The organism is Citrobacter sp. MGH105, from assembly GCF_001037485.2.
In the GTDB taxonomy this organism is placed as follows: domain Bacteria; phylum Pseudomonadota; class Gammaproteobacteria; order Enterobacterales; family Enterobacteriaceae; genus Citrobacter; species Citrobacter portucalensis.
On record NZ_CP073048.1, the window covers coordinates 3,383,315 to 3,614,000 of the forward strand.

Annotated in this window: 212 protein-coding genes, 6 tRNA genes, 1 other RNA gene, 2 pseudogenes and 1 riboswitch (2 of these 222 cut by a window edge); of the genes and pseudogenes, 102 read left to right on the forward strand and 119 right to left on the reverse strand. The window is 52.0% G+C overall.

Going from position 1 to position 230,686, the window contains the following annotated elements; all coding sequences use genetic code 11:
* The 8 genes from SK35_RS16435 to lrp form a co-directional block, all read right to left on the reverse strand.
* Positions 1–837: the 5' portion of a dimethyl sulfoxide reductase anchor subunit family protein gene (locus SK35_RS16435; protein WP_048214579.1), read on the reverse strand. It extends 27 nt beyond the left edge of the window; the window shows 837 of its 864 coding nt (coding positions 1–837); it begins with the start codon at positions 835–837; its stop codon lies off the left edge, out of view.
* Between the two features lies 1 nt (position 838).
* Entirely contained in the window at positions 839–1,456 is a 618-nt protein-coding gene (gene dmsB, locus SK35_RS16440) for a dimethylsulfoxide reductase iron-sulfur subunit DmsB (RefSeq protein WP_003831905.1), read from the reverse strand.
* Between the two features lie 10 nt (positions 1,457–1,466).
* A complete protein-coding gene (gene dmsA, locus SK35_RS16445) occupies positions 1,467–3,911 on the reverse strand; it encodes a dimethylsulfoxide reductase subunit A (RefSeq protein ID WP_008784257.1) in 2,445 nt (814 codons plus the stop codon).
* Between the two features lie 236 nt (positions 3,912–4,147).
* Entirely contained in the window at positions 4,148–5,440 is a 1,293-nt protein-coding gene (serS, locus tag SK35_RS16450; RefSeq protein ID WP_048214580.1) for a serine--tRNA ligase, read from the reverse strand.
* A gap of 92 nt (positions 5,441–5,532) precedes the next feature.
* Positions 5,533–6,876, reverse strand: coding sequence for a replication-associated recombination protein RarA (gene rarA, locus SK35_RS16455; protein ID WP_048214581.1), 1,344 nt, complete (start codon positions 6,874–6,876; stop codon positions 5,533–5,535).
* A 10-nt stretch (positions 6,877–6,886) separates the two neighbouring features.
* On the reverse strand, positions 6,887–7,498 hold the full coding sequence (gene lolA, locus SK35_RS16460) for an outer membrane lipoprotein chaperone LolA (protein ID WP_003831898.1): 612 nt from the start codon (positions 7,496–7,498) through the stop codon (positions 6,887–6,889).
* A 111-nt stretch (positions 7,499–7,609) separates the two neighbouring features.
* On the reverse strand, positions 7,610–11,596 hold the full coding sequence (ftsK, locus tag SK35_RS16465) for a DNA translocase FtsK (protein ID WP_048214582.1): 3,987 nt from the start codon (positions 11,594–11,596) through the stop codon (positions 7,610–7,612).
* Positions 11,597–11,730: 134 nt separating this feature from the next.
* A complete protein-coding gene (gene lrp, locus SK35_RS16470) occupies positions 11,731–12,225 on the reverse strand; it encodes a leucine-responsive transcriptional regulator Lrp (RefSeq protein WP_002439523.1) in 495 nt (164 codons plus the stop codon).
* Between the two features lie 547 nt (positions 12,226–12,772).
* Between lrp and trxB the strand changes: the two genes are divergently transcribed.
* The 5 genes from trxB to infA all read left to right on the forward strand — a co-directional run bounded on the left by trxB (position 12,773) and on the right by infA (position 18,597).
* Complete coding sequence (gene trxB, locus SK35_RS16475; RefSeq protein ID WP_003831889.1) at positions 12,773–13,741, forward strand: thioredoxin-disulfide reductase; 969 nt, start codon at positions 12,773–12,775, stop codon at positions 13,739–13,741.
* A gap of 114 nt (positions 13,742–13,855) precedes the next feature.
* Positions 13,856–15,622 carry a heme ABC transporter permease/ATP-binding protein CydD gene (cydD, locus tag SK35_RS16480; RefSeq protein ID WP_003831887.1) on the forward strand — a complete coding sequence of 589 codons (1,767 nt, stop codon included), beginning with the start codon at positions 13,856–13,858 and terminating at the stop codon, positions 15,620–15,622.
* Complete coding sequence (gene cydC, locus SK35_RS16485) at positions 15,623–17,344, forward strand: heme ABC transporter ATP-binding protein/permease CydC (protein WP_048214583.1); 1,722 nt, start codon at positions 15,623–15,625, stop codon at positions 17,342–17,344. It abuts the gene before it with no gap.
* 44 nt (positions 17,345–17,388) lie between these two features.
* Positions 17,389–18,093, forward strand: a complete 705-nt coding sequence (gene aat / locus SK35_RS16490; protein WP_048214584.1) for a leucyl/phenylalanyl-tRNA--protein transferase — start codon at positions 17,389–17,391, stop codon at positions 18,091–18,093.
* Positions 18,094–18,378: 285 nt separating this feature from the next.
* Positions 18,379–18,597 carry a translation initiation factor IF-1 gene (infA, locus tag SK35_RS16500; RefSeq protein ID WP_002211347.1) on the forward strand — a complete coding sequence of 73 codons (219 nt, stop codon included), beginning with the start codon at positions 18,379–18,381 and terminating at the stop codon, positions 18,595–18,597.
* A gap of 79 nt (positions 18,598–18,676) precedes the next feature.
* Here infA and SK35_RS16505 read toward each other — a convergent pair whose 3' ends face one another.
* Positions 18,677–19,588, reverse strand: coding sequence for a LysR family transcriptional regulator (locus SK35_RS16505; protein WP_003831675.1), 912 nt, complete (start codon positions 19,586–19,588; stop codon positions 18,677–18,679).
* Positions 19,589–19,696: 108 nt separating this feature from the next.
* Between SK35_RS16505 and SK35_RS16510 the strand changes: the two genes are divergently transcribed.
* From SK35_RS16510 to SK35_RS16520, 3 genes are all read left to right on the forward strand, one after another.
* Complete coding sequence (locus tag SK35_RS16510; protein WP_003831674.1) at positions 19,697–20,557, forward strand: pirin family protein; 861 nt, start codon at positions 19,697–19,699, stop codon at positions 20,555–20,557.
* Between the two features lie 16 nt (positions 20,558–20,573).
* Positions 20,574–21,251, forward strand: coding sequence for an isochorismatase family protein (locus SK35_RS16515; RefSeq protein WP_003831673.1), 678 nt, complete (start codon positions 20,574–20,576; stop codon positions 21,249–21,251).
* A 149-nt stretch (positions 21,252–21,400) separates the two neighbouring features.
* Positions 21,401–21,488 (forward strand) — tRNA-Ser (locus SK35_RS16520).
* 333 nt (positions 21,489–21,821) lie between these two features.
* Here the strand turns inward: SK35_RS16520 and rlmC are convergent.
* From rlmC to SK35_RS16570, 10 genes are all read right to left on the reverse strand, one after another.
* Complete coding sequence (gene rlmC, locus SK35_RS16525; protein ID WP_048214585.1) at positions 21,822–22,949, reverse strand: 23S rRNA (uracil(747)-C(5))-methyltransferase RlmC; 1,128 nt, start codon at positions 22,947–22,949, stop codon at positions 21,822–21,824.
* Between the two features lie 41 nt (positions 22,950–22,990).
* The gene (locus SK35_RS16530) at positions 22,991–23,479 is read right to left on the reverse strand and encodes a YbjO family protein (protein WP_003035378.1); all 489 of its coding nucleotides are present in this window, start codon (positions 23,477–23,479) and stop codon (positions 22,991–22,993) included.
* 59 nt (positions 23,480–23,538) lie between these two features.
* Positions 23,539–24,384, reverse strand: a complete 846-nt coding sequence (potI, locus tag SK35_RS16535; RefSeq protein ID WP_048214586.1) for a putrescine ABC transporter permease PotI — start codon at positions 24,382–24,384, stop codon at positions 23,539–23,541.
* Positions 24,381–25,334: a putrescine ABC transporter permease PotH gene (gene potH, locus SK35_RS16540; RefSeq protein ID WP_003831667.1), complete on the reverse strand. Its 954-nt coding sequence runs from the start codon at positions 25,332–25,334 to the stop codon at positions 24,381–24,383. The genes potI and potH overlap by 4 nt, the downstream gene beginning before the upstream one ends.
* Positions 25,335–25,343: 9 nt before the next feature.
* Positions 25,344–26,477 carry a putrescine ABC transporter ATP-binding subunit PotG gene (gene potG / locus SK35_RS16545; RefSeq protein WP_008784245.1) on the reverse strand — a complete coding sequence of 378 codons (1,134 nt, stop codon included), beginning with the start codon at positions 26,475–26,477 and terminating at the stop codon, positions 25,344–25,346.
* A gap of 138 nt (positions 26,478–26,615) precedes the next feature.
* Positions 26,616–27,728: a spermidine/putrescine ABC transporter substrate-binding protein PotF gene (potF, locus tag SK35_RS16550; RefSeq protein ID WP_003831664.1), complete on the reverse strand. Its 1,113-nt coding sequence runs from the start codon at positions 27,726–27,728 to the stop codon at positions 26,616–26,618.
* 432 nt (positions 27,729–28,160) lie between these two features.
* On the reverse strand, positions 28,161–28,637 hold the full coding sequence (locus SK35_RS16555; protein ID WP_003831662.1) for a YbjN domain-containing protein: 477 nt from the start codon (positions 28,635–28,637) through the stop codon (positions 28,161–28,163).
* A 90-nt stretch (positions 28,638–28,727) separates the two neighbouring features.
* A complete protein-coding gene (gene rimK / locus SK35_RS16560; protein WP_048214587.1) occupies positions 28,728–29,630 on the reverse strand; it encodes a 30S ribosomal protein S6--L-glutamate ligase in 903 nt (300 codons plus the stop codon).
* 59 nt (positions 29,631–29,689) lie between these two features.
* Positions 29,690–30,412: a nitroreductase NfsA gene (gene nfsA, locus SK35_RS16565; protein WP_008784243.1), complete on the reverse strand. Its 723-nt coding sequence runs from the start codon at positions 30,410–30,412 to the stop codon at positions 29,690–29,692.
* Positions 30,396–30,686 carry a DUF1418 family protein gene (locus SK35_RS16570; RefSeq protein WP_048214588.1) on the reverse strand — a complete coding sequence of 97 codons (291 nt, stop codon included), beginning with the start codon at positions 30,684–30,686 and terminating at the stop codon, positions 30,396–30,398. The genes nfsA and SK35_RS16570 overlap by 17 nt, the downstream gene beginning before the upstream one ends.
* Positions 30,687–30,858: 172 nt before the next feature.
* On the opposite strand from SK35_RS16570, the gene SK35_RS16575 reads away from it, so the two are divergent.
* Positions 30,859–31,122, forward strand: coding sequence for a GrxA family glutaredoxin (locus tag SK35_RS16575; RefSeq protein WP_008784241.1), 264 nt, complete (start codon positions 30,859–30,861; stop codon positions 31,120–31,122).
* A gap of 34 nt (positions 31,123–31,156) precedes the next feature.
* On the opposite strand, the gene SK35_RS16580 is transcribed toward SK35_RS16575, so the two are convergent.
* Entirely contained in the window at positions 31,157–31,537 is a 381-nt protein-coding gene (locus tag SK35_RS16580) for an inner membrane protein YbjM (RefSeq protein WP_048214589.1), read from the reverse strand.
* A 269-nt stretch (positions 31,538–31,806) separates the two neighbouring features.
* Between SK35_RS16580 and SK35_RS16585 the strand changes: the two genes are divergently transcribed.
* The gene (locus SK35_RS16585) at positions 31,807–33,492 is read left to right on the forward strand and encodes an aspartate:alanine antiporter (RefSeq protein ID WP_003831652.1); all 1,686 of its coding nucleotides are present in this window, start codon (positions 31,807–31,809) and stop codon (positions 33,490–33,492) included.
* 270 nt (positions 33,493–33,762) lie between these two features.
* Positions 33,763–34,560 carry an SDR family NAD(P)-dependent oxidoreductase gene (locus SK35_RS16590; RefSeq protein ID WP_048214590.1) on the forward strand — a complete coding sequence of 266 codons (798 nt, stop codon included), beginning with the start codon at positions 33,763–33,765 and terminating at the stop codon, positions 34,558–34,560.
* Here the strand turns inward: SK35_RS16590 and SK35_RS16595 are convergent.
* Entirely contained in the window at positions 34,547–35,107 is a 561-nt protein-coding gene (locus SK35_RS16595; RefSeq protein ID WP_048214591.1) for a TetR/AcrR family transcriptional regulator, read from the reverse strand. The genes SK35_RS16590 and SK35_RS16595 overlap by 14 nt on opposite strands.
* Positions 35,108–35,192: 85 nt before the next feature.
* Between SK35_RS16595 and SK35_RS16600 the strand changes: the two genes are divergently transcribed.
* The 3 genes from SK35_RS16600 to SK35_RS16610 all read left to right on the forward strand — a co-directional run bounded on the left by SK35_RS16600 (position 35,193) and on the right by SK35_RS16610 (position 37,605).
* Positions 35,193–36,401, forward strand: coding sequence for an MFS transporter (locus tag SK35_RS16600; RefSeq protein WP_048214592.1), 1,209 nt, complete (start codon positions 35,193–35,195; stop codon positions 36,399–36,401).
* The gene (locus SK35_RS16605; protein ID WP_048214593.1) at positions 36,401–37,216 is read left to right on the forward strand and encodes a Cof-type HAD-IIB family hydrolase; all 816 of its coding nucleotides are present in this window, start codon (positions 36,401–36,403) and stop codon (positions 37,214–37,216) included. Before SK35_RS16600 ends, SK35_RS16605 begins: the two co-directional genes overlap by 1 nt.
* A 107-nt stretch (positions 37,217–37,323) precedes the next feature.
* Entirely contained in the window at positions 37,324–37,605 is a 282-nt protein-coding gene (locus tag SK35_RS16610) for a hypothetical protein (RefSeq protein ID WP_003831642.1), read from the forward strand.
* A gap of 217 nt (positions 37,606–37,822) precedes the next feature.
* On the opposite strand, the gene SK35_RS16615 is transcribed toward SK35_RS16610, so the two are convergent.
* A complete protein-coding gene (locus SK35_RS16615) occupies positions 37,823–39,055 on the reverse strand; it encodes an MFS transporter (protein ID WP_048214594.1) in 1,233 nt (410 codons plus the stop codon).
* 297 nt (positions 39,056–39,352) lie between these two features.
* Between SK35_RS16615 and ybjG the strand changes: the two genes are divergently transcribed.
* Positions 39,353–39,961, forward strand: a complete 609-nt coding sequence (gene ybjG, locus SK35_RS16620; protein ID WP_008784234.1) for an undecaprenyl-diphosphate phosphatase — start codon at positions 39,353–39,355, stop codon at positions 39,959–39,961.
* Positions 39,962–40,025: 64 nt separating this feature from the next.
* Positions 40,026–40,784, forward strand: a complete 759-nt coding sequence (gene deoR, locus SK35_RS16625) for a DNA-binding transcriptional repressor DeoR (RefSeq protein ID WP_048214595.1) — start codon at positions 40,026–40,028, stop codon at positions 40,782–40,784.
* Between the two features lie 45 nt (positions 40,785–40,829).
* On the opposite strand, the gene dacC is transcribed toward deoR, so the two are convergent.
* Positions 40,830–42,032, reverse strand: coding sequence for a serine-type D-Ala-D-Ala carboxypeptidase (dacC, locus tag SK35_RS16630; RefSeq protein WP_048216336.1), 1,203 nt, complete (start codon positions 42,030–42,032; stop codon positions 40,830–40,832).
* A 328-nt stretch (positions 42,033–42,360) separates the two neighbouring features.
* On the opposite strand from dacC, the gene SK35_RS16635 reads away from it, so the two are divergent.
* Positions 42,361–42,987 (forward strand): glutathione S-transferase family protein, encoded by a 627-nt coding sequence (locus SK35_RS16635; protein ID WP_003831628.1) that lies wholly within the window; start codon positions 42,361–42,363, stop codon positions 42,985–42,987.
* 5 nt (positions 42,988–42,992) lie between these two features.
* On the opposite strand, the gene SK35_RS16640 is transcribed toward SK35_RS16635, so the two are convergent.
* Both SK35_RS16640 and bssR read right to left on the reverse strand, forming a co-directional pair.
* Positions 42,993–44,090: a PQQ-dependent sugar dehydrogenase gene (locus SK35_RS16640; RefSeq protein WP_032942802.1), complete on the reverse strand. Its 1,098-nt coding sequence runs from the start codon at positions 44,088–44,090 to the stop codon at positions 42,993–42,995.
* Between the two features lie 102 nt (positions 44,091–44,192).
* Positions 44,193–44,576: a biofilm formation regulator BssR gene (gene bssR, locus SK35_RS16645; protein WP_008784229.1), complete on the reverse strand. Its 384-nt coding sequence runs from the start codon at positions 44,574–44,576 to the stop codon at positions 44,193–44,195.
* A gap of 220 nt (positions 44,577–44,796) precedes the next feature.
* On the opposite strand from bssR, the gene SK35_RS16650 reads away from it, so the two are divergent.
* Positions 44,797–45,723: a LysR family transcriptional regulator gene (locus tag SK35_RS16650; protein ID WP_048214596.1), complete on the forward strand. Its 927-nt coding sequence runs from the start codon at positions 44,797–44,799 to the stop codon at positions 45,721–45,723.
* A 32-nt stretch (positions 45,724–45,755) separates the two neighbouring features.
* On the opposite strand, the gene glgP is transcribed toward SK35_RS16650, so the two are convergent.
* Together glgP and SK35_RS16660 are read right to left on the reverse strand one after the other, a co-directional pair.
* Positions 45,756–48,206: a glycogen phosphorylase gene (gene glgP, locus SK35_RS16655; RefSeq protein WP_048214597.1), complete on the reverse strand. Its 2,451-nt coding sequence runs from the start codon at positions 48,204–48,206 to the stop codon at positions 45,756–45,758.
* A gap of 51 nt (positions 48,207–48,257) precedes the next feature.
* Entirely contained in the window at positions 48,258–48,443 is a 186-nt protein-coding gene (locus SK35_RS16660) for a glycine cleavage system protein T (protein WP_223240755.1), read from the reverse strand.
* A gap of 231 nt (positions 48,444–48,674) precedes the next feature.
* Between SK35_RS16660 and rimO the strand changes: the two genes are divergently transcribed.
* Positions 48,675–49,982 carry a 30S ribosomal protein S12 methylthiotransferase RimO gene (gene rimO / locus SK35_RS16665; RefSeq protein WP_003831616.1) on the forward strand — a complete coding sequence of 436 codons (1,308 nt, stop codon included), beginning with the start codon at positions 48,675–48,677 and terminating at the stop codon, positions 49,980–49,982.
* Positions 49,983–50,074: 92 nt separating this feature from the next.
* Here rimO and gsiD read toward each other — a convergent pair whose 3' ends face one another.
* The 6 genes from gsiD to SK35_RS16695 all read right to left on the reverse strand — a co-directional run bounded on the left by gsiD (position 50,075) and on the right by SK35_RS16695 (position 57,326).
* Complete coding sequence (gsiD, locus tag SK35_RS16670) at positions 50,075–50,986, reverse strand: glutathione ABC transporter permease GsiD (RefSeq protein WP_048214598.1); 912 nt, start codon at positions 50,984–50,986, stop codon at positions 50,075–50,077.
* Between the two features lie 2 nt (positions 50,987–50,988).
* Entirely contained in the window at positions 50,989–51,909 is a 921-nt protein-coding gene (gene gsiC / locus SK35_RS16675) for a glutathione ABC transporter permease GsiC (RefSeq protein WP_008784225.1), read from the reverse strand.
* A 46-nt stretch (positions 51,910–51,955) separates the two neighbouring features.
* Positions 51,956–53,494 carry a glutathione ABC transporter substrate-binding protein GsiB gene (gene gsiB, locus SK35_RS16680; protein ID WP_048214599.1) on the reverse strand — a complete coding sequence of 513 codons (1,539 nt, stop codon included), beginning with the start codon at positions 53,492–53,494 and terminating at the stop codon, positions 51,956–51,958.
* A gap of 28 nt (positions 53,495–53,522) precedes the next feature.
* Entirely contained in the window at positions 53,523–55,394 is a 1,872-nt protein-coding gene (gsiA, locus tag SK35_RS16685) for a glutathione ABC transporter ATP-binding protein GsiA (protein WP_032941808.1), read from the reverse strand.
* A complete protein-coding gene (gene iaaA, locus SK35_RS16690; RefSeq protein WP_048214600.1) occupies positions 55,381–56,346 on the reverse strand; it encodes a beta-aspartyl-peptidase in 966 nt (321 codons plus the stop codon). Before iaaA ends, gsiA begins: the two co-directional genes overlap by 14 nt.
* A 191-nt stretch (positions 56,347–56,537) precedes the next feature.
* Positions 56,538–57,326, reverse strand: coding sequence for an aminoglycoside adenylyltransferase family protein (locus tag SK35_RS16695; RefSeq protein ID WP_048214601.1), 789 nt, complete (start codon positions 57,324–57,326; stop codon positions 56,538–56,540).
* Between the two features lie 174 nt (positions 57,327–57,500).
* Between SK35_RS16695 and moeA the strand changes: the two genes are divergently transcribed.
* Both moeA and moeB read left to right on the forward strand, forming a co-directional pair.
* A complete protein-coding gene (moeA, locus tag SK35_RS16700) occupies positions 57,501–58,736 on the forward strand; it encodes a molybdopterin molybdotransferase MoeA (RefSeq protein ID WP_048214602.1) in 1,236 nt (411 codons plus the stop codon).
* Positions 58,736–59,485: a molybdopterin-synthase adenylyltransferase MoeB gene (gene moeB, locus SK35_RS16705; protein WP_048214603.1), complete on the forward strand. Its 750-nt coding sequence runs from the start codon at positions 58,736–58,738 to the stop codon at positions 59,483–59,485. Before moeA ends, moeB begins: the two co-directional genes overlap by 1 nt.
* An 86-nt stretch (positions 59,486–59,571) precedes the next feature.
* Here moeB and fsa read toward each other — a convergent pair whose 3' ends face one another.
* Positions 59,572–60,234 carry a fructose-6-phosphate aldolase gene (gene fsa / locus SK35_RS16710; RefSeq protein WP_003836983.1) on the reverse strand — a complete coding sequence of 221 codons (663 nt, stop codon included), beginning with the start codon at positions 60,232–60,234 and terminating at the stop codon, positions 59,572–59,574.
* A gap of 132 nt (positions 60,235–60,366) precedes the next feature.
* On the opposite strand from fsa, the gene SK35_RS16715 reads away from it, so the two are divergent.
* The 4 genes from SK35_RS16715 (at position 60,367) to SK35_RS16730 (ending at position 66,159) form a co-directional block, all read left to right on the forward strand.
* Positions 60,367–61,266, forward strand: coding sequence for a glycyl-radical enzyme activating protein (locus tag SK35_RS16715; protein WP_048214604.1), 900 nt, complete (start codon positions 60,367–60,369; stop codon positions 61,264–61,266).
* A gap of 5 nt (positions 61,267–61,271) precedes the next feature.
* Entirely contained in the window at positions 61,272–63,704 is a 2,433-nt protein-coding gene (locus tag SK35_RS16720) for a glycyl radical protein (protein WP_048214605.1), read from the forward strand.
* Positions 63,705–63,928: 224 nt separating this feature from the next.
* The gene (locus SK35_RS16725) at positions 63,929–64,744 is read left to right on the forward strand and encodes a Cof-type HAD-IIB family hydrolase (protein WP_032942782.1); all 816 of its coding nucleotides are present in this window, start codon (positions 63,929–63,931) and stop codon (positions 64,742–64,744) included.
* Positions 64,745–64,896: 152 nt separating this feature from the next.
* Positions 64,897–66,159 carry a DUF1479 domain-containing protein gene (locus tag SK35_RS16730; RefSeq protein ID WP_048214606.1) on the forward strand — a complete coding sequence of 421 codons (1,263 nt, stop codon included), beginning with the start codon at positions 64,897–64,899 and terminating at the stop codon, positions 66,157–66,159.
* Between the two features lie 78 nt (positions 66,160–66,237).
* Here SK35_RS16730 and SK35_RS16735 read toward each other — a convergent pair whose 3' ends face one another.
* Positions 66,238–67,806 (reverse strand): ABC-F family ATPase, encoded by a 1,569-nt coding sequence (locus tag SK35_RS16735; protein WP_153687358.1) that lies wholly within the window; start codon positions 67,804–67,806, stop codon positions 66,238–66,240.
* 58 nt (positions 67,807–67,864) lie between these two features.
* Between SK35_RS16735 and SK35_RS16740 the strand changes: the two genes are divergently transcribed.
* The 4 genes from SK35_RS16740 (at position 67,865) to SK35_RS16755 (ending at position 71,650) form a co-directional block, all read left to right on the forward strand.
* A complete protein-coding gene (locus SK35_RS16740) occupies positions 67,865–69,352 on the forward strand; it encodes a recombinase family protein (RefSeq protein ID WP_048214608.1) in 1,488 nt (495 codons plus the stop codon).
* 514 nt (positions 69,353–69,866) lie between these two features.
* Entirely contained in the window at positions 69,867–70,712 is an 846-nt protein-coding gene (locus SK35_RS16745) for a lysozyme inhibitor LprI family protein (protein ID WP_048214609.1), read from the forward strand.
* Positions 70,702–71,070, forward strand: a complete 369-nt coding sequence (locus SK35_RS16750; RefSeq protein ID WP_048214610.1) for a hypothetical protein — start codon at positions 70,702–70,704, stop codon at positions 71,068–71,070. Before SK35_RS16745 ends, SK35_RS16750 begins: the two co-directional genes overlap by 11 nt.
* Positions 71,054–71,650, forward strand: coding sequence for a hypothetical protein (locus SK35_RS16755; protein ID WP_048214611.1), 597 nt, complete (start codon positions 71,054–71,056; stop codon positions 71,648–71,650). Before SK35_RS16750 ends, SK35_RS16755 begins: the two co-directional genes overlap by 17 nt.
* A 145-nt stretch (positions 71,651–71,795) precedes the next feature.
* Here SK35_RS16755 and SK35_RS16760 read toward each other — a convergent pair whose 3' ends face one another.
* The 4 genes from SK35_RS16760 to SK35_RS16775 all read right to left on the reverse strand — a co-directional run bounded on the left by SK35_RS16760 (position 71,796) and on the right by SK35_RS16775 (position 75,081).
* The gene (locus SK35_RS16760; RefSeq protein WP_032936649.1) at positions 71,796–72,485 is read right to left on the reverse strand and encodes a VIT1/CCC1 transporter family protein; all 690 of its coding nucleotides are present in this window, start codon (positions 72,483–72,485) and stop codon (positions 71,796–71,798) included.
* Positions 72,486–72,620: 135 nt separating this feature from the next.
* A complete protein-coding gene (locus tag SK35_RS16765; protein ID WP_048214612.1) occupies positions 72,621–73,202 on the reverse strand; it encodes a cytochrome b/b6 domain-containing protein in 582 nt (193 codons plus the stop codon).
* Between the two features lie 438 nt (positions 73,203–73,640).
* Complete coding sequence (locus SK35_RS16770) at positions 73,641–74,015, reverse strand: cytochrome b562 (protein ID WP_048214613.1); 375 nt, start codon at positions 74,013–74,015, stop codon at positions 73,641–73,643.
* 115 nt (positions 74,016–74,130) lie between these two features.
* The gene (locus tag SK35_RS16775; RefSeq protein ID WP_048214614.1) at positions 74,131–75,081 is read right to left on the reverse strand and encodes a cation diffusion facilitator family transporter; all 951 of its coding nucleotides are present in this window, start codon (positions 75,079–75,081) and stop codon (positions 74,131–74,133) included.
* 556 nt (positions 75,082–75,637) lie between these two features.
* On the opposite strand from SK35_RS16775, the gene SK35_RS16780 reads away from it, so the two are divergent.
* On the forward strand, positions 75,638–76,252 hold the full coding sequence (locus SK35_RS16780; RefSeq protein ID WP_048214615.1) for a recombinase family protein: 615 nt from the start codon (positions 75,638–75,640) through the stop codon (positions 76,250–76,252).
* A 227-nt stretch (positions 76,253–76,479) separates the two neighbouring features.
* Here the strand turns inward: SK35_RS16780 and SK35_RS16785 are convergent, their stop codons facing one another.
* Together SK35_RS16785 and SK35_RS16790 are read right to left on the reverse strand one after the other, a co-directional pair.
* Positions 76,480–77,031: a hypothetical protein gene (locus SK35_RS16785; RefSeq protein ID WP_053071023.1), complete on the reverse strand. Its 552-nt coding sequence runs from the start codon at positions 77,029–77,031 to the stop codon at positions 76,480–76,482.
* 471 nt (positions 77,032–77,502) lie between these two features.
* Positions 77,503–78,225 (reverse strand): YagK/YfjJ domain-containing protein, encoded by a 723-nt coding sequence (locus SK35_RS16790; protein WP_048214616.1) that lies wholly within the window; start codon positions 78,223–78,225, stop codon positions 77,503–77,505.
* Between the two features lie 678 nt (positions 78,226–78,903).
* Between SK35_RS16790 and ldtB the strand changes: the two genes are divergently transcribed.
* Positions 78,904–79,824 carry a L,D-transpeptidase gene (gene ldtB / locus SK35_RS16795; RefSeq protein ID WP_008784213.1) on the forward strand — a complete coding sequence of 307 codons (921 nt, stop codon included), beginning with the start codon at positions 78,904–78,906 and terminating at the stop codon, positions 79,822–79,824.
* A 94-nt stretch (positions 79,825–79,918) separates the two neighbouring features.
* Here ldtB and SK35_RS16800 read toward each other — a convergent pair whose 3' ends face one another.
* The gene (locus SK35_RS16800; RefSeq protein WP_048214617.1) at positions 79,919–81,028 is read right to left on the reverse strand and encodes an anion transporter; all 1,110 of its coding nucleotides are present in this window, start codon (positions 81,026–81,028) and stop codon (positions 79,919–79,921) included.
* Entirely contained in the window at positions 81,025–81,498 is a 474-nt protein-coding gene (gene mntR / locus SK35_RS16805) for a manganese-binding transcriptional regulator MntR (RefSeq protein ID WP_003831586.1), read from the reverse strand. Before mntR ends, SK35_RS16800 begins: the two co-directional genes overlap by 4 nt.
* Positions 81,499–81,684: 186 nt before the next feature.
* On the opposite strand from mntR, the gene mntS reads away from it, so the two are divergent.
* A complete protein-coding gene (gene mntS / locus SK35_RS16810; RefSeq protein WP_003831584.1) occupies positions 81,685–81,813 on the forward strand; it encodes a manganase accumulation protein MntS in 129 nt (42 codons plus the stop codon).
* A gap of 276 nt (positions 81,814–82,089) precedes the next feature.
* Positions 82,090–83,670 (forward strand): phosphoethanolamine transferase, encoded by a 1,581-nt coding sequence (locus tag SK35_RS16815; RefSeq protein ID WP_048214618.1) that lies wholly within the window; start codon positions 82,090–82,092, stop codon positions 83,668–83,670.
* Between the two features lie 139 nt (positions 83,671–83,809).
* Here SK35_RS16815 and ompX read toward each other — a convergent pair whose 3' ends face one another.
* The gene (gene ompX / locus SK35_RS16820) at positions 83,810–84,325 is read right to left on the reverse strand and encodes an outer membrane protein OmpX (RefSeq protein WP_048214619.1); all 516 of its coding nucleotides are present in this window, start codon (positions 84,323–84,325) and stop codon (positions 83,810–83,812) included.
* 411 nt (positions 84,326–84,736) lie between these two features.
* On the opposite strand from ompX, the gene rhtA reads away from it, so the two are divergent.
* The 6 genes from rhtA (at position 84,737) to ybiO (ending at position 91,415) form a co-directional block, all read left to right on the forward strand.
* Entirely contained in the window at positions 84,737–85,624 is an 888-nt protein-coding gene (gene rhtA / locus SK35_RS16825; protein WP_048214620.1) for a threonine/homoserine exporter RhtA, read from the forward strand.
* Between the two features lie 303 nt (positions 85,625–85,927).
* Positions 85,928–86,431: a DNA starvation/stationary phase protection protein Dps gene (gene dps, locus SK35_RS16830; protein WP_003035253.1), complete on the forward strand. Its 504-nt coding sequence runs from the start codon at positions 85,928–85,930 to the stop codon at positions 86,429–86,431.
* A 365-nt stretch (positions 86,432–86,796) separates the two neighbouring features.
* Complete coding sequence (gene glnH / locus SK35_RS16835) at positions 86,797–87,543, forward strand: glutamine ABC transporter substrate-binding protein GlnH (RefSeq protein ID WP_003035251.1); 747 nt, start codon at positions 86,797–86,799, stop codon at positions 87,541–87,543.
* Positions 87,544–87,680: 137 nt separating this feature from the next.
* The gene (glnP, locus tag SK35_RS16840; RefSeq protein WP_003035248.1) at positions 87,681–88,340 is read left to right on the forward strand and encodes a glutamine ABC transporter permease GlnP; all 660 of its coding nucleotides are present in this window, start codon (positions 87,681–87,683) and stop codon (positions 88,338–88,340) included.
* Positions 88,337–89,059, forward strand: a complete 723-nt coding sequence (gene glnQ / locus SK35_RS16845) for a glutamine ABC transporter ATP-binding protein GlnQ (RefSeq protein WP_003035246.1) — start codon at positions 88,337–88,339, stop codon at positions 89,057–89,059. The genes glnP and glnQ overlap by 4 nt, the downstream gene beginning before the upstream one ends.
* A gap of 118 nt (positions 89,060–89,177) precedes the next feature.
* Positions 89,178–91,415: a mechanosensitive channel protein gene (gene ybiO, locus SK35_RS16850; RefSeq protein WP_048214621.1), complete on the forward strand. Its 2,238-nt coding sequence runs from the start codon at positions 89,178–89,180 to the stop codon at positions 91,413–91,415.
* On the opposite strand, the gene rlmF is transcribed toward ybiO, so the two are convergent.
* Positions 91,412–92,338, reverse strand: coding sequence for a 23S rRNA (adenine(1618)-N(6))-methyltransferase RlmF (gene rlmF, locus SK35_RS16855; protein WP_048214622.1), 927 nt, complete (start codon positions 92,336–92,338; stop codon positions 91,412–91,414). The genes ybiO and rlmF overlap by 4 nt on opposite strands.
* A gap of 209 nt (positions 92,339–92,547) precedes the next feature.
* Here rlmF and mcbA point away from each other — a divergent pair, with 209 nt between their 5' ends.
* The 5 genes from mcbA (at position 92,548) to ybiJ (ending at position 97,014) form a co-directional block, all read left to right on the forward strand.
* Positions 92,548–92,808, forward strand: a complete 261-nt coding sequence (mcbA, locus tag SK35_RS16860; RefSeq protein WP_003035239.1) for a DUF1471 family periplasmic protein McbA — start codon at positions 92,548–92,550, stop codon at positions 92,806–92,808.
* 296 nt (positions 92,809–93,104) lie between these two features.
* Entirely contained in the window at positions 93,105–95,390 is a 2,286-nt protein-coding gene (locus SK35_RS16865) for a catecholate siderophore receptor Fiu (protein ID WP_048216338.1), read from the forward strand.
* Positions 95,391–95,433: 43 nt separating this feature from the next.
* Positions 95,434–96,111, forward strand: coding sequence for a PKHD-type hydroxylase YbiX (gene ybiX / locus SK35_RS16870; protein WP_048214623.1), 678 nt, complete (start codon positions 95,434–95,436; stop codon positions 96,109–96,111).
* Between the two features lie 75 nt (positions 96,112–96,186).
* Complete coding sequence (locus SK35_RS16875) at positions 96,187–96,453, forward strand: DksA/TraR family C4-type zinc finger protein (protein ID WP_048214624.1); 267 nt, start codon at positions 96,187–96,189, stop codon at positions 96,451–96,453.
* A 300-nt stretch (positions 96,454–96,753) separates the two neighbouring features.
* The gene (ybiJ, locus tag SK35_RS16880; RefSeq protein ID WP_003831561.1) at positions 96,754–97,014 is read left to right on the forward strand and encodes a DUF1471 family protein YbiJ; all 261 of its coding nucleotides are present in this window, start codon (positions 96,754–96,756) and stop codon (positions 97,012–97,014) included.
* Between the two features lie 97 nt (positions 97,015–97,111).
* On the opposite strand, the gene SK35_RS16885 is transcribed toward ybiJ, so the two are convergent.
* The 5 genes from SK35_RS16885 to SK35_RS16905 all read right to left on the reverse strand — a co-directional run bounded on the left by SK35_RS16885 (position 97,112) and on the right by SK35_RS16905 (position 104,492).
* On the reverse strand, positions 97,112–98,197 hold the full coding sequence (locus SK35_RS16885) for a malate/lactate/ureidoglycolate dehydrogenase (RefSeq protein WP_048214625.1): 1,086 nt from the start codon (positions 98,195–98,197) through the stop codon (positions 97,112–97,114).
* 161 nt (positions 98,198–98,358) lie between these two features.
* Positions 98,359–99,327, reverse strand: a complete 969-nt coding sequence (gene ybiB, locus SK35_RS16890) for a DNA-binding protein YbiB (RefSeq protein WP_048214626.1) — start codon at positions 99,325–99,327, stop codon at positions 98,359–98,361.
* Positions 99,328–99,356: 29 nt separating this feature from the next.
* Complete coding sequence (dinG, locus tag SK35_RS16895; RefSeq protein WP_048214627.1) at positions 99,357–101,507, reverse strand: ATP-dependent DNA helicase DinG; 2,151 nt, start codon at positions 101,505–101,507, stop codon at positions 99,357–99,359.
* A 177-nt stretch (positions 101,508–101,684) separates the two neighbouring features.
* Entirely contained in the window at positions 101,685–103,106 is a 1,422-nt protein-coding gene (locus SK35_RS16900) for a DASS family sodium-coupled anion symporter (RefSeq protein ID WP_048214628.1), read from the reverse strand.
* 33 nt (positions 103,107–103,139) lie between these two features.
* Complete coding sequence (locus SK35_RS16905; protein ID WP_008784199.1) at positions 103,140–104,492, reverse strand: class-II fumarase/aspartase family protein; 1,353 nt, start codon at positions 104,490–104,492, stop codon at positions 103,140–103,142.
* 202 nt (positions 104,493–104,694) lie between these two features.
* Between SK35_RS16905 and SK35_RS16910 the strand changes: the two genes are divergently transcribed.
* Positions 104,695–105,429 carry a GntR family transcriptional regulator gene (locus SK35_RS16910; protein WP_003831553.1) on the forward strand — a complete coding sequence of 245 codons (735 nt, stop codon included), beginning with the start codon at positions 104,695–104,697 and terminating at the stop codon, positions 105,427–105,429.
* Positions 105,430–105,497: 68 nt separating this feature from the next.
* Here the strand turns inward: SK35_RS16910 and rhlE are convergent, their stop codons facing one another.
* Positions 105,498–106,844, reverse strand: a complete 1,347-nt coding sequence (rhlE, locus tag SK35_RS16915) for an ATP-dependent RNA helicase RhlE (protein WP_032942769.1) — start codon at positions 106,842–106,844, stop codon at positions 105,498–105,500.
* Positions 106,845–107,065: 221 nt separating this feature from the next.
* On the opposite strand from rhlE, the gene cecR reads away from it, so the two are divergent.
* Genes cecR through SK35_RS16940 form a run of 5 tightly spaced genes read left to right on the forward strand, consistent with a single transcriptional unit; the run spans position 107,066 to position 112,707 of the window.
* On the forward strand, positions 107,066–107,743 hold the full coding sequence (gene cecR / locus SK35_RS16920) for a transcriptional regulator CecR (RefSeq protein ID WP_003831550.1): 678 nt from the start codon (positions 107,066–107,068) through the stop codon (positions 107,741–107,743).
* Entirely contained in the window at positions 107,740–108,735 is a 996-nt protein-coding gene (gene hlyD / locus SK35_RS16925; RefSeq protein WP_048214629.1) for a secretion protein HlyD, read from the forward strand. Before cecR ends, hlyD begins: the two co-directional genes overlap by 4 nt.
* On the forward strand, positions 108,728–110,464 hold the full coding sequence (locus SK35_RS16930) for an ATP-binding cassette domain-containing protein (RefSeq protein ID WP_003831546.1): 1,737 nt from the start codon (positions 108,728–108,730) through the stop codon (positions 110,462–110,464). The genes hlyD and SK35_RS16930 overlap by 8 nt, the downstream gene beginning before the upstream one ends.
* Entirely contained in the window at positions 110,457–111,590 is a 1,134-nt protein-coding gene (locus tag SK35_RS16935; protein ID WP_003831545.1) for an ABC transporter permease, read from the forward strand. The genes SK35_RS16930 and SK35_RS16935 overlap by 8 nt, the downstream gene beginning before the upstream one ends.
* A gap of 10 nt (positions 111,591–111,600) precedes the next feature.
* Positions 111,601–112,707, forward strand: a complete 1,107-nt coding sequence (locus tag SK35_RS16940; protein WP_008784194.1) for an ABC transporter permease — start codon at positions 111,601–111,603, stop codon at positions 112,705–112,707.
* On the opposite strand, the gene SK35_RS16945 is transcribed toward SK35_RS16940, so the two are convergent.
* Positions 112,669–113,079, reverse strand: a complete 411-nt coding sequence (locus SK35_RS16945) for a YbhQ family protein (protein WP_003831542.1) — start codon at positions 113,077–113,079, stop codon at positions 112,669–112,671. The genes SK35_RS16940 and SK35_RS16945 overlap by 39 nt on opposite strands.
* Before the next feature lie 132 nt (positions 113,080–113,211).
* Between SK35_RS16945 and SK35_RS16950 the strand changes: the two genes are divergently transcribed.
* From SK35_RS16950 to SK35_RS16960, 3 genes are read left to right on the forward strand one after another with little or no spacing between them, the layout of a single operon-like run.
* Entirely contained in the window at positions 113,212–113,973 is a 762-nt protein-coding gene (locus SK35_RS16950) for an endonuclease/exonuclease/phosphatase family protein (protein WP_048214630.1), read from the forward strand.
* Entirely contained in the window at positions 113,970–115,211 is a 1,242-nt protein-coding gene (gene clsB / locus SK35_RS16955) for a cardiolipin synthase ClsB (RefSeq protein ID WP_032942766.1), read from the forward strand. Before SK35_RS16950 ends, clsB begins: the two co-directional genes overlap by 4 nt.
* Positions 115,211–116,173: a lysylphosphatidylglycerol synthase domain-containing protein gene (locus tag SK35_RS16960; RefSeq protein WP_048214631.1), complete on the forward strand. Its 963-nt coding sequence runs from the start codon at positions 115,211–115,213 to the stop codon at positions 116,171–116,173. Before clsB ends, SK35_RS16960 begins: the two co-directional genes overlap by 1 nt.
* Before the next feature lie 72 nt (positions 116,174–116,245).
* Here the strand turns inward: SK35_RS16960 and SK35_RS16965 are convergent, their stop codons facing one another.
* From SK35_RS16965 to moaA, 6 genes are all read right to left on the reverse strand, one after another.
* On the reverse strand, positions 116,246–116,950 hold the full coding sequence (locus tag SK35_RS16965; RefSeq protein WP_003831536.1) for a Bax inhibitor-1/YccA family protein: 705 nt from the start codon (positions 116,948–116,950) through the stop codon (positions 116,246–116,248).
* 41 nt (positions 116,951–116,991) lie between these two features.
* Positions 116,992–117,444: a molybdopterin synthase catalytic subunit MoaE gene (gene moaE / locus SK35_RS16970; RefSeq protein ID WP_008784190.1), complete on the reverse strand. Its 453-nt coding sequence runs from the start codon at positions 117,442–117,444 to the stop codon at positions 116,992–116,994.
* Position 117,445: 1 nt separating this feature from the next.
* Positions 117,446–117,691 carry a molybdopterin synthase sulfur carrier subunit gene (gene moaD, locus SK35_RS16975; RefSeq protein ID WP_003831530.1) on the reverse strand — a complete coding sequence of 82 codons (246 nt, stop codon included), beginning with the start codon at positions 117,689–117,691 and terminating at the stop codon, positions 117,446–117,448.
* Positions 117,684–118,169 carry a cyclic pyranopterin monophosphate synthase MoaC gene (gene moaC, locus SK35_RS16980; protein ID WP_003035188.1) on the reverse strand — a complete coding sequence of 162 codons (486 nt, stop codon included), beginning with the start codon at positions 118,167–118,169 and terminating at the stop codon, positions 117,684–117,686. The genes moaD and moaC overlap by 8 nt, the downstream gene beginning before the upstream one ends.
* A 2-nt stretch (positions 118,170–118,171) precedes the next feature.
* The gene (gene moaB, locus SK35_RS16985) at positions 118,172–118,684 is read right to left on the reverse strand and encodes a molybdenum cofactor biosynthesis protein B (protein ID WP_003035187.1); all 513 of its coding nucleotides are present in this window, start codon (positions 118,682–118,684) and stop codon (positions 118,172–118,174) included.
* Positions 118,685–118,703: 19 nt separating this feature from the next.
* The gene (gene moaA / locus SK35_RS16990; protein ID WP_032934386.1) at positions 118,704–119,693 is read right to left on the reverse strand and encodes a GTP 3',8-cyclase MoaA; all 990 of its coding nucleotides are present in this window, start codon (positions 119,691–119,693) and stop codon (positions 118,704–118,706) included.
* Positions 119,681–119,826, reverse strand: a riboswitch (molybdenum cofactor riboswitch). Its footprint overlaps the gene before it by 13 nt.
* A gap of 329 nt (positions 119,827–120,155) precedes the next feature.
* Between moaA and yvcK the strand changes: the two genes are divergently transcribed.
* Entirely contained in the window at positions 120,156–121,064 is a 909-nt protein-coding gene (gene yvcK / locus SK35_RS16995; protein WP_003831525.1) for a uridine diphosphate-N-acetylglucosamine-binding protein YvcK, read from the forward strand.
* 154 nt (positions 121,065–121,218) lie between these two features.
* Here yvcK and uvrB read toward each other — a convergent pair whose 3' ends face one another.
* On the reverse strand, positions 121,219–123,240 hold the full coding sequence (gene uvrB / locus SK35_RS17000) for an excinuclease ABC subunit UvrB (protein WP_008784186.1): 2,022 nt from the start codon (positions 123,238–123,240) through the stop codon (positions 121,219–121,221).
* A 768-nt stretch (positions 123,241–124,008) separates the two neighbouring features.
* Here uvrB and SK35_RS17005 point away from each other — a divergent pair.
* Complete coding sequence (locus SK35_RS17005; RefSeq protein ID WP_048214632.1) at positions 124,009–124,731, forward strand: ABC transporter ATP-binding protein; 723 nt, start codon at positions 124,009–124,011, stop codon at positions 124,729–124,731.
* Here SK35_RS17005 and bioD read toward each other — a convergent pair.
* Genes bioD through bioB form a run of 4 tightly spaced genes read right to left on the reverse strand, consistent with a single transcriptional unit; the run spans position 124,697 to position 128,321 of the window.
* Positions 124,697–125,395, reverse strand: coding sequence for a dethiobiotin synthase (gene bioD / locus SK35_RS17010; RefSeq protein ID WP_048214633.1), 699 nt, complete (start codon positions 125,393–125,395; stop codon positions 124,697–124,699). The two genes, SK35_RS17005 and bioD, sit on opposite strands and share 35 nt — an antisense overlap.
* Positions 125,388–126,143 (reverse strand): malonyl-ACP O-methyltransferase BioC, encoded by a 756-nt coding sequence (gene bioC / locus SK35_RS17015; RefSeq protein WP_048214634.1) that lies wholly within the window; start codon positions 126,141–126,143, stop codon positions 125,388–125,390. Before bioC ends, bioD begins: the two co-directional genes overlap by 8 nt.
* Complete coding sequence (gene bioF, locus SK35_RS17020; RefSeq protein WP_048214635.1) at positions 126,127–127,284, reverse strand: 8-amino-7-oxononanoate synthase; 1,158 nt, start codon at positions 127,282–127,284, stop codon at positions 126,127–126,129. Before bioF ends, bioC begins: the two co-directional genes overlap by 17 nt.
* The gene (bioB, locus tag SK35_RS17025) at positions 127,281–128,321 is read right to left on the reverse strand and encodes a biotin synthase BioB (RefSeq protein ID WP_008784180.1); all 1,041 of its coding nucleotides are present in this window, start codon (positions 128,319–128,321) and stop codon (positions 127,281–127,283) included. Before bioB ends, bioF begins: the two co-directional genes overlap by 4 nt.
* Positions 128,322–128,397: 76 nt before the next feature.
* Between bioB and bioA the strand changes: the two genes are divergently transcribed.
* Both bioA and SK35_RS17035 read left to right on the forward strand, forming a co-directional pair.
* Positions 128,398–129,687 carry an adenosylmethionine--8-amino-7-oxononanoate transaminase gene (bioA, locus tag SK35_RS17030; protein ID WP_048214636.1) on the forward strand — a complete coding sequence of 430 codons (1,290 nt, stop codon included), beginning with the start codon at positions 128,398–128,400 and terminating at the stop codon, positions 129,685–129,687.
* Between the two features lie 57 nt (positions 129,688–129,744).
* A complete protein-coding gene (locus SK35_RS17035; RefSeq protein ID WP_048214637.1) occupies positions 129,745–130,221 on the forward strand; it encodes a kinase inhibitor in 477 nt (158 codons plus the stop codon).
* Positions 130,222–130,316: 95 nt separating this feature from the next.
* Here the strand turns inward: SK35_RS17035 and hutH are convergent, their stop codons facing one another.
* The 5 genes from hutH to hutI all read right to left on the reverse strand — a co-directional run bounded on the left by hutH (position 130,317) and on the right by hutI (position 136,630).
* Positions 130,317–131,837, reverse strand: a complete 1,521-nt coding sequence (hutH, locus tag SK35_RS17040; RefSeq protein ID WP_048214638.1) for a histidine ammonia-lyase — start codon at positions 131,835–131,837, stop codon at positions 130,317–130,319.
* A 1-nt stretch (position 131,838) separates the two neighbouring features.
* A complete protein-coding gene (gene hutU / locus SK35_RS17045) occupies positions 131,839–133,524 on the reverse strand; it encodes a urocanate hydratase (protein WP_048214639.1) in 1,686 nt (561 codons plus the stop codon).
* 137 nt (positions 133,525–133,661) lie between these two features.
* A complete protein-coding gene (locus SK35_RS17050; protein WP_003831502.1) occupies positions 133,662–134,381 on the reverse strand; it encodes a histidine utilization repressor in 720 nt (239 codons plus the stop codon).
* Between the two features lie 87 nt (positions 134,382–134,468).
* On the reverse strand, positions 134,469–135,410 hold the full coding sequence (gene hutG / locus SK35_RS17055; RefSeq protein ID WP_048214640.1) for a formimidoylglutamase: 942 nt from the start codon (positions 135,408–135,410) through the stop codon (positions 134,469–134,471).
* Entirely contained in the window at positions 135,407–136,630 is a 1,224-nt protein-coding gene (hutI, locus tag SK35_RS17060; protein ID WP_048214641.1) for an imidazolonepropionase, read from the reverse strand. Before hutI ends, hutG begins: the two co-directional genes overlap by 4 nt.
* A 224-nt stretch (positions 136,631–136,854) precedes the next feature.
* On the opposite strand from hutI, the gene SK35_RS17065 reads away from it, so the two are divergent.
* Positions 136,855–138,138 (forward strand): putative acyl-CoA thioester hydrolase, encoded by a 1,284-nt coding sequence (locus tag SK35_RS17065; protein WP_048216339.1) that lies wholly within the window; start codon positions 136,855–136,857, stop codon positions 138,136–138,138.
* A 95-nt stretch (positions 138,139–138,233) separates the two neighbouring features.
* On the opposite strand, the gene SK35_RS17070 is transcribed toward SK35_RS17065, so the two are convergent.
* From SK35_RS17070 to SK35_RS17080, 3 genes are all read right to left on the reverse strand, one after another.
* On the reverse strand, positions 138,234–140,498 hold the full coding sequence (locus tag SK35_RS17070; protein WP_048214642.1) for a hydratase: 2,265 nt from the start codon (positions 140,496–140,498) through the stop codon (positions 138,234–138,236).
* A 68-nt stretch (positions 140,499–140,566) separates the two neighbouring features.
* Positions 140,567–142,000 carry an anion permease gene (locus SK35_RS17075; RefSeq protein WP_048214643.1) on the reverse strand — a complete coding sequence of 478 codons (1,434 nt, stop codon included), beginning with the start codon at positions 141,998–142,000 and terminating at the stop codon, positions 140,567–140,569.
* Positions 142,001–142,079: 79 nt separating this feature from the next.
* Positions 142,080–143,132, reverse strand: coding sequence for a 4-oxalomesaconate tautomerase (locus SK35_RS17080; RefSeq protein WP_048214644.1), 1,053 nt, complete (start codon positions 143,130–143,132; stop codon positions 142,080–142,082).
* 178 nt (positions 143,133–143,310) lie between these two features.
* On the opposite strand from SK35_RS17080, the gene SK35_RS17085 reads away from it, so the two are divergent.
* On the forward strand, positions 143,311–144,261 hold the full coding sequence (locus SK35_RS17085) for a LysR family transcriptional regulator (RefSeq protein ID WP_048214645.1): 951 nt from the start codon (positions 143,311–143,313) through the stop codon (positions 144,259–144,261).
* Positions 144,262–144,317: 56 nt separating this feature from the next.
* On the opposite strand, the gene pgl is transcribed toward SK35_RS17085, so the two are convergent.
* Entirely contained in the window at positions 144,318–145,313 is a 996-nt protein-coding gene (gene pgl, locus SK35_RS17090) for a 6-phosphogluconolactonase (RefSeq protein WP_020996535.1), read from the reverse strand.
* A gap of 165 nt (positions 145,314–145,478) precedes the next feature.
* Between pgl and SK35_RS17095 the strand changes: the two genes are divergently transcribed.
* Positions 145,479–146,297 carry a pyridoxal phosphatase gene (locus SK35_RS17095; protein ID WP_008784170.1) on the forward strand — a complete coding sequence of 273 codons (819 nt, stop codon included), beginning with the start codon at positions 145,479–145,481 and terminating at the stop codon, positions 146,295–146,297.
* Here SK35_RS17095 and modC read toward each other — a convergent pair whose 3' ends face one another.
* From modC to SK35_RS17115, 4 genes are all read right to left on the reverse strand, one after another.
* On the reverse strand, positions 146,298–147,356 hold the full coding sequence (modC, locus tag SK35_RS17100; protein ID WP_048214646.1) for a molybdenum ABC transporter ATP-binding protein ModC: 1,059 nt from the start codon (positions 147,354–147,356) through the stop codon (positions 146,298–146,300).
* 2 nt (positions 147,357–147,358) lie between these two features.
* Positions 147,359–148,048 (reverse strand): molybdate ABC transporter permease subunit, encoded by a 690-nt coding sequence (modB, locus tag SK35_RS17105; RefSeq protein WP_008784169.1) that lies wholly within the window; start codon positions 148,046–148,048, stop codon positions 147,359–147,361.
* On the reverse strand, positions 148,048–148,821 hold the full coding sequence (gene modA / locus SK35_RS17110) for a molybdate ABC transporter substrate-binding protein (protein ID WP_048214647.1): 774 nt from the start codon (positions 148,819–148,821) through the stop codon (positions 148,048–148,050). Before modA ends, modB begins: the two co-directional genes overlap by 1 nt.
* Before the next feature lie 184 nt (positions 148,822–149,005).
* The gene (locus tag SK35_RS17115; RefSeq protein ID WP_020996536.1) at positions 149,006–149,155 is read right to left on the reverse strand and encodes an AcrZ family multidrug efflux pump-associated protein; all 150 of its coding nucleotides are present in this window, start codon (positions 149,153–149,155) and stop codon (positions 149,006–149,008) included.
* A 129-nt stretch (positions 149,156–149,284) separates the two neighbouring features.
* On the opposite strand from SK35_RS17115, the gene modE reads away from it, so the two are divergent.
* The 7 genes from modE (at position 149,285) to gpmA (ending at position 157,074) form a co-directional block, all read left to right on the forward strand.
* Positions 149,285–150,073 (forward strand): molybdenum-dependent transcriptional regulator, encoded by a 789-nt coding sequence (modE, locus tag SK35_RS17120; protein WP_048214648.1) that lies wholly within the window; start codon positions 149,285–149,287, stop codon positions 150,071–150,073.
* A gap of 67 nt (positions 150,074–150,140) precedes the next feature.
* Positions 150,141–151,613, forward strand: a complete 1,473-nt coding sequence (gene modF, locus SK35_RS17125; RefSeq protein ID WP_048214649.1) for a molybdate ABC transporter ATP-binding protein ModF — start codon at positions 150,141–150,143, stop codon at positions 151,611–151,613.
* A gap of 217 nt (positions 151,614–151,830) precedes the next feature.
* Positions 151,831–152,847: a UDP-glucose 4-epimerase GalE gene (galE, locus tag SK35_RS17130; protein ID WP_003831462.1), complete on the forward strand. Its 1,017-nt coding sequence runs from the start codon at positions 151,831–151,833 to the stop codon at positions 152,845–152,847.
* A gap of 9 nt (positions 152,848–152,856) precedes the next feature.
* Complete coding sequence (galT, locus tag SK35_RS17135; protein ID WP_032942745.1) at positions 152,857–153,903, forward strand: galactose-1-phosphate uridylyltransferase; 1,047 nt, start codon at positions 152,857–152,859, stop codon at positions 153,901–153,903.
* A gap of 3 nt (positions 153,904–153,906) precedes the next feature.
* Positions 153,907–155,055, forward strand: coding sequence for a galactokinase (gene galK, locus SK35_RS17140; RefSeq protein ID WP_048214650.1), 1,149 nt, complete (start codon positions 153,907–153,909; stop codon positions 155,053–155,055).
* Positions 155,049–156,089, forward strand: a complete 1,041-nt coding sequence (gene galM, locus SK35_RS17145; RefSeq protein ID WP_048214651.1) for a galactose-1-epimerase — start codon at positions 155,049–155,051, stop codon at positions 156,087–156,089. Before galK ends, galM begins: the two co-directional genes overlap by 7 nt.
* A 232-nt stretch (positions 156,090–156,321) precedes the next feature.
* A complete protein-coding gene (gpmA, locus tag SK35_RS17150) occupies positions 156,322–157,074 on the forward strand; it encodes a 2,3-diphosphoglycerate-dependent phosphoglycerate mutase (RefSeq protein ID WP_003022999.1) in 753 nt (250 codons plus the stop codon).
* 108 nt (positions 157,075–157,182) lie between these two features.
* Here the strand turns inward: gpmA and aroG are convergent, their stop codons facing one another.
* On the reverse strand, positions 157,183–158,235 hold the full coding sequence (gene aroG / locus SK35_RS17155) for a 3-deoxy-7-phosphoheptulonate synthase AroG (RefSeq protein ID WP_003831449.1): 1,053 nt from the start codon (positions 158,233–158,235) through the stop codon (positions 157,183–157,185).
* A gap of 317 nt (positions 158,236–158,552) precedes the next feature.
* Here aroG and SK35_RS17160 point away from each other — a divergent pair, with 317 nt between their 5' ends.
* Positions 158,553–158,927 (forward strand): YbgS-like family protein, encoded by a 375-nt coding sequence (locus SK35_RS17160; RefSeq protein WP_003022994.1) that lies wholly within the window; start codon positions 158,553–158,555, stop codon positions 158,925–158,927.
* Positions 158,928–159,040: 113 nt separating this feature from the next.
* Entirely contained in the window at positions 159,041–159,982 is a 942-nt protein-coding gene (gene zitB, locus SK35_RS17165) for a CDF family zinc transporter ZitB (RefSeq protein ID WP_048214652.1), read from the forward strand.
* On the opposite strand, the gene pnuC is transcribed toward zitB, so the two are convergent.
* The 19 genes from pnuC to cydA all read right to left on the reverse strand — a co-directional run bounded on the left by pnuC (position 159,979) and on the right by cydA (position 172,007).
* Positions 159,979–160,698, reverse strand: a complete 720-nt coding sequence (gene pnuC / locus SK35_RS17170) for a nicotinamide riboside transporter PnuC (protein WP_048214653.1) — start codon at positions 160,696–160,698, stop codon at positions 159,979–159,981. The genes zitB and pnuC overlap by 4 nt on opposite strands.
* 26 nt (positions 160,699–160,724) lie before the next feature.
* Positions 160,725–161,768, reverse strand: a complete 1,044-nt coding sequence (gene nadA, locus SK35_RS17175) for a quinolinate synthase NadA (RefSeq protein WP_048214654.1) — start codon at positions 161,766–161,768, stop codon at positions 160,725–160,727.
* 280 nt (positions 161,769–162,048) lie between these two features.
* Positions 162,049–162,181: non-coding RNA, RtT sRNA (locus tag SK35_RS17180), on the reverse strand.
* A gap of 22 nt (positions 162,182–162,203) precedes the next feature.
* Positions 162,204–162,279, reverse strand: a tRNA-Lys gene (locus SK35_RS17185).
* A gap of 32 nt (positions 162,280–162,311) precedes the next feature.
* A tRNA-Lys gene (locus SK35_RS17190) sits at positions 162,312–162,387 on the reverse strand.
* Positions 162,388–162,432: 45 nt separating this feature from the next.
* Positions 162,433–162,508 (reverse strand) — tRNA-Lys (locus tag SK35_RS17195).
* A 3-nt stretch (positions 162,509–162,511) separates the two neighbouring features.
* Positions 162,512–162,587, reverse strand: a tRNA-Val gene (locus SK35_RS17200).
* A 137-nt stretch (positions 162,588–162,724) separates the two neighbouring features.
* Positions 162,725–162,800 (reverse strand) — tRNA-Lys (locus tag SK35_RS17205).
* Positions 162,801–162,965: 165 nt separating this feature from the next.
* Entirely contained in the window at positions 162,966–163,757 is a 792-nt protein-coding gene (gene cpoB, locus SK35_RS17210; RefSeq protein ID WP_003831441.1) for a cell division protein CpoB, read from the reverse strand.
* 9 nt (positions 163,758–163,766) lie between these two features.
* On the reverse strand, positions 163,767–164,285 hold the full coding sequence (pal, locus tag SK35_RS17215; RefSeq protein WP_003022983.1) for a peptidoglycan-associated lipoprotein Pal: 519 nt from the start codon (positions 164,283–164,285) through the stop codon (positions 163,767–163,769).
* Positions 164,286–164,319: 34 nt separating this feature from the next.
* On the reverse strand, positions 164,320–165,612 hold the full coding sequence (gene tolB / locus SK35_RS17220; RefSeq protein ID WP_003022981.1) for a Tol-Pal system beta propeller repeat protein TolB: 1,293 nt from the start codon (positions 165,610–165,612) through the stop codon (positions 164,320–164,322).
* Positions 165,613–165,740: 128 nt separating this feature from the next.
* A complete protein-coding gene (gene tolA, locus SK35_RS17225; protein WP_008784157.1) occupies positions 165,741–166,997 on the reverse strand; it encodes a cell envelope integrity protein TolA in 1,257 nt (418 codons plus the stop codon).
* A 64-nt stretch (positions 166,998–167,061) separates the two neighbouring features.
* The gene (gene tolR, locus SK35_RS17230) at positions 167,062–167,490 is read right to left on the reverse strand and encodes a colicin uptake protein TolR (protein ID WP_003022978.1); all 429 of its coding nucleotides are present in this window, start codon (positions 167,488–167,490) and stop codon (positions 167,062–167,064) included.
* 3 nt (positions 167,491–167,493) lie between these two features.
* Positions 167,494–168,186: a Tol-Pal system protein TolQ gene (tolQ, locus tag SK35_RS17235; RefSeq protein WP_003022976.1), complete on the reverse strand. Its 693-nt coding sequence runs from the start codon at positions 168,184–168,186 to the stop codon at positions 167,494–167,496.
* Positions 168,183–168,587 (reverse strand): tol-pal system-associated acyl-CoA thioesterase, encoded by a 405-nt coding sequence (gene ybgC / locus SK35_RS17240; RefSeq protein WP_003831439.1) that lies wholly within the window; start codon positions 168,585–168,587, stop codon positions 168,183–168,185. Before ybgC ends, tolQ begins: the two co-directional genes overlap by 4 nt.
* Positions 168,588–168,862: 275 nt before the next feature.
* Positions 168,863–169,156 carry a cyd operon protein YbgE gene (gene ybgE, locus SK35_RS17245; protein ID WP_048214655.1) on the reverse strand — a complete coding sequence of 98 codons (294 nt, stop codon included), beginning with the start codon at positions 169,154–169,156 and terminating at the stop codon, positions 168,863–168,865.
* On the reverse strand, positions 169,156–169,269 hold the full coding sequence (gene cydX / locus SK35_RS17250; protein WP_003022970.1) for a cytochrome bd-I oxidase subunit CydX: 114 nt from the start codon (positions 169,267–169,269) through the stop codon (positions 169,156–169,158). Before cydX ends, ybgE begins: the two co-directional genes overlap by 1 nt.
* 14 nt (positions 169,270–169,283) lie before the next feature.
* Positions 169,284–170,423 carry a cytochrome d ubiquinol oxidase subunit II gene (cydB, locus tag SK35_RS17255; RefSeq protein WP_003831431.1) on the reverse strand — a complete coding sequence of 380 codons (1,140 nt, stop codon included), beginning with the start codon at positions 170,421–170,423 and terminating at the stop codon, positions 169,284–169,286.
* Between the two features lie 15 nt (positions 170,424–170,438).
* Positions 170,439–172,007, reverse strand: coding sequence for a cytochrome ubiquinol oxidase subunit I (cydA, locus tag SK35_RS17260; RefSeq protein ID WP_008784156.1), 1,569 nt, complete (start codon positions 172,005–172,007; stop codon positions 170,439–170,441).
* Between the two features lie 1,217 nt (positions 172,008–173,224).
* Here cydA and glmS point away from each other — a divergent pair.
* The 10 genes and pseudogenes from glmS to cobO all read left to right on the forward strand — a co-directional run bounded on the left by glmS (position 173,225) and on the right by cobO (position 184,401).
* Positions 173,225–173,674, forward strand: coding sequence for a methylaspartate mutase subunit S (gene glmS, locus SK35_RS17265; protein ID WP_003022963.1), 450 nt, complete (start codon positions 173,225–173,227; stop codon positions 173,672–173,674).
* Positions 173,674–175,062, forward strand: a complete 1,389-nt coding sequence (glmL, locus tag SK35_RS17270; RefSeq protein ID WP_003831429.1) for a methylaspartate mutase accessory protein GlmL — start codon at positions 173,674–173,676, stop codon at positions 175,060–175,062. Before glmS ends, glmL begins: the two co-directional genes overlap by 1 nt.
* Positions 175,063–175,080: 18 nt before the next feature.
* The gene (locus SK35_RS17275) at positions 175,081–176,526 is read left to right on the forward strand and encodes a methylaspartate mutase subunit E (RefSeq protein ID WP_003831428.1); all 1,446 of its coding nucleotides are present in this window, start codon (positions 175,081–175,083) and stop codon (positions 176,524–176,526) included.
* Complete coding sequence (locus tag SK35_RS17280; RefSeq protein ID WP_008784155.1) at positions 176,526–177,767, forward strand: methylaspartate ammonia-lyase; 1,242 nt, start codon at positions 176,526–176,528, stop codon at positions 177,765–177,767. Before SK35_RS17275 ends, SK35_RS17280 begins: the two co-directional genes overlap by 1 nt.
* A 3-nt stretch (positions 177,768–177,770) precedes the next feature.
* Positions 177,771–179,141: an acyclic terpene utilization AtuA family protein gene (locus SK35_RS17285; RefSeq protein WP_003022951.1), complete on the forward strand. Its 1,371-nt coding sequence runs from the start codon at positions 177,771–177,773 to the stop codon at positions 179,139–179,141.
* Entirely contained in the window at positions 179,138–179,455 is a 318-nt protein-coding gene (locus SK35_RS17290) for a DUF4387 domain-containing protein (protein WP_003831425.1), read from the forward strand. Before SK35_RS17285 ends, SK35_RS17290 begins: the two co-directional genes overlap by 4 nt.
* A 169-nt stretch (positions 179,456–179,624) precedes the next feature.
* Positions 179,625–180,906, forward strand: a pseudogene (locus SK35_RS17295) (dicarboxylate/amino acid:cation symporter); the annotation flags it as partial.
* Positions 180,907–181,025: 119 nt separating this feature from the next.
* Positions 181,026–182,027: a glutaminase A gene (gene glsA / locus SK35_RS17300; RefSeq protein WP_032942734.1), complete on the forward strand. Its 1,002-nt coding sequence runs from the start codon at positions 181,026–181,028 to the stop codon at positions 182,025–182,027.
* Between the two features lie 109 nt (positions 182,028–182,136).
* Positions 182,137–183,789, forward strand: coding sequence for a class I fumarate hydratase (locus tag SK35_RS17305; RefSeq protein ID WP_048214657.1), 1,653 nt, complete (start codon positions 182,137–182,139; stop codon positions 183,787–183,789).
* Between the two features lie 9 nt (positions 183,790–183,798).
* The gene (cobO, locus tag SK35_RS17310; protein WP_003022939.1) at positions 183,799–184,401 is read left to right on the forward strand and encodes a cob(I)yrinic acid a,c-diamide adenosyltransferase; all 603 of its coding nucleotides are present in this window, start codon (positions 183,799–183,801) and stop codon (positions 184,399–184,401) included.
* 82 nt (positions 184,402–184,483) lie between these two features.
* Here cobO and SK35_RS17315 read toward each other — a convergent pair whose 3' ends face one another.
* Positions 184,484–185,386, reverse strand: a complete 903-nt coding sequence (locus SK35_RS17315) for a LysR substrate-binding domain-containing protein (RefSeq protein WP_003022936.1) — start codon at positions 185,384–185,386, stop codon at positions 184,484–184,486.
* A 405-nt stretch (positions 185,387–185,791) separates the two neighbouring features.
* Here SK35_RS17315 and cobA point away from each other — a divergent pair, with 405 nt between their 5' ends.
* Positions 185,792–186,580: a uroporphyrinogen-III C-methyltransferase gene (gene cobA, locus SK35_RS17320; RefSeq protein ID WP_003831416.1), complete on the forward strand. Its 789-nt coding sequence runs from the start codon at positions 185,792–185,794 to the stop codon at positions 186,578–186,580.
* On the opposite strand, the gene SK35_RS17325 is transcribed toward cobA, so the two are convergent.
* Positions 186,559–187,452 (reverse strand): PocR ligand-binding domain-containing protein, encoded by an 894-nt coding sequence (locus tag SK35_RS17325; RefSeq protein ID WP_048214659.1) that lies wholly within the window; start codon positions 187,450–187,452, stop codon positions 186,559–186,561. The two genes, cobA and SK35_RS17325, sit on opposite strands and share 22 nt — an antisense overlap.
* 372 nt (positions 187,453–187,824) lie before the next feature.
* Between SK35_RS17325 and otnK the strand changes: the two genes are divergently transcribed.
* Genes otnK through SK35_RS17365 form a run of 8 tightly spaced genes read left to right on the forward strand, consistent with a single transcriptional unit; the run spans position 187,825 to position 194,585 of the window.
* On the forward strand, positions 187,825–189,081 hold the full coding sequence (gene otnK, locus SK35_RS17330) for a 3-oxo-tetronate kinase (protein WP_048214660.1): 1,257 nt from the start codon (positions 187,825–187,827) through the stop codon (positions 189,079–189,081).
* Entirely contained in the window at positions 189,078–189,722 is a 645-nt protein-coding gene (gene otnC / locus SK35_RS17335; protein ID WP_008784146.1) for a 3-oxo-tetronate 4-phosphate decarboxylase, read from the forward strand. Before otnK ends, otnC begins: the two co-directional genes overlap by 4 nt.
* 6 nt (positions 189,723–189,728) lie before the next feature.
* Positions 189,729–190,538 (forward strand): DeoR/GlpR family DNA-binding transcription regulator, encoded by an 810-nt coding sequence (locus tag SK35_RS17340; RefSeq protein WP_187426959.1) that lies wholly within the window; start codon positions 189,729–189,731, stop codon positions 190,536–190,538.
* Positions 190,519–191,295, forward strand: a complete 777-nt coding sequence (locus tag SK35_RS17345) for a hydroxypyruvate isomerase family protein (RefSeq protein WP_048214662.1) — start codon at positions 190,519–190,521, stop codon at positions 191,293–191,295. The genes SK35_RS17340 and SK35_RS17345 overlap by 20 nt, the downstream gene beginning before the upstream one ends.
* Before the next feature lie 34 nt (positions 191,296–191,329).
* Positions 191,330–192,142, forward strand: a complete 813-nt coding sequence (locus tag SK35_RS17350) for a 3-keto-5-aminohexanoate cleavage protein (protein WP_008784143.1) — start codon at positions 191,330–191,332, stop codon at positions 192,140–192,142.
* A 21-nt stretch (positions 192,143–192,163) separates the two neighbouring features.
* Positions 192,164–193,510, forward strand: a complete 1,347-nt coding sequence (locus SK35_RS17355; protein ID WP_020996543.1) for a bile acid:sodium symporter family protein — start codon at positions 192,164–192,166, stop codon at positions 193,508–193,510.
* Between the two features lie 5 nt (positions 193,511–193,515).
* Positions 193,516–193,935 carry a GlcG/HbpS family heme-binding protein gene (locus SK35_RS17360; RefSeq protein WP_048214663.1) on the forward strand — a complete coding sequence of 140 codons (420 nt, stop codon included), beginning with the start codon at positions 193,516–193,518 and terminating at the stop codon, positions 193,933–193,935.
* Positions 193,932–194,585, forward strand: a complete 654-nt coding sequence (locus SK35_RS17365; protein ID WP_048214664.1) for an aspartate/glutamate racemase family protein — start codon at positions 193,932–193,934, stop codon at positions 194,583–194,585. The genes SK35_RS17360 and SK35_RS17365 overlap by 4 nt, the downstream gene beginning before the upstream one ends.
* A gap of 96 nt (positions 194,586–194,681) precedes the next feature.
* On the opposite strand, the gene sucD is transcribed toward SK35_RS17365, so the two are convergent.
* The 8 genes from sucD to sdhC form a co-directional block, all read right to left on the reverse strand.
* Positions 194,682–195,551 carry a succinate--CoA ligase subunit alpha gene (sucD, locus tag SK35_RS17370; protein WP_003022929.1) on the reverse strand — a complete coding sequence of 290 codons (870 nt, stop codon included), beginning with the start codon at positions 195,549–195,551 and terminating at the stop codon, positions 194,682–194,684.
* A complete protein-coding gene (sucC, locus tag SK35_RS17375; RefSeq protein ID WP_003022927.1) occupies positions 195,551–196,717 on the reverse strand; it encodes an ADP-forming succinate--CoA ligase subunit beta in 1,167 nt (388 codons plus the stop codon). The genes sucD and sucC overlap by 1 nt, the downstream gene beginning before the upstream one ends.
* Before the next feature lie 90 nt (positions 196,718–196,807).
* A complete protein-coding gene (gene odhB / locus SK35_RS17380) occupies positions 196,808–198,031 on the reverse strand; it encodes a 2-oxoglutarate dehydrogenase complex dihydrolipoyllysine-residue succinyltransferase (RefSeq protein ID WP_003022925.1) in 1,224 nt (407 codons plus the stop codon).
* 14 nt (positions 198,032–198,045) lie between these two features.
* Positions 198,046–200,847, reverse strand: a complete 2,802-nt coding sequence (sucA, locus tag SK35_RS17385; RefSeq protein WP_003831411.1) for a 2-oxoglutarate dehydrogenase E1 component — start codon at positions 200,845–200,847, stop codon at positions 198,046–198,048.
* A gap of 265 nt (positions 200,848–201,112) precedes the next feature.
* Positions 201,113–201,829, reverse strand: coding sequence for a succinate dehydrogenase iron-sulfur subunit SdhB (gene sdhB, locus SK35_RS17390; protein WP_003022921.1), 717 nt, complete (start codon positions 201,827–201,829; stop codon positions 201,113–201,115).
* 15 nt (positions 201,830–201,844) lie between these two features.
* A complete protein-coding gene (gene sdhA / locus SK35_RS17395; protein ID WP_003831409.1) occupies positions 201,845–203,611 on the reverse strand; it encodes a succinate dehydrogenase flavoprotein subunit in 1,767 nt (588 codons plus the stop codon).
* Entirely contained in the window at positions 203,611–203,958 is a 348-nt protein-coding gene (gene sdhD / locus SK35_RS17400) for a succinate dehydrogenase membrane anchor subunit (protein ID WP_003831408.1), read from the reverse strand. Before sdhD ends, sdhA begins: the two co-directional genes overlap by 1 nt.
* A complete protein-coding gene (sdhC, locus tag SK35_RS17405) occupies positions 203,952–204,356 on the reverse strand; it encodes a succinate dehydrogenase cytochrome b556 subunit (protein ID WP_003831406.1) in 405 nt (134 codons plus the stop codon). Before sdhC ends, sdhD begins: the two co-directional genes overlap by 7 nt.
* Before the next feature lie 383 nt (positions 204,357–204,739).
* Between sdhC and SK35_RS17410 the strand changes: the two are divergent.
* The 7 genes and pseudogenes from SK35_RS17410 (at position 204,740) to SK35_RS17440 (ending at position 210,539) form a co-directional block, all read left to right on the forward strand.
* Positions 204,740–204,850 (forward strand): annotated as a pseudogene (locus SK35_RS17410) (hypothetical protein).
* Between the two features lie 203 nt (positions 204,851–205,053).
* A complete protein-coding gene (locus SK35_RS17415; RefSeq protein ID WP_003831404.1) occupies positions 205,054–206,337 on the forward strand; it encodes a citrate synthase in 1,284 nt (427 codons plus the stop codon).
* Between the two features lie 228 nt (positions 206,338–206,565).
* A complete protein-coding gene (gene tssD / locus SK35_RS17420; RefSeq protein WP_048214665.1) occupies positions 206,566–208,305 on the forward strand; it encodes a type VI secretion system tube protein TssD in 1,740 nt (579 codons plus the stop codon).
* Entirely contained in the window at positions 208,292–208,576 is a 285-nt protein-coding gene (locus SK35_RS17425; RefSeq protein ID WP_048214666.1) for a bacteriocin immunity protein, read from the forward strand. The genes tssD and SK35_RS17425 overlap by 14 nt, the downstream gene beginning before the upstream one ends.
* Before the next feature lie 34 nt (positions 208,577–208,610).
* Positions 208,611–208,889, forward strand: a complete 279-nt coding sequence (locus SK35_RS17430; RefSeq protein ID WP_048214667.1) for a bacteriocin immunity protein — start codon at positions 208,611–208,613, stop codon at positions 208,887–208,889.
* A gap of 76 nt (positions 208,890–208,965) precedes the next feature.
* Entirely contained in the window at positions 208,966–209,370 is a 405-nt protein-coding gene (locus tag SK35_RS17435) for a DUF2251 domain-containing protein (protein ID WP_048214668.1), read from the forward strand.
* Positions 209,371–209,492: 122 nt separating this feature from the next.
* Positions 209,493–210,539: an AbrB family transcriptional regulator gene (locus SK35_RS17440; protein WP_048214669.1), complete on the forward strand. Its 1,047-nt coding sequence runs from the start codon at positions 209,493–209,495 to the stop codon at positions 210,537–210,539.
* Here SK35_RS17440 and nei read toward each other — a convergent pair.
* From nei to ybgI, 8 genes are read right to left on the reverse strand one after another with little or no spacing between them, the layout of a single operon-like run.
* On the reverse strand, positions 210,536–211,327 hold the full coding sequence (gene nei / locus SK35_RS17445) for an endonuclease VIII (protein ID WP_048214670.1): 792 nt from the start codon (positions 211,325–211,327) through the stop codon (positions 210,536–210,538). The two genes, SK35_RS17440 and nei, sit on opposite strands and share 4 nt — an antisense overlap.
* A gap of 14 nt (positions 211,328–211,341) precedes the next feature.
* Complete coding sequence (gene pcp, locus SK35_RS17450) at positions 211,342–211,986, reverse strand: pyroglutamyl-peptidase I (protein ID WP_048214671.1); 645 nt, start codon at positions 211,984–211,986, stop codon at positions 211,342–211,344.
* A gap of 9 nt (positions 211,987–211,995) precedes the next feature.
* Positions 211,996–212,991 carry a DUF979 domain-containing protein gene (locus tag SK35_RS17455; protein ID WP_008784131.1) on the reverse strand — a complete coding sequence of 332 codons (996 nt, stop codon included), beginning with the start codon at positions 212,989–212,991 and terminating at the stop codon, positions 211,996–211,998.
* Positions 212,988–213,710, reverse strand: a complete 723-nt coding sequence (locus tag SK35_RS17460) for a DUF969 domain-containing protein (RefSeq protein WP_003831395.1) — start codon at positions 213,708–213,710, stop codon at positions 212,988–212,990. The genes SK35_RS17455 and SK35_RS17460 overlap by 4 nt, the downstream gene beginning before the upstream one ends.
* Positions 213,711–213,765: 55 nt before the next feature.
* Complete coding sequence (pxpA, locus tag SK35_RS17465; protein WP_008784130.1) at positions 213,766–214,500, reverse strand: 5-oxoprolinase subunit PxpA; 735 nt, start codon at positions 214,498–214,500, stop codon at positions 213,766–213,768.
* Entirely contained in the window at positions 214,490–215,422 is a 933-nt protein-coding gene (gene pxpC / locus SK35_RS17470) for a 5-oxoprolinase subunit PxpC (protein WP_048214672.1), read from the reverse strand. The genes pxpA and pxpC overlap by 11 nt, the downstream gene beginning before the upstream one ends.
* Complete coding sequence (gene pxpB, locus SK35_RS17475) at positions 215,416–216,072, reverse strand: 5-oxoprolinase subunit PxpB (RefSeq protein ID WP_003831391.1); 657 nt, start codon at positions 216,070–216,072, stop codon at positions 215,416–215,418. The genes pxpC and pxpB overlap by 7 nt, the downstream gene beginning before the upstream one ends.
* A gap of 15 nt (positions 216,073–216,087) precedes the next feature.
* Complete coding sequence (gene ybgI / locus SK35_RS17480; RefSeq protein ID WP_003831390.1) at positions 216,088–216,831, reverse strand: radiation resistance protein YbgI; 744 nt, start codon at positions 216,829–216,831, stop codon at positions 216,088–216,090.
* 289 nt (positions 216,832–217,120) lie between these two features.
* Between ybgI and dtpD the strand changes: the two genes are divergently transcribed.
* Positions 217,121–218,602: a dipeptide permease DtpD gene (gene dtpD / locus SK35_RS17485; RefSeq protein WP_003831389.1), complete on the forward strand. Its 1,482-nt coding sequence runs from the start codon at positions 217,121–217,123 to the stop codon at positions 218,600–218,602.
* 47 nt (positions 218,603–218,649) lie between these two features.
* On the opposite strand, the gene SK35_RS17490 is transcribed toward dtpD, so the two are convergent.
* From SK35_RS17490 to SK35_RS17505, 4 genes are all read right to left on the reverse strand, one after another.
* A complete protein-coding gene (locus tag SK35_RS17490) occupies positions 218,650–219,552 on the reverse strand; it encodes an Rpn family recombination-promoting nuclease/putative transposase (RefSeq protein WP_020996544.1) in 903 nt (300 codons plus the stop codon).
* 163 nt (positions 219,553–219,715) lie between these two features.
* Entirely contained in the window at positions 219,716–221,134 is a 1,419-nt protein-coding gene (gene phrB / locus SK35_RS17495; protein WP_048214673.1) for a deoxyribodipyrimidine photo-lyase, read from the reverse strand.
* 18 nt (positions 221,135–221,152) lie between these two features.
* A complete protein-coding gene (locus tag SK35_RS17500; protein WP_100247216.1) occupies positions 221,153–221,707 on the reverse strand; it encodes a DUF1722 domain-containing protein in 555 nt (184 codons plus the stop codon).
* Between the two features lie 97 nt (positions 221,708–221,804).
* Complete coding sequence (locus tag SK35_RS17505; RefSeq protein WP_003022870.1) at positions 221,805–222,011, reverse strand: YbfA family protein; 207 nt, start codon at positions 222,009–222,011, stop codon at positions 221,805–221,807.
* Between the two features lie 308 nt (positions 222,012–222,319).
* Between SK35_RS17505 and kdpF the strand changes: the two genes are divergently transcribed.
* From kdpF to kdpE, 6 genes are read left to right on the forward strand one after another with little or no spacing between them, the layout of a single operon-like run.
* A complete protein-coding gene (gene kdpF, locus SK35_RS17510) occupies positions 222,320–222,409 on the forward strand; it encodes a K(+)-transporting ATPase subunit F (protein WP_001670793.1) in 90 nt (29 codons plus the stop codon).
* On the forward strand, positions 222,409–224,088 hold the full coding sequence (gene kdpA / locus SK35_RS17515; protein WP_048214674.1) for a potassium-transporting ATPase subunit KdpA: 1,680 nt from the start codon (positions 222,409–222,411) through the stop codon (positions 224,086–224,088). Before kdpF ends, kdpA begins: the two co-directional genes overlap by 1 nt.
* Before the next feature lie 20 nt (positions 224,089–224,108).
* Entirely contained in the window at positions 224,109–226,157 is a 2,049-nt protein-coding gene (gene kdpB / locus SK35_RS17520; protein WP_048214675.1) for a potassium-transporting ATPase subunit KdpB, read from the forward strand.
* A gap of 8 nt (positions 226,158–226,165) precedes the next feature.
* A complete protein-coding gene (gene kdpC, locus SK35_RS17525; RefSeq protein ID WP_048214676.1) occupies positions 226,166–226,732 on the forward strand; it encodes a potassium-transporting ATPase subunit KdpC in 567 nt (188 codons plus the stop codon).
* Between the two features lie 10 nt (positions 226,733–226,742).
* Entirely contained in the window at positions 226,743–229,427 is a 2,685-nt protein-coding gene (gene kdpD / locus SK35_RS17530; protein WP_048214677.1) for a two-component system sensor histidine kinase KdpD, read from the forward strand.
* Complete coding sequence (gene kdpE, locus SK35_RS17535) at positions 229,424–230,101, forward strand: two-component system response regulator KdpE (RefSeq protein WP_048214678.1); 678 nt, start codon at positions 229,424–229,426, stop codon at positions 230,099–230,101. Before kdpD ends, kdpE begins: the two co-directional genes overlap by 4 nt.
* Before the next feature lie 96 nt (positions 230,102–230,197).
* Here kdpE and pgm read toward each other — a convergent pair whose 3' ends face one another.
* Positions 230,198–230,686: the 3' end of a phosphoglucomutase (alpha-D-glucose-1,6-bisphosphate-dependent) gene (gene pgm / locus SK35_RS17540; protein ID WP_008784117.1), read on the reverse strand. 1,152 nt of this gene lie beyond the right edge of the window; only the last 489 of its 1,641 coding nucleotides appear in the window; the start codon falls outside the window, past its right edge; its stop codon occupies positions 230,198–230,200.

Sequence of the window (230,686 nt, forward strand, 5' to 3'; positions counted from 1 at the left end):
CATATGCAGCCCGTAGAACACGCCACGACCAATCAGCTCGCCGACTAACAGCAGAATAAACGCGACGGAAAGCAACGGAACGGCAGGCTGGTAACCCTTCACTTGCGGTACTATCCAGCAGCACAGCGCTAACGCCAGTGCCACAATCCGCCACGCCATCAGCGAACCGTAATCCGGAACCAGCGCAGAGGCCTGTTGAATCGAACTGTGGATCGTCGCCAGTTCAGTCCCCTGCATTACCGACATGATGGCGCTCACGACCAGAGCAAGCACTGATATAGCCGGCAGCAGGCGCATCGCCCAACCATCCACGCCAGCAATTCTCAGTAACAGATATCCCAGCAGCGGACCGCCCATAAACATCGTCAGGAAGAATCCCAGCGGTGTCCAGATGCTGTACCAGGTCGGTACGGTATCGATGGTGTTATACACGCGCACCATCATCCAGACAAAAACCACACCCAGCACCATGGTGACAACTAACCACAGATTGCGTAATGCGGGCGACATTTTCTTCAACATAGCCAGCAGCCAGCCGATACCGCCAACGGCAAAGAAGAGTGAGCCGCTGGCAATTTCGTTACTCAACGCAGATGACCCAACGCGATTGAGTGAGTTAAAGGCGCGCATCGGTGAGCCCAGGTGGAGCATAGAGGCAATAAAACCAATGCCCATTAATACCCAAAGCCCAAACATGCAGGTAATTACGCGTTGCTGCGATTCTGGGCGTAAGCCCCCTTTCATCAACGCCAGCGCCAGAACAATAAAACCGCCAACCACACACTGTCCAAAGACCGTGAAGATCATCAGCGGCCATTCATGCCATCCACTTCCCATCTTACACCTCCTTCGGATTAGCCAGATAACCTGTAGTATCCCCGGTCGGGCGGCTATTGGCGTTAGGTTTGATGACAATGCTCGGTTTGGTAAAGTGCGCGCCCGGCAGTGGCGCAACCGCAGCCAAAGTACCGTGTTTTTTGCGCAGTTCATCAATTGGTCCAAAATCCAGCGCACGCAGTGGACAGGACTCGACGCAAATAGGTTTCTTACCTTCAGCGACGCGCTCATGGCAACCATCGCATTTGGTCATGTGCCCTTTGTCAGCATTGTACTGTGGTGCACCGTAAGGACAGGCCATGTGGCAATAGCGGCAGCCGATGCACACATCTTCATCGACAACGACAAAGCCATCTTCACGTTTGTGCATCGCACCACTCGGACACACCTTGGTACAGGCCGGGTCTTCACAGTGGTTACACGCAATGGAGAGGTAATAGGCAAAGACGTTCTGATGCCAGACGCCGTTGTCTTCCTGCCAGTCACCGCCCGCGTACTCATAAATGCGGCGGAAGCTGACTTCAGGGGTTAAATTTTTGAAATCTTTGCACGCCAGTTCGCAGGTTTTGCAACCGGTGCAACGGCTGGAATCAATAAAAAATCCATACTGGGTTGTCATCGGTTACTCCTTACACCTTTTCAACCTGAACAAGGTTCGTGTGTGATGGGTTCCCCTTCGCGAGAGGAGACGGACGCTGGGTCGTCAGGACGTTAATGCAACCACCCTGGTCCACGCGTTTTGCGTCCGGGTCATACCACGCCCCTTCGCCCAATGCCACCACGCCAGGCATCATACGCGGCGTTACTTTCGCCTCAATGTGCACTTCACCACGATCGTTAAAGATGCGCACCTTGTCGCCGTTGTTAATGCCGCGTCGCTGTGCATCCATCGGGTTGATCCACATTTCCTGACGGCAGGATGCTTTCAGAACATCCACGTTGCCATAGGTCGAGTGGACGCGAGACTTATAGTGGAAGCCGGTCAACTGCAGAGGGAATTTCTCCACCAGCGGGTCGTTTAAGCTCTCAAAACCTGGGGTATAAATCGGCAGTGGATCAATCACATCACCTTCCGGCAGTTCCCAGGTTGACGCGATCTCGGCAAGCTGCTGCGAATAAATTTCGATCTTACCTGACGGCGTGGTCAGCGGATTGGCGTTAGGATCCTCACGGAACGCCTTGTAGGCCACGTGATGTCCCTGCGGGTCGCGCTGTTTAAAGATCCCCTGCTTGCGGAATTCTTCAAACGTTGGCAGTTCAGGAATGGCTTTGCGCGACTGCTCGTACAGATGACGCATCCACTCTTCCTGAGTACGACCTTCTGTAAACTGCTGCTCAACACCAAGGCGTTTCGCTAGTTCACTGGTCATCTGGTAGATAGTCTTGCATTCGAAGCGTGGTTTGATCGCCTGATCGGTGAAAATCACATACGACATATTTCCGCAGGAGGCATCCAGTGCGAAGTCCATCTGCTCCGAAGCGGTGCAGTCCGGCAGCAAAATATCCGCGTATTTCGCCGAGGAGGTCATATGGCAGTCGATGACAACGATCATCTCGCACTTCTTATCATCCTGTAGGATTTCATGTGTGCGATTGATATCAGAGTGCTGGTTAATCAGACAGTTACCGGCATAGTTCCAGATCATCTTAATCGGAACATCGAGCTTATCTTTGCCACGAACACCGTCACGCAGCGCCGTCATCTCCGGACCTCGCTCAATGGCGTCCGTCCACATAAACATAGAGATGCTGGTTTCGACTGGGTTTTCCAGCGTAGGCATACGTTCAAACGGCAAACTGTATGAGCCCTCACGCGCCCCGCTGTTGCCGCCGTTAATCCCAACGTTACCGGTAAGGATTGCCAGCATAGAAATGGCACGAGTCGCTATTTCACCGTTAGCATGGCGCTGCGGTCCCCACCCCTGACTGATATATGCCGGTTTAGCGCTACCGATTTCACGTGCCAGTTTGACGATTCGATCAGCAGGAATACCGGTAATTTGCGCTGCCCATTCAGGGGTCTTGGCGATACCGTCTTTGCCCTGCCCAAGAATATACGCCTTATAGTGACCGTTTTTCGGTGCGTCGGCCGGTAAGGTTTTCTCGTCGTAACCCACGCAGTATTTATCAAGGAACGGTTGATCAACCATGTTTTCGGTGATCAGCACATACGCCAGACCATTCACCAATGCCGCATCGGTACCTGGGCGGATCGGGATCCATTCATCTTCACGACCCGCGCCGGTATCCGTGTAGCGAGGATCGATAATAATCATGCGGGCATTGGATTTCTGTCGCGCCTGTTCAAGGTAATAGGTTACCCCACCCCCGCTCATACGGGTTTCACCTGGGTTATTCCCGAACAGAACCACCAGCTTGCTGTTTTCAATGTCGGACGGGCTGTTACCGTCTGCCCAGCCGCCGTAGGTGTAGTTCAACCCGGCAGCGATTTGTGCTGAAGAGTAGTCACCGTAGTGGTTCAGGTAGCCGCCACAGCAGTTCATCAGACGTGCTACCAGCGTTTTGCCTGGCGGCCAGGAGCGTGTCAGGGTGCCGCCCAGCGTACCTGTGCCGTAGTTCAGGTAGATAGACTCGTTGCCGTAGTCTTTGATAAGACGCTGCATATTGCTGGCAATGATGTCGTAGGCTTCATCCCAGCTGATACGCTCAAATTTCCCTTCGCCACGTTTACCGACACGTTTCATCGGGTATTTCAGACGGTCGGGATTATAAACGCGACGACGCATGGAGCGACCACGCAGACAGGCGCGTACCTGGTGCAAGCCGTCATAGTTGTCATCACCGGTGTTGTCGGTTTCAACATACTTTATTTCACCGTCTACCACGTGCATACGCAGAGGACAGCGGCTACCACAGTTCACCGTACACGCGCTCCAGATGACTTTCTCATTGGCCTGTGTCGGATTAAGGGCTTCTGCAGCATTTGCAATACGGGTAAATGGCAGGGTAAACGCGCTACTGGCCACCGCCAGTCCGCCTATCGCCGTCGTTTTCACCAAACCTCGGCGACTAACCTCAGCTGCCAGCATGGCATCGGGGATCTTAGTTTTCATAGTGGCTCACTCTGCTGCTCACAATAAACAAAAGAGAAATACTCGTTATATAGGTTTTTATATATCTCTAATATCGATATACAGACTGGTAGATACCGAATTTGCGAAAAGACAGAGATAAATACTGACTTTCATTCGAAGGCAGTATTACTCCTATGGAGGTAGGCGTTATTGTCCGACGTCAAACGGGCATAAAAAAAGCGCCCTGAGGCGCTTTTTTAGCAAAGAAAGGTAGCTTAGCCGATAAATTCCAAGCCATTCATATACGGACGTAACACTTCCGGAACCTGAATACGGCCATCAGCCTGCTGATAGTTTTCCATCACCGCAACCAGCGTACGTCCAACCGCCAGACCAGAACCGTTCAGCGTATGTACTAAACGGGTCTTTTTGTCGGATTTGCTGCGGCAACGCGCCTGCATACGACGAGCCTGGAAATCCCACACGTTGGAGCAAGAGGAGATTTCGCGATAGGTGTTCTGCGCCGGGATCCACACTTCCAGATCGTACGTTTTGCATGCGCCGAAGCCCATGTCGCCTGTGCACAGGACGATCTTACGGTACGGCAGGCCCAGCAGCTGAAGAACCTTCTCGGCATGGCCGGTCATCTCTTCCAGCGCGTCCATAGAGTCTTCTGGGCGAACGATCTGCACCATTTCAACTTTATCGAACTGGTGCATACGGATCAGACCACGGGTATCACGACCGTAAGAACCTGCTTCAGAACGGAAGCACGGCGTATGCGCGGTCATTTTGATCGGCAGCGCATCTTCGTCAATGATTTCGTCGCGAACCAGGTTGGTCAGCGGAACTTCTGCCGTTGGGATCAGCGCATAGTTGCTGCTGTCAGCTTCTTCATCCAGCGGACGGGTGTGGAACAGATCGCCAGCAAATTTCGGCAGTTGCCCTGTTCCGTACAGCGTGTCATGGTTAACCAGATACGGAACGTAGTTTTCGCTGTAACCATGCTGTTCAGTATGCAGATCCAGCATGAACTGAGACAGCGCACGGTGCATGCGCGCGATCTGCCCTTTCATCACGACGAAACGAGAGCCGGTCAGCTTAACCGCAGCGGCAAAATCAAGACCCGTGTGCATTTCACCCAGGGTAACGTGATCGCGCACTTCGAAATCAAACTCACGCGGCGTACCCCAACGGCTGACTTCAACGTTGTCATTTTCATCTTTACCCACCGGAACGTCGTCCGCTGGCAGGTTAGGAATGGTCAGCGCAATGTCGCGGATCTCGGCCTGTAAGGTATCAAGTTCAGCTTTCGCGGCATCCAGCTCTTCGCCCAGTTTGTTCACTTCCAGACGTAAAGACTCGATATCTTCCCCGCGCGCTTTTGCCTGGCCGATGGATTTCGATCGAGAGTTACGCTCTGCCTGCAGGTTTTCAGTTTGTACCTGCAGAACTTTACGACGCTCTTCAAGAGCGCGCAGCTTATCTACATCCAGCTTAAAGCCCCGGCTTGCCAGTTTTTCTGCGACTGCGTCTGGCTCATTACGCAGCAGATTGGGATCGAGCATGCTTATCCTGTGCTTATCGAATTAAAATAGGAGAAAGTGACCACAGCCTGCGGTCACAGGGATACAGAGACAACATTACCGCAACGATAACACTAACGGTAGCGTTTTATAGGGCTATTTTGATCCTGTCCGGCGAGCCAGGCGAGCTTTTCGCCAATCTTGCCTTCAAGACCTCTGTTTGTGGGGTGATAATAGCGCGTTTGTGCCATTTCCTGCGGGAAGTACTCTTCTCCGGCGGCATAGGCATTTGGTTCATCATGGGCGTAACGATACTCCTGACCATAGCCCATTTCTTTCATCAGCTTAGTTGGCGCATTGCGCAGGTGGACCGGCACGTCGTAATCCGGACGTTCACGGGCATCAGCCAGCGCTGCTTTGAAGGCGGTGTAAACCGCATTACTTTTCGGCGCGCAGGCCAGATAAACAATCGCCTGAGCAATTGCTCGTTCACCTTCCGCGGGTCCCACGCGGGTAAAGCAGTCCCATGCGGAAATTGCCACCTGCATGGCGCGAGGATCGGCATTGCCCACATCTTCAGAGGCAATGGCCAGACAGCGACGGGCAACATACAGCGGGTCACCGCCTGCACTAATGATGCGCGCATACCAATAAAGTGCCGCATCCGGGGCGCTGCCGCGAACCGATTTGTGTAATGCGGAGATGAGATCGTAAAAACGATCGCCTTTATTATCGAAGCGTGCGCTGCGTTCACCGGCAATTTCAGTGAGCAATTCTGGTTTCAATACGCGCTTGCCAGAATCATCAACTTCGGCCATATCGGCCATCATTTCCAGCGTATTCAGCGCTCGCCGCGCGTCGCCATTCACCAGTTCGGCAATCGCCCGACGCGTCTCTGGTGGCAGTACGATATCCTGACCACCGTAACCACGGGCATTATCTGACATCGCCTGGTCCAGCACCTGTTCAATATCGTCGGTGGTTAACGATTTCAGTAAATAAACACGCGCCCGCGACAACAGTGCCGAGTTCAGTTCAAACGAGGGATTTTCAGTGGTGGCGCCAATAAACGTGATGGTACCGTCTTCAATATGCGGTAAAAACGCATCCTGTTGGCTTTTATTAAAACGGTGAACTTCGTCCACGAACAGGATCGTACGTCGACCCGCGTTACGATTCTGACGCGCCCGCTCAATCGCTTCACGAATTTCTTTTACACCAGACGTGACCGCCGAAATTCGTTCAACATCGGCGTTAGCGTAACGGGCAATAACTTCGGCTAGCGTGGTTTTCCCCGTCCCCGGCGGACCCCATAAAATCATAGAGTGCAGGTGCCCGGCCTCGATGGCGCGCGGCAAGGGTTTACCCGCAGCCAGCAGATGCTGCTGGCCGATGTACTGCGCTAAATTTTCTGGCCGCATACGTGCAGCCAGTGGCTGAAAGGTATTATCAGAAAAGTCGAGCGACAGATTGCTCACTCACACGCCTCTACTTACGTTGATCGTCAACCGTTACACCTTGCGGCGGGGTAAAGGTGAATTTCGAAGGTTCAATCGCACCATTCTGCTGAGATTTCAGCTGATAGCTGCTGCGCTGATCGTCTTGCTCAACGGCACTGAACTGATGGATCGTCCCGTCCCGCCCAACATTGATAGTAAACTGCTTCAGATTACCGCTGCTGGTTTTTGGCGTCAGCACGAAATCGTCGCCGTTTTGCTTAATGTTGTACTGTTGCCAGTCGCTGGCCTGGTTACGCGCAATCAGCATGAACGGCGTGTTGCCCGTGGCGTCTTTCAACCAGGTCGCAGTCGCCTGCTCAACAAACGGGTTAAAGAACCACAGCGTTTTACCATCGGAAACCAGGATGCTCTCGTCAGGCTGCGTCATATGCCAGTTAAAAAGATTAGGGCGTTTAACCCATAAGTCGCCCTGACCCTCCTGCACCGCAGCGCCGCTACCGTCCGTGACCTTCTGAGTAAAGCTGGCATGGAAGCTGCTGACTTTATCCAGACGGCTTTTCAGGTCGCTGGCAGCGTCAGCCCAGACGCTGCTCACCACAAAGCTAGACAGTAATGCACAGGTGATTGCGATTCTTTTCATCGTTATTCCTCAAAATACGTCACTCCCAACGGGGAGATCCCTCTGCTATCCATTTCAGGCCAAAAATCAGCATGAGGAAAGTAGAAAATACTGAATTACTTAACTTTGCAATCATTCGAAGGGCGCCGGAGCCAGCACTTCACGATTACCATTATGCCCTTGTTCGCTGACTATTCCCTGCGCTTCCATCTGTTCGATGATGCGCGCCGCTCGGTTGTAACCGATACGGAACTGACGTTGGACGCCGGAGATTGAGGCTTTGCGTTTCTGAGTAACAAAGTTCACCGCCTGATCGAACAGCGGATCCAGTTCTTCACCACCATCAAAGCCGCCACCGCCGCCTTCGCTTTCGCTGTCAGAGGTAATGCCATCAACGTATTGTGGACGGCCGCGCGCTTTCCAGTCCTGAACTACCGCGTGAACTTCTTCATCGCGTACAAAGGCGCCGTGTACACGCACAGGGATCGTCGAGTTTGGTGCAGAATAAAGCATGTCACCCATACCCAACAGCGATTCCGCACCGCCCTGGTCAAGGATGGTACGCGAGTCAATTTTACTGGACACTGTAAAGGCGATACGCGTCGGGATGTTCGCTTTAATCAGACCGGTGATAACGTCAACTGACGGTCGCTGGGTTGCCAGCACCAGGTGGATACCCGCCGCACGCGCTTTTTGCGCCAGACGAGCGATCAGTTCTTCCACCTTTTTGCCAACGGTCATCATCAGGTCAGCGAATTCATCCACCAACACCACGATATACGGCAGTTTTTCCAGCACCGGATGCTGAACATCCATGCTGTCGCCCGGCTTCCAGTATGGGTCTGGAATCGGACGTCCCATACGGGCGGCTTCAGCAATCTTATCGTTATAACCAGCAAGGTTACGCACGCCAAGCGCCGACATCAGTTTGTAGCGACGTTCCATTTCATTGACGCTCCAACGCAAGGCATTGGCGGCATCTTTCATGTCGGTCACAACTTCAGTCAGCAGATGTGGAATACCTTCATAAACAGAAAGTTCCAGCATTTTCGGGTCAATCATGATAAAGCGAACGTCTTCCGGCTGCGCTTTGTAGAGCATACTGAGGATCATGGCGTTCACCCCAACAGACTTACCGGAACCGGTTGTCCCCGCCACCAGCAGGTGCGGCATTTTAGCCAGATCGGCCACCACCGGTTCGCCCGCAATATCTTTGCCCAGCACCACAGTCAGCGGAGATGAGTTATCACGGAATTTAGCGTTATCCAGCACTTCACGCAGATAAACGGTTTGACGTTTTTTGTTCGGTAACTCCAGTCCGACATACGGTTTGCCTGGAATAACCTCGACCACACGTACCGCCGCGGTCGACAATGAACGCGCCAGATCTCGTGACAGGTTAGAAATACGCGCCGCTTTAACCCCTGGAGCCAGATTAAGCTCAAAGCGGGTAATCACCGGGCCAGGAGAGTAGTTCACCACATCGGCTTTAATGCGGAAATCCGCCAGACGCGCTTCCACCAGACGTGCCATTTGTTCCAGTGCGAACGTATCTATCGGCTCAACTTCGCTCGGCGGCGGCGTGAGCAGATCTAACGATGGCAGCGGCGTGCTTGGACGGTGCGCCGGACGACTATCCCCATTACGCATTAGCAGCGGATGGATCAGACTATCCTGCGGCGGCGGTGTAACAGGCTGCGTTGGCTGCTGATAATGCTGCTGCGATGCAACTGGCTGCGCTGGTTGCTGATAATGCTGCTGTGGTGCAACTGGCTGTGTCGGTTGCTGATAGTGCTGCTGCGGTGCAACTGGCTGCGCCGGTTGCTGATAATGCTGCTGCGGCGCAACTGGTTCCTGGTACTGCGGCGCGGGCTCCGGCATTACGCCAGGCGTAAACAGCGGCTCATGCGGCCCCTCATCCACCAGCGTTTTCATTGGCGAAAATTCAAAGTCATCGAGGGAGAATGGATTCGCTCCGGCAGGCTGTTCACCGGAATAACGCTGCTGCTGAGAAGAAGCAAACTGGCGGGCCAGTTCCGCTTCTGCGGCTGAATCTTCGTCATCAGTCTGGTGGGTATCGTCCTGATACTCTTCGCCATAACGATGCTGCTGCGACTGAGCGAACTGACGTGCCAGCTCGTCCTGCTGCATTGCATCCATTTCATCGTCACTGTACGCATCTGTATCAAGCTGCTCTTCGCGCGCTTTCTCTTCAGCCATACGCTGTGACGGCAGTTTTATGCCATATGAAGCCAGCTCACGACGAGTAGGCACGCGCACACGATTCGGACGCGGCAACTGCGGGCCAATGCCCTCTTTCACCTGCGGACGCGGCGTACCGCTGCCTGCAAGGCTAAAGACAGGTGCTGCGGCAGCGGCACTCACCCCTAACGCGGCGCTTTTTACGCCAGCGGCCAGCGGTGCAACGGCAGCAACAGACTCAACGGGCGGTATGGATGCAGTCGTCGGCATAGACGGCGTAGACGGCTTAACACGCTCAGGCTCCTGAGCAGGTTCTGGGATCGGTTGATACCATGCGGCCAGTTGCTCACGCTCACGCGCACGTTTCTCTTCGACTTCTTCAAAGTAATAGAGCGGCGGACGAGTCGGTTTAACTTCTTCAACCACCGGCTCAGGTTCCACCACTGTTGGTTGTTCAACCACAGGCTGCTGGAACGTAGTGCTCTGCTGAAAAGTTGGATCCTGCTGATAAACAGGTTGCTGCACAGGCTCCGGCTGATAACCAGGCTGCTGGAATGCGGTGTTCTGTTGAGAGGTCGGATCCTGTTGATAGACAGGTTGCAGCACGGGCTCCGGCTGATAAACAGGTTCCGGCTGCGGCGCGACAGGCTGCGTATAAACAGGTTCAACGGGCTGCTGTGCGTAATATTGCGGCTGCGGACTCTGCTCCACAACCGGTTGTTGCCATGGCTCATAAGGCTGCTGCACCGGAGGTTGCGCGTACTGGGCTGGCTGCGGATAACCTTCAGGCGCTGGTGCAATCGCGGCATCACCGGTTTGCGGGCCAGGCACGGGTTGCCAGGCCACGGTTGGGACCGGTTGCTCCATAACAGTGTTGGTCACGGGTGACGTTTGCAGTAACGGATCGACCGGTGCGCTCCAGGCCTGAGCGGCTGTTGTAGCTGCAGCTGCTGCAGCTACAGGCTCGGTCACCGAGTGGCCGTTAAGCAGTGGATCAAGTTCGTCATATTCCGGCAGCGTCGCGCGATTACCGGAAAACAGCACATCATTAGGATCGGCAACCACGCCACGGGCGCTGTATTCAATTTCGTCTTCATCATCCATGCGTTTGCCGGAGAACAGCGCCGCATCGGTATGACGACCAAGCGGGTTGGTAAATTTCTCCGCCAGACGTTTACGGCGCGCTAACGCACCGCGCAGGATACGAGCTCGGCGCGATTCATGGGGTTTGCCATCAGCGGCGTCGACAGACTCTTCTTCGTCTTCATACTCTTCGTCATCGACCCAGGTATCGTCGCGGCGGGTACGGTTGCTGGCAAACGTCAGGATATTGAGTAACCAGCCGCCCAGTTTTTCCGCAATGCTCACCCATGACCAACCGGTGAACAGCGTTAATCCCGCTGCCCAAATGCACAACAACGTCAGCGTGCCGCCGCTGCTGTGCAGCAATGGTTGTAGCGTGGTGCTGAGCAGACTGCCGATCACGCCGCCAGAGGCGAAATACCAGATGTCATCGGCGTTAATTGCGGCCAGCCCGCAGGAAGTGAGAATCAGCGCCAGAACGCCAATAATGCGTAGCGAGACGGCAAAATAATCGACATATTCGTCGCTGGCCTGATGTCGCCAGGCAAACCAGCAGCCACCGACAATGATGACGGGGATGGTGTAGGCCATGACGCCAAAAATAAAGAACAGCGTGTCCGCCAGCCATGCTCCAGGTATTCCACCCAGATTATGGATAGGCTCATGCCACGCGGTTTGCGACCAACTGGGATCCGAAGGGTTAAAGCTGAGTAAGGCAGCCATCAACCAGACGGCAAAAAGGGCAATAAGGATCAGTAGCGCTTCCAGAAGTCGGCGCCCGCTGCTTAACTTCGTCAATGTGACGTCTTTGTCTTCAGTGTATTCCTGGCTCAAAAACGGCTCTCCAGGTTTCGGGCTTTTCCTGCCCGATGCTAAAACGGACAACAGCACCGGGTTGCCCCGGCACTGTTGCTGTATGGATTAACAGGAGTGTAATCAAACTGCGTCGATTTTGCACCTGTTCCGTGTTAGCGCGTCTTAATTACCAGACGATTGCTCTGTTTGACTTCTTCCATTACTACATAAGTACGTGTGTCATTCACGCCAGGCAGACGCAGCAGGGTTTCCCCCAACAGCTTACGGTATGCCGACATATCCGGTACGCGTGTTTTCAGCAAATAGTCGAAATCACCGGAAACCAAATGACACTCTTGAATTTCTTCAAGTTTTTGTACTGCAGAGTTAAATTGTTCAAACACATCCGGGGCGCCACGATTCAGAGTAATCTCAACAAAAACCAGAAGTGATGCATCCAGATAATGCGGGTTTAACAGCGCTGTATAGCCCTGAATAAAACCCTGTCTTTCCAACCGACGCACACGCTCAAGGCAGGGCGTTGGTGAAAGTCCCACACGTTTAGAAAGCTCGACGTTAGAAATACGCCCATCCTTTTGCAGCTCATTAAGAATGTTACGATCGATACGGTCGAGATCTTTGCCAGGGCGCTTCTTACTATCTACCATTATTATTGTCTCTCTGTATTCCTTCCCTACTCCTGCCTGACTCTACCAACATCACTGTTCAGAGTCGCTACCCATCAAAATAAACCGCAACCCAGAGGGATTTTCGGTTCGCAATGTCTGGGTTTATGGTGAGAAGACCGTTGCCTGTCGGCGGCTATCGACATCACGAATGGCATCTGTCCACACCATGCGTAGATTTCGCTAACACGGTAAACATGGTATCTACATGCATGATTATGCAGCACATACATGACACAGTTTTTTTCTTCCTTGAATGTTTTCGCAAAACAGCAGGGGATTGTCAAAGCAAAACATCGATTTTTAGTACAACATGCCAGTTATTCATTCGCAGTGATGGAAAATCGTCATTTTATCACCTTATAACTGACCGATTTTAAGTAGAAATCGTTATAGTATTACGACTAATTCTGCCGTTCATCGGTTCCCGCTATTACACATATTGTTAACAAAATCGCCATACTCTTTTTTTACGCCTGTAAATTCCCTACAATCCTGCTCATTGCCTGCTAACAACTATGGGGATCTCATGGGCGCAACCAAACACAGTAAACTTCTTATTCTGGGCTCTGGCCCTGCGGGGTATACCGCTGCGGTCTACGCTGCACGCGCGAACCTGCAACCGGTACTGATTACCGGTATGGAAAAAGGTGGTCAGTTGACCACAACAACAGAAGTGGAGAACTGGCCTGGCGATCCGCACGATCTCACAGGCCCATTGCTGATGGAACGCATGCACGAACATGCGACCAAATTTGAAACTGAAATTATTTTTGATCATATCAGCAAAGTTGATCTGCAAAACCGCCCTTTCCGTCTGACCGGCGACAGCGGTGAATACACCTGTGACGCACTGATCATCGCCACCGGTGCGTCAGCACGCTACCTGGGTCTGCCTTCAGAAGAAGCCTTCAAAGGCCGTGGCGTTTCCGCCTGCGCGACCTGCGACGGTTTCTTCTACCGTAACCAAAAAGTTGCGGTGATCGGCGGCGGCAACACTGCTGTTGAAGAAGCGCTGTACCTGGCGAATATCGCATCTGAAGTGCATTTGATTCACCGTCGCGACAGCTTCCGCGCCGAGAAAATCCTGATCAAGCGTTTGATGGATAAAGTCGAAAACGGCAACATCGTGCTGCATACCCACCGCACACTGGAAGAAGTGACCGGCGATCAAATGGGCGTAACCGGACTGCGCCTGCGCGATACGCAAAACACTGACAACGTCGAGTCACTTGACGTTGCAGGGTTGTTTGTCGCTATCGGCCACAGCCCGAATACCGCCATTTTTGACGGTCAGCTTGAACTGGAAAATGGCTACATAAAAGTTCAGTCCGGTATTCATGGTAACGCCACCCAAACCAGCATTCCGGGTGTATTCGCCGCCGGTGACGTGATGGACCATATTTATCGCCAGGCGATCACTTCAGCAGGCACCGGTTGTATGGCTGCGCTTGACGCAGAGCGTTATCTCGACGGTCTGGCAGACGCTTGCAAATAAGTTTTACAAATCAGTAACAAAAGTAAAAAAGGCGACTATAAGTCGCCTTTATTTTTGCCTCGTTGTAACATTGTCCTGCCCAAAAATTCCAATAACTCACCTGCTAAGCGTGCAATGAATAAAACCCGTCAAAAAGAGCTGACCCGCTGGTTAAAACAGCAAAGTGTAATTTCCCAACGATGGCTGAACATTTCACGCCTGTTGGGGTTCGTGAGCGGCCTGTTAATTGTCGCTCAGGCCTGGCTCATGGCCCGAATTCTCGACCATATGATCATGGACAATATCCCCAGAGAGGCGCTTCTGCTCCCTTTCATTGTGCTGGTATTGATTTTCATCCTGCGGGCATGGGTCGTCTGGTTACGCGAACGCGTCGGGTTTCATGCTGGCCAACATATCCGCTTTGAGATTCGCCGACAGGTGCTTGACCGTCTGCAACAAGCAGGTCCCGCCTGGATACAAGGCAAACCAGCCGGGAGCTGGGCTACGCTAATCCTGGAACAGATTGATGACATGCATGATTACTATGCACGTTATCTGCCGCAAATGGCGCTGGCTGTATGCGTCCCTTTATTGATCGTGGCGGCGGTATTCCCGTCAAACTGGGTAGCCGCCCTTATTCTGCTTGGAACTGCCCCGTTGATCCCGTTATTTATGGCGATGGTTGGTATGGGTGCAGCCGATGCTAACCGCCGCAACTTTCAGGCTCTTGCCCGCCTCAGTGGCCATTTCCTCGATCGCCTGCGGGGCATGGAAACGCTAAGAATCTTTGGCCGCGGTGAAGCTGAAACAGAAAGCATCCGCGCAGCGTCACAGGATTTCCGCCAGCGCACCATGGAAGTCCTGCGCCTGGCGTTTCTGTCATCCGGTGTCCTTGAGTTCTTTACCTCCCTGTCCATCGCACTGGTCGCGGTTTACTTCGGTTTTTCCTACCTCGGTGAACTCGATTTTGGCCACTACGGGACTGGCGTCACATTGGCAGCTGGCTTCCTGGCGCTCATTCTGGCGCCGGAATTTTTCCAACCCCTGCGCGATCTGGGCACGTTTTATCACGCCAAAGCACAAGCCGTTGGTGCAGCAGACAGTCTGAAAACCTTCATGGAAACCCCGCTTGCACATCCTGAGCGTGGCGATATTGAGCTGACTACAAAAGACGCAGTTTCAATTGAAGCAGAAGATCTGGTCATCACCTCGCCGGAAGGTAAAGTGCTTGCAGGTCCGCTCAACTTTACCCTGCCAGCGGGCCAACGCGCAGTGCTGGTTGGCCGCAGCGGCTCCGGCAAAAGTTCGTTGCTCAATGTCCTGTCCGGTTTTCTCTCTTATCAGGGTTCGCTGCGGATTAACGGCTTTGAGCTGCGCGACCTGTCGCCTGATTGCTGGCGCAAACAGCTGTCCTGGGTTGGACAAAACCCGCAGCTCCCTGCCGCCACGTTACGCGATAACGTGCTGCTCGCTCGCCCCGATGCCAGCGAAGAACAGCTGCAAGCCGCACTCGACAGCGCCTGGGTCAGTGAGTTTTTACCACTTCTGCCACAGGGTGTGGATACACCAGTAGGCGATCAGGCTGCTCGACTTTCTGTCGGACAAGCGCAGCGCGTTGCCGTGGCTCGCGCCTTACTCAATCCATGTCAGTTGTTGTTGCTTGACGAGCCCGCCGCCAGCCTTGATGCACACAGCGAACAACGCGTGATGCAGGCGTTGAAAGCAGCGTCACGCCGCCAGACCACGCTGATGGTGACACACCAACTTGAAGATCTTGCCGACTGGGACGTTATCTGGGTGATGCAGGACGGACAGATCGTTGAACAAGGCACTTATGCCGAACTTAGCGCAGCCAACGGGGCGTTTGCGACATTACTGGCTCATCGTCAGGAGGACATTTAAATGCGCGCTTTGCTACCTTATCTGACGCTGTATAAACGTCACAAATGGATGTTAACCCTGGGGATCGTTCTGGCGATCGTCACACTGCTGGCAAGTATTGGTTTGCTGACGCTTTCCGGCTGGTTCCTGTCGGCTTCTGCTGTGGTGGGTGTCACCGGGATTTACAGTTTTAACTATATGCTCCCTGCTGCCGGGGTGCGCAGTGCGGCAATCACCCGAACCGCGGGCCGCTATTTCGAGCGATTGGTCAGCCACGACGCGACGTTCCGCGTGCTGCAACATTTGCGTATTTATACCTTCAGCAAACTGCTGCCGCTCTCCCCTGCTGGCCTGTCCCGTTATGGACAAGGTGAATTGCTTAACCGCGTGGTGGCGGATGTCGACACGCTCGATCATCTCTATTTGCGCGTGCTCTCCCCGCTTGTGGGCGCTTTTGTCGTCATCATGGTGGTCACGCTGGGGCTAAGCGTTCTCGATTTCACGCTGGCTATCACTCTCGGCGGTATTATGCTGCTGACCTTATTTATCCTGCCCCCACTCTTTTATCAGGCAGGTAAAAGCACCGGGCAAAGTTTGACGCATTTACGTGGGCAGTATCGTCAGCAGTTAACATCCTGGCTGCAGGGCCAGGCTGAACTGACCATCTTTGGCGCCAGTGAACGTTACCGCGCCCAAATGGAAGCCACCGAGTTGCAGTGGCATGAAGCCCAACGACGTCAGTCTGAATTAACGGCGCTATCACAGGCGGTCATGCTGTTAGTCGGCGCACTGGCAGTGGTTGTGATGTTATGGATGGCCTCCGGCGGCGTGGGTGGCAATACCCAGCCTGGCGCGCTGATCGCGCTGTTTGTCTTCTGTGCGCTGGCCGCGTTTGAAGCTTTGGCCCCCGTCACCGGGGCATTTCAGCATCTCGGACAGGTTATTGCCTCTGCGCTGCGCATCACCGAACTGACCGAACAGCAGCCAGAAGTCACCTTCCCGGATGCCGGTTCTCCAGTTTCTGAGCAGGTCACTCTCACGCTACGCGATGTTTCATTCAGCTATCCGGGGCAAACACAAAAAGCGCTCGACACCCTTTCGCTGCAGGCTCAGCCCGGTGAACACATTGCGATTCTCGGTCGCACTGGCTGCGGTAAGTCAACGTTACTACAATTGCTGACCCGCGCATGGGATCCGCAGCATGGCGAAATTCTGATTAATGAGCAGCCGATTTCAGCCCTCAGTGAAGCCGCGCTGCGCCAGAGCATCAGCGTCGTGCCACAGCGCGTGCACCTGTTCAGCGCGACGCTTCGCGATAACCTGCTGCTGGCAGCACCGCACACCAGTGATGACACATTATCCGCAATGCTGTGCCGCGTCGGTCTGGACAAACTGCTAGAGGGTGATGGACTCAATGCCTGGTTAGGCGAAGGCGGTCGTCAGCTTTCTGGCGGCGAACTCCGTCGTCTGGCTATCGCTCGCGCCTTATTGCACGATGCCCCACTGATGCTGCTGGATGAACCGACCGAAGGGCTTGATGCCACAACAGAAAGCCAAATGCTTGAATTAATTGGCGATGTCATGCGCGATAAAACCGTACTGATGGTGACACATCGTCTGCGCGGCTTGTCACGTTTTGATCAAATAATAGTGATGGACAACGGACACATTATTGAGCAAGGTAATCACGCAGATTTGTTAGCCCGGCAGGGGCGTTATTACCAGTTTAAGCAACGTCTGTAAGCTATTATTGAACGATCAAACTCGCGTAGTGGAGTTTCGCTGTCATGCGCCTGGTGCAATTGTCCCGCCATTCTATAGCCTTCCCTTCACCGGAAGGCGCTTTACGCGAGCCTAACGGTTTGTTGGCGCTTGGCGGCGATCTCAGTCCAGCCCGACTGTTAATGGCCTACCAGCGCGGAATTTTCCCGTGGTTTTCACCTGGCGACCCCATCCTTTGGTGGTCGCCCGATCCACGCGCCATTCTTTGGCCCGAGAAATTTCATCTCAGCCGCAGCATGAAACGTTTTCATAAAACCTCGCCTTATCGCGTGACGCTCAATTACGCGTTCGGTCAGGTGATTGAAGGCTGCGCCAATGACCGGGAAGAAGGCACCTGGATAACGCATGATGTAGTGGACGCCTACCATCGCCTGCACGAGCTGGGCCATGCGCACTCCATTGAAGTATGGCGACAAAATGAATTAGTGGGCGGTATGTATGGCGTGGCGCAAGGTACGCTATTTTGTGGCGAATCAATGTTCAGCCGTCAGGAAAATGCGTCCAAAACCGCACTGCTTGTTTTTTGCGCTGAATTTATCCGTCAGGGCGGAAAATTAATCGATTGCCAGGTATTAAATAGCCACACAGCTTCGCTGGGCGCCGTCGAAACCCCACGTCGGGAGTACCTTGAACACCTGAGCAGACTGCGCCAGCAGCGGCTACCGAGCCATTTCTGGGTTCCCAGGACGTTATTTTCGCCTCAGGGGTGAATGTTTTCGGCACATTTTTTGTCGGGGTGTTATAATTGTCGCGCAGAGTTGGTTTAGCCCATTACCCCGCCGCCGTTAAGGAACAGTTCGCGTCAGGCAACGCCTATCGTTTATCTCCTCGTTCCCTTACACGTTGCGCTTTAAGTGCGGCTTTGCCGTGTGTGGTTAGAGTAATGCGCCAAACCCGATTTGCTGTGTTTTAAACGCACAAATCTTTACTTATTAAAAGAACTTCGGCATTATCTTGCCGGTTCAAATTACGGTAGTGATACCCCAGAGGATTAGATGGCCAAAGAAGACAATATTGAAATGCAGGGTACCGTTCTCGATACGTTACCTAATACCATGTTCCGCGTAGAGTTAGAAAACGGTCACGTGGTTACTGCACACATCTCCGGTAAAATGCGTAAAAACTATATCCGCATCCTGACGGGCGACAAAGTGACTGTTGAGCTGACCCCGTACGACCTGAGCAAAGGCCGCATTGTCTTCCGTAGTCGCTGATTGTTTTTAACGCCCGAATGGCGTCCAGATAATAAAAGGTCGGTTTAACCGGCCTTTTTTGTGGGCCAAGGTCAGGTATTTAATCCTCAATCATCCGCGCATATTCTTCCGTTAAGAAATCCACTAATGTGCGTACTGACGGCAATAATCCCCTGCGTGATGGAAAGACTGCGTGAATTATTTCTCGCTTCGGTTCCCAGCCGTCGAGCAATGCCACCAGTTCACCCGCGGCTACTTGATCTTTTACCATCAGCTGTGGAAGTTGAACTACCCCAACACCGGCAACTGCGGCTTCACGTAACGCCAGCATATCGGTGGTGATCATACGCGGCGTGAAATGCACCTCCGCACGTGCGCCCTGCGGCCCGAATAACTCCCAACGATGCACATGTTTACCCGTCGCCAGACTCAGGCCCGGCCAACGCGTCAGCTCCGCCGGAGAATGTAGCGTTCCCATTTGCTCGATTAACTGCGGGCTGGCATACAAACGATGTCCCCTGTCCGCCAGCACACGCATCACCAGGTCGCTATCCTCAAATGGTCGGGGCCTGACGCGAATCGCCACGTCCAAACCCTCTCCAACCACGTCCACGCGGCGGTTAGTGGCCTCCAGTTGCACTGATACGTCAGGATAACGCGCCATAAAACGGGCAAGCATTGGCCCGATATGCACATGCAGCAGCGTGACCGGACACGTCAACTTCACCACGCCACGCGGTTCAACCTGTAACGCGGCAATCGCATCCTGCGCTGCCTGCGCTTCCACCAGCATCGCCTTACAGTGCTCGTAAAAGGTTTGCCCAACTTCCGTCACGTTAAACTGGCGGGTGGTTCGCTGAATCAGTCGAACTCCCAGCGTCTCTTCCAGTTGCGCTATCCGTCGGCTTAGTTTTGATTTCGGTTCATCAAGCGCCCGACCCGCCGCCGCGAATCCCCCTTCCTCTACAACATGCACAAACCATGCAAAATCATTGAGATCCGGCTTTGTCATCTAATTGTCCTATTTATGAGACAGTGAGGACTATTTTAGCTACTACTCAGCTCGCTGTCATGAATATAAGCTTATTCACATCAAGATAACGCCACAGAGGAGACACATATGAAACAAGTAACAGGCGTCTACACCGCACCTCGCCCACACTGGGTTGGCGATGGATTTCCGGTTCGCTCGATGTTTTCTTACCAGTCTCATGCTGAGCAACTAAGTCCGTTCCTGCTGCTGGATTACGCCGGCCCACATACGTTTACGCCGGGTAACGAAAAACGCGGCGTAGGCGAACACCCTCACCGTGGTTTTGAGACGGTGACCATCGTTTACAGCGGCGAAGTTGAACACCGTGATTCAACCGGTCGCGGCGGCATTATCGGCCCCGGCGACGTGCAGTGGATGACCGCAGGAGCAGGAATATTACACGAAGAGTTCCATTCACCTGAATTTACCCGTCAGGGTGGCGAACTGGAAATGGTACAGCTGTGGGTCAATCTGCCAGCAAAAGACAAAATGGCCGTTCCGGGTTACCAGGGCATCAGCAGCGATGTGATCCCCACTGTCGCCCTGCCTGATGAAGCAGGGAGCGTTCGTGTGATTGCGGGCAGCTATCAGGATACAAAAGGCCCGGCACATACCTTCTCGCCGCTGAATGTCTGGGATATGCGTTTGCAACGTAATCATCAGCTCACGTTGTCACAGCCGGAAGGATGGAGCACTGCCCTGGTGGTATTGAAAGGGAATATCACCGTAAACGGCACTACGTCTGCCAGCGAAGCGCAACTGGTGGTGCTGAGCCAGCAGGGGAAAACGCTGCATATTGAAGCCTCCAGCGACGCCAGCGTGCTGCTGCTTTCAGGAGAACCGTTGAACGAGCCGATTGTAGGTTACGGTCCGTTTGTAATGAACACGAAACAAGAAATCGCTGAAGCCGTACGCGATTTTAACTCCGGCCGCTTTGGCCAAATCTGAATCGAAGGAGAAGAATATGTCCAGTCCTGCAAACTTTAATGGTTCACGTCCGGTCATCGATGTGAATGATTCCGTCATGCTGCTTATCGATCATCAGAGCGGGCTGTTCCAGACCGTCGGCGACATGCCAATGCCAGAACTGCGTGCGCGTGCCGCCGCGCTGGCTAAAATGGCGACTCTGGCGAAGATGCCGGTGATTACCACGGCATCCGTACCGCAGGGACCTAACGGCCCGCTGATCCCTGAGATCCACGCCAATGCGCCGCATGCCCAATACGTGGCGCGTAAAGGCGAAATCAACGCCTGGGATAACGAAGATTTCGTGAAAGCGGTCAAAGCAACGGGTCGTAAAACGCTGATTATCGCCGGTACGATTACCAGCGTGTGCATGGCTTTCCCGGCTATCAGCGCGGTTGCGGAAGGCTATAAGGTCTTCGCAGTGATCGACGCTTCCGGTACTTACAGCAAAATGGCGCAGGAAATCACCCTGGCTCGTGTTGTTCAGGCTGGCGTCGTGCCGATGGATACCGCCGCCGTCGCTTCTGAAATTCAGGGTACATGGAACCGTGAAGACGCCGCCGAATGGGCGGAAGTGTATACCAAAGTCTTCCCGGCTTATCAGTTGCTGATCGAAAGCTACAGCAAAGCTCAGGAAGTCGTGACCAGCGGCGAAAAACTGGACTCTCAGCGCTAATCCTTTCCTCCGCGCCTGCCTGGGCGGAGGAATATGTATATTGCGTAACCAAACGAGAGTTAACACGTAAATTCTGCTTGACCGTTTTAGCGCAACTCCCTATAGTAGCGCCCCGTTGCCCCCCAAGCGGTCAGGCAGCAATACAATATGGTGAGGTGTCCGAGTGGCTGAAGGAGCACGCCTGGAAAGTGTGTATACGGCAACGTATCCGGGGTTCGAATCCCCGCCTCACCGCCATATTTTAAGAAGAGCTCGTACGAAAGTACGGGCTTTTTTTTCGCATGTTGCACATCTGCGGGGGGATGAGAATCCCCGACCGGGGTTCGACTACTGGCGCAGCCAGTTGGACAGACCGGGAGCATCGCGAACGGGCTACCCCGTAGGGGCGAGCAAAGCGAGTCAATCCCCCCCTCACCGCCATATTTTAAGAAGAGCTCGTACGAAAGTACGGGCTTTTTTTTCGCATGTTGCATTTGCCGGATGCGGCGCAAGCGCCTTATCCAGCCTACATTGCTACAGCCCTGCATATCTCCGTAGGCCTGATAAGCGAAGCGCCATCAGGCATGGCAGTTATTGTCGGCTGAGCAGCGTTAGCACTTCATAGTGCGCGGTGTGTGGGAACATATCGAAAAGTTGGACGCGTTCAATGCGATACCCGGGCAACTCACGAATATCCTTCGCCATGGTTTGCGCATTACAGCTGGAATAAACGATATAACGCGGTGCCATGCGGGAGAGAAAATCGCACAGCGGCTTTCCAATCCCGCGACGCGGCGGATTCACCAGCACCAGGTCAGGTACTTCGCCCTGAGCGGTAGCAAACTGGGTTGAATCCAGCGCCTGAAAATGCAGATTCTGCAACCCAAGCTCCTGCGCTGACTGCTTCGCGCAGGTAATCGCCTCTGGCGCGATTTCAATCCCTGTCAGTTTCATTTGCGGTGTAGCACAGTGCAGACCAAAACCCCCTACGCCGCAAAACAGATCCCACATATGATTAACCGGAAGCTGACGCACCCAGTCACGCGCCGTGGCATATAACTGCCCCGCCACTACCGGATTGGTCTGGAAGAAGCTCTGCGGGCGGATCCACAACGGCACATCGTTAAAGCGTTCCGCCAGCGCCTGTTGTTCCGTCAGGAAGATTTCTGTCTCCCCTTCCATAATCGCCATATGCACCGGCTGAATATTGGCAGTGATCACTTTTAACTGTGGGAGTTGTGCCTGCAACCAGGGTAGCGCCGCTCGCAGCTGTGCCAGTTTTGCGTCAGAACGCAGGACAAAACGCAGCATCATACCGCCGTCGTATCGGCTTTCCGTTAACAGCAGATATTTCAGCTCCCCGCGTTTGCGCGCCACGTTATAGGGCGTCAGCCCCGCCCGAGCGATAAACGGCTTAAGCGCGGCAAATACGGGCGCAAAAGACTCAGGATAGAGCGGGCAGTCGCACAAGTCCTCAGGCGTACCGTCACGATGCAGCATTCCCAGCAGCGGTTTTTCCACGCTGCCGCTGACTACCATTTTGGCTTTATTACGAAACGCGCTTTCCGGACCACTGACCGGCGCGCACCATTCTCCGACCGGATACTCGGCCAGCAGATTCTGCAGATCGGCTGTTTTTTCGAAGAGTTGATCGGCGACAGGCTGTGTTATCCACTGACAGGAGCGACAGCGTTCGGCGTCATATAGTGCGCACTGCATACAAAGACCTACAAATTAACCGGGGGCCAAGATTATACACGTTATTGCAAACGGAAGAACCGCCTGCTGGACGCAGGCACAAACAGCAGCAGCAATACCAGCATATCCGGCAGTTTTTGCATCACCAGCGTATGCAGGATTTCGCGTCTGGACTCCCCCGCAATGCTGAACAATTCTGGATATCCGTAGCCCAACGAAGCAGCCCACAGATAGACGCTGGCGATAATCTGGGTCAACAGATAGATCCAGCGTGCCCAGTTCCGTCCTTTTACCAGCGAAAATGCGCAGTAAATTTCGATAAATAGCAGCACCAGACTGCCCAGAAACACCAGCGTCAAATTCCAGGTCTGCACACTGCGATGAATAAACTCACTGGTTCCACGAAACCCAAGCGTATTAAAAATCATCAACAGATCGAGACAGCGGATCATGATAATAGCCAGCGCCGCCACCTGCACCAAAGCAGGGACGTTTAAGCGAGCATGTGATGTGGATGATTTCTTAAAAAATCCCAACGCGTCGTCTTCCATGAAAACGGCGCAGCCACCACAGCTGCGCCGTATAGACAGGTTGGCAGATTTTAGTTTTTTCAGCCGCGTCTTGCACGTTGGATATCGCGGATCCGTTGTTTTTCTGTTCGCGCCATCAGATACCACGCGATAAATCCGATAATTCCTACCACACCAAGGATCAGCGTCGCCAGGGCATTGATCTCCGGGTTCACCCCCATACGTACGCTGGAGAACACCAGCATCGGTAACGTTGTGGCGCCAGGACCAGAGACAAAGCTGGCAATAACCAGATCATCGAGTGACAGCGTGAAGGCTAATAACCAACCGGAAATCACGGCCGGCATAATCATCGGCAGGGTGATGACGAAAAAGACCTTCAGCGGCGTGGCGCCGAGATCCATCGCCGCTTCCTCAATGGAGTGATCCAGTTCGCGCAAACGTGAAGAAATCACCACCGCCACATATGCCGTACAGAAAGTGACGTGCGCCAGCCATATGGTCAACATACCGCGATCCGCTGGCCAGCCGATGGCGTGAGCCAACGCTACAAACAGCAGCAGCAGCGACAAACCGGTAATGACATCTGGCATAACCAGCGGCGCGGTGATCATAAAAGCGAAACCATTCGAACCACGAAAACGATCAAAGCGCACCATTACCACGGCGGCGATGGTGCCAAGGATTGCCGCCATCGTCGCAGCACCCGCAGCAATCGTTAAACTCATGCCGACGGCGCTTATCATCGCGCTATCGTGAAAAAGCTCGCCATACCAACGTGTTGACCACCCCGCCCAGACAGTCACCAGCTTCGAGCTGTTAAACGAATAGATAACCAACATCAGCATCGGCGCGTACAGGAAGGTAAAGCCCACTACCAGGATAAAAATACGCCACGGCGAGCGAACGACCGGTAAGTTATTCATCCGTGTTCCCCCACGCTTTTTTGCTGATATTTGTGGAACCACATGATCGGCACAATCAGTAGCAGCAGCATAATAATGGCGACAGCAGAAGCCACCGGCCAGTCGCGGTTATTGAAAAATTCCTGCCACAGCACGCGACCAATCATGATGCTATCCGGGCCACCCAACAGTTCCGGGATCACAAACTCGCCAACAGCCGGAATAAATACCAGCATTGACCCGGCGATAATCCCACCCTTGGTCAACGGCACAATCACGCTAAAGAAGGTCTTAAGCGGCCGGGCACCTAAATCCAGCGCCGCTTCCACCAGCGAGTAATCGATACGGGTCAGCGCGGTATAAATCGGTAGCACCATAAAGGGCAAATAGGCGTAAACAATACCGATGTAGACCGCCAGATTGGTGTGCAAAATCGTCAACGGTTGGTCGATGACGCCCAACCACATCAGGAAGTTGTTCAGCACGCCGTTGTTTTTTAGGATCCCCATCCAGGCATATACGCGAATTAAAAACGAGGTCCAGGACGGCAGGATCACCAGCAACAGCAGAATATTACGCGTTGAGGGTTTACTGTGCGCGACGGCCCATGCCAGCGGGTATCCCAGCAGCAGGCAACAGATTGTCGAAATTCCCGCCACCTGTAACGATTGCAGGTAGGCATCGAAATAGAGCGGATCGTCCGTTAACTGCAGGAAGTTGGCTAAGTTGAGCGTGATGGATAGCTGATCGTCAGCCCATGAAACGAGGTCCGTATAGGGAGGAATAGCGCGCGCCATTTCAGCCAAACTGATTTTGAAGACGATCAGAAAAGGCAGCAGAAACAGGAGCAGCAGCCACACATACGGCAGCGCGATCACCAGCTTGCGCCCGTGCTTCATTTGCAGCCGCGACATAAACAGCGTGAATCGCCCTGCTTTATCCACGCGTGCCGGAGGTTCAAGTGTACTCATCTTCGCTCCTTAAACCGTCAACACCACACAGCTGTCCGCATCCCAACATAAACGGACTTCGTCACCCCAGGTTGGTAATCCCTTGCGATAACGATGCTCATTTTGTAGCTGGGCGCTCAACATCTGGCCGCTTTTCAAACGTACGTGGTACACCGACAAATCGCCCAAATAGGCAATGTGTACCACTTCGCCTACCGCGAAGTTATAACCCTCTGGCGGAGGGGCTTCGCAGAGCATGATTTTCTCCGGGCGCAGCGCAACGTATACCGGGACGTTATCGACAATAGACGCATCGGCGTCCACTTTCAGCGGATGCACCAGTCCAGGAGACTCAATCACCAGACCATCTTCCTGGCGTTCTTTTAGCAGTCCCTCAAAAACGTTTACTGAACCGATAAACTCTGCGCTGTAGCGCGTAGTCGGATGCTCGTAGATCTCTTCCGGCTCGCCGATCTGGACAAATTTGCCACGGTTCATGATCGCGATACGGCCCGCCATCGTCATGGCTTCTTCCTGATCGTGTGTCACCATCACGCAGGTAACCCCGACGCGTTCAAGGATATCCACCACTTCCAGTTGCATGCGGTCTCGGAGTTTTTTATCCAGCGCTCCCATCGGCTCATCCAGCAGCAGCAGTTTTGGCCGTTTCGCCAGACTACGCGCCAGTGCCACACGCTGACGCTGACCGCCGGAAAGCTGGTGCGGTTTGCGTTTGGCGAACTCCTGCATATGCACGAGCCCCAGCATCTCATTCACCCGACTGGCGATTTCAGCCTTCGGCAGCTTGTCCTGCTTGAGGCCAAAGGCAATGTTCTGCTCCACCGTCATGTGCGGAAACAGGGCATAGGACTGAAACATCATATTAATCGGACGCAGATAAGGCGGGACATGCGCTAAATCGACGCCATCCAGCATGATTTGCCCGGTAGTCGGCAGTTCAAATCCCGCCAGCATCCGTAGCAAAGTCGATTTGCCACAGCCGGACGCGCCGAGCAGAGCAAATATTTCACCTTTGTAGATAGTAAGATTGACGTCATCAACGGCGTGCTGACCGTCAAATGACTTGGTCAGATTGCGAATTTCAAGCAGCGGGGTCAGCGCCTTGCGGATTTTCGCTTGTGGGCGTGGGGTTGCATCATTCACTCAGGTGCTCTCCGGCATAAAACAAAGAAACGGTGCAAATAACGCACCATAACGGTGCGTATTGCCGGGTTATATGTGTCCGGGTTCAACGCTGCCCGGCAGGCAAAAATCCTGCCGGGTCATGTCCCAAACATCGGTTTATTTCCCGCTTTTTACCTTCGTCCATGCGCGGGTACGTACACGATCGATCTTCGGATCCTGTACTTTCAGTGTGAACAGCTTGGCGCGAACATCTGCAGGCGGGTAGATACCCGGGTTGTCACGAACTTCAGGGCTGACCAGAGCCGTCGCTTCTTTGTTGGCATTGGCATAAAACACGTGGTCGGAGATATGCGCAATCACATCAGGGCGCAGCAGGTAGTTGAGGAACTGATAGGCTTCATCTTTGTTTTTCGCATCGGCAGGCATCGCGAATACGTCAAAGAACGCCATTGCACCTTCTTTAGGAATTGAGAAGGAGATATTGACGCCATTTTTCGCTTCTTTCGCACGGTTTGCCGCTTGCCATACGTCCCCTGCCCAGCCAATCGCGACGCAGGTATCACCGTTTGCCAGGTCGTTAATATATTGCGAGGAGTGGAAGTAGCGAATATTTGGGCGCAGCTTCAACAGCAGGTCAGTTGCCGGTCCGGTGTAATCATCCGCTTTGGTACTGTTTGGGTCTTTACCCAAATAGTTCAGCACCGTGGCAAACACCTCTTCGGGCGCATCGAGGAAAGAGACGCCGCAGCTTTTGAGTTTTTCCAGATTTTCCGGTTTGAGGATCAAATCCCAGCTGTTAACCGGCGCATCCGGCCCCAGCACCGCTTTGACTTTATCCACGTTATAGCCAATACCGGTCGTAGCCCACATATACGGCATCGCGAACTTGTTGTCCGGATCGTGTTTACCCACCAGCTTCAGCAGTTCAGGATCAAGATTTTTCCAGCCCGGCAATTTGCTCTTATCCAGCGGCTGGAATACGCCCGCAGTCAGTTGACGCTCAAGGAAGCTGGCAGAAGGAACGACAAGATCAAAGCCGGTGCTGCCAGCCATGAGCTTACCTTCCAGTACTTCATTGGAATCAAATACGTCATAGATAACTTTAATTCCGGTCTCTTTTTCAAAATTAGCCACCGTGTCCGGGGCGATATAATCAGACCAGTTATATATATGCAGCGTTTTTTGTTCAGCAGCGAGCGTGCCGGCAGAGATGGCCATCAGAGCACCCGCAACCAGGCCTGATAACCATTTTTTATTTAAGGCGGTCATAATCTCTTTCCTTCTGAAAGTTCGTTAACAAACGAACAAAAATGTCACACTCTAATGATATGCAAGAAACGTGCATATTCTTTCATGCAGCACCGATGAAAAGAGAGACCTCTCTTCACGCCGCTGTTGCTCGCTGGCATCCGCCTATGCATTCAACGCACATTGCGGCCACAGATCAGGTCACAAGGGCTGTTTAAATGATGGCGTTGGTAAGCTTCGCAAGAATAACTTTAGCCAGGAATTGTGGATATAGCCCAGATTAAAAAACGTCTTTTATCAATTTTTTATGCAGGAATTGTCTATGACATAAAGCGGAAGGCGCTGAATCGAGGTGAATAATTCTTTAATGAAAGGTTAAATGCAGAATAAAAACAGGCAATACGCAACCGCTCTGGCAGCGGCTGCGCAATATATGTCCAGATTCAGGAAGAATTAATGGAGGAAATGAATTTCAGCGGTGCTGTTTTGCGCATCTTCTTCAGCATTAAATAACAGCTGATGCGCTCCGGCTTCGAGGATCACCATCGATATTTGCTCTTCGCTCTGGCGAACAAAACATTCAAACTGCTCAAACGTTACGCCCGGCGTAACGGATAAAGACTGGCAAACCACCAGCTTTGGCAGATTATCATCCTGCATATCCAGAAAAGCTTTCACAGTCAGTGAACTGGCATTGATCGCAGACAGATCGGCTGCCAGTGGCAGCAATGCAGAAGGTCTGACTTCCGCCATCGCAGAAAACAGAATGACGTTATCGACCAAATCAACTTTTGCATCAAAGATGCCGTCAAAATTCTGCATGTGTGGCAAGTGCAGCGCCTGACAGGTATCGCATTCAAAAAAACTCATGCCCAGGTCGTCGAGCCATTGACGCAACGTATCCAGAGTGGGAACGACCAGTGATGTCATAATAATGTGCGACCTCTATTGATGAAAAAAATACCGGCACAGCTTACGCAAAAAGAGCGTGTCATACCACGATCGCAATCGATATTGTGTTTAGCCGCCGATTTTAAGACAAAATTCAGGCGTAGCATGGCGCTCGATCCACTGGATCATCTTGCCGGCAATGTCTATCCCGGTGGTTTTCTCGACCCCTTCCAGACCCGGAGAAGCGTTAACCTCCATGACCAGCGGCCCACGTTCTGCACGCAGAATATCAACACCTGCAACATCCAGCCCCATGGTCTGAGCGGCTTTGAGCGCAATTTTTCTTTCGCGCGGCGTGATATTCGCAATAGTCGCCACCCCGCCGCGATGGAGATTAGATCGAAAATCGCCCTCTTTAGCCCGTCGTTCAATGGCGGCCACTACTTCATCGCCCACCACGAAACAGCGGATATCCCGCCCTTGCGCTTCTTTAATATATTCCTGAACCAGGATATGGGCATTCACCCCACGAAAGGCATCTACCACGCTTTCTGCAGCCTGCCGCGTTTCCGCCAGCACCACGCCGATCCCCTGGGTGCCTTCAACCAGTTTCACCACCAACGGCGCACCGCCAACCATGTCAATCATGTCGCTGGTATCGTCCGGAGAGTGAGCAATTCCGGTGATGGGTAAATCAATTCCCTGACGCGCCAGCAGTTGTAGCGAACGCAGCTTATCGCGCGCTCGCGTAATCGCTACCGATTCATTCAACGGATAGCTACCCAGCATCTCAAACTGGCGCAGCGCCGCCGTCCCATAAAAGGTAATCGCGGAACCAATCCGCGGGATCACCGCGTCGAAATGGGGAAGCTGACGGCCCTTGTAATGAATAGAGGATGCCGCCGGGCTGATGTTCATATAGCAAGAAAGGGGATCGATAACTTCAACCAGGTGACCGCGCTGCATCGCCGCTTCACGCAGGCGTTTACAAGAATAGAGCGTTCCGTCCCGGGACAAAATGGCAATTTTCACCCTGCACCTCTCTGAATGACCTGGTAAAAGCTGGCGTATCATACACTGGGTTAAAATCTTTAGCGCGTGGCCCATCCCTGTTTATGCAAATATTCCAGGATAAAGGGGCGACTTTCTTTAATGATGGTACGGCGAATATGATCGCTCCAGGTGTCGCGACGGGTATTGCTTCCTCGGGTCAGATAGTACTGCGCGAGCTGCTCATCATATTGCGCCAAAACATCGCTGTTGAGTGGCTGGTATTGGTTTTCATGCACCACAAGCGACGCGGGCAGCCGCGGCTTGATATCCGGGTTATCCGCAGGCCAGCCGAGGCACAATCCAAAGAGCGGCAGAACATGTTGCGGAAGCTTCAGCAGTTCGGTGACCGGCTCAATATTGTTACGCAAACCGCCAATAAACACGCCGCCAAGTCCCAGCGACTCTGCCGCCGTCAATGCATTTTGCGCCATCATTGCAGTATCAACCACGCCCAGCAGCAGCTGTTCCGCCAGCCCAAGTTGCGCGTCAGGGCAAATCTGCAAATGACGGTTAAAATCAGCGCAAAACACCCAGAACTCAGCGGCCTGAGCCACATGCTTTTGGCCGCCAGATAAGGTAGCCAGTGATTCACGCAGGGATTTATCCGTTATGCGAACGATCGTCGTGCACTGTAGAAAACTGGAGCTTGACGTTCCCTGAGCGGCGGCAATAATCGCCTCACGCTGTGCATCCGAAATGGCATCATCAGTAAAATGGCGAATGGAACGGTGGCTGCGAAGTAAATCAATGGTTGGAGTCATCTCTTTTGTCTCTGTCTGAATCAGTTGAATCACCGGGTGCGCGAGACATCAGTTGCGGCGCCAGCAATTGAGCAACACGCCACATCAACGCCACCGCAGCAGGGAGCATCAGCAGTATGCCCAGAAATATCATCACCACGCAGGCTAACGGGCTGTTAAGCGGTGCGGGCAAGGTGAGGTAATCGTTAAGCGATAGCAGCGCCAGCGATAACAAAACCATCCCAATTATTTCCAGCATCAATACGCTTTTGGGTAATACACCAATTGTGCGCATACGCGGCCTCCCGGTGAAATGGCTTCCATTATAAAACGTTCCGGCTTGCCGTGTTTAACAGATATAGCTTGAGGATATCAAAGCAACAGGCTGAACCTGCTTTCCATCCGTCACAAATCGCGGCATCATAACAAGTATTGCCATCCGGCCTGATAAGTTCGAGGAGAAAGAGATGTTTGCCGTTATTTTTGGTCGCCCAGGGTGCCCGTATTGCGTGCGCGCAAAAGAATTAGCAGAAAAATTAAGCAGTGAGCATGAAGATTTTAACTTCCGCTACATTGATATCCATGCTGAAGGAATTACCAAAGCAGATCTGGAAAAGACGGTAGGTAAGCCAGTTGAAACCGTTCCGCAGATTTTTGTCGATCAAAAACACATCGGCGGCTGCACGGATTTTGAAGCTTGGGCAAAAGAGAACATGAATCTGTTCGCCTGATAGCGGTTTCTACGCCCTCACCTTGAGGGCGTCATCAGTTCTTTTTCCGCCGTTGATGCTGATTGAATAAGCTACTGATAAATAAAAAACATAATGCGCCAAGTGCGCACCAAAACACCGCACTAAACAACCACGCCAGCTCTTGCCACAATGAACGCGTCGGCATAAAAACGAACCGCATCAGTAACAGGCAGCACGGCGCCGCCAATATTGCACCAAGCAGGGGTTTGAGCACTTCCCGACGATGGGAAAAAAAGCTTGCTGCAGCACCAGGTAAGATAAAAAACAACAATCCGACCTCAGGATGCCCTGCCGCTCTGAATGCCCCTTTCACGTTCAGCGTTAATGAAAGACACACCACAATAAAGAGCACAAAGCAGCAGACCGCACTCGCCCAACTTTGCTTATGTTTCAATCGTTCCTCCTGACACATTCTCTATCGAACACTCTTTTCGCCCGCAGGCGTCCAGTCAGATAAAGTAACTCGGCATTCCATGCCAAAAACACACCCACACGATTCTTATAGCCGTTGATACGTAATGAGATTAAACTAACCGCATATATTGTTATGCTGCATTATTCGGGGCTGTGTACGATGCTATCGCCCCTTAATTTCTGGCAAAAACATTAGCGTAAATTGCCATTTCTTTCAATAGCTTACTAGTAAACAAGAAGTTAGTCTCCGTGAATATAAACGTCGCAGATTTGTTAAATGGGAATTACATCCTGTTATTATTTGTGGTCCTGGCTCTGGGCCTGTGTCTGGGCAAATTACGTCTGGGTTCAGTCCAACTCGGTAATTCCATTGGCGTTTTAGTGGTCTCCCTATTATTAGGTCAGCAGCACTTTAGTATTAACACCGATGCATTAAATCTCGGCTTTATGCTGTTTATTTTTTGCGTCGGCGTCGAAGCCGGTCCCAACTTTTTTTCGATTTTTTTTCGCGATGGGAAAAATTATCTAATGCTTGCCCTGGTGATGGTCGGTAGCGCAATGCTGATCGCGCTGGGGCTGGGTAAGCTATTTGGCTGGGATATCGGCCTGACGGCGGGTATGCTGGCTGGCTCGATGACCTCAACGCCGGTGCTGGTCGGCGCGGGTGATACCTTGCGCCATTCAGGAATGACAGGGACACAACTTTCAAGCGCTCTCGATAACCTGAGCCTGGGTTACGCCCTCACCTATTTGATTGGTCTGGTCAGCCTGATTGTTGGTGCGCGCTATTTGCCGAAACTGCAGCATCAGGATCTGCAAACCAGCGCCCAACAAATCGCGCGTGAACGAGGTCTGGACACCGACGCCAATCGTAAAGTGTACCTCCCGGTGATCCGCGCCTATCGCGTTGGCCCTGAGCTAGTGGCATGGGCCGATGGCAAAAATCTGCGCGAACTGGGTATTTATCGCCAGACCGGTTGTTACATTGAACGCATCCGTCGCAACGGCATTCTGGCCAACCCGGATGGTGATGCGGTGTTGCAAATGGGCGATGAGATAGCCCTGGTGGGTTATCCGGACGCCCATGCTCGCCTCGATCCCAGCTTCCGTAACGGTAAAGAGGTGTTCGATCGCGATCTGCTCGATATGCGCATCGTCACTGAAGAAATTGTGGTGAAAAACCACAATGCCGTTGGTCGTCGCCTGGCCCAGTTGAAACTGACCGACCATGGTTGTTTCCTGAACCGCGTGATCCGTAGCCAGATTGAAATGCCTATTGATGACAACGTCGTACTCAATAAAGGCGACGTGTTGCAGGTCAGCGGTGATGCTCGTCGCGTGAAAACCATTGCCGATCGTATCGGCTTCATTTCCATTCACAGTCAGGTGACCGATCTGCTGGCCTTCTGCGCCTTCTTTATCATCGGTCTGATGATCGGGATGATCACCTTCCAGTTCAGTAATTTCAGCTTCGGCATCGGGAATGCGGCTGGACTGCTGTTCGCTGGGATCATGCTGGGCTTCCTGCGAGCCAACCACCCCACATTTGGCTATATCCCACAGGGTGCGCTGAATATGGTGAAAGAGTTTGGCCTGATGGTATTCATGGCAGGCGTCGGTTTAAGCGCAGGCAGTGGCATTGGTAATGGCCTGGGTGCCGTCGGTGGTCAAATGTTGATTGCCGGTCTGGTAGTCAGCCTGGTTCCGGTTGTCATCTGTTTCTTGTTTGGTGCTTACGTATTGCGCATGAACCGTGCCCTGCTGTTTGGTGCCATGATGGGCGCACGTACCTGTGCTCCAGCAATGGAAATCATCAGCGACACCGCACGCAGCAACATCCCTGCGTTAGGCTATGCCGGGACTTACGCGATTGCTAACGTTCTTCTGACATTAGCGGGGACACTCATCGTCATTGTCTGGCCTGGCCTTGGTTAGCGCTGAAATTTTCCCTTAATTGAAAAATTTTTGCAGGTAAGCAGAACTTTTCTTCAAGGCGTCAGTCATAACTATTGCCACTGCTTTTCTTTGATGTCCCCAATTTGTGGAGCCCATCAACCCCGCCATTTTGGTTCAAGGTTGATGGGTTTTTTGTTGCCTGAAATTTGCGTTCATCGCCTTCCACCTCTGAAACTCCTCCCAAATTTGCAGCATGCCGGTTATGGCACATACTTTAAAACGATGCTTTTTCGGGGATGGAGGTTAGTCATGTTGCTTACTGGCAAAGTCGCAGTAATTTTTGGTGGCAGCGGGGCTATTGGTAGCGCGGTTGCGCAGGCCATGGCGCGCGAAGGAGCCCATGTGTGTCTGGGTGCTCGCAGCCAGGAAAAACTTGATCGGACGGCCAGTATTATCCGAACGGCAGGTGGTACAGTCGAAACCTTTATCACCGATGTACTTGACGAGCACAACGCATCGAAGGAAGTTACCCGCCTTGTAGAGCAAACCGGTGGAATAGATGTGGTGGTTAACACAACGGGATTTATGCACGAACAGGGCAAACGCATTGACGCATTATCCCTCTCTGAGTTTATGAGCGGCATCACCCCTTTCCTCTCGGCGCAGTTCAATATCGCTAAAGCCGTAACGCCGCACATGGGCGGCAATCGTGCGGGCGTCATTCTCAGCGTTGTTGCCCCCGCGGCCCCGATGGCGATGCCTGGTCATCTGGGTCATATTGTTGGTTGTGCAGGAACAGAGGCTTTTATTAAAGCGTTCGCCAGCGAGGTAGGACCGGCAAATATCCGGGTCGTCGGCGTGCGCTCGCATGCGATTGTGGATGCTGTTGCAGCTGGCTCCTATACCGGAGAAATTTTCTCCGCCAAAGCACAGTCAATGGGTTTAACCGTCGATCAATGGTTAGGGGGTGCGGCGCAAAGTACCATGCTCGCGCGCCTGCCTACGCTTGCACAAATCGCTGAGGTCATGACCTTTCTTGCTTCAGACCATGCCAGCGCCATGACCGCGACGGTGGTGAATATTACCGGAGGCGCTACGCACAGCTGACTGTCGCAGGTATCCCTGCAATACGCTCCACCATCAGCAAGATATCTTCTCGCTGCAGCGGTTTTTTGTCCGTGACAAAATGCAGCGTCATTCCTTCAATAAACGCATCCAGCGCCCGTGCCGTAACCGGATCAAACCACTGCTCTAACGTTTGTTGGCTGCGTAACATCCAGTTCTGCATCACCGTTTTCAATGCTGGCTTACGGCTGGCGAAAGCATACAGCTGATACATGAGCTCCATATTATCAGGCGTTGTGACCTGAGAGCCGTAAATCATATCGGTAATGGCATGGCAAGCCTGCGACGCATCCTTAACGTCGGCAAAAAAGTCCTGATACTGCAACAGCATCCTGTCAGTAAAACGGCCAAATGCCTCCATCAAAAGCTCATCAATTCCCGAAAAGTAATAGGTCATAGAACCCAGTGGCACCTCGGCAATCATAGCGATTTTACGATGTGTAACCCCATGAATACCATGGGCTATTACTGCATCCAGAGTCGCCTGAACTATTTTTTCCCGCCGCAGCGGATCGTTTGCACGTCGCACTACATTTCCTCTTCTTGCATTTGTGTACAAATGTACACAGTCTTGCTAATGTTGTCTCCTTCCCTCTTTTCTTTGGCTCGAGTTCATGACTGGCATCTCATCACGCAAAGCCTTAAGACGTCGCACCTGGGCGCTGTTCACGTTCTTCTTTTTACCAGGATTATTAATGGCCTCCTGGGCAACGCGTACCCCTGCCATCAGAGATATCCTCTCCATCTCCACTGCCGAAATGGGCGCGGTGTTGTTTGGGCTCTCTATTGGTTCGATGAGTGGCATACTTTGTTCGGCCTGGCTGGTGAAACGATTTGGCACGCGTAAGGTGATTCGCACCACCATGTCTTGTGCAGTCCTCGGAATGGCGATCCTCAGCGTAGCGCTCTGGCTGCATTCCGCATGGCTTTTCGCGTTTGGCCTGGGCGTATTTGGCGCCAGCTTTGGTGCGGCAGAAGTTGCCATCAACGTCGAAGGTGCGGCAGTTGAGCGCGAAATGAACAAAACCGTGCTGCCGATGATGCACGGTTTTTACAGCCTGGGAACTTTGGCAGGGGCTGGAGTTGGAATGATGCTTACCGCCTTCAGCGTCCCGGCTACCGCGCATATTATTTTGGCTGCAATGGTTGCTATCACACCTATTTTCATCGCCATCAAAGCTATTCCTGACGGCACGGGCAAAAATGCCGCTGACGGTTCTCACTCCGGTGAAAAAGGACTGCCTTTTTATCGTGATATCCAGCTATTGCTGATCGGCGTTGTAGTGCTGGCGATGGCATTTGCTGAAGGTTCCGCCAACGACTGGCTTCCACTGTTAATGGTGGACGGACATGGATTTAGCCCGACATCAGGCTCGCTGATTTATGCCGGTTTTACGCTGGGTATGACCGTTGGGCGATTTACCGGTGGCTGGTTCATCGACCGTTACAGCCGCGTTGCGGTGGTGCGCGCCAGTGCGCTGATGGGCGCTCTCGGGATTAGCCTGATTATTTTTGTCGACAGCTCCTGGGTGGCCGGTGTGTCCGTTATTCTGTGGGGACTCGGCGCATCGCTCGGTTTCCCGCTGACCATTTCAGCTGCCAGCGACACCAGCCCCGATGCACCGACCCGCGTCAGCGTCGTGGCGACCACCGGTTACCTGGCGTTCCTTGTTGGACCGCCGCTGCTGGGCTATCTGGGTGAACACTATGGCCTGCGCAGCGCTATGTTAGTGGTGCTGGCGCTGGTGCTTGTCGCCGCCGTCGTCGCGAAAGCGGTAGCGAAACCGGATCTCAAAAATACTACTGTGATGGAGAACAGCTAATGAGTATCAAATTAATTGCGATCGACATGGACGGCACATTTTTAAGCGACCAAAAAACCTATAACCGTGAGCGCTTTATGGCGCAATACAGCCAGATGAAAGAACAAGGGATCCGCTTTGTGGTCGCCAGCGGCAACCAATATTATCAGTTGATTTCCTTTTTCCCCGAACTGGCCAATGAGATCTCATTTGTCGCCGAAAACGGCGGTTGGGTGGTCAGTGAAGGAGAAGATGTCTTTAACGGCGAACTGGCTAAAGACGATTTCCATGCCATCGTAGATCATCTGCTGACCCGCGCCGATATCGACATTATTGCCTGTGGTAAAAACAGCGCCTATACGTTGAAACAGTACAGCGATGAGCATAAGAACGTTTCCGCCATGTACTATCATCGTCTCGAATTTGTAGATAATTTTGACAATCTTAACGACGTTTTCTTCAAGTTCGGGCTGAATATTTCCGACGACCGAATTCCACAGGTACAGGCCGATCTCCACGAGGCGATTGGCGATATTATGGTACCGGTGCATACCGGCTACGGCAGCATCGACTTAATAATTCCCGGCGTGCATAAGGCTAACGGTCTGCGCCTGCTGCAACAACGCTGGAATATTAGCGACGACGAGGTTGTTGTGTTTGGCGATGGCGGAAATGATATTGAGATGCTGCGTCAGGCGGGATTTAGTTTCGCAATGGCCAACGCTCACGAACCGGTTGTCCAGGCGGCAAAATATCGTGCAGGCTCGAACAACGAAGAGGGCGTGCTGGATGTTATCGACCGCGTGTTAAAGAATGAAGCACCGTTTACGTATTAACGGCTCAGCACAGACGGCAACAAAATGATGGCATGATCTATTCATAATCCGCCTCAAATTAACCCGCTGGATTATTACTTCCAGTGAATATTTCAGGCGAGCGGATCATGAAGAAAAGTGTACTGATGGCGACATTGTTGCTGGGCTTTGCGGGGACAACATTTGCACAGAGCGTTACCGTTGATGTCCCCAGCGGTTATAAAGTGGTGGTAGTGCCCTCTTCCGTCAGCGTCCCGCAGGCGGTCAGCGTAACGACCGCACCACAAACGGTATATGTTGCTCCAGCGCCTGCTCCGGCCCCTGTCTATCGCGCACATCCTTATGCGCGACATGTGGCAAGCGTCGGTGAAGGGATGGTTATCGAACATCAGATTGACGACCACCACTAAGTTGTCGCCAGGCCCAGACAACCGTAATACTGGTCAGTTAAGATCTTTGGTGAGCGGTAGGCCGGATAAGGCGTTTACGCCGCCATCCGGCAATTTGCTACAGGCCGCCGGATGGCGCTTCGCTTATCCGGCCTACCGCGTGATTCTATTATCAACATAATGATGAATTTATCGGCGTCATTATGCTTATCTGCGCTGGATTGCGGACAACCGGGCCTTAACCTTCCCGGGAATTCCCTACCCGTTTATCTTTCAGGAAGATAACCATCAAAATCAGCCACAGTACGCCGCTTGCCAGATTGAACAGACTGAACAAGCCGTTCCCTCCCAGCAGATACGCGTGTTTGCTCAACTCAATACCGACGGTAAAAATCAGCATCTGCAACATACCCATTGCGGCAGAAACGGTCCCCTTACTCATTTCGCTGGCAAACAGCGTCAGGCGCACCAGCCCCGCATTCGCCACGCCAATGCCAAACGCATAGATACTCAAACCTGCCGTCATCCATAGATATGCATGAGATGACACTACCGTGGCCGCAGCAGCAATAATCAGGCCAACGGCGATTGGCCAGCCGCCCATGATAATTAGCGAACGCACGGTTTTTCGCGAAGTCAGACGCGCCAGCACCAGGTTACCGGCAATCAACGCGCCAAAAATCGGCACCTGCAACAGACCATATTCGTAGCTGCTGAGATGTTCAGCACTGATGATAATAATCGGGGACTGCGCAATCCACGCCAGTAACGGCAGGCTGACAAAACCCAACGCCAGTGCGCCTGCAACGAAACGTACGTTCCTCAGCACCAGCTTATAATCCTTGCCCAGCTCTTTAATGGACAGCTTTTCACCAAGCCGGGTTGCCGTTTCCGGCATCGCGCGTTGCAGACCAAAAAAGGAGATGGCCGCCAGAGCAGCAAACAGGATAAACATCCCTTCCCACGGCAGAACATGTACCCAGGCTGCGCCTACCAACGGACCCAGCAGTGGCGCAATCAGCGCCACGTTTGCCATCAGCGCAGTAATTTTTATGCAGACCGCTTCTTCAAAGGATTCCTGAATGGCGGCGTAACCCACCGCACCAATAAAGCACAGGCTTATCCCCTGCAAAAAACGCAGGAAGGTAAATTGCTCAATATTCTGTGCAAGCAGGGTTGCAAGGCAGGTAACGATGAACCAGATCACGCCGGTTAACATTACCGGGCGACGACCAATACGGTCCGACAGCGGTCCTAACAACCACTGCAAAAACATGCCGCCTGCCAGATAGGCGGTCATGGACGTAGGTACCCAATCTAATCCGGCGTTATATTGCGCCACCACCGCCAACATTCCGGGCTGGATCATATCGTTGCCGATATAAGTGGAGAATTCGTAAAGCACCAGACAGAGCGGGAAAAGTAATGCCTGACGCCCCAAACGGACGCCTGAAGATAAACGGTTCTGCATGCAATCTCTTAACTATAGAAAAATCGCGCAAAGTGTAATAAATGCGCCGTACTGGTGATAGTGAATTATGTGATTTGAAAGCAAAATGCGCACATTTTTACACTCATTTGCTCAAGAACATTTTGCTTTAAGGTTAATTTAAGTTGAGACCGCTATCATGCTCAATAAGTCTCATTAATTGTCTTAAAAATCGTCATTTAACAGGCAAATAAGACAAGACCGCTTTTTATCCCGTGGAAGCAATTTTATGCTCTCCCCAAATGGGTCTATTTAACGATTACACTGAGTCTGGACGTTATGCTGGAAAATCTGAACAATTCGCTTTTTTACTTGATCAATGCAACACCCGACTCTGCGCAATGGGCAATTTCGCTCGCCATTTTCATTGCCAAAGATCTGATCAGCATTGTGCCGCTGTTAGCCGTTGTGCTCTGGCTTTGGGGACCTCGTGGTCAGGTTACGCTCCAGCGCCAGTTGGTCATCAAAATGGCCATTGCGTTGGTAGTCGGTCTGACAATTTCTTGGCTGATGGGGCATCTTTTCCCCCACGATCGTCCGTTCGTTAACCACATCGGCTATAACTTCCTGCACCATGCGGCAGATGACTCTTTCCCGAGCGACCACGGTACGGTTATCTTTACCTTTGCTCTGGCCTTCCTGTTCTGGCATCGCTTGTGGACGGGTGCTCTGCTGATGGTTGTCGCCGTGGCGATTGCCTGGTCACGTGTTTACCTTGGCGTTCACTGGCCGCTGGATATGCTGGGCGGATTACTGGCCGGGTTGATCGGTTGCCTGAGCGCCCAGATGATCTGGCAACGGTTCGGCACAAGCTTGTACCTCGGCTTGCAGACGTGCTATCGCACCTGCTTCGCTCTCCCCATCCGTAAAGGTTGGGTACGTGACTAACCCGCGGTAAAAAGAGTAGTATTAAGCGCGAAACTGAGCACTTATTCTATTCTCCAGGGGAACTATGGAAACTCGACGCGACGAGCGTATTGGTCAATTACTGCAGGCGCTGAAACGCAGCGATAAATTACACCTCAAAGAAGCCGCGACGTTGCTGGGCGTATCTGAGATGACCATTCGTCGCGACCTGAATAATCATGATGCTCCCGTCGTGCTGCTCGGGGGCTATATTGTTCTGGAACCCCGCAGCGCTAACCACTATTTAATCAGCGATCAAAAATCCCGTCTGGTTGATGAAAAGCGTCGTGCTGCCCAGCAGGCGGCGAGTCTCGTGCAGGCGCATCAGACCATCTTTTTCGATTGCGGTACGACCACGCCGTGGATCATTGAAGCGATCGACAATGAACTGCCCTTCACTGCAATCTGCTACTCGTTGAATACGTTTCTGGTGCTGCAGGAAAAACCGCAGTGCCGCGTCATTCTGTGTGGTGGTGAATTCCATGCCAGTAACGCGATTTTTAAACCACTCGATTTCCAGGAAACGCTGAACAACCTCTGTCCGGATATCGCCTTTTATTCTGCGGCAGGTGTTCACATCGAAAAAGGCGCGACCTGTTTTAATCTGGAAGAACTGCCGGTGAAGCACTGGGCGATGTCGATGGCGCAGCATCATGTTTTGGTGGTCGATCACAGCAAGTTTGGCAAGGTGCGACCTGCGAGGATGGGGGAATTGAAACGCTTTGATACCATCATCAGTGATAACCGCCCTGACGATGAGTTTGTTGAGTACGCTAAAGCACAACGTATCACGCTGAAGTACTAACAGATACTGCCGGACGGCGATTGCGCCATCCGGCAATAAATAAGATTAAGAGAACCAACCACCAAACCACTGGTGGAATTTCATCATCACAAAGTCCCACATGCGGCTAAAGAAACCACCCTCTTCCACATCTTCCATCACCATCAACGGACGCTGCTCAATGGATTTTCCGTTCAACTGGAAGTCGATAGTGCCCACAACCTGACCTTTCTTCAGCGGTGCAGTTAGCTGTGGTTCAGTCAGGGTAAAGCTGGCCTTCAGGTTTTTGAGCTGGCCACGCGGAATGGTCACAGCCCCCCCTTCTCCGGCGCCCAAATTCACTTCACTCTTATCGCCAAACCAGACGCGCTGGGTGACGAAAGTCGCATCCGGCTTGATCGGCGTAACGGTTTCAAAGAAACGGAAGCCCCAGGTCAGCAGTTTTTCTGACTCATTGAAACGAATGCGGTCGGTTTTTGCTCCCAGCACCACGGAGATCAGGCGCATATCGCCTTGGGTCGCAGAGGCCACCAGGTTGTATCCCGCCCCGGCAGTGGTCCCGGTTTTCATACCGTCCACGTTCAGGTTGGTGCTCCACAACAGACGGTTGCGGTTCGGCTGGCGGATTTTATTGAAGGTAAATTCTTTCTCTTTGTGAATAGCGTACTCTTCCGGCACATCGTGGATTAACGCCTTCCCGAGCAACGCCATATCACGTGCGGTACTGAACTGTCCTGCCGCATCCAGGCCGTGTACCGTCTGGAAAGTCGTGTTGGTCAGCCCCAGTTTTTTCGCATAGCCGTTCATCAGGCCAATAAAGGATTCCTGACTGCCGGCAACGTAATCAGCGAGTGCAATACAGGCATCGTTACCTGACTGAATGATAACGCCTTTATTCAGATCGGACACCGCAACCTGATCGCCGGGCTTGAGGAACATGACCGACGAACCGCGCAGGGCTGGATTACCGGTCGCCCAGGCGTCTTTGCCCACGGTGACCATGTCGTTGAGGTTAATTTTCCCGGCCTTCAGCGCCTGCCCAACCACATAGCTGGTCATGATTTTGGTCAGACTGGCAGGATCCAGTTTCTCATCAGCATTACCTTCCGCCAGCACCTTACCACTGGCGTAATCCATCAGAATCCACCCGCGCGCGTCCACGCTCGGCGGGGCCGTCGGTTGCTCCGCCGCCTGTACGGTCGGCGCCAAAAGGATTAAGAGTGCAGAACCTGCAGCAAAGCTGCGAAGTGAAGAGAAGTATTGCGTCATAAATGCCACCCGAGTATCCATTCCAAAAAACCACGTCATACCACACCGTGTTTACACAAAACCGGCCAAGCGACCTCGACCAACCCATGCAGAAAAAGTCTGATGGATGACGTGTAAAATAAGTGCGGTGAGTAATAACGCACTAACGAGCTTAAAGAAACCGTAAGTTGGTAAAGTTTTTAAAGTTTATGCAATAACGCCGCGCTGCGCTGCTCCTGGCACGATTTTTTTAGACTTTGTTGCGTAAATATTAGGTTTACCCCACCATGTGAGCTAGTCAGATGGCATCTGCAGCCATAAAGCTGCTCAATTAATTTGCGGGGTTACTATGATTACACTGTGGGGTCGCAATAACTCGACCAACGTAAAAAAAGTATTGTGGACGCTCGAGGAACTGGAACTGCCGTATAACCAAATTCTGGCGGGCGGGCAGCATGGCGGTAACCGCGATGCCGACTATCTGGCACTGAACCCGAACGGACTGGTCCCGCTGCTACGCGATGATGAAACAGACGTTGTCCTGTGGGAATCCAATACCATTGTCCGTTATCTGGCCGCTCAGTACGGACAAAAACGTTTGTGGATTGACGCCCCGGCCGCGCGCGCCGTCGGTGAAAAATGGATGGACTGGGCAAATCAGACGCTAAGCCCTGCGCATCGGGTTATCTTATTTGGTTTAGTCAGAACACCTGCCGATCAGCGCGATATGGCGGCCATTGAGGCAAGTAAGCAAGTTTGCGATAACCTGTTTGCCATTCTGGATAACGCGCTGGCAGACCAGCCATGGTTCTCCGGGGCTGAATTTGGCACGGCGGATATCGCTGTTGCACCGTTCATCTATAACCTGTTCAACGTTGGTCTGAGCTGGACCCCGCGCCCGCATCTGGAACGCTGGTATCAACAACTGACCGAGCGCCCGGCGTTTCAAAAAATCGTGATGATCCCGGTCAGCTAACCAAATCAGGGACTCACTTTCAGTAATTCCCCGTCGGACTCGTCGGTTAACACGTACAAATAACCGTCTGGTCCGACGCGCACATCACGGATCCGCTGCCCCCTTTCCTGCAACAGACGACCATCCTCAGTGACCGTATTCCCTTTAACGCTCAGCACGATCACTTCTTTATCTTTCAACGCGCCGATGAACAACTTCTGCCGCCACTGCGGGAAGGTATCGCTATTGTAAAAAGCCATTCCACTAACCGCCGGCGACTTTTCCCAGTAAAAGATGGGTTGTTCCGTGCCAGCAACAATTTGACCTTTTGCTTCGGGAATTTTCAAACCACTGTAGTTAACACCCCAGGTCGCGATAGGCCAGCCGTAGTTTTTCCCTTTCTCGGGGATATTGATTTCATCGCCTCCGCGTGGACCATGCTCATTGAGCCACAACACATCACTCCACGGATTCATCGCCATACCCTGCGGGTTGCGGATGCCATACGACCAAATCTCTGCCCGCGCTCCTGCCATGTTCACAAACGGATTATCCGGCGGAATTTTTCCCTCGTCGGTCAGTCGGACTAATTTACCCTGCAATTTATCCAGGTCCTGGGCGGTAGCGCGTTGATTATTCTCCCCCAGGCCAATAAACAGATAACCGTTACCATCAAATACCAGACGTCCACCAAAATGGTTTCCGGTGGAAAGCTTTGGCTGTTGGCGAAAAACGGTCTGAAATCCTTGCAGATGTTTGAGATCGTCACTCAATCGCCCGTAGCCTACCGCAGTGCCCGCTTTGCCTTCGCGGTCGGCTTCAGCGAAGCTTAGCCATACCCGGCGAGATTGTGCAAAATCCGGTGCTAACGCCACATCAAGCAGTCCTCCCTGACCATTTGCCCAAACTTTGGGTACGCCGGTCAGCGGGTCGGAAAGCCCTTTATCAGGCTGCCAGAGTCGAAGCTGTCCACCTTTGAGCGTAATGAGCATACCGCGGTTATCGGGTAAAAAAGCCAGTGACCATGGGTGATCGAGTTTAGTTTGCAGCACTTCCACTTTTACCGCGGCGGCATAAGTGGAAAATAGCGCAAGTGGAATAGCACAGAGAAAGAGTCGACGCATAACACCTCCTTAATGGCTCTGCATAAAGCGTAGCCAGCAAGGGGAATTATCCCGCTACATTTACATAATCTTGACGAAAAGGGGGAGCGCCCTCCCCCTGATTCAGACGTGTTCCAGCGTTGGGTAAGATTGCAAACTCTGGATACTTAGCGTCAGCGTTGTCAGGCAGTTTTCCAGTTTCTCTGCGTTAACGGCGATAAACGTTGGACAATCGTGATGTCCACTCATAAGACAAACAGCGGCGGCGGCTAACGCCCCTTCAGCACGATGAAGGGCATTCCACTCTTCCTGATCAAGATGCATACCGTGAAGCTGTGATTGCTCGTGCAATTCGCGATTCAGTGCAAAAAAAACATCACGCAGGCGATCGCTCTCGCTAACTGACATGTAGCCTTTCGCTTTTCTCAACTGCAGATAAGCGGCAAGTTCGATACGGGCGTTTATCAATTTGTTGAGAAGATCGGTTCTCAGTCTGTCAACAACCATACTTTGTTCCTCCTCTTTCCAACTATGGTGCAACTTAATAGTATGGTTGTTTTTTGAACAAATAGATGTCCTACATCAATAAAGCCCAATTGATTAACATAATTTACAATGTTACAACTTCATCCGGTACGCTTATCGAAAGCGCCCAGTGTCTGACTCGCCTGACTTTTTTTGCTATACCTGATGTGGTTACTGCCATGGTGTTGATGATGAGGGGTCTATGTCGAAAGCAAATGATGCAGAAAAGATACGCACACTATCAAAAATAGATCTCAATCTGCTGACCATTTTCTGTTTGATCTATAGCGTGGGTAGCATTTCCAGAGTCGCTGACATGCTGAACATCTCACCTTCCGCCGTCAGCCAGTCATTAAGAAAACTGCGCGAAATGATGGGGGATAATCTGTTTGTCCGTAGCGGGAATGCACTGTTACCGACGGTCTATTCTGATGAACTGTATGATAATACAATCCCAATTATCGATAAGCTGTCAACGCTGATGCCGCTTTCCACGCCTGCCACCAAAAAAAGGTTAACGCTTTATACGGAATCTTTTATTTCCCCTATCGTTATTCCAGATGTCACCGCCAGAATAATCGAGACTGACGCCGATATCAGCCTCCTGCACCTTACCGCCGACCTGAATGAACAGAGTATTATTGAACTGCTGAATATGCGTCAGGCAGATGCCGTTTTTTCTACCTTTTCTGTAGAGTCAGCAAGTCTTTCATGCCAGAAAATATGCGATATGCGCCTGGTGCTGGCGGCCTCGCAGAATAATTCTTTATATGGTAACACCATCAGTGAAGCGCAATTCAGAAACGCTAACCTGGTCGGTTACAATACTAAGAATGAGAAAATCATTTATCATCGCAGTATTGTGGATAAAAAATTTAGAACCGGAGAACGCTGCCTGCTTACCTCATCGTTTACGGCGATTCTGACGATTGTGTCCAATACACATTGTTTAGGGGTAATCCCGGAAAAGGTATTTGAAACACACGCTCACCTGTATGGACTAAAAAAAATAAACACTCCGTTTCCCTTGCCACAATTTAGCGTGTTTGCCTCATCGCGCAAAGAAAGTAATACCCACAAAATCCTCTCACCTATTCTGGCTGATTTGCAAACAGCCTCCCTGTTATGAAAACCAGAGAGGCTGAGCGTTAGAAATACTGGCTACACGCGAATTTTTGCTATGCGCCAGATATGGTCGGCATATTCCTGAACCGTTCTGTCCGACGAGAAATACCCCATGTTAGCAATATTATGCATGGTTTTTGTCGTCCACTCCCGGGGAGTACGATACAACTCGTCCACCGCATCCTGACAATCTACATAGCTGCGGTAATCTGCCAACACCTGATAGTAGTCGCCGAAGTTAATCAATGAATCCAACACCTCCCTATAACGCCCTGGCTCCTGCGGACTAAACATCCCCGTACCGATTTGCGTCAGCACCTGATGAAGTTCCTCATCCTTTTCAAAGATGTGCCTCGGGTCATAGCCATCACGTCGCAGAGTTTCAACCTGATTCGCCGTATTGCCAAAGATAAAGATGTTATCTTCCCCAACGTATTCGCGCATTTCGATATTCGCACCGTCGAGCGTACCGATAGTGAGCGCACCATTCATACCGAATTTCATATTGCTGGTCCCGGAGGCTTCCGTCCCGGCCAGGGAAATTTGCTCTGACAGATCGGCTGCCGGAATAATTAGCTGAGCGAGACTGACGCTGTAATCCGGGATAAACACTACTTTCAGTATGCCGCCAATCTGCGGATCGTTATTGACTAACTGCGCCACATCGTTAATCAAGCGAATAATTTGTTTTGCCATGTGATAAGAGGAGGCTGCTTTTCCGGCAAAGATATTCACTCGCGGTACCCAGTTGGCATCCGGCGCGGCTTTAATTCGGTTATAGCGTGTAATAACGTGGAGCACATTCATGAGTTGCCGCTTGTACTCGTGGATGCGTTTCACCTGCACATCAAATAGCGCATCAGGATTCACCACCACGCCATAGTGGGTGGCAATATGGTGCGCCAGTCGCTGCTTATTTTTACGTTTCGCACGATGCACAGCCTCATTCACCGACGGATAATCTATAAACTGCTTCAGCTCGCCCAACTGCATTAATTTAGTCCGCCAGCTGTCACCGATATTTTCGTCCAGCACTTTGGAAAGCGGTGGATTCGCCAGCGCCAGCCAACGACGCGCAGTCACACCATTGGTTACGTTGGTGAAACGCAGGGGAAAAATATTCGCAAAATCTGCAAACAGTGATTCGGTCATCAGTTTTGAATGCAATGCCGACACGCCGTTTACCTTATGACTGACAACTACCGCCAGCCAGGCCATACGCACCACACGACCATTGGACTCATCAATTAACGACACACGTTTTAGCAGATCGCTGTCATTACGATAACGTTCCTGTAAGGTCTTCAGAAAACGATCGTTAATCTCAAAAATAATCTGCAAATGGCGCGGCAAAATTCGACTTAGCATTTCTACTGGCCAGGTCTCCAGCGCCTCACTCATCAACGTATGGTTGGTATAAGAAAAAATCTGACAAGTCACGTCAAACGCGTTATCCCAACTAAACTGATGATGATCAATCAATAAACGCATCAACTCAGGGATCGCCAGTACCGGATGCGTATCATTAAGGTGAATCGCAATTTTATCGGCCAGATTGTCGTAAGTTTTGTGCAACTGATAATGACGACTCAGAATATCCTGAATCGTCGCCGAGGCCAGGAAATAGGCCTGGCGTAAACGCAATTCACGCCCCGCATCGGTGGAATCATCCGGGTACAAAACCCGCGAGATACGATCGAAGTGGTATTTGTTTTCCACTTCAGTAGCAAAGTCGTCCTGCTGATTCAGTTTTCCCGCATTAACTTCGCTATTCACCTGCACGTTCCACAAGCGCAACGTATTAGTCGTGTCCGTCGCATAACCTGGAATAATTTGATCATGCGCCACGGCCAGAATATCCTCGGTTTCAAGCCAGCAGGTTTTATTTCCCTCCTGTTGAACACGCCCGCCAAAACGTACTTTATAATGCGTATTATGACGTTTAAACTCCCAGGGATTACCGTATTCCAGCCAATAATCGAGCGACTCTTTTTGTACACCGTTAACGATATTTTGTTTGAACATACCGTAGTTATAACGAATACCGTATCCACATCCCGGCAACCCAAGCGTCGCCAGTGAATCAAGGAAGCAGGCCGCCAGACGACCGAGACCACCATTACCTAATCCGGGATCGTTTTCTTCGTCAATCAGTTCTTCCAGTTCAAGCCCCATTGCCTCCAGCGCGCTTCTGACTTCGTCATAAATACCTAAAGAGAGCAATGCATTGGATAGCGTACGACCAATTAAAAATTCCATCGACAGATAATATACCTGGCGCGCATCCTGAGAGAATTGCGCCCGATTAGAACGGTGCCAGCGCTCGACCATCCGATCGCGTACCGCATATAATGTCGCATTAAGCCACTCCCGTTTCGTGGCGATTGCGGGATCTTTGCCAATTATGAATAAAAGTTTATTAGCAATATCATCTCTAAGTTTATCAACATCAGAGTCCGTGACGACCGGAAGTGGCGAAATATACATATTAACGTTACCTTTCAAATTTTGCAGGATGGTAATAGACAGGTGAATTATTTAAAGTTTGGGTACGTGAGCGTTAGCTTTTTGTCGAATATTTTCATGACTGGCGATAAACGTTAATTCTGTCATTAATACACGCCAACTTAAGCCTGTGGCAAGCGAGATATAATATAAACTCACACCATTAGCATAAAGAGTTTTAGCCATTTCAAGTTTCGACTTCAAAACAATATCTTTCAAATTTAACCTCATTAGTAACGCTCGACGAGATAAAATTTACGATAATGAGTGCCTATAGCCAAGAAGCGGCACTTAAAGCCGGAATTAGACTCACTAAACACCTTTCACTGACCGATCTACTCTTTATAGGTATCGCTCTTTATTCTCTCCGTCTTATGCTGATCAGATATAGATGTACCGTGAAGGCATCTGTATAATCCCCCGATTACGAGCAATGTACAGTATAAGAAAATGGCAAAAATTGGTTTTATATCACTAGGTTGTCCGAAAAACCTCGTCGATTCTGAGCGCATCCTGACCGAACTTCGTACCGAAGGCTATGATGTTGTGCCAAGCTACGACGACGCGGATATGGTTATCGTTAATACCTGCGGCTTTATCGACAGTGCGGTTCAGGAGTCCCTGGAAGCAATTGGCGAAGCGCTGAACGAGAACGGTAAGGTGATCGTCACCGGCTGTCTGGGCGCGAAAGTCGATCAGATCCGTGAAGTCCACCCGAAGGTGCTGGAAATCACCGGGCCGCATAGCTATGAACAGGTTCTGGAGCACGTTCACCACTATGTGCCAAAACCAAAACACAACCCGTTCCAGAGTCTGGTTCCTGAGCAGGGCGTCAAGCTGACTCCTCGCCATTACGCCTATCTGAAGATTTCCGAGGGCTGTAACCACCGCTGCACGTTCTGCATTATTCCCTCCATGCGCGGCGATCTGGTGAGCCGTCCGATTGGCGACGTCCTCAGCGAAGCCAAGCGTCTGGTCGATGCGGGCGTGAAAGAGATTCTGGTAATCTCTCAGGATACCTCTGCGTACGGTGTAGATGTGAAGCATCGTACCGGTTTCCATAACGGCGAGCCGGTCAAAACCAGCATGGTTGATCTGTGCGAACAGTTATCAAAACTGGGGATCTGGACGCGCCTGCATTACGTCTACCCTTACCCGCACGTTGATGATGTGATCCCGCTGATGGCGGAAGGCAAAATCCTGCCGTATCTGGACATCCCGTTACAGCATGCCAGCCCGCGTATTCTTAAACTGATGAAACGCCCGGGCTCCGTGGACAGACAGCTGGCGCGCATCAAGCAGTGGCGTGAAATCTGCCCTGAACTGACGTTGCGATCCACTTTCATTGTTGGTTTCCCGGGTGAAACGGAAGAAGACTTCCAGATGTTGCTCGACTTCCTGAAGGAAGCGCGTCTGGATCGCGTGGGCTGCTTTAAATACAGCCCGGTAGAAGGCGCTGGCGCTAATGACCTGCCGGATCAAATCCCGGAAGAGGTGAAAGAAGAACGCTGGAACCGCTTTATGCAATTGCAGCAGCAGATCTCTGCTGAACGTTTGCAAGAGAAAGTGGGCCGCGAGATTCTGGTTATCGTTGATGAAGTTGACGAAGAAGGCGCAATTGGTCGTAGCATGGCTGATGCTCCAGAAATCGACGGCGCGGTATACCTGAATGGTGAAACCAAGGTGAAACCTGGCGATATCATCCGCGTGAAGGTCGAAAACGCAGATGAATACGATCTGTGGGGCACCCGCGTTTAATTAGCGTAACCCAACGTAGGCCGGATAAGGCATTTATGCCGCATCCGGCAATGCCTGATGGCGACGCTGAAGCGTCTTATCAGGCCTACGGTTTACCCTTTTATCTTCGGGTCCAGCGCGTCACGCAGACCATCTCCCAGTAAGTTAAACGCCAGCACCGTCAGGAATATCGCTACCGCCGGGAAAATCGCCACGTGCGGTGCGATCACCATATCAGCTCGCGCTTCATTAAGCATTGCCCCCCACTCCGGCGTCGGCGGCTGTGCGCCTAATCCCAGAAATGACAGGCTCGCGGCAGAGATGATCGACGTGCCAATTCGCATGGTAAAAAAGACCACGATCGATGAGACCGTTCCAGGCAGAATATGGTTGAAGATGATGGTCGCATCGCTGGCACCAATACTACGCGCAGACTCAATAAACGTCTGTTGCTTCAGCACCAGCGTATTCCCACGCACCAGGCGCGCGAAGGCTGGAATGGAGAAAATGGCCACGGCAATGATCACGTTAGCAATACCGCTGCCCAGCACAGCGACCACGGCTATCGCCAGCAATATCCCCGGAAAGGCGAACAGCACATCGCAGATTCGCATGATCAGTCGATCCCACCAGCCTTCGTAGTACCCCGCCAGCAGACCCAGAACCATACCAATCGCCGCGCCAATAAATACGGCAAAGACCCCTGCCGCCAGCGAGATTTGCGCCCCAACCAGCACGCGGCTAAAGATATCCCGTCCCAGTGAGTCAACGCCAAACCAGTGCAGCATCGATGGCCCGTCATTCAGACGGTCATAATCGAAGTAATTCTCGGCATCAAATGGCGTCAGCCAGCGGGCAAAAATCGCTACCACGATCAGGAGCAATACAAACAGCCCAGCGACCATCGCCATGTGCTGTCGACGGAACCGACGCCAGAACTCATGCCACGGTGTGCGTATCTGCTCTGGCTTAACAAGGGGCATCGCATTTAAAATCGCCTGTCGGCGCCAGTTAAAAAATCGCATCCTTACTTGTACCTGATAGCCGGATTAATGGCAGCGTAGAGCACATCCACCACTAAGTTAATAAGAATAAATTCCAGAGAAAACAACAGCACCTCGGCCTGAATCACCGGGTAGTCGCGCATTTCGACGGAGTCCACCAACAGCCGCCCAAGCCCGGGCCAATTGAACACCTTCTCAACCACGATTGAACCACCAAGCAAAAAGCCAAACTGTAGTCCCATCATGGTGACCACCGGGATCATCGCATTACGCAGACCATGTTTTAACACCACCCAAGTTTCACTCACCCCTTTAGCCCGCGCAGTGCGCATATAATCTTCGCTGAGCACATCAACAAACGAGGCGCGAGTAAATCGAGCTAACACCGCAGCCACCGCCGCGCCCAGCGTAATAGACGGGAGGACGTAGTGCAGCCAGGTGTCTGCGCCCACGGTAGGCAACCAACCAAGTTCAACAGAGAATATCTGCATCAGCAGCATGCCAAGCGCAAACGCCGGGAACGAGATCCCGGTGACCGCCAGCGTCATGCTTAATCTGTCCGGCCAACGATTGCGCCATACGGCAGCAATGATCCCCGCCGTCATACCAAACAATACCGCCCACACCATACTGGCAATAGTCAGCCATAGTGATGGCATAAAACGACTGGCTATCTCTTCTGAAACCGGGCGACGAGACACCATCGAGGTGCCAAAATCGCCTTGCAATACGTTGGTCATGTAATGCCAGAACTGAACGTGCAGCGGCTGATCCAGACCCAGCTGCTTGCGCACCAGTTCAATCACCTCGGCGTCAGCTTCCGGTCCGGCAATCAGCCGGGCCGGATCGCCGGGTAGCAGGTGAACAAATAAAAATACCAGCACCGCAACAATCAACAGAGTTGGAATCAACCCCAGCAGGCGCTTGAAAACATAGTTAAGCATCAGGCTCCCTTCGTCGGCCCCTGTGCTAAGGGGCCGAATGAATAGCTTATTTTAAATCCGCATCATCAAAGCTAAATCCGGTATCCGGCATAATCCAGAACCCGGCCAACCGTGTACTGTGCGCCGAAATCAGTTTTTCCACCACCAGCGGGATCCACGGCGACTCTTTCCAGATAATATCCTGCGCGTCTTTGTACAGCTTCGCTTTCTGCGCCGGATCGTTAGTTTGCAACGCTGCCGCTAAATCACTGTCCACCTGCTTATTGCTGTAGAACGCCGTATTAAACAAAGTTGGCGGCCAGTTTTGTGATGCAAACAGCGGTGACAGCGCCCAGTCAGCTTCCCCCGTAGACGCCGACCAGCCGGTGTAGAACATCCGTACTCCGCTCTCTTTCTGCGCTTTGCCTTCAACTTCCGCCGCGCGCTGGCCGGCATCCATCGCTGTTACCTGAGCCTTAATGCCCACCTGCGCCAGCTGCTGCTGGGTAAATTGCAGCACTTTCTGCGCGGTACTGTGGTTATGCGAAGACCATAGCGTAGTGGTAAAACCGTTCGGATAACCTGCTTCTTTCAGCAGTTCGCGCGCTTTCGCCGGGTCGTAGGGCCACGGCGTATAGCTTTGCGCATAGGCTATCGACGGGGGGAGAACGCCGGTTGCCGGCGTCGCGTAACCAGCAAAAGCCACTTTCACCAGCGCCTGGCGGTTGATGGCATAATTCAGCGCTTCACGCACCTTCGGGTTGTCGAACGGTTTTTGCGTGACGTTCATGCTGATGTAACGCTGCATAATAGACGGACTGGCCACCAGTTCCAGGTTTTTGTTCTTCGCCAACAGCGACGCCTGCTCGTATGGGATCGGGAAGGCAAACTGCGCTTCCCCAGTTTGCAGCATGGCCGCACGCGTGTTGTTGTCGGTCACCGGACGCCAGGTAATCGTATCCAGCTTTGGCAGCCCTTGCTGCCAGTAGCCCGCGAACTTCTTAACCTTCACAAAATCCGTCTGATTCCAGGTATCAAGCTGGTACGGCCCGGTCCCTACAGGATGGAAACCGATCTCCTTACCGTATTTTTCCAGCGCGGCGGGAGAAATCATCGCCGTTGCCGGGTGCGCCAGAATATTGATAAAGGCAGAGAACGGCTGTTTCAGCGTAATCTTCACCGTCGACGGATCGACGACTTCGGTTTTATCGATATTCTTATACAGGTTGTAACGTTTCAGATGGTTTTCCGGGTTACTGGCCCGATCGAGGTTAGCTTTTACCGCATCGGCATTGAAGTCAGTTCCATCCTGAAACTTCACGCCCTGGCGCAGCTTAAGGGTATAGGTCAGCCCATCATCAGAAACCGTATAACTCTCCGCGAGCACATTTTTCAGTTTCATCTCTTTATCAAGACCAAACAGCCCCTGATAAAACGACTTCGCTACCGCCTGTGACAACGTGTCATTCGCGTCATAGGGGTCGAGCGTCGTGAAATTGGATCCCACGGCCACCACTACATCTTTGGCGGCCCAGCCAGGCGATGCGGCCAGTGCAGAGGCCACTCCCACAGCAACCAGCCATTTTCGAGCAACAATTTTTGTCATGTTATTCTCCTTAAACCCTGCCTGCCTGTTATAAACGCGAAAGCGCATTTTCTGGTAGCGGACGCGCAACATAATGCCCCGGACCAACTAACTGGAGTGATACGGGGGAAATCTCTTCGCCACGTTTACGAATATTGCTGGGGATATCGTCCGACAACAGCACGCGCTGGGGACGGTGATGGGATGGATCGGCGACCGGAACTGCTGCCATCAGCTTGCGAGTGTACGGATGTTGCGGATTTTCAAACACCGCCCGTCGGGTGCCTATCTCAACGATCTGCCCCAGATACATTACCGCCACACGATGACTGATCCGTTCCACTACCGCCATATCGTGGGAAATAAACAGGTATGCGATACCCAATTCTCGCTGCAGATCGAGCATCAGATTGATGATTTGCCCGCGAATTGAAACATCCAGCGCCGAGACAGATTCATCGGCAATAATCACTTTGGGATTGAGCGCCAATGCCCGTGCAATACAGATACGTTGACGCTGACCGCCGGAAAACTCGTGCGGATAGCGCCAGGCATGCTCAGGTAGCAAGCCTACACGTTCCAACAACCATGCAACCCGTTTTGATCCCGCATCGCCCTGCAATAACCCATGTACCCGTAGCGGCTCCAGAATGGAATATCCCACGGTCTGGCGCGGATCGAGCGAGGCATACGGATCCTGGAAGATAAACTGAATATCCCGACGCAGCGGCTGCAACTTGCTGGCAGCAAGGGTATCAATACGCTGTCCGTTGAAAATGATTTCCCCACGCTGAGACTCAACCAGGCGCAGCAGCGCCCGCCCGGTGGTGGATTTCCCGCAGCCCGACTCCCCCACCAGTGAGAGCGTTTCTCCAGGCCACAGGTCAAAGCTGACGTTTTCCACTGCATGCACCTCGCGAGTCACGCGATTTAGAATGCCGCTGCGCAGAGGAAAACGCGTCACCAAATTACGTACCCGCAGAATAGGCTCGCCTTCAACCACGGTGTCCTGCTCGGTCTGCGGTTCTACATGACTGGGATCGTGCAATGAAATGAGCGGGAAACGGCGCGGAAGCTCATGCCCGTTCATCGCCCCAAGCTGCGGCACGGCTGCCAACAGCGCTTTGGTATAGGGATGCTGGGGAGCGTGAAAAATTTGTTCAACGCTGCCGGTTTCTACCGCCTCGCCCTGATACATCACCAGCACGCGGTCAGCAATATCCGCCACAACGCCCATATCGTGGGTAATGAAGATCACTCCCATCGACATATCCTGCTGCAACACTTTTATCAGTTGCAGGATCTGCGCCTGAATGGTGACATCCAGCGCGGTCGTCGGCTCATCGGCAATTAAAACCGCAGGGCGACACGACAGTGCCATGGCGATCATCACCCGCTGGCGCATACCGCCGGAAAGCTGGTGTGGATAACGCGATAAAATCGCCTTCGCCTCGGGGATACGCACCTGATCGAGCATCCGCTTCGCTTCTACCATCGCCTCTTCGTGGCTGGCACCCTGGTGCAAGCGAATAGACTCGGCAATTTGCTCGCCCACGGTAAACACCGGATTGAGCGATGTCATAGGCTCCTGGAAGATCATCGCGATATCCGCACCGCGCACGTGACGCATTTGTGATGCGCTCTGTTCACCCAGCTCAATAACCTGCCGGTTGCGGCGTCGCAGCAGCATTTCATCGCAGCTTACCTCGCCGCCTGCTTGTTCAATCAGACGCATCAGCGACAAGGCTGTCACCGACTTTCCTGAACCGGACTCACCAACAATCGCCAGCGTTTCGCCACGCTTCAGGCGAAATGACAGATTACGCACTGCGCTGACACGCTGCTGCTCCTGTTCAAAGGCAATATTCAGATTGCTGACTGCCAGCACGTCGCTGGCATCAAGCTCATCACTGTGTGGCAACGCTATCTCCTTTTTCCCGATAAATACCGGTGGTTGGCGTATCGCCTGCGTATCCCCAGGCGCGGTACATGCCTTCGCTATTAAACGGCAAGGCCACGTTGCCCTCATGATCGATAGCAATTAAACCGCCACTGCCGCCAAGCGCCGGTAATTTTTCCATCACTACGCGTTCACACGCTTCGGATAAACTCAGGCCGCCATAGTCCATCAACGCCGCAATGTCATAGGCCGCCAGCGCACGAATAAAGACTTCCCCGGTTCCGGTGCAGGAGACTGCCACACTTGCGTTATTGGCATAACAGCCTGCGCCGACCAACGGACTGTCACCCACCCGCCCCGGTAATTTGTTGGTCATTCCACCGGTCGATGTTGCGGCCGCCAGATTGCCAAACATATCTAACGCGACCGCCCCCACGGTACCCATTTTGTTGTTTTCATCCAGCGGACTCGCGCTATGGTCCAGCACCGTTTCACCCACTGTTCGCGCCGCCAGTAGTTGAGCGTAGCGTTCTGGCGTCGAGAAAATATCCGCTGATACGCGCTCCATACCCTGCGCAATGGCAAAGTTTTCAGCCCCTTCACCTATCATCATGACGTGTGGGCTGTGTTCCATTACCAGGCGCGCCGCGAGAATCGGATTGCGTAAATGGCTGACTCCGGCGACGGCTCCCGCATTCAGCGTGTTACCGTCCATCACGCAGGCATCCAGTTCATGGGTTTCATCACGGGTATACACCGCGCCAATTCCGGCATTAAACAACGGACACTCTTCCAGCAGGCGCACGGCTTCGGTAACGACATCCAGTGCGTTACGACCGTCCTCAAGCATCCGCTGACCGGTTTCAACGATATCCGACAGCGCCTGAATATAACGCAACTCTTGCTCCTGACTCAGCTGCGAACGGGTGATAGCCCCTGCGCCGCCGTGAATTGCAATGACTGCTTTACCCATTTTTTTCGTCCATTAGGTGGCAGGTACCGGGGTTATAAATATCAGAATTTCTGTGACTTATTGATTCGATTTTTGAATATAGAAAGATGCAGACGTCATGTAAAGGTAAAGGCCCGTACCTCACGCCCCATCCCATCAGGTTATTTAGATGAGTTAAACAGAAAGAGTATCTTCCAACATCGTTGAATATATTATTCAAGCCGATCGGCAATCTGTTTTTTTGCATAAAACACAAAGCGTTCAACAGATGGCATAGACGCAGCCCAGTTCTTTTTGGTTAACCCCAGGTATTCCGCACGTGCGGCTTGCAGCGTATCAGCATACTCATCGGGTAATTGCGGTATAAGCCAGGAAGCGGCTTCATCTTTAGCGACAATATTGCCCGTAACTACGCTGTACCAAATACGCGCCAGAGTAAGGATGATATTTCGCTCGTCACCCTCTAAATCGCCCGGTTTCTGCCACATATCAAGGATATGCCGAAACGTTTGCAAGACATCGCTAAAAGGGATGACGTTGAATAACGTCTCAGCGGGTTCACCGAACAACGCTACGCTGACGCGCCGGGCCTGGGTCAGCAGGATGGAAAGATCAGGATCCACCTGTCTCGGTTCAACAATTCCCGCGCGAATATCGTCACGCAACCATTCGCCAAATTGCATTTCTCTTGACGGTGGGAATCGCCACGGCACAAGTTGTGAATAGACCACGATGGTCACTTCCAGCGCCCGATAGCTATCAACGCTGCCAGGCGGTGCTGATATTTCCAGAAAACCCTGCATCAGATCTTTTCTTTGCCGGGTATTCAGTGGCTGCCTAATGGTAACCAGTAAATCGATATCGCTTTGGGGCTTTAAGCCACCTTCAACAGCAGAGCCATACAAATGAACAGCAACCAGGTCGCCCTCTATTATCCGCGCAATCAGTGCACTGGCGGCATTCACCTGTTGTCGAATTGAATTCGGGATAGTCGCAGCCATTTAGCCTCCTGGAAAAAAGCAGAAATAATGAGTCTATACTGCATTTTTCGTGTAGCGCTATTCTCTGGCAGAAAACCTGTCTCAGATCGGATCCTAAGCCTGAGGTAGCATACTGTCCGCATCCATTTTCTGACATAATGAGCGGATTCGATTTTGCCCCGCAGGAGTCTTCTCATGGAATTTACCGCCGGACTGATGCCGCTTGAAACGGCTCTCTCTCAGATGCTTTCGCGTATTACCCCACTCACCGCCGTCGAAACGCTGCCGCTGGTTCAATGCTTTGGCCGCATTCTGGCCACCGACGTCATCTCCCCGATTGATGTGCCGGGATTCGATAACTCGGCAATGGATGGCTATGCGGTGCGATTAGCCGATTTACAATCAGACCAGCCTCTTGCGGTGGCTGGCAAAGCCTTTGCTGGTCAACCATTCCACGGCGAGTGGCCTGCGGGAACCTGCATCCGCATTATGACCGGTGCCCCGGTGCCTGCCGGTTGTGAAGCGGTGGTGATGCAGGAGCAAACGGAACAAACTGACGACGGTGTGCGTTTTACCGCCGAGGTCCGCAGCGGACAAAATATTCGTCTGCGCGGTGAAGATATAGCAAACGGCGCGGTGGTATTCCCTACCGGAACTCGTCTGACAACCGCCGAGCTTCCTGTTCTGGCCTCGCTCGGCATTGCCGAAGTACCGGTCGTTCGCAAAGTTCGCGTGGCGTTGTTCTCCACCGGTGATGAGCTGCAACTGCCGGGTCAACCGCTGGGCGACGGGCAGATTTATGACACAAACCGTCTGACCGTTCACCTGATGCTGCAGCAGCTGGGCTGCGAAGTGATCAACTTAGGAATTATTCGCGACGATCCCAACGCGCTGCGGGCCGCGTTTATCGAAGCCGACAGCCAGGCCGACGTCGTCATCAGCTCTGGTGGCGTTTCGGTAGGCGAAGCGGATTACACCAAAACCATTCTGGAAGAGCTGGGAGAAATTGCCTTCTGGAAGCTGGCCATCAAACCCGGTAAACCGTTCGCGTTTGGTAAACTGAGCAACAGCTGGTTTTGCGGCCTGCCGGGTAATCCGGTTTCTGCGGCCCTCACCTTTTATCAGCTGGTGCAACCGATGCTGGCGAAACTCAGCGGCAACACCGCCTGTGGGTTGCCTGCGCGCCAGCGCGTGCGCACCGCCTCACGCCTGAAGAAAACGCCAGGGCGTCTGGATTTTCAACGTGGTGTATTGCAGCGTACCGCGGAAGGCGAACTGGAAGTCACCACCACCGGACACCAGGGCTCGCATATTTTTAGCTCCTTTAGCCAGGGCAACTGCTTTATCGTGCTGGAGCGCGATCGCGGTAACGTTGAGGCCGGAGAATGGGTTGAGGTCGAGCCGTTTAACGCACTGTTTGGAGGCCTGTAATGGCAGAACTCAGCGACCAGGAGATGATGCGCTATAACCGGCAAATCATTCTGCGCGGCTTCGATTTCGAAGGTCAGGAAGCGCTCAAAGATGCGCGGGTACTGGTCGTTGGTCTGGGGGGACTGGGATGCGCAGCAACCCAGTACCTTGCGGGCGCTGGCATCGGGCATTTAACCCTGCTCGACTTTGACACGGTCTCCGTGTCAAACCTCCAACGCCAGACGCTGCACAGCGATGCAACAGTCGGGCAACCCAAAGTGCTATCCGCCCGTGACGCGCTAGCGCGGATTAACCCTTATATCGCCATTACGCCGGTGAATGCGCTGCTTGACGATAGCGAGATTCACGCGCTTATTACCGAACACGATTTGGTGCTGGACTGTACGGATAACGTCAGCATCCGCAATCAGCTGAATGCCGGATGTTTTGCCGCCAGAGTCCCGCTGGTTTCCGGTGCAGCTATTCGCATGGAAGGACAAATTACCGTATTTACATACCAGGACGGTGAGCCCTGCTACCGTTGCCTGAGTCGTCTGTTCGGTGAAAATGCCCTGACCTGCGTAGAAGCCGGAGTGATGGCCCCGCTGATCGGCGTGATCGGATCGTTACAGGCGATGGAAGCCATTAAGCTACTGGCAAACTATGGTAAACCGGCATCCGGAAAAATCGTCATGTACGATGCCATGACCTGCCAGTTTCGCGAAATGAAGCTGATGCGCAACCCGGGGTGTGAGGTTTGCGGGCAGTAAAAAAGTCGGGTGACGGCTTCGCCTTACCCGACCTACAACGGCTCGAACGTAGGCCGGGTAAGCGTTAGCACCACCCGGCAACAGCATCAGATCGACGTGCGACCGAATGCGCTCTGCCAGTCGTGCTCAAACTTCGCGACGGCAGCATCAACCGCCGGAGAGCTAATCATCTGCTGAGCAACGTCCAGCGGTAGCGTGATGGACTCGCAGCCCGCCAGCAGACAATCCAGCGCCTGACGCGGCGTTTTGAAGCTGGCTGCCAGTACTTTGGCGTGCGGGGCATGCATTTTCAGTAACGTCTGCAGGTCGGTCACCGTCTGAATGCCATCCCCTCCTTGCGCATCCACGCGGTTAACGTATGGCGCAACGTATTCCGCACCCGCCAGAGCAGCCAATAACCCTTGAGCTGCACCGTATACCGCAGTACCCAACGTCGGGATCCCTTCTTCTTTCAGCAATTTTATAGCCGCCAGACCTTCTGCTGTCACCGGCACTTTGACCACGATATCAGCAATGATTGCCCGCAGCTTACGCGCATCGCTGACCATCCCTTCGGCGGTGGTCGCCATCACCTGAGCAAACAGACGCCCTTGCCCTCCCATCGCTTCCTGCAGTTGCGGCAGTAGTACTTCCAGCGTCTGGTTCCCTGCCGCCACAATGCTCGGGTTAGTGGTCACCCCTGCCAGCGGGAAAATGCGCGCCAGAGCTTTTACCGCATCAACATCAGACGTATCTAAATAGAGTTCCATAACCTTTCCTCAAACGAATAATTAGCATGAATAAAAGGTAGCACGGCGAAACCTCACGGTTAGTTGACGCATGTCAATATAACTTTCATTCGAAAGTAATTTAATCTTTATACGAAAGAAAAGAGGTCGCTTATGATTTTCAATATCCAGCGCTACTCCACGCATGATGGCCCCGGTATTCGTACCGTGGTGTTCCTTAAGGGATGCTCCCTGGGCTGTCGGTGGTGCCAGAATCCGGAAAGCCGCGCCCGCACGCAGGACCTGCTTTATGACGCGCGTTTGTGCCTCGACGGTTGCGATCTCTGTGCTCAGGCTGCACCCGCGGTGATTGAACGGGCGCTGGGCGGATTACTTATTCATCGCGAAAAACTGACCGATGACGCTCTCACCCTACTGACCGACTGCTGTCCGACTCAGGCGTTAACCGTCTGCGGAGAGGTAAAAAGCGTGGACGATATCATGGCGACCGTATTGCGAGATAAACCGTTTTACGATCGTAGCGGTGGCGGGCTCACCCTCTCGGGCGGCGAACCGTTTATGCAGCCAGAACTGGCGGCAGAATTATTCAAAGCCAGCCACGACGCGGGCATTCATACGGCGGTCGAAACCTGTCTGCATGTCCCGTGGAAGTATATTGAACCATCATTACCTGACGTCGATCTGTTTCTGGCCGATCTAAAACACGTGGCGGATGCGCCGTTTAAACAATGGACCGATGGCAGTGCCTCTCGCGTACTGGAAAATCTAAAAAAACTGGCTGCCGCCGGTAAAAAAATGATTATCCGCGTACCGCTGATTCAGGGATTCAACGCAGACGAAGCCGCTATTCAGGCCATTACCGATTTTGCCGCCGATGAGCTTCACGTCGGTGAGATCCATTTTTTGCCCTACCACACCCTTGGCATCAACAAATACCACTTACTCAGTCAACCCTACAACGCACCGGATAAACCGCTTGATGCGCCAGCACTGCTCGAATTTGCCCAGCAGTACGCCAGCCTTAAAGGTTTAACCGCGACCCTACGAGGATAATCGCCATGACCACTCTGAAACTGGACACACTCAGCGACCGTATCAAAGCGCATAAAACGGCCCTGATCCACATCGTGAAACCACCGGTTTGTACCGAGCGCGCCCAGCACTATACCGAGATGTATCAGCAACACCTGGATAAGCCTATCCCGGTACGTCGTGCACTGGCACTAGCTCATCATCTGGCGGAACGTACCATCTGGATCAAACATGACGAACTGATCATTGGTAACCAGGCAAGCGAAGTGCGTGCTGCGCCTATTTTCCCGGAATACACCGTCTCCTGGATTGAAAAAGAGATCGACGACCTCGCCGACAGACCGGGCGCAGGCTTTGCGGTAAGCGAAGAGAACAAACGTGTATTGCATGAGGTGTGCCCATGGTGGCGTGGTCAGACCGTGCAGGATCGCTGCTACGGGATGTTCACTGATGAGCAGAAAGGGCTGCTGGAAACCGGCATTATCAAAGCCGAAGGTAACATGACCTCCGGCGACGCACACCTGGCGGTAAACTTCCCGCTGCTGCTGGAAAAAGGTCTCGACGGCCTGCGTCACAAAGTCGATGAACGTCGCTCCCGCATCAATTTGACATGTCTGGAAGACCTCCATGGCGATCAGTTCCTGAAAGCGATTGATATCGTGCTGGAAGCCGTCAGCCTGCACATTGCGCGCTTTGCTGCGCTGGCGCGTAAAATGGCATCCACGGAAACCCGCACCAGCCGTCGAGATGAACTGCTGACCATGGCGGAAAACTGCGATGTGATCGCCCATGAGCCGCCAAAAACGTTCTGGCAGGCATTGCAGTTGTGCTATTTCATCCAGTTGATCCTGCAAATTGAATCAAACGGTCACTCGGTGTCGTTTGGTCGTATGGATCAATACCTCTACCCGTTCTATCGTCGCGACGTCGAGTTGAACCAGAGTCTGGATCGTGAGCACGCCATTGAACTGTTGCACAGCTGCTGGCTGAAACTGCTGGAAGTGAACAAAATCCGTTCCGGCTCCCATTCGAAAGCCTCGGCGGGCAGTCCGCTGTATCAGAACGTGACCATTGGTGGTCAAAACCTGGTCAACGGCCAGCCGATGGATGCCGTCAACCCGCTCTCCTACGCGATTCTGGAGTCCTGTGGCCGTCTGCGTTCTACGCAGCCAAACCTGAGCGTGCGTTATCACGCGGGGATGAGTAATGACTTCCTTGATGCCTGCGTGCAGGTGATCCGCTGCGGTTTCGGGATGCCAGCCTTTAACAACGATGAAATCGTCATACCGGAATTCATTAAGTTGGGCATTGAACCGCAGGATGCCTATGACTATGCGGCCATTGGGTGTATCGAAACCGCAGTCGGCGGGAAATGGGGCTACCGTTGCACCGGCATGAGCTTTATTAACTTTGCCCGCGTGATGCTGGCGGCACTGGAAGGTGGGCGTGATGCCACCAGTGGCAAAGTCTTTCTGCCACAGGAAAAAGCGCTCTCGGCTGGTAACTTCAACAATTTCGACGAAGTGATGGATGCCTGGGATACGCAAATCCGCTACTACACGCGTAAATCCATAGAAATTGAGTATGTCGTCGACACCATGCTGGAAGAGAACGTGCACGATATTCTGTGTTCCGCGCTGGTAGACGACTGCATTGAACGGGCGAAAAGCATTAAGCAAGGCGGCGCGAAGTATGACTGGGTATCGGGTTTGCAGGTGGGTATTGCCAACCTCGGTAATAGCCTGGCAGCAGTGAAGAAACTGGTCTTTGAACAGGGCGCTATTGGTCAACAACAGCTGGCCGCCGCGCTGGCCGATGATTTTGACGGTCTGACCCATGAGCAGTTACGCCAACGACTGATCAACGGCGCGCCGAAATATGGCAACGATGACGATAGCGTTGATACGCTGCTGGCCCGCGCTTATCAGACCTATATCGATGAACTGAAACAGTATCATAATCCGCGTTACGGACGTGGCCCGGTTGGCGGCAATTACTACGCCGGGACCTCATCTATTTCGGCAAACGTGCCGTTCGGCGCAGCAACGATGGCAACGCCGGATGGCCGTAAAGCACACACTCCGCTGGCAGAAGGCGCAAGCCCGGCTTCCGGGACGGACCATCTCGGCCCAACGGCGGTAATTGGCTCGGTGGGTAAACTGCCGACCGGTTCGATTCTCGGCGGCGTGCTGTTAAATCAGAAGCTCAACCCGGCCACGCTGGAAAATGAATCCGATAAGCAAAAGCTGATGATCCTGCTGCGTACCTTCTTCGAAGAGCACAAAGGCTGGCATATTCAGTACAACATTGTCTCCCGTGAAACGCTGCTGGAAGCCAAAAAACACCCGGATCAATATCGTGACCTGGTGGTCCGTGTAGCAGGTTATTCCGCCTTTTTCACTGCGCTTTCTCCGGATGCGCAAGACGACATCATCGCGCGTACTGAACATATGCTGTAAACAATATTGTCGGCCGGATGAGATTCCACACCGCCATCCGGCACGCTACCCTCCCCATTGCCGGATGCGCTGATGCTTATCCGGCCTACAACGATTCTTCCCGTAGCCGGGTAAGGCAAAGCTACCATCCGGCTTTTTACTTTCATTCGAAATTAAATTTGTGCTACAGGTCACATTGTTATTAGAATGTTTCTGGTTGCAGTAATCGCCAGGAGCCTATCTTTATGACCATCAAAGTTATCGTCACCGATATGGACGGAACTTTTCTCGACGACGCCAAGAAATACGATCGTGCACGTTTTATGGCGCAGTATCTGGAACTGAAAAAACGAAATATCGAATTTGTCGTGGCCAGCGGTAACCAGTATTACCAGCTGATCTCCTTTTTCCCGGAGCTCAAAGAGGAAATTTCTTTTGTCGCTGAGAACGGGGCTTTGGTCTTTGAACATGGCAAACAGCTGTTTCACGGCGAGCTTACCCGCCACGAATCCCGTATTGTCATTGGTGAACTGCTAAAAGATAAGCAGCTCAACTTTGTGGCTTGTGGGCTGCAAAGCGCTTACGTTAGCGAAAATGCGCCGGAGTCCTTTGTCGCATTGATGTCAAAACACTACCATCGCCTGAAACCCGTAAAGGATTATCAGGATATCGATGATGTGCTGTTCAAGTTCTCGCTAAATTTACCGGACCAACAAATCCCATTGGTTATCGATCACCTGCATGCTGCGCTGGACGGCATTATGAAGCCCGTCACCAGCGGCTTCGGGTTTATCGATCTGATCATTCCGGGCCTACATAAAGCCAACGGGATCAGCCGCCTGCTTAAACGCTGGAACCTGTCACCGCAAAACGTAGTCGCCATTGGCGATAGCGGAAACGACGCGGAAATGCTGAAAATGGCGCACTACTCTTTCGCCATGGCCAACGCGGCAGAGAATATCAAAGCGATTGCTCGCTATCAGACCGACGACAATAACCATCAGGGCGCGCTGAACGTAATTCAGGCTGTGCTGGATAACACCTCCCCTTTTAACGTCTAATCCTGCCAACCGGGGTATCCCTCATCCCGGTTTTCACTCTTTTTCTATTTTGCTCACTCCATCAAGTTTTAAACTTGCGTTAACTAAATTTTAACTTATATTATCATCTGTAAGTTAGTTAAGTTTCGAATGAAAGTTAATGCGAGGTGGATATGGCTTTTACTTTTACCAGCGACACGCTGCCTGCCGATCACAAAGCGGCAATCCGGCAGATGAAACAGCAACTGCGGGCACAGCTTGGGGATGTTCAGTTAATCTTCAATCAGTTGAGCGATGCTATCGCCACCCGGGTGGCGGAAATCAACGCCCTCAAAGCGCAAGGTGCCCCGGTGTGGCCAGTGATATCTTATGCAGATATCAAAGCAGGCCACGTAAGTGCAGAGCAGCGTGAAGAAATTAAGCGTCGCGGATGCGCAGTCATTAAAGGTCATTTCCCTCGCGAACAGGCTCTCGGATGGGACAGCTCAATGCTGGACTATCTGGACCGCAACCACTTTGACGACGTCTATAAAGGACCCGGCGATAATTTCTTCGGTACTCTGAGCGCATCACGGCCTGAAATCTACCCCATCTACTGGTCCCAGGCGCAGATGCAGGCCCGCCAGAGTGAAGAAATGGCCAATGCACAGTCGTTCCTCAATCGTTTGTGGACCTTTACAAGCGAATGTAAACAATGGTTTAACCCGGATATCAGCGTTATTTACCCTGACCGTATTCGCCGTCGACCCCCGGGAACCACGTCCAAAGGGCTGGGCGCGCATACGGATTCCGGCGCGCTGGAACGCTGGCTTCTTCCGGCATATCAGCAGGTCTTTGCTCATGTTTTCAATGGCAAGCTGGAAGATTACGATCCGTGGCAGGCGGCGCATCGCACTGAGGTAGAAGAGTACACGGTGGATAACACCACCAAATGTTCGGTATTCCGTACCTTCCAGGGCTGGACTGCACTGTCCGATATGCTGCCAGGTCAGGGATTGTTGCATGTGGTCCCGATCCCTGAAGCGATGGCGTATGTGCTGTTACGCCCATTGCTTGACGATGTGCCGGAAGATGAACTTTGCGGCGTCGCGCCCGGCCGGGTGCTGCCGATTTCCACGCAATGGCATCCTCTGCTGATTGAAGCGTTAACCAGCATTCCACAACTGGACGCCGGAGACTCCGTCTGGTGGCATTGTGATGTGATTCACTCCGTCGCACCGGTGGAAAATCAGCAGGGTTGGGGTAACGTGATGTACATTCCTGCCGCACCGATGTGCGAAAAGAATCTGGCCTACGCCCACAAAGTGAAGGCCGCGCTGGAAAAAGGTGCATCACCGGGTGATTTTCCACGGGAGGATTATGAAACTAACTGGGAAGGACGCTTCACGCTGGAGGATTTGAATATCCACGGTAAACGCGCGCTGGGGATTGTTTAATTTTATATCCCCTTATCCCTAAGTATCTCGTGTTACAGGTGCAACCATCACACCTGTAACACGAGAACGACGGGAGACTTATTCGACGCCTTTACTACGCAGGTAATCTTCGTAGTTACCGGTGAAGTCGATTACGCGTTCCGGCGTAATTTCAATCACGCGGGTTGCCAGCGAGCTGACGAACTCACGGTCATGAGAAACGAAGATCAGCGTGCCCTGGTACATTTCCAGCGCCATGTTCAGCGACTCGATAGATTCCATATCCAGGTGGTTGGTCGGTTCATCCATAACCAGGATATTCGGTTTCTGCATCATCAGCTTACCGAACAGCATGCGTCCTTTTTCACCACCGGAGAGCACTTTTGCAGGTTTCTTGATATCGTCCTGGCTGAACAGCAGACGACCAAGGAAGCTGCGTACTACCTGCTCATCATCGCCTTCCTGCTTCCACTGACTCATCCATTCGAAAACAGTCAGATCGTTTTCGAACTCGTATTCATGATCCTGCGCGTAGTAACCGACCTGGGCGTTTTCAGACCACTTAACGGTACCGTTGTCCGGCTGTAAGTCGCCAACCAACGTTTTCAGCATGGTGGATTTACCCACGCCGTTGGCACCAATGATGGCAACCTTCTCCCCTACTTCCAGCAGCAGGTTGAAGTTTTTAAACAGCGGGCCTTCATCAAAACCTTTCGCCAGCGCTTCCACTTCCAGCGCGTTACGGAACAGTTTCTTATCCTGTTCGAAGCGGATGAACGGGTTCTGACGGCTGGACGCTTTCACTTCGTCGAGCTTAATCTTATCAATCTGACGCGCACGAGAAGTCGCCTGTCGAGATTTAGACGCGTTGGCGCTAAAGCGGCTGACGAAGGATTGCAGATCGGCAATCTGTGCTTTCTTCTTGGCGTTATCGGCCAGCAGACGTTCACGCGCCTGGGTTGCCGCCGTCATGTATTCGTCGTAGTTACCCGGATAAACACGCAGTTCGCCGTAGTCCAGATCCGCCATGTGCGTACAGACCATGTTCAGGAAGTGACGGTCGTGTGAAATGATGATCATGGTGCTGTCACGCTCGTTCAGCGTCTGCTCCAGCCAACGGATGGTGTCGATATCCAGGTTGTTCGTTGGTTCGTCGAGCAGGAGAATGTCCGGGTTAGAGAACAGCGCCTGCGCCAGAAGCACACGCAGCTTCCAGCCGGGTGCGACTTCGCTCATCGGGCCGTAATGCTGTTCTACCGGAATACCTACGCCCAGCAGCAGTTCACCCGCACGCGCTTCCGCAGAGTAGCCGTCCATTTCGCCATACTGAACTTCGAGGTCAGCAACTTTATAGCCGTCTTCTTCGCTCATCTCGGCCAGAGCGTAAATGCGATCGCGCTCCTGCTTCACTTCCCACAGTTCAGCGTGACCCATGATCACGGTGTCAAGCACGGTGAACTCTTCAAAGGCGAACTGATCCTGGCGCAGCTTACCAATACGCTCGTTAGGATCGAGGGAAACGTTGCCCAGCGTCGGTTCGAGATCGCCGCCGAGAATTTTCATAAAAGTGGATTTACCGCTACCGTTCGCGCCAATCAGGCCGTAACGGTTGCCGCCGCCAAATTTGACGGAAATATTTTCAAACAGCGGCTTACTGCCGAACTGCATGGTGATATTGTTGCAAAGAAGCAAAATTGATACTCTCTCGTAGGTTACTGAGGTGGTTATGAAACAAAACGGGCAAGCATACTCTTACATAAGATTCTCATCAAAGAAGCAAGAACAAGGCGACTCCGTAAGACGTCAAACTGAGCTTGCTGAACAGTACGCACATGCGAATAGTTTGATTCTATCAGATAAGAACTTTCAAGACCTCGGAATCTCAGCATTCAAAGAGGGAAACAGACCTTCACTCGGTGACATGCTTGAAGCAATCGAGAAAGGTCAGATTGAACAGGGTTCGACTATCATCATTGAATCGTTAGACCGCCTGAGTCGCCGAGGCATCGACGTGACTCAACAGATAATTAAGTCGATCCTGCAACACAACATCTTTATCGCTTCACTGGTTGATGGTCTATTATTGAACCAAGAATCTGTCAACGACCTCGTAAGTGTCATCAGGATAGCCTTGGCAGCGGACCTTGCCTATAAAGAGTCCGAGAAAAAATCGCAGCGCCTACGTGAAACGAAAAGACAACAACGACAACGAGCACTAAACGGTGAAGTTATCAACAAAATTCTGCCTTTCTGGTTAGAACGGAAAGAAGATAAATTTTATTTTAGTGACAGAGTGGATTCGGTCATAAGAATCATTCAGTTACGACGAGAAGGATTTGGAACAAATAAAATCGCTAAAGCGCTAAACGACGAAGGTCATCGACCATTACGTTCTACTGGCTGGAATCATACAACGGTTGGAAAAACAATAAACTCGGTTGCACTTTACGGTGCATATCAAACATCTGAGACGACTAAAGATCGGAAAGTCATTCTGCTTGATATCATAGAGAATTATTATCCTGCAGTTATCAGCAAAGAAGAATTCATGCTTTTACAGTCTGATCAGAAACAAAACAAGCCTGGATATAAGTCGGAACACAATGCCTTCGCTGGAATATTAAAACACGAATGCGGGGGTTCTCTTGTCAGAAAATTCCACGTTGCTTCTGGAAAAACATATCAATACCATGTTTGTGCTAATGCAAGAGATGGAAAGTGTAACATAACGAAAAATTTTAAAAATATAGAAATAGCACTTTATCGGATAATGAGAAAACTGAAACTTGAGAAAAGTACCAATCTTGATGGGGCATTATTGATAGAGCGAGACACAATAAAATTAAAGATTCAGGAGCTAAATAATATGCTTCTCACTGAATCCAAGATCCCGACAAGTGTAATCCAAACGATAAATAACCTTGAGGATAAATTGCACGAACTTGAAGAAAAAATCAAGAAACAGAATAGTATGATTATCTCAGAACGGGCATTTGATTTGAATCTATTGCAGGAGATTAAAGACCCACAAGAACTGAACATGATGCTTAAGCGAGTTATCGAACAGATAACCGTTTATAATATAGGTAAAAAATGGAGAATAAAAGTTCTGTACAGAAACAAACACGTTCAGAGCTTCCTTTGGGATGGTGAAAAAATTAGTTTTATTACTGATACTAAAGAAATATTAGATCTCGTTAATTCTTGGGTCTAAAATGAATGTCTATCCATCGCTATAACGCCATGAATCGCTCTGTATCTTGTCAGAGCGATTAAAGCAGGCGTGGGCATTATTTAATACAAAAACCCCGTAAAACTCGATACAGTGCGTTTTAGAGCAAGGGGGCTAAATTACATTATCCATTACGTCTACATACTGATCCCATTGTTCCGCTTCTTATCGAAACACCTCTATAGTTGCTGTAACTCCCCAGGTAAGTTGAATGTAATCCCCTTCTTTGGGAATACTCGATACTAACCCGCCCCTCCCCACCTTAACATTACGCATATCATTCCTTGAAAAACCATTAAATACAATAATCTTCGTAGCCATGCCACCTCTTCTACCCACATCAATCGATCGATTTTATAGATCAATATACAATTATTGATAGATTTTACAGATCAATGTAAAATCAAGTCTCTCAGACTGATTTCGGTTCGAAATCAACCAATTTACGTTTACTGAAGAGTCGCAGTTTTTCGATAGCACAAGGAAAGACATACGCATGAAGCCAAGAAAACTCTTTATAATCATCACGTTGAATGCTTTTTTGATTTCAAGCAGCGCTACAGCAGCCTCAGATAACCGCATCAGTTTCCAGAATATTGATACCGTGGATGACCTTATGGCGCTCCCAGCAAGTGAACTTTGCCTGAATGGTGGACCTACGTCAGATGACATAGAACTCATATTGCTAAATGGCCCCTTGGCACGTTCTATGTATCAAAATGACCCTACGGCAGCACGGATGGTCATTAATGAACAATCCGCAAACATTAAAACCAGAATCAAAGAAAAGTGCTCAAATCCAGATAAGCCCGTGCGTAAGTTAACGAAAGGAATGTTTAAGAACGGAGACGATGTGTGCAAACGTGGAGCGCCGACGATAGAAGAAGCTAAAGTATTCATTAACGAGTCGGACGACCCTGAATTGAATATTGATAAACAATTGCAAGCCATTCCTTATGAATATCGCCTCATATTGGAAGAAGGTGCGAAATTAAATGGGTATACACTTCGTGAAATGTTTATTGAGGATATAGCTACGAAGATCTCAAAAAGTTGGGAAAAAGCGTGTGCTGATAAATCATATTTTCAGAATAAAGCAAAGAACATCACAACCGCTCATGACAAGCTAACAACACCGCATTCCCCGGAAGAAGATTATCGTATTGCGGATAAAAAGCTTAACGATACATGGAAAGAACTACCAACTGAAACACGTAAATCTTTGCTACCATCGCAACGAAAATGGATCAAACAACAGGCTACCTGCAATCAGGATGTTCAATGCTTAATTGACATGACCAATAAGCGCATCACTGAACTGGAGGCTGAAAATGCTAATTAATGATTTAACCGTAGTATTGGTCCATGACCATTTAGCACAATCACCGGGCAATACCTACCAAGGAAAATACACAGTAGGGCGATTTCATCTGACAGATTCGTTCATCGTTGGATATATGAAGCTGATACATGGAATCGAAATACCTGACTCATGGATCAGTAGCTGCTTCACAAACATATCAGATACCGATACCCGTAAGGTTATGTATATGGAAGGCTGCGACATTTTATCGAAACATATTATGAATGAAATCCGTAGTTCCGTGAAGTCTCCACCTGACAACGTAAAAATATACCGTACTGGCGAACATGTTACCAAAATAGAAATCATGGAAGAACGAAATGAAATCATCTTATGAACGTTATATTAAAAAATCAGTCTTAACGGCTGCTATCTCCTTCGGATTTTTCATGTTGAATGGGATAGCAATCACACCATGCCAGGCTAAAACCCCTCAAATAATACCCACATCAGATGCGGATGCAGTGTCTTTACAACAAGCAACAAAATCCCCCAGACCTTCTGTGATTGATATCCTACCGAGACTGTATACGACTGAAGAGGTTTATGCGCGATTTAAAGAACATGAGTTCCGGGCAACGAACGATTTCAAAAAATGCCGATTGATGGTTACTGGTAAAATAGAAAACATCAGTACTGTTACATTCAGTAAAAAACCATTAGTTACATTGGATATTTCTGGTTCGAATGAAGGACTAAAGTTTATTTTTGAAAATACAGATTATGATAACGATAAGGTAGCAGCGTTAAACGTGGGAGATACAATAATTATTGCCGGATTGAATGCACGACCGGGTACATTTGAAGGTATTTTTTTAGATAATTCGCAAATCATGACTGGTATGATTTCAAAAAAGAAAAGGCAAATGTTGGCTGTGAATGGTGGAGTCTATGATAGGGAGATTTGTCATAAGTAACATTATTTATACTCTTCAAATGCAGGGGCCAAGCCCCCTGCATCTTTCATCAATGGACACTGTACCAAGCGGAATAAAACCTGTAAGGAGCTACATTGGCGATTTTTTTTTGATGACATACGACTCGAAATATCGCGACAGAACATTAAAGCAGGACCTGCCCTGCGAAATGGCCAATCCCCATCGACAAAAACATAGCCAGTGTACTCCAGAACATAATTCTTATGATCGCCCTGACAGGAGGTGCTTTACCTACAACAGAGGATATATAACCAAGGACCACCAGTGAAAAAAGGGTGGAAAGGATAATAAACAAAAAAACCTGCTTTGGAGGAGATAACCATGCAACTATTAAAGGTAACACAGCACCAGCAGAAAAACTCAGAGCAGAAAAGACAGCAGCCTGAAGGGGCTGTGCAGAGTTTGTATCCGTCAGCCCAAGTTCTTCACGGGCATGAGCATCCAGAGCATCTCTCGCCATGAGCTGCTCTGCAACCTTATAGGCAAGCACAGGATCCAGTCCACGTTGTATATAAAGTGAAGTCAGTTCCTGCATTTCACCTTCATAATCGGTTTCCAACTCCCTTTTTTCCTGAGCAAGTGCAGCGTTTTCGGTATCAGCCTGAGATGAGACTGAAACATATTCTCCCGTTGCCATCGACATAGCACCAGAAACCAGTCCGGCAACACCAGCAAGTAAAACTCCCGAAGAACTGGTGTTTGCTGACGCAACACCAAGGACAAGGCTTGCTGTCGAAACAATTCCGTCATTTGCCCCCAATACAGCCGCCCTAAGCCATCCCACTTTTTCGATGCTGTGTCGTTCAAGATGCATATCTTTGCTTTCCTTCAACTACGCACACTAATCGGAATTACGGACATATAAGAATGCCTTGACAGATAATTAAACTATTGTAGTCAATGTTATCCAGCCATTACAGCACACTTTATTAATCATCAATCTATCACACTATTCCGTAACGGAATTTTTCCTTTGGCTACGGATGGTGAGAAATATATGCAGCAACCCCATCGAACCATGCGCCCAGAAATAGGTTTCAATAAATACAGTCAGAAACTTATGCAAATTCAGGACACTTTCTGTCAGCACTGGCGACATTCCAGGAATTGTATTGAGTGCAAACCAGAAACCACCACATGATGCAACGCCCAATAGCGCAAGTACACCAAGCCCCTGGATCAAGGCAGCAATCCCACCAGCATGAGCTTCAGGGAGACGGAATGACATCAGCATTTTGATATCTTCAACCACACCTCGAAAATCAAGGGTCAGCCAAGCAAAATAGTAATGAAATCCTCGTTGTGTCAGCATCCATGCAAGCATGATTAACCCAAGAACAATCAGTGATAATCCAGTGATAACATGGAACCATGTAACGAACCCTGTGAGAGTATAGTCACTGAGAGCATCGCTTTCGGTAAGATTTGAACTAACAATCTGCAATAAAATCAATACAGCTACGATGATATGAAGCACACGTAGAAATGGTGTGTCTTTGTGAGGGAGAGCATTACGTAAATTTTCATTCATAATTTAGCCACTTTGTTAGGGGTGGTTGACCAAATCAATATGCTTTTTATTAACGAAACCTTAACTTATCGGAACTAAACAATACTCTTTAATCAGAAAATGGTATCTAAACCTATAGTACATCACATCTGTAATATGAAGACATTACCATGAAGAAGTGTTTTTCCAGCCAAGAGATCATCAGTATGCTTCCGTGAAGCACGAAGCGGGTATATCTGCCCCGTGCAACATCAATAGGACTTAGCTTATGTTGAGGCAATATGTAGCATCGGTAAGCATGTTTGCGACCCCTACATTTTTATATGTACTGAGCAGATAAGATAACGTATTAGAATTTCTTCACCAGGGCATAACTATCCATTTTAATACAAGCAGGTATATCATGGCAGTTCCGGGATATCTTTCCAGCATATCTACTTTCTCCTGATAGTTCCCGGTTCAGTCAACGCCAAGTTTATTATGGTATTTTCTCATCATACTGCCCAGTTTCTGTGCTGCAATTTTCCCAGCGTCAAGACCTTCCTTTTCAGCGGTACTTTCAACAGCAGTTACCTCATCAATCAGAAGAGACATACCTGCAACATACGTTTCCCTGTCATACCCCTCTATCGGGCCGTTCAAGATGGACTCTGCTGTTGATTTCAGATCCTGCATATCTTTCCTGAAAGATGTAACATCCTCCTCCTTAAGTGCTGCACGGTAGCTTTTATTCATCATCTTCATGGCATGTTCAACACCGTCAGAACCAGCCATTACACTGGTAGATAAAAGAAGGGCTGTTCCTATTATAACAGTATGCATAATTTTTCTCATAATAACTCCATATTGTTTACTATCATTTAAAAAACATCACAACCCGAAGTTGCAACATTGAACAAAGAAAATAATTACCTGCCAATTTCCCCGAAGAAAATAAGCATTAAAATTATTATTTATGATTATTTACACTTCCGTAATCAAGGTCACTTCCCTCCTTAAAATAAGGGTCAACATGTGTCATAACATTTAATACATGATGATTATCTAAAACTGATTTCCTGGCCAAAACAGCAATGTCATGCCCTACTTTCACTGATAAATTACCATCAATTTCCAGATGAACATCAACAACAACAAGGTCCCCCATTTTTCTGGTCTTGAGGTCATGGATGCCTTCGACCCCAGGAGTGGATAGTAATGTTGTTTTTATACTATTTTCAGTTTCAATATCTACGGCCCTGTCCATCAAGTCATGAAGCGAATCTGACATAAATGAATATCCCATTCTGGTCACAATAAGTCCCACAACCAGTGCAGCTACCGGATCAAGCAATTTAAAACCTGATAAACTACCAATAATACCAATAGCCACCACCAAAGATGAGGCAGCATCAGAGCGGGCATGCCAAGCATTTGCAACCAGCATAGTGGATTTTACTCGGGTTGCTACTGCCAGCATATAGCGAAAAAGAAGCTCTTTGATAACCAGTGCAGCTAAGGCTACCCACAGAGCAACAATATGTACCTGAGGAATATCATCTGGCTGTTGCATTTTATTTGCTGCTGACCATAACATCCCGATGCCAACAATGAATAAAATTGTCCCCAGAATTAATGATGCACCATTTTCATAACGATGATGTCCGTAGTGATGGTCATCATCGGGATTTTTTTTACTTTTATGATTAGCAATAAGCACCACAAAGTCTGAAACTAAATCAGACAGAGAATGGATACCATCCGCGATAAGCCCCTGAGATCCGGAAAATACACCAGTAATCACTTGCCCGGATGTCAGAAAACAATTAACAAGCACACTAACCCAAGTACTTTTACGGGCCGCGATGAAACGCTCATGAGAACTAATATCAATATCATCCGTAAATTTGTTTACCTGCACCAGAAACTCCTTATAACAGCATCAACAGTTAATACTAAACAGACTATCCTTCCCGGACAGGTTCTGTGGTGAAAATATAATAATTGGTGAGATTTATTCCTGTAAAGGACGTGCCATGTTTGCGATGACATTCATTTATCATAATTTTTAAACATTAATTTATTCTTAACAGAATATGAAAAAATTGACAGTTACCACAACTATACGCTTACGTTCAGTGTATACGTATTCGGCAAACTAAAATTATTTTACAGGTTATTATGGCAGATGATAAAAACTGGTTATGTAGATGCTAGACTATTCAGGTCCCCAGTAGTGGCTCGCTGTAATTGATAAAGACCTACTGAAATGCAAACTGAGTGGTTCAGTTACAGGAACTGACTACATCGTATAACCCAAGCAAGATCTGAGAACATTCAGTACAACATCTCTTTTAGGTATACCTGATAAAGACCATGACACAAAGTCTCAATAGGGTTATATTTAATTCTATTGACAGCAAAACGACGTAATGTATCATATGGGTGTTGAATTGATATTTAAAAGAGAATCCATAATGAATGTCCGTATCTACTGCCGTGCATCTACTGAAGGCCAACATGCTGATCGTGCATTAGCTAGCTTGCGCGAATTTGCGCAAAGCAAAAACTGGTCGGTTGCCGGAGAATACATTGAGAATGCAAGTGGTGCGAAGCTGGAGCGTGTGGAACTAATGCTTCTCCTCGAAGAAGCACAACCCGGCGATCTGCTTCTTATTGAAGCAATTGACCGTCTCAGTCGTCTTCAGCATGAAGAATGGGCTGAACTCAAAGCCACGCTGAACAGTAAAGGACTGGTTATTGTATCAATGGATTTGCCAACAAGCTGGCAGATGGTTGAAATGTCCGGTAATGACCTAACCAGCGGCATTCTTCGGGCAGTCAATGCTATGCTGATCGATATCCTTGCGACAATGGCACGACAAGATTATGAAACCCGCCGTAAACGCCAGGCACAGGGGATTGAGAGAGCAAAACAGGCAGGTTTGTACACGGGGAAAGAAAAAGATATGGAAGCCCGTGAGACTGTTCGCGAAATGCTGGAACAGAACGTTAAACCAGCCCACATAATGAAAGCAGCAGATATCAGCCGTGCCACATTTTACCGAATCAAGAAGGAATTAATAAACTAATTTCATTCGATTCTGACCAGACTGTGTAATTGAACCAGATTTGACTACCCATTTGCTTTTTATCTTGGTGAATGTCTGATGTGTGCCAAGCGGGCATTGCTGGCATCACAACGTGTTAATCAACGGGTAGCAGTTCAGGCGGCATATGTCGCCATAACCCATCTAACTCGTACAGCCCGCCATATGCGTTATTTTCCGATGGTCACTGTTAATAGCATTGTCTCTCGTCATGAATACCGGCGTTTTAGTCGGGAGTCCAGCCTTTCTGTTTCATCCATGACTTTGATGTACTCTTTGGCTAATTTCGGTGGCAATTCAATACGCCCATGTTGGTTCGCTAGATCACCGGTATTTAAGATTTCAAAACGTTTTCTAGCAAGGTACAACCATCTGATCACATCAGGATCATTTACCAGAGCCTGACGGATATTATCTACCTGTTGACCCTTATAAATCCGCTTGCTATCTGGGAGAAACAGAATGTTGTCCGTATGATAAGGATATGGGGTGATATCCAGCATTTCTCCAGCATCATTCTCCCAAATACAGTGGAACTCAGCTTCAATATAAACTCCAGGAACCCACCAGATAGCCCAACCGTAAACAGCCTTACCCCCATTCTTTTCGATCACCATTTCAACATTCGGAAAGCAGTCCATCACTTCAGCTCCCGGGAAAGGTTCATTGTTAATCAATACAGCGTGAGCATCAGGAACAACTTGCAGACAAAAATTCAGGGTTTCAGGCGCATCTAGCTGTGCGGGTATTGGGTGGCGCATAGTATTTCCTTATATTAGAAACAGATGGAACATTTATAGTAAAACGACTTACAGAAAATGTCATCGTTAGCGAGATTCTGAATTACGAGCGAAGCGAGATTCTGAATTACGAGCGAAGCGAGTTCCGTCAAGCGAAGCGAAGACGGACAGTTAACATTGGTTAAGAAACAGTCAAAAAACTACATTTTTCTCTATATATAAAATATAAAAATTTAAAAGTGTAGTTATGTAGGTTAGACACTCACTTCGTTCGTGTCCCTCGCTTCGCTCGGAATTTTGAAGTAATGTATGAATCTAAAAACAATGCTATTATCGTTGAACTATCATGCAACTGACCGAAGCATAAAGTTAATCAGGTCTTATTCATGCCTTAAAACGCCCTGAGCGCTGCTGTAAGCGATTTCCATAATATGGGTAATGCGATGATATACCTTGCAAAGAAAACCGCTCTACGGGCTTCCTGTGCGATATTTACGAGTTCAGTGCTTTACTATTCAATTTTGATGTTGAATACAAGCGCGTTCCCTTCCCTGTTTGCGACTTCCCGCGTTCTTTGGCTAGGTAAGAAAGCCAGAATACCGGGTCATTAAGTGATTCAGGAGCATCTCGATGAATGACGTAGTGATCGGGATAAGCTTTAGTGGACTTAGACAAGTTTACCAGCGTTGCATTACCACCTGTCAGTTTCATCCAGATTTCCGTAATAATACCTGCGATCCCTCTTTCTGGCGTTCCAAACCACCTTACCGAACGATGTGGAAGTGCAATCCAGCAATGGTAATGTGGCTGTGAAGCCTTTTCCTGTTCGCAAACCCAACCGTAAGCAAAATCGATGATAGGTTCCGATAAGCCGTTGTTATTGGATGCCAGACATGAACGTAACCGTTTGAACAGTTGACGTATGTATTCGTTACCAACGTCAGCAGAAGTGAATTCTGGCAGATGAAGATCAAAGCGGGTAAGAAACACTCGACTGTATCGCCTCTGCATTGCTTTTAATTCGGTGATCATCGCCATAAGTATATCTTGGCGAACACCAGATCCGGTTCTTGTGTTAATCGGATATTGGTGATCATCATGAACAAAAGACTTGCCATCAATTGCTTTGTAACGACCGTGTTCATGGTAGACAGTACGAAAGCAAGTTGTCGAAAAAATCGACGATTGGAACAGGGTTTGAGATTGTTGCATCATTGTTAAATCAACCTTTTTTTGTACTCAGAAAGAGATCACACCTCCTAAACAGTTATTACCAAAAACCACGGTAAAACGAGAGCATTTGCGATACCGCAAAGCCGCCTTGTATCTGACGTTGGGGATGTTTTCGAGGGGGGAAATACTACGGAACAAAGTTTACAAAAATATTTATCCAACCTTTAATTTTATCAGAATGAGAACAAATTGCGCAATACAAATTTTTATTTGGACCAGGCAGCGTATCAGACTTTGCTCGTTGTCCTTCCGAATTCTTGGGGTGGGGATGGCTAAAACCACCGGACCAGTATGAGGTTATTGGCCCAATGAAACCAGAATGTTTGAACAACGAAGACTAACCAATGCTCTCAGGAAGACAGAAACCTCTCTCCATTACTTAATTTCCCCCTTTGAAACTATATTGTGACGTTGCTGGAAACTAACACTGGCGTATCCTGAAAGAGAAAGAAATATGTGACAAACCGCTTATTATGCCATAAGTCTGCAAGAAGATCGCGTCTTCATGCGGAAGGGAAAAAGTGAAACCAAAAGGAAAAAAATGTGATTTAGTACACATCCGAATTCCTTGTTGCTCAGATTGCACATATAATGCGTGCCCAACACTACATAAATCTCAACCCACTAGCCTGCCTGGCACTGAATCTCGCATACATGAATATGAATATGAAATTAACAACGCTTTTCGCGGCGGCACTCGCAATAGTTGGTTTTTGTAATACCGCTTCAGCCGTCACGTACCCGCTGCCGACTGATGGTAGCCGTTTGATTGGCCAAAACCAGGTCATTACTATTCCTGAAGGCAACACCCAACCGCTGGAGTATTTTGCGGCAGAGTATCAGATGGGTCTGTCTAACATGCTGGAAGCCAACCCGGGCGTGGATACCTTCCTGCCGAAAGGCGGCACCGTGCTGAACATTCCTCAGCAGTTGATCCTGCCGGATACCGTGCATGAAGGTATTGTTATCAACAGCGCTGAAATGCGTCTGTACTACTACCCGAAAGGCACCAACACCGTAATTGTTCTGCCGATCGGTATCGGCCAGCTGGGCAAAGACACGCCAATCAACTGGACAACCAAAGTAGAACGTAAAAAAGCGGGTCCAACCTGGACGCCAACGGCGAAAATGCATGCGGAATACCGCGCTGCGGGCGAGCCGCTGCCAGCCGTTGTTCCGGCAGGTCCGGATAACCCGATGGGACTGTACGCGCTGTATATCGGTCGCCTGTATGCCATCCACGGCACCAATGCTAACTTCGGCGTAGGCTTACGCGTCAGCCACGGTTGCGTGCGTCTGCGTAACGACGACATCAAATTCCTGTTTGAAAATGTGCCAGTCGGCACCCGTGTACAGTTTATTGATGAGCCGGTAAAAGCCACTACCGAACCAGACGGCAGCCGTTACATCGAAGTACATAACCCACTGTCTACGACTGAAGCACAGTTCGAAGGCGGAGAAATCGTACCGATTACCCTGACCAAGAGCATTACCAGCATCACCGGCCAGTCTGACGTCGATCAAGCCGTCGTTGAGCAGGCGGTACAGAACCGTTCAGGTATGCCGGTTCGTTTGAACTAATCTGCTATATATGCCCGATGGCGCTACGCTTATCGGGCCTACCAACGCAGTAGGCCGGATTAGGCGCCAGCCGCCATCCGGCACATCACATCAATTACATCAACAGCAGCAAACCATACCCCACCAGCGCCGCCCATATCAGCATCGGTACCGAATACCAATGAAAACGCCACCAGATCCGTCGGTCGTTTGCCATCCGTAACGCAATGAGATTCGCCAGCGATCCCGGCAACAGACCAAAGCCGCCCACATTAACCGCCCAGGCCAGCAGCAGCGTCGGCGGGACATAGTTCAGCAGCAAAATCGTACTGGGCACATTACTGATAAACTGCGACAGGCCAATAGCCGTTAACCAAAGTCCCGGTGCTGAGAGCGTGCCAATCTGGTGGGAAATCCCCTGCAAGGCCGGGAGCTGCGTCAGCAAATGCACATCAATGAACATCGCCATAAATACTAACAGCAACGTCCAGTCCACGCTGAGGATCACGCGACGCGCCAGTACCATGAACCCTGCCGCCACAATAGCCAGACCCCACAGCTCTTGCTTTAACTCCAGCGCCGCCAGGAAGATGATATACAGCGCCAGACAACTCCATACCAGGCGTGGTTGCCAGTCAGGCGCGCGCGTACCGGTATGATAGTGCAACGCTTTATGCGGGAAACTGAACCAGCACAGCACCACCAGCGTCAGCATCATGGCCCCCGCAAGCGGCGCCATTTGCCAGGTAAACGCGGTAAACGATAAGCCTGAGCGTCCCCACATCAGAATGTTTTGCGGATTACCTATTGGCGCGAGCAACGATCCGGCGTTTACCGCCAGCGCCTCAAAGATAATCAGGCGATTCACCGGAATGGCACATAATTTTTTCAGGGTGATGGTCAGCGGAACAACAATAAACAATGCAACGTCGTTGGTCAGAAACGTCGACAACAACGCCGCCGCCAGCACCATAAATATCGCCAGCTGGCGCTCTGTTTTGAAGCGGCGGGTCATCTTGCGACCTAACACATCGAAATAACCGCTTAGCTCCACGCCTTTGGTCAGTAACATCAGGCCGCTAAGCGTGATTATCGTGTGCCAGTCAATCGCCCCTGGCCAGGACCGGGGCGTAAATGGCGTAAACAGACTCAGTACAACCCCAACGATGATTAACAGCTGGAAAAAACGATCGCGCTGTAAAGCACGTAATAAAGGAAAACTCATTCAGAGCCAGTTCCTTGCTGTTGCGTAAACCGGCTAAAAGCCTCCAGCGTTTCCTTACTGACGTGATGCTCCATCCCCTCCGCGTCGCGACGGGCAATTTCCGGGCTGATGCCTAACATCAACAGGAAATTTTCCACAATCTGATGACGTTCCCGGCTCTCCTGGGCTAGTCGTTCACCTTCTGCGGTTAAAAACACCCCACGCCACGGGATCATTTCAATCAATCCGACTGAAGCTAGGCGCTTAAGCATTTTAGCAACCGTCGGCTGGGAAACCCCAAGTCGCGCTGCCATATCCACCTGGCGCGCTTCACCTACCTCAATAATGAGATCGGAAATCAGCTCTACGTAGTCATCAATCAGTTCGCGGCGATGCGCCTCCCGGACCTGACGAAATCCTTCAACGTGTTCTTCGACATTCACCAATTGCGTCACTTTTTTTGTTGTTGGCATACCTGCGCGACGACTCATTCTGCTTCCTCGTTACTGTGACGCGTTAACGGCATCTGATTAGAGAGCGCTCATTGTAAACCAGAGTTGCGTGGGCACAAAAAATTAACGTTTTAGCAATAGCTATATAATATAGCCTGTGCTATATCTGTATATAATAAAGACATCCCTCAAGGACTGATGGGATCGTGAAGTCAGGAGGTTTACATGAATGAATTTAAGAGGTGTATACGCGTGTTTAGTCACTCTCCCTTTAAAGTACGGTTGATGCTGATCTCTATGCTGTGTGACATGATTAACAGCAAACCAGAGCAGGATAAACCTTCAGAAAAATAATGCGGCGTCGCGGTACGCCGCTTCATTTTCCTGCCGTCATTCGGGTACGGTGGTGGTTTTCGTCTCAATAACCCTTCTTTTTGTCAGTTTTGCCACGTCCCTCGCAAAACAATTTCTTTGTAGTAGTTGACCTTCTCTTGCGCACACTCTATCTTTTCGCAGCCCTGCGTATATTGCGGCTCGCGGATGCGGACCCTATCCCTCTTCTCGCTCTCTCAGGCAGGCAATGACCCTTAGCGCCAGGGTAAGCACATGGCGTTTTTGTAACAGTGGCATATGAATTTAACCCTCAAAGATTCAATCATTGCTCGTAGCCGAGCGATTAGTCCGTGGACTGGCCTCTATTTCTTACAGTCTTTGCTGATCAACCTTGCACTGGGCTATCCGCTTAGCCTGCTCTATAGCGTTGCTTTCACCTGCATATTGATGCTGCTGTGGCGTAGCGCGCCGCGCGCGCAGAAAGCACTGATTGGCATTTGCTCACTCATTGCAGCAATGTACTTTCCGTTCGGCCAGGCTTATGGTTCACCGAACTTCAATACCTTGCTGGCGCTGCACTCAACCAATATGGAAGAGTCAACCGAGATCCTGACCATCTTCCCCTGGTACAGTTATCTGGTTGGAGTGTTTATTTTTGCCCTTGGCGTTATCGCCGTACGCCGTAAAAAAGATGTGCAGCAGCGCAGCTGGAATAAGTTCGACAGCATTTGTTTGCTGTTTAGCGTTGTCGCATTCTTTGTTACCCCGGTACAAAACCTGGCCTGGGGCGGCGTGTTCAAGCTGAAAGACACTGGCTATCCGGTTTTCCGTTTCGCCAAGGACGTTATCGTCAATAACAACGAAGTGCTCGACGAACAAGAGCGTATGGCGAAACTGTCGAGCGTAAAAGACAGCTGGACAGTAACAGCCGTTAAACCGAAGTATCACACCTACGTCGTGGTGATCGGCGAAAGCGCCCGCCGCGATGCGTTAGGGGCGTTTGGCGGCCACTGGGATAACACCCCGTTTGCCAGCTCCGTTAACGGCTATATCTTCGCGGATTACATTGCGGCCAGCGGTTCAACGCAAAAATCGCTCGGCTTAACGCTTAATCGGGTAGTGGATAATAAACCCCAGTTCCAGGATAACTTTGTCACCCTGGCTAACCGCGCGGGCTTTCAGACATGGTGGTTTTCCAATCAGGGACAGATTGGTGAATACGATACGGCCATCGCCAGCATTGCGAAGCGCGCAGATGAGGTTCAGTTCCTCAAAAGCGGTGACTTCGAAGCGGATAAAAACACCCGTGACGAAGCGCTGTTGAAGATGACTGCCCAGGTGCTGGCAACCGAGCGCACCCAGCCACAGCTCATCGTGCTGCATTTAATGGGTTCGCATCCGCAGGCCTGTGACCGAACGCAGGGTAAATACGAGACTTTCGTCCAGTCAAAAGAGACATCTTGTTATCTGTACACCATGACGCAGACGGATGACCTACTGCGCCAGCTTTACGAGCAGTTACGTAACAGCGGTAATAGCTTCTCGATGGTCTATTTCTCCGATCATGGCCTCGCGTTTAAAGAGCGGGGAAAAGAGGTGCAGTACCTGGCGCATGACGATCAGTTCCAGCAGAATTTCCAGGTGCCTTTTATGGTGCTGTCGAGCGATGATAAAGCGCATCGGGTGATTAAAGCCCGTCGCTCCGCCAATGATTTCCTCAGCTTTTTCTCGCAGTGGACGGGGATAAGCGCAAAAGAAATCACCAACAGCTACCGCTTTATCTCAGAGAAAAAAGCCGGGCCGGTGTACATCACCAACTTCAAACTGCAGAAGGTGGACTACAACCATCTGGGTACCGATATTTTCTCAACCAAATAATACGTTGTCGGCCGGATAAGGCATTTTGCTACCGATGCCTGATGCGCTGCGCTTATCAGGCCTACAACGACATTCCTTCCTGCATTACACGCAAAAAAAATCCGCCCCAAGAGGCGGATTTTTCATATCACCGAAGTGATTAGAAGCGGTAACCCACGCCAGCAATCCAGGTGCCAACGTCAACGCTACGAATACGGCTCTGCTCGTAGGAGAAGTCCAGAGCAACGTTTTCGATCGGGTTGAACTGCAGACCAGCACCGTAAGAGAAACCGTAGTCGCTGGTGCTGTGGTTGTCAGCCGGAGATGCTGCGTTCTGGAATTTACCGTAACCAACACCCACTACACCGTAGATGCTTGCCCAGTCGTTCAGACGGTAAGCCGGACCAGCAGTGATGCCGTAGTATTGGGTTTTGTTGTAGTCGCCAGAAGCATCGGTACGATCTTTTTCAGTGTAAGTGAAGGAACCGATAACACCCAGCGGGTTGTTGTCCTGCTCGTAGCGATACTTCAGGTTGAAACCGTTCATTTTGTTCGCTGCGCCCTGAGCATCGCTCTGAGCGTAACCACCGGTAACGGTAGAAGTAGCAGCTACAGCAGTACCTGCGGAGAAAGCCAGAACAGCGGCCAGTGCTGAAAGACATGCAATTTTTTTCATAACCACCTCAAATGTGCTTCAAGTAAATCTTAAGTTTTAAATATACCAAAAATTGATGGGAAACTCTTTGCGATTCGCGATGTCTAACGGGGTCTTTCATGTAACAGAACATTTCAAAAACCCGCTATCTCTTTCAATTAACATCACTTTTTCAACTGAAAATACCATTATTGCGCGCACAATATGGCACATTCATCCAGAACATTCCTAATCACACAGATTATTAATCCATCATTTTCATGCCATTGTACGGAACTGAGCAATTTTTTTTTCAACGAATACTCAACCAGTTGAGCGTAATTCCATTACACTCGCTGTTTTACTTTTCTATACATAAAGTCATCTGCGTCGTAACAATGCTGAAGCGTGGCACAGATGGAGACGTGTAATCATCATTTGACAGGAGAAAGGATGCCGGGGTTGTCACGTAAAGCGCCAGTCTGGTTGCCTATTTTGGTTTTGCTTATTGCTATGTCCTCCATTCAAAGCGGAGCATCACTGGCAAAATCGTTGTTCCCACTCGTCGGTGCGCCGGGCGTTACCGCGCTGCGCCTTGCGCTGGGTACGATCATCCTTATCGCTTTCTTTAAGCCCTGGCGTTTACGATTCGCCAAAGAACAACGCCTGCCGCTACTGTTTTATGGCCTGTCTCTGGGCGGGATGAACTACCTTTTCTACCTGTCAATCCAAACCGTCCCACTGGGAATCGCCGTGGCGCTGGAATTTACCGGCCCGCTCGCGGTAGCGCTGTTTTCATCCCGACGCCCGGTGGATTTCATTTGGGTTGCGTTGGCAGTGCTCGGGCTTTGGTTCCTGCTGCCTCTGGGTCAGGACGTTTCTCATGTAGATTTAACCGGCGCAGCGCTGGCGCTGGGGGCTGGCGCCTGCTGGGCCATCTATATTCTTACCGGGCAGCGAGCCGGGGCGGAACACGGTCCGGCAACCGTCGCGGTAGGGTCATTCATTGCAGCACTGGTATTTGTTCCAATCGGCGCACTCCAGGCCGGAGATGCCCTGTGGCACTGGTCCATTCTGCCGTTAGGTCTGGCCATTGCAGTCCTCTCTACTGCGCTTCCCTATTCGCTGGAGATGATTGCTTTGACGCGCCTGCCTACACGTACTTTCGGTACATTGATGAGCATGGAACCCGCGCTGGCAGCGGTTTCCGGAATGATCTTCCTCGGTGAAACACTGACGCTTATCCAGACGCTTGCTCTGGGCGCCATTATTGTCGCATCAATGGGCTCTACGCTTACTATTCGTAAAGAGCCACAAATAAAACAAGTCGACGTGAATTAACCACGTATTATTCTGCATGGTTTGCATAATCATGCAGAATATCCAATTGTAAATCTGCGTGATAATAATTCTAATAAATATAATTTTCTCATCCGCATATTTCATTTAATCTTAAAATTAACATAAAAATAACACCACGCAAGTAACAAAACACTCATTACATTGATTTTATTTGATATTTTATATTTACCCTCTTCTTCGCTATTAAAGTGATAGGCAACACCGGAAACAAAAATCCAAATTTAGCGCTATACTTAATTCCGTTGAAGAGTTGGGACATAAATATCAAGAGGATATGAAAATATGAGTACCGCGAAACTGGTAAAAACAAAAGCATCCGCCCTCCTTTATACCCGCAACGATGTGTCTGATAGCGAAAAGAAAGCGACCGTAGAACTGCTGAATCAGCAAGTAATCCAGTTCATTGACCTGTCATTGATCACTAAACAGGCTCACTGGAACATGCGCGGTGCAAACTTCATTGCAGTACATGAAATGCTGGATGGCTTCCGTACAGCCCTTACCGATCACCTCGACACCATGGCTGAACGCGCCGTACAGTTGGGCGGTGTGGCACTGGGCACAACTCAGGTTATTAACAGCAAAACGCCTCTGAAAAGTTACCCGCTGGATATCCATAGCGTACAGGACCACTTAAAAGAGCTGGCCGAACGTTATGCCGTAGTTGCAAACAGCGTACGTAAAGCTATCAGCGAAGCAAAAGACGAAGATACCGCGGATATCTTTACCGCAGCTTCTCGCGACCTCGATAAATTCCTGTGGTTTATCGAAGCCAACATTGAGTAACAGCAGACATAAGAATTACCTATATAACCCTCGCTTCGGCGGGGGTTTTGCACATCTATGGTGCATAACATTGATCATTCGTCACTCCAAAGTAAATTATTTGTAATAATCACCTCACACAATCGTTAACGAAAGATTGTTTTATCAACAATTTTTACGCTAAATAGTCATACCGTTTGCACCGTGACTGGTTCGCACCAAATGAGTGCCCCAAAACAGTGCAGATTATTCGCTATGCCCTACTTATTGTGCAGAGAAACGAGACACCCTCTTGTTAAAACAATGAGTTGCAAAATTGGCACGATTTTTTCATTAAGCCATATGTTCTCGCAGGGGATCGCCCCGTGGATATAAAAGGAAATCCTATGAAGTCTGTATTAAAAGTTTCACTGGCTGCACTTACCCTGGCTTTTGCGGTGTCCTCCCATGCCGCAGATAAGAAACTGGTTGTCGCAACCGACACCGCGTTTGTACCGTTTGAATTCAAACAGGGTGACAAATACGTTGGTTTTGATGTGGATCTGTGGGCTGCTGTGGCCAAAGAACTGAAACTGGATTATGAACTGAAACCGATGGATTTCAGCGGCATCATCCCGGCTCTGCAAACCAAAAATATCGACCTGGCACTGGCAGGTATCACCATCACCGATGAGCGTAAAAAAGCGATCGACTTCTCCGACGGCTACTACAAAAGCGGTCTGTTAGTGATGGTCAAAGCGAATAACAACGACGTCAAAAGCGTAAAAGATCTGGACGGTAAAGTCGTTGCAGTTAAGAGCGGCACCGGTTCCGTTGATTACGCGAAAGCGAATATCAAAACCAAAGACCTGCGTCAGTTCCCGAATATCGATAACGCATATATGGAACTGGGCACCAACCGCGCAGACGCTGTACTGCACGACACACCAAACATTCTTTACTTCATCAAAACAGCTGGCAATGGTCAGTTCAAAGCTGTAGGCGAATCGCTGGAAGCCCAGCAGTACGGTATCGCCTTCCCGAAAGGCAGCGATGACCTGCGTGAAAAAGTGAACGGCGCGCTGAAAACGCTGAAAGAGAACGGTACTTACAACGAAATCTACAAAAAATGGTTCGGTACTGAACCTAAATAATAACCGGCAGCGTTGCCCGGTGGCGTGATGCTTACCGGGCCTACGCCTGGATTTTTGAGACCTGTAGGCCGGATAAGCACAGCGCATCCGGCAAAACGGGCATTTGAATATTTACACCACGGTAACAGGAACGACATATGCAGTTTGACTGGAGTGCCATCTGGCCCGCCATCCCGCTTTTGATTGAAGGCGCCAAAATGACCCTGTGGATCTCGGTCCTCGGTCTGGCTGGCGGTCTGATAATCGGACTTGCAGCAGGGTTTGCGCGCACTTTCGGCGGTTGGATCGCCAACCACGTAGCGCTGGTGTTTATCGAAGTCATTCGCGGTACGCCAATCGTTGTGCAGGTAATGTTTATTTACTTCGCTCTGCCAATGGCATTTAACGATTTACGCATTGACCCCTTTAGCGCCGCCGTTGTCACCATCATGATCAACTCCGGGGCCTATATTGCGGAAATCACCCGCGGTGCGGTGCTCTCAATCCATAAAGGGTTCAGCGAAGCCGGTTTGGCGCTTGGACTTTCACGCACAGAGACTATCCGCCACGTTATTTTACCCCTCGCACTGCGTCGTATGCTGCCACCGCTGGGCAACCAGTGGATCATCAGCATTAAAGATACCTCGCTGTTTATTGTCATTGGCGTCGCTGAACTGACCCGTCAGGGCCAGGAAATCATTGCCGGTAACTTCCGCGCACTGGAAATCTGGAGCGCCGTTGCGGTGTTCTATCTGATCATTACGCTGGTGCTGAGCTTCATTCTGCGTCGTCTGGAAAGAAGGATGAAAATCCTGTGATTGAATTTAAAAACGTTTCTAAGCACTTTGGTCCAACCCAGGTGCTGCACAATATTGACCTGAACATTCAGCAGGGCGAAGTGGTGGTGATTATCGGTCCGTCCGGGTCCGGTAAATCTACCCTGCTGCGCTGTATTAACAAACTGGAAGAAATCACCTCCGGCGATTTGATCGTCGATGGTCTGAAAGTAAACGATCCGAAGGTAGACGAGCGGTTAATCCGCCAGGAAGCCGGGATGGTGTTTCAGCAGTTCTATCTGTTCCCGCATCTGACGGCGCTGGAAAACGTCATGTTCGGACCGCAGCGCGTACGCGGGGCGAATAAAGAGCAGGCTGAGAAACTGGCTAAAGAGCTGCTGGCAAAAGTGGGTCTGGCTGAGCGTGCGCATCACTACCCTTCTGAACTGTCCGGTGGTCAACAACAGCGTGTGGCTATCGCCCGTGCGCTGGCGGTGAAGCCGAAAATGATGCTGTTTGATGAGCCAACCTCAGCGCTGGACCCGGAACTGCGTCATGAAGTTCTGAAAGTTATGCAGGATCTGGCGGAAGAAGGGATGACCATGGTGATTGTAACCCACGAAATCGGCTTTGCCGAAAAAGTGGCTTCACGCCTGATTTTCATTGATAAGGGACGAATTGCCGAAGACGGTAATCCGCAGGCCCTGATTGAAAATCCCCCCAGCCAACGCTTACAGGAATTCTTGCAGCACGTTTCCTGATAGCTCAACCTCCCTTCGCCCGAAGGGAGGTTTTTCACCAGAATCCTCTCATTTCAATTCCCTCCCGCTCTGACATCTATACTTATCCTTTTGAATTTATTTTCTCATGGGAGGAGTCATGCGCTGGATCCTGTTCATCTTTGTTTGTCTGTTGAGTCTTCCGACTCAGGCAGTGACGATACCAGGCGTCACCACGCCAACGTCAACCAACGCACAAGCCGCGCCAACGAAAGAGCCGGATGTTGAACAGAAGAAAGCGGCCTACGGCGCACTGGCGGATGTGCTGGAAAATGACGCCTCACGTCAGGAACTGATCGATCAGTTACGCAAAGTGGCAACTGCCCCACCTGCCGAGCCGGTGCCAACCATTGTTCCACCCACATTAACAGAAGAAAAAACGGTGCTGGAAAACGTCACGGATGTCACACGGCACTACGGTGAGGCGCTCTCCAGCCGCTTTGCCCAACTTTATCGCAATATTACCGATGCACCGCACAAGACCTTTAACCCGCAAACGTTCACCAATGCCCTGACTCATTTTTTAATGCTGGCGGCGTCAGTGTTCGGGTTTTACTGGCTGATCCGCCTGTGCGCGCTGCCGCTGTATCGCAAAATGGGGCAATGGGCGCGGCGGAAAAACCGCGAACGCAGCAACTGGCTGCAGCTTCCAGCAATGATCGTTGGCGCATTCATTATTGATTTGCTTCTGCTGGCGCTGACATTGTTTGTCGGGCAGATACTGAGCGACAGAATGAACGCCGGCAGTCGCACCATCGCCTTTCAGCAAAGCCTGTTTCTCAATGCCTTTGCCCTGATTGAGTTCTTCAAAGCCATTCTGCGTCTGATATTTTGCCCAACAGTGGCCGAACTGCGTCCGTTTAACATTCAGGATACCGGTGCGCGCTACTGGAATCGGCGTTTGAGTTCATTAAGCAGTTTGATTGGTTACGGGCTTATAGTTGCCGTTCCCATTATCTCCAATCAGGTCAATGTGCAGGTCGGCGCGATGGCCAACGTCATCATCATGCTGTGTATCACGCTATGGGCGCTGTACCTGATTTTCAGAAACAAAAAAGAGATAACGCTGCATTTACAGAATCTGGCAGAAAGATCGTTAGCTTTTTTCAGCCTGTTTATCCGCGCCTTTGCGTTGGTATGGCACTGGCTGGCCAGCGCCTACTTCATTGTGCTGTTTTTCTTTTCGCTGTTTGATCCGGGCAACAGCCTGAAATTCATGATGGGCGCTACGCTGCGCAGCCTGGTAATCATTGGAATTGCCGCCTTTGTTTCCGGCATGTTTTCCCGCTGGATAGCCAAAACTATTACCCTTTCGCCACACACCCAGCGCAGCTATCCGGAACTCCAAAAGCGGCTGAATGGCTGGCTGTCGACGGCGTTAAGCGTGGCCAGGATCCTGACAGTGTGCGTTGCGGTGATGCTGCTATTGAATGCCTGGGGACTGTTCGACTTCTGGAACTGGCTGCATTACGGCGCAGGAGAAAAAACGGTGGATATTCTGATCCGTATCGCGCTGATTTTATTCTTCTCCGCCATCGGCTGGACGATCCTCGCCAGCCTGATTGAAAATCGCCTGGCTTCCGATATTCATGGCCGCCCGCTACCCAGCGCTCGTACCCGAACCCTGTTGACGCTGTTTCGCAACGCGCTGGCGGTGATCATCAGCACGATCACCATCATGATTGTGCTGTCGGAAATTGGCGTTAATATCGCCCCATTGCTGGCCGGGGCCGGGGCGCTGGGGCTGGCAATCTCTTTCGGCTCGCAAACGCTGGTAAAAGATATTATTACCGGGATTTTTATTCAGTTTGAAAATGGCATGAACACCGGCGACCTGGTGACCATCGGTCCACTCACCGGTACGGTTGAACGAATGTCCATTCGTTCTGTGGGCGTGCGTCAGGACACCGGGGCGTACCATATTATTCCCTGGTCATCGATAACGACCTTCGCCAACTTTGTGCGTGGAATTGGATCGGTCGTCGCCAATTACGACGTAGACCGCCATGAGGATGCGGATAAAGCGAATCAGGCGTTGAAAGACGCGGTTGCTGCGGTGATGGAAAAAGATGATATTCGCGGGCTGATCATCGGCGAGCCGTCGTTTGCCGGGATTGTAGGATTAACCAATACGGCATTCACGCTACGGGTCTCGTTTACCACCTTGCCGCTGAAGCAGTGGACGGTACGTTTTGCGCTCGACAGCCAGGTGAAGAAATACTTCGATCTAGCCAACATACGCGCCCCGGTACAGACGTATCAAGTGTTACCTGCACCAGGGAATGGTCCTGCGTCGGCGGCAAGCGAACCACTACCGCCAACCGAGCCAACGCTTTAGCGTTTACGCGCCATAAAACGACGACGCTGATCGTTATCCATAAAGGTCCAGGCAATAAAGCGACTTTGCTTTTGTCCCTGGGCCATCTCTTTCTTGACCACTTTCACCGCACCCGCATCCGTTAATGCGTGGTACAGCGGAGGCAAGTTCTCACCGCGCGACACCAGCGTGGTGAACCACATCACCTGGCGACCAAAGGCCTGGCTTTCAGCAATCATTTTCTTGATGAACGCCACTTCACCGCCTTCACACCACAGCTCCTGCTGCTGTCCGCCAAAGTTCAGCGCATCGTCTTTGTCCTGTCCCAGATTACGGCGTTTGCGCTCGCTTCCGGCACGGGCTGAGGCCGCAGAATCATGGAATGGCGGGTTACACAATGTGGCTTCATACTGCTCATTTTTGTGAATGATGCCGTTGAAGATTGCCGTTGCATCTTTCTGGCGACGCAGACGAATAGCACGGGTTAATCCCGGATTGGCGTTGACGATCGCCTGAGCGCTGTTAAACGCTTCGCTACTGGTTTCACTACCCGTGAATCGCCAGCCATATTCATGCACGCCGATCAGTGGATAAATACAGTTTGCCCCCACTCCCACGTCCAGCACGTTCGCATTTGCCGGAATGGTTCCGCTTGTTTCACCCAACAGATCGGCCAAATGGTGTATGTAGTCAGCACGACCAGGCACCGGCGGACACAAAAAACCATCTGGAATATCCCAGTTTTTCACCGCATAAAAATGCGCCAGCAGTGCTTTATTGAGCGCCTTTACTGCCTGCGGATTCGCGAAATCAACACTCTGCTCGCCGCCGGGCGTGAGGGTGAGAAATTGCGTCAGCTCGGGTGTAACCTGGCATAAAGTCGCAAGATCATAACGGCCATTGTGGCGGTTGCGTGGGTGTAATCCCGGTTTCTGGGCGGACATAGCATTCTCCTTTTAACAGCGGCGTAAGATACCCGCATAACGCCACGCGGTAAACACACACAACAAGGAAATTTGATTTTTTACGCCTGTTTGATGCTTTGCGGATTGTTCAAAAAACAGACAGTTCATCACCAGTTTTTTGCGGTAAATGTCATCCGCTGACGACTAAACTTATCAGGCACACCTGTTGTTTTTCAGAGGATATCACCATGAAGAAATGCCTCACATTACTTGCCGCTACCGTACTTACCGGCATGACATTTGCCTCCTTTGCAGCACAGCCATACACCAGCCCAGCTACCGGTCAGTTACAAGCTTCCGGAACAGTATCCGCTACCGGCGCCTCTAACCTGAGTGACTTGGAAGACAAGCTGGCAGAGAAAGCGAAAGAGCAAGGGGCAAAAGGCTTTGTCGTTAATTCTGCGGGCGGTAAAAATCAGATGTACGGCACCGCAACCATCTATAAATAACCCCCCCCTTCCCTAGCCCAACTGCATTCATCCCGAATGCAGTTTTCTGTGCGCTGTTCACTTCATTTGCCGCTCAAGTTGTAATCAATGTGTTGGTATTTTGAATCCAATGTAAATAAATGTATTTATTTTTGAATTAATGAATGCTAAAACGTCGCACTGATTAGTAATGCTTATCAAAATCATTATCAATTACACATTCATTTTCGCGAGGCCTGCAGGGTATAACATCCATAGAGATGTCCCTTCGCGCGAGTGAAACCGTCCACTCAAAAAATAATAAGTCACTCATTAATATGGATAAAAATCGCAACTTGCCGTCCAGTAGCTTCCACTCACTGACTTTTTTTGCGGGTCTGTGCATTAGTCTGTCCCCGATAGCTCAGGCTGTCGCTGCGGGCGACCAGGATAAAAAACAAGAAGACACTCTGGTCGTTGAAGCGGCCAAACCTTCGCTGTACGCCCCAACACAGTCTGCCGACCCTAAATTCTCCCGCCCGGTGGCGGATACAACCCGCACCATGACGGTGATTTCTGAGCAGGTGATTAAGGATCAAGGCGCAACAAATCTGACCGATGCGCTGAAAAACGTCCCGGGCGTTGGCGCATTTTTCGCCGGTGAGAACGGTAACTCCACCACCGGTGACGCGGTTTATATGCGTGGTGCGGATACCTCGAACAGTATTTATATCGACGGTGTACGTGATATTGGCAGCGTCACGCGCGACACCTTCAATACCGAACAGGTGGAAGTGATCAAAGGTCCTTCCGGCACTGACTATGGACGTAGCGCACCGACTGGCTCTATCAATATGATCAGCAAACAGCCGCGCACCGACTCAGGAATCGATGCTTCGGCCAGCGTCGGTAGCGCCTGGTTCCGCCGGGGTACGCTGGACATTAACCAGGTCATCGGCGAGACCACCGCCGCACGTTTAAACCTGATGGGTGAAAAAACGCATGATGCTGGTCGCGATAATGTTAAGAATGAACGTTACGGTGTGGCCCCCTCTCTCGCTTTTGGCTTAGGGACAGAGAACCGACTGTACCTGAACTATCTGCACGTTACCCAGCATAACACGCCGGATGGCGGTATCCCCACCATCGGTCTGCCGGGATATTCCGCGCCTTCTGCGGGGACTTCTGCGCTAAATCATTCAGGAAAAGTGGATACGCATAATTTCTACGGTACCAACTCGGATTACGACGATTCGACGACCGATACCGCGACGATGCGTTTTGAACATGACCTGAACGACAGCACTACTATTCGCAACACCACCCGCTGGTCGCGCATTAAACAGGATTATCTGATGACGGCGGTGATGGGCGGCGCGTCTAACATCACCCAACCCACCAGCAGCGTCGACACCTGGACCTGGTCACGCCTGGCAAATACCAAAGATGTCAGCAATAAAATCCTGACCAACCAGACCAACCTGACCTCAAAGTTTTACACGGGATCCATCGGTCACGACATCAGCACCGGCGTGGAGCTGACGCGCGAAACACAAACCAACTACGGTGTAGCCCCGATCACCCCACCACAGGTTAATATCTATCACCCCGACAGCAACGTGAATATCGGCGGATTGTCTCGTAACGGCGCCAACGCTAACGGGCAAACAGACACCTTCGGTGTATACGCTTTTGATACGCTACAAATTACCCGTGAATTCGAGCTGAACGGTGGTATTCGCCTCGACAATTACCGCACGGAATATGACAGCGCCACCGCTTGTGGCGCTTCCGGTCGCGGCGCAGTCGCGTGCCCGACAGGCGTGGCCAAAGGTTCCCCGGTCACCACTGTGGATACAGCCAAATCAGGCAATCTGGTGAACTGGAAAGCTGGCGCGCTGTATCACCTGACCGATAACGGTAACGTGTACATCAACTATGCCGTTTCTCAGCAACCGCCGGGCGGCAGCAACTTTGCTCTTGCTCAGGGCGGCAGCGGTAACAGTGCTAACCGTACCGATTTCAAACCGCAGAAAGCGAAAACCAGCGAGATCGGCACCAAATGGGAGGTGCTGGATAAGCGCCTGCTGTTAACCGCCGCGATTTTCCGCACAGATATTGAGAATGAAGTTGAGCAGAACGACGACGGTACCTATTCCCAGTACGGAGAGAAACGCGTTGAAGGCTACGAGCTCTCGGTAGCAGGTAACATCACTCCCGCATGGCAGATTATTGGGGGTTACACCCAGCAACGCGCGACCATCCACAGCGGTAAAAACGTTGCTCAAGATGGATCCTCTTCCCTGCCATATACACCGGAACATGCATTCACGCTGTGGAACCAGTATCAGGCTACCGATGATATCTCCGTTGGCGCAGGCGCTCGCTACGTGGGCAGTATGCATCGCGGTTCCGACGGTGCGGTGGGTACGCCATCCTACACTGAAGGTTACTGGGTCGCTGACGCCAAACTGGGCTATCGCGTGAATCGCAATCTCGATTTCCAGCTAAACGTCTATAACCTGTTCGACACCGATTATGTATCTTCCATAAACAAGAGTGGATACCGCTATCATCCGGGCGAGCCAAGAACTTTCCTGCTCACCGCCAATATGCATTTCTAATCCATCGCGTGGGGCGTAAGCCCCACTTTCAGGAGAAACACTGATGATGTACCACATTCCCGGCGTTCTGTCGGCGCAGGATGTAGCCTGGTTTCGCGAACAACTGGACGCTGCCGACTGGGTTGATGGCCGCGCAACCACCGGCGCTCAGGGGGCGCAGGTTAAAAACAACCAGCAGGTGAATACGCAAAGTGAACGCTACGGCGTTTTACAACAGGCGGTACAGACTGCGGTAAATAACAGCGCGCTTTTCTTCGCCGCAGCACTACCGAAAACGCTCTCCACACCGCTGTTTAATCGCTACCAGGACAACGAGACCTACGGTTTTCACGTTGACGGTGCGGTGCGTAGCCATCCGCAAAACGGCTGGATGCGCACGGACCTTTCCGCAACTTTATTCCTGAGTAACCCGAATGATTATGAAGGGGGAGAACTGCTGGTCAATGATACTTACGGCCAGCATGCGGTGAAGCTTCCGGCAGGCGATCTGGTGCTTTACCCTTCCAGCAGCCTACATTGCGTCACGCCAGTGACCCATGGCGTTCGTGTAGCGTCTTTTATGTGGATACAGTCGATGGTCCGTGACGACAAAAATCGCGCCATGCTTTTTGAACTGGATAAAAACATTCAATCCCTGAAGGCTCGCCATGGGGAGAGCAGCGAGATCCTGTCATTACTCAATCTCTACCATAACCTGCTGCGCGAATGGTCTGAAATCTGATACTGCTGGCGCGTGGTCGTTTTTCAGCCATCACCTTCGCTATACTTAGTCTGTAGACATCAGCAGGAGATACACATGGCATCCGGATGGGCAAATGACGACGCGGTTAACGAACAGATCAACAATACTATTGAAGATGCTGTTGCCCGCGCTCGCGGTGAGTTACCGACGGGGGAAAGTCTGTATGAATGCGAAGAATGCGGCAATCCTATCCCTCAGGCCAGACGTGAGGCCGTGCCAGGGGTACGCTTGTGCATCACCTGCCAACAGGATAAAGATTCACATAGCGCATCATTTTCAGGATATAATCGCAGAGATTCGAAAGACAGCCAGCTACGTTGACTTATCTTTACCAAAAGTTTCAGCGCATACGATTTCCTTTACGAGCACGCTTTTTTGCACCCTGTGTAGCAAAATGTGCCGTTGTCGCCTTCTCTGTAAAGCGCAATGACAAGAACTGTAAATCCCTCACTCGAATTTATTAATATTCAATAAGTTATTTGTCATTCAATTTTTTTGATTGATGTAGTCAATTCTATTCGATTTTCTCTCACCAAAAAAAACGTGATACTTATCACATCGACGGAACAACGTCTTCTTAAAGAACACTGACTAACAGAACAACCCTGCGAGAGATTAATCATGAAAAATATCAAATTTGCTGTTGCTGCCATCGCCCTGTCTACCCTGTCATTTGGCGTTTTCGCTGCCGAGCCGGTTTCCTCTACTCAGGCGCAAAACATGAACAAAATTGGTGTGGTATCTGCTGACGGTGCCACTACGCTGGACGGCCTGGAAGCCAAACTGGCTGAGAAAGCGAATGCTGCTGGCGCAACTGGGTACAGCATCACTTCCGCTATCGGCAAAGACAAAATGAGCGGCACCGCGGTTATCTATAAATAACCGAAAGATTACCTGTACGACCCAATGCTCCAACCCTCATTGACCCTGTTTGTTACCCTTTGTTTGCCCGTCCGCCACTGGACGGGCTTTTTTTTGCCTATTGTTTCAGCCGCTGGCAAAATTCCCGCAACACGGCCTCTGGCATCCCAATTTGCAGTGCCGCCTCACAAATCGCTTGCCAGCTTCCGGCATCCAGCGGAATACCGTGTTCCAGCCGTTCCTCGCGAGTATTCACCTCCCACTCCCCAGGCAACAGGATCGGGGCATCTTCAGCATGCGGCGACGCTTTCACCCACTCAGCAAATGCCGCGACCTGGTTGTCGCAGTCCGACGCGCCGAACAGTTGTGGATTCATAATGATGGTGGTCATACAGTTAATGATGGCGTCCGCGCTGGTCTGCAGGCTCTCTTCATGTGTGGTTTTACCGCCAGAAAGCGCACCGCCCATAATTTCGCACATCGCCGCCAGCGCATACCCCTTGTGCTCGGCAAAGGTCAGCAACGACCCCAGCGGAGAAACCTGCATTACCGCAGGATCGGTAGTGGGAACACCCTCCACATCAATCAGGCATCCTGGAGCCACCGGCTCGCCCTTATGCCATGCCACACGTGTTTTGCCAAACGCGATGGCGCTGGTTGCATAGTCCAGCAACAGTGGGAAAGTATTTTTACGTGGAAACACGACGCAGAAAGGATTGGTGCCAAAACGGCTATCGCGGCCATGAAACGGTGCGACCATCGGGATCCCCACCACATTCACAAAGTGTACCGAGACAAAACCTGCCGCCGCACATTGCTCCGCCCAGTAGCCAATACGGCCGATATGGTGCGAATTATGTAATGCCACGGCAGCGATTCCGTACTGACGCGCTTTTTCGATTCCAAGCGTGATTGCCTCGTGCGCTGCCACCTGACCAAACGCACAGTCGCCGTCAAGCGTAATCACCGCCCCCGCATCTTTTACCACTTTGGCATGACGGTTGATCTGCAGATGCCCCTGCGAGAATGAACGAATATAGCTTGGGATCATACCGATGCCATGGGAGTCGTGACCGGCGAGGTTAGAGGCTATCAGATGGTCGGCCACCAGCCGCGCCTCCTGATCATTGCTTCCCATCTGATGAAAAACGGCCTGGATAAAGGCGTGCAGCGTTGGCACATGGAAGCGATGTCCACTGTTCATTGTTATCTCCTTTGTGTCGCGTGTTTGTTGTGTTTCTTATTTTTCAACAAACTATGCTGCGCCACAGTGCGCTGGAGGTCAATAAACGTGCAGAAATTTCACATTGCCGAAAAGAGAGAACCGACAGGCCAGGCAACAGGCCCGTCGGGATAACAAATGGTTTAGAAACTTTGCTCGACGCGGGCAAGTCCTTCAGCCAGTGAGGCGGACTCACCGGTTGCCACCAGGCAGCAGGCCATCTGGATTTTCAACGATGCCGGAACAGGCTCACTGCCAGCCAGACAACGCTCAATCCAGCGCGCGGTGGTTTCCGGGTCTTTTGCTACCGGTAGCGGTACCGGCTCGTCAGGCATCTCGCTCTGTCGGTCTTGTAGCACTCGCACACCGGATGAATCTATCAGGCTTATCTGCGGGCAGCGCTGCGGGTTGGCATACACTTCGCCCTCGGTACCATGCATCAACAGGCCGCGCCCACCGATATCGCCGAAGAACTTCGCCACGCGCGAAACATATTCCGGGTGGGACACGCTGGAAAGACGCAGCGCGGCATCTTCAGCAAACGGCGTGGCTAATTTAGCCAGCGTATGTGCACTGTTACGCACACCCATGCGCCAGCGCATCGCCAGCTGTTTCTCCAGCGGAGGACACAGCGCGCTCACCGGGATAAACACCGGCTCATGACCATCCAGCTTTGCCTGTGCCTGTCCCGCATGCAGCGTTGGCGTAATGCCCATCAGTTCGAAAATGGTTTCTGTCAGCACGCGGGTTGGATCTTCACTGACGCCGTGCACCACTACTGGAAAACCCAGCTTGTGCAGTAAAATTGCCAGCAACGGAGTCAGATTCGCCTGCTTGCGTGCGCCATTATAGCTGGGAATGACAATCGGCATGGGTTTGGTTACCGGCGGAGTCAGGCGAATGGTGTGGTTTTGCATCGCTTCGTAAAAGCCCAGCATCTCCGCTTCACCTTCGCCCTTGATACGTAGCGCAATCAGTACCCCGCCCATCTCAAGGTCAGGTACGTCGCCGTTCATCATATGGGTATACAGTCCGCGAGCAGTATCCTTATCCAGGTCACGCGCGTGATTTTTTCCTCGCCCAATCTCTTTAATGATTTTGCGGTAATCCATCGATAACTCCTTGCCTGTTGCTCGCATCGTTAACGCCGACGGCGGCGCGTGGGTTTCGCTTTTTCTTTTGGTTTTACTATAACGTCTGGCACAGCAGGTTGCTCTATCGGAAATATGGGTAACGCGTTCAGTAAACGCTTGCCATAGCTTTTGGTCAATAAACGCTTGTCATAAATAACCACTTCTCCCCAGCAGCCATGGCTACGGATGAGTCGCCCAACCTGCTGGATCAAATTGAACGACGCCGCAGGCAGGCTCTGCACCTCGAAGGGGTAGCGGTTCAGACTTTTCAACCACTCACCCTCGGTGATCACTACCGGGCTGTCGATTGGCGGAAAGGCGATTTTATGAATATGCACCTGAGTCAGCAGGTCGCCTTTCAAATCCAGACCTTCAGCAAAAGATTGCAGCCCAACCAGTACACTGCGCTCGCCGTTGGCCACCCGTTTGCGGTGCAACTCCACCAGACGATAGCGCGGCTGATCGCCCTGCACCAACAACAGCAGGCGCAGATCGGTAACGTGCTCAAGAAAACTCTGCATCGCGCGACCGCTGGCAAAGAGTACCAGCATGCCCTGATGCTTTTTACTCTCCAGCTGTTCGCGAAAATAGGCGGCCATTTCCGCGATATGCTGCTCTTCGTTATCAATTAACGGTTCGTAGCGCATCTGCGGAATGACTATTTTGCCCTGTTCAACGTGATTAAACGGTGAATCCAGCGCGACAAACCGGTCCCCTGCTTTTTCCTTCAGACCGCTCATCTCCTGCAAACGCGAGAAGCTATTGAGCGAGCGCAGCGTTGCGGAAGTGACAATAATATGCGGGACGCTACGCCACAGCAGTCGTTCGAGCTGATCGCTCACACGGATCCCCACGCAGTGGAACCAGACGTGGATCTGCCCGTCACGCACCTCGCGCGTCGCCCATTTACTCACCGGCGCGCCTGACGACTGCGCGAGCGATGCCAGCCGCCACAGTTTGCTTTGCGCCTCAAACATGCCCAGCGCCCGGTTTATCTGCAAAATAACCCGATGCAGGCGCACGATATCGTGAGTGCCGGTTTTTTCGCTGAGATCGTTGAGGAACAGTTCCGCCAGACCGCGCAGCATTTCTGTTAGCTTTGCCAGACGCTGACAAATCTCCATCACTTCCGTAGGCAATTCGCCCATCGCGAAGCGGTGTTCTGCCTCCTGGGTTGCGGGCATATACAGATTAAGAATGTTATTGAGCGATGAAATCAGCTCATACAGCTCCTCACAGTGACCGTTCAGACGCTCGGCATTTGCCAGTGGCGGCGTGGTCTTCGGGCGAAACTGCTCCAGGCAGGTAGCCACTAATTTGCAAAATAGATCCAACTGAAGTCGATACCAGGGGGCGCTGATTTCTGCGCTCATCTCCAGCGCATCGCGCGCGACATCCGGCAAATGGTGGCCTTCATCAAGTACCAGCAGTAGGTTTTTCGGCTCCGGCAAAACGGCTTCGCTTTCCATGGCAGCCATTACCAGCGCATGATTAGCCACGACCACTTCAGCTTCCTGAATCTCCCGGCGGGCGACAAAAAAAGGGCATTCACGATAGTAGTGACAGTTGCGATTCAGACAGCTGGCTTTATCGGTGCTCAGACGCTGCCAGAGTCCATCGTCGATAGCAATATCGGTGTGGTCGCGCAGCCCGTCCCACTTGTAGCTGTCGAGATCGCCTTTTAGCCTGGCACAGCGCTTTTGTTCTTCCTGGTTGTTGGGCGTCAGGTCATCGTCGAGAAAAGCCAGCAGATCCTGTTGATTGGGTTCAGTGCTGGCCAGCGCCGCTAAGTTACGCGGGCAGACATAGCGTCCGCGACCAAACGCAGCGGTAAAACGCAGGTCGGGGATAATTTTGCGCAGCAGCGGTAAATCTTTGCTGTAGATCTGGTCCTGCAAAGCGACGTTGGCGGTACTGACCACCAGCGTTTTTTGTTCTTCACGCGCGATGGCAATACCGGGAATCAGATACGACAGGGTTTTCCCCACCCCGGTCGGTGCTTCAATCGCCAGATGCCGCCCTTCTTCCCCGGAGAGCGTTTTCGCGACGTCAGCAATCATCTGCCGCTGCGGCGCACGGGGAATAAAGTCGGGGATCTGTTCCTGAAGCGCCTTGTACCAGGCGGCGATTTGCGCTTTTAGCGCAGCCGTAAGTGCCATGAGAAAACCTGAAATACTGTATAAACAGCCACTATTGTGGCACATTTCAGGCGTTGGATGTACCTTTTTCCCCCATTCTGGAAAGCGCTTCGCAGCTCTGGCTTAAATTACCGGATGGCGGCTTACTCCTTATCCGGCCTACAGTCAGGTATATTGCAGGCCGAATAAACGTGTCGGTTAATAGTATCCCAGCAGCTTCCACCACAGCATGCCCACTGCAAAAATGATAATCACATTTGCCGTTACCACACAGAGGTTAATTTTGTAAAAACGCGGTCGTTCAAAATAGCCCTGGGCAAAATAAATAGGACCAGGTCCGCCACCATACTCGGTATTCCCCCACATCAGATTACTAAAGATGCCGAAGCAAATAGCGACCATCATCGGCGGTGCACCCGCAGCGATCGCCGTGGCCGCGAAAGGAGCATACAGCGCAGCTACGTGCCCGGTAGCCGTAGCAAAGAGATAGTGGACATAAATGTAAAGGATCCCCAGCACAATAAAGGACTCAATCGCACCAAACCCTTGAATACCGCTGCCTAACTTTACTGTCATCCATTTAATGAAACCCAGATCGGCAAGTCCGGTCGCCAGGCTAATAATGACGCTAAACCAGATAACCGTATCCCAGGCTGCATGGTCATTAAGCAAACTTTTCCAGCTAACAGCACCCGAAGCAAACAGATAAGCAGCCAGCCCCAGCCCGACAGATGTGGCAGACAATCCAGTAATCAAACTGGTGCCCCAGCCAACCAGCGCCAGCACAAAACCAAACGCGACCTTTTTCTCGTTGCTGCTCATCGAACCGAGCTCACCGAGCGCCTGTTTACCCATCGCTTTTGCCTCTGGCGTACGCTTAAGCTCAGGATCCAATAATTTATAGACCAGTAGCGGCATCAGACAGAAACAAACCATCGCAGGGACCACTGCAGAAATAAACCATCCGCCCCAGGTTATCTCCATACCCAATGACGATTTCGCCAGGCTCGCTACCAGCGGATTCGCCGCCATCCCGGTGAGAAATATCGCCCCGGTAATCGGCGTAAACTGGAAGCACACCATGGTTAAGAAATCGCCAATACGTTTGCCCGTTACCCCTGGAGCGGAGCCCAACACATCATTGATGGAACGCGTGATGGGAAAAATTATGCCCCCGGACCGCGCAGTTACTGACGGCATTGCCGGGGCCATAATCAGATCGGAAACCCCCAGTGAGTAAGCAATACCCAGGCTGCTGCCGCCAAAGAGCGATAACATTTTATACGCAATACGTTTCCCCAGTCCTGACGTCACAAACCCCAGAGACAAGACGTAGGCGCAGAAAATGAGCCATACCGTACCGGACGCAAACCCTGACAGCGCCTTTGCCTCTGGCAACGTTTTGGTGAAAATAACCACGCAAAGCGCAATCAACATCACCGCCCCCGAAGGGAGCGGCTGAGTGAGAATGGCGGCAATGGTCGCGGCAAATATCGCGAACATATGCCAGGCCTGAGGCGTTAGACCATCAGGAACAGGATAAAACCAAATGATCGCGCCTATCGCCAGCGGTATCAGGAACGACAGAATGGATTTTCCCGTGACAGAATTCGTTGACATAAAAAGATCCTTATTCCGTTAGCCCGAGAGCATTCATTTCCGCGACATGTATCTTGCTAATACCTGATCCACCATCGCCGGTGCCATTCCAAGGTAATTTGCCGGGTCGGTCAGTTTTTCAATCAACTGTGGGTCCAGTCGTTCAGAGACAGATGGCATCGCATTCAGCACATCAGCCAATCGTCCACCTTGTTCGTTGACGATACGACAGGCGTCATACACCACGTCATGTGCATCCTGACGACCAATATACGGAGCCAACCCCATCATGACCGCTTCAGCCACAATCAATCCATTAGTCATGCCGAGGTTACGTTTCATCGCCTCTTCATCGACCACCAGCCCCGCCAGCATAAAATTGGCCTGATGCAATGCCCCCGCGCTGAGCACGAAACTTTCTGGGATAGCAATCCATTCGGCATGCCACGGCCCGGTTGCACGCTCCAGATCTTGCACCATCGCATCAAGCATCAACCCTGCCTGTTGGCGAACGCCTTTGGCACAGGCCAGCATCAGCTCGCTGGAAATAGGGTTGCGTTTCTGCGGCATGGTACTGCTGGCGCCACGCCCTTTAACAAACGGCTCATACAGTTCGCCAAACTCATTTGCTGCCAGCAGCATTACGTCGTAGGCAATCTTGCCCAGCGACCCGGTAATCACCGCTAACAGGTTCACCGCTTCGGCAAAACCATCACGCGCGACGTGCCAGGTGGATGTTGGGACATTTAGCCCAAGCTCTTCCATCATCGCTTTTTGTACCGCCAGCCCTTTATCCCCCAGCGATGCCAGCGTACCGGCCGCTCCCGCAAATTCGCCGACCAATACACGAGGACGCGCCTGGGAAAGACGTTCCGCGTGGCGTTCAAACATATCCAGCCAGATGGCCGCTTTGTAACCGAATGTCACGGGCAAAGCCTGTTGTAAATGGGTTCTCCCGGCCATCGGCGTATCACGGTAGCGGCGTGAAAGATCGGCCAGCGTGGCGCGGAGTTTGTCCATATCGGACTCAATGAGCGCAAAAGCATCACGAATTTGCAGAACCACTGCGGTGTCCATAATGTCCTGAGTGGTGGCCCCCCAGTGCACATAACCGCCGGACTCGCCTGCCTGTTTAGAAATCTGGTGCACCAGCGGTAGGATCGGATAACCCACAATTTCGGTTTCATGGCGCAATAAATCAAAATCGAGCGTGTCAGCATTACATTTTTCTGCAATTTCCTGCGCCGCAGCCTCGGGTATCACACCGCAGCGTGCCTGGGCTTTGGCTAATGCCACTTCCACTTCCACGTATTTGCGCACCAGCTCGCGATCGTCAAACACAGCGCGCATCGCCGGTGTGCCGAAAGAGTCCCTGAACAGAACAGAATCAAGTACATTCGAAGCCATAAATCCCCCTGGAAAATCTGATAATGATAAGATGCGTGTTTACGGCAGTTTGTTGGATATTCAAATGCCGCCACAATGTCCAGACATAAACAAATGTCCGTACATTTAAATGTACGGACATTTATAGTATTCATAAGAAATGTAGGGAAGAGTCCGTACAAATTTTCGTGATAAAGATCACTAATATTTTGATGAAACTGCGATGAAAGAATCTCTGTACAAGCGAATAGCACGTGAACTGGCGCAGCAAATTGCGGTGGGAACCTTTGCCCCCGGTTCGCTGTTTCCTACGGAAATGGAACTGTGTGAAACATGGCAGGTCAGCCGCCACACCATGCGTGAGGCGTTAAGGGAATTAACAGAGCAAGGTCTGATATCACGGCGTAAAGGCGCGGGAACTCGCGTTTGCGAACCTAAGGCTAACGGCGTCAATCACCCGCTATCGCATCTTGAGGATCTGTTGCTGCTGGCCAAAAACAATCTGCGCGTCATCAAGAAAATCGATGAGATTGTGGCGGACATAGAGTTGTCCCAGATGATTGGCTGCCCGCCAGGTTCCCGTTGGCTGCACATTGCCAGCACTCGCGAAGATGCGCAAAACCCCGACGCGCCAATCTGCTGGACGGACAGCTATGCCAGCACGGATTACGCCAAACTGCGTACGTACATCCGTGACGACCCACACTCGTTAATCAGCGATTTGATCGAAACCCATTACGGTATTAAAAGCCATGAGGTGCATCAGACCATTACGGCTGTCGGCGTGCCCAAAAAGGTGGCAAAGATTCTCAATGTAGCACCTGATTCACCAGCAATGAGAATCGTGCGTCGTTATCTGGACAGGGACGGGAAAGTATTTGAGACGACGATTTCGATTCACCCGGCAGGACGATATACCTGCTCAATCGTGCTGAAATCGCAAAGTTCGGGGGAGTGATTGACCTATCCGGCCTACACAGTGTGTAGACCGGATAGCATGTTTATACTGCCATACAGCAAGGTGAATTACTGCGCTGCAGACGGTTTGCGCGGACGGCGCGGTGGACGAGGTTTATCACCTGCCGGTTTGCCTTCGCCATTACGCGGCTTCGCTTTTGGCGCTCCGCCATCCGAACGACGCGGCTGCTGTCCACGCCCTGCTCCGCCCTGCCCTCGACCACCGCCGCCGCCACGCTGCTGACGACCGTTCTGGATCGGCTCAGCTTTAATGGACGGGTCTGGCTCGTAGCCTGGCGTCGCAATACGCGGGATCTCTTTTTTCAGCAACTTCTCGATGTCACGCAACAGCTTGTGTTCATCGACGCACACCAGAGACAACGCTTCGCCAGTAGCGGCCGCACGACCGGTACGACCAATGCGGTGCACGTAGTCTTCCGGGACGTTTGGCAGCTCGTAGTTCACCACGTGCGGTAACTCTTCAATGTCGAGACCACGCGCGGCAATGTCGGTCGCTACCAGCACGCGAATATCACCGGATTTAAAATCAGCCAGCGCACGCGTACGCGCACCCTGAGATTTATTACCGTGGATAGCCGCACTGCGGATGCCGTCTTTATTCAGCTGCTCTGCCAGATGGTTCGCGCCATGTTTGGTACGGGTAAACACCAGCACCTGCTGCCAGTTGCCCTGACCAATCATCTGAGATAGCAGTTCGCGTTTACGTTTTTTATCAACGAAATGAACGTGCTGAGTAACCTGCTCTGACGCGGTATTACGACGCGCCACTTCAATTTCCAGCGGGTTGTGCAACAGTTTTTCGGCTAGCGATTTAATGTCATCAGAGAACGTTGCCGAGAACAGCAGGTTCTGACGTTTTGCCGGCAGTTTTGCCAGAACGCGACGAATATCGTGAATAAAGCCCATATCCAGCATGCGGTCAGCTTCATCCAGTACCAGGATCTCAACCTGATCCAGTTTCACCGCATTCTGGTGTTCCAGATCGAGCAAACGACCCGGAGTGGCGATCAGCACATCTACGCCGCCACGCAGCTTCATCATCTGCGGGTTAATGCTGACGCCGCCGAAGACCACCAGCGAGCGAATATTCAGATACTTACTGTAATCACGGACGTTTTCGCCAATCTGGGCCGCCAGTTCGCGGGTTGGCGTGAGGATCAGCGCACGAACCGGACGACGGCTTTTACCATGCGGCTGATTGGTGATCAGGTGCTGTAACAGCGGCAGGGTAAAACCTGCCGTTTTCCCCGTACCGGTCTGGGCGCTGGCCATCAGATCGCGGCCTTCCAGCACGGCAGGAATAGCCTGCTGCTGAATAGGGGTAGGTTCACGGTAACCCTGCTCGGCAACGGCACGTAAAATTTCAGGGTTTAAACCAAGGGAATCAAAAGACATAACAACTCCGAACCGCCCTGACCGTTACCGGTGTCGTTTTCAGGGAGATACATACAATAGAGATGACAAAAACCACAATGTCATGAAGGGGCGGAGTGTAGCAGTTTTTGTGATGTGCCGCATAAATTATCCCTTCACTGGAAAATAATGCTTCGGACTGGACAAGGCTGCACATCAGTCATAATCTTAATCAATCGATTGATTAAGATCAGAGTCGTGCCATGAATACACCCACCATGACAACCAAAGGTGAACAGGCGAAGAACCAGCTCATTGCCGCCGCATTGGCGCAATTCGGCGAGTATGGTCTGCACGCCACGACGCGCGATATCGCTGCACAGGCCGGGCAAAACATTGCGGCTATCACCTACTATTTTGGCTCAAAAGAGGATTTATATCTCGCCTGCGCCCAGTGGATTGCGGATTTTATCGGTGCACAGTTTCGCCCGCACGCTGAAGAGGCCGAGCGTTTATTCGCCCAACCAGAGCCGGACCGTGGCGCGATGCGCGAACTGATCCTGCGCGCCTGCAAAAATATGATCATGCTGTTAACTCAGGACGACACCGTTAACCTGAGCAAATTTATCTCGCGCGAACAGCTTTCCCCCACCGCGGCTTATCAACTGGTGCACGACCAGGTTATCAATCCGCTGCATACACATCTGACGCGCCTGATTGCCGCCTATACGGGCGGCGATGCCAATGATACCCAAATGATTCTGCATACCCACGCCATACTCGGCGAGGTGCTGGCTTTTCGTCTGGGGAAAGAAACCATTCTGTTGCGTACAGGCTGGTCACAATTTGATGAGGATAAAACCGCGCTGATTGACCAAACGATCACCTGTCACATCGATCTTATTCTGCAAGGTTTAACGCAAAGGAGTCTGGAGTCATGAAAAAACCTGTCGTTCTCGGGCTGGTTATCGCGGCCCTCGTTGCCGTGATTGCCGGTGGAACGTGGTGGTATCAGAGTCGGCAAGATAACGGCCTGACGCTATACGGCAATGTCGATATCCGTAGCGTCAACCTGAGTTTTCGTGTCGGCGGCAGGCTGGTCTCGCTGGCGGTTGACGAAGGCGATGCGATTACCGCCGGCCAGGTGCTGGGTGAACTGGACCGCGCACCGTATGAAAACGCATTGATGCAGGCAAAAGCCAATGTAGCTGCCGCACAGGCGCAATACGATCTGATGCTGGCAGGGTATCGCGAAGAAGAGATCGCGCAAACCGCGGCGGCAGTCAAACAGGCGCAGGCCGCCTATGATTACGCGCAGAACTTTTACAATCGGCAGGTCGGATTGTGGAAAAGCCGCACCATTTCAGCCAACGATCTGGAAAACGCCCGTTCATCTCGCGATCAGGCGTTAGCTTCGCTGAAATCCGCGCAGGATAAACTCACGCAATATCGCAGCGGTAATCGTGTGCAGGACATCGAGCAGGCAAAAGCCACGCTCGAACAAGCTCAGGCCGAGCTGGCACAGGCAGAGCTTAATTTGCATGACACCACGCTGACCTCGCCGTCTGACGGCACGCTTCTCACCCGTGCAGTTGAACCCGGCAGCATGCTGAACGAAGGGGGCACGGTACTGACGCTGTCGCTCACGCGTCCGGTTTGGGTTCGTGCTTACGTTGACGAACGAAATCTGAGCCAGGCGCAGCCAGGACGTGAGATCCTGCTCTATACCGATGGCCGCCCGGACAAACCGTATCACGGCAAAATCGGCTTCGTTTCTCCTACCGCCGAATTTACCCCGAAAACGGTCGAGACTCCTGACCTGCGTACCGACCTGGTTTATCGCCTGCGAATTGTCGTCACCGACGCGGACGATTCGCTGCGCCAGGGAATGCCGGTAACGATAAAGTTTGGCGATGAGGCACGGCATGAATGACGCCGTCATTACGCTTAAAGGGCTGACGAAAAACTTTGCCGGAATGGAAAAACCGGCCGTCGCCCCGCTCGACTGTACCGTCCATGCGGGCTACGTGACCGGGCTTGTCGGGCCGGACGGCGCGGGCAAAACTACGTTGATGCGAATGCTGGCGGGATTATTAAAACCTGATGCCGGAAGTGCTGCGGTGATTGGTTTTGACCCCATCAAAGACGACAGCGCACTACATGCGGTGCTGGGCTATATGCCGCAGAAATTTGGTCTGTACGAAGATTTAACCGTCATGGAGAACCTCAATCTCTATGCCGACTTACGCAGCGTCACCGGTGAAGCGCGAGAAAAAACCTTTGCCCGACTCCTGGAATTCACCTCTCTGGGACCATTTACCGGACGACTGGCTGGCAAGCTTTCTGGCGGCATGAAGCAGAAGCTCGGGCTTGCCTGTACGCTGGTTGGCGAACCCAAAGTGTTGCTGCTGGATGAGCCAGGCGTGGGTGTCGACCCTATTTCCCGTCGCGAACTGTGGCAAATGGTCCACGAGCTGGCCGGGGACGGCATGCTGATCCTCTGGAGTACGTCGTATCTGGATGAAGCAGAGCAATGCCGTGATGTGCTGCTGATGAACGAAGGTGAGCTGTTATACCAGGGCGATCCTACTCAGCTTACGCAAACCATGGCGGGTCGCAGCTTCCTGATGAGCAGTCCACAGGAAAACAACCGCCGACTGCTGCAACGCGCGTTAAAGCTGCCGCTGGTCAGCGACGGAATGATTCAGGGGAAATCCGTCCGTTTAATCCTGAAAAAAGAGGCTACTGCTCAGCAGATCCAAAACGCTGACGGCATGCCGGAGATAACCATCAACGAAACAGCCCCCCGCTTCGAAGATGCCTTTATCGATTTACTCGGCGGAGCCGGAACATCGGAATCCCCGCTGGGCGCTATCCTGCATACCGTGGAAGGCACTCCAGGCGAAACGGTAATCGAAGCCAAAGCGTTGACCAAGAAATTTGGCGATTTTGCCGCTACCGACCACGTAGACTTTGCTGTGCAGCGCGGTGAGATTTTTGGTCTGTTAGGACCCAACGGCGCTGGCAAATCCACCACCTTTAAAATGATGTGCGGCCTGCTGGTCCCCACTTCCGGCAAAGCGCTGGTGCTGGATATGGACCTGAAAGTCAGCTCCGGCAAAGCGCGTCAGCATCTGGGCTATATGGCACAGAAATTCTCCCTGTACGGTAACCTGACGGTTGAACAGAATCTGCGCTTTTTCTCTGGTGTCTACGGCCTGCGCGGTCGGGCGCAGAAAGAGAAAATCGATCGTATGAGCGAGGCATTCGGCCTGAAGAGTATCGCTTCCCATGCCACCGACGAACTGCCGCTGGGGTTTAAGCAGCGTCTGGCGCTGGCCTGCTCACTGATGCATGAACCCGACATTCTGTTCCTTGATGAACCCACTTCCGGAGTCGATCCCCTCACCCGTCGTGAGTTCTGGTTGCATATCAATAGCATGGTGGAAAAAGGCGTTACGGTGATGGTGACCACCCACTTTATGGATGAGGCAGAATACTGCGATCGCATCGGGCTGGTGTATCGCGGCAAACTGATAGCCAGCGGTACGCCAGACGACCTGAAGGCTCAGGCTGCCGACAGCGACACGCCGGACCCGACCATGGAACAGGCGTTCATCACGCTAATCAATGACTGGGATAAGGAGCATACGCATGAGTAACTCCGCTCTCTCCTGGCGTCGCGTCCGTGCGCTGTGCGTGAAAGAGACGCGCCAGATCGTCCGCGATCCCAGCAGTTGGCTGATTGCGGTGGTGATCCCACTGCTGCTGCTGTTTATCTTCGGCTACGGGATCAACCTCGACTCCAGCAAGCTGCGGGTAGGGATTTTGCTCGAACAGCAGAGTGAAGAGGCGCTGGATTTTACCCATACCATGACCGGCTCGCCGTATATTGACGCCACCATCAGCGATAACCGTCAGGAACTGATTGAGAAAATGCAGGCCGGGCGCATTCGCGGTCTGGTGGTGATCCCGGTGGATTTTGCCCAGCAGATGGCACGCCCCAATGACGTGGCACCGATCCAGGTGATCACCGACGGCAGCGAACCGAATACCGCCAACTTTGTGCAGGGTTATGTCGAAGGCATCTGGCAAATCTGGCAGCAACAGCGGGCAGAAGATCGTGGGGAATCGTTCAAACCTTTGATCGACGTGCAAACTCGCTACTGGTTTAACCCGGCGGCCATCAGCCAGCACTTTATCATTCCCGGGGCGGTCACCATCATCATGACGGTGATTGGCGCCATCCTCACCTCATTAGTGGTAGCGCGCGAATGGGAGCGCGGCACCATGGAAGCGCTGCTGTCTACCGAAGTCACCCGCGTCGAGTTGCTGTTGTGCAAACTGATCCCGTATTACTTTCTGGGCATGCTGGCGATGCTGCTGTGTATGCTGGTGTCGGTGTTTATTCTTGGCGTGCCCTACCGCGGCTCGTTGCTGATCCTGTTTTTCATTACCAGCCTGTTTCTGCTCAGTACGCTCGGTATGGGGTTGCTTATTTCCACCATCACCCGCAACCAGTTTAACGCCGCGCAGGTTGCGCTGAACGCCGCCTTCCTGCCCTCGATTATGCTGTCGGGTTTTATCTTCCAGATAGACAGCATGCCCGCGATTATCCGGGCGGTAACCTACATTATTCCGGCGCGTTATTTCGTCAGCACCCTGCAAAGCCTGTTTCTGGCGGGAAATATTCCGGTGGTGCTGATTATCAACGTGCTGTTTTTAATCGCTTCGGCGGTGATGTTTATCGGCCTGACGTGGCTTAAAACCAAACGTCGGCTGGATTAAGGGGACTGGCATGTTTCATCGCTTATGGACATTAATTCGCAAAGAGCTGCAATCGCTGTTACGCGAACCGCAGACGCGAGCCATTCTGATTTTACCGGTGCTGATTCAGGTTATCCTGTTCCCGTTCGCGGCAACGCTGGAAGTCACCAACGCCACTATCGCTATCTATAACGAAGACAACGGTAAACATTCGGTAGAGCTAACCCAGCGCTTCGCCCGCGCCAGCGCCTTTACGCATGTTCTGCTGTTGAAAAGCCCGCAGGAGATCCAGCCCACCATCGACACGCAAAAAGCCCTGCTACTGGTGCGTTTCCCGGCCAACTTTTCGCGTAATCTGGATACCTTCCAGCAGGCTCCCATGCAGATTATCCTCGACGGACGTAACTCCAACAGCGCGCAAATTGCCGCGAATTACCTGCAGCAAATCGTTAAGGAGTATCAGCAGGAGCTGATGGACGGCAAGCCGAAACCGAACAACAGCGAGCTGGTAGTGCGTAACTGGTATAACCCGAATCTGGATTACAAATGGTTTGTGGTTCCGTCGCTGATCGCCATGATCACCACCATCGGCGTAATGATCGTTACTTCACTCTCGGTTGCCCGCGAGCGCGAGCAAGGCACGCTGGATCAACTGCTGGTTTCCCCGCTTACCACCTGGCAGATTTTCATCGGCAAAGCTGTGCCCGCGCTAATTGTGGCTACTTTTCAGGCCACCATTGTGCTGGCGATCGGCATCTGGGCTTATCACATTCCGTTTGCCGGTTCATTGGGGCTGTTCTATTTCACAATGGTGATTTACGGGCTGTCGCTGGTTGGCTTTGGTCTGCTGATTTCGTCACTGTGCGCCACCCAGCAGCAGGCGTTTATCGGGGTATTTGTGTTTATGATGCCGGCGATTTTACTCTCGGGCTATGTCTCACCGGTCGAAAACATGCCGGTCTGGTTGCAGAATCTGACGTGGATAAACCCGATCCGCCATTTTACGGACATCACGAAACAGATTTACCTGAAAGATGCGAGTCTGCAGATTGTCTGGGGAAGCTTGTGGCCGCTATTAGTGATAGCGGCCACGACCGGATCAGCGGCGTATGCGATGTTTAGACGCAAGGTGATGTAGCTTTTTGTCCTTCGCCAGCAGCGAGACCACGGCGGGTCCGGCAAGGATGACCAGCCCCGCCAGTGCCAGCAAGACGTTGTTTTGCAGCACGCGTGACAGCAGCCACAGCACGATCATGGCGGCACCGAAATACCACGTCGTGGTCAACTCTTCCAGCACATCAGCCACGTCGCGCCAGCGCTGTTCGTGGTGACGTTGCAATGCAAGCATCAATAAAACCGTAACGCCGTACACGACGCACAATCCCAGGCCGACATGCACCAGTCTGCCGCTCATCCAGCCCATTACCAGCAACGCCACTACCAGTAAATGCAACACTATCTGCCAGCAACTTAGACCCGTTGCGACACGAACACGTTGTTGCCACCTCATGGCTATTCTCCTGAAGGATTTTCGACTAATTGTTCAGAGTACCGGACTTTACGGAAAATTCCGCAACACCGCATCTTTTTGTGACGACGACTACACTATTTTAATCAGGAAAGTGACGCCAACGGGAGAATCATGGCCAGACAAACAGAACGGTTTTCATTCAATGTGCTCACCATTAATACTCATAAAGGGTTTACCGCCTTCAATCGGCGTTTTATTTTGCCTGAGCTGCGAGAAGCCGTCAGAACGGTCGGTGCGGACATTGTGTGCCTACAAGAGGTAATGGGCGCACACGAGGTGCATCCACTGCATGTGGAAAACTGGCCGGACACCACGCACTACGAATTTCTGGCGGACACTATGTGGAGCGACTTCGCCTACGGGCGTAACGCCGTGTACCCGCAAGGACATCACGGTAATGCGGTGTTGTCGCGGTATCCCATTGAGCATTATGAGAATCGTGATGTGTCAGTCGGCGCGAGTGAAAAGCGCGGAGTCCTTTACTGCCGCATTGTACCGCCAATGCTCTCCCACCCCATTCATGTGATGTGTGTGCATCTCGGCCTACGTGAAGCTCACCGCCAGGCCCAGCTCGCTATGCTGGCAGACTGGGTCAACGCCCTGCCCGACGCGGAACCCGTGGTCATCGCAGGAGATTTTAACGACTGGCGGCAAACGGCCAATCGCCCGTTGAAAGCCAAAGCTGGCCTTGACGAGATTTTTACCCGCGCCCACGGTCGCCCGGCGCGAACGTTTCCGGTGCAGTTTCCCCTGCTGCGCCTGGACAGGATCTATGTGAAAAACGCGAATGCCAGTACCCCAACGACGCTTGCGCTGCGTCACTGGCGACATTTGTCCGATCATGCCCCTCTGAGTGCGGAGATTCATTTATGAAATATGGCTGGCGTGAAGGCAATCAAATTCAACTGCTGGAAAACGGCGATCAATTCTACCCCGCCGTATTTGACGCCATTGAGCAGGCACAGCAAAAAATTATCCTTGAGACTTTTATCTGGTTTGAAGATGCGGTAGGAAAACAGCTGCATGCCGCGTTGCTCGAAGCCGCCCGACGAGGAATCAAAGCAGAGGTGCTGCTGGATGGCTACGGCTCGCCGGATCTGAGCGACAGTTTTGTTGAAGAGCTGACCGTAGCCGGTGTTGTTTTCCGCTACTACGATCCACGTCCGCGTCTGTTTGGAATGCGCACCAATCTCTTTCGCCGTATGCATCGAAAAATAGTGGTCATTGATGACCGTGTTGCCTTTGTCGGCGGCATCAATTACTCCGCTGAACATATGTCGGATTACGGCCCGGAGGCTAAGCAAGATTACGCCGTGCGCGTTGAAGGTCCAGTCGTTGCTGACATTCTGAACTTTGTACTGGAAAACCTGCCCGGGCAAAGCGCCGTACGGCGCTGGTGGCGACGTCATCACCGGGCAATCGACAATCATCGCCCCGGCGAAGCGCAGGCGCTGTTTGTCTGGCGCGATAACGAAGAGCATCGCGATGATATTGAACGCCACTATCTTAAAATGCTGACCCAGGCCCGACGGGAAGTGATCATTGCCAATGCCTATTTCTTTCCCGGTTATCGCCTGCTGCATGCCCTGCGTAAAGCAGCACGACGCGGCGTTCGGGTAAAACTCATTGTGCAGGGTGAACCGGATATGCCGATTGTGAAAGTGGGTGCCCGCCTACTGTACAACTATCTGGTTAAAGGTGGCGTCCATGTCTACGAATACCGCCGTAAACCTCTGCATGGCAAAGTGGCGCTGATGGACGATCACTGGGCGACGGTGGGCTCCAGCAATCTTGATCCGCTGAGCCTGTCGCTGAATCTGGAAGCGAATCTGATTATTCATGACCGCACGTTTAACCAGACCCTGCGCGACAACCTGAACCCTATTATTGCGCAGGACTGCAAGCGGGTTGATGAATCCATGCTGCCAAAACGCACCTGGTGGAACCTGACTAAGAGCGTGCTGGCCTTCCACTTTTTACGCCACTTCCCGGCGCTGGTCGGCTGGCTTCCGGCGCATACCCCGCACCTGGCCGAGGTAGAGCCGCCCGCGCAGCCCGCTCTGGAAACTCAGGACCGTATACAAACTGAGGATGCAGGAGGGAAAACCTGATGGCAAAAAATCACCGACGCTGGCGGTTAGCGAAAAAGATCCTCACATGGTTATTTTTTATTGCGGTGATCGTGTTGCTGGTCGTTTATGCCAGCAAAGTCAACTGGCAGGAAGTGTGGACGGTAATTCGCGATTACAACCGGATCGCCCTGCTCAGCGCCGTGGGGTTGGTGATCGTCAGTTATTTACTTTACGGCTGTTATGACCTGCTCGGGCGCTACTACTGTGGGCACAAGCTGGCAAAACGCCAGGTCATGCTGGTGTCGTTTATCTGTTACGCGTTCAACCTGACGTTAAGCACCTGGGTGGGCGGTATTGGGATGCGATATCGGCTCTACTCGCGTCTCGGGTTGCCGGGGGGCACAATAACGCGGATTTTTTCGCTGAGCATTACCACTAACTGGCTGGGCTATATTCTGCTGGGCGGTTTTATATTTACCTTCGGCGTCGTCGAACTGCCCGCTCACTGGTATATCGATGAAGGCACATTGCGCATTTTAGGCATAGCGCTGCTGCTGATTATTGTTGTTTATCTGTGGTTTTGCACCTTCGCTAAACATCGTCACATCACCATCAAGGGCCAAAAGCTGGTGCTCCCCTCCTGGAAATTTGCCCTCGCGCAGATGGCGATATCCGGGACTAACTGGATGGTTATGGGGGCGATTATCTGGTTGTTGCTGGGTCAGAATATTAACTATTTCTTCGTGCTTGGCGTGCTGCTGGTAAGCAGTATTGCCGGGGTTATTGTGCATATTCCGGCGGGGATCGGCGTGCTGGAGGCGGTGTTTATGGCGCTGCTGGCGGGAGAGGATACGTCTCAGGGCACGATCATTGCTGCCCTGCTCGCGTATCGCGTGCTGTACTATTTTATTCCGCTACTGCTGGCGCTGATGTGTTATTTGCTGTTGGAGAGTCGGGCGAAAAAGCTACGGGCAAAGAACGAGAAGGCGATGGCGAAATGAGGATGTATATAGTGCCGGATGCGGCGTAACGCCTTATCCGGCCTACTTTTTATACCATCCGGCAACAGACAATTAACGACGATTGCCGAAAATACGCAGCAGCATCAGGAACAGGTTGATGAAGTCCAGATACAGCGTTAGGGCCCCAAGAATCGCGTATTTACGCAGATTGGAGCTGTCGCGCAGGTCGATCTGCTCACCGATATTTTTCAGCTTCTGCGTGTCATAGGCGGTCAGACCGACAAACACTATCACCCCGATATAGGTCACCGCCCACATCAGCGCTTCGCTCTTCAGCCAGAAGTTAACCAGCGAAGCCAGCACAATACCGATCAGCGCCATAAACAGCATATTGCCGAAGCCGCTCAGATCGCGCTTGGTGGTGTAGCCATACAAACTCATGATCCCGAACATCCCACCAGTGACCACGAAGGTGCTGGCGATAGACGAGTAGGTATAGACAATAAAGATGCTTGATAGCGTCAACCCGGTTAATGCCGAATAGAGCATAAACAGCGTGGTCGCCATACCCGCGCTCAGCCTTTGCACCATGCCGGACAGGACAAACACCAGCGCCAGTTGAGCGATGATCAGGCCAAAGAAGGTGATTTTGCTGGAGAAGACAAACATCATCACCGCGGGCGTATTTGCCGCATACCAGGCGATAAACGCCGTCAGCAATAGTCCGCAGGTCATCCAGCCGTACACCTGCGCCATATACGTTTGCAGGCCGGAACGGGCCTGGACAATAGAATCGGATCGTGGGAATCGGTCCATGACAATCTCCTGAATCAGTATGAGCCTACAACAATTGTACTCTACCAGCGTTTTGCTGCTAGCTTATCGCTGTCGCGGGCATCAACCCAGCGCTCACCTTCCGGCGTAGCCTCGCGCTTCCAGAACGGCGCGCGGGTTTTCAGGTAATCCATAATGAACTGCCCGGCATCAAACGCGCTGCTGCGATGCGCGCTGGTTACGCCAACAAAAACGATTTCGTCACCCGGCCACAGTTCGCCAATGCGATGAATCACCGTCACCCGACCCAGCGGCCAGCGCGAACGCGCTTCGTCGACAATCTCCGCCAGCGCTTTTTCGGTCATTCCCGGATAGTGTTCCAGCGTTAACGCCTTAACGCTGTCACCGAGATTGTGATTGCGCACTTTACCGGTGAAAGTGACTACCGCGCCGTCTTCATCGCGCTCAGCCAGCCAGGGATACTCATCCCCGACGCTGAACGGCGCATGGCCAACAACAATTCGCGTTTCAGCCATTTTAGCCTCCGGTTACCGGCGGGAAGAAAGCGACTTCATCACCCGCGTTAAGAGGATGGTCAAAACTGACCAGCGTCTGATTCACCGCCGCCAGCAGCTTGCCGTCTTCCAGCGCCAGCGCCCAGCGATCGCTTTGCGCCGCCAGATGCTTGCGCAGCGCTTCTACCGTTGCAAACTCGGCGGCAACTTCTAACGCATCGGTGTTCACCAGTTCCCGTACCTGAGCAAAGAAAAGAACCTTAATCATGTGCATCCACCTTAAAATCACCCGATTTGCCGCCGCTTTTTGCCAGCAAACGCACCGGACCAATCACCATATCCTTTTGCACCGCTTTGCACATATCGTAGATGGTCAACGCCGCCACGGAGGCTGCCGTTAACGCTTCCATTTCAACGCCGGTTTTACCGGTCAGGCGACACAGCGTTTCAATGCGCACGCGGTTGTGCTCCGGTTCGGCGTGAAGATTGACTTCGACCTTGCTCAGCATCAGTGGGTGACACAGCGGGATAAGATCCCAGGTGCGTTTGGCAGCCTGAATACCGGCAATACGCGCCGTGGCGAAAACGTCACCCTTATGGTGACTGCCGTCGATGATCATCGCCAGCGTTTCGCTACGCATGGTTACGAATGCTTCCGCACGCGCCTCGCGTACGGTTTCCGCTTTGGCGGAGACATCCACCATATGCGCTTCGCCAGCGGCGTTAATATGAGTCAGTTGCGACATACTTATTTCTTCAAATGTGGGTGGAAATTACACGGACGCGTACGGGCATCAAGCTGCGGCGCAATGATATTTTCCCAGGCAGTACGACACGCTTTGGTCGAACCCGGCATGGCAAAAATCAGCGTTTTATTCGCCACCCCGGCAATCGCGCGGGATTGCAGCGTCGCGGTGCCAATCTCTTCAAACGACAGCATACGGAATACTTCGCCAAACCCTTCGACTTCTCTGTCGAACAGCGGTTGCAGCGCTTCCGGCGCCTGGTCCCCTTCGGTTAAGCCAGTGCCACCGGTAATGAGCACCACCTGTACATCGTCACTGGCAATCCAGGCAGAAACCTGGGCGCGGATGGCGTAGCGGTTCTCTTTGACAATCGCCTTATCGACAATCTGATGACCCGCTTCTTGCGCCGAGTCACGCAGATAATGGCCGGAGGTGTCATCTTCTTCGCCGCGACGGTTGGAAACAGTAAGAATAGCAATGCGTGTCGGGATAAATTCAGCGCTTACCTGACTCATGAAAAACTCCTTTTAGCGATCAGCCGCCAATGTAAGATAAGTTTTGCGTAATACCGGTATTGTTCTGATGCAGGAAATGGGTCTGCTTTTTCTCCAGCAGCGCGGCTGAAATACGTTCTTCCAGCGCCGGTTGCTGAGCATCGTCTTCCAGCAAATCACGCAGGCTTACGCCGCCTTCACCAAATAAACACAGATGAAGCTTGCCGACAGAGGAAACGCGCAGACGATTACAGGTGGCGCAGAAGTCTTTCTCATAAGGCATGATCAGACCAATTTCGCCAACATAATCAGGATGACAGAAAACCTGAGCCGGGCCGTCGCTACGCTGTCGGATCTGGTGGATCCAGCCGCGACGCAGCAACTCATCGCGCAGTACCTGTCCGGAAATATGGTGTTTACGGAAGAGAGAACTGCCCTCGCCCGTTTCCATCAGTTCAATAAAACGCAGTTGGATTGGTCGAGGTTGGATCCACGCCAGGAAGGTGTCCAGTTGATGATGGTTTACGTCGCGCATCAGCACGGTGTTGACTTTCACTTTTTCAAAACCGGCATCAAAGGCAGCATCAATGCCTGCCATCACCTGCTGAAACTTGTCCTGTCCGGTAATGGCGTGAAACTGACGGGCGTCGAGGCTGTCGACGCTGACGTTGAGCGCGGTCAGTCCGGCATCGCGCCAGGCGGCGGCATCGCGCGCCAGACGATAACCATTGGTGGTTACCGCAATCTGGCGGATGGCGTCGTTTTCGCGCACGGCGGCGATAATGTCAGTGAAGTCGCGACGCAGTGAAGGTTCGCCCCCCGTCAGACGCACTTTTTCCGTTCCCAGACTGGCGAACGCACGCGTGACACGGCGAATTTCATCAACGGTTAAAAAGCCGTTATTGGTGACACCGCCGGGCTTATAGCCATCCGGCAGGCAGTAGGTGCAACGAAAGTTACACACATCTGTAATCGACAAACGTAAGTAGTAAAACTTACGTGCGAAAGCATCGGTAAGTTGAGAGCCCATGTACACCTTTCCAAATACGGGAGACGTAGTCATTTCTTCCTGCGCCCTGGTGACAAACTTTTTCAAGTCTTGTCACGGCCAAAGCACCGTATCATTTGACCCAGGTGCAGAGGCTAGAGTGTTTATACTCATCATACTTCGAGTTGCAGATGCGTTGGCTTCCGACAACTCAAATTATTAAGAGTACTTTGTGGTTATGCCGATACTAGCGTGTAAATGGCGCTTTTGCCATGTACACTTTCGCTGTATAAATATGTATATAGCGACATGATCGTGCAATTTCGCTACAGAATAAGCAAAAATCACAGTTTTGCATTGATATACATCATCTTGCCATCAGGTGAGTGTCGTCAGAAAGGAGTAGATCGCAGAAAAAAATTACGGCAGATGCCGACTGGATAATTGCTGAAAACACGCTATTTACGTTACTGTAGCGCCGATCAATTGATATCAGGAAAATATATGCGCACTCGCACGCTGGCAGATCTGGACCGCGTTGTCGCTCTCGGCGGAGGGCATGGATTAGGACGCGTTCTCTCCTCTCTTTCCCCATTAGGTTCCCGCCTGACGGGTATCGTCACCACCACCGATAACGGCGGGTCGACAGGTCGTATTCGTCGCTCTGAAGGAGGGATTGCCTGGGGAGACATGCGTAACTGTCTGAACCAGTTAATTACCCAACCCAGCGTTGCATCCGCTATGTTTGAGTATCGTTTTGGCGGTAATGGCGAACTTTCCGGGCATAACCTCGGAAATCTAATGTTAAAGGCGCTCGATCACCTCAGCGTGCGGCCTCTGGAAGCTATCAATTTAATTCGTAGCCTGCTGAAAGTTGACGCACATTTAATTCCGATGTCGGAGCTGCCGGTGGATCTGATGGCCATTGATGACCAGGGACACGAAGTTTATGGCGAAGTGAATATCGATCAGCTCACCGTCCCACCTCAGGAACTGATGCTTTCGCCAAAAGTCCCGACTACACGGGAGGCCGTTGAGGCTATCGCTGAAGCGGATTTAATTTTGATAGGCCCCGGCAGTTTTTACACCAGCCTGATGCCGATTCTTTTACTCGATGAAATGTCACAGGCATTACGTCGCACACCGGCTCCAATGGTCTACATAGGCAATCTTGGGCGCGAATTAAGCCTGCCAGCAGCCAGCCTGACGCTTAGCGATAAGCTGGCCATTATTGAACAGTACGTCGGGAAGAAAGTGATTGATGCGGTGGTTGTGGGGCCGAAAGTGGATGCTTCCGCCGTTACCGACCGCGTTGTGATCCAGGAAGTGCTGGAAGCCAGCGATATTCCCTACCGTCATGACCGCCAGCTATTGCATAGTGCGCTGGAGAAAGCGGTGCAGGCGCTGGGCTGAACGGATTTGCCTGATGCGCTTCGCTTATCAGGCCTACAAAACGAATTGCTCCGGCATCAAACAATGCCTGATACGCTTTGCTTATCAGGCCTACAAAACGATTTGCTCCGGCATCCGGCCTACGAATGCTATCCACCCCGCATCCGACACCGCCTTACGATGCCGCAATAAACAACTCGCGCAACTGATGCAACTGGTCACGGATTGTCGCGGCCTCTTCAAATTCGAGATTCTGCGCGTGTTGCATCATCTGCCCTTCCAGCTCGTGAATCTTCTGCTGCAGCGCTTTTGGCGTCATATCCAGTTCGACAACCTCAGACTTCGCGCCTGCGCGTGACTTCCCTTTGCCTTTCGCTTTGGTCTTCGCAATATTCTGACCCAGCGCCAGAATATCGACCACTTTCTTGTTCAGCCCCTGCGGCGTAATACCGTGTTCTTCGTTATAGAGCTGCTGTTTCTCACGACGACGTTCGGTTTCACCAATCGCTTTAGCCATAGAGGCGGTAATTTTATCACCGTAAAGAATCGCCTTACCGTTGATGTTACGCGCCGCACGACCGATGGTCTGAATAAGTGATCGTTCAGAACGCAGGAACCCTTCTTTGTCTGCGTCCAGAATCGCCACCAGGGAGACCTCAGGCATGTCCAGACCTTCACGTAACAGGTTGATACCCACCAGCACGTCAAACTCGCCCAGACGCAGGTCACGAATGATTTCCATACGTTCCACGGTATCGATGTCAGAGTGCAGATAACGCACCCGCTCGCCGTGTTCTTCTAGGTATTCTGTGAGGTCTTCCGCCATCCGTTTGGTCAGCGTGGTGACCAGCACACGTTCGTTAATCGCCGCACGGGTGCGGATCTCAGATAGCAGATCGTCAACCTGAGTCGCCACCGGGCGCACCTCAATGACCGGATCCAGCAGGCCGGTCGGTCTTACGACCTGATCGACCACATCATCACCGGATTTCTCCAGCTCATAGTTGCCCGGCGTCGCCGAAACATAGATGGTTTGCGGAGCCAGCGCCTCGAACTCTTCAAATTTAAGCGGACGGTTATCCAGCGCCGACGGCAGACGGAATCCGTATTCGACCAGGGTTTCTTTACGCGCCCGGTCACCGCGATACATGCCGCCAATTTGCGGGATAGTCACGTGAGATTCATCCACCACTAGCAGGCCATCGGCAGGCAGGTAATCAAACAGCGTCGGCGGCGGCTCGCCCGGACCACGCCCGGACAGATAGCGGGAATAGTTTTCAATCCCCGAGCAGTAACCCAGCTCGTTCATCATTTCCAGATCGAACTGGGTACGCTGACTTAAGCGCTGTTCTTCCAGCAGTTTGTTATTTGCCAACAGGACTTTTCGCCGCTCTGCCAGCTCAACCTTAATTTCTTCCATCGCCTGAACAATACGTTCGCGCGGCGTCACGTAGTGCGTTTTAGGATAGATGGTAAAGCGCGAAATAGTGGATTCGACCTGTCCGGTAAGTGGGTCAAACAGCGACAAACGTTCGACCTCTTCATCAAACAGTTCCACGCGCAACGCGATGTCGTCAGATTCCGCTGGGAATATGTCGATCACTTCACCGCGCACGCGGAAGGTCCCGCGCTGGAATGCCTGATCGTTGCGAGTATACTGCAGCTCCGCCAGACGACGCAGGATCGCGCGCTGGTCGATAATCATCCCCACCGTCAGGTGCAGCATCATTTTCAGGTACAGATCCGGGTCACCGAGACCATAAATCGCGGAAACCGACGCTACGACGACGACATCCCGTCGCTCAAGCAACGCTTTGGTTGCTGACAGACGCATCTGCTCAATGTGTTCGTTAACCGAAGCATCCTTCTCGATGAAGGTGTCAGAACTTGGCACGTAGGCTTCCGGCTGATAATAGTCGTAGTAGGAGACAAAATACTCCACCGCGTTATCCGGGAAGAACTCTTTCATCTCACCGTACAACTGCGCGGCAAGCGTCTTATTGGGGGCCAGCACCATGGTAGGGCGCTGTAGGTCCGCAATCACGTTCGCGATGGTGAATGTTTTCCCCGACCCCGTCACCCCCAGCAACGTCTGATGCGCCAGACCATCCTCCAGACCTTCTTCCAGGCGACGTATCGCCTCAGGCTGATCGCCAGAGGGTTTAAAAGCGGAATTTAGTTTGAACGGTTTACTCATGAGCAGCTACCTGAAGCAATGGGCGGGCAGGTGTGTAATTTTACTCGCAGCAGTATATTTTGCCAGTAAAATATACTGGATGAAAAAACAGTAACGCGCCAGAATATTTCTGTTACGCCAGCAAAATGGCCGTGACTACAGGCTAAAATTTGTCCGCAGGCAAGATAAAACACCAGCAAAAATGTGTTATCCCCAAACCAATGACTTTTTTAACATTTGTCAAGCTACCCGATGAAAGTTTTGTGGCAACACATGACACTTCTGCGACAGCCATTGCATTTATCTAACACACTGTAATTTAATGATTATTATCTCAAGCCGTCTTTCGCATCAATTTAGTCGCAGGCCGCGTCTTCTCTCGCTTACCTTGTGTTTTCTAACTCTAATACACAAGGTTATCCACAGGAATAGTGGATAACTGCCTCCAGCCCGTACGGACTGTAGCCTGGCAAAAACGTCCTGATGATCTTTTCTGGTGGGATAAAAAAAAATTATCGCTATTTTTTGATATTTATCAGCTAACGAAGCGACCTGGGATAGCCGAGATCTTGCTCGCATTTTCATCATTTTCCTGCCTGCACCATCACAACGCCACCAGGCACTGACAATGTGCACACTGCGGCTCTCATCCACAACAAGCCGGATACCGCAACCCGCTCAATACGCTATTCTGCTGTATTTTCCCCTAATTCCGCTTCTGGCAAGAGATTTGCAGTTTTCTCCCGACCATCAGCCCGCGAGGCGGATATCATCATGAGGGAGAAATCTATGTTGAGTCTTCGTGCAGTGAATCACTATTACGGTAATCAACACTCGCTTTGGGATGTCGATCTCGACCTGTTGCCCGGCAAATGTACCGCCGTGCTGGGTCTTCCAGGGATGGGAAAAACCACGCTGGCCAATTGCATCACAGGCAATTTACCGATTGAGAGCGGAACCATGTTCTGGCATCAGGCTGGCGCACCACCTTGCGATCTGCTTCAGATTCCGGCGGCAAAGCGCATTGCGCTGGGTATTAACTGTGTATCGCAGGAACGGCGAATTTTTTCGCAGCTGACGGTAGAGGAAAATCTGCACATTGCGCGCCAGGCGGTTGAGGAAAGCGAAGCGATGAACAGCAGCGATATTTACCGCCTGTTTCCACAGCTGTTTGTACTGCGTCAGGCCAAAGGGGTGGCATTGTCGGAGGAAAATCAGCACCAGCTTGCACTCGCCAGTGCACTGGTCACTCGCCCGCGCCTGCTGATCCTCGATGAGCCGACGCGAGGAAGTGGCCAGGCGTATATCCACAAACTGGGGAATCTGATTGTGAGGCTAAGCCAGGAGCTTGGCATCGCCATTATGCTCGCGGAGCAGAGCCTGCCGTTCATTCGTCGGGTCGCCGACTGCTATTGCTTGTTACATCGTGGACGCAACGTGGCTCAAGGGCAAATAACACAATTCAGCGACCCGCTAATCAACGACTGGTGGATGCCAGAGACAAAACGCTAAGATCGATATAACGACCAGTCGATGCTCGTTCCGGCTCTTCTGCCAGCCAGGGAATTTCCCCCAGTAGCGGAGCCGCAAGCGCACGCTTTAGCGTCGCCATATATTCAGCATGACGCTTGCCAGGTGGCATCACATCATTGGCAATCCATCCGGCGAGCGTCAGCCCGGCCTGCTGCACTGCCTGGGCGGTCAAAATGGCATGATTGATACAACCGAGCTTAACGCCAACCACCAGAATCACCGGCAGTTGTTCCGCTTTTACCCAGTCAGAAAAACTCAGCGTTGGCGACAGTGGCGTAAACCATCCGCCTGCGCCTTCCACCAATACCCAGTCAGCCTGTTCTTCAAGCAAACGTAAACCCGCAGACATCACTGAGGCCTGAATGGGGCGCCCTTCGTCAGCACTGATGATATGCGGTGAGGTAGGTTCGGCGAAGGTATACGGATTGATGGCCGCATAATCCACTGCCACAACGCTGTTGCGCTGTAGAGCCAGCGCATCGCTGTTTCGCAGACCTTCAGCCGTCATTTCACTGCCTGACGCCACCGGCTTATAGCCGACCGTTCGCAACCCCAGTTGTCCCGCCGCCTGAAGCAACGCACAGCTGGCGATAGTTTTACCTACTTCGGTGTCCGTCCCGGTGACAAAATATGTGTTAGTCACGTTGAATTACTCCCAAAAAAAGATGATAGGTCAGCGGATATTTACCCTGCTGACAGGGCCAGGCGAGCTGTAACTGGCGCAACTGCGAGCGGGTCAACACACGCTGCTCGCGTCCATCATGCAAATGCGTCGCGCCAATGCCCTTCAGCGAGCGCATGGCGCTCAGCGCATCGTCAAACCACAGCGTGACGGCATGAGACTGGTATTCAACGTCCCAGCCGCACAGAGCGTTTTCCAGTTGCTCCACGGGTAAAAAACGGTTGGCATGCTCCCGATCATCAACTGCTCGCCACGCCTGACGAAGTTCCGGCATCGACCCTTGCGCCAGCGTACTAAACGCCACCGTCCCGCCAGGACGCACCACCCGGTATAGCTCGCGTAACGCGCCGCGCAGGTCGTTGCACCACTGCACGGCCAGATTGCTCCAGGCCAGGTCGAAAGTGGCAGCGGCCTGCGGAATGGCTTCGATATCCGCCAGCAGATAGTGATGGGCGACATCGTGACGCTGCGCTTGCGTAAGCATTTGCGCCGACAGATCCAGCGCACAGACCTCGCTCCCCTGCTCCCGCCAGTAGCGACTCATACTCCCAGGCCCACAGCCCGCGTCCAAAACCCGTGAGAACGCCCGGCCATCGAGTTGTGCCAGTAACGCATCGGCGCTCTGACGCTGAAGCTCCGCATGTTGCTCATAGTGCATAGCCGCGCGACCAAACGCAGCGGCAATCGCCTGCTTATTGACCTGCGCCATGCAGCACCTCCAGTAAGTTGTCGATATCCTGGACTTCATGCGCCTGGGTCAGCGTAATCCGCAGCCTGGCCGTCCCAACCGGCACCGTCGGTGGACGAATCGCCGTCACCCAGCATCCCTGTTGCCGTAACGTCTGTGCCAGTTGCAAGGCTTTATGATTGTCGCCAACGATCAGCGGTTGAATCGCGCTGTCTGAATGCGCCAGCGTCAAATCCGTAGTATTCACTCCTGCGCGAAAACGCTGGATCAGCATCGCCAGCTTTTCTCTGCGCTCATCGCCTTCGCGGCTGCGGATCACCGCCAGCGCGGCGCGCAAGGCCTGAGCCTGGGCTGGCGGCATGCTGGTGCTGTAGATCAGATGACGGGCAAACTGCAGCAGATAATCGGCCACACTATCAGAACACAGGATCGCCGCACCGCTGACGCCGAACCCTTTGCCAAATGTCACCACCAACAGCTCAGGTTTCACCTGCTGTCGGGAGCACGAACCACGCCCTTCCTCACCGCTTACGCCAATCCCATGCGCATCATCCACCAGCAGCCACGCGCCCTGCCGTTTCGCCACCGCGTGGATTTCTGCCAGCGGCGCACTGTCGCCATCCATGCTGAACACGCCTTCGGTGACCACCAACTGCTGCCCCGGACAGGGGGCTGTCAGCAGACGATCCAGATGTTGCGAGTCGTTATGGGTAAAGCGACGTAACACGGCAGGGCTAAGACTGGCAGCCTCCAGCAGCGAGGCATGGCTGAGCCTGTCGGCAACAATCTTGTCATCTTTTCCCATCAGTGCGGCAATGACCGCCTGATTGGCGGCAAAACCAGAGATGAACAACAGCGCCCGGGAATAGCCGAGCCACTGCGCCAGCTCTTCTTCCAGCGCCTGATGAGCAACGGAATAACCGCTGACATGGCCCGAGCCGCCGCTGCCGACGCCAAAACGCTCAGCGCCCTGCTGCCACGCGCAGATAATCTGCGGATGGTGGCTTAAGCCGAGGTAGTCGTTGCTGGAGAAATTCAGATACTGGCGACAGTCGGCCTGCAGCCAGCGACCGGCACCCTGCGTCACCGCATAGCGCTGACGCAACGCATCAGCACTACGACGCGCTGTTAGCGCATCGTCAATTTTTTGCTGCCAGGTCATACGGTTGCCGCGTTGTAGTAATCGTCGGTATCCGGGGTACGCAGCGCCTGCTCCAGACGTTGTTGCTGTTCGTTATCGCCCGCCAGTACCGCAGTTTGCTGCGGGTTAAGACCCAGCTTGCGAAATAACAGCAAATCTTTATCTTCGTTCGGGTTCGGGGTGGTCAGCAGTTTGCAGCCGTAGAAAATCGAGTTGGCCCCGGCCATAAAGCACATCGCCTGGGTTTGTTCGTTCATCTGCTCGCGCCCGGCAGAAAGACGCACATATGAGGTCGGCATCATGATACGCGCCACGGCGATAGTACGAATAAAATCAAAAGCATCTACGTCGTCGTTATCGGCAAGCGGCGTGCCCTTCACTTTCACCAGCATGTTGATCGGCACACTTTCCGGCGGCGTCGGCAGATTCGCTAATTGTAGCAGCAGACCCGCGCGGTCGGTCACCGTTTCACCTAGCCCAACAATCCCGCCGGAGCAAACTTTAATGCCCGCCTCGCGCACTTTATCCAGCGTATCCAGGCGCTCCTGGTACGAGCGGGTGGTGATGATATTGCCGTAAAATTCCGGCGAGGTGTCGAGGTTGTGGTTGTAGTAGTCCAGACCCGCATTGGCCAGGCGCTGGGCCTGAGATTCGTCCAGCGTGCCCAGCGTCATACAGGCTTCCAGCCCTAGTTCTTTCACGCCCTGAACCATTTGTTCCAGGTACGGCATATCGCGCTCATGCGGGTTCTTCCACGCCGCGCCCATGCAAAACCGCGTTGAACCAGCCTGCTTCGCCTTACGTGCCGAGTCCAGTACCTGTTCAACCTCCATCAACCGTTCAGTTTCCAGACCGGTTTTATAGCGGGAGCTTTGCGGGCAGTATTTGCAATCTTCCGGGCAAGCACCGGTCTTAATCGACAGCAGCGTACTAACTTGTACCTGCTGCGGATCGAAATGCTGGCGATGAACCTGCTGCGCTTCAAACAGCAGATCCAACAGCGGTTTTTCAAATAATTCGGTGACTTGCGACATTGTCCAGCGAGAAGAATGAGCCATATTGGTATACGTTTCGTTGTTAGTTTGGTGTAGACTCGTAAACCTAAATCTTTTTAATTTGGTTTACAAGTCGATTATGACAACGGACGATCTTGCGTTTGACCAACGCCATATCTGGCACCCATACACCTCCATGACCTCCCCGTTGCCGGTTTATCCGGTGGCGCGTGCCGAAGGTTGCGAACTGACCTTAGCCAGCGGTGAGAAGCTGATTGACGGCATGTCATCCTGGTGGGCGGCAATCCACGGTTACAATCACCCGCAGCTGAACGCCGCGATGAAAACGCAGATTGATGCCATGTCGCATGTGATGTTTGGCGGCATTACCCATGCCCCGGCCATTGCGCTGTGCCGCCAGTTGGTGGCGATGACCCCAGAGGCGCTGGAGTGCGTTTTTCTCGCGGATTCAGGGTCGGTCGCAGTAGAAGTTGCAATGAAAATGGCGCTGCAATACTGGCAGTCTAAAGGCGAATCCCGCCAGCGTTTCCTGACATTTCGTAATGGTTATCATGGTGATACCTTCGGCGCGATGTCGGTCTGCGATCCTGACAACTCAATGCACAGTCTGTGGAAGGGGTACCTGCCGGAGAACCTGTTTGCCCCAGCCCCACAAAGCCGCATGGACGGCGAGTGGGACGAACTGGATATGGTGCCTTTTGCCCGTCTGATGGCCGCGCATCGCCACGAAATTGCGGCGGTGATCCTAGAGCCAATCGTACAGGGCGCTGGCGGTATGCGCATGTATCATCCCGAATGGTTAAAACGCATCCGTAAGATGTGCGACCGTGAAGGGATCCTGCTGATTGCCGATGAAATCGCCACCGGATTTGGTCGTACAGGCAAGCTGTTTGCCTGCGAGCATGCCGACATCACTCCGGACATTTTATGCCTGGGCAAAGCGTTAACCGGCGGAACGATGACCCTTTCTGCAACCCTCACCACCCGCCAGGTTGCAGAAACCATCAGCAATGGTGAAGCCGGATGCTTCATGCACGGCCCGACCTTTATGGGCAATCCGTTGGCCTGCGCCGTCGCCTCCGCCAGCCTGTCGTTACTCGAAACCGGCGAGTGGCGCGCGCAGGTAGCGGCCATTGAAGCGCAGTTGCGGGCAGAACTCGCCCCGGCGGCGGACTCCAGTTGGGTCGCGGACGTACGCGTGCTCGGCGCCATCGGCGTCATCGAAACCACGCATCCGGTGAATATGGCAGCGTTACAGAAGTTCTTTGTCGAACAGGGCGTGTGGATAAGACCGTTTGGCAAGCTCATCTACCTGATGCCGCCGTACATCATCCAGCCCGATCAGTTGCGTCGCCTGACGCAGGCCGTGAACGAGGCTGTGCGCAATGCAACATTTTTTAGCGATTAATCAGCGGTAAGCTCTACGGTTTCTGGCTACACTTTTTGGCTAACGAGAGGAGTCAGCATGAAACTAATCAGTAACGATCTGCGCGATGGCGATAAGCTTGGGCATCGCCACGTCTTTAACGGCATGGGGTATGACGGGGATAATATTTCCCCGCACCTGGCGTGGGATGACGTACCCGCAGGAACCAAAAGCTTTGTCGTGACCTGCTTTGATCCTGATGCGCCAACCGGCTCCGGCTGGTGGCATTGGGTGGTGGTAAATCTGCCGGCTGATACCCGCGTACTCCCGCAAGGATTCGGCTCCGGGCTGGTTGCACAACCGGATGGGGTGATTCAGACCCGTACAGATTTTGGTAAAGCTGGTTATGGTGGCGCTGCGCCGCCGAAGGGGGAAACCCACCGCTATATCTTTACGGTTCACGCCCTGGATGTGGAGCGTATTGATGTCGATGAAGGTGCCAGCGGCGCGATGGTTGGATTTAACGTCCATTTCCACTCGCTCGCCAGCGCCTCGATTACGGCGATGTTTAGCTAAGCTGTGTTGTGCCGGATGTCGGTTTCGCCTCATCCGGCCTACAAAGCAGACCGTAGGCCTGATAAGACGCGTCAGCGTCGACATCAGGCAATTTTCTACAGAAATTCAGGCAGCAATTGCAGCAGCGTTCCTTGCGCTAACAACTCGGTCGCGCACTCAATATCCGGGGCAAAAAAGCGATCCTGCGTGTAGTGGGCAACCTGCTCGCGCAGCGCCTGTCGCGCCTGCTCCAGCAACGGACTGGAGGTTAACCCTTCACGAAGGTCAATCCCCTGACACGCCGCCAGCCACTCCACGGCAATCACGCCGCGCGTATTTGCTGCCATCTCCCACAGTCTGCGCCCCGCCGCCGGAGCCATAGAAACATGATCTTCCTGGTTAGCAGATGTCGGCAAGCTGTCCACGCTGTGCGGATGCGCCAGCGCTTTGTTCTCGCTCGCCAGCGCGGCGGCAGTTACCTGAGCAATCATAAAGCCGGAGTTAACCCCGCCATTTTTCACCAGGAACGGCGGCAACTGCGACATATGTTTATCCATCATCAGCGCAATGCGCCGCTCTGACAACGAGCCGATTTCCGCAATCGCCAGCGCCAGATTATCTGCCGCCATCGCCACCGGTTCAGCATGGAAATTCCCACCGGAGATCACATCGCCCTCTTCGGCAAACACCAGCGGGTTGTCGGAAACCGCGTTGGCTTCAACCAGCAGGACATCCATCACCTGGCGCATTTGTGTCAGACATGCCCCCATCACCTGTGGCTGACAGCGCAGAGAATACGGATCCTGCACTTTTTCACAGTTATGATGCGACTGGGAAAGCGCGCTGGTGTCGGTCAACACATGACGGTACAGCGTTGCGGCATCAATCTGTCCACGCTGCCCTCGCGCGGCATGAATACGCGCGTCAAACGGACGACGGGAGCCCAGCACGGCTTCAGTGGTCAACGCCCCGCACACCGTCGCAGACGCGAACAGCTCCTGAGCTTCAATTAACCCGCGCAGTGCAAAGGCGGTGGAAGCCTGAGTGCCGTTGAGCAGCGCCAGTCCCTCTTTCGCCTCCAGCGTGATCGGCTCCAGTCCGGCCTTTTTCAGCGCGTCGGTAGCCGGGAGCCATTCCCCCTGCCAGCGCGCTTTACCTTCGCCCAGTAGCGTCAACGACATATGTGCCAGCGGCGCCAGGTCGCCCGATGCGCCCACCGACCCTTTCGCCGGGATCAGTGGATACACCTCGGCATTCACCAGCGCAATCAACGCTTCAATCACGCTCAAACGAATGCCGGAAAACCCACGCGCCAGGCTGTTGATTTTCAGCACCATAATCAGGCGAACCATTGCGTCATCCAGCGCCTCGCCAACGCCTGCCGCATGCGAAAGCACCAGCGAACGCTGTAAATTCTGCAAATCTTCCGTGGCGATACGGGTCTGAGCCAACAGGCCAAAGCCGGTATTAATGCCATACGCCGTACGGCCTTCAGCGACAATATTATTGACGCAGGCGACGCTGGCGTTGATTGCATCAATCGCCCCGGCATCCAGGTTCAGTTTGACCGGCTGCTGCCAGATTTCACGTAGCTGGGGAAAACTCAGTTGGCCCGGCGTGAGTGTCATGGTGTTCATATCAGCGTTTCTCCTGCGTCGCAGCAATCATTGGCAAATTCAGCCCTTCTTCAACGGCGCACTCCACCGCAATGTCATACCCGGCGTCGGCGTGACGCATCACCCCGGTAGCCGGATCGTTATGTAAGACTCGGGCGATGCGCGCCGCGGCTTCATCGGTGCCATCGCAAACAATCACCATCCCGGCATGCTGAGAGAAGCCCATGCCAACCCCGCCGCCGTGATGCAGCGACACCCAGGTCGCTCCGCTGGCGGTGTTAAGCAGCGCGTTCAGCAGCGGCCAGTCGGATACGGCGTCTGAACCGTCGCGCATAGCTTCTGTTTCGCGGTTTGGGCTGGCAACAGAACCGGAGTCCAGATGGTCACGGCCAATAACAATCGGCGCAGATACTTCACCGCTGCGCACCATCTCATTAAACGCCAGCCCCAGCTTTTGTCGCCACTCCAGGCCGACCCAGCAGATACGCGCTGGTAAGCCCTGGAAGTTGATCCTCTCACGCGCCATATCCAACCAGTGATGAAGGTGCTTATCATCAGCCACGATCTCTTTCACTTTGGCATCTGTCTTATAAATATCCTGCGGATCGCCCGACAGTGCCACCCAACGGAACGGGCCTATACCGCGACAGAACAGGGGGCGAATATAAGCAGGTACGAAGCCGGGGAAATCAAAGGCGTTTTCCACGCCCATCTCTTTGGCCATCTGGCGAATGTTGTTGCCGTAATCAAACGTCGGCACGCCCATTTTGCTAAACGCCAGCATCGCCTCAACGTGCGTTGCCATTGAACGTTTCGCCGCCTGCACCGTGCCCTGCGGATCGGACACCGCTTTTGCCTGATACTCTTCCCAACTCCAGCCGCACGGCAGATAACCATGCAGCGGATCGTGGGCGCTGGTCTGGTCGGTGACCATATCCGGGCGCACACCGCGCTTCACCAGTTCCGGCACAACGTCGGCGGCATTAGCACACAGCGCAATGGAGACGGCTTTACCCTCGCGGGTGTATTTGTCGATACGCGCCAGCGCATCGTCAAGCGATGTCGCCTGCTCGTCGACATAACGGGTACGCAGACGGAAATCAATTCGGCTTTGCTGGCATTCAATGTTCAGCGAACACGCACCCGCAAGTGTAGCGGCTAGCGGTTGTGCTCCGCCCATGCCGCCCAGCCCGGCGGTCAGCACCCAGCGTCCGCTGAGGTTACCCTGATAATGCTGACGCCCGGCCTCAACGAAGGTTTCATAAGTCCCCTGCACGATGCCCTGGCTGCCGATGTAGATCCAGCTCCCGGCGGTCATCTGGCCGTACATCGCCAGCCCTTTGGCGTCCAGTTCGTTGAAGTGTTCCCAGGTAGCCCAATGTGGCACCAGGTTGGAGTTGGCAATCAGCACGCGCGGTGCGTTGTCGTGAGTTTTGAATACGCCTACCGGTTTACCAGACTGGACCAGCAGAGTTTCATCGGTCTCCAGTTTGGTCAGCGCATTGACGATGGCGTCATAACATTCCCAGTCCCGCGCGGCGCGGCCAATCCCACCGTATACCACCAGCTCATGCGGATTCTCCGCCACATCGGGATCCAGATTATTCATTAACATGCGCAGCGGCGCTTCGGTCAGCCAGCTTTTGGCCGTTAAGGTGGTGCCGCGTGGGGCACGAATATCCTGCTGACGATATTTGCTATGGGACATGACAGAAAACTCCTCGCGAACGTCGGATAGATAAGAAATATATACTTGTCTATACAAGTCATCGCAAGGATGATTTTAACAATTAAGATACATTTTTATTATATTGCGTCAGCAATCACGGTTTTGATATCCCGACATCAGGACATAAACCGTCCTTGCAGGCGATAGCGGGAACCCGGGAACAGCAAGCGGGCATGAGAGACTATGGACGACGCAGACCAGGTCTTACGGCGGATCAGCAGGCAGGGATCGTGTTCTTTGATATTCAGCAGCGCGCACTCTTCAGCGCTGGCACGTACCGCTTCAACAATATGTTCACCTTCCGTCAGCGGGGCGATCAGTGACAGGTATGCGTGCGGCGTGGTCTGACTGTAATCCTGCGCCAGATACTCCGGCACAATTTCGGCATTCACGCAGCGATCTTCAATCTGTACCGGCAGATCGTTCTCGTAGTGCACCATGACTGAGTGAAAAATGGATGTGCCTTCTTTGACGTTTAACACCAAAGCCTGCTGCGCGTTGGCCTGGGTTTTTTCCAGCGTCAGCACTTCGCACCGGTGCTGATGCTGACGGGCGTTGATTTCATCCGCGATGCTGCGGATTTCAAACAGCGCGGACTGGCCTTTTGGCTCGGCGACAAACGTCCCGACGCCCTGCAAACGCACCAGTAAACCTTCATCCGTTAACTCACGTAGCGCCCGGTTGATAGTCATGCGGCTGAAACCATATTGCGCCACCAGCTCTGCCTCAGAAGGAATGCGATCGTGAGGCTGCCAGATACCGCTGGCAATTTTTTCGCTGATCTCCTGTTTGACCTTTTCGTAAAAAGGAGCCGGAGCAGAACGGGATGGGAGCATGCGTGAGCCTTCCTTAAGCTGAAAATGTGAGTGGGTAGAGTTTACAGGCATTACCCGAACCTGATAAGCGCAACGCCATCAGGTATATCAGTGCCACCAGTGGGCGATTTGCCAGCCTAATCGCGCCGCCACGCGTGCTGCTCTGCCATCATCGTCAAAGCGTGGATTAAATTCAACCATATCCACCGCCAGGAGTTTACCGCTACGACACAGAGGCTCAATCAGTCTCAGCAGCGTCGCCAACGGTACGCCAAGCGCGGCGGGGGCCGACACGCCGGGCATTTCCCACACCGGCAGCACGTCGAGGTCGATTGTCAGATAGATGACATCCAGATTGGCAATGAACTGCGCTAACTGCGCCTGCGCCGTATCGCAATGCAGATCCTCCACCACGGTAACACCGAGCCGCTGGGCCTCATCCCAAAGCGCCTGGGTGTTTGCCGCCCGACTGACGCCGATACAGGCATAGTGAAATTCACGCTGCTGTTCATCGCAAAGCTGCGCCAGCTGGCGAAATGGCGTACCGGATGTAGCTTGTTCAGCTTTGCGCAAATCGAGATGCGCATCGAAGTTGACTATCCCCACTTTCGCCTGCGGGAACGCATCCAGTACGCCCGCGCCATGCGCAAAGGCAGTTTCGTGTCCCCCGCCCAAAACAAAGGTACGCATGTTCTCCTGCTGACAGCGCTGTACCGCATTACGTAACGCCTGCTGCGCGCCCTCAAGATCGGGAGCCTGCGCCACAATATTTCCCAGATCCACCAGCCGATTGTGCCCATCATGACTGGCTAAATTCGCCAGCGCCTTGCGCAGCACATCGGGCGCTCCGGCGGCGCCCGTACGCCCCTGATTACGTTTAACGCCTTCGTCGCAGGCAAACCCGAGCAACGCTATCTGCTCGCGGTACATTTCTGGGCTAAACGTCGGGCTCAGGGTGATAGTCTGAAACAGGCGCAGCGCATTCGGCGATTCGGCGCGGTCATCACGTCCCTGCCACAGCGCAGCTGAAGCTGGTTGCCAGTTAGTCATGCTATTTGTCCTTTGAATACGCGTTGGTAGAGCGGATTGCGCCCGGGTTCATACAGGATCTCGACCGGGAGGGTTGCATCCCACACCACAAAATCGGCCACAAACCCGGCCTTCAATTGACCGTGGGTGGCATGACGCCCAAGCGCCCGAGCCGCATGACGGGTTACACCCGCCCATGCTTCTTCCGGCGTCAGGCCAAACTGGACACAAGCCATATTCATCGCCCAGTGCAGGCTGATAAACGGACTGGTACCGGGGTTAAAATCTGTCGCTACCGCCATCGGTACCTGATATTGACGCAGCAACGCTACCGGTGGGCGCTGCTGCTCTTTGAGGAAATAGAACGCGCCGGGCAGCAGCACGCCGACCGTACCGCTTTGACTCATCGCCGCCACGCCCGCTTCATCGAGGTATTCAATATGATCGGCGGATAGCCCTTGGTAGCGGCTTACCAACTGTGCGCCGCCAAGCAATGACAGTTGTTCGACATGGCCTTTAATCGGGATGCCCAGCGCCTGTGCAGCCTGAAACACCCGCTCACTCTGCGCCAACGAAAAACCAACGCTTTCACAGAACAGATCGACGGTCTCAAACAGCCCTTGTTCCCACAATTGCGGCAAAATGGTCTCACACACCAGCGTAATATAGCCGTCAGGATCATCCCGGTATTCCGCTGGAGTTGCATGCGCGGCCAACAGCGTCGGGCTGATTTCAACGATACTCTCTGCCGCCAGCGCTGCCACCACGCGCAATATTTTCTCTTCTGTCGGCAAATCCAGGCCGTAGCCGGATTTTATTTCCAGCAGCGTAACACCTTCTTTGATCAGCTGTTCCATCCGCTGATGGGCTACGTGTAAGAGTTGTTCATCCGTGGCGCTGCGGGTCGCCGATACGGTGGCATTGATCCCCCCCCCCTGAGCGCTTATCTGCTGGTAGGAGACACCATTTAGTCGCTGCTCCCACTCACCTGCGCGGTTTCCGCCAAAGACCAGATGCGTATGGCAATCAATCAGGCCTGGCGTAATCAGCCTGCCCTGCATATCAAAAGTATTGTCATGCGTGAGATATAACGATGACTCCGGGACGATATCGCGAATCTTGCCCTGGCGGACGATCAGCGCGTGACCATCCAACAGCCCATATGGGGTGCCACGTTCAGGGTCCATAGTCGCCAGACGAACATTGCGCCAGATAACATCATCAGGGAAGAATTGCTGCATTCGACTCACCACTTGTCATAGGTTGTATAGACATTTATTTTTGATTATAGGGATGTTGTCAACCTGAAGAACCATAATTGTTATCTATTTGTGATATAAAGACTCTCCGCGCCAGACATTGCTGCGATAAAAAACAACTTTTTACCTTTTCGCCTTCCCGTTTCGCTCAACTTAGTATAAAAAAGCAGGCTTTAATGGATAACTTTCAAAGCCCGGAGCAACCTGTGAACATATCATCAGTTTCCCGTCTGGCGCTGGCAATGGCTTTTGGCGTGACGCTGACCGCCTGTAGCTCTACGCCGCCCGATCAAATTCCTTCCGATCAAACCGCGCCAGGAACCTCTTCGCGCCCAATTTTGTCGGCCAATGAAGCGAAAAACTTCGTTACTGCGCACTATTTTTCCGCGCTGACGCCAAACACCGCGCCGTGGAGCCCTTCTTCTATTTCTCTGCCTGCACAGCCTGACTTCGTCGTTGGCCCGGCAGGGACTCAGGGCGTCACCCATACCAGCATTCAGGCCGCTGTTGATGCAGCAATCATCAAACGTACTAACAAACGTCAGTACATCGCGATTATGCCAGGCGAGTACCAGGGCACGGTATATATCCCGGCAGCAACAGGGAGCCTGACGCTGTACGGCATGGGCGAAAAACCGCTTGATGTGAAAATTGGCCAGGCCATTGACGGTGAAATGAGCACCGCTGACTGGCGTCGTACGGTGAACCCAGCCGGTAAATACATGCCGGGTAAACCTGCGTGGTATATGTTTGATAATTGCCAGAACAAACGCGGCACGAATATTGGCGTGATGTGTTCTGCTGTCGTCTGGTCGCAAAACAACGGGTTGCAATTGCAGAACCTGACCATCGAAAACAACCTGGGTGACAGCGTTGATGCGGGTAACCACCCGGCCGTTGCACTGCGTACCGATGGCGATAAAGTGCAGATCAACAAGGTCAATATCCTGGGCCGCCAGAATACCTTCTTCGTGACCAATAGCGGCGTACAAAACCGTCTGGAAAACGATCGCCAGCCGCGTACGCTGGTTACCAACAGCTACATTGAAGGCGATGTGGATATCGTTTCCGGTCGCGGTGCCGTAGTGTTCGATAACACCGATTTCCGCGTAGTGAACTCCCGTACCCAGCAGGAAGCCTATGTGTTCGCACCGGCTACCCTGTCAAACATCTACTACGGTTTCCTGGCGATTAATAGTCGCTTCACGGCAAGTGGCGATGGCGTGGCGCAGTTAGGCCGCTCGCTGGATGTCGATTCCAACACTAACGGTCAGGTCGTGATTCGTGACAGCGTGATTAACGAAGGCTTTAACATGGCAAAACCATGGGCTGACAGTGTTATCGCAAAACGCCCGTTTGCCGGTAATACCGGTGCGGAAGATGACAAAGGTGAAATCCAGCGTAACCTGAACGACACCAACTTCAACCGTATGTGGGAATACAACAACCGCGGTATCGGTAGCAAAGTGGTTGCTGAACCTAAGCAGTAAGCGTCATTCTCTGATGTAAACCCGGCAGATTCATGCTCTGCCGGGCAATGTGCCGGATGGCAACGAAAATCGCCCTCTCCGGCATACAATTAGTGTTACACCAAACGCGACTTATTAAAGTTAATCAAACTCCCTGCTTTAATAATTTCACGCTCTTCTGCGGTCAGACTTTCCATATACACACTGATTTCACTCACCGCACCATCATCGTGAAGCACATACGCTTCGATTTCTTTACTGCACTCATCTAACGCGCGGCGAATACCGGGAATATAGATATAGTCACCCACTTCAAATGAAGGTTGCTCTGCCATCTGGAGCGGTAGCATACCCCAGTTGATAACGTTGGAACGGTAACGCTTGGTGGCATATTCCTGGGCAATATTTGCCAGGCCGCCAATCACTCTCTGACAGCTCGCCGCCTGCTCGCGCGCCGAGCCATCGCCAGGTTTGACGGCGTAAATCATGCTACCAATCTCAGTATCCAACGGTTGCACATTTTCCTGACCGGCAATCTGTTGGATGCGTTCGAAAACTGACGCCAGTTCGCTGACATCGCCCTCCTCCACGCGCCTTTTTTCCAGCTCCGACGTCGCTTTACTTCTTCCCACATACCCAGGATCTCGTCGAGACAGCGTATATTCCGCCAGTCCTAGTGGATTAGAGCGATACGACGAGGTTTCACCGGACGGGATAAGTTCATCCGTTGTTGTCACATCATCAAGGATCTTCGAGGCCACTTTCAGCAGAATATTTTCCGTTAATGCGCCCAGTTCCGGCCAGTCTTTAATGTTCGGGCCGTAAATGAGCGGCTGCTGCGTTGCCCCTTTTACGAATCCCTGGTATACGCGACTCTTATAAGGTGCAGGATTAAACGCATAGTCTGGCACCGTATCCCAGCAGTCCAGATCCGTCGCAGCAGTGAGGAATCCTCCGTTGGCTGCCGTAGCCGCAATTGATCGCGCATCCATCAGCGCAACGGCTGACATTTGACCATTGCCCGGTTTCGAGCCTTCACGGTTAGGGAAGTTGCGCGTGGTATGGCGGATGCTAAGACCATTGTTGATTGGCGTATCGCCTGCGCCAAAGCATGGACCGCAGAATGCGGTTCTGATGACAGCCCCCGCGCCCAGTAAATCTGTAACGACACCTTTCTGTGCTAAATCCATAAACACCGGTTGTGACGAGGGGTAGACAGCAAGCGAGAAAGCATCATTACCGCAGGATTGACCACGTAATGCCTGCGCCGCAGCAATCACGTTTTCATAGTTGCCGCCCGAGCATCCAGCAATGATCCCCTGCTGTACTTTTAAGCGGCCATTTTCTACTTTATCCAACAACGAGAGGCTGGCTTTACCCTGCGCGATACGTGCAGATTCAACTTCAATCTCCCGGAGAATATCCGTCAGATTCTCATTGAGAGTATCAATCTCATAGACATTACTTGGATGGAATGGCAGCGCAATCATCGGCTTAATCGCACTCAAATCAACATGAATACAACCGTCGTACCAGGCCATAGGCTGCGGACTGAGCTGGCGATAGTCTTGTTCGCGACCGTGTAATGCCAGCCAACTGCGAGTTTCGTCATCTGTTTGCCAGACGGAGCTCAAACAGGTGGTTTCGGTGGTCATAACATCAACGCTGTTGCGAAAATCCGTTGAGAGATGGCGAATACCAGGGCCGACAAACTCCATGACCTTATTTTTGACGTAGCCATTTTTAAATACCGCGCCAATGATCGCTAACGCCACATCCTGTGGACCAACACCTGCTGGGGGTTTCCCGGTCAGATAAACGGCAACGACGTCAGGATAATCAATGTCCCAGGTGTCGTTTAGCAGCTGCTTGACCAGCTCACCGCCCCCCTCTCCTACCGCCATCGTACCCAATGCGCCGTAACGTGTATGGCTGTCTGAGCCAAGGATCATTTTGCCGCCGCCCGCCATCATTTCACGCATGTATTGATGGATAACAGCAATATGTGGCGGCACAAAGATTCCGCCGTAACGCTGTGCCGCAGACAGACCAAACATATGATCGTCACCATTAATAGTTCCCCCTACTGCACATAATGAGTTATGGCAGTTAGTCAGAACATACGGCAGCGGAAAACGTTCCATACCAGAGGCTTTTGCAGTCTGAATAATACCGACAAAGGTAATATCGTGTGAGGCTAATGAATCAAACTTAATTTTAAGCTTATTCATATCACCGGACGTATTATGTGCGGAGAGAATCGACCACGCTATAGTTCCTTTTTTCGCATCCTCTTTGCAGATATGCCCTGGCAAAGAATCCTCAGCTACAACTTCATTATTATCGGAGAGATAAACTCCTTTTTCATACAACGTAATCATTTGATACTCCGTAATCCCGTACTTATATTAGTGCGCAGTCAATTAATAATTTGAATCTGGCTTATGGTTTACAGCATGTTCCAGTTAATCAACATGCTCCACCACCACACGCCCAGGGTGATATGGACAATAAAGGTCAGTAAGGTCAGCATGCCCCCCACCAGCCACCACGATTTAATATCGTTATAGCCAACGCCAAAAATAACCGGACCCGCGGCGCCGCCATAATGGGTGACCATTCCACCATAAGAGTTAGAGAAGAGTAATGCCAGCGCGGTTAACATCAATGGTGCGCCGGAGACATTCGCCAGCATGGCAAATACCGGCATCATTGCCACAATATATGCACTGCCTGAGGCAAAGAAATATCGAACGATAATGCTCAGGAACAAAATAACGAAGAACGCCACATTGCCGTGATTACCAAAGTCGAGGTTGTTTTTGAATAGTTCGGCTAACCAGTCAAAGAATTTCACTTTCGATAATAACGAACTTAACCCGATAATACCGCCATACCAGATTAAGGTATTCCAGCCGCCCTTATTTTTAACCACATCATCCCAGGTAACCACGCCTAACAAAAGCATCATACCCATTACGACAATCGCTACCGTTGATTCATCAACGCTAAGGCTTTTACTGAAAATCCATCCCAATAACGCAAGGACGAAGATACCCAGCAGCATTTTTTCGCGCCCTTTCATTGGCCCTAAATCCTGAAGCCCGGCTTTAGCAATAGTTTTGTTATCAACCTTTTTAATTTCAGGGGGATACATAAAATAGATAACTAAAGGCGTTACCAACAGCATAACCAGTCCAGGCAAAGCTGCTGCAAGTGCCCATCCCCCCCAGCTCAGTTGTAAATGACAGATATCATTGATCATCTTCAACGCCAGAATGTTTCCTGCCATCGCAGTAAAAAACATATAGCTGGTCGTTTTGGTAACCATATAGACCGTCATCATCAGGTAGTGACCGACACGGCGCGGGCTCTTATCTGGCTCAGAGCCCAGCGCCACCGCCACGCTATTGATAATGGGCAATACAATTCCTCCCGCTCGCGCGGTATTTGACGGTGTTGCCGGAGCTAATACCAGATCAAGGAATACGGTCACATAGCCAAGACCAAGCGTGGTGTTACCAATTTTACCGATCAGAATATAAGCAATGCGCTTACCCAGCCCCGTCGTCACAAAAGCAGCACTTAACGTAAATGCCGAGAAAACCAACCACGTAGTACCGGAAGCATAACCGCTCAACACACTGCTGGTTTTCAGTACCCCGTGGCCTAAATTTCCGACAACTACCATAGAGGCGGCAACGGCAATCAGTAACACCACCGGTTCAGGAAACGGTTTGATCACCAGTCCGACAATGGCCGCAAGATAAATACCAAACAGCACCCACGCTAGTTCACTTAATCCCGCTGGGGCAGGAATCAAACCAATAATACAGGGGATCGCTAATATTAAAATTAGCTTCCATAATGATTTAACGTTCATTTATTAATCCTGAATAATCTGTACAGGCAATACAGTATTTTCGTTTTTCTGCGATCGCAGAGAAATGAGGCCAATGCTGTCAGGGAAGGAAAACATCACCAGCGAATATTTTTCTGGCGGTCCGAATAACCGAAGCTCTGATAGTTTCAGGTTCATCCCCTTTATTGGTTAAATGAATATCAAGAGTGCCGCCAGGATGTTCGATAGTGATATTCCCGTAATGCGCCCCCGCCGTTACCTGACGCGAAACAGTACCGTTAATGACACAGCTGCTGGCGATAGCTATCGCCCCGGTAATCGCCAGCGCTTTATGGCAAGAGTGCGGCATAAAATAACGAACATTAATTTCGCCGTCGTGTTGAGGTGCAGAGATGAGAATCGGTTTTGGGAGAACCTTATTGCTGACATCACCCAGCCCCATAGCTTCACCGGCCTGTAAACGAATAGACTCAATGCGCGACAATAATTCATTGTCTGCATCCAGTTCTTCCGCTGATTCATAGCCCGTTTTCCCAAGGTATTCGGCAGGAATAATTACGACAGGTGTCGCCATATCCATACAGGTCACCGGAACTGAGTTGATATAATCGATGTGTTGGCCCGTCGGAAAAATATGCCCGGTTTTAGAACCTGCGGCATTAAGAAACGTCAACGCAATAGGGGCCGATGTTCCCGGGACACCGTCAATTCTTACCGTTCCTTCATACTCAACAACACCATGCGGCGTCTGTATATCAGCTTCGATAAACGTGTTGGTGTTCACATTGCGAATGCGTACGCGGGTGGTCGGCGTAGAAGCAGCAATCAACCCCTTTTCAATAGCAAACGCACCAACGGCGGAAAGCATATTGCCACAGTTGGGTGTGGTATCGACCCGTTGCTCATGTACCAGTACCTGAGCAAATAAATAATCGATATCAGCGTTGGGGTCGTTTGAAAGACTAATAATCGCGACTTTACTGGTTAACGGATTGCCACCGCCAATGCCATCTATTTCCAACGCATTGCCAGAACCCATAATCCCAATCAATATTTCATCCCGCTGTTTTTCTTCTTCTGGTAAATCTTGTGCTAATAAAAATGCACCCCTGGAGGTTCCTCCACGCATCATAACGCAAGGTATTTTTTTCATAACAATGCTCTCAATATTATTTCCACTACATACATGGTTGCATGTCATGAATAGGGTGGCTAATGACTTTGTTTGTGTGATTAGTGATTTATTTTTATTAATTAAAATTTATGAATTGCGGATACACTGGACACTTTCATCTTAGACAGGGGCTTCCCTGATTGAGTCCGGAGTCAAAATGAAACACGAGTTATCGAGCATGAAGGCATTTGTTACGTTGGCAGAGTCCGATTCTTTTAACAATGCCGCCAAGTTACTCAATATTACGCAACCTGCATTAACGCGCAGGATTAAAAAAATGGAAGAGTATTTACACACCCAGCTATTTGAAAGAACAACTCGCAAAGTCACATTAACAAAAGCGGGGGCAATGCTTTTACCTGAAGCCAGAGAATTAATTAGAGCGTTGGATGAGACCATTTTTAACATCAGTGAAATGAATGTTCATCATCACGGCATAGTGACATTAGCCTGTATTCCTACCGCGGTTTTCTATTTCTTGCCGTTGGCAATTGGAAAATTTAATGAACGATATCCCAATATCAAAGTGCGAATTATTGAACAAGGTACGAATAATTGTATGGAATCCGTACTTTGTAATGAGGCAGATTTTGGAATAAACATGAACAACATCACAAATTCCTCTATCGAGTTCACTCCACTGGTTAATGAACCGTTTGTTCTGGCTTGTCGACGCGATCATCCGCTCGCGAGTAAGCAGTTGGTTGAGTGGCAAGAATTGCTGAATTACAAACTGATAGGCGTTCGTTCCTCAAGCGGTAACCGATTATTGATTGAACAACATTTGTCCGACAAACCGTGGAAGTTGAACTGGTTTTACGAGGTTCGTCATCTGTCCACTTCGCTGGGTCTGGTTGAAGCTGGACTAGGTGTTTCCGCATTACCAGGGTTAGCAATGCCGCAAACGCCGCATCCAACGCTGATAGGGATCCCACTGGTTGAGCCTGTGATTAGACGCACGCTGGGAGTTATTCGGCGTAAAGACGCTATCCTCTCCCCTCCCGCTGAACGTTTCTTCTCTCTTCTACTTAATTTATGGGCAGATGATACAGATAGCCTTTGGACATCTGTGGCTAAGTGTCAGGAAAACATGTCGTTTGCTAAATAAGCAAAAAAAATCCGCAATCTTCACAAGATTGCGGATCGTTTATAACGCCTGGCGTTTTAGTACGCGTTAACAACCACCCACATCGGGCCTTGTCCTACCGCGTAACGACCTTTCTCCGTCAACAGTCCTTGTTCGCCAGCAATCTCGTATACCGCGATATGGTGCGATTTTTGCCCGGCTGCAATCAGGTATTTACCTCTGTTATCGATATTAAAACCGCGCGGCTGAGTTTCGGTAGGCTGGAAACCTTCTTTGGTCAGCACGCTGCCATCTTCAGAGACGCTAAAGACCGTAATCAGGCTGGCGGTACGATCACAGGCATACAGATGACGACCATCCGGTGTGATGTGAATATCTGCTGCCCAACGGGTATCCGCGAAATCAGCAGGCATCATATCCAGTGTCTGCACACACTCAATCTTGCCGTACGGATCTTTCAGCTCCCAGACATCAACAGAGCTGTTCAGTTCATTCACGCAGTAGGCATATTGCTTATTCGGATGGAACGCCATATGACGCGGGCCCGCGCCTTCAACGGTGGTCACTTCAGCTGGTTCCTGCGCAACCAGATGGCCATCATCGCTAACGTCAAACAGGCAGATACGATCCTGTTTCAACGCCGGAACCCACAGGGTACGGTTATCCGGAGAGATGTTGGCTGAGTGGCAACCATCCAGACCTTCTACCACGTCAACCAGTTCCACCGGCAGGCCATCTTCCAGACGCGTGACGCTAACGCTACCCGCGTTATAAGAGCCTACGAACACGAAACGTCCCTGATGATCGGTAGAAATATGCGTCGGGCTACCCGGCAGCGCAGACTCTGCCGCGAAGGTCAGCGCTCCGTCATCAGGCGCAATACGATAAGCCAACACGCGAAACTCCGGGCGCACACCAACATAGAGGTAACGCTTATCCGGGCTGACGACCATCGGCTGTACCTGACCCGGTACATCAACCACCTGCGTCAGCGTCAGAGAACCATCGTGATTCAGGCTCCAGACGTGGATTTGCTGACTTTCAGGGCTGGCGGTATAAACGGTTTGCTTCATGAATACTCCTTTGCTTTTTGGCAGGTGGCTGCAATTGCCTGACACACGCCTAAGGTAGACGCTTTTAACGGTGAATGCTTAATTAAGGCTCAGAATTTTGTCCGGCTCCCGTCTCGGTGTACCATTCCAGCAGACAAAATTCTCAACCTTAATCTGGAAAAAACTATGACCGCACGCGTGATTGCCCTGGATTTAGACGGTACCCTGTTGACCCCGAAAAAAACCTTGCTGCCATCCTCCCTCGAAGCGCTCTCGCGCGCCAGAGAAGCAGGCTACCAACTTATCATTGTCACAGGTCGCCATCACGTTGCTATTCATCCTTTTTATCAGGCACTGGCGCTGGATACACCTGCAATTTGCTGTAACGGTACCTACTTGTATGATTATCAGGCAAAAAAGGTACTGGAATCCGATCCCCTCCCGGTTGACCAGGCATTACAGCTGATCGAAATGCTGGATGAACATCAGATCCACGGGCTGATGTATGTGGATGAGGCCATGCTGTATGAGCGCCCAACCGGGCATGTGGTGCGTACCGCTAACTGGGCACAAACTCTGCCGCCGGAACAGCGCCCGACCTTCACCCAGGTTCCTTCGCTGGCGCAGGCCGCGCATGACGTTAACGCCGTCTGGAAATTTGCCCTGACCGATGAAGATATTCCGAAATTGCAGCAGTTTGGTCGGCACGTCGAGCAACAGCTGGGACTGGAGTGTGAATGGTCCTGGCACGATCAGGTCGACATTGCCCGTAAAGGCAACAGCAAAGGACGACGCCTGACCCAGTGGATTGAAGCACAGGGCGGGTCAATGGAAAACGTGATTGCCTTTGGCGATAACTTTAACGACATCAGCATGCTGGAAGCCGCAGGTACCGGAGTGGCGATGGGCAACGCGGATGACGCGGTCAAAGCCCGCGCCAACATCGTGATTGGTGACAACACCACAGACAGCATTGCGAAATTTATCTACTCCCACCTGCTGTAATCAGGCGGTAATCGATACGCTCTTAATTTGCGCGTACAGCCACAGGCCAGGTTTGATACCCAGTTCATCCCTGGCCCACGGGCTGATCCTTGCCCACAGCGTCTTACCGCCCACCTCAAGCTGAACTTCCACCTGACCGTTATCGTCATAACATTGCGCGACTTTTGCCCGGAGAACGTTACGAATACTGGTCTGCTGGGGGGGTTGGAGCACCAGTGAAACATCAGAGGCCTGAATACGAATACGCAGCGCGGTTTGCAGCGGTTGCTCCAGCTTATTGACCCACAGATGCTGATCGCCGAGCGCCAGCGCGGTCATCGCATAGTGTGGATGATGTTCCAGCACGCTGACTTTCAGAATACTGCTTTGCTGTTCCTTAGGCAGCCAGGGGTGCATCACGCTGCTACCCCAGACATCTTCCAGCGAACCAAACGCTTTGACCTGCCCGTTCTCCAGCACCATCACTTTATCCGCCAGGTGCAAAATCTCATCAAGCGAGTGGCTGACATACAGCATCGGAATATTGATTTCACGTGCAAGGCGTTGCAGGTAAGGCAGCAGTTCGCGTTTACGCGGTATATCCAGTGAGGCTAACGGCTCATCAAGCAGCAATAACTCAGGCGCGGTCAGCAGCGCCCGACCGATGGCGACACGCTGCTTTTCACCGCCAGAAAGACCGCCAGGCAGACGGTCAAGCAGCGGTTCAATGCCCAACAACGCCACCAGCTTATCAAACTGTCCGGCCATGCTTTTCGCCATTCCGTAACGCAGGTTGCCGCGCACTTTATAGTGCGGGAACAGGCGCGCATCCTGGAAAACATAGCCCACCCGGCGTTTTTCCGGCGTTAAACAGATACCGTTCTCGACGTCGTTTAAGACCCGACCGTTGAGCACGATGCGTCCGGACTGCGGCTGCGTCAGGCCGCTGATGGCGTTAATCAGTGAGGTTTTACCCGCACCGGAAACGCCAAAAATAGCGGTGATGCCGCTGGCTGGCAGCGTTTCGTTGAGCGTCAGGCAATGCGTCCCCAGCGCCTGGGAGAAATTGAGTTCCAGCATAATTATCGCCCCGTCCGCTCACGGCTAATACGCGCCAGCCATTCAGAAATCAGCAGCGAAATCAGCGCTAAAACAATAGAAATGATACACAATCTCGCCGCCGCGCTTTCGCCGCCGGGAGTCTGGATCAGGGTATACATCGCCGAAGGAATGGTGCGGGTTTCACCAGGAATGTTGGAAACAAAAGTAATGGTTGCGCCGAATTCCCCGAGGGAACGCGCGAACGCCAGCACCGTACCGACAATAATGCCGGGCAGCATCAGCGGTAGCGTAATGGTCATGAATACACGCCAGCGTCCGGCTCCCAGCGTGCGGGCCGCCTGCTCCAGCTTGACGTCGACACCTTCCAGCGCCAGACGAATTGCCCGTACCATCAGAGGAAAAGACATCACCGCTGCAGCCAGTACCGCACCGCGCCAGCTAAAGGCAAAGGTAATGCCAAACCAGTCGTACAACCATTCGCCAATGAATCCGCGCCGCCCCATGGCGACCAACAGCAGATAGCCTACCACGACCGGCGGCAGAACCAGCGGCAAATGCAGAACGCTGTCGAGCAGCGCTTTGCCCGGGAACTTGCATCGCACAAGCAGCCAGGCAAAGAAGATCCCAAACGGCAAACTAAACAATACAGCCAGGGAAGAAACTTTCAGGCTCAGGATGACTGCCTGCCATTCAGGATCGGTCAGTATCATTACTTGGTCGTAAATCCATAACGTTTAAAGATTTCAGCAGCCTGCGGTCCTTTCAGGTAATCATAGAACGCGCTAACCGTTGCGTTTTTGTGCCCATCAACAATCGCGATAGGGTATTCCACTTTTTTGTGCGAATCTTCCGGGAAAGTCGCAACAACTTTTACGCCCTTACTGGCGACAGCATCGGAACCATAGACGATCCCCAGCGGCGCTTCGTTACGTTCTACCAGCGCCAGCGCACCGCGAACATCTTCCGCAGGTGCCAGTTTCGGCGCCAGAGTATCCCATGCGCCCAATTTTTGCAGTGCTTCCTTGGCATAAATGCCTGCCGGAACATGTTCCGGATCGCCGACAGCCAGGCGTCCACCGTTCAACAGACTGGCCCAGTTGGTTTTGCTGTCAATGGTGAAGTCTTTCTGCGCGCTGGCTTTCGGCGCAACCACCACCAGACTGTTACCCAACAGCGTTTCACGCGATGCGGTATCAATCGACTTCTTGTCTACCGCGTAGTCCATCCATTTCTGATCGGCAGAAATAAACAGATCGGCCGGTGCGCCTGCTTCAATCTGACGCGCCAGCGTGGAAGAAGAAGCAAAAGAGGAGACAACATCAACGTTCTTCTCTTTTTTATATTGCGTTGCAATGTCCTGCATCGCGTTGGTCAGCGAAGCCGCTGCAAAAACGGTAATCTTTCCTTCATCCGCCAGCGCATGCCCGGCAACGGTAAGAGAAAGTGTTGCCCCTGCAAACAAGCGTAACCATGTACGTGCCATCTGTAACTCCTTTGCGTTTCGTTATGTAGGCGCAAATATAACGAGTAAACCAGGATTTTCCCAGTGGTTATTGATACCAATTAGAGGTTACACAAAGAAAATATCGGCAGGGAAAGCAAGATCTTGAGAAAACGAGTTGGCAGGCAAAAAATATAAACGCCCGACTGAGCGGGCGTTTGGGGAATCAATGATTCTGTCTGGACTGGTCTTTCTGACCGATAGAGGAGAAGATGTTGAACACTTCACCCAGTCCGTAAATCAGCCCCAGGATGACAGCCATCACCACAGGAACCATAATTACGGCGAATACCAGACTTTTCAATAACTCTAACATGGTCAACTCCAGATATAGTCCTTAGTTGTATTCTAACCACATAACACAGAAAAGCACTCCCCTTTTGTGCGGTTGGCTTTGCGCGCGCGCGGTTTTCCGTCACAATACCCCTTTTGCCAGGAGCTTGTGATGCAGGCCGAAATCCTTCTTACGCTGAAACTTCAGCAAAAACTGTTTGCCGATCCCCGTCGCATTTCTCTGCTTAAGCACATTGCGCTTTCCGGCTCCATCAGTCAGGGCGCGAAGGATGCAGGTATCAGCTATAAAAGCGCCTGGGATGCGATTAACGAAATGAATCAGCTCAGCGAGCAGACGCTGGTTGAGCGCGCCACTGGCGGCAAAGGCGGCGGCGGCGCGGTATTAACGCGCTACGGCCAACGCTTAATCCAGTTGTATGATTTATTGGCGCAAATCCAACAGAAAGCCTTCGATGTTTTGAGCGATGACGACGCACTGCCGCTCAATAGCCTGCTGGCGGCGATCTCTCGCTTTTCGCTGCAAACCAGCGCCCGTAACCAGTGGTTTGGCACCATTACCGCCCGCGACCACGATCAGGTTCAACAGCATGTCGACGTGCTGCTGGCGGATGGCGAAACGCGCCTGAAAGTGGCAATCACTGCACAAAGCGGCGAGCGTCTCGGGCTTGAGGAAGGCAAAGAAGTACTGATTCTGTTGAAAGCGCCATGGGTGGGAATCACTCAGGACGACGCGATCGCTCAGGCCGCCGATAACCAGTTGCAGGGCACGATTAGCCATATCGAACGCGGAGCGGAGCAGTGTGAAGTGTTGATGACCTTGCCAGACGGCCAGACGCTGTGCGCGACTTTGCCGATAGAGCAGGCCCACACATTCACGGAAGGCGCTAACGTCACAGCATATTTTAATGCGGACAGGGTGATTATCGCCACACTGTGCTGAGTTAATTGACATCAGCCTGAAGAACACGTATCCCTGTTATTCATCGCTGCAAATAATGGGATACAAAATGTCATCGTTGCAAATTTCGCAAGGCACGTTTCGTCTTAGCGACACAAAAACGCTCCAGTTAGATGCGTTGACGTTAAACGCGGGTGATAGCTGGGCGTTTGTTGGCTCTAACGGCAGCGGGAAATCTGCGCTGGCCCGCGCGCTGGCGGGCGAGTTACCGCTTCTGAAAGGCGAACGTCACTGTCAGTTCACACGTATTACCCGACTCTCTTTTGAGCAGCTACAAAAGCTGGTCAGCGACGAGTGGCAGCGAAACAACACCGATCTTCTTAGTCCCGGTGAAGACGACACCGGGCGCACTACCGCAGAAATCATTCAGGACGAAGTTCACGACCCCGCCCGCTGCGCTGCACTGGCGCAGCAGTTTAGCATTTCATCCCTACTTAACAGGCGTTTCAAATACCTTTCCACCGGTGAAACGCGCAAAACCCTACTCTGCCAGGCATTAATGTCCACACCGGATTTACTGATCCTTGATGAACCCTTTGACGGGCTGGACGTGGCGTCCCGTCGCCAGTTAGCAGAGTTGCTCGCTGAGTTGCACCGGGCCGGTTTAACGTTGGTACTGGTGCTTAATCGCTTTGATGAAATTCCTGAGTTCGTGCAGTTTGCCGGCGTACTTGCCGACTGCACGCTGACGGAAACCGGTGCAAAACCCGACCTTCTGCAACAGGCATTAATCGCTCAGCTTGCCCATAGCGAGCGGCTGGAAGGCATCCAGTTACCCGAACCGGATGAGCCTTCGGTGCGCCACACGCTGTCAGATAACGAGCCGCGCATTGTGCTTAACGACGGCACCGTCTCGTATAACGATCGCCCTATCCTGCATCATCTGAGCTGGCGGGTAAATCCGGGGGAACACTGGCAAATCATCGGCCCCAACGGTGCGGGGAAATCAACCCTGCTCAGTTTAATCACCGGCGATCATCCCCAGGGATATAGCAACGACCTGACCCTGTTTGGCCGCCGCCGGGGCAGCGGTGAAACTATCTGGGATATCAAAAAACATATTGGCTATGTCAGCAGCAGCCTGCATCTGGATTACCGGGTAAGCACGACAGTTCGCAACGTTATTCTCTCCGGTTATTTCGATTCAATCGGCATTTATCAGGCCGTCTCCGACAGGCAGCACAAGCTGGTACAACAGTGGCTGGATATTCTGGGCATCGATAAACATACCGCGGATGCACCATTTCATAGTCTTTCCTGGGGGCAGCAGCGGCTGGCATTGATTGTTCGTGCACTGGTGAAACATCCTACGTTGCTGATCCTCGATGAACCGTTGCAAGGATTAGATCCGCTCAACCGTCAACTGATCCGTCGGTTTGTGGATGTCCTGATCGGTGAAGGTGAAACTCAGCTTTTGTTTGTCTCTCATCACGCCGAAGATGCCCCTGCCTGCATTACCCATCGGCTAGAGTTTGTACCCGAGGGTGATATCTACGCCTATCGACAAACCTCTCTGCGTTAATTTTCATGCCAGGGCGTTTATCACGCCCTTTTTTCTGTTTTTTTTTCAGACAAGTGCTGAAATAACAACCTAACATAATGATTTATAATAAAGTAACTGGCAGTATCGAGTGAAAACACTGGAGTGTAAACGATTCCACTAATTTATTCCGTGTCACACTTTTCGCATCTTTGTTATGCTATGGTTATTGCATACCATAGGCTTAACGGAGCGAATTATGAGAGTATTGGTTACAGGTGGTAGCGGTTACATTGGAAGCCACACTTGCGTGCAGTTGCTGAAAAACGGTCACGAAGTGGTGATCCTGGACAATCTCTGCAACAGCAAGCGCAGCGTACTGCCCGTCATTGAGCGTTTAGGCGGCAAGCATCCGACCTTCGTGGAAGGAGACATCCGTAACGAAGCGCTGATAACCGAAATTCTGCACGATCATGCCATTGATACGGTCATCCATTTTGCCGGTTTAAAAGCCGTTGGAGAATCCGTTGCCAAACCGCTGGAGTACTATGACAACAACGTCAACGGCACTCTGCGTCTGGTGAATGCAATGCGCGCTGCTAACGTGAAAAACTTCATTTTCAGCTCCTCCGCGACCGTCTATGGCGATCAGCCGCAAATTCCTTACGTTGAAAGCTTCCCCACCGGCACGCCGCAAAGTCCGTACGGCAAAAGCAAGCTGATGGTGGAACAGATCCTGACCGATCTGCAAAAAGCACAGCCCGACTGGAGCATTGCCCTGCTGCGCTACTTTAACCCGGTTGGCGCTCATCCATCGGGAGATATGGGGGAAGATCCGCAAGGTATTCCAAACAACCTGATGCCTTACATCGCGCAGGTTGCCGTTGGCCGTCGCGAATCTCTTGCCATATTTGGCAATGACTACCCTACTGAAGATGGTACCGGCGTACGCGACTACATCCACGTGATGGATCTCGCCGACGGCCATGTTGCTGCCATGGAAAAACTGGCGGGCAAACAGGGCGTACATATTTACAACCTCGGTGCAGGCATCGGCAGCAGCGTGCTGGACGTGGTCAACGCCTTCAGCAAAGCTTGCGGTAAACCGGTGAATTACCATTTCGCCCCGCGCCGTGATGGCGATCTTCCGGCCTACTGGGCGGATGCCAGCAAAGCCGATCGCGAGCTCAACTGGCGCGTGACCCGCACACTGGATGAAATGGCACAAGATACCTGGCACTGGCAGTCACGCCACCCGCAGGGATATTCGGATTAAGGACCAATCATGACGCAATTCAATCCTGTCGATCATCCACATCGCCGTTTTAACCCGCTCACCGGGCAGTGGATCCTCGTATCACCACATCGCGCCAAACGCCCGTGGCAAGGGGCGCAGGAAACTCCGTCTAAGCAGGTACTGCCTGCACATGACCCGGACTGCTTCCTGTGCGCTGGCAATACGCGCGTTACCGGCGACAAAAACCCGGATTACACCGGGACCTATGTCTTTACCAATGACTTTGCAGCGCTGATGTCCGATACCCCGGACGCGCCGGACAGTCACGATCCGTTGATGCGATGCCAGAGCGCGCGCGGTACCAGCCGTGTAATTTGCTTCTCGCCCGATCACAGCAAAACGCTGCCGGAACTCAGCGTCCCTGCGCTAACAGAAATAGTGAAAACGTGGCAGGAGCAGACTGAAGACTTAGGCAAAACCTATCCCTGGGTGCAGGTATTTGAGAATAAAGGCGCAGCGATGGGGTGCTCGAACCCGCACCCACACGGACAAATTTGGGCCAACAGCTTTTTGCCTAACGAAGCCGAACGTGAAGATCGCCTGCAGAAAGCATACTTCGCCGAACAAGGCGCGCCGATGCTCGTTGATTACGTCCAGCGTGAGCTGGCGGACGGCAGCCGTACGGTCGTAGAAACCGAGCACTGGCTGGCGGTAGTACCTTACTGGGCCGCGTGGCCGTTCGAAACGCTGCTGCTGCCGAAAGCGCATGTTCTGCGTATCACCGATTTGACCGACGAACAGCGCGCTGATCTGGCGCTGGCGTTGAAAAAACTGACCAGTCGTTACGACAATCTGTTCCAGTGCTCATTCCCCTACTCCATGGGCTGGCACGGCGCGCCGTTTAACGGAGAAGAAAACCAACACTGGCAGTTGCACGCGCACTTTTATCCGCCGCTGCTGCGTTCGGCAACCGTGCGCAAATTTATGGTCGGTTACGAAATGCTGGCGGAGACCCAGCGCGACCTGACGGCAGAACAAGCGGCTGAACGACTGCGTGCGGTCAGCGACATCCATTTTCGCGAATCCGGAGTTTAAATAATGAGTCTGAAAGAAAAAACACAATCTCTGTTTGCTGAAACATTTGGCTACCCTGCCACCCATACTATTCAGGCACCGGGTCGTGTGAACCTGATCGGTGAACATACCGATTATAACGACGGCTTCGTTCTGCCCTGCGCTATCGACTATCAAACCGTTATCAGCTGTGCGGCACGCGACGATAGAAAAGTCCGTGTGATCGCCGCTGATTACGATAATCAGGTTGATGAGTTCTCGCTTGATGCGCCGATTATCGCTCATGACAGCCAGCAGTGGTCAAACTACGTGCGTGGCGTAGTGAAACATCTGCAAAAGCGCAATAACGCCTTTGGCGGTGCTGATCTGGTGATCAGCGGTAACGTCCCGCAGGGTGCGGGCTTAAGCTCTTCTGCCTCACTGGAAGTCGCTGTTGGTACGGTATTCCAGCAGCTCTATCATCTGCCGCTCGACGGCGCGCAGATTGCCCTGAATGGCCAGGAAGCTGAAAACCAGTTTGTCGGCTGTAACTGCGGCATTATGGATCAACTGATCTCGGCACTTGGCAAGAAAGATCATGCGCTACTGATCGACTGCCGTACGCTGGGCACCAAAGCCGTTTCCATGCCTGAGGGCGTCGCGGTGGTGATCATCAACAGTAACTTTAAACGCACATTGGTCGGTAGCGAATACAACACCCGTCGCGAACAGTGCGAAACCGGCGCGCGTTTCTTCCAGCAGCCAGCGCTGCGTGATGTCAGCCTTGAAGCGTTTAACGCCGTCGCCCACGAACTGGATCCGATTGTCGCCAAACGCGTTCGCCACGTGATCACGGAAAATGCGCGTACCGTTGAAGCCGCTCAGGCGCTGGAAAAAGGCGACCTGCTGCGCATGGGCCAGCTGATGGCGGAATCTCACGCCTCAATGCGCGATGACTTTGAAATTACCGTGCCGCAAATTGATACGCTGGTCGAGATTGTCAAAGCGACCATCGGCGATAAAGGCGGTGTCCGTATGACCGGCGGCGGCTTCGGCGGCTGCATCGTGGCGCTGATCCCGCAAGATTTGGTGCCTGCCGTACAGCAGGCCGTCGCGCAACAATACGAAGCAAAAACCGGTATCAAAGAAACATTCTACGTCTGCAAACCTTCACAAGGAGCAGGACAATGTTAAGCGAAATCCCTGTGCAGGCACCGGACGGTCAGCCGTTTCGCCTGCTCACCCTGCGCAATGACGCAGGGATGGTCGTCACGCTCATGGACTGGGGCGCGACACTGCTCTCTGCACGTATTCCGCTTAGCGATGGTAGCGTGCGCGAAGCATTACTCGGGTGCGCCAGTCCGGAACAATACCCGCAGCAGGCTGCGTTTCTGGGCGCTTCAATTGGTCGCTACGCTAACCGTATCGCCAACAGCCGCTATACCTTTGCCGGCGAAACCGTTGAGTTGGAACCAAGTCAGGGCAACAACCAACTGCACGGCGGACCGAACGGTTTCGACAAACGTCGCTGGCAGATAGTGAATCAGAATGACCGTCAGGTGCTGTTTGCCTTAACGTCTGACGATGGCGACCAGGGTTTCCCTGGTAATCTTTGCGCCACCGCGCAGTATCGCCTGACTGACGATAATCGTATTTCGATAACCTACCGCGCCACGGTCGATAAGCCCTGTCCGGTGAATCTGACGAATCACGTTTATTTTAACCTCGACGGTGACAAAACGGATGTGCGCCAGCATAAGCTGCAAATTATGGCGGACGAGTACTTGCCGGTTGATGAAATGGGCATCCCGCATGACGGGCTGAAATCCGTCGCTGGTAGCACTTTCGATTTCCGCACGCCTAAAATCATCAGCAGTGAATTTCTTGCCGATGACGATCAGCGCAAGGTGAAAGGTTACGATCACGCCTTCCTGCTTCAGGCACAGGGCAATGCGCGTACGCCGGTCGCCCGACTGTGGTCCCAGGATGAAAAACTGCAGATGGTGGTATACACCTCCGCCCCAGCATTGCAGTTTTACTCCGGCAACTTCCTCGGCGGTACACCATCTCGTGGGCCAGACGCCTACGAAGACTGGCAAGGTCTGGCGCTGGAAAGTGAGTTTCTCCCGGACAGCCCAAACCATCCAGAGTGGCAGCAGCCGGACTGCTTCTTACGCCCGGGTGAAGAGTATGCCAGCGTGACGGAATATCAGTTTATTCCAGTCTGATCCTTTCCCCTCACAGGCCCGATGACGTAACGTAGCGGGCCTGTTATTTGTTTATCACAGTAGAACCGCTCAAATCCCCACCACTCAAAGACAAAATCGCAACCTTGAATTCACAAGAACCTTACACTGTGGCGCTATTTTCGCTATGGTTATGCGTAAGCATTGCCGCTGACGCTTTACGGCAATATAATGAGAATTATTATCATTCAATATGATTTATAGGAGTGAGTGTATGGCTGTAACTAAGCTGGTTCTGGTACGTCACGGTGAAAGTCAGTGGAACAACGAAAACCGTTTTACCGGTTGGTATGACGTTGATCTGTCAGAGAAAGGCGTGGGCGAAGCAAAAGCGGCAGGTAAACTGCTGAAAGAAGAAGGCTACAGCTTCGATTTTGCTTATACCTCTGTGCTGAAACGTGCCATCCACACCCTGTGGAACGTACTGGACGAACTGGATCAGGCCTGGCTGCCGGTTGAAAAATCCTGGAAACTGAACGAACGTCATTACGGCGCGCTGCAGGGTCTGAACAAAGCTGAAACCGCTGAAAAATACGGTGACGAGCAGGTTAAACAATGGCGTCGCGGCTTTGCGGTAACGCCACCGGAACTGACCAAAGATGACGAGCGTTATCCGGGTCACGATCCGCGTTATGCGAAGTTGACCGACAAAGAGTTACCGGTTACCGAAAGCCTGGCGCTGACCATCGATCGCGTTATCCCCTACTGGAACGAAACCATTCTGCCGCGCATGAAAAGCGGTGAGCGCGTAATTATCGCCGCTCACGGTAACTCTCTGCGTGCGCTGGTTAAATACCTGGATAACATGGGCGAAGATGAGATCCTTGAACTGAACATCCCGACCGGCGTACCGCTGGTATATGAGTTCGACGAAAACTTCAAACCAATCAAACATTACTATCTGGGTAATGCTGACGAGATCGCAGCAAAAGCGGCAGCCGTTGCGAACCAGGGTAAAGCGAAGTAATTTTCATCTTGGGTCAAACGAAAAAAGCGTGGAATGCTCCACGCTTTTTTATTGCCGGATGACGGCGTTGCCTTATCCGGCCTACCGAGCGTAGCCCGGATGAATTTTTTAACCGCGGCGCGCTTTTACTGCATCCGCCAGCTGGCGCAACACCGCATCGGTATCTTCCCAGCCAATGCAGGCGTCGGTGATGCTCTTACCGTAAGTCAGCGGCTCACCGCTATCCGGGTTCTGATTACCTTCTACCAGATGGCTTTCGATCATCACGCCAATAATTGCTTTTTCGCCCCCAGCAACTTGTCCGCAAACATCTTTCGCGACATCCATCTGCTTTTTGAACTGCTTGCTGGAGTTGGCATGGCTAAAGTCGATCATCACCTGCGCTGAAAGCCCTGCTTTGATCAGACCTTCTTTCACGTCGGCAACGTGCTGAGCACTGTAGTTCGGCTCTTTGCCGCCACGCAAAATAATATGGCAATCGCCATTACCACTGGTATTTACGATCGCCGAATGACCCCATTTGGTCACAGACAGGAAGCAGTGCGGCGCTCCTGCGGCGTTAATCGCATCGATCGCTACTTTTATCGTGCCATCAGTACCGTTTTTAAAGCCAACCGGGCAGGACAGACCAGACGCCAATTCGCGATGCACCTGAGATTCTGTGGTACGTGCCCCAATCGCGCCCCAGCTCATCAGGTCGGCGAGGTATTGCGGCGTAATCATATCGAGGAATTCACCCGCTGCAGGCAATCCGCTGTCATTGATATCCAGCAGCAGTTTACGCGCAATGCGCAGCCCATCGTTGATCTGGAAGCTGTTGTCCATGTGCGGATCGTTGATAAGCCCTTTCCAGCCTACGGTAGTTCGCGGTTTTTCAAAATAGACGCGCATAACGATTTCAAGCTCGCCTTTTAACTCTTCACGCAGCGCCAGCAGGCGAGCGGCATACTCTTTAGCAGCTGCCGGATCATGAATAGAGCAAGGCCCAATCACTACCAGCAGGCGATCGTCACTCCCTTTCAGGATTTTATGAATCGCCTTACGGGCATGAGCCACCGTGTTTGCGGCATTTTCAGTAGCGGGAAATTTTTCCAACAATGCGACTGGCGGTAATAACTCGTTGATCTCTTTAATGCGTAAATCGTCGTTCTGATAATTCATGATTATTCCAGCGTTGCCATACTTATATTAATGAATGCAATCCCTCCAATCTATATCTTCAGTCATAAAGTGTAAACGGGGTTTTACACTTTGGGCGGATTAATCCTGGAATTGGCCAAAAAAACGCAATAAAGTAGCGAAAAACGAGATCCAACCTACAATTTATAACTGTAACAGCTTTAATTTTCATAAATTTCAAGATTCTATGCTGGGTTTAATTTCTCTGGCAAAACTATTAACCACATATTGATGATGTAACTGGCACATGCACTGTTGGAAGACGTTATCCGACATATCGACCATAACAGGAGCATATTATGCATATGACAAAGCTGGCTTCACTCTTTCTTACCGCTACACTCAGCCTCGCCAGCGGCGCGGCGCTGGCAGCTGAAACCAATACGCAGTCCAATAACGGCCAGGCAAATTCCTCGGCGGATGCCGGTCAGGTCGCCCCAGACGCACGCGAAAACGTGGCACCAAATAATGTCGACAACAGTAACGTGAATTCGGGTGGCACAATGCTGCACCCGAACGGTTCATCAATGAACCATGAAGGGATGACCAAAGATGAGATGCACAAAAACACCATGTGTAAGGACGGTCGCTGCCCTGATGTGAATAAGAAGGTTGAGACCGGAAACGGCATTAACAATGATGCTGAGACAAAAACTGATGGCACTACGCAGTAACGCTGAAAATAAAGCTAATAATGGGAGAGCAATAGCTCTCCTTTTTAATTTTATCATCCCAAAAACGGTATGATGGCATACAGTAAAGATGAGAATAACAAAGGGATGGCATAATGGCGCACTCGTATACTCATACTTCTTCTGAGCAACCCAAGGACAATAATGCCCGCCGCTTGATGTTTGCATTCTGCATTACAGCCGGATTTATGTTGGTTGAAGTGGTGGGTGGAATACTTTCAGGTTCACTGGCCTTGTTGGCCGATGCCGGGCATATGCTCACTGATGCCGCAGCGCTCCTTTTTGCGCTACTGGCCGTCCGGTTTTCCCATCGCCCGCCCACAATACGACACACCTTCGGCTGGCTGAGGCTCACGACACTGGCCGCGTTTGTTAATGCCATCGCATTGGTCGTGATCACCATTTTAATCGTCTGGGAAGCCATTGAGCGCTTCCATACGCCCCGCCCCGTGGCTGGCGGCATGATGATGGTTATAGCTGTCGCGGGTTTACTGGCTAACGTGCTGGCTTTTTGGGTTCTACACCGCGGCAGTGAGGAGAAAAACCTGAACGTCCGCGCCGCGGCACTACATGTGATGGGCGATTTACTCGGCTCGGTCGGGGCGATCATCGCTGCGCTGATTATTATCTGGACGGGCTGGACGCCTGCGGACCCGATTCTCTCGATTCTGGTTTCCGTGCTGGTACTGCGTAGCGCCTGGCGACTGTTAAAGGATAGCGTTAATGAATTACTGGAAGGCGCCCCGCTGACGCTGGATATCGCCGCACTACAGCGCCATCTCAGCCGGGATATCCCCGAAGTCCGCAATGTGCACCATGTCCATGTCTGGATGGTGGGTGAAAAACCGGTAATGACGCTGCATGTGCAGGTGGTCCCGCCGCACGATCACGACGCGCTGCTGGAGCGTATTCAGCATTTCCTTATCCATCACTACCAGATTGAACACGCCACGATCCAGATGGAGTATCAGCCGTGTAATGGGCCGGACTGCCACCTGTATCAGGGGGTATCCGGCCATTCACACCATCACCATTAATGGGACAGCGCGTGGGAACCCCGCTCGCGCGCGCTGTTAATCCACATTCTGCTACCGTTCAGGGCGATAACCGTCAGGATCACATATTCCAGCGACATGGCATATACGCCTTGCAGGGCGAAAATCACTACGCTTATTACGTTAATGATCACCCACAGCAGCCAGTTTTCAACGTACTTACGCGTCATCAGGATCATCGCCGCAATCGACAACACCATCATGCAGGAGTCCCAGAACGGGAATGCATCGGGTTGCAACTCAGGCACAACAACCTGCAATCCTAATGCCTGCATAATGTTCACCGCAATGCGGGTCAGGAACGCAAAGACCAGATCGATATAGACCGACATCAGGCCGATCGCCACCACGCAAGCCGCCAGCCAGCCGATCGCTTTTGGTAACGGCAGCCAGCGAATTTTCAGTTCCGCTTCATGCTGGTTGGTTTGCCTGGACCAGGCATACCAGCCGTAGATGTTGGCGGCAAAGAAGAAAACTTGCAGCAACAGGCTTGCATAGAGCTGGATCTGAAAGAAGATAATCGCAAACAGCGTGACGTTTATCAGGCCGAAGAAGTAATTGCTGATTTTCTCAAGGCTCGCCAGGCCAATACACAGCAACCCAGCGATCGTCCCCACAGCTTCGATCCACGACAGATCGTAACCGCCAGCGCCAATCGGAATATGTACCAGAATGTTCTGCGTGCTAAAAAAGTCCATCTTTTCCCCCAGAGCAAAAATAGTAATTAAGCTCGAAGTGTAGCCGCAAATTCCAACATGCGGTTTAACGGCAACAACGCCCCTTCTCGCAGCGCAGCATCAACATGTATCTCATGAGCCGCTCCGCCTTGTTCCAGGCCCTCAGCAATCGCCTTGAGGCCGTTCATCGCCATCCACGGACAATGCGCACAGCTGCGGCAGGTTGCCCCCTCACCAGCCGTCGGCGCTTCAAGCAATTCTTTATCCGGAACGGCCTGCTGCATTTTGTAAAATATGCCCCGGTCAGTCGCCACAATCAGCCGTTGATGCGGTAACGATTTAGCGGCATTGATTAACTGGCTGGTTGAGCCAACCGCATCGGCCATATCAACGATAGACTGAGGGGACTCCGGGTGCACCAACACCGCTGCATCAGGGTAAAGCCCCTTCATGCGTGTTAAAGCCTGAGTTTTAAATTCGTCGTGGACGATACAGGCCCCCTGCCAACAAAGAACGTCTGCACCGGTCTGTTTTTGGACGTAGTTGCCCAGATGTCTGTCCGGAGCCCAGATGATTTTTTCACCCAAACTATCAAGATGCTCAATAAGTTCTACCGCGATACTGGATGTGACGACCCAGTCCGCACGTGCTTTAACGGCGGCTGAGGTATTGGCGTAAACCACCACGGTACGATCCGGGTGCGCATCGCAAAACGCGCTGAACGCATCAATCGGACAGCCCAGATCTAATGAGCATTCCGCCTGTAGGGTCGGCATCAGGATGGTCTTTTCCGGACTGAGGATTTTGGCGGTTTCCCCCATAAACCTCACGCCTGCAACCAACAGCGTAGAGGCAGAATGTTTTGAGCCGAAACGCGCCATCTCCAGAGAATCAGAAATACAACCACCGGTCTCTTCGGCCAACTGCTGAATTTCGGGATCGGTGTAATAGTGCGCGACCATAACGGCATCACGCTCTTTCAGCAGGCGCTTGATTTTTTCACGATAAAATTGCTTTTCATCCACACTCAGCGGGGCTGGCTTCGGCGGAAACGGATAAATTGCTGCTTCTGGATCAAACATCACGCTCATCTTGCTTTCTCGTTTTACTGGCTTAACGAAATAACCGATTAAAAGCGTGACGCACGCCATATTCGGTTGGTTTTGTTTTATATGCTAAACAAGATAGCGGATTGGCGTAAGAAAGTCACAATAATTGCGTGTGAGGAATGCCGGAAGGCGACTGACGTCTTATCCGGCCTACGTGAATAGTGTCGTCTGTAGGACTGATAAGCGAAGCGCATCAGGCAGCAGCTTCGAATCTTATAAATCGCAGATAGCAAAAAGGCGCCTTTAGGGCGCCTTTTTACACTGGTGGGGCGTGCAGGATGACTCGCTTTGCTCGCCCTCCGGGCCGTCGCCGTAAACGGCTCCGTTGTCTCACTACGTGAGACCCGAACCTGCAGCAGGTTCGAATCGTTAATTCTGCGCATAGCAAAAAGGCGCCTTTAGGGCGCCTTTTTACACTGGTGGGGCGTGCAGGATTCGAACCTGCGACCAATTGATTAAAAGTCAACTGCTCTACCAACTGAGCTAACGCCCCCGTATGGGGTTTACTTCTTTATACTTTCAGGATGGTGGGTCGTGCAGGATTCGAACCTGCGACCAATTGATTAAAAGTCAACTGCTCTACCAACTGAGCTAACGACCCGCTCGGGTATAACCTGAAAATTTTTACTCGGTGCCACCAATAAATTGGTGGGGCGTGCAGGATTCGAACCTGCGACCAATTGATTAAAAGTCAACTGCTCTACCAACTGAGCTAACGCCCCGAGTGGTGGGTGATGACGGGATCGAACCGCCGACCCCCTCCTTGTAAGGGAGGTGCTCTCCCAGCTGAGCTAATCACCCGATACTGCGCTGGATACTACTTACTAACTAAGTTAGTGGTGGGTCGTGCAGGATGACTCGACTTCGTCTCGCCCTACGGGCCGTTGCTTACGCAACGTTATCCTTCACGTTTTACTATCGCGTTCCACCAGAACGATTGGTGGGTCGTGCAGGATTCGAACCTGCGACCAATTGATTAAAAGTCAACTGCTCTACCAACTGAGCTAACGACCCACTTTTTTTGCCGCTTTCGGGCTGTTTGATATCCCTTGGCAACGGCGGCATATATTACTGATTTCAGATTTTAGCGCAACAAAAATTTCGATGTAAATAACTCAACTGCTTAGGAATCACACGACGCGACCAGAATTAACACGATTTCTGGTCGCATGGTGTTCATTACATCGCGCCAAGGCGTTTTTGCGCTTGTTTCGCGCCATCAGTGCCAGGGTATTTAGTGATAACCTGCTGATAAACGGCTTTCGCTTTCTCTTTATCACCTTTGTCCTGCATGATGACGCCGACTTTATACATCGCGTCTGCAGCCTTTGGTGATTTCGGGAAGTTTTTGACTACTGAAGCAAAATAGAACGCTGCATCATCTTTTTTCCCCTTGTTGTAATTCAACTGACCCAGCCAGTAATTCGCATTTGGCAGGTAAGTTGAGTCTGGGTACTTTTTAATGAAGTTCTGAAATGCTTCAATCGCGTCATCCTGGCGGGATTTATCCTGCACCAGAGCAATGGCCGCATTGTAATCGGTATTCGCATCGCCAGTTTGTACCGGAGCACCTGACGCTGCCGCTGCACCCGCATCAGGTGCAGGGGTTGCTGCTGCACCGCTCTGATCGCCGCCCGCAGATTGCGCCGCAGGTGCACTACCGCTGCCAAGATTATTCATCTGCAGCAATATCTGCTTCTGGCGTTCAACAACCTGATTCAGTTGATACTGATTTTCCTGAATTTGACCGCGCAGGGAATCAATATCGGACTGATTATCGGAGAGTTGTTGCTGGAGTTGGGTTAAAAGCTGACTGTGAGCGTTAGAAATACGCTCGAGTTGAGTGACACGGTCTTCGACCGAGCCAGAGCCGACACTACTGATTGGCGCCTGTGCAAAAGCGGCCCAGGGGGCCGCTATGCCAACCAGTAACGACAGACTCAACAGATGATGTCTGAAGTTACTGCTCATGCAATTCTCTTAGTAAACCAGTACGGCGCGACGGTTTTTGGCGTAAGCCGCTTCGTCATGACCCAGTACTGCAGGTTTTTCTTTACCGTAAGAAACGATGGAGATCTGGTCAGCAGAAACGCCTTTACCCTGCAGGTACATCTTAACGGCGTTCGCACGACGCTCACCCAGGGAGATGTTGTACTCAGGAGTACCACGTTCGTCCGCATGACCTTCTACGGTGACTTTGTAAGACGGGTTGCTACGCAGGAAGTTAGCGTGAGCATCCAGCATTGCAGCGAAGTCAGAACGGATATCGTACTTGTCCAGATCGAAGTAAACGATGTTGTTCTGCTGCAGCTGTTGCATCTGAAGACGCGCTTGCTCTTCAGAAGACATGTTGCCGCTGCCGTTTGCATCCATACCAGTGCCGGCACCCAGCATGCCTTCGCTGCCGTCATTGCTGGCGTTCTTGTTAGAAGAACACGCTGCAATAGCCATAACAGGCAGAGCAATCATCAGCCCTTTCAGCACTTTGTTCAGTTGCATTTCAATGATTCCTTTATTAATCAATTATTTATTATCACAGATACGGCGACCAGGCAGGGAATTTAACCTGTCCATCAGTTGCCGGAAGACGCGCTTTGAAACGCCCATCTGTAGAAACCAAATTCAGCACGGATCCCATCCCCTGAGAAGAGCTGTAGATTACCATAGTGCCGTTAGGTGCCAGACTTGGCGTTTCGTCCAGGAACGTTGACGACAGAACTTGTACGCCACCCGCTACCAGATCTTGTTTGGCAATGTGTTGCTGACCGTTGGCCGAGCTTACCATTACCATAAATTTACCGTCGCTGCTCACATCCGCATCCTGGTTTTGCGAACCTTCCCAGGTAATGCGCTGCGGAGCACCGCCGTTGACGTTAACTTTATATACCTGCGGACGACCGGCCTGGTCAGACGTAAAGGCCAGGTTTTGGCTGTCCGGGAACCAGGTAGGTTCCGTGTTGTTGCTACGACCATCCGTCACCTGACGGATCTGACCGGAACCAATGTCCATGACATACAGGTTCAGGCTACCGGTTTTAGACAGGGCAAACGCCAGTTTGCTGCCATCCGGAGAAAACGCAGGCGCACCGTTGTGACGTGGGAACGAGGCTACCTGACGAACCGCGCCGTTAGACAGTGTCTGAATAACCAGTGCAGAACGACCGCTTTCGAAGGTAACGTACGCCAGTTTTGAACCGTCCGGGGACCACGCCGGAGACATCAGCGGCTGCGGAGAACGGTGTACCACGAACTGGTTGTAACCATCGTAGTCGGACACACGTAATTCGTACGGGAACTGACCACCGTTGGTCTGAACAACATAAGCGATACGGGTACGGAATGCACCTTTAATGCCGGTCAGTTTTTCAAACACTTCGTCACTTGCAGTATGGCCCGCGTAACGCAGCCACTGCTTGTTCACTTTATAGGTGTTCTGTGCCAGTACGGTACCCGGTGCGCCACCGGTGTCAACCAGCTGATAGGCAACGCTGTAAGAACCATCCGGATTCGGCGTAACCTGGCCGACGACTACGGCATCAATGCCCAGCGCAGACCAAGCGGCAGGTTGAACTTCCTGCGCGGTACCGGGCTGCTGAGGCAGACGAGAACGGTCTAACGGGTTAAATTTACCGCTGTTACGCAGGTCAGCACCTACGATACCACCGATATCTTCGGGTGCAGCACCCGGTCCTGCCCACTGGAAGGGGACAACACCAATCGGGCGCGCCGAGTCCACCCCCTGGGTGATCTCGATACGTACTTCTGCGTGCAGCACCGCTGCCCACAGCATCAGAAAACCAAATGCTACTCGTAATGCCTGCTTCATCATATCTCCCTTATCTGGACGGAAAGCCCACGATAATTTAGCAGAATGTTAACAAACTCAAATACACAAAACTACCAGAACTCTGTCTCAACCTTAGACCGTTTCCCCTGATTTCTCAGGGGTCGTTATTACAGTTTGAAGTCCAGTTTGGCATCTTTTACTTTTTCATAAACTGCCTGGCTAGGCGGTTTAGGAATTCTGGCGGTTTTCGCAGCCGTCAGCGCAGCCTGACACAATGCCGGATCCCCGCCCTCTTCGGTCACATCCAGTAACAGACCATCGGGTGCTAACTTGATATGTAATACGCAAGATTTACCTGCATACAAATCTGCACCATACAGACGGCTCTGGATCGCATTACGAATTTGAGATGCGTAAGCACTGATATCAGCGCCAGATGCACCGCCATTGGCACCACTTGTACCACTATCTTTCGCCGGTTGGCCGTTTCCTTTCGCTCCACCGCCCGATTTCGGTGCATTCTTACCAGAGCTCAGGTCGCCCAACAAGTCGTCAACGCCAGAGGCTGCAGCGGCTTTTTCGGCCGCAGCCTTTTTAGCAGCAGCTGCTTTATCTGCCGCAGCTTTCTTATCGGCAGCGGCTTTCTCAGCTGCAGCTTTTTTGTCTGCCGCTGCTTTTTCTGCAGCGGCTTTCTTATCAGCCGCCGCTTTTTCAGCAGCGGCAGCTTTCGCGGCAGCAGCTTTTTCTGCTTTCTCAGCAGCAGCTTTCTCGGCTGCTGCTTGCTTAGCGGCCTCAGCCTGTGCTTTCTTCGCAGCGTCCGCAGCTGCCTTAGCAGCCTGTGCTTCTGCAGCTTTCTTCGCATCAGCGGCGGCTTTAGCGGCTTCAGCCTCAGCTTTTTTCTGTGCGTCTGCAGCGGCTTTCTTCGCGGCATCTGCCGCTTGCTTAGCCTGAGCATCAGCTTTAGCCTTCGCGTCTGCAGCAGCCTTCGCCGCAGCCTCTTCAGCCTGTTTCTGTTGCTCTTGCGCTTTCGCTGCGGCGGCTTCAGCTTGCTTCTGCTGTTCCGCCTGTTCGCGCACTTTTTCCTGCGCGGCTAAACGTTCTTTTTCCAGCTGCTTCAGTCGCTCTTGCTCAGCTGCCTGCTTCTCGCGAAGTTCTTCAGCTTGCTGCTGCGCCTGCTTTTCACGCTGCTCTTCAGCGCGTTTCGCACTTGCCTGCTGTTGCTGCTGCCTGTCGTACTGTTGCACAACGGCGCCAGGATCGACCATAACGGCGTCGATGGACGAACCGCCACCGCCGCCGGCTGAAGCATCAATGTGCTCATCGAACGAACTCCAGATCAGCGCTGCAAATAAAATGACATGCAGCACCGCTGAAATAATTATCGCCCTTTTGAGCTTGTCGTTTTGTTCGGTTGCCTTTGACACTCTCGGTTCCCAAAAAACTGTTCGCCTGTTACGTGCTATCTTTCAAGCCAGCAAAACGCAGTCATCAGATTGGCTGCGTCATCAAGCCAACCGATTTTACGCCTGCACTGTGTAACAAGTTCAGCGCTTTAATTATTTCATCATAAGGCACGTCTTTCGCACCACCGATTAAAAAGACCGTTTTCGGATTGGTCTGCAGGCGGCTTTTCGCTTCCGCAATAACCTGCTCCGGTGGTAGTTGATCCATACGATCTTTCTCAACCACCACGCTGTATTGCCCAATACCGGAAACTTCAATAATGACCGGGGGTTCGTCGTTACTGCTGACGGCTTGCGACTCGGTCGCATCCGGCAGGTCGACTTCCACACTCTGCGTAATGATCGGTGCGGTTGCCATAAAGATCAGCAACAGCACCAGCAGTACGTCGAGCAGCGGTACAATATTGATTTCGGACTTGAGTTCGCGACGACCTCGTCCACGCGTTCTGGCCATGGCTTACCCCTTGTTGCTCTCGCTAACGGTAAACGCCTGGCGGTGCAGAATCGCGGTGAACTCTTCCATAAAGTTGTCGTAATTCAGTTCCAGTTTGTTCACGCGCTGGTTCAGACGGTTGTAGGCCATAACCGCCGGGATTGCCGCAAACAGACCGATAGCCGTTGCAATCAACGCTTCTGCGATACCCGGTGCGACCATTTGCAGCGTCGCCTGTTTTACCGCGCCCAGCGCGATAAATGCGTGCATGATCCCCCAAACGGTACCGAACAGACCGATATACGGGCTGATGGAGCCAACGGTGCCGAGGAATGGAATATGCGTTTCCAGCGTTTCCAGTTCACGGTTCATCGAGATACGCATCGCACGGGAAGCCCCCTCAACGACCGCTTCCGGCGCGTGGCTATTTGCTCGATGCAAACGCGCAAATTCCTTGAATCCGCTATAGAAAATTTGTTCCGAGCCCGCCAAATTATCACGACGCCCCTGGCTTTCCTGGTACAGGCGCGACAATTCAATGCCGGACCAGAACTTGTCTTCAAATGCTTCGGCTTCACGTGAAGCAGCATTAAGAATACGGGTCCGTTGGATGATGATGGCCCAGGATGCGATTGAGAAACCAATCAAAATCAACATGATAAGTTTAACCAGAAGGCTTGCCTTCAGGAACAAATCAAGGATATTCATGTCAGTCACTGCTTAAACTCCGCGACAATAGACTTGGGAAGCGCACGAGGCTTCATTTTGAGTGGATCAACGCAAACAATCAGAACTTCGGCCTCATTCAGCACGGTGTTCTCTGCGTTGACAATGCGTTGCGTGAAAACCAATGAGGTGCCACGCATTGACGTAATTTCGGTTTGAACTTCGAGCATATCGTCGAGCCGGGCAGGCGCAAAATACTCGAGGGTCATCTTGCGCACCACAAAGGCTACACGTTCGGCCAACAGGACCTGCTGACTGAAGTGATGATGACGAAGCATTTCTGTGCGTGCTCTTTCATAAAAAGCGACGTAACTGGCGTGGTAAACCACCCCACCGGCATCGGTATCTTCATAATAGACACGAACCGGCCATCGAAACATATACTTATTCATTCCTACTGCCTCTTTGTTGGCTTCGCCCACTCACACCAGTTACTTACCTTTGTAAGCGTCTGGTGATTCGCGTTCTTGCCGCCGCGATGCATCAAGAATGTCGTTGTATATCGCGCTGTCTTCACTGTACATCCCGGTAATGCAACAAAAGGTTAGTGCTTTCAAACTTCGCTACTATACGCGCGGGAATGGTGCTTTGGAATGGGGGAAAGTAAACGGAGAGTAAAAAATTATGGGCTTATGCAAGCCCATAAATATTTAAGGATGTTTCTTATTCAAAAGAAGAAGAAAAACAGTCCAACAACGAGGACGATATCCGCGATCAGCGGGCAGAAGATACCCTGCCAGTGTACGGCACGAGGACGGAAGCCAACGCCGTGAATAATGCCTGCGCAGACTGCCCACATCAGCAGGAAACCATGCCAGATTTCAAGCTCGCTGGTTTTGGCCGCGAAACGAGACGGATCCCAGAATATGCAGCCAGCCAACACGATTGCCAGCACAAATGAAAGCGCCCGCAAGGGGCGCTTGTCCATCGCGTTGTATACCATCGCGATAATGTTGGTCATTAGCTATCTTCTTGCCCGGCTTTGCCTGATTCAACGTGCTCAAGCGCCAGCGCTGTGATTATCCCAAATGCACAGGCAAGAAGCGTTCCCAAAATCCATGCGAAATACCACATTTTAAGCTCCTTACTTAGTACAGAGAGTGGGTGTTGCTTTCAATATCTTCTTTAGTGATGCGACCGAACATCTTCCAGTAACACCAGCTGGTGTACAGCAGAATAATCGGTACAAACACCGCCGCGACCCAGGTCATCAGATTCAATGTACGCTGGCTGGAGGTGGCATCCCACATGGTCAAACTTGCGTTCATCATGGTGCTGGATGGCATCACAAACGGGAACATTGCGATACCGGCAGTCAGGATGATGCAGGCTAACGTCAGTGAGGAGAAGACGAACGCCCATGCCCCTTTCTCCATGCGAGAAGTCAGGATGGTCAACAGCGGCAGAACCACGCCCAGAGCAGGAACCAACCACAGGATAGGTGCATTGTTAAAGTTCACCATCCATGCGCCAGCCACACGAGCCACTTCTTTGGTCAGCGGGTTTGAGGCGGCATGGTGATCCAGTGCGGAGGTCACAACATAACCGTCAATACCGTAAATCACCCATACACCGGCCAGCGCGAAGCAGACCAGAGTCACCAGCGCCGCAACCTGTGAAGTTGCACGAGCACGCAGATGCAGTTCACCTACCGTACGCATCTGCAGATAGGTCGCACCCTGGGTGATGATCATCCCAACGCTCACGACACCCGCCAGCAGACCAAACGGATTCAGCAACTGGAAGAAGTTACCGGTGTAGTACAAACGCATATAGTCATCTACGTGGAACGGAACCCCTTGCAGCAGGTTGCCGAACGCCACGCCAATCACCAGCGGTGGCACGAAGCTACCAATGAAGATGCCCCAGTCCCACATGTTGCGCCAGCGCATGTCTTCAATCTTAGAGCGGTAGTCAAAACCGACCGGACGGAAGAACAACGATGCCAGTACCAGAATCATCGCCACATAGAAACCGGAGAACGCAGCGGCATACACCATCGGCCAGGCAGCGAACAGTGCGCCACCCGCGGTGATGAGCCAAACCTGGTTACCGTCCCAGTGCGGGGCGATGGAGTTAATCATAATTCGACGCTCGGTATCATTACGACCGAGGAAACGGGTGAGCATGCCCACCCCCATGTCGAAGCCATCAGTGACTGCAAAACCAATCAGCAGAATGCCAACCAGCAGCCACCAGATAAAACGCAATACTTCATAATCGATCATTTGACGACTCCTGTCTTAGCGTGCCGGCTGAGAAGTCACAGTGGACTGCTCGTAGTGATAACGACCGGTTTTCAGGCTACTCGGCCCAAGGCGTGCGAACTTGAACATCAGATACAGTTCAGCCACCAGGAACAGGGTATACAGGCCGCAAATCAACAGCATCGAGAAGATGAGGTCGCCAGCAGTCAGCGAAGAGTTCGCTACGGCTGTTGGTAACACTTCACCAATCGCCCACGGTTGACGACCGTACTCTGCAACAAACCAACCGGATTCAATAGCAATCCACGGCAGAGGAATCGCATACAGCGCGGTGCGCAGCAGCCATTTTTTCTCACCGATACGGTTACGAAGCACAGTCCAGAAGGACACCGCGATAATTGCCAGCATCAGAATGCCGCATGCCACCATGATACGGAAAGCGAAGTACAGCGGCGCAACGCGAGGAATAGAATCTTTCGTTGCCTGCTGAATTTGCGCTTCGGTCGCGTCGGTAACTTTGTCCGTATAGCGTTTCAACAGCAGACCATAACCCAGGTCTTTCTTCATGCTGTTGAACTGGTCACGAACGGCCTGGTCGGTAGTACCAGCACGCAGTTCTTCCAGCAACTGATACGCTTTCATCCCGTTACGGATACGCTCTTCGTGCTGCACCATCAGATCTTTCAGACCAATGACCGGTGTATCAACAGAGCGGGTGGCAATGATGCCCAGCGCATAAGGAATTTGAATCGCAAAATGGTTTTCCTGCGCATCCTGGTCCGGAATACCGAACAGCGTGAAGGAAGCCGGTGCAGGCTGAGTTTCCCATTCTGCTTCAATCGCAGCGAGTTTGGTTTTCTGCACGTCGCCCATTTCGTAACCAGATTCATCACCCAGAACGATAACAGACAGAATAGCAGCCATACCAAAGCTGGCAGCGATAGCAAAAGAACGTTTAGCAAACGCGAAGTCACGACCGCGCAGCATATAGTAGGAGCTGATACCCAGAACGAACATCGCGCCACATACATAACCAGATGCCACAGTGTGAACAAATTTCACCTGTGCTACCGGGTTGAGCACCAGTTCAGAGAAGCTCAGCATCTCCATACGCATGGTTTCGAAGTTGAAATCCGCTGCGATTGGGTTCTGCATCCAGCCGTTCGCAACCAGAATCCACAACGCGGACAGGTTAGAACCCAGAGCCACCAGCCAAGTGACACACATATGCTGGACTTTACCCAAACGGTCCCAGCCGAAGAAGAACAGACCTACAAAGGTGGATTCGAGGAAGAAGGCCATCAAACCTTCGATCGCCAGCGGCGCACCGAAAATATCCCCTACATAGTGGGAGTAGTAAGACCAGTTAGTCCCGAACTGGAACTCCATGGTCAGACCGGTAGCCACACCCAGAGCGAAGTTGATACCAAACAACTTGCCCCAGAACTTGGTCATATCTTTATAAATCTGTTTGCCGGAAAGGACGTAGACCGTTTCCATGATGGCCAACAAGAACGCCATACCGAGCGTCAGTGGCACAAACAGGAAGTGGTACATCGCGGTCAAGGCAAACTGTAAGCGCGACAGTTCGACTATATCTAACATCATGACTCCTTGCTCATCGCATGAAGACTCCGAGAGTGAACCCCGTTAGAAAGGGTCACACGCATGCCCCAATACAAATTTATCTGCTTCCTTCCGCCGCTACCCTTTCCTCTCATTTGAAGAAAGGACAATGATGAAAGGTTACAAACATGTTAATAAAACACTCAAATTGATCCCGCAATTATATTACGCCGTAAAATCCTTACAATAAACAGGTTTTTATCGAGACAAATTTGCATTTTTCGATAGTGATCAATTTATAGCTAATTTACCACTTTCAGACCAATTTGATCTGAAGCAATTTAACCTCTTTTGGTGCTGTTTTCCAAGTTTTAAACATTGATTTAAATCAATTTTCAAATTTAATGTTAATAGTGTTTAGCACTCACGCTACTAGTAAACGCGATGTTAACAACATGTTTTTCAATGAGTAATTGCCGTTACTACAAATGATAGGATATTTATTTAAATGTACACGATCTTTTAACCAGCCCGGCTGACAAAATTGATAGCAGATAAAGAATCACTAATGCTGGGTAGCTCACAGTTTTTTGTTTAGCAAGTCATGGATTTGTTATTTCATACAAATTGTTCATTTAAATTTTACTTATAATTAACACCGAGATGTAACTATCTCAACTGGAAGCGAAAACGTTCCACAATGACCGATGCATTGCGTTTGTCGTTCTGCGAGAGAACGCTGACGTTTCGCTTAAATCATCACTGAAAGTTATCATTAACACCCCCTCCTCTCTTATGTGGCAAAGATTAAATATGCCACAAACATTTCCTTATCATTTTTATCCTAAATTTAACAAAAATGAATTGTGACATATAAGATTAAAAAATAAAAAACCGTTATGTCGTTCACAAGTTAATTAGTAATTGGGATTTTTGAAATTATTTAAAACACGTCATAAATGGCGCGCATAACAAAATAAGATTTCGATCACAAACATGGCAAGTCATTTATTACCCAATTCCCTAATAAATTAAACAAAGCTAAGAAAAGATAACCCATCACATTGATTATGAACGTATTTTATAGATGGCAAATATAACAATCATTTTTCTCAGGATATTTTGAAAATAGATCAATTGCTTCCTTTTTCGCTTCCACAGAAACTCCAACCCTATTAAGAGGTTGTCACAATCCATGTTCTAAATATTAGAAAATAATTTCACTTATTGACCATCAGCCCTACAGAGGATTACCCATGAAGAAATCTACACTTGTTATTGGCGTCATCGGTGCTGACTGCCATGCAGTAGGTAATAAAGTTCTGGATCGCGTTTTTACTGCTCATGATTTTCACGTAATCAACCTCGGGGTGATGGTGAGCCAGGATGAATATATTGATGCTGCGATTGAAACAGGCGCCGATGCCATCGTGGTGTCCTCTATCTACGGTCATGGCGACATTGACTGCCTCGGACTACGTGAGCGCTGCATCGAACGCGGCCTTGGCGACATTCTGCTGTACGTCGGCGGCAACCTGGTCGTCGGTAAACATGACTTCGCCGACGTGGAAGTGAAGTTTAAAGAGATGGGCTTTAACCGGGTCTTCGCCCCCAGCCACGATCTGGAAGATGTTTGCGCGCTTATCACTAATGATATTCACCAACACAATGGCCTCGAACAGCGTTGCCTGGAAGAGGCCATCTGATGCAAACAGTTTCTGTCGATATCGGCTCGACATGGACCAAGGCAGCCCTCTTCGCACATGAAGGCGAGGAATTAACCCTGGTAAACCATGTCCTGACCCCAACCACCACACATCATCTGGCAGACGGTTTTTTTGCCAGCCTGAATCAGGTGCTGAATGTTGCCGATGCTCGCCCGTTACTGAAAAGTGGTGAAGTGCAGTTGAAATACTCCTCCTCAGCGAAAGGTGGGCTCGCCGTTGCAGCAATGGGGCTGGTGCCTTCCATTACGCTGGAGTCGGCAAAAGTTACCGCCCATTCGGCTGGAGCGAAAATCGCGCAATATTATTCGTACAAGCTGAACCGTCATGACATCCAGGAGCTGGAATCATCACCGCCAGACATTCTGTTGTTTACCGGCGGGACAGACGGTGGCGAAGAAAGTTACGGCCTGGCGAATGCACACGCGCTGGCAGGCTCAAAGCTTGATTGCGCCATTATCTACGCCGGAAACCGGGACATTCAGGACGAAATACAAACGATTCTGGGACATAAGGATCTGACCACGGTAGACAACATTCTGCCGGACCTCGATCACCCGAATCCGTTTGCCGCGCGTCAGGCGATTTGCGATGTGTTCTTGTCACGCATCGTCAAAGGCAAAGGTCTGGACGTTATCGTCGGCGAAACAGGCGAAGAGCCTATGCCGACGCCATGGACGGTATATGAGTTAGTCAAAGCCATTAGCGATTACGACAGCGCATGGAAGGAATTCATGCTGATTGATATGGGCGGAGCCACCACGGATGTCTATTCGGCCAGCGCGAATACCCTCTCCCCCGATACCGTCCTGCATGGTGTTCCTGAACCGTTCGTCAAACGTACCGTTGAAGGCGACCTTGGAATGCGCGTTTCCGCCGTTGTGGTGGGAGAAAGCACGCAGGATATGGTGAAAGTCATCTTCGCCCAGCAGCCACAGCGCGAGGAAGCGTTTTACCGCTATCTACGCCACCTGGTTGGGCAACCGGATTACCTGCCACTCAGCGAGGAAGAGAAATATTTCGACACCCTGCTGGCAGGTTTGTGCGTGGGCTATGCCGCTGAGCGCCACGCGGGCACTAAAAAGCAGGTTTGCACCTGCGTGGGTAATGTGGATTTACAGATGGGTCGCGATCTCACCACCGTACGCAAAGTCGTCGGTTCAGGGGGATGGCTCTCTCGCGCCAGCCAGTTCGATATCCATAACTGGCTCAAATACAGGGAGCTGGACGACCAGGGTAAAAGAATTCTGTTACCGAATCAGTTTGAGTATTACCGCGATTCAAATGGCCTGCTCCCTCTACTGGCAAACGTCGCCAGGCTGTACCCGCAAGCCGCTGCTCGCACCAGCATTCAGTGTTTAACCCTATAAAACTTAAGGCAGCTACGAATGGAACTTCGAAATAAAAAATTGACCCACGACGAATTCATGACCGAAAGGCATCAGGTGTTACAAACCTGGGAAACCGGCAAAGACGTTGAGAACTTCGAAGATGGCGTGAAGTACCAGCAATCAATTCCAGAGAAAAAGCGTTTCTCCCTCGCCCTGCTGAAGGCCGATCAGGAAGGTAAAACTCTGAGCCAGCCGCGCGCAGGCGTAGCATTAATGGATGAGCATATTGCGCTGCTCAAAACATTGCAGGAAGAGTGCGACCTCCTGCCAAGTACTATCGATGCCTATACCCGTCTGAACCGCTATGAAGAAGCCGCTGTCGGGATCCAAAAATCCATCGAAGCAGGTACTTCCAAGCTGAATGGTTTACCGGTCGTCAATCACGGGGTTGCTGCCTGCCGTCGTATGACTGAATCACTGGATAAACCGATCCAGGTTCGCCACGGTACACCGGATGCGCGTCTGCTGGCAGAAATCGCCATGGCCAGTGGCTTTACCAGCTACGAAGGCGGCGGTATCTCCTACAACATCCCTTACGCCAAACGCGTCACCCTGGAAAAATCCATCCGCGACTGGCAGTACTGTGACCGTCTGATGGGTCTGTACGAAGAGAACGGCATTCGCATCAACCGTGAACCGTTTGGTCCGCTGACCGGCACGCTAATCCCGCCGTTCATGTCCCACTCAGTCGCGATTATCGAAGGTCTGCTGGCGCTGGAGCAGGGCGTGAAGTCTATTACCGTCGGTTACGGCCAGGTCGGTAGCCTGACACAGGATATCGCTGCTATTCAGGCACTGCGTGAACTGTCCCACGAATACTTCCATAACCATGGCTTCGACGATTACGAGCTGAGCACCGTTTTCCACCAGTGGATGGGCGGATTCCCGGAAGATGAAGCCAAAGCCTTCTCCGTTATCGCCTGGGGCGCAGCGGTTGCCGGTATGTCTGGTGCCACAAAAGTCATTACCAAAAGTCCGCACGAAGCATTCGGTATCCCAACCGCGGCAGCTAACGCCCAGGGTCTGAAAGCGTCACGCCAGATGCTCAACATGGTCAGCGATCAGAAATTCCCGCAGTGCGCTGCCGTGGAGCAGGAAGTTGACCTGATTAAGAGCGAAGTCCGCGCGGTATTGAAGAAAGTCTTCGAACTGGGCAATGGCGACATTGCGCGCGGTACGGTGCTGGCCTTTGAAGCTGGCGTGCTGGATGTGCCTTTCGCTCCTGCCGCCTGTAACGCCGGTAAGATCCTGCCTGTTCGCGATAACACAGGCGCAATCCGTATTCTGGAAGCCGGTGCCGTGCCGCTGCCGAAAGATATTCTCGCCCTGCACCACGACTACGTTGCAGAGCGCGCACATTTCGAAGGTCGCAAGCCTTCTTTCCAGATGGTCATTGATGACATCAACGCCGTATCCCACAGTAAATTAATAGGAAGACCATAATGAAAATTAAACAGGCCCTTTTCACAGCTGGCTACTCCTCATTTTATTTTGACGATCAGCAGGCCATCAAAAACGGCGCCGGTCATGACGGGTTTATCTATACCGGCGATCCGGTAACGCCAGGATTTACGTCTGTTCGTCAGGCGGGTGAATGTGTTTCCGTACAGCTGATTCTGGAAAACGGCGCGGTAGCTGTGGGCGATTGCGCAGCGGTGCAATATTCAGGTGCAGGCGGTCGTGACCCACTGTTCCTGGCTGAAAACTTCATTCCGTTCCTCAACGACCACATCAAACCGTTACTGGAAGGTCGTGACGTTGATTCGTTCCTGACCAACGCCCGTTTCTTTGACGAACTGCGTATTGACGGCCATCTGCTGCATACCGCCGTACGTTATGGTCTGTCTCAGGCGCTGCTCGACGCGGCGGCACTGGCTACCGGTCGTCTGAAAGCCGAAGTGGTTTGTGATGAATGGCAACTGCCATGTGTCCCGGAAGCCATTCCGTTATTTGGTCAGAGCGGCGACGACCGTTATATCGCCGTCGACAAGATGATCCTCAAAGGTGTGGATGTCCTGCCGCATGCGCTGATCAATAACGTTGAAGAGAAGCTGGGCTTTAAAGGTGAAAAACTGCGTGAGTACGTCCGCTGGTTGTCTAACCGCATCCTGAGCCTGCGCACCAACGAAAGCTATCACCCGACGCTGCACATTGATGTCTACGGCACCATCGGTCTGATCTTCGATATGGATCCAGTGCGTTGCGCCGAATACATCGCCAGCCTGGAAGCCGAAGCGCAAGGCCTGCCGCTGTACATTGAAGGTCCGGTTGATGCCGGTAACAAGCCGGATCAGATCCGCATGTTAACCGAGATCACTCAGGAGCTGACTCGTCTGGGTTCCGGCGTGAAAATCGTTGCGGATGAATGGTGTAACACCTATCAGGACATCGTGGACTTCACCGACGCGGGCAGCTGCCACATGGTGCAGATTAAAACCCCGGACCTGGGCGGCATTCACAACATCGTTGATGCAGTGCTGTATTGCAACAAACACGGAATGGAAGCCTATCAGGGCGGTACCTGTAACGAAACGGAAATCAGTGCTCGTACCTGCGTACACGTCGCGCTGGCCGCGCGTCCAATGCGCATGCTGATCAAACCGGGTATGGGTTTCGATGAAGGTCTCAACATCGTGTTTAACGAAATGAACCGCACCATCGCGCTGTTGCAAACTAAGGATTAAGAGATGGCACGCACATTTAAGATCTTATCGCCTACGGCTATCCTGGGTTATGGCTTCCCGGAAGAAAGTTTTCGTAAAGCCATGGAAGAGTCACCGGATCTTATTGCTGTTGACGCAGGTTCCTCCGATCCTGGCCCTCACTACCTGGGGGCAGGTAAACCCTTTACTGACAGGGCCGGTGTGAAACGCGATCTGCGCTATATGATTGTGGCAGGCGTTAAGAACAACATCCCTGTCGTGATCGGCACAGCCGGCGGTTCTGGCGCAGCTCCGCATCTGGAGTGGTGTCGTCAGATAATCCATGAGATCGCGCAGGAAGAAAAACTGTCTTTCTCAATGGCGCTGATTCCGTCTGATGTCGACAAAGAAATCGTTCATCAGGCGCTGGATAACGGCAAAATCACCGCGCTCGATTTTGTGCCTGAACTGACTCACGAGGCCATTGAAGAGAGCACCTACATTGTCGCGCAGATGGGCGTCGAGCCTTTCCAGCGTGCGCTGAAAGCCGGTGCGCAGGTGGTCCTGGGCGGACGAGCCTACGATCCGGCCTGCTTCGCCGCTCTGCCGATTATGCAGGGCTTTGATGAAGGTCTGGCGCTTCATTGCGGTAAGATCCTTGAGTGTGCAGCCATTGCCGCCACCCCTGGCTCCGGCTCAGATTGTGCGATGGGAATCATTGACGATAACGGCTTTACGCTGAAGGCGTTCAATCCCAAGCGTAAGTTCACCGAGACTTCCGCAGCAGCGCACACCCTGTACGAGAAGTCAGATCCGTACTTCCTGCCAGGGCCAGGCGGTGTGCTGAACCTGAAGGCATGCACTTTCACCCAGGTTAACGAGGGTGAAGTGTATGTCAGCGGTTCACGGCATGAAGAAACACCGTATGCGTTGAAACTGGAAGGTGCACGCCAGGTTGGCTTCCGTTGCCTGACCATCGCCGGAACACGTGACCCTATTATGATTGCCGGGATTGACACGATTCTTGAAGAGGTACAGGCAAGCGTGGCACGTAACCTCTCGCTGAATGACGACAGTATCCGCATGACGTTCCACCTTTACGGTAAGAACGGTGTGATGGGCAACCATGAGCCGATGAAAACTGCGGGCCATGAACTGGGAATTCTACTGGATGTCGTTGCGCCAACGCAGGATATCGCCAACAGCGTTTGCTCGCTGGTGCGCTCTACCCTGCTGCACTACGGCTATGAAAATCGTATTGCGACTGCGGGCAACCTCGCCTTCCCGTTCTCGCCATCTGATATTCAGAGTGGACCGGTGTATGAGTTCTCGATCTATCACCTGATTGAAGCGAGCGATGCGCTGCGTTTTGATTTCCACATTGAACAGGTGACGCCAGAAGGAGTTCAGGCATGAAACACTCAATTTGTTCACTGGCGCAAGTAATTCGTTCCAAAAACGCCGGACCGTACGAACTGGTTTTAGATATTTTATTTAAAACAAGGGAAGACTATCAGCGGGTAAAAGCCTGCGAGCAATTAACGCCACAGCTTATTGCCGGTTTATATAATGTTGAGCCTGAATTTATTCACAATATCGTCTGGTTCGATCCAGCGAATGCCGTAAAAATCGTCATGCCACGAGATATTATTTCCGGCAATGTCGGTGACAATGATGTTTATGGTGCGCAGCAACACGCTCCATTATTAAGTATTGAGTTCGACTTGTAACAAAAAAACACAATAACAACCATTGGAGCACAGAATTCAGCTGTATCACAGTGCTTCGAATTATTCATGCGGTTGGTCACAACAGGCGTGCGTCTGAGCTGCTGTCCAGGTTCAGGCGCACGCCACCCTACACAATTCCAATTACCAGCCTTTATCCGATGGAGTACACATGAAGAAAATTAGTTTAACGAAGATGATCATATTAGGCCTGATACTCGGCATGATTGCCGGGGTGGCCATAAATAATATGGCCGCGGCTGAAACAGCAAAATCTTATGCAGCAGATATTTCCATTTTCACCACCATATTCTTACGTATGGTGAAAATGATTATCGCTCCATTGGTTATTTCAACTCTGGTTGTAGGTATTGCCAAAATGGGCGATGCCAAAACGCTGGGACGTATATTTTCGAAAACCTTCTTCCTGTTTATTTGCGCCTCTCTGGTGTCAATTGCACTGGGTCTGGTTATCGTTAATATCTTCCAGCCAGGCGCAGGTATCAACTTTGTGCCACATGACGTCGGAGCCGTTGCCGCCGTTAAGTCAGAGCCATTCACGCTGAAAGTATTCATCTCACACGCGGTACCGACCAGTATTGTCGATGCGATGGCGCGTAACGAAATTCTGCAGATCGTCGTGTTCTCAATCTTCCTCGGTTGCAGCCTCGCTGCGATTGGTGAAAAAGCCGATCCTATCGTGAAAGTGCTGGATTCACTGGTGCACGTCATGCTGAAGCTGACGGGTTACGTCATGCTGTTTGCACCATTGACCGTTTTTGCCGCTATTTCAGGTCTGATTGCCGAACGTGGTCTGGGTGTGATGGTTAGCGCCGGGATCTTCATGGGTGAGTTCTACCTGACGCTGGGTATGCTGTGGGCGATCCTCATTGGCCTGTCTACTATGATCGTCGGGCCTTGCATCGCACGGTTAACTAAATCAATCCTCGAACCCGCTCTGCTGGCCTTTACCACTTCAAGCTCTGAAGCCGCCTTCCCGGGTACGCTGGACAAGCTGGAAAAATTCGGTGTTTCGTCAAAAATCGCCAGCTTCGTTCTGCCTATCGGTTATTCCTTTAACCTGGTCGGTTCCATGGCTTATTGCTCATTTGCCACCGTCTTTATTGCCCAGGCGTGCAACATCGAACTGAGCATGGGCGAGCAAATCACCATGCTGTTGATCCTGATGCTCACCTCGAAAGGAATGGCAGGCGTACCGCGCGCATCAATGGTGGTTATCGCTGCAACCCTGAACCAGTTCAACATTCCAGAAGCAGGTCTGATTCTGCTGATGGGTGTCGATCCGTTCCTCGATATGGGTCGTTCCGCCACGAACGTTATGAGTAACGCAATGGGAGCAGCCATTGTCAGCCGTTGGGAAGGTGAACACTTCGGCCAGGGTTGCCGTGGCTCTGCACCAGTGAAGTCCCCGGAGCAGGAACGTCCGGTTACCGAAACGGAAATCGCTTTGTCCTGACAATAGAACAACAACTAATCGTAGGCCGGATGGCGTCGTGAACGCCCTATCCGGCCTACAGGATAGTTTTCCCAACAACACCAACAGGAATGCATAATGAATAAAACAATTCTCGGCGTGAGTCTCTTTTCTTTCAGCGTCTTGTTTAGCGCAACCACATTCGCGCAAACCACGCCCGACTACGCCAAGCTGATAGAACAGGCTCATCAGAAGTACAAAAGTAACAACGATGGAAAAGTCGCCGACTACATCCCTGCTCTGGCGACCTATAGCCCGAAAAATTTTGCCATCACCATTGCGACGGTGGACGGCAAGATCTACCAGGTTGGCGATGTTAACAAACCTTTCCCAATGGAATCCCTGAGTAAAGTGTTCACCATGGCGCTCGCCATGGAGCAGCACGGTCCTCAGGTAGTGCTGGATAAACTTGGCGCCAATGCCACCGGAATGCCATTCAACTCAGGTTTAGCCGTTGAACTGACCAAAGGCGCGCCTGAAAACCCTCTGGTAAACGCCGGGGCCATGAGCACCGTTAGCCTGATCGAAGCCAAAGACAAAACCGATCGTTGGAACAAAATCCTCGACAACCTGAACGTCTGGGCCGATGCCACTCTCACCGTGAACGAACCGGTTTTCAAATCTGAAATGGAAACCAACCAGCACAATCAGGCGCTGGCCAAACTGATGGAATCCTATAACAGCTTCTATGGCAACACTGACGAAGCCGTTGAAATTTATACCCGCCAGTGCTCGGTGGATATCACCGTTGAGCAACTGGCCAAAATGGGTGCCGTACTCGCGAACAAAGGCAAATCTCCGTTCAACGGTAAACAGTTGCTGAATGAGAAATATGTTCCGCAGGTGCTGGCAGAAATGGCAATTGCCGGGCTTTACGACGGTAGCGGTAAATGGCTGTACACCGTTGGCATCCCGGCGAAAAGCGGCGTCGGCGGCGGCATGGTTGCCGTTGTCCCAGGCGAATATGCGATTGCGGTCTATTCTCCGCCGCTTGATGAAGCCGGAAACAGCGTTCGTGCCCAGAAAACTATCGAATATGTCGCCGAAGCGACAAAAGCCAATGTCTTTTTAGCCAAATAACTTTACGCCGGATGGCGCTTCGCTTATCCGACCTACATCAATGCGTTAATCGTAGGCCGGATAAGCGAAGCGCCATTCGGTAAACAACACGAAGAGGTGAGAAGTAAACATGTCTAAACCATTTGTCTGGCAGGAACTCTTTGTTCAGAGTAAGGATAGTACCGAGTATGAATTACTTAGTAACCAGCACGTTACGGTAACGGAGTTAGACGGAGAGGAAGTGATCAAGGTTGCACCGGAAGCGTTAACCTTGTTAGCACAGCAGGCGTTTTATGAGGCTTCATTTTTCCTGCGCGCCGGACATTTAAAACAGATTGCCAGCATTTTGCACGACCCACAGGCCAGCAGTAACGATAAGTACGTCGCATTGCAGCTGCTGCGCAATGCAGAGGTTTCAGCTAAAGGCGTACTGCCCAACTGCCAGGATACCGGGACGGCAACCATTGTGGCCAGCAAAGGACAACATGTCTGGACCGGCGGCGATGACGCAGAAGCATTAAGCAAAGGCGTGTATTCCACCTTTACCGAAAACAACCTGCGTTACTCGCAAAATGCCCCGCTGGATATGTATACCGAGGTCAATACCCAGACCAACCTGCCCGCACAAATCGACATTAGCGCCACCCCAGGTAACGAATACCGTTTCCTGTTCGTCAATAAAGGTGGCGGCTCAGCTAACAAAGCGGCGCTGTTCCAGGAAACCAAATCCATTCTACAGCCGGAAAAACTCACTGCGTTCTTGATCGAAAAAATGAAATCACTGGGTACAGCCGCTTGTCCGCCGTATCACATCGCTTTTGTGGTTGGGGGCTTATCCGCCGACCAGGCGCTGAAAGTCGCCAAACTGGCTTCAACCAAATATTACGATAATCTACCCACCAGCGGGAACGAGCTGGGCCAGGCGTTCCGTGATACGGCGCTGGAAGCCGAGTTGCTCAATGCCAGCCGCGAGTTTGGCATCGGGGCGCAGTTTGGCGGCAAATACTTTGCCCACGATATCCGCGTAATTCGCTTACCGCGCCACGGCGGCTCCTGCCCAATCGCGATGGCCCTCTCCTGCTCTGCCGACCGTAACATTAAGGCCAAAATTAATAAACACGGTATCTGGCTGGAGAAACTCGAGCATAATCCAAGCAAATTCATTCCTGATTCTCACCGGATAGAAAACGGCGCTCAGACCGTACAACTGGATCTGAACCGTCCGCTGCGTGACATCCTGCATGACCTTTCCGCTCTGCCCATTGGTACACGCCTGTCGTTAAGCGGCCCGATTGTTGTCGCTCGCGATATCGCCCACGCGAATATCAAAGCGCGACTGGATAACGGCGAACCGATGCCGGAATACATGAAAAAGCATATCGTTTACTACGCGGGTCCCGCCAAAACCCCGGAAAATCAGGCTTGTGGCTCAATGGGGCCCACCACCGGCGGGCGCATGGATGGGTATGTCGATGCTTTCCAGGCACAAGGCGGCAGCCTCATTATGCTCACCAAGGGTAACCGCAGCCAGCAGGTCACTGATGCCTGTCACAAACACGGTGGATTTAGCCTCGGCAGCATCGGCGGCGCCGCGGCCCTGCTTGCACAACAGTACGTGAAAAGCCTGCACTGCTTGGAATATCCCGAACTGGGAATGGAAGCCGTATGGATGATGGAAGTTAAAAATATGCCGGCCTTCGTGTTAGTCGACGACAAAGGTAATAACTTCTTTAGTCAGTTTGAGCAGCAGCATCGCTGCGCAACCTGTCCGGCAGGACATTAAGGAGCCTCAATGGAAGCGCGAGCCAATAATGACAGACACCGCCAGCGTCAGCAGAAACTGAAAGAACAGGTTGATACCCGCGTGGCGGCGGCAACGGAGAAGAAAGGGATCCTGATTGTCTTCACCGGCAACGGTAAAGGGAAATCCACCGCAGCCTTTGGCACGGCAACGCGCGCAGTGGGTCACGGAAAAACCGTTGGCATCGCGCAGTTTATTAAAGGTCAGTGGGATAATGGCGAGTACAACACCCTGCAACCACTCGGCGTTGAATTCCATATTATGGGCACCGGGTTTACCTGGGAAACCCAAAACCGGCAAGCGGATATCGAGGCGGCAACGGTTGTCTGGCAAGAAAGTAAGCGCATGCTGGCTGATGCGCATTACGATCTAGTGGTGCTGGATGAACTCACCTACATGCTTGCTTACCACTATCTGGATACCCAGGAGGTTATCAGCGCCATCGAAAATCGCCCTGCCGGTCAGAGCGTTATCGTCACAGGACGCGGATGCCACACACTGTTGCTGGAACTGGCCGATACGGTCAGTGAAATTCGCCCGGTCAAACACGCGTTTGACCGCGGTATTCAGGCACAGATTGGGATCGACTGGTAGCCGTTTTTTTGCCGGATAACGATGCTAACGCGTCTTATCCGGCCTACCCATCGTTGTAGGCCTGATAAGGCGCAAGCCATCCTCAGGCAGCCGATACCACGGACTTACTGAGCAACCAGTTACGGAAAATCTGTAAATGCTCGGATTCCGATTTCTCTTCACGCCACGTCATAATAAATCGATTCCCGGTACGCATTGGAACATCGCAAGGAATGACCATATCACCGCTGTCCAGATCGTGCTGAATGGCAAAACGTGGGAGCAGCGCAACGCCCAGATTAGAGCGGACCGCCGCGATCAGCATCGATAACAAATCAAATCTCGGACCTTTATTCACCAGCGGACTGCTGACATCTGACAGCGCAAACCACTCCTGCCACCCTTTGATGCGCGTGCTTTGGTGCAAGAGCGGAAATTCGTTTAGTAATTCGTTCACCGCCAGTTTTCGTTCCGGTTCGGCCAGCAAACAGCGGCTGCAAACCGGCAGAATTTCCTCTTCAAACAGGTACTCAACCCCTGACCATGGCGAATAAAAGTCTTCGCGCATGATTGCCGCGTCATACTCTCGATTGAGAAAATCACCAATATTCGCCAGGGAATGAATGTTCACGATAATATCAGGATTAAGTTTGTTAAATTCACGCAGGTTTGGGATCAGCCAGTGCGTGCTGAACGTCGGATTCACCGCCAGCTCAATAACCTGTACCGTCGGCTGCCAGGTCATTATCGTCGTCGTATCTCGTTCAAGTTTATTTAACGTTTCTTTAACGATACTTAAATAGTGTTTACCGGCCGCATTTAAAAAAATGCGTTTTTTGGCATGATTAAATAGCGCGGTATTGAGAAAATCCTCCAGTGCATTTACCTGGCGGAAAACAGCACTTTGTGTTAAAGCCAGCTCTTCAGCTGCCCGAGTATAACTTTCGTGACGCGCAACAACTTCAAAAGTTACCAGCAACTCCGTCTTGGGTATTTTTCCTCTCATAACCTCTTCCATATGCAGCGTACAAAAATAGTTTAATTTATAAAAAATAATTCAAGCTACCCAGATAAGCACCGAGAGTTATATTTTATTTCATCCATTAATGTCATTGATCCAATCCATGATTTACTCACACTGATGGCGGATAAATATTAACCAATAATACTCAAGAGCAGCAATAAACACAATTTAAATAAGGTTAAACCTAAGCAAATGGTGCCAATAAGTTCTTAATAATTTTTCAAGTTATCTTGTTTATTGCAGAAAAAACTTTGCGAGATTAATCAATATTATCAGTGCGATAATTTTGGATAATTTCACGTTATAACTTACGGGCAAACGACTGCTTTTTATCATTCCTTGATGTGGTTTCTGCCTTTTTTTGATCGATGTGATAAAGGACACAATGTGAAAACTTTCGGAAAGGTCTGGCTCGTTGGGGCAGGTCCCGGTGATATTTCATTACTTACCCTCAAAGCAATGATGTGCATTAAACAGGCTGATGTCATTATTTACGATCGGCTGGTCAATCCTAAAATTTTGGAATGGGCATTACCTGATTGTCTTCTTATCAATGTCGGCAAAAACCCAGGTTTCCATTGTGTACCGCAGGATGAAATCAATGCACTGCTTGTCCAGTATGCCCAAACGCACAATAATATTGTGCGTCTGAAAGGCGGCGATCCGTATGTTTTTGGACGTGGGGCTGAAGAAGTTGAGGATCTCGTCGAGACGGGCATCCCGTTTGAAGTGGTGCCGGGTATCAGCTCAACCATTGGTGGCCTGACCTATGCCGGGATTCCGGTAACACACCGCGATTTCGCCTCGGGATTTCACGTGGTAACCGGTCATACGCGGGAGGGCAACCAACAGCAGGACTGGCGTCAGCTGGCCAAACTGAATGGTACGCTGGTTATCGTCATGGGTATCGCCAATCTGGCGTTTATCTGTGAGGAATTATTGATGGGTGGAAAATCAGCAGATACGCCTGCAGCGCTAATTATGTCCGCCACCCGGGATAACCAACGCCGACTGACCTGTACGCTCGGTTCACTACTGAGCAAGGCGCAAGAAGCTAACATTCTCCCCCCTGCGCTGATAGTGATTGGTGATGTGGTAACCCTGAGTGATCGGCTCTCTTTTATCCCTGAAGCCATTACGCTGCCAGAAAACCTTTACTGCGACAGTCTGGCATGACGAAAAGACTGGGGCGACGTTTGATGCGCCGCCCGGAAAACGCGGCAAAAGTAACTGGTTTGTGCGTATTGGAGTTTCCGGGCAATGCTGTCTATTGAATGAACGGGATCGTGCAATAACTCCCCCGCTTTTTGCATTTTTTTCTGATTCACCCAGGTTTTAAAGTTAACGCCCTGTCGTTTCTTAAAAAAACGGCTGAAATAGTTTGCGCTTAAGCAAACGTGAGCTGCTACGGATTCCAGTGATAATTCACTATATAAATTCTCATCAATATAACGCAACGCTGCCAGAAGCTTTTTCTCGTGTCGGGAAGGCTCTGTAAAATAATGACGCATGTAACTGGTCGGCGGGATAACAAACTCATCAGGTTGTTGCTGTTCTGTCTCAAAATTATCAACAATAAAATTTAATAAATTAGCTGATGCCACCAGTGTATTATTATCGACTACCGCCACCTGACTCCATTCAGCTTTTATTTTTGGTTCATCCATCCATGAGCATTCATTATCAATAACGATAGTTTTATATTCCTGATATTTTGCCCGCACCTGCCCACAGAGCATAAAACCGTACAGATGCCCATCGCGAATTAATGGCATAGAAAACAGACTTAGCCCTGCGTGGCAGCTGAGTATTCTGGGCTTAAGGTGTTTTAACCCTTCAAAAGCACAATATTTTTCACACTTTTGGCAACTCGTACAATATCGTTCATCCGCCCGCATTAATGTGCAGAACGAATTAAAGTTATGGCAATCCGAGAGAGTTTTTCCGTTAACATCAACCACAACCGTGGCTAATCCAGTCGCACTGGAGAATACTTTTGCTATCGAGAAAAAACGTTGTAGATAATCATCATGGATTTTCAACGACACGGTATCCTCCGGCATTAATGAAATTAAAGCCGGTAATATGCAGAAATTAATCAAGAGAAAGAATGATGCTCACCGCAAAAAATAATCTCATTTATGCAGATGATTATGATCAATTGGCAAGAGAGTTAATGCGACCTCGATAATACTCCGCTGCATACTACTGACTTCGCTTTCTCAAAGATTAACGAATCTTCACACTCTCTTGTGAGACTCTTTTCGCAACACCAAACATCTTTATCCATTATTTTCAATAGATTACTCATTTTTACTGTGAATCAATGATGTGCTTATTTGTGATAATCATCATGTGAATGTGAAAGGCCCTCCTGAATAATATGTTCAATTAGCAAACAATCTGAACGGAGTTGATCCATGGCCGTCACCACAGGCGTTATCGCCGACGATTTCACCGGCGCAACGGACATTGCAAGCTTTATGGCGCAGCAGGGGTGGCGCGTTGCACTCCTGCCCGGAATGCCTGATACCACTCAATGCTGGAATGAAGAGGTTGACGCTATCGTCATCTCGCTGAAAAGCCGCTCATTACCCGCAGAACAGGCCATCGCACAATCTCTGTCCTGTGCCCGCTGGCTGAAACAAAAGGCAGGTGTCCGCCAGATCTATTTTAAATATTGTTCGACTTTCGACTCCACGCCAACAGGCAATATTGGACCGGTCAGCGATGCGTTGATGAACGACCTGCATACACCCGTGATCGTCCACTGCCCCGCCCTGCCGCAAAACGGGCGCACGGTGGTGCATGGCCATCTTTTTGTAAACGGCGTACTGCTTAACGAATCCGGGATGGAAAAGCATCCGCTTAATCCTATGACCGATGCCAGCCTGCCGCGCCTGTTGAGCGCGCAAACGCCAGGCAAGGTTGGTTGCATCAACCTCACGACGCTGCGTCAAGGTGTGGAAGCGGTCACTGACGCTCTGGCCCAACTTCAGGCTGAAGGTATGCGTCACGTTATCGTCGATACGCTGGATGAAGCAGATCTCACCACGCTGGCGCAGGCACTCCATGCCAGCCCTCTGTTAGCCGGGGGCTCCGGGCTCGGTGGCGCACTGGCCGCCTGCACCGGAACTCAGCAAACCATGCCGCCGGACGCTTTTCCACTACCCGCTAAAACGGTGGTGTTCTCCGGTAGCTGTTCTGCAATGAGTAATCGTCAGGTCAATCGCTATAAGGCCGCAGCAGCCTCTCGTGTACTCGACGTGGCCCGCTGCCTGTCTGATACAGAACGCTACACTGATGAACTGTGTGCCTGGGCGATGACGCATATCAACGACCCATTCGCGCCGATGATATACGCCACCCAGCCGCCAGACGTACTCCAACGCATTCAACAAGAGTACGGCGAACAGACTGCCAGCCAGGCGATCGAACACGCTTTTTCCCGACTGAGCGCAAAGCTACAAGTTGCAGGTGTAAACACTTTTATCGTCGCAGGCGGAGAAACATCCGGCACCGTGGTAGAGGCACTGCAGGTGAAGCGTCTGTCCGTTGGCAAAGCCATTGCGCCTGGCGTGCCGTGGGTATTTTCCTCCGGTCTGGCGCTGGCGCTGAAGTCAGGCAACTTTGGTGACGAAGATTTCTTTTTTACAGCCCAGGAGTACGCATTATGAATCCGGTGAGTGAACACCAACTACGCGAACTACTCGTCCACTATGGCCGTTCCTTGTTTATGCGTGGTTACAGCAGCGGCGGCTCCGGCAACCTCAGCGTCAAATTGCCGGATGGCGGCTATCTGGTGACCCCGACCAACTCCTGCCTGGGTGAGCTTGATCCTGCCACGCTAAGTAGGCTGGATGCCAACGGCGTGCATCTTAGCGGCGACAAACCGTCAAAAGAGGTGCCCATGCATTTGGCGTGGTATCGGCATCGGCCATCCTGCGGCGCGGTTGTGCACCTGCATTCTCCATGGTTGACCGCGCTCTCCTGTCTGCCTTGCTCCACACCAGAAAACTGTCTACCGCCACTAACGCCATACTATGTGATGCGCGTCGGACAGCTACCGCTGCTGCCTTATTTCAAGCCCGGCCATGAAGGCATTGCCAGCGCACTGAGTGAAATCGCGGCAGATCATACGGCTGCGTTGCTGGCCAATCACGGGCCGGTAGTAAGCGGTCGCTCGCTGCGTGAGGCGGTGTTTAACGCCGAGGAACTGGAAGACAGCGCCCGCATCTGGCTGACATTAAAACCGCTCGGCTATGTTCCGCTCTCAGAAGAGGCGGTGGCCGAACTTGAACATTCCCGGCAAGCGTGAGGTGACATGATGATCCCCGAGCAACGACGTGATTTTATCTACCGCTACGTGCACGAAAAAAATGCCGCCTCATTTAATGAACTGGCAGATCTAATGAGCGTGTCGCATATGACCGTACGTCGCGACATTCAGTTGCTGGAAGAAGAAGGCAAAGTTATCGCCATTAACGGCGGCGTGAAGCTCAATAACCTGCTGAAATCCGAACTGCCGTGGCGGGAAAAAGCCGAGTTGAATCATGATGTGAAGCGCAAAATGGGCCAGCTCGCCGCAATGCTCATTGAGCCCGGACAAACGCTGTATCTGGATGCCGGAACATCGTTGTTTGAAGTGGCGAAAGCGGTAGCCGCCAGCCACTGTTTCAATCTGACGGTAGTCACCAACGATTTTTCCATCAGCCACTATCTGATGGATATGCCACACATTACGCTCTATCACACCGGCGGTCTGGTGGATCAGCGTAACCGCTCATGTCTTGGCAAAAGCGCCGCCAGTTTTCTGCGCACCATTAATATTGATGTGGCGTTTCTCAGTTCATCGTCGTGGGATACCGAGCGCGGCATGTCGACGCCGAGTGAAGGGAAAGCCTCGGTCAAAGAAGCGGTGCTTACCGTCTCCCGGCGTCGGGTGCTGGTCTGTGACAGCAGTAAATTTGGCAAATACGGCATGTTCCACATCTGTGGGCTGGAGCAGTTAACCGACATTATTTCTGATAACCGGTTACCGGAAAATGCGCATCAGACTATTGTCAGCCAGGGCGTTAAGCTGCATCTGGTTGATGGCCGGGAGGGTGCACGCCATGCTGAAGTTAGCGGCTAACCTCGACTGGTTATTTACTGATTTACCGATAGCAGGTCGATTTCAGGCGGCAAAAGCAGCCGGTTTTCGCGGCGTAGAAGGGCTGTTTCTCTGGCAGCACCCGCTGGAGCATTTGCGGGCCGCTCAGCGGGAAACTTCTCTGCCGGTGGTGCTAATGAACGCCCCGGCTGGCAACTGGGCACAGGGTGAACGGGGACTCGCAGCATTGCCCGGTCGAGACCAGGAATTTCATCACAGCCTGAACGTGGCGCGAGATTACGCCACGACACTGGGTTGTCGCCGGGTTCACGTTATGTCCGGCTTGCGCTGCAATGACCTGACGCTGCACGCCCAGCGCGACCTCCTGACGAATCGACTGCGCATCGCCTGCGATGTGATGGCAGACGCGGAAATCGATGTACTGATTGAACCATTAAATTCGCAGGATATGCCCGGTTATTTTATTGACAGTTTCCCGCTGGCTGAATCTATCATTCACGAGGTTGGTAAGAAGAATATCGGCTTACAGTTTGATATTTACCACTGTCAGAAAACTCATGGCAACGTGGCGAAAAATATCGAACGCTATTTTACCCTTATTAAACATTTTCAAATCGCTTCTGTTCCTTATCGCCATGAACCGGGAACCGGGGAGTTAAATGAAGCATGGCTATTTAATTTTATAAGAAAAATGAATTACCAGGACTGGATTGGCTGTGAATATCAACCGTCAACATCAGGGCCGGAATCATTACGCTGGATAACGCCTTACCTATAATTTTAATATCTCTATCTCTGTACCGGAGGAAAAAATGTCGGATACTGTTATTATTTCGCTGGCACCCGTTGCCGCGGATTGCCCCAGAGTTATACCCGAAGAACTGGCGCAGGAAATACTCGCCAGCGTAGAACATGGCGCGTCCATCGTCCATTTACACGTTCGCGATAAACAGGGACGCCTGACGCCAGATACTACCGACTTTCAGGCAACAATTGACCGCGTTATGCGCCATTCAAACCTGATTATTCAGGCTTCTACCGGCGGCGTCTCTTCGATGTCCATCGCCGAGCGCTGCGCGCCACTGGCCTGCCCCGGCGTGGAGATGGCCTCGCTGAACGTCGGTTCCGTTAACCTCGGTGATGCGGTGTATTTTAATCCCGGTCCGGACGTGGAATATTGTTCACGGCAAATAACTGAACGCAATATTATTCCAGAGTTTGAAGTTTTTGAAATCGGCATGATTAATAACATCCTGAACCTTGAAGATAAAATAAAATTTCAAAAACCTATGCTCTTTAATATTGTTCTCGGTCACCGCGGCAGTACGCCTGCAACCGTTGATGCATTAATTGCTCTGCGTAGCATGATCCCACGCGACGCCTTATGGGGAATTACTCATTTTGGCAGAAGGAATTTCGATATTATCGCTGCCGCGGTCGCTATGGGTGCCAGTGAAGTGCGAATCGGCTATGAAGATAGTTATTATTTAAGCGCCGAAGAAAAAGCGCAGCATAATTATCAGCAGGTAGCCAAACTCGCTACGCTCATTCGCAGTATGGATAAAAAAGTTGCTACGCCGGAAATTGCGCGGCGCATGTTATCTATTCCACCCCGGCAGCAATAACAACAGCAAGGACATTTCAACATGACTATGACCACTGTTATTCACAAAACCGGACTCGGCGTCAGCGTTGCGGGCGTGGTGCTGGCGATTATCGGCGCGCTCATCCAGTCCACGGCGCTGTGGCAGCCGGGGCTGGTGATGTTCACCGTCGGATTCGCCGCCGGTGCAGGCTACTGGCCTGGTTTACGCAGCTATCAGTTTACGCTGTGGATCATCGCTGGTTTTGTTGCCGCCATGACCTGGTCTACGGATCTGATCGTCTGGGGCGGTTTCAATATCACTCATAAATGGATCGTGTTCCTTGTGATTCAGGCCACCATGTTCAGCATGGGCACCAAGCTAACGATCCAGGATTTTATTGATGTCGCCAAAATGCCGTGGGCAGTTTTTATCGGTACCTTCTGTCATTTCGTGATCATGCCCCTGCTCGGCCTGAGCATTACCCTGATCTTTGATTTTCCGCCTGAAGTGGCGGTGGGCATTTTGTTGATTGGCGCTTGCCCCAGCGGTCTCTCGTCGACGGTGATGGTTTACATCGCCAACGCCAACCTCGCGCTGGCGGTGTCAATCGCCGCAGTCTCAACGCTGGCGGCAACGGTAATGACGCCACTGTGGGTTAATCTGCTGGCGGGTTCGATGATCGATATCCAGCTCACCGCGATGGTGATGGACGTGGTGAAAATCGTATTAATTCCCATCGGAGCAGCAATTCTGCATGACTATCTGAAAACCTATGCAGGCGTGCGCGGACGCCGTGTTGTCCAGATGCTGGCCGGGATCGGCGCAATTTGGCTGCTGTATATGATTGCCGGCGGCTGGGACGCGCTGTTTGGTCATGCCAGCGCCGAAGCGCAGATGTACGCGGTGGTCCTCAACTTCGTAGCAGGCGGCCTCGTTTGGGCATTGTTCTACAACTGGCTGTATGGCCGCGTGGCGGGCGTGAAGAAGGTCATGCCAACCATCTCAATGATGGGGATCATTTTCTTTACCACCACCGCCGCCGCAGCCGGGCGCGACAACCTGGTGCAGGTCGGTTTCCTGCTCTGCTTCGCCATGTTGATGCATAACCTCGGCGGCTTCCTGATTGGTTATCTGATGAGCCGCTGGATCTTCCGCATGGACGTGCAGTCTGCCCGTACCGTGGCCTTTGAAGTCGGCCTGCAAAACGGCGGTATGGCGTCAGGGCTTGCCGCCGCGATGGGCAAACTGGCAACGGTTGGACTCGCATCAGCGGTGATGACACCGCTGGGTAACGTTAGCGGCTCGCTGCTCGCTAACTACTGGCGCAAAAAAGACGCCAGACAGGCGCAGGTAGCAGCAGCCAAAGATCCCGTTCAACCTGCTTGCGAAAATCTGTCGAAAGGATAATCACGATGACAACTCTCACTCTGGGACACGCCCTGCGCGCCGTAACCTATGCGCTCGAACTCGCCGAAACACGTTATGCAAATCGCCCGTTAAGCGTGGCCGTATGCGATGCCAATGGAGAACTGCTCAGCTTTGCGCGGATGGATAACGCCAAACTGTTAACCATCAAGTTAACCCAGCGTAAAGCGCGCACCAGCAGCCGCCTGGGCTGCACCACGCAGGCATTTTTACAGCGTCTGCAAAAAGAGCAGCTGGATATTAGCTATTTTGCCGATCCGCGTTTTACGGCGCTGCCGGGCGGGATCCCGATTCTGCACCAGGGGAAATGCCTTGGAGCCGTCGCGGTGGGCGGTTTATCCGCGCAGGAAGATCATGATGCGGCGCTGTCCGTCGCGGAAACGTTACTTAAGGAGATTGCCCAATGAAAAAGGTCGCCATGCTGCATACCAGTGCAGCCACGCTTGCGATAATGCAACAGCTGATCGCCGACATCATGCCGGAGGTCGAAGTGATGCACCTGGTTGAAGAATCTATGATTAAACAGGTGATGAAAGCCGGAGGCGTATCGCCAAATATTGCCGCCCGCATCGCCGACTATGTGCATATTGCTGAAAAGGCGGACTGCGATATCTTTATTACCGCCTGCTCTTCAATTGGTACTGCGGTGGAGCAATGCCAGTTTATGACCCCACTCCAGCTCGCGCGCATTGACTGCGCGATGGTGGAAGAGGCGATTGAAAAAGGCGAACGGATCGCCGTGTTAGCAACCGTGGCAACCACGCTGAAGCCAACGCTGGATTACGTCCAGCGTAAAGTTCAGCAAAGCGGTAAATCACGAACCATTACGCCTGTATTAATGGAGGATGCATTCCACGCGCTGCTGGCGGGAGATATGGATACCCATGACCGTATCGTCAGTGAAGGGTTACAGAGCGCCTTTACCCAGGCGGATGTCGTGATGCTGGCGCAGGCTTCGATGGCGCGCGTTTTACAACAGCTCCCTTCCCCGCCGGTGCCGGTAATGACCTCACCGGAAAGTGGAATTCGCTGGTTGAAAACGCTGGCTGAACGCTAAATTCCCGGCAAAAAAAGGCCATCATCAGATGGCCAACCATGTCGAAACGGGACCAGCCCTTGACTATGCAGAGAGTCAGGGCTGTTTTTTTATTTCTTACTTAATAACGGTTTTCAGCGCTTCGCCGATATCGGCCAGGCTACGAACAGTTTTCACGCCTGCGGCTTCCAGCGCAGCGAATTTCTCATCCGCTGTACCTTTACCACCCGCGATGATCGCACCCGCGTGACCCATACGCTTACCTTTCGGCGCAGTCACACCCGCGATGTAACCCACAACCGGCTTGGTCACATGATCTTTAATATAAGCAGCTGCTTCTTCTTCCGCGCTACCGCCGATCTCACCGATCATGACGATCGCTTCAGTCTGCGGATCTTCCTGGAACAGCTTCAGGATGTCGATGAAGTTAGAGCCTGGGATCGGGTCGCCGCCGATACCCACACAGGTAGACTGGCCGAAACCGTAGTCGGTGGTCTGCTTAACCGCTTCATAGGTCAGGGTACCTGAACGGGAAACGATACCCACTTTACCCGGCTTGTGAATGTGGCCCGGCATGATACCGATTTTACATTCACCCGGAGTGATAACGCCTGGGCAGTTCGGGCCTATCATGCGTACGCCAGCTTCATCCAGCTTCACTTTCACGGTCAGCATATCCAGTGTTGGGATACCTTCGGTGATGGTGATGATAAGCTTGATGCCTGCATCGATTGCTTCCAGAATGGAATCTTTGCAGAACGGCGCCGGAACGTAGATAACGGTGGCAGTTGCGCCGGTCGCTTCTACCGCTTCACGTACGGTGTTGAACACTGGCAGACCCAGATGCGTGGTGCCGCCTTTGCCCGGCGTAACGCCACCGACCATTTGCGTACCGTAAGCGATCGCTTGTTCGGAGTGGAATGTCCCCTGGCTACCGGTGAAGCCTTGGCAGATAACCTTGGTATCTTTATTAATTAAAACTGACATTATTTCCCCTCCACTGCGGCAACAACCTGCTGAGCTGCATCCGTCAGACTTTTCGCTGCAATAATATTCAGGCCGCTATCAGCCAGTTTTTTCGCGCCGAGTTCAGCGTTGTTACCTTCCAGACGTACCACGACCGGAACGTTTACACCTACTTCTGCTACCGCGCCGATGATACCGTCAGCGATCAGATCGCAACGTACGATACCGCCGAAGATGTTAACCAGTACGGCTTTAACATTGTCATCAGAGAGGATAATTTTGAACGCTTCGGTTACACGCTCTTTGGTCGCACCGCCGCCAACGTCGAGGAAGTTAGCCGGTTCGCCGCCGTGCAGCTTAACGATGTCCATGGTGCCCATTGCCAGGCCCGCACCGTTAACCATACAACCGATGTTACCGTCCAGTGCGACGTAGTTCAGTTCCCACTGTGCAGCCTGCGCTTCACGCGGATCTTCCTGAGACTGGTCGCGCATTTCGCGCAGATCAGCCTGGCGGAACAGTGCGTTGCCGTCAGCGCCCAGTTTACCGTCGAGGCAGATCAGGTCACCCTGCTTGGTCACCACCAGCGGGTTGATTTCGATCAGCGCCAGATCGCGCTCCAGGAAGATAGTCGCCAGACCCATGAAGATCTTGGTGAACTGCTGAACCTGTTTACCTTCCAGACCCAGTTTGAACGCCAGCTCACGACCCTGGTAAGGCATCGGGCCTGCCAGCGGATCGAGCGCCACTTTGTGGATCAGGTGCGGGGTTTCTTCCGCTACTTTTTCGATTTCCACGCCGCCTTCGGTAGAGGCCATGAAGACCACGCGACGGGAGCTACGGTCAACAACTGCGCCGAGGTAAAGTTCTTTACCAATGTCGGTCGCGGCTTCAACCAGAATCTGATTTACCGGTTGGCCATGAGCGTCTGTCTGGTAAGTGACCAGACGTTTACCCAGCCAGTGTTCAGCAAAAGCGCGAATGTCTTCTTTGCTGTTTACCACCTTCACACCGCCCGCTTTACCACGGCCACCAGCGTGAACCTGACATTTCACTACCCACGGGCCAGCGCCGATTTTAGATGCAGCTTCTTCGGCTTCACGCGGAGTAGTACAGGCATAACCCACCGGTGCCGGTAAGCCATAGCGGGCAAAAAGTTGTTTTGCCTGATATTCATGTAAGTTCATGTGTTCTGTCCATCCTTCAGGTAATCGTTATCTTTTACCCGTAGGTCTGATAAGCGTCCAGACCTACGGGGCAGGTGATACTCTTATTAACTACACGTCCAGCAGCAGACGCGTTGGATCTTCCAGCAACTCTTTAATGGTTACCAGGAAGCCTACTGACTCACGACCATCGATCAGACGGTGGTCATAAGACAGCGCCAGATACATCATCGGCAGGATTTCAACCTTGCCGTCTACCGCCATCGGACGATCTTTGATGGCATGCATACCCAGGATGGCGCTCTGCGGTGGGTTGATGATCGGCGTGGACATCAGGGAACCGAACACACCACCGTTTGTGATGGTGAAGTTACCACCCGTCAGATCTTCAACCGTCAACTTGCCGTCGCGACCTTTAACTGCCAGTTCTTTAATATTCTTCTCAATGTCAGCCATACCCAGCAGATCCACATCACGCAGGACCGGCGTGACCAGGCCACGCGGCGTGGAGACCGCCATGCTGACATCAAAGTAGTTGTGGTAAACCACGTCATCGCCGTCGATGGACGCGTTCACTTCCGGATAGCGTTTCAGCGCTTCAACAACCGCTTTCACGTAGAAAGACATAAAGCCCAGACGGATACCGTGGCGTTTCTCGAACGCGTCACCGTATTGCTTACGCAGGTCCATGATTGGCTTCATGTTGACTTCGTTGAACGTGGTCAACATGGCGGTGGAATTTTTCGCTTCCAGCAGACGCTCGGCTACGCGTTTGCGCAGACGGGTCATCGGAACACGTTTTTCGCCACGCGCGCCCAGTTGAGCCTGCGGTGCAGGTGCTGCAGCCGGCGCTTTTGCTTCGGCTTTCGCAGCCGGAGCTTTCGCCAGATGTTTTTCAACATCTTCACGGGTGATACGACCGCCGACACCGGTGCCGTTGATAGCGCTGGCTTCGAGGTTATGCTCACCCAGCAGGCGACGGATCGCCGGGCTCAGGGCATCGTTGTTCTGCTCAGCAAGAGACGCCTGCTGGCGCTGTGCCGGAGTAGAATCTTTCTCTTCAGACTTAGCACTGGTTTCTTTACCGGTGCTGTTGCCTTCACGCAGGCGACCGAGGATCTGGCGAGAAGTGACGGTTGTCCCTTCATCTTCCAGAACCGCATCAAGAATACCGTCCGCTGATGCCGGTACTTCCAGTACCACTTTGTCAGTTTCGATTTCTACCAGTACTTCATCACGACGTACTGCATCGCCCGGTTTTTTGTGCCAGGTTGCAACCGTTGCATCCGCTACGGATTCAGGCAGGTCGGGAACAAGAATATCTACGCTACTCATTATTTATCCTTTATTTAATCGACGTTCAGCGCGTCATTTACCAGATCTTGTTGCTGCTTCTGGTGAACGGACATATACCCTACTGCCGGAGAGGCAGAGGCCGGGCGACCTGCATAACGCAGAGCTGACCCAAATGGAATTACTTCACGGAAATGATGCTGGCTGCAGTACCATGCGCCCTGGTTGAGCGGCTCTTCCTGGCACCAGACAAAATCATGTACATGAGCAAATGGTTTCAGCGCTTCCTGCACCGCTTTATGCGGGAACGGATAGAGCTGTTCGATGCGCACAATGGCGACATCTTTTTGGTCGTTCTTGCGGCGTTGCTCCAGCAGGTCGTAATAAACCTTACCAGAACACATCACGACACGCTTCACGCCTTTAGGATCAAGTTCATCTACTTCGCCAATGGCTGGCAGGAAAGTACCATTTGCCAGTTCGTCAAGCGTAGACACCGCCAGCGGATGACGCAGCAGCGACTTCGGTGACATCACCACCAGCGGACGACGCATACCGCGCAGCGCCTGACGACGCAGCATGTGGTAAACCTGCGCCGGGGTAGACGGGACGCAAACCTGCATGTTTTGCTCAGCGCAAAGTTGCAGATAACGTTCCAGACGCGCGGAGGAGTGCTCTGGACCCTGACCTTCATAGCCGTGCGGCAGCAGCATAACCAGACCGCACATACGGCCCCATTTCTGCTCGCCGGAAGAGATAAACTGGTCGATAACGACCTGTGCACCGTTAGCGAAGTCGCCGAACTGTGCTTCCCAGATGGTCAGCGTGCGCGGTTCTGCTGTGGCATAACCGTACTCGAACGCCAGCACGGCTTCTTCAGACAGCACGGAGTCCCATACGCGGAAGGTGCCCTGTCCGTTATGCACATGCTGCAGCGGAGTGTAGGTTGAACCGTTCGCCTGGTTATGAATCACCGCGTGACGGTGGAAGAAGGTTCCGCGACCGGAGTCTTCACCCGACAGACGGACCGGAATGCCTTCGTCAACCAGCGTGGCGTAAGCCAGATTCTCTGCACCACCCCAGTCAAACAGCTTCTCGCCTGCGGCCATGGCCTGACGGTCGCCGTAAATCTTGGCAACACGCGACTGCATTTCAACCGCTTCAGGTACGGTGCTGATGCGTTTTGCCAGCTCCTGCAGACGCTTCATCTCAACTTTGTTCGGGTAGTTTTCATCCCATTCGTGGTTGAGGTACGGCGACCAGGTGAAGGAGTGCATGTTCATTGGACGCCACTCTTTCACTACGCATTCGCCAGCATCCAGCGCGTCACGGTACAGATTGACCATCTCGGTCGCATCTTCCAGCGTGGCGACCTTGTCCGCTTCCAGCTTATCAGCGTAGATTTTGCGCGGGGTCGGATGCTTTTTGATTTTCTGATACATCAGCGGCTGGGTTGCGCTCGGCTCGTCGGCTTCGTTGTGGCCGTGACGGCGGTAGCACACCAGATCGATGAAGACATCGCGTTTAAAGGTATTACGGAAATCCAGCGCCAGACGCGTCACGAAAGCGACCGCTTCCGGGTCATCCGCGTTCACGTGGAAAATCGGCGCCTGAACCATCTTACCGATGTCGGTACAGTACGGTGTAGAACGCGCATCCAGCGGGTTAGACGTAGTGAAGCCCACCTGGTTGTTGATAACGATGCGAACGGTACCGCCCACTTCGTAACCACGCGCTTTCGACATATTCAGGGTTTCCTGAACCACGCCCTGCCCGGTAACTGCCGCATCACCGTGAATGGTGATTGGCAGGACTTTATTGCTGCTCGGTTCGTCCAGACGATCCAAACGTGCACGTACGGAACCGATAACCACCGGGCTAACGATTTCCAGGTGCGACGGGTTAAACGCCAGCGCCAGGTGTACCAGACCGCCTTCGGTTTCGATATCTGATGAGAAGCCCATGTGGTACTTCACGTCACCGGTGCCGAGGTGTTCTTTATGTTTGCCCGCAAATTCGTCGAACAGTTCCTGCGGGCGTTTGCCCAATACGTTAACCAGAACGTTCAGACGACCACGGTGCGCCATGCCCAGTACCACTTCACGGGTACCGCTGTTACCGGCGTGGCGGATCATCTCTTTGAGCATTGGGATTAACGCATCGCCGCCTTCAAGCGAGAAGCGTTTCGCGCCCGGGAACTTAGCGCCCAGGTAGCGTTCCAGACCTTCTGCTGCGGTCAGTTCACTGAGGAAGCGTTTTTTCTCTTCGCTACTGAATGCGGCACGGCCAGACTCGATACGCTGCTGAAGCCAACGTTTTTCTTCGGTGCTGGTGATGTGCATATACTCGGCGCCAATTGGGCCGCAGTAGGTTTGTTTCAGCGCAACAACCAGGTCACTCAGCTTCATCGTGTCTTTGCCGCCGGCAAAAGAACCTACGTTAAAGCTTTCCTGGAAATCCGCATCGGTCAGATCGTGGAAAGACGGGTCCAGATCGGCCACATTTTCTTGCTGCCACAGTCCCAGCGGATCAAGATTCGCATGCTGATGACCGCGGAAACGATAGGCGTTAATGAGCTGCAGGACTTTAACCTGCTTCACATTGGCATCAGGGTCGGAAATAGAAGAAGAGTAACGTGGGGTAATCAACGCCTGTCGACGGAAATAATCACGTGTTTTTGAGTGAAGTTGATCCGGTTTGACTCCGGTACCAGGTAACTGCTGGAACGTCGAACGCCAGTTAGCATCTACCGAGTCAGGGTCGGTTAAGAAGTCTTCATAGAGCTGTTCTATCCAGCTCTGGTTAGAACCAGAGAGGTAAGAAGAGTCCAACCAGGCTTTCAAAGCGCTGTTCTGCATCGTGATCCCTTAAGCATTTGTATGCTTACTTCGCCGTGGATACTACCACGCACACCGATGTGCGTGCCGGGGTTCACTTGTTGCGGACTGTCGTGTCATCTGCGTCCGCTAAGGAACCTTTAAAAACTGTCTAATAATGTGGCAGTTTTTAGAGGTTTCCTGCACTTATATTGCCTGATGGCGCTTCGCTAATCAGGCCTACAAGGTACGTAACCCGTAGGCCGGATAAGACGCTACGTCGCCATCCGGCAACCACTACAACAACTTACGCACTACGTTTGAGCAGCATCGACTTAATATGGCCGATGGCGCGCGTCGGGTTCAGTCCTTTCGGACATACGCTGACGCAGTTCATGATGCTATGGCAGCGGAATACGCTGAAAGCGTCACTTAAACCTTCCAGGCGGCTGTCGGTCTCGGTATCGCGGCTATCAATTAAGAAGCGATACGCTGCCAGCAGGCCTGCCGGGCCAATAAACTTGTCCGGGTTCCACCAGAATGATGGGCAGGACGTTGAGCAGCATGCACACAAAATACATTCATACAGCCCATCGAGCTTCTCACGCTGCTCTGGCATTTGTAAATGCTCACGAGCTGGCGGATTTTTCCCATTATTCAACAAGTAAGGCTTAATCTTCTCATACTGTGCGTAGAATTGCCCCATGTCTACCACCAAATCGCGCACAACCGGTAAACCCGGTAGCGGGCGAATGACAATTTTTTTGCCCGGCTGATTCAGCGCAGAAATAGGAGTGATACAGGCCAGTCCATTTTTGCCGTTCATGTTCAGACCGTCGGAGCCACAAACCCCTTCACGGCAGGAGCGACGAAACGACAGCGACGGATCTTTTTCTTTCAGCTGCATCAAGGCATCCAGCAGCATCATGTCGCGCCCTTCTTCCGCCTCCAGGGTGTAATCCTGCATGCGCGGAGCGTCGTCAACATCCGGGTTATAGCGATAAACTGAAAACTCGAGTTTCATTGTCCTGTCTCCGCATTAATAAGTACGAATCTTCGGCGGGAATGCCGGGCGCAGCTTCGGTTCCATATTGACTTGACGTCGCGTCATGGATTCCGACTCTGGCAGGTACAGGGAATGGCACAGCCAGTTTTCATCATCACGTTCCGGGAAGTCGAAGCGGCTATGCGCACCACGGCTTTCGGTACGGAAGTTTGCAGATACTGCAGTGGCGTACGCGGTCTCCATCAGGTTATCCAACTCCAGACACTCAACGCGCTGGGTGTTGAACTCGCTGGAGGTATCGTCCAGACGGGCATTTTTCAGGCGTTCGCGGATCGCTTTCAGCTCTTCCAGACCTTTCGCCATCGCATCGCCTTCGCGGAATACCGAGAAGTTATGCTGCATACATTCTTGCAGCGCTTTGCGAATCGCCACCGGGTCTTCACCGTTACGGTTACCGTTCCAGCGGTTCAGACGCGCCAGAGAAGCGTCGATTTCATCTTCGGTCGCATCCAGCAGGTCACCCTGCTCGGCGATTGATTCCTGCAGATGCAGACCAACCGCACGACCAAATACGACCAGGTCCAGCAGCGAGTTGCCGCCCAGACGGTTGGCGCCGTGAACCGATACGCAGGCGATTTCGCCGACGGCAAACAGCCCAGGGATCACCACATCTTCGCCCTGCTCATTCACGGTCAGCGCCTGACCGGTTACTTTGGTCGGAATACCGCCCATCATATAGTGGCAGGTTGGGATAACCGGAATCGGCTCTTTGACCGGGTCAACGTGAGCAAAGGTACGGGACAGTTCGAGAATACCCGGCAGACGGGATTCCAGCACTTCTTTACCCAGGTGGTCGAGTTTCAGTTTGGCGTGCGGACCCCACGGGCCGTCGCAGCCGCGACCTTCGCGGATTTCGATCATAATGGAACGCGCCACCACGTCACGACCCGCCAGGTCTTTCGCATTCGGGGCATAACGCTCCATGAAGCGCTCGCCGTGTTTGTTCAGCAGGTAGCCACCTTCACCACGGCAGCCTTCTGTTACCAGAACGCCTGCACCGGCGATACCGGTTGGGTGGAACTGCCACATCTCCATATCCTGCACCGGCACGCCAGCGCGGATAGCCATACCAACACCGTCACCGGTATTGATGTGGGCATTAGTGGTGGACTGATAAATACGGCCAGCACCACCGGTCGCCAGCACGGTCGCACGGGCTTTGAAGTAAACCACTTCACCGGTTTCGATACACAGCGCGGTGCAACCGACAACTGCGCCATCGGCGTTTTTCACCAGGTCCAGCGCATACCACTCGGAGAAGATGGTGGTATGGTTTTTCAGGTTCTGCTGATACAGCGTGTGCAATAGTGCATGACCGGTACGGTCGGCCGCTGCCGCAGTACGTGCCGCCTGCTCGCCGCCGAAGTTCTTCGACTGGCCGCCAAACGGACGTTGATAAATTGTGCCATTGTCGAGGCGAGAGAACGGCAGCCCCATGTGGTCCAGCTCCAGAATCGCTTCCGGGCCGGTTTTACACATATATTCAATAGCGTCCTGGTCACCAATGTAGTCCGACCCTTTAACGGTGTCGTACATGTGCCATTCCCAGTTATCTTCATGGGTATTACCGAGCGCAACGGTGATGCCACCCTGCGCGGATACGGTATGGGAACGGGTTGGGAACACTTTGGAGAGCAGCGCACAGGTCTGACCGCTCTGGGAAATTTGCAGCGCCGCGCGCATACCTGCGCCGCCGGCACCAATCACAACAGCATCAAATTCTCTGACTGGCAGTTTCATTACACACCCCACACCACAACAAATCCATAAATGACGTAAACCACCAGCGCAACAACGATAGCCAGTTGCAGAATCAGGCGCACAGCCAGAGGTTTAACGTAGTCGGTCAACACCTGCCACATGCCGATCCAGGCATGAATCAAGATGGAGAAAAGTGCCAGCAGGGTGAAGACTTTGGTGAATGCCGATGAGAAGAAACCGGTCCAGACTTCATACGTCAGCTCGCCGCTGGTGGCGAAGAAACCGACCATATAGATGATGTATAACGTCAGAACGATAGCGGTAGCACGGACCAGAATGAAGTCATGTACGCCGTTGCGTCCTAATGCGGAGGCGTTGCTTACCATACGAGGACTCCTGCGAGAAGTGAAAGCACGACAATGATAACGAAACAAATTTTGGCGGAGCGTGTCCCTGCTTCGAGGGTTTCTTCGATATAGCCAAAATCCATCAACAGATGGCGAATGCCCATTACGGCGTGATATGCCAGCGCAATCAGGATCCCCCACAGAATTAACTCCACAAAGAAGTTATTCATAATGGATGACGCGGTGAGGAAACCTTCAGGGGAGGAAAGGCTGGTACCCAATAACCACAACAGAATCCCGACCGCCACAAAGGTGATCACTCCGGATACGCGATGGAGAATGGACGCTATCGCCGTGATTGGGAACCGGATCGTTTGCAGATCCAGATTGACAGGTCTTTGTTTTTTCACATTTCTTATCATGAATAACGCCCACATGCTGTTCTTATTATTCCCTTTAGACTTCGGGTACAGAAGATGAAGACACCTGTAGCCTGAAAGACGACGGGATTTCCTTCCTCCGGTCTGCGTGCGGGTCAGACAGCGTCCTTACTATAACTACGCGTCATATAAAACACTGCTTCCAGATGCTAAAACGACACGTTACAACGCTGGTTGGCTCGGGATTGCAGGGTATTCCGGAGACCTGGCGGCAGTATAGGACGTTCACAAAATCATTACAATTAACCTACATATAGTTTGTCGGGTTTTATCCCGAACAGTGACATAGGTCACGATAACAACATTATTTTAATTTTTAATCATCTGATTTGACAATCATTAAACAAAGTTGTTACAAACGACACCAGAAAAAGCATATAATGCGTAAAAGTTATGGGGTCACTCTTTCACCGGAGATTTAGTTATGTAACAGTGTGGAAGTATTGACCAATACCTTCAGGACAGTTATTAGTGATAGACAGGTTAAATAATTCGGATTGCTAAGTTCTTGATTTGCAGTTTATTCGCCATGAAAAGACCGTTTTACCTGCAAGCGCCCATAGCTCTGTACCCAGGTCATCCCCTCTTTCGCAGAGCGGCGAGCCAAATAACAAACTGGTAACGGTTTATTGATGCACGAAGGCAAATTTAAGTTCCGGCAGTCTTAAGCAATAAGGCGCTAAGGAGACCGTAAATGGCTGATACTAAAGCAAAACTCACTCTAAATGGTGACGCTGCTATTGAACTGGATGTGCTGAAAGGTACGCTCGGTCAAGATGTTATTGATATTCGTAGCCTCGGCTCAAAAGGGATGTTTACTTTTGACCCAGGTTTCACCTCTACCGCATCCTGCGAATCCAAAATTACTTTCATCGACGGTGACGAAGGTGTTTTGCTGCATCGCGGCTTCCCGATTGACCAACTGGCGACCGAGTCCAACTATCTGGAAGTGTGTTATATTCTGCTGTACGGCGAAAAACCGACGCAGGAAGAGTACGACGAGTTCAAAACCACAGTCACTCGCCATACCATGATCCACGAGCAGATCACCCGTCTGTTCCACGGTTTCCGCCGCGACTCTCACCCGATGGCCGTTATGTGCGGTGTTACCGGAGCGCTGGCAGCGTTCTATCATGACTCGCTGGATGTAAACAACGCACGTCACCGTGAAATCGCCGCCTTCCGCCTGCTGTCCAAAATGCCAACCATGGCAGCGATGTGCTACAAATATTCCATCGGGCAGCCGTTCGTGTACCCACGTAACGATCTCTCCTACGCCGGTAACTTCCTGAACATGATGTTCTCTACGCCGTGCGAAAAATACGAAGTGAATCCGATTCTGGAACGCGCAATGGACCGTATCTTAATCCTGCACGCTGACCACGAACAGAACGCCTCAACCTCTACCGTACGTACCGCGGGCTCTTCTGGCGCTAACCCGTTTGCCTGCATCGCGGCTGGTATCGCTTCCCTGTGGGGACCGGCACACGGCGGCGCAAACGAAGCTGCGCTGAAAATGCTGGAAGAAATCAGCTCTGTTAAACACATTCCGGAATTTGTTCGCCGCGCGAAAGATAAGAATGATTCCTTCCGCCTGATGGGCTTTGGTCACCGTGTTTATAAAAACTATGACCCGCGCGCTACCGTCATGCGTGAAACCTGCCATGAAGTACTGAAAGAACTGGGCACCAAAGATGATCTGCTGGAAGTGGCGATGGAACTTGAGCACATTGCGCTCAACGACCCGTACTTCATCGAGAAGAAACTCTACCCGAACGTAGACTTCTACTCCGGCATCATCCTGAAAGCGATGGGCATTCCGTCCTCCATGTTCACCGTTATCTTCGCCATGGCACGTACCGTTGGCTGGATTGCACACTGGAACGAAATGCACACCGACGGCATGAAAATCGCCCGTCCTCGTCAGCTGTACACCGGCTACGACAAGCGCGATTTTAAGTCTGATATTAAGCGTTAATTGTTCAGGCCACCGGATAATTCCGGTGGCTTTTTTCAGTTCCCGTCTTGTTCATTGCATTCACCTCTTCAATATTACTTTCTCTCGTTTACTCGCCCTTTAATATATTTAATTGAGCGCAACCCCTACCCGATTTAATATAGCATTAATTGCCAAGGCATTATTTGATTTTTAAATTCATTAACTATTTAATCCGGCCTCATAAAACACAGCACTGGATTAAATGGCATGGGCGACCTTATTTATCTGAAGATAACAGGTGAGCGACAAGGCGATATCTCTTCTGGTTGTGGTACAGACGCATCGATAGGAAATCGCTGGCAGGAAAACCATCCTGATGAGATTTTTGCTTTTTCGCTCTCTAACGGATTAGTTAATACGGGTTCTGGTATTAATACCCGGGCGCTTAGATTTGAAAAATTAATTGATAAAAGCACACCGCTATTTATTAACGCCATCAATAACAATGAACGTCTGTTTATTGAAATTGATTTATGGCGAATAAACAGATTCGGCAGATGGGAACGCTACTATTATATTCAATTAAGAAATGCTTCGGTAAAAAGCATACAAACCTATGTGGCCCTAAACGAGCTGGATACCGAAGAAATTGCGGTATCGTATGACTATATTCTTTGCAAGCACCTGATTGCCAATACGGAGTTTGACTACCTGGCGTTGCCTGCTGAGTACAATCGTTTGTTTATACCGCCCCGCAATCAGCCGGCTAGTTCGATAATACCCGTTGCGAACCGACCTTCCCCCCCAGCACCACTCATTCCTGCAGTCACACCGGTCTATGCCAAATCCTGTCTGAAAGAGAAAGGCTGTACAGACGCAGGGAGCCGTGAAGAATCGGCTGAAAACTTCGGTCAGATGGCGGTTTTCGCACAATCTTCCGTTGATGATTGTTGCGGATATGCACAACCCGCAGAAGCCTCGGCCGCACTGCCGATCTTAGGTGGGCTGACGCAGGTGTGGGGCGAGTGGTCACTCAGTGGCATTCTCAGCGCCGCACGCGGCGTTCCTTATATCGGAGCGTTAGCTTCCGCGCTGTATATTCCGTCTGCGGGGACGGGCAGCGCACGCGTTCCCGGACGTGATGAGTTCTGGTATGAGGAAGAATTGCGGAAAAAGGCGCTGGTAGGTGGCACAGCCACAACCCGGGTTCGTTTTTTCTGGGGAACCGACATTCACGGTAAGTCGCAAGTCTACGGCGTGCATACCGGCGAAGGTACTCCGTATGAAAACGTGCGCGTCGCGAATATGCTATGGAATGATGGACACCATCGTTATGAATTTACGCCTGCCCACGACGTAGACGGGCCGTTAATCACATGGACGCCAGAAAATCCTGCGACGGGTGATGTACCTGAACATACTGGAAGCGATATTCCACCGCTTGATCAGCCAACAATTCTGGTGACACCCATCCCGGATGGCAAAAATGAGTACACCACGCCACCGTTCCTTGTGCCGGATGTCGCCGATTTTAACGATTATATTCTGGTCTTTCCGGCCGATTCAGGCATTCAGCCGATATATGTATACCTGAAAACAGCCCGGGACGAACCCGGCAAAGCAACCGGCCAAGGTGAAATTCTATCCGGAAATGGTCGCTGGCTTGAGGCCGCCAGTTCAGGGCTGGGCGCACCGATACCTGCACAGGTCGCAGATAAGCTGCGAGGAAGAACATTTCGCAACTTTGACCATTTCAGAAGAGAGTTCTGGCTTGCGGTGTCAGAGTGCCCTGAGCTAATGAAGGATTTTAAACCTTCTAACCAAACCCTGATAAGAATGGGGTTAGCACCATATCCTGGTCCTTCAGAGCAAGTAGGTGGCAGAAGCACTTTTGAACTTCATCACTTAGAAGAAATCCAGCATGGCGGAGAAGCGTTTAATATGGATAATATAAATATTACTACTCCTCGCTTACATATAGGAATACATAAAAATGCTAATAGATAATGAAAAAACAATAAGCGATTACACTGAGTCAGAGTTCATTGATCTGCTATCTAACTTTTTTGAGAATAAACATGGACTAAATGCTAGTGATTTTGGTAAATTTATCGATAACCTACAACTACATGTAGTCAAAGTCACCCAGCATCCACTTGGTAATGGACTGATTTTTAATACTCCAGATGAGATTGAATGTTCACCCTTAGGAATATTTAAGGAAATAAAAAAGTGGAGAACATCTCATGAATTAGAGTTATTTAAAGATTCTAAATGAGCTATACAAAGAAACTTATTATAAAGGTGAGTATATGAATCATCTTAAAAAGATCGAAGACTACGCCGAAGCTGAATTCATAGAACTCTTGAATGAATTCTCCGCAAATCCGCGCTATCAAGGCGAAATGGACCGTGAATCTTACATCGACTCATTAGTCGATCATTTCGATAAAATCGTGGATCATCCGGAAAGTGATGGATTGATTTTTTATCCGCCGGATGACAGGGAAGATAGCCCACAAGGCATCATCGATGAAATCAAAAAATGGCGTAAGTCCCAGGGACGCTCATCATTTAAAGAATCAACCTAAACATTTCAAATCAAGCATTTAAATCATTAATATCAATTTCAGAATAGCGTAGTTTTATACATCCAGGGAAATTAAAATGACAATAACGGTCACGGTTCAAGCTCAACTCATCGTCGGTGAAAAGCAGGTAATAGAAAGTTTGGCTCCAGAAGGTTCTTATACGGCTGTATTTGAAGATAATGGCCAAACCGGGTACTTCTATGCGCTTGATGAATCTGCAGACGGAAATCCTATCAAAGATGCACTACATATTTACAATGCAGAAGACGTGTCAGATAGACATATCCCATCAGATGTGAAGATCGGTTGGTCAGAAGACAGTAAGAAATGTGTGTTGCTGATAAATGGTTACCCACACGGTGTCTTTGATTTTGAATCAAAAAATGGATACTGCCGGAGCGGTTTTCCACCTACAATCAGTCAGGAGTGGTCTATCTTCGGGCATGCCTGGAATGATGCTGTCGACGATTTTTTCAGATAACAGGCATCAATACCCGATCGCCGGTTAGTCCGTTTTTATTGATACCTGATATTTTTTTCAGCGGACTTTTTCTCTATGCTGTATCAAGACATTGAATGCGGTATAAAACAAGGGAGCATGGGATGCCTGTTTTGCAGTGGAGCCTGTTGTTTGTGCTATCGCTCCTTCTTTCCCTGCTCTTTCTGTTTATCCATCTTCCAGGCCCCTTGCTGCTCGGTTCGATGATCGTCGGCATCATCTTCAGTATGCGCGGCATCTCGCTGCATCCTCCTCGCTGCACATTTCTTGGCGCACAGGCGATTCTCGGCTGTATGATTGCCCAAAATCTGACTGGTTCAATCTTTACAACCCTTGCAGCCCACTGGCCGATGGTGATAGTTATCCTGCTGGCAACCCTTATCAGCAGCGCGATAATCGGCTGGCTGCTGGTTCGCTATAGTAATCTACCGGGGAATACCGGTGCGTGGGGCTCGTCACCAGGCGGTGCAGCTGCAATGGTCGCAATGGCCCAGGATTATGGCGCCGACATCCGGCTGGTGGCGTTTATGCAGTATCTGCGCGTACTGTTGGTGGTCGGCGCGGCAGCGCTGGTCACCCGGCTGGTGATGGGCGACCTGGCCCAAACGGTCAGTGAACAAATCATCTGGTTTCCGCCGCTAAGCGGCAATCTTTTCAGCACTCTGATGCTGGCCGCCGTTGCCGGCACGGCTGGACGCCTACTGCGTATTCCCTCTGGCGTTATGCTATTGCCAATGCTGGTGGGTGCCATGCTGAATGCAAGCGGAGTGATGGTGATTGAACTGCCGGAATGGCTACTGGCTATAGCCTACATGTCAATTGGCTGGCAAATCGGTCTTGGCTTTGACAAGCAGATCTTTTTGATGGCATTACGACCACTGCCACAGATCCTGTTGTCCATTTTTTCACTGATGGCGATCTGCGCAGCCATGGCCTGGGGACTGGCGCATTACATGCAGATCGACTTTCTCACTGCCTATCTGGCAACCAGTCCTGGAGGCGTGGATTCTGTTGCGGTGATCGCCGCAGGAAGCCACGCTGATATGGCGCTCATCATGGCGATGCAAACCCTGCGACTGTTCAGCATTTTGTTAACTGGCCCCGCAGTCGCGCGGTTTATTTCGGTGCACGCACCAAAACAACCCGCTTAGTGCTGACAACCCGGGCACCAGTAAAAGGGGCGCGAAGAGAGCATCGTTTTCTCGATTATGCCACCACAACGCTCACAGGTTTCGCCATCCCGATGAAAGACCTTAAAGCGAAACAACGCACCGTGATGTTTATTCTCGTCGACCAAGCCGCGGGTAGTATAAGACAGCCGCGGAATATCAAGCAGCGCATGTGCCAGTTTATCCAGTTGCTCATCACTAAGCTGCGACGCTTTATGCTGCCCGGTCAACCCAACCTGCCAAAGGATCTCTACCCGCAGGTAGTTACCTAATCCAGCCAGAAATGCCTGGTCCAGTAGCAGACCAGAAAACTGGCGATTGCGAAAACGCGGAGATAACAGACGCGCTTTAACCTCATCGGGCGTTAAACGTAAATCCAGTACATCTGGCCCTACCCGTTGCAGGAACGGATGGGTGGAGAGCTGTTCTGGCGTTAGCATTTCGATATCAGACGCGCTATAGAGCAGGATAGTTTTGTCGTGTGTCTGCAGCCTGACACGCAGTACCCGTGAAGTTTGCGGAATTTTGCCGGTATCCACCACTCGCCACACGCCATAGAGCTGATTGTGACTGTACAGCGTCAGGCCATTAGAAAAATGGGTCAGTAATGCTTTCCCCCGCGTTTCAAGCTGGGTAACACGTTGCCCAATCAGTTGAGATTGATACGGTTTTAACTGCTCAAAGGCAAACCAGACATCCGTCAGGGGTTTGCCTTTGACTGCCGCCTCCAGGTTATCCGCCGCGCGGCGGATCTCCGGGCCTTCAGGCATAATACTGTCCTTTGTTAATGTGTTGCGCCGCCCGTCACTGCAATATCGCTTTCTACCTGCAAGGCGGTGGCAATCGCAATCTCCAGCGCACGGCGCACCGTTTCTGTCGCCATACTTGGCGCCCCGGGATGCTGTGCAGCCTGTTGCGGCAAATAAGGGATATGAATAAAGCCGCCCTTCACCGCCGGTACGTCGCGTAGTTTATGCAGCAGGCCATACATCACATGGTTACACACGAAAGTACCCGCAGTCTGGGAAACCGAGGCCGGAATTCCCGCGTTGCGCATGGCGACAACCATCGCTTTAATCGGCAACGTACTAAACCATGCCGCCGGGCCATCGACCACAATCGGCACATCGACCGGCTGTTGCCCCTGATTATCCGCAATACGCGCATCGTCAACGTTAATCGCCACGCGTTCCACGGTGATATCCGTGCGACCACCCGCCTGCCCCACCGCCAGCACCAGTGATGGCGACAACGCGTCAATCGCGGCGTTGAGTACAGCGAGAGACTCGCCAAAGACACACGGTAGTTGGCGGGCAATAACACGGCATCCGTCGATAATAGCATTGTCGAGGCTCGAGACCACTTCCCAGGAAGGGTTAACTGACTCGCCGCCAAAGGGTTCAAATCCCGTGATGAGTACTGTTTTCATCCTTCCTCCTTACAGGAACATCAGGAAATACATCAGGAACACGTTGACCAGTAGCAGCAGTACGCCGGTTGGCACCTGCGCTTTAATCACCGCATTTTTGTCCGGTAGTTCCAGCAACGCTGCAGGAACAATATTAAAGTTCGCCGCCATCGGCGTCATCAGCGTCCCACAATAGCCGGAGAACATACCTATCGCCGCCATTACCGCTGGGTTGCCGCCGTGTTGCAGTACGAGGATCGGAATGCCAATCCCAGCGGTCACGATCGGGAAAGCAGCAAACGCATTACCCATAACCATGGTCAACAATGCCATGCCGATGGTGTACACCGCCACCGCGATAAAGCGACTATCCACCGCCAGATATTCCTGCGTCAGGTATGAAATGCCGCTACCGACACCCGCCGCTGTAAACAGCAGCCCAAGCGTAGCCAGAATCTGCGGCAAAATGAACGCCCAGCCAATGGAGTCCAGCAGACGGCGTGCCTCCTGAATCGGTTGATGCACCCGCTCATGGGTCATTTTTATCGCCATCGCCAGACCAATCAACGAACCCGCTGTCATTGAAAAGAGCGTCACCAGAGTGGCGTGATTACCCGGCCCGAACAGCGCATCCTGTAAGCCCGGAATATGGTTGAACATCAGTACGCCAATGACCGTTACCACCGGGATCGCCAACGCTGGGAAAAACAGGCGGTTGCCCAGGCGGCTGGCGCTTTCTTCGCGCTGTTGCTGCGTGCGTTGATGGTAGCTTCCCAGCTTCACACCGCCAAAACCCGCGATCAGGGCCAGCACGACCACCGCAACGCCGACGGCAATATGCACTGCGCGTTTATCGCCAAACAGCGAGTATGTCCAGTCACCAAGCAGAAACAGTACGCCATATATGCCCCAAAACAGGCCTGTGGTGAAACGGCGCGGGTTTGCTTTGTCCTGCCAGGACATCAGCGCCACAATCAGTAATACCGCACCTGCCAGCCAGTAGAGATAGCTTTGTTGAAAATTCATTTCGCTTCCCCTTTCGCTGCGGCATTTGCTTTCGCCACCTCACGTTGCAAATAGCTATCCAGACGCCACAAACGCGTGCCGTGGATCAGGAAAGCACAAATTGCCGTTGGGATCCCCCACAAGGCGATATGCAGAGGTTCGGTCTGGATCCCTCCAGACTCCAGCATAAAGTTGTGCATGAATATGATCGCGCCGAAGGCAACAAAGATATCTTCACCGAAAAACAGCCCGACGTTATCGGTCGCCGCTGACATTGCGCGCAGGCGATAGCGAACCGCGCCGGGTATCTCTCCGTGATTTTTCTCGGCGGCCCCTTCCGCCATTGGCGCCAGCAGCGGGCGCACCATCTGCGGATGCCCCCCCAGACTGGTCAACCCTAACGCAGCGGTCGCTTCGCGAATGAACAGATAGACAATAAGCAGACGGCCACTGGTGGCACTGCGGATTTTCGCAATCCACGCCTGAGCACGCTCTTTGAGTCCGTGACGTTCCAGCAGGCCAATAACCGCCAGCGGGATCAGCAGGATAAACGGCAGGTTGCGGGTGTTAAGAAAACCTTCACCCAGCTTCTCGAGGATGGTGGCGATCGGCATATGCGCCGCCAGTCCCGTGACGATCCCGGCAATAATAACCACCAATACCGGATTAAAACGTAAAAGAAATCCGACCACGATGACGGCGATCCCCGTCAATGGCCAGAGAGAAATTACCTCTCCCATAATTCATTCCCGTATATGTTGTTGTGTAATATATTGTTGTTTTGTATGGTAAATCTTATGCACCAATTTCAATATTGCATGCATTAAAGGCGCTACGCAAGCGACGGGCAAAAGCGAGTGCGTGCTCGCCATCCCCATGAATGCATACCGTCTGGGCGGTCACGCTTGCCCATGTTCCACTTTGGCTTTTTACTCTGCCGGATTGCACCATTTCTAACGTTTGCGCCAGCGCCTGCTCTTCATCCTCAATCAGTGCGCCCGGCTGGTTACGTGGCACCAGACTGCCATCGGCCTGATAACCCCGATCGGCAAAAACCTCTTGACGCGTTATCAAGCCATAGTGTTCTCCAGCGCGAATCAGTTCGCTTCCCGCCAGCCCGACCAGAACCAGCGACGGATCGCAGGCATGAACCGCTTTCGCAATCGCATCAGCCAATTGAGGATCTTTCGCCGCCTGGTTATAGAGCATGCCATGCGGTTTGACATGGCGCATCACGCCGCCTTCTGCCCGCGTGATGGCAGCCAGCGCGCCAATTTGATACAGCGTCTGTGCATACACCGTTTGTGCAGGCAGGGTCATGGCGCTACGACCAAAATTTTCCCGATCCGGAAAGCTGGGGTGCGCACCTACCGCCACACCATTTTTTAACGCATCACGCACGCTTGAGAGCATAGTTTGCGCATCGCCGGCGTGAAACCCACAGGCGATGTTGGCCGATGACACCAATTGCAGCAACGCTGCATCGTTCGCACATCCCTCACCGAGGTCTGCATTGAGATCAATTTTCATTGTTAAGTCGCCATGCTAACTGTTCCAGATAACGCTGCTGGTCGTACCGCGCCTTCAGCGCTTCCTCCAGCGAACACTGCACAAAATGAATCGGCTGACCGAGCGGGATCTGCGCCAGATGATACATATCTGCTTCGATAATACAGGCGATGCGCGGATAGCCACCCGTCGTCTGAGCATCGTTCATCAGCACGATTGGCTGGCCATTATGCGGAACCTGCACCACGCCGGGGAGCAAACCATGCGACAGCAGCTCGCGATCGGTCGTGCGCGTCAGCGGCTGCCCCTGAAGACGATACCCCATACGGTTACTTTGCGGGCTAAGCTGCCACGGCGAGCGCCAGAAAGAGGCCTGCGATACCTCATCAAACTCCTGATATTCAGGGCCGGGCAGTGCGCGAATGAGATTACCCCACATCAGTTGTTTTACACCTTGTGGCCCGCTGAATTGCCGGGTCGATACGCCAATCGCCAGTCGATCGCCATCACGCAGCAGACGTCCTTCAAACCCACCAATGCCCACTTTCAGATCGGTACTACGCGAACCCATCACTTCGGGAACATCAATACCGCCCGCTACAGCCAGATAACTGCGCATACCATGAAGAGGTCGTTTTAGCGTCAGGCGCTGCCCGGCTTTTACTGGTAACCGCCATCCGCTCCATACGGGAGTTCGATCCAGATGCGCTTCGCATCCGGCACCGGTCAGGGCAAACCAGCCATCGGCTTCAAACTCCACCACCAGTTGCCCCAGCGTGATTTCCAGCGCTGCGGCATTCGCATCATTACCCACCAGCAGGTTAGCCACGTTCAGCGCCGGTTTATCCAGCGCGCCACAGTGACTAATTCCGGATTGACGAAAACTATGGCGTCCCCCGTCCTGTACTGAGGTGTACATGCCAGCGCGGATGATGTTTAACATATCCCCTCCTTCTGCGGGACAAAACGCACGGTATCGCCAGCCCGTAACAGAATCGGCTCCTCCCGTTTTGGATCAAATAACGAAACGGAGGTACGCCCAATCAATTGCCATCCACCGGGTGTGGCAAGCGGGTAGATCCCCGTTTGAGATCCACCTATACCGACAGAACCTGCCGGAACAAGCAAACGCGGTTCCGCACGTCTGGGGGTATGCAGCTGTTCAGGTAAGCTCCCGAGATAGGGAAATCCCGGCTGAAAACCGATAAACCACACCACATAGTCAACTGACGCATGAAGTTCGACGACCTGCTTGTCGCTTAATCCACTGTGTCGGGCGACCTCTGCCAGATCAGGGCCAAACTCACCACCATAGGTCACAGGTATTTCAATAAAGCGTGAATCCGGCTCCAGTGCTTCGCTCTCTTCCCACCAGCGCTGCAGGCGTTCAATCGCATCCAGTGCCAGCGTTTGCGGGTCGCGTAGAGTAACCGTGATATTGTTCATTCCCGGAATAGCTTCAAGCACATTCGGGGCGTCAACTAAACGCTGAGCCAGACGCCAGATGCGTTTCTGAGTCGCCAGCGTGATGGGGGGCTCCAGTTCGAGAACCACCGCCGTTTCACCTAACAGATAACAACGCGCTCGCTGCACTTTCATCCCTCTTTATTACGCTGGGTTAGGTATATCGATAAAGGTTACGTCCAGATCGGTATTTTCATTCAGCCATTCGCTTAATGCGCGAATGCCGCCGCGTTCGGTCGCATGGTGACCGGCAGCATAAAAATGCAGCCCCTGCTCGCGGGCTGAGTGAATGGTTTGCTCAGAGACTTCACCGGTAATAAAGGCGTCGACACCAAATCGGGCTGCGCTATCAATAAAACTTTGACCGCCCCCGGTACACCAGGCAACGCGCTGAACTTTCTCCGGCCCGGTATCACCGCACCATAACGGTTTACGACCTAAACGCGCTTCAATCCACGATGCCAGCTCCAGCCCCGGAACAGGCATGGAGAGTTCTCCCCATGGCACCAGCGGTTCAATTTCCCCCATAACGGTGATTCCCAACAGCGCGGCCAACTGCGCGTTATTCCCCAATTCCGGGTGTGCATCCAGCGGCAAGTGCCAGCCATACAGGTTGATATCATTTTCTAACAGCGTTTTCAGACGATTGCGCTTCATGCCGCGAATAACCGGAGATTCGCCTTTCCAGAAATAGCCGTGGTGAACAATAACCGCATCCGCTTGCTGGCGTACCGCCTCGTCCAGCAATGCCTGGCTTGCAGTCACACCGGTCACGATTTTATGCACCGTCTCTTTGCCCTCAACCTGCAAACCATTCGGCGCATAATCGCTAATGGCGGCGCTGTTTAGTTTGTCGTTGATCAGTTGTTCCAGTTCGGTGTTTTTCATCATCGTCCTCGTAGTCATCATTTCTGCCTGCCCAATCAGCAACACAGCTTAGGTTAAAATAGCGTCCCCGCCTGCGTTCGTCGATAGCCATTTCACTGACACATAAAGAAACAATCACACCCGCTTTGAACGTGATTTGCTTACCACTACGCGATCTAATTCATGTATATTTATGCAATCAGATAGCATATTGCAAAAATAATCAGATCTGTATCAAAGTTACAACTTTAAGGAAACACACTCGCGCAGCACGTTCAGCCAGTCGCGAGGCATTTACTTCGAGAAAATAATGAATAAACAAGCATCTCAACCACGGGCGATATACTACGTTGTCGCGCTACAAATCTGGGAATACTTCAGTTTTTACGGCATGCGTGCGCTGCTGATCCTGTATCTCACTAACCAGCTTAAGTACGACGATAATCACGCATATGAACTGTTCAGCGCCTACTGCTCGCTGGTCTATGTCACCCCTATTCTCGGGGGATACCTGGCCGATAAAGTGCTCGGCAATCGAATGGCGGTGATGATCGGCGCATTTTTAATGGCGGTAGGACATCTGGTATTGGGTGCCAGCGAAATGGCCCCGGCGTTCCTCTATTTGTCGCTGGCGATAATTGTCTGCGGCTACGGTCTGTTTAAATCAAATATCAGTTGCCTGTTGGGCGAGTTGTATCAACCTGAAGACCCGCGTCGCGACGGTGGATTCTCTCTGCTCTACGCCGCCGGTAACATCGGTTCGATCATCGCACCAATTGCCTGCGGATACGTGCAGGAAGAATACAGCTGGGCGATGGGCTTTGCGCTGGCTGCCATCGGCATGCTGGCAGGGCTGGTGATATTCTTATGTGGTAATCGCCATTTCGCCCACACCACCGGCGTCAACAAGGCCGTTCTCTGTGCTAAAACCTTTATTCTGCCAAATTGGGCCTGGCTGTTAGTTTTGTTGGTTGCCGCACCGCTGCTGATTACCGTGCTGTTCTGGAAAGAGTGGTCCGTTTACGCACTGATTGTTGCCACCATTATTGGTCTGGCAGTTCTGGCGAAGATTTATCGCCAGGCACAGACGCAGAAACAACGCAAAGAGCTGGGGCTTATCGTCACGCTGACCTTCTTCAGCCTGTTGTTTTGGGCCTTTGCTCAACAGGGCGGCAGTTCGATCAGCCTGTATATCGACCGCTTCGTTAACCGCGATATTCTGGGGTATTCCGTCCCTACCGCGATGTTCCAGTCGGTTAACGCTTTTGCCGTTATGCTGTGCGGTATCGTACTGGCGTGGGTAGTCAAAGAAAGCGTGAGTGGCAATCGTACCGTACGTATCTGGGGTAAATTTGCCCTTGGCCTCGGCTTAATGAGCGCTGGGTTCTGTATTCTAACCTTGAGCGCTCGCTGGTCCGCTGCTTACGGCCACTCTTCCATGCCGCTGATGGTACTTGGGTTGGCGGTCATGGGCTTTGCCGAACTGTTTATCGATCCGGTAGCAATGTCACAAATTACGCGTATTGAGATCCCTGGTGTTACCGGCGTATTAACCGGCATTTATATGCTGCTTTCCGGTGCCATCGCCAACTACCTGGCAGGCGTTATCGCCGATCAGACCTCACAAGGCTCGTTTGATGCTGCAGGCGCTATCAACTACTCCATCAATGCCTATATTGATGTCTTTAGTGAAATTACCTGGGGTGCGCTGGCCTGTGTGGTGCTGGTGCTGATGATTTGGCTGTACCAGTCGCTTAAGTTCAGAAACCGTTCACTGGCGGTAGAATCCTGAGTGTAGGGGCCCGATGATGTAATCTGATTCGGGCTTTTTTTCAGGAATTACGCATGGCTGGCAGTCAACTCCTCTTCAGAAAGACCTGTAACCAGAAGCACCATGTTGCGATCTATTCCCTGCTCCAACATAGTTTGCGCTATACGTAATGCGGCTTCTCGTTTGCCTCGCTGCAACCCTTCCTGTAATCCATCTAAGCGTAACCGCTCGGCAATCGTCATCAGCTTCTCCTTATGTTGGGGGATCCGTTGCGCCATCTCTTGTATAAATTCATTAAAGCGAGATTCATCGCCGGATTGCAGGATGTAATTAAACATCGCCTGTAGTTGCGTGTCATTAGCGCACCCTGTAAGTAACAGCGTGGCCAGTTGATCTACCAGCCCCATCAAATCCCGCTGACGGATATGTTTTTGCATTAGTTCCAGCAGTGCCATTCGCCTGTGAGCCATGATTTCGTCATCGGGCACCACTGTGATATCCACCAATGGAAATGCGCTGGCATAAAGTTGCCGTGCCGTTACAGGATCGGTAAACGCATCAAGCCAGCACAGTGAGTACGGATACGGACTTCGACAGCCATGATAAAACAGCATGGGTATCACAATCGGCAGTTCTTTGTGCCCGGCATCCAAATGACGCTGCATCGCCGCTATTGCGTAACGCAGCAGACGAAAAGCCATATGCGGATCGGCTGAACTCTGGTGTTCTATAACCACGTATACATAACCTTCACCATCGTGCGTATGCACAGACCAGAGCACGTCGGAGTAGCGGGTACGTAAATCCGCTTCAATAAAGCTTTCTGACTCCAGCTTCAGCGTATTTAAATCGCAAAGCGTTTGCAGATCTGCGGGTAGATGAATTTCGAGGAAGTCCCGAGCTGTTTCTGGATGATGTAAAAACGTTTTAAATACCGCATCGTGCGGTGTAGATGTCGTTGGTGTTGTCATCAAATTCCGTCACCTGAATGAAGATGACGGCACTTTACTGCTGGCGGAAAACATCTTCATCAAGGCATTAGCAGCCTTGCGTACACGCTTCAGCGCTAAATGCCCCCACCACTGCAACATATTCATTCTACTGGAAGGTCTTACGCAGAAATCCGCTGCGCGCTTATCCCTTACGCGCCGCCTCATATGCCGCCAGCGTCGCCAGCCTTGCCTGTTTATGATCGACAATCTGACGAGGATAGTTAAGCGTCACCTGCGCTTTTTCAGCCCATGACCACGGTTCATGAATAGCTTTACCCGGCACATCGCGCAGTTCCGGCAGCCACTGGCGGATAAACTCACCGTCACGGTCGAATTTTTCGCCCTGCGTCGTGGGGTTAAAGATACGGAAATACGGTGCGGCGTCGGTTCCGGTTGAGGCTGCCCACTGCCAGCCGCCGTTATTGGCCGCTAGGTCGCCATCAATCAGTTGCGACATGAAATATTGTTCGCCTTTACGCCAGTCGATCAGCAGGTCTTTCACTAAAAAACTGGCGGTAATCATGCGTAAACGATTATGCATCCAGCCCGTGGCGTTGAGCTGACGCATGGCCGCATCCACAATGGGGTAGCCTGTATTCCCTGTTTTCCAGGCCTGGAAATGCGTCGGATTATTCTGCCATTGCACGCGTTCGGTCCAGCGAATAAAAGGTTGATACCGACATAGCGCCGGATGGTAAGTCATCAGATTACGATAAAATTCGCGCCAAATAAGCTCATTCAACCAAACGCTGCCTGCCCCATCCTCAAGCGCCTGCGGCTGCTCCACGAGCAGTCGATTCAGGCACTGGCGCGGTGATAGTCCTCCTGTCGCTAGGCTCGCGGATAATCGACTGGTTCCGTCAATCGCCGGAAAGTCACGCAGTTGTTCATATTCTCCGGCGGCCTGCTGGCAAAAATGGCGTAACTGCGCGATGGCCAATTTTTCTTCTGCCGGAAATTGCTGCGTATCAAAATCCTGCTGCGGGTAGCTCAGCGCGATGGATGTTAATGGAGAGTCAAGAGCACCGCTTTCTCTCACCTTCGGCGCACTGACACATTCCGGGATCCCGTCTTTTATCCGCTTCAGCCAGGCATTTTTAAACGGCGTAAAGACTTTATACATCTCGTGATTACCGGTCATGACCGCCCCCGGAGGCAGGATCACGCTGTCGTCAAACCCTTCGCACACCACCTGAGGTAATGACTTTTCGACGGCAGCATCACGCTGGCGTTCGTTTATTTCATATTGATAGTTATAAAATATTCGACTGACGCCATGCTGTACGCAGACGTTTTTGACGGTTTCCACACTGGTCGCAAAATCAGCAACTTCATGAAACAGAAGCGGGATGCCCTTTTCTGCCAGCGCCGTTTGCAACGCGTTCAGCTGCGCATTAACCAATGCTGCCTGACGTGGGGCCATATCATGCGCCTTCCACTGTTCAGGCGTGGAGATATAGAGCGCGAGTACATGTGCAGAACGATCCCGACAAGCCGCCGCCAGCGCGAGATTGTCATGCAGACGTAAATCACGCCGAAACCAGACCAGATGCGTGGTCATAAAACTCCCTGATAAAAATTAATCATTGCCCTGTAAACGCCAAATCGCAGGCCAGAGTTCAAAATAACGTTGCCCGGACAACCAGGTGTTCGGGTGCTCAGCCATATAGTGTTTGAGGAGCATTAAGGGTGCAAGTAGCGGCTGCGCCTCGCGTCGATAGTTATCGATTATCGAGGTCAATTCCTGACGTTGACGCAGATCGAGCTGATTACGGAAATAGCCCTGTACGTGCATCAATACATTGGTATGGTTACGCCGGGTAGCAGGATTTAATAACAGATGGATCAATCGTAGGCGATACTCGGTAAAAAAAGCATCGAGATCTTGCCATTCATGGATTGCGGCAACGAAGGGGCCAAGCTCCCGATACTCTGGCTGGGAATGCGCCAGTAGTACCAGTTTGTAGCGGGTATGATAGTCAATTAATGCGCCCCGCGTTAATTTTCGCTGACGCAGGCGGTGCAATTCATGCAAAGCGTAAACACGTATTAATGTATTTTCGTCGAACTGAGGTGCTTCACTCGCTTCTGTGGTCAGACAGGTGCGGATACCAACAGGAATTCTCGTGCTCATCGCCACTCCTTATCCGTTACTCAGATAAGTGTAGACGTCGGCGTATAAAAAAACCGCCACATTGCTGTTGGCGGTTTTCTTGAACAATAACGACAACTTAATAGAAGTCGCAGGTGGCTTTTTCAGCCTGCTCCATCCACACCGGTTTATCACTGGTTTTGGACCAGACGCGGTGCAGATAGCTGTAAAAACGGGCGCGGTCTTTCCAGAACAACATGACCGGCAGCGCCAGCACGCCCGCCACAACGGCAAAGGTACGGCGCAAGAAAACAATGTGTGCTGGATATTCTTTATAAAAGTCCATAATCCTCTCCCATATATCTGTTCGGTGAATCGCACCGGAAAAATAAACTTGGTTAACTGATGAAAATAATACCGCCTTGTGTGTAATTTTGCTACTCATCCGACCACTTATTTTTATCTATTGATGCTCCGTTTAGCTAAAAACCGTAATTAAGTTACATAAAAGTTAAATTAATACTAATCATTAGTTAAATAATGGTCTTTGCCATTTTTATACTTTTTTTACACCCCTCCCACTGATTTTTGCGAAATCTTTGCAAGCAAAAATCTACGCTCTGGTTATCACATTTATGCCACTGGAGGTGCACCGTGAGTGCAGGCGTGATAACCGGCATTGTGCTGGTCTTTTTATTATTAGGTTATCTGGTGTATGCCCTGATTAATGCGGAGGCGTTCTGATGGCGGCCCAAGGATTTTTACTCATTGCCAGTTTCTTGCTGGTACTGTTTATCATCGCCAGACCGCTGGGTTTTGGCTTGGCTCGGCTGATCAATAATACGTCCCTGCCGGGTCTGGCTGGCGTGGAACATCTGCTCTGGCGCGGTCTGGGCATCTCGCAGCAGGAGATGAACTGGCGGCAGTATCTGTTGGCGATCCTCGTGCTCAATGTGCTGGGTTTGCTGGTCCTGTTTTCAATGCTGATGGCGCAAAACCTGCTGCCGCTAAATCCGCAACAGCTACCTGGGCTTTCGTGGGATTTAGCGCTCAACACAGCGGTGAGTTTTGTCACTAATACCAACTGGCAATCCTATGCTGGCGAAACCACCTTAAGCTACTTCAGCCAAATGGTCGGGCTGACCGTGCAGAACTTCCTGTCAGCGGCAACCGGGATTGCGGTGATTTTTGCCCTGGCCCGTGCCTTTACTCGCCAGAGCATGAACACGCTGGGCAATGCCTGGGTCGATCTGGTTCGCATTACATTGTGGATCCTGCTCCCCATTGCATTGCTCATTGCGTTGTTCTTCATTCAGCAAGGTGTGCTGCAAAACGTGTTGCCCTATCAGCCCATGACTACCCTTGAAGGGGTGAAACAGCTGCTGCCGATGGGGCCCGTCGCCTCACAGGAAGCGATTAAGATGCTTGGCACTAACGGGGGCGGTTTCTTTAACGCTAACTCATCACATCCGTTTGAAAACCCTACCGCGTTGACCAATCTGGTACAGATGCTGGCCATTTTCTTAATTCCTACCGCGCTGTGTTTTGCCTTTGGTGATGTGGTTGGCGATCGTCGCCAGGGGCGGACCCTGCTGTGGGCCATGTCGCTGATATTTGTAGTCTGCGTAGCCGTGGTGATGTGGGCCGAAGTTCAAGGCAACCCGCACCTGATGGCATTCGGTGCAGACAGTAATATCAACATGGAAGGCAAAGAAAGCCGCTTTGGCGTGCTGGCTACGAGTCTTTTTTCCGTCGTGACGACAGCGGCATCTTGCGGCGCTGTCGATGCGATGCATGACTCCTTCACCGCGCTGGGCGGGATGGTGCCGATGTGGCTAATGCAGATTGGCGAAGTGGTCTTCGGTGGTGTCGGTTCGGGCCTGTACGGCATGCTGCTGTTCGTGTTGTTGGCGGTGTTTATCGCGGGCCTGATGATTGGTCGCACGCCGGAATATCTGGGTAAGAAAATAGACGTGCGTGAAATGAAAATGACCGCGCTGGCGATTCTGGTCACCCCTGCGCTGGTCCTGCTCGGTACGGCGATAGCGATGATGAGCGATGCCGGACGCAGCGCCATGCTCAATCCTGGTCCACATGGCTTTAGTGAGGTGTTGTACGCCGTATCGTCTGCCGCGAACAACAACGGCAGCGCCTTCGCCGGATTAAGCGCCAACAGCCCGTTCTGGAACTGTCTGCTGGCCCTGTGCATGTTCTTCGGCCGTTTCGGCGTGATCATCCCCGTGATGGCAATTGCCGGATCGCTGGTCAGTAAAAAGATCCAGCCAGCAAGTCCAGGCACGCTGCCTACCCACGGTGCACTGTTTGTCGGGTTGTTAATCGGTACGGTGTTACTGGTTGGCGCCCTCACCTTTGTTCCTGCCCTGGCGCTTGGCCCGGTCGCAGAATACCTGTCATTACACTGAGTGATGCGGAGCACATGACTATGAGTCGTAAGCAACTGGCGCTGTTCGAACCCTCTCTGGTCGCACAGGCGCTGATGGACGCCGTGAAAAAATTAAGCCCACATACCCAGTGGCGCAATCCGGTGATGTTTATCGTCTGGCTGGGCAGTCTGCTGACAACCCTGTTAACGCTGGCAATGGCCACAGGCCATATGCAAGGCAATCCGTGGTTTACCGGCGCGATAAGTCTGTGGCTGTGGGTCACCGTTCTGTTCGCCAACTTTGCCGAAGCGCTGGCGGAAGGACGCAGTAAGGCTCAGGCTAACAGTCTGAAAGGAGTGAAAAAAACCGCTTTTGCTCGCAAACTCCGCGAACCGAAATACGGTGCCGCCATGGATCACGTTCCGGCGGAGGATTTACGCAAAGGAGATATCGTGTTAGTAGAAGCGGGCGATATTATCCCGTGTGACGGCGAGGTCATCGAAGGTGGCGCATCGGTAGATGAAAGCGCCATTACCGGTGAATCCGCGCCGGTCATTCGTGAATCCGGTGGTGATTTCGCCTCCGTCACCGGCGGGACCCGCATCCTCTCCGACTGGCTGGTGATCGAATGTAGCGTGAACCCTGGTGAAACGTTCCTCGACCGGATGATCGCCATGGTTGAAGGCGCGCAGCGGCGTAAAACGCCGAATGAAATCGCCCTGACGATCCTGTTGATAGCCCTGACCATCGTTTTTCTGCTGGCGACCGCTACGCTGTGGCCATTTTCCGCCTGGGGTGGTAGCGCGGTTAGCGTCACGGTACTGGTTGCCCTGCTGGTGTGTCTGATCCCCACCACCATCGGCGGGCTACTCTCCGCAATTGGCGTCGCCGGGATGAGCCGCATGCTGGGCGCGAACGTCATCGCCACCAGCGGACGTGCAGTAGAAGCTGCGGGTGACGTGGACGTACTGCTGCTGGACAAAACCGGCACCATTACGCTGGGTAACCGCCAGGCTTCAGATTTCCTGCCCGCCCAGGGCGTAGACGAAAAAACGCTGGCCGACGCCGCGCAGCTTTCATCTCTGGCCGATGAAACCCCTGAAGGCCGCAGTATCGTGATTCTGGCAAAACAGCGCTTTAATCTGCGTATTCGCGACGTGCAATCGCTGCACGCCACCTTTGTACCGTTTACCGCCCAAAGTCGGATGAGCGGGATCAACATCGACAACCGCATGATCCGCAAAGGGTCGGTCGATGCTATTCGTCGTCACGTCGAGGCCAACGGCGGCCACTTCCCTGCCGACGTGGAGCAGAAGGTCGAAAACGTCGCACGCCTAGGCGCTACACCGCTGGTGGTTGCCGAAGGCTCCCACGTACTGGGCGTGATTGCCCTGAAAGATATCGTAAAAGGCGGAATCAAAGAACGTTTTGCCCAACTGCGTAAAATGGGCATCAAAACGGTGATGATCACCGGCGATAACCGCCTGACCGCTGCCGCGATTGCGGCAGAAGCCGGGGTAGATGACTTCTTAGCTGAAGCCACGCCGGAAGCCAAACTGGCGCTGATTCGTCAGTATCAGGCGGAAGGTCGTCTGGTGGCGATGACCGGCGACGGAACCAATGACGCCCCGGCGCTGGCGCAAGCCGACGTGGCGGTCGCCATGAACTCCGGGACCCAGGCAGCGAAGGAAGCGGGCAACATGGTGGATCTCGACTCTAACCCCACCAAGCTGATTGAAGTGGTGCACATTGGTAAACAGATGCTGATGACGCGTGGTTCGCTGACCACCTTCAGTATCGCCAACGATGTGGCGAAGTATTTCGCCATTATCCCGGCCGCGTTTGCCGCCACCTACCCGCAGCTCAATGCGCTTAACGTGATGGGTCTGCATTCGCCGGACTCGGCGATCCTCAGCGCGGTTATCTTTAATGCGCTGGTTATCGTCTTTCTGATCCCGCTGGCGCTTAAAGGCGTGAGCTACAAACCGTTATCCGCATCCGCAATGCTGCGCCGTAATTTGTGGATCTATGGTCTGGGTGGTCTGGTTGTGCCGTTTATCGGTATCAAAGCAATTGATTTACTGCTGACCCTGCTGGGTCTGGTGTGAGGTTTCAGATGAGTGGATTACGTCCTGCATTATCAACATTGATTTTCCTGATGCTTATCACCGGCGGGGCTTACCCGTTGTTGACCACCGCGTTGGGGCAGTGGTGGTTTCCCCACCAGGCTAACGGCTCGCTTCTGCGTGAAGGTCAGGTCGTTCGCGGCTCTGCGCTCATTGGGCAACATTTTACCGTGGCCGGTTATTTTCAGGGACGCCCGTCTGCTACAGCAGAAATGCCCTATAATCCAATGGCTTCAGGCGGCAGCAATCTGGCAGCCAGCAACCCGGAACTGGATAAACAGCTGCAAAGCCGGATAGCCGCGCTGCGTGCCGCCAACCCGCAGGCAAATCCTGCCGTTCCGGTAGAGCTGGTAACGGCTTCTGCCAGCGGGCTGGACAACAACCTGACACCCGCCGCGGTGGCCTGGCAAATCCCCCGGGTGGCGCAGGCTCGCAACCTCAGCGTTGAAGAAGTCACGCGCCTGGTTGCACAATACACGCAAAAGCCGTTGGTCAGTTTTATCGGCCAGCCGGTGGTGAACCTGGTAGAACTTAATTTAGCGCTGGATAAGCACTGAGAAAAAGGACATGCATAACGACCCCTTACGCCCCGACCCCGATCGCCTGCTGGAGCAGACCGCTGCCCCGCACCGCGGAAAACTGAAAATTTTCTTCGGCGCGTGTGCAGGCGTCGGTAAAACCTGGGCCATGCTGGCAGAGGCCCAGCGGCTGCGGGCGCAGGGGTTAGATGTGCTGATTGGCGTGGTGGAAACCCACGGACGCAAAGAGACCGCCGCGCTGCTGGACGGTCTCAGCATCCTGCCGCTAAAGAGACAGGCGCGCCATGGTCGTCATATCAGCGAGTTCGATCTCGACGCGGCGCTGGCCCGCCGTCCGGCGCTCATTTTGATGGATGAACTGGCACACAGTAATGCGCCTGGCTCACGCCACCCTAAGCGTTGGCAAGATATTGAAGAACTGCTCGAAGCCGGTATTGACGTTTTTACTACCGTCAACGTGCAGCATCTGGAAAGCCTCAATGATGTGGTCAGCGGCGTCACAGGCATTCAGGTTCGCGAAACCGTCCCCGATCCTTTTTTCGATGCCGCCGACGATGTGGTGCTGGTCGATCTTCCCCCCGACGATTTGCGCCAACGCCTGAACGAAGGCAAGGTCTATATCGCCGGTCAGGCAGAAAGAGCCATCGAGCATTTCTTTCGCAAAGGGAACTTGATCGCGCTACGTGAGCTGGCCCTGCGCCGCACGGCCGATCGGGTTGACGATCAGATGCGTGCCTGGCGAGGGCGTCCGGGGGAAGAAAAAGTCTGGCATACCCGTGACGCCATTTTACTGTGCATTGGACACAATACCGGCAGCGAAAAGCTGGTGCGTGCTGCCGCGCGTCTGGCAGCGCGCCTCGGCAGCGTCTGGCATGCAGTGTATGTCGAAACGCCAGCGCTGCACCGACTGCCCGAAAAACAGCGCCGGGCAATCCTAAGCGCTCTGCGGTTAGCCCAGGAGCTGGGTGCAGAAACCGCCACCCTTTCCGATCCCGCTGAGGACAAGGCGGTAATCCGCTATGCCCGTGAGCATAATCTGGGAAAAATTGTCCTCGGACGTCCGACTACACGACGCTGGTGGCGCAGTGATTCCTTTGCTGACAAACTGGCCCATCGCGCACCGGATCTCGACCTGATGATTGTTGCGCTCGATGAGCCACCTTCGCGCCCTGTGCTACAAACTGCAGATAACCGCACCTTTAAGGATAAATGGCGGGTACAAATTCAGGGTTGTGTGGTTGCCGTCGCGCTGTGCGCCATCATTACGTTGATTGCCATGCAGTGGTTGATGGCCTTTGACGCTGCCAACCTGGTGATGATCTATTTATTGGGCGTGGTGGTTATCGCCCTCTTTTACGGACGCTGGCCGTCGGTGCTGGCAACTTTTATTAACGTCGCCAGCTTCGATCTCTTCTTTATTGCTCCGCGTGGCACGCTGGCCGTTTCCGACGTCCAGTACCTGCTCACCTTCGCCGTGATGCTAACGGTAGGGCTGGTAATCGGTAATCTGACAGCCGGAGTGCGTTATCAGGCGCGGGTGGCCCGTTATCGTGAACAACGTACGCGCCATTTGTATGAGATGTCGAAAGCGCTGGCCGTTGGGCGTAGTCAGCAAGATATTGCCGCCACCAGCGAACAGTTTATTGCCTCAACGTTCCAGGCCCGCAGCCAGGTTTTACTGCCCGGTGAGAACGGTAAGCTGGCCCCTCTCACCCATCAACAGGGCATGACGCCGTGGGATGATGCCATTGCCCAATGGAGCTTTGATAAAGGGCAACCGGCTGGCGCAGGTACTGACACGTTGCCAGGTGTGCCGTATCAAATTTTACCGTTAAAAAGTGCCGACAAAACGCATGGGCTGCTGGTGGTGGAACCGGGAAATTTACGCCAGCTGATGATCCCCGAACAGCAACGCCTGCTGGAAACTTTCACTTTACTGGTCGCCAGTGCGCTGGAGCGTCTGACGCTGACTGCCAGCGAAGAGCAAGCCCGGTTTGCCAGCGAGCGTGAAAGCATTCGCAACGCGCTGCTCGCCGCCCTTTCCCACGATTTACGTACGCCGCTAACGGTGCTGTTTGGTCAGGCAGAGATCTTAACGTTGGATCTGGCAAGCGAAGGATCGCCGCACGCGCGCCAGGCCAGTGAGATTCGCCAGCACGTCCTGAATACGACCCGACTGGTTAATAACCTGCTGGATATGGCGCGAATTCAGTCTGGCGGCTTTAATCTTAAGAAGGAGTGGTTAACACTGGAAGAGGTGGTCGGCAGCGCCCTGCAGATGCTGGAGCCAGGACTCTCTGCTCCTATTAATTTGTCGCTACCAGCACCGTTGACGCTGATCCACGTCGATGGCCCACTCTTTGAACGGGTGCTGATTAATCTGCTGGAAAACGCCGTTAAATACGCAGGTCCAGCGGCGCAAATCGGTATTGATGCCAGCGTCGATGGCGAGCACCTGCAACTGGACGTCTGGGATAATGGTCCCGGCATTCCATCGGGTATGGAGCAGCGAGTTTTTGACAAGTTTTCCCGGGGAAACAAAGAGTCATCGGTACCGGGCGTTGGGCTGGGGCTGGCAATTTGTCAGGCCATTGTGGACGTGCACGGCGGTACGATTTCCGTCCGCAATCGCGCACAGGGAGGAGCATGTTTCCGTGTTACACTGCCCCAGGAAATCCCCCCTGAACTTGAAGATTTTCATGAGGATATGTGACGAACGTACTGATTGTTGAAGATGAACAGGCTATCCGTCGCTTTCTGCGCACCGCGCTGGAAGCCGATGGTCTGCGTGTATATGAAGCGGAAACGCTGCAACGTGGTCTGCTGGAAGCCGCCACGCGAAAACCCGATCTCATCATTCTCGATCTCGGTCTGCCGGACGGTGACGGCATTGATTTTATTCGTGACCTGCGACAATGGAGCGCGATACCGGTAATTGTGCTCTCAGCCCGCAGCGAAGAAAGCGATAAAATCGCTGCCCTGGATGCCGGTGCCGATGACTATCTCAGTAAACCCTTTGGTATTGGCGAGCTACAGGCGCGATTACGCGTGGCATTGCGCCGCCACGCCAGCGGCGCGTCTCCCGAGCCGGTGGTGCATTTTTCCAACGTAAAAGTAGATATCGCCGCCCGGTTCGTACATCGTGGTGATGAAGAGATTCATCTGACGCCGATTGAGTTTCGCCTGTTAGCGGTACTGCTGAATAATGCCGGAAAGGTACTAACGCAACGCCAGTTGCTAAATCAGGTTTGGGGACCGAACGCCGTCGAACACAGTCACTATCTGCGAATTTACATGGGACACCTGCGCCAGAAGCTGGAACAGGACCCGGCGCGTCCGCGTCATTTTCTGACCGAAACCGGGATTGGTTATCGGTTTATGCCGTGAATCTAAGCCGAATAAAAAAAGCCGGATCAGCGCAAAGCTATCCGGCTTTTTAATTCATGCCGGATAGCGACGCTAGCGTCTTATCCGGCCTACGGTTTACGCGTTTTTCAGCACTTCGCTGACGATCTCAACCGCTTCTTTTTCGATCTGCTTGCGGTGTTCTTCACCGAGGAAGCTCTCGCAATAGATTTTATAAGCGTCTTCGGTGCCGGACGGACGAGCGGCAAACCAGCCGTTGTCAGTCATCACTTTCAGACCGCCGATAGAAGCACCGTTGCCCGGTGCCGCCGTCAGACGAGCGGTGATCGGGTCGCCCGCCAGCGTGCTGGCACTCACCATTTCCGGAGACAGCTTAGACAGCGCCGCTTTCTGTGCGGAGGTCGCACTTGCCTGCAGGCGGTTGTAGCTCGGCGCACCAAAGCGGGCAGCCAGTTCGTTGTAGTGCTCCTGCGGATTCTTACCGGTCACTGCGGTAATTTCTGCCGCCAACAGGCACATGATGATGCCGTCTTTGTCGGTCGACCACGGTGTACCGTCGAAACGCAGGAAAGATGCCCCCGCGCTCTCTTCACCACCAAAGCCAAA

Excerpts from the sequence above, each read along its gene's own strand:
- hutH (WP_048214638.1), bottom strand. The coding sequence starts at position 131,837 with ATGAACACCATGACACTCACGCCGGGCCAACTGAGTTTTCCCCAGCTA.
- sucA (WP_003831411.1), bottom strand. The coding sequence starts at position 200,847 with ATGCAGAACAGCGCTTTGAAAGCCTGGTTGGACTCTTCTTACCTCTCT.
- SK35_RS17005 (WP_048214632.1), top strand. The coding sequence starts at position 124,009 with ATGTTGAGTCTTCGTGCAGTGAATCACTATTACGGTAATCAACACTCG.
- deoR (WP_048214595.1), top strand. The coding sequence starts at position 40,026 with ATGGAAACTCGACGCGACGAGCGTATTGGTCAATTACTGCAGGCGCTG.
- dmsB (WP_003831905.1), bottom strand. The coding sequence starts at position 1,456 with ATGACAACCCAGTATGGATTTTTTATTGATTCCAGCCGTTGCACCGGT.
- glnH (WP_003035251.1), top strand. The coding sequence starts at position 86,797 with ATGAAGTCTGTATTAAAAGTTTCACTGGCTGCACTTACCCTGGCTTTT.
- odhB (WP_003022925.1), bottom strand. The coding sequence starts at position 198,031 with ATGAGTAGCGTAGATATTCTTGTTCCCGACCTGCCTGAATCCGTAGCG.
- kdpC (WP_048214676.1), top strand. The coding sequence starts at position 226,166 with ATGAGTGGATTACGTCCTGCATTATCAACATTGATTTTCCTGATGCTT.
- uvrB (WP_008784186.1), bottom strand. The coding sequence starts at position 123,240 with ATGAGTAAACCGTTCAAACTAAATTCCGCTTTTAAACCCTCTGGCGAT.
- moaD (WP_003831530.1), bottom strand. The coding sequence starts at position 117,691 with ATGATTAAGGTTCTTTTCTTTGCTCAGGTACGGGAACTGGTGAACACC.
- mcbA (WP_003035239.1), top strand. The coding sequence starts at position 92,548 with ATGAAGAAATGCCTCACATTACTTGCCGCTACCGTACTTACCGGCATG.
- SK35_RS16605 (WP_048214593.1), top strand. The coding sequence starts at position 36,401 with ATGAGTATCAAATTAATTGCGATCGACATGGACGGCACATTTTTAAGC.
- glmL (WP_003831429.1), top strand. The coding sequence starts at position 173,674 with ATGCAAACAGTTTCTGTCGATATCGGCTCGACATGGACCAAGGCAGCC.
- SK35_RS16790 (WP_048214616.1), bottom strand. The coding sequence starts at position 78,225 with ATGATGCAACAATCTCAAACCCTGTTCCAATCGTCGATTTTTTCGACA.
- ybgC (WP_003831439.1), bottom strand. The coding sequence starts at position 168,587 with ATGAATAAGTATATGTTTCGATGGCCGGTTCGTGTCTATTATGAAGAT.
- SK35_RS17050 (WP_003831502.1), bottom strand. The coding sequence starts at position 134,381 with ATGCTCCCATCCCGTTCTGCTCCGGCTCCTTTTTACGAAAAGGTCAAA.
- rlmC (WP_048214585.1), bottom strand. The coding sequence starts at position 22,949 with ATGCAGTGCGCACTATATGACGCCGAACGCTGTCGCTCCTGTCAGTGG.
- SK35_RS16635 (WP_003831628.1), top strand. The coding sequence starts at position 42,361 with ATGATTACACTGTGGGGTCGCAATAACTCGACCAACGTAAAAAAAGTA.
- gsiC (WP_008784225.1), bottom strand. The coding sequence starts at position 51,909 with ATGCTTAACTATGTTTTCAAGCGCCTGCTGGGGTTGATTCCAACTCTG.
- SK35_RS17415 (WP_003831404.1), top strand. The coding sequence starts at position 205,054 with ATGGCTGATACTAAAGCAAAACTCACTCTAAATGGTGACGCTGCTATT.
- SK35_RS16940 (WP_008784194.1), top strand. The coding sequence starts at position 111,601 with ATGTTTCATCGCTTATGGACATTAATTCGCAAAGAGCTGCAATCGCTG.
- pnuC (WP_048214653.1), bottom strand. The coding sequence starts at position 160,698 with ATGGACTTTTTTAGCACGCAGAACATTCTGGTACATATTCCGATTGGC.
- dtpD (WP_003831389.1), top strand. The coding sequence starts at position 217,121 with ATGAATAAACAAGCATCTCAACCACGGGCGATATACTACGTTGTCGCG.
- gsiD (WP_048214598.1), bottom strand. The coding sequence starts at position 50,986 with ATGCGATTTTTTAACTGGCGCCGACAGGCGATTTTAAATGCGATGCCC.
- nadA (WP_048214654.1), bottom strand. The coding sequence starts at position 161,768 with ATGAGCGTGATGTTTGATCCAGAAGCAGCAATTTATCCGTTTCCGCCG.
- SK35_RS16510 (WP_003831674.1), top strand. The coding sequence starts at position 19,697 with ATGAAACAAGTAACAGGCGTCTACACCGCACCTCGCCCACACTGGGTT.
- dmsA (WP_008784257.1), bottom strand. The coding sequence starts at position 3,911 with ATGAAAACTAAGATCCCCGATGCCATGCTGGCAGCTGAGGTTAGTCGC.
- sdhA (WP_003831409.1), bottom strand. The coding sequence starts at position 203,611 with ATGAAACTGCCAGTCAGAGAATTTGATGCTGTTGTGATTGGTGCCGGC.
- SK35_RS16640 (WP_032942802.1), bottom strand. The coding sequence starts at position 44,090 with ATGCGTCGACTCTTTCTCTGTGCTATTCCACTTGCGCTATTTTCCACT.
- modC (WP_048214646.1), bottom strand. The coding sequence starts at position 147,356 with ATGCTGGAACTCAATTTCTCCCAGGCGCTGGGGACGCATTGCCTGACG.
- SK35_RS16760 (WP_032936649.1), bottom strand. The coding sequence starts at position 72,485 with ATGCATCTTGAACGACACAGCATCGAAAAAGTGGGATGGCTTAGGGCG.
- SK35_RS16740 (WP_048214608.1), top strand. The coding sequence starts at position 67,865 with ATGAAACAAAACGGGCAAGCATACTCTTACATAAGATTCTCATCAAAG.
- ompX (WP_048214619.1), bottom strand. The coding sequence starts at position 84,325 with ATGAAAAAAATTGCATGTCTTTCAGCACTGGCCGCTGTTCTGGCTTTC.
- SK35_RS16865 (WP_048216338.1), top strand. The coding sequence starts at position 93,105 with ATGGATAAAAATCGCAACTTGCCGTCCAGTAGCTTCCACTCACTGACT.
- sucC (WP_003022927.1), bottom strand. The coding sequence starts at position 196,717 with ATGAACTTACATGAATATCAGGCAAAACAACTTTTTGCCCGCTATGGC.
- iaaA (WP_048214600.1), bottom strand. The coding sequence starts at position 56,346 with ATGGGTAAAGCAGTCATTGCAATTCACGGCGGCGCAGGGGCTATCACC.
- tolR (WP_003022978.1), bottom strand. The coding sequence starts at position 167,490 with ATGGCCAGAACGCGTGGACGAGGTCGTCGCGAACTCAAGTCCGAAATC.
- SK35_RS16735 (WP_153687358.1), bottom strand. The coding sequence starts at position 67,806 with ATGCAGTTCGGCAGTAAGCCGCTGTTTGAAAATATTTCCGTCAAATTT.
- gsiB (WP_048214599.1), bottom strand. The coding sequence starts at position 53,494 with ATGACAAAAATTGTTGCTCGAAAATGGCTGGTTGCTGTGGGAGTGGCC.
- SK35_RS16770 (WP_048214613.1), bottom strand. The coding sequence starts at position 74,015 with ATGAGAAAAATTATGCATACTGTTATAATAGGAACAGCCCTTCTTTTA.
- cydA (WP_008784156.1), bottom strand. The coding sequence starts at position 172,007 with ATGTTAGATATAGTCGAACTGTCGCGCTTACAGTTTGCCTTGACCGCG.
- SK35_RS17360 (WP_048214663.1), top strand. The coding sequence starts at position 193,516 with ATGACAACTCTCACTCTGGGACACGCCCTGCGCGCCGTAACCTATGCG.
- SK35_RS16615 (WP_048214594.1), bottom strand. The coding sequence starts at position 39,055 with ATGCAGAACCGTTTATCTTCAGGCGTCCGTTTGGGGCGTCAGGCATTA.
- SK35_RS16755 (WP_048214611.1), top strand. The coding sequence starts at position 71,054 with ATGAAATCATCTTATGAACGTTATATTAAAAAATCAGTCTTAACGGCT.
- tolB (WP_003022981.1), bottom strand. The coding sequence starts at position 165,612 with ATGAAGCAGGCATTACGAGTAGCATTTGGTTTTCTGATGCTGTGGGCA.
- tssD (WP_048214665.1), top strand. The coding sequence starts at position 206,566 with ATGGGCGACCTTATTTATCTGAAGATAACAGGTGAGCGACAAGGCGAT.
- cydX (WP_003022970.1), bottom strand. The coding sequence starts at position 169,269 with ATGTGGTATTTCGCATGGATTTTGGGAACGCTTCTTGCCTGTGCATTT.
- ldtB (WP_008784213.1), top strand. The coding sequence starts at position 78,904 with ATGAATATGAAATTAACAACGCTTTTCGCGGCGGCACTCGCAATAGTT.
- modF (WP_048214649.1), top strand. The coding sequence starts at position 150,141 with ATGTCATCGTTGCAAATTTCGCAAGGCACGTTTCGTCTTAGCGACACA.
- cecR (WP_003831550.1), top strand. The coding sequence starts at position 107,066 with ATGAATACACCCACCATGACAACCAAAGGTGAACAGGCGAAGAACCAG.
- pxpA (WP_008784130.1), bottom strand. The coding sequence starts at position 214,500 with ATGAAAATTGATCTCAATGCAGACCTCGGTGAGGGATGTGCGAACGAT.
- cydD (WP_003831887.1), top strand. The coding sequence starts at position 13,856 with ATGAATAAAACCCGTCAAAAAGAGCTGACCCGCTGGTTAAAACAGCAA.
- fsa (WP_003836983.1), bottom strand. The coding sequence starts at position 60,234 with ATGGAACTCTATTTAGATACGTCTGATGTTGATGCGGTAAAAGCTCTG.
- cydC (WP_048214583.1), top strand. The coding sequence starts at position 15,623 with ATGCGCGCTTTGCTACCTTATCTGACGCTGTATAAACGTCACAAATGG.
- sdhD (WP_003831408.1), bottom strand. The coding sequence starts at position 203,958 with ATGGTAAGCAACGCCTCCGCATTAGGACGCAACGGCGTACATGACTTC.
- SK35_RS16765 (WP_048214612.1), bottom strand. The coding sequence starts at position 73,202 with ATGAATGAAAATTTACGTAATGCTCTCCCTCACAAAGACACACCATTT.
- SK35_RS16575 (WP_008784241.1), top strand. The coding sequence starts at position 30,859 with ATGTTTGCCGTTATTTTTGGTCGCCCAGGGTGCCCGTATTGCGTGCGC.
- sdhB (WP_003022921.1), bottom strand. The coding sequence starts at position 201,829 with ATGAAACTCGAGTTTTCAGTTTATCGCTATAACCCGGATGTTGACGAC.
- SK35_RS17350 (WP_008784143.1), top strand. The coding sequence starts at position 191,330 with ATGTCGGATACTGTTATTATTTCGCTGGCACCCGTTGCCGCGGATTGC.
- SK35_RS16965 (WP_003831536.1), bottom strand. The coding sequence starts at position 116,950 with ATGGACCGATTCCCACGATCCGATTCTATTGTCCAGGCCCGTTCCGGC.
- SK35_RS16785 (WP_053071023.1), bottom strand. The coding sequence starts at position 77,031 with ATGCGCCACCCAATACCCGCACAGCTAGATGCGCCTGAAACCCTGAAT.
- SK35_RS17285 (WP_003022951.1), top strand. The coding sequence starts at position 177,771 with ATGGCACGCACATTTAAGATCTTATCGCCTACGGCTATCCTGGGTTAT.
- SK35_RS17355 (WP_020996543.1), top strand. The coding sequence starts at position 192,164 with ATGACTATGACCACTGTTATTCACAAAACCGGACTCGGCGTCAGCGTT.
- SK35_RS17305 (WP_048214657.1), top strand. The coding sequence starts at position 182,137 with ATGTCTAAACCATTTGTCTGGCAGGAACTCTTTGTTCAGAGTAAGGAT.
- otnK (WP_048214660.1), top strand. The coding sequence starts at position 187,825 with ATGGCCGTCACCACAGGCGTTATCGCCGACGATTTCACCGGCGCAACG.
- SK35_RS16650 (WP_048214596.1), top strand. The coding sequence starts at position 44,797 with ATGTCGAAAGCAAATGATGCAGAAAAGATACGCACACTATCAAAAATA.
- SK35_RS17115 (WP_020996536.1), bottom strand. The coding sequence starts at position 149,155 with ATGTTAGAGTTATTGAAAAGTCTGGTATTCGCCGTAATTATGGTTCCT.
- ybiX (WP_048214623.1), top strand. The coding sequence starts at position 95,434 with ATGATGTACCACATTCCCGGCGTTCTGTCGGCGCAGGATGTAGCCTGG.
- SK35_RS16945 (WP_003831542.1), bottom strand. The coding sequence starts at position 113,079 with ATGAGGTGGCAACAACGTGTTCGTGTCGCAACGGGTCTAAGTTGCTGG.
- SK35_RS17490 (WP_020996544.1), bottom strand. The coding sequence starts at position 219,552 with ATGACAACACCAACGACATCTACACCGCACGATGCGGTATTTAAAACG.
- SK35_RS17275 (WP_003831428.1), top strand. The coding sequence starts at position 175,081 with ATGGAACTTCGAAATAAAAAATTGACCCACGACGAATTCATGACCGAA.
- SK35_RS16885 (WP_048214625.1), bottom strand. The coding sequence starts at position 98,197 with ATGAACAGTGGACATCGCTTCCATGTGCCAACGCTGCACGCCTTTATC.
- glsA (WP_032942734.1), top strand. The coding sequence starts at position 181,026 with ATGAATAAAACAATTCTCGGCGTGAGTCTCTTTTCTTTCAGCGTCTTG.
- SK35_RS17505 (WP_003022870.1), bottom strand. The coding sequence starts at position 222,011 with ATGGACTTTTATAAAGAATATCCAGCACACATTGTTTTCTTGCGCCGT.
- serS (WP_048214580.1), bottom strand. The coding sequence starts at position 5,440 with ATGCTCGATCCCAATCTGCTGCGTAATGAGCCAGACGCAGTCGCAGAA.
- ybiB (WP_048214626.1), bottom strand. The coding sequence starts at position 99,327 with ATGGATTACCGCAAAATCATTAAAGAGATTGGGCGAGGAAAAAATCAC.
- infA (WP_002211347.1), top strand. The coding sequence starts at position 18,379 with ATGGCCAAAGAAGACAATATTGAAATGCAGGGTACCGTTCTCGATACG.
- SK35_RS16570 (WP_048214588.1), bottom strand. The coding sequence starts at position 30,686 with ATGCGCACAATTGGTGTATTACCCAAAAGCGTATTGATGCTGGAAATA.
- cydB (WP_003831431.1), bottom strand. The coding sequence starts at position 170,423 with ATGATCGATTATGAAGTATTGCGTTTTATCTGGTGGCTGCTGGTTGGC.
- cobO (WP_003022939.1), top strand. The coding sequence starts at position 183,799 with ATGGAAGCGCGAGCCAATAATGACAGACACCGCCAGCGTCAGCAGAAA.
- bioA (WP_048214636.1), top strand. The coding sequence starts at position 128,398 with ATGACAACGGACGATCTTGCGTTTGACCAACGCCATATCTGGCACCCA.
- potI (WP_048214586.1), bottom strand. The coding sequence starts at position 24,384 with ATGAATAACTTACCGGTCGTTCGCTCGCCGTGGCGTATTTTTATCCTG.
- nei (WP_048214670.1), bottom strand. The coding sequence starts at position 211,327 with ATGCCTGAAGGCCCGGAGATCCGCCGCGCGGCGGATAACCTGGAGGCG.
- ybiO (WP_048214621.1), top strand. The coding sequence starts at position 89,178 with ATGCGCTGGATCCTGTTCATCTTTGTTTGTCTGTTGAGTCTTCCGACT.
- SK35_RS16715 (WP_048214604.1), top strand. The coding sequence starts at position 60,367 with ATGATTTTCAATATCCAGCGCTACTCCACGCATGATGGCCCCGGTATT.
- aat (WP_048214584.1), top strand. The coding sequence starts at position 17,389 with ATGCGCCTGGTGCAATTGTCCCGCCATTCTATAGCCTTCCCTTCACCG.
- SK35_RS17290 (WP_003831425.1), top strand. The coding sequence starts at position 179,138 with ATGAAACACTCAATTTGTTCACTGGCGCAAGTAATTCGTTCCAAAAAC.
- SK35_RS17345 (WP_048214662.1), top strand. The coding sequence starts at position 190,519 with ATGCTGAAGTTAGCGGCTAACCTCGACTGGTTATTTACTGATTTACCG.
- ybgI (WP_003831390.1), bottom strand. The coding sequence starts at position 216,831 with ATGAAAAACACCGAACTGGAACAACTGATCAACGACAAACTAAACAGC.
- SK35_RS16610 (WP_003831642.1), top strand. The coding sequence starts at position 37,324 with ATGAAGAAAAGTGTACTGATGGCGACATTGTTGCTGGGCTTTGCGGGG.
- otnC (WP_008784146.1), top strand. The coding sequence starts at position 189,078 with ATGAATCCGGTGAGTGAACACCAACTACGCGAACTACTCGTCCACTAT.
- galE (WP_003831462.1), top strand. The coding sequence starts at position 151,831 with ATGAGAGTATTGGTTACAGGTGGTAGCGGTTACATTGGAAGCCACACT.
- modA (WP_048214647.1), bottom strand. The coding sequence starts at position 148,821 with ATGGCACGTACATGGTTACGCTTGTTTGCAGGGGCAACACTTTCTCTT.
- dacC (WP_048216336.1), bottom strand. The coding sequence starts at position 42,032 with ATGACGCAATACTTCTCTTCACTTCGCAGCTTTGCTGCAGGTTCTGCA.
- glnP (WP_003035248.1), top strand. The coding sequence starts at position 87,681 with ATGCAGTTTGACTGGAGTGCCATCTGGCCCGCCATCCCGCTTTTGATT.
- galT (WP_032942745.1), top strand. The coding sequence starts at position 152,857 with ATGACGCAATTCAATCCTGTCGATCATCCACATCGCCGTTTTAACCCG.
- lolA (WP_003831898.1), bottom strand. The coding sequence starts at position 7,498 with ATGAAAAGAATCGCAATCACCTGTGCATTACTGTCTAGCTTTGTGGTG.
- SK35_RS16780 (WP_048214615.1), top strand. The coding sequence starts at position 75,638 with ATGAATGTCCGTATCTACTGCCGTGCATCTACTGAAGGCCAACATGCT.
- SK35_RS16815 (WP_048214618.1), top strand. The coding sequence starts at position 82,090 with ATGAATTTAACCCTCAAAGATTCAATCATTGCTCGTAGCCGAGCGATT.
- SK35_RS16725 (WP_032942782.1), top strand. The coding sequence starts at position 63,929 with ATGACCATCAAAGTTATCGTCACCGATATGGACGGAACTTTTCTCGAC.
- SK35_RS17095 (WP_008784170.1), top strand. The coding sequence starts at position 145,479 with ATGACCGCACGCGTGATTGCCCTGGATTTAGACGGTACCCTGTTGACC.
- hutG (WP_048214640.1), bottom strand. The coding sequence starts at position 135,410 with ATGACTAACTGGCAACCAGCTTCAGCTGCGCTGTGGCAGGGACGTGAT.
- hlyD (WP_048214629.1), top strand. The coding sequence starts at position 107,740 with ATGAAAAAACCTGTCGTTCTCGGGCTGGTTATCGCGGCCCTCGTTGCC.
- cpoB (WP_003831441.1), bottom strand. The coding sequence starts at position 163,757 with ATGAGCAGTAACTTCAGACATCATCTGTTGAGTCTGTCGTTACTGGTT.
- SK35_RS16800 (WP_048214617.1), bottom strand. The coding sequence starts at position 81,028 with ATGAGTTTTCCTTTATTACGTGCTTTACAGCGCGATCGTTTTTTCCAG.
- mntR (WP_003831586.1), bottom strand. The coding sequence starts at position 81,498 with ATGAGTCGTCGCGCAGGTATGCCAACAACAAAAAAAGTGACGCAATTG.
- SK35_RS17315 (WP_003022936.1), bottom strand. The coding sequence starts at position 185,386 with ATGAGAGGAAAAATACCCAAGACGGAGTTGCTGGTAACTTTTGAAGTT.
- SK35_RS17435 (WP_048214668.1), top strand. The coding sequence starts at position 208,966 with ATGACAATAACGGTCACGGTTCAAGCTCAACTCATCGTCGGTGAAAAG.
- SK35_RS17075 (WP_048214643.1), bottom strand. The coding sequence starts at position 142,000 with ATGAACGTTAAATCATTATGGAAGCTAATTTTAATATTAGCGATCCCC.
- rhtA (WP_048214620.1), top strand. The coding sequence starts at position 84,737 with ATGCCGGGGTTGTCACGTAAAGCGCCAGTCTGGTTGCCTATTTTGGTT.
- SK35_RS17280 (WP_008784155.1), top strand. The coding sequence starts at position 176,526 with ATGAAAATTAAACAGGCCCTTTTCACAGCTGGCTACTCCTCATTTTAT.
- sucD (WP_003022929.1), bottom strand. The coding sequence starts at position 195,551 with ATGTCAGTTTTAATTAATAAAGATACCAAGGTTATCTGCCAAGGCTTC.
- glmS (WP_003022963.1), top strand. The coding sequence starts at position 173,225 with ATGAAGAAATCTACACTTGTTATTGGCGTCATCGGTGCTGACTGCCAT.
- SK35_RS16950 (WP_048214630.1), top strand. The coding sequence starts at position 113,212 with ATGGCCAGACAAACAGAACGGTTTTCATTCAATGTGCTCACCATTAAT.
- yvcK (WP_003831525.1), top strand. The coding sequence starts at position 120,156 with ATGCGCACTCGCACGCTGGCAGATCTGGACCGCGTTGTCGCTCTCGGC.
- SK35_RS16600 (WP_048214592.1), top strand. The coding sequence starts at position 35,193 with ATGACTGGCATCTCATCACGCAAAGCCTTAAGACGTCGCACCTGGGCG.
- SK35_RS16930 (WP_003831546.1), top strand. The coding sequence starts at position 108,728 with ATGAATGACGCCGTCATTACGCTTAAAGGGCTGACGAAAAACTTTGCC.
- SK35_RS16910 (WP_003831553.1), top strand. The coding sequence starts at position 104,695 with ATGAAAGAATCTCTGTACAAGCGAATAGCACGTGAACTGGCGCAGCAA.
- SK35_RS16505 (WP_003831675.1), bottom strand. The coding sequence starts at position 19,588 with ATGACAAAGCCGGATCTCAATGATTTTGCATGGTTTGTGCATGTTGTA.
- bioF (WP_048214635.1), bottom strand. The coding sequence starts at position 127,284 with ATGACCTGGCAGCAAAAAATTGACGATGCGCTAACAGCGCGTCGTAGT.
- modE (WP_048214648.1), top strand. The coding sequence starts at position 149,285 with ATGCAGGCCGAAATCCTTCTTACGCTGAAACTTCAGCAAAAACTGTTT.
- lrp (WP_002439523.1), bottom strand. The coding sequence starts at position 12,225 with ATGGTAGATAGTAAGAAGCGCCCTGGCAAAGATCTCGACCGTATCGAT.
- pcp (WP_048214671.1), bottom strand. The coding sequence starts at position 211,986 with ATGAAAACAGTACTCATCACGGGATTTGAACCCTTTGGCGGCGAGTCA.
- SK35_RS16745 (WP_048214609.1), top strand. The coding sequence starts at position 69,867 with ATGAAGCCAAGAAAACTCTTTATAATCATCACGTTGAATGCTTTTTTG.
- moaA (WP_032934386.1), bottom strand. The coding sequence starts at position 119,693 with ATGGGCTCTCAACTTACCGATGCTTTCGCACGTAAGTTTTACTACTTA.
- ybjG (WP_008784234.1), top strand. The coding sequence starts at position 39,353 with ATGCTGGAAAATCTGAACAATTCGCTTTTTTACTTGATCAATGCAACA.
- kdpD (WP_048214677.1), top strand. The coding sequence starts at position 226,743 with ATGCATAACGACCCCTTACGCCCCGACCCCGATCGCCTGCTGGAGCAG.
- SK35_RS16555 (WP_003831662.1), bottom strand. The coding sequence starts at position 28,637 with ATGACATCACTGGTCGTTCCCACTCTGGATACGTTGCGTCAATGGCTC.
- moaB (WP_003035187.1), bottom strand. The coding sequence starts at position 118,684 with ATGAGTCAGGTAAGCGCTGAATTTATCCCGACACGCATTGCTATTCTT.
- ybgE (WP_048214655.1), bottom strand. The coding sequence starts at position 169,156 with ATGACCAACATTATCGCGATGGTATACAACGCGATGGACAAGCGCCCC.
- SK35_RS17460 (WP_003831395.1), bottom strand. The coding sequence starts at position 213,710 with ATGGGAGAGGTAATTTCTCTCTGGCCATTGACGGGGATCGCCGTCATC.
- SK35_RS16695 (WP_048214601.1), bottom strand. The coding sequence starts at position 57,326 with ATGGCTGCGACTATCCCGAATTCAATTCGACAACAGGTGAATGCCGCC.
- gpmA (WP_003022999.1), top strand. The coding sequence starts at position 156,322 with ATGGCTGTAACTAAGCTGGTTCTGGTACGTCACGGTGAAAGTCAGTGG.
- SK35_RS16530 (WP_003035378.1), bottom strand. The coding sequence starts at position 23,479 with ATGGAAGACGACGCGTTGGGATTTTTTAAGAAATCATCCACATCACAT.
- pxpC (WP_048214672.1), bottom strand. The coding sequence starts at position 215,422 with ATGTTAAACATCATCCGCGCTGGCATGTACACCTCAGTACAGGACGGG.
- SK35_RS16730 (WP_048214606.1), top strand. The coding sequence starts at position 64,897 with ATGGCTTTTACTTTTACCAGCGACACGCTGCCTGCCGATCACAAAGCG.
- potH (WP_003831667.1), bottom strand. The coding sequence starts at position 25,334 with ATGAGTACACTTGAACCTCCGGCACGCGTGGATAAAGCAGGGCGATTC.
- galM (WP_048214651.1), top strand. The coding sequence starts at position 155,049 with ATGTTAAGCGAAATCCCTGTGCAGGCACCGGACGGTCAGCCGTTTCGC.
- SK35_RS16590 (WP_048214590.1), top strand. The coding sequence starts at position 33,763 with ATGTTGCTTACTGGCAAAGTCGCAGTAATTTTTGGTGGCAGCGGGGCT.
- moaE (WP_008784190.1), bottom strand. The coding sequence starts at position 117,444 with ATGGCTGAAACGCGAATTGTTGTTGGCCATGCGCCGTTCAGCGTCGGG.
- hutI (WP_048214641.1), bottom strand. The coding sequence starts at position 136,630 with ATGCAGCAATTCTTCCCTGATGATGTTATCTGGCGCAATGTTCGTCTG.
- SK35_RS17425 (WP_048214666.1), top strand. The coding sequence starts at position 208,292 with ATGCTAATAGATAATGAAAAAACAATAAGCGATTACACTGAGTCAGAG.
- SK35_RS16905 (WP_008784199.1), bottom strand. The coding sequence starts at position 104,492 with ATGGCTTCGAATGTACTTGATTCTGTTCTGTTCAGGGACTCTTTCGGC.
- SK35_RS17340 (WP_187426959.1), top strand. The coding sequence starts at position 189,729 with ATGATGATCCCCGAGCAACGACGTGATTTTATCTACCGCTACGTGCAC.
- SK35_RS17440 (WP_048214669.1), top strand. The coding sequence starts at position 209,493 with ATGCCTGTTTTGCAGTGGAGCCTGTTGTTTGTGCTATCGCTCCTTCTT.
- SK35_RS17365 (WP_048214664.1), top strand. The coding sequence starts at position 193,932 with ATGAAAAAGGTCGCCATGCTGCATACCAGTGCAGCCACGCTTGCGATA.
- SK35_RS16960 (WP_048214631.1), top strand. The coding sequence starts at position 115,211 with ATGGCAAAAAATCACCGACGCTGGCGGTTAGCGAAAAAGATCCTCACA.
- mntS (WP_003831584.1), top strand. The coding sequence starts at position 81,685 with ATGAATGAATTTAAGAGGTGTATACGCGTGTTTAGTCACTCTCCCTTT.
- nfsA (WP_008784243.1), bottom strand. The coding sequence starts at position 30,412 with ATGACTCCAACCATTGATTTACTTCGCAGCCACCGTTCCATTCGCCAT.
- SK35_RS16900 (WP_048214628.1), bottom strand. The coding sequence starts at position 103,106 with ATGTCAACGAATTCTGTCACGGGAAAATCCATTCTGTCGTTCCTGATA.
- trxB (WP_003831889.1), top strand. The coding sequence starts at position 12,773 with ATGGGCGCAACCAAACACAGTAAACTTCTTATTCTGGGCTCTGGCCCT.
- SK35_RS17070 (WP_048214642.1), bottom strand. The coding sequence starts at position 140,498 with ATGATTACGTTGTATGAAAAAGGAGTTTATCTCTCCGATAATAATGAA.
- moeB (WP_048214603.1), top strand. The coding sequence starts at position 58,736 with ATGGCAGAACTCAGCGACCAGGAGATGATGCGCTATAACCGGCAAATC.
- galK (WP_048214650.1), top strand. The coding sequence starts at position 153,907 with ATGAGTCTGAAAGAAAAAACACAATCTCTGTTTGCTGAAACATTTGGC.
- dps (WP_003035253.1), top strand. The coding sequence starts at position 85,928 with ATGAGTACCGCGAAACTGGTAAAAACAAAAGCATCCGCCCTCCTTTAT.
- sdhC (WP_003831406.1), bottom strand. The coding sequence starts at position 204,356 with ATGTGGGCGTTATTCATGATAAGAAATGTGAAAAAACAAAGACCTGTC.
- SK35_RS16935 (WP_003831545.1), top strand. The coding sequence starts at position 110,457 with ATGAGTAACTCCGCTCTCTCCTGGCGTCGCGTCCGTGCGCTGTGCGTG.
- ybiJ (WP_003831561.1), top strand. The coding sequence starts at position 96,754 with ATGAAAAATATCAAATTTGCTGTTGCTGCCATCGCCCTGTCTACCCTG.
- SK35_RS17455 (WP_008784131.1), bottom strand. The coding sequence starts at position 212,991 with ATGAATTTTCAACAAAGCTATCTCTACTGGCTGGCAGGTGCGGTATTA.
- rlmF (WP_048214622.1), bottom strand. The coding sequence starts at position 92,338 with ATGTCCGCCCAGAAACCGGGATTACACCCACGCAACCGCCACAATGGC.
- rimO (WP_003831616.1), top strand. The coding sequence starts at position 48,675 with ATGGCAAAAATTGGTTTTATATCACTAGGTTGTCCGAAAAACCTCGTC.
- moeA (WP_048214602.1), top strand. The coding sequence starts at position 57,501 with ATGGAATTTACCGCCGGACTGATGCCGCTTGAAACGGCTCTCTCTCAG.
- SK35_RS17160 (WP_003022994.1), top strand. The coding sequence starts at position 158,553 with ATGCATATGACAAAGCTGGCTTCACTCTTTCTTACCGCTACACTCAGC.
- SK35_RS16750 (WP_048214610.1), top strand. The coding sequence starts at position 70,702 with ATGCTAATTAATGATTTAACCGTAGTATTGGTCCATGACCATTTAGCA.
- clsB (WP_032942766.1), top strand. The coding sequence starts at position 113,970 with ATGAAATATGGCTGGCGTGAAGGCAATCAAATTCAACTGCTGGAAAAC.
- hutU (WP_048214639.1), bottom strand. The coding sequence starts at position 133,524 with ATGTCCCATAGCAAATATCGTCAGCAGGATATTCGTGCCCCACGCGGC.
- dinG (WP_048214627.1), bottom strand. The coding sequence starts at position 101,507 with ATGGCACTTACGGCTGCGCTAAAAGCGCAAATCGCCGCCTGGTACAAG.
- SK35_RS16720 (WP_048214605.1), top strand. The coding sequence starts at position 61,272 with ATGACCACTCTGAAACTGGACACACTCAGCGACCGTATCAAAGCGCAT.
- bssR (WP_008784229.1), bottom strand. The coding sequence starts at position 44,576 with ATGGTTGTTGACAGACTGAGAACCGATCTTCTCAACAAATTGATAAAC.
- SK35_RS17035 (WP_048214637.1), top strand. The coding sequence starts at position 129,745 with ATGAAACTAATCAGTAACGATCTGCGCGATGGCGATAAGCTTGGGCAT.
- glgP (WP_048214597.1), bottom strand. The coding sequence starts at position 48,206 with ATGTATATTTCGCCACTTCCGGTCGTCACGGACTCTGATGTTGATAAA.
- pgl (WP_020996535.1), bottom strand. The coding sequence starts at position 145,313 with ATGAAGCAAACCGTTTATACCGCCAGCCCTGAAAGTCAGCAAATCCAC.
- bioB (WP_008784180.1), bottom strand. The coding sequence starts at position 128,321 with ATGGCTCATTCTTCTCGCTGGACAATGTCGCAAGTCACCGAATTATTT.
- phrB (WP_048214673.1), bottom strand. The coding sequence starts at position 221,134 with ATGACCACGCATCTGGTCTGGTTTCGGCGTGATTTACGTCTGCATGAC.
- zitB (WP_048214652.1), top strand. The coding sequence starts at position 159,041 with ATGGCGCACTCGTATACTCATACTTCTTCTGAGCAACCCAAGGACAAT.
- SK35_RS17430 (WP_048214667.1), top strand. The coding sequence starts at position 208,611 with ATGAATCATCTTAAAAAGATCGAAGACTACGCCGAAGCTGAATTCATA.
- SK35_RS16515 (WP_003831673.1), top strand. The coding sequence starts at position 20,574 with ATGTCCAGTCCTGCAAACTTTAATGGTTCACGTCCGGTCATCGATGTG.
- kdpB (WP_048214675.1), top strand. The coding sequence starts at position 224,109 with ATGAGTCGTAAGCAACTGGCGCTGTTCGAACCCTCTCTGGTCGCACAG.
- potF (WP_003831664.1), bottom strand. The coding sequence starts at position 27,728 with ATGACCGCCTTAAATAAAAAATGGTTATCAGGCCTGGTTGCGGGTGCT.
- SK35_RS16875 (WP_048214624.1), top strand. The coding sequence starts at position 96,187 with ATGGCATCCGGATGGGCAAATGACGACGCGGTTAACGAACAGATCAAC.
- kdpA (WP_048214674.1), top strand. The coding sequence starts at position 222,409 with ATGGCGGCCCAAGGATTTTTACTCATTGCCAGTTTCTTGCTGGTACTG.
- SK35_RS17080 (WP_048214644.1), bottom strand. The coding sequence starts at position 143,132 with ATGAAAAAAATACCTTGCGTTATGATGCGTGGAGGAACCTCCAGGGGT.
- pal (WP_003022983.1), bottom strand. The coding sequence starts at position 164,285 with ATGCAACTGAACAAAGTGCTGAAAGGGCTGATGATTGCTCTGCCTGTT.
- moaC (WP_003035188.1), bottom strand. The coding sequence starts at position 118,169 with ATGTCGCAACTGACTCATATTAACGCCGCTGGCGAAGCGCATATGGTG.
- aroG (WP_003831449.1), bottom strand. The coding sequence starts at position 158,235 with ATGAATTATCAGAACGACGATTTACGCATTAAAGAGATCAACGAGTTA.
- SK35_RS17085 (WP_048214645.1), top strand. The coding sequence starts at position 143,311 with ATGAAACACGAGTTATCGAGCATGAAGGCATTTGTTACGTTGGCAGAG.
- bioC (WP_048214634.1), bottom strand. The coding sequence starts at position 126,143 with ATGGCGCAGGTCAATAAGCAGGCGATTGCCGCTGCGTTTGGTCGCGCG.
- SK35_RS17500 (WP_100247216.1), bottom strand. The coding sequence starts at position 221,707 with ATGAGCACGAGAATTCCTGTTGGTATCCGCACCTGTCTGACCACAGAA.
- rhlE (WP_032942769.1), bottom strand. The coding sequence starts at position 106,844 with ATGTCTTTTGATTCCCTTGGTTTAAACCCTGAAATTTTACGTGCCGTT.
- modB (WP_008784169.1), bottom strand. The coding sequence starts at position 148,048 with ATGATACTGACCGATCCTGAATGGCAGGCAGTCATCCTGAGCCTGAAA.